248 protein-coding genes, 1 other RNA gene, 3 pseudogenes and 1 riboswitch (2 of these 253 only partly in view) are annotated in these 230,686 nt (G+C 36.1%); of the genes and pseudogenes, 212 read left to right on the top strand and 40 right to left on the bottom strand.

Annotation, left to right across the window (positions count from 1 at the left end):
- The 12 genes from ACQKMD_RS01525 to ACQKMD_RS01470 all read left to right on the top strand — a co-directional run.
- Positions 1–72, top strand: the 3' portion of a protein-coding gene (locus ACQKMD_RS01525; protein WP_427748849.1) for a 2-oxoacid:acceptor oxidoreductase subunit alpha. Its footprint begins 1,680 nt before the window's first position; 72 of the gene's 1,752 nt are visible here — the last part of the coding sequence; its start codon lies beyond the left edge, outside the window; the stop codon is at positions 70–72.
- On the top strand, positions 59–925 hold the full coding sequence (locus ACQKMD_RS01520) for a 2-oxoacid:ferredoxin oxidoreductase subunit beta (RefSeq protein ID WP_427748847.1): 867 nt from the start codon (positions 59–61) through the stop codon (positions 923–925). The genes ACQKMD_RS01525 and ACQKMD_RS01520 overlap by 14 nt, the downstream gene beginning before the upstream one ends.
- 515 nt (positions 926–1,440) lie before the next feature.
- Positions 1,441–2,988, top strand: a complete 1,548-nt coding sequence (gene miaB, locus ACQKMD_RS01515) for a tRNA (N6-isopentenyl adenosine(37)-C2)-methylthiotransferase MiaB (RefSeq protein ID WP_427748846.1) — start codon at positions 1,441–1,443, stop codon at positions 2,986–2,988.
- A complete protein-coding gene (locus ACQKMD_RS01510) occupies positions 2,988–3,422 on the top strand; it encodes a RicAFT regulatory complex protein RicA family protein (RefSeq protein WP_427748844.1) in 435 nt (144 codons plus the stop codon). The genes miaB and ACQKMD_RS01510 overlap by 1 nt, the downstream gene beginning before the upstream one ends.
- Positions 3,423–3,924: 502 nt before the next feature.
- Entirely contained in the window at positions 3,925–4,524 is a 600-nt protein-coding gene (cotE, locus tag ACQKMD_RS01505) for an outer spore coat protein CotE (RefSeq protein ID WP_427748843.1), read from the top strand.
- Between the two features lie 130 nt (positions 4,525–4,654).
- Complete coding sequence (mutS, locus tag ACQKMD_RS01500) at positions 4,655–7,270, top strand: DNA mismatch repair protein MutS (RefSeq protein WP_427748842.1); 2,616 nt, start codon at positions 4,655–4,657, stop codon at positions 7,268–7,270.
- A 12-nt stretch (positions 7,271–7,282) separates the two neighbouring features.
- Entirely contained in the window at positions 7,283–9,181 is a 1,899-nt protein-coding gene (gene mutL / locus ACQKMD_RS01495) for a DNA mismatch repair endonuclease MutL (protein ID WP_427748840.1), read from the top strand.
- A gap of 28 nt (positions 9,182–9,209) precedes the next feature.
- Positions 9,210–10,868 carry a glycerol-3-phosphate dehydrogenase/oxidase gene (locus ACQKMD_RS01490; RefSeq protein WP_427748838.1) on the top strand — a complete coding sequence of 553 codons (1,659 nt, stop codon included), beginning with the start codon at positions 9,210–9,212 and terminating at the stop codon, positions 10,866–10,868.
- Positions 10,861–11,781, top strand: a complete 921-nt coding sequence (locus ACQKMD_RS01485) for an alpha/beta fold hydrolase (protein ID WP_427748837.1) — start codon at positions 10,861–10,863, stop codon at positions 11,779–11,781. The genes ACQKMD_RS01490 and ACQKMD_RS01485 overlap by 8 nt, the downstream gene beginning before the upstream one ends.
- Positions 11,778–12,695: a tRNA (adenosine(37)-N6)-dimethylallyltransferase MiaA gene (gene miaA / locus ACQKMD_RS01480; protein WP_427748835.1), complete on the top strand. Its 918-nt coding sequence runs from the start codon at positions 11,778–11,780 to the stop codon at positions 12,693–12,695. The genes ACQKMD_RS01485 and miaA overlap by 4 nt, the downstream gene beginning before the upstream one ends.
- 75 nt (positions 12,696–12,770) lie before the next feature.
- Complete coding sequence (gene hfq, locus ACQKMD_RS01475) at positions 12,771–13,001, top strand: RNA chaperone Hfq (RefSeq protein WP_038184348.1); 231 nt, start codon at positions 12,771–12,773, stop codon at positions 12,999–13,001.
- A 99-nt stretch (positions 13,002–13,100) separates the two neighbouring features.
- The gene (locus ACQKMD_RS01470; RefSeq protein ID WP_427748833.1) at positions 13,101–13,400 is read left to right on the top strand and encodes a rhodanese-like domain-containing protein; all 300 of its coding nucleotides are present in this window, start codon (positions 13,101–13,103) and stop codon (positions 13,398–13,400) included.
- A gap of 237 nt (positions 13,401–13,637) precedes the next feature.
- On the opposite strand, the gene ACQKMD_RS01465 is transcribed toward ACQKMD_RS01470, so the two are convergent.
- Positions 13,638–14,255, bottom strand: a complete 618-nt coding sequence (locus ACQKMD_RS01465) for a trimeric intracellular cation channel family protein (RefSeq protein WP_427748831.1) — start codon at positions 14,253–14,255, stop codon at positions 13,638–13,640.
- Between the two features lie 139 nt (positions 14,256–14,394).
- On the opposite strand from ACQKMD_RS01465, the gene ACQKMD_RS01460 reads away from it, so the two are divergent.
- The 3 genes from ACQKMD_RS01460 to glnA all read left to right on the top strand — a co-directional run bounded on the left by ACQKMD_RS01460 (position 14,395) and on the right by glnA (position 17,581).
- Complete coding sequence (locus ACQKMD_RS01460) at positions 14,395–15,645, top strand: aminotransferase class I/II-fold pyridoxal phosphate-dependent enzyme (protein ID WP_427748829.1); 1,251 nt, start codon at positions 14,395–14,397, stop codon at positions 15,643–15,645.
- Positions 15,646–15,817: 172 nt separating this feature from the next.
- A complete protein-coding gene (locus ACQKMD_RS01455) occupies positions 15,818–16,201 on the top strand; it encodes a MerR family transcriptional regulator (RefSeq protein ID WP_038184365.1) in 384 nt (127 codons plus the stop codon).
- 45 nt (positions 16,202–16,246) lie between these two features.
- The gene (glnA, locus tag ACQKMD_RS01450) at positions 16,247–17,581 is read left to right on the top strand and encodes a type I glutamate--ammonia ligase (RefSeq protein ID WP_427748827.1); all 1,335 of its coding nucleotides are present in this window, start codon (positions 16,247–16,249) and stop codon (positions 17,579–17,581) included.
- A gap of 118 nt (positions 17,582–17,699) precedes the next feature.
- Here the strand turns inward: glnA and ACQKMD_RS01445 are convergent, their stop codons facing one another.
- The 5 genes from ACQKMD_RS01445 to ACQKMD_RS01425 all read right to left on the bottom strand — a co-directional run bounded on the left by ACQKMD_RS01445 (position 17,700) and on the right by ACQKMD_RS01425 (position 21,289).
- Positions 17,700–18,830: a tyrosine-type recombinase/integrase gene (locus ACQKMD_RS01445; protein ID WP_427748825.1), complete on the bottom strand. Its 1,131-nt coding sequence runs from the start codon at positions 18,828–18,830 to the stop codon at positions 17,700–17,702.
- 170 nt (positions 18,831–19,000) lie between these two features.
- Complete coding sequence (locus ACQKMD_RS01440; protein WP_427748823.1) at positions 19,001–19,213, bottom strand: hypothetical protein; 213 nt, start codon at positions 19,211–19,213, stop codon at positions 19,001–19,003.
- A 46-nt stretch (positions 19,214–19,259) separates the two neighbouring features.
- A complete protein-coding gene (locus ACQKMD_RS01435) occupies positions 19,260–19,730 on the bottom strand; it encodes an ImmA/IrrE family metallo-endopeptidase (protein ID WP_427748821.1) in 471 nt (156 codons plus the stop codon).
- A 122-nt stretch (positions 19,731–19,852) separates the two neighbouring features.
- Positions 19,853–20,791 carry a hypothetical protein gene (locus tag ACQKMD_RS01430; RefSeq protein WP_427748820.1) on the bottom strand — a complete coding sequence of 313 codons (939 nt, stop codon included), beginning with the start codon at positions 20,789–20,791 and terminating at the stop codon, positions 19,853–19,855.
- A 93-nt stretch (positions 20,792–20,884) separates the two neighbouring features.
- Entirely contained in the window at positions 20,885–21,289 is a 405-nt protein-coding gene (locus ACQKMD_RS01425) for a helix-turn-helix domain-containing protein (protein WP_427748818.1), read from the bottom strand.
- Between the two features lie 168 nt (positions 21,290–21,457).
- Between ACQKMD_RS01425 and ACQKMD_RS01420 the strand changes: the two genes are divergently transcribed.
- Together ACQKMD_RS01420 and ACQKMD_RS01415 are read left to right on the top strand one after the other, a co-directional pair.
- A complete protein-coding gene (locus tag ACQKMD_RS01420) occupies positions 21,458–21,694 on the top strand; it encodes an XRE family transcriptional regulator (protein WP_427748817.1) in 237 nt (78 codons plus the stop codon).
- A gap of 148 nt (positions 21,695–21,842) precedes the next feature.
- Positions 21,843–22,121 (top strand): hypothetical protein, encoded by a 279-nt coding sequence (locus ACQKMD_RS01415; protein WP_427748815.1) that lies wholly within the window; start codon positions 21,843–21,845, stop codon positions 22,119–22,121.
- 196 nt (positions 22,122–22,317) lie between these two features.
- Here ACQKMD_RS01415 and ACQKMD_RS01410 read toward each other — a convergent pair whose 3' ends face one another.
- Complete coding sequence (locus ACQKMD_RS01410) at positions 22,318–22,497, bottom strand: hypothetical protein (RefSeq protein WP_427748814.1); 180 nt, start codon at positions 22,495–22,497, stop codon at positions 22,318–22,320.
- Between the two features lie 69 nt (positions 22,498–22,566).
- Between ACQKMD_RS01410 and ACQKMD_RS01405 the strand changes: the two genes are divergently transcribed.
- The 60 genes from ACQKMD_RS01405 to ACQKMD_RS01110 all read left to right on the top strand — a co-directional run bounded on the left by ACQKMD_RS01405 (position 22,567) and on the right by ACQKMD_RS01110 (position 61,354).
- Positions 22,567–23,364: a phage antirepressor gene (locus ACQKMD_RS01405; protein WP_427748812.1), complete on the top strand. Its 798-nt coding sequence runs from the start codon at positions 22,567–22,569 to the stop codon at positions 23,362–23,364.
- On the top strand, positions 23,336–23,611 hold the full coding sequence (locus tag ACQKMD_RS01400) for a hypothetical protein (protein WP_427748810.1): 276 nt from the start codon (positions 23,336–23,338) through the stop codon (positions 23,609–23,611). The genes ACQKMD_RS01405 and ACQKMD_RS01400 overlap by 29 nt, the downstream gene beginning before the upstream one ends.
- A gap of 65 nt (positions 23,612–23,676) precedes the next feature.
- Complete coding sequence (locus ACQKMD_RS01395; RefSeq protein WP_427748808.1) at positions 23,677–24,204, top strand: hypothetical protein; 528 nt, start codon at positions 23,677–23,679, stop codon at positions 24,202–24,204.
- Positions 24,201–24,464 carry a hypothetical protein gene (locus tag ACQKMD_RS01390; RefSeq protein WP_427748806.1) on the top strand — a complete coding sequence of 88 codons (264 nt, stop codon included), beginning with the start codon at positions 24,201–24,203 and terminating at the stop codon, positions 24,462–24,464. The genes ACQKMD_RS01395 and ACQKMD_RS01390 overlap by 4 nt, the downstream gene beginning before the upstream one ends.
- A 291-nt stretch (positions 24,465–24,755) precedes the next feature.
- Complete coding sequence (locus ACQKMD_RS01385; protein WP_427748804.1) at positions 24,756–25,094, top strand: hypothetical protein; 339 nt, start codon at positions 24,756–24,758, stop codon at positions 25,092–25,094.
- Between the two features lie 11 nt (positions 25,095–25,105).
- On the top strand, positions 25,106–25,324 hold the full coding sequence (locus tag ACQKMD_RS01380) for a hypothetical protein (RefSeq protein ID WP_427748803.1): 219 nt from the start codon (positions 25,106–25,108) through the stop codon (positions 25,322–25,324).
- A 104-nt stretch (positions 25,325–25,428) separates the two neighbouring features.
- Positions 25,429–25,908, top strand: a complete 480-nt coding sequence (locus ACQKMD_RS01375) for a siphovirus Gp157 family protein (RefSeq protein ID WP_427748801.1) — start codon at positions 25,429–25,431, stop codon at positions 25,906–25,908.
- A gap of 12 nt (positions 25,909–25,920) precedes the next feature.
- Positions 25,921–26,589, top strand: a complete 669-nt coding sequence (locus ACQKMD_RS01370; protein WP_427748799.1) for an ERF family protein — start codon at positions 25,921–25,923, stop codon at positions 26,587–26,589.
- 75 nt (positions 26,590–26,664) lie between these two features.
- Positions 26,665–27,618 carry a DnaD domain-containing protein gene (locus ACQKMD_RS01365; protein ID WP_427748797.1) on the top strand — a complete coding sequence of 318 codons (954 nt, stop codon included), beginning with the start codon at positions 26,665–26,667 and terminating at the stop codon, positions 27,616–27,618.
- Positions 27,539–28,396 (top strand): ATP-binding protein, encoded by an 858-nt coding sequence (locus tag ACQKMD_RS01360; RefSeq protein ID WP_427748796.1) that lies wholly within the window; start codon positions 27,539–27,541, stop codon positions 28,394–28,396. The genes ACQKMD_RS01365 and ACQKMD_RS01360 overlap by 80 nt, the downstream gene beginning before the upstream one ends.
- 86 nt (positions 28,397–28,482) lie before the next feature.
- Positions 28,483–28,770 carry a hypothetical protein gene (locus ACQKMD_RS01355; protein ID WP_427748794.1) on the top strand — a complete coding sequence of 96 codons (288 nt, stop codon included), beginning with the start codon at positions 28,483–28,485 and terminating at the stop codon, positions 28,768–28,770.
- The gene (locus tag ACQKMD_RS01350) at positions 28,767–29,132 is read left to right on the top strand and encodes a hypothetical protein (protein WP_427748792.1); all 366 of its coding nucleotides are present in this window, start codon (positions 28,767–28,769) and stop codon (positions 29,130–29,132) included. Before ACQKMD_RS01355 ends, ACQKMD_RS01350 begins: the two co-directional genes overlap by 4 nt.
- The gene (locus tag ACQKMD_RS01345) at positions 29,107–29,334 is read left to right on the top strand and encodes a hypothetical protein (protein ID WP_427748790.1); all 228 of its coding nucleotides are present in this window, start codon (positions 29,107–29,109) and stop codon (positions 29,332–29,334) included. The genes ACQKMD_RS01350 and ACQKMD_RS01345 overlap by 26 nt, the downstream gene beginning before the upstream one ends.
- On the top strand, positions 29,331–29,558 hold the full coding sequence (locus ACQKMD_RS01340) for a hypothetical protein (protein WP_427748788.1): 228 nt from the start codon (positions 29,331–29,333) through the stop codon (positions 29,556–29,558). Before ACQKMD_RS01345 ends, ACQKMD_RS01340 begins: the two co-directional genes overlap by 4 nt.
- Positions 29,555–29,701, top strand: a complete 147-nt coding sequence (locus tag ACQKMD_RS01335) for a hypothetical protein (protein ID WP_427748786.1) — start codon at positions 29,555–29,557, stop codon at positions 29,699–29,701. Before ACQKMD_RS01340 ends, ACQKMD_RS01335 begins: the two co-directional genes overlap by 4 nt.
- Before the next feature lie 265 nt (positions 29,702–29,966).
- Entirely contained in the window at positions 29,967–30,224 is a 258-nt protein-coding gene (locus ACQKMD_RS01330) for a hypothetical protein (RefSeq protein ID WP_427748784.1), read from the top strand.
- A 150-nt stretch (positions 30,225–30,374) separates the two neighbouring features.
- A complete protein-coding gene (ssb, locus tag ACQKMD_RS01325; protein WP_427748782.1) occupies positions 30,375–30,863 on the top strand; it encodes a single-stranded DNA-binding protein in 489 nt (162 codons plus the stop codon).
- A gap of 46 nt (positions 30,864–30,909) precedes the next feature.
- Entirely contained in the window at positions 30,910–31,116 is a 207-nt protein-coding gene (locus ACQKMD_RS01320) for a hypothetical protein (RefSeq protein WP_427748780.1), read from the top strand.
- Between the two features lie 38 nt (positions 31,117–31,154).
- A complete protein-coding gene (locus ACQKMD_RS01315; RefSeq protein WP_427748779.1) occupies positions 31,155–31,427 on the top strand; it encodes a hypothetical protein in 273 nt (90 codons plus the stop codon).
- A 22-nt stretch (positions 31,428–31,449) separates the two neighbouring features.
- On the top strand, positions 31,450–31,665 hold the full coding sequence (locus tag ACQKMD_RS01310; RefSeq protein WP_427748777.1) for a hypothetical protein: 216 nt from the start codon (positions 31,450–31,452) through the stop codon (positions 31,663–31,665).
- The gene (locus tag ACQKMD_RS01305) at positions 31,662–32,309 is read left to right on the top strand and encodes a dUTP diphosphatase (protein ID WP_427748775.1); all 648 of its coding nucleotides are present in this window, start codon (positions 31,662–31,664) and stop codon (positions 32,307–32,309) included. The genes ACQKMD_RS01310 and ACQKMD_RS01305 overlap by 4 nt, the downstream gene beginning before the upstream one ends.
- A gap of 13 nt (positions 32,310–32,322) precedes the next feature.
- Positions 32,323–32,463 carry a hypothetical protein gene (locus ACQKMD_RS01300; RefSeq protein WP_427748773.1) on the top strand — a complete coding sequence of 47 codons (141 nt, stop codon included), beginning with the start codon at positions 32,323–32,325 and terminating at the stop codon, positions 32,461–32,463.
- Entirely contained in the window at positions 32,460–32,879 is a 420-nt protein-coding gene (locus tag ACQKMD_RS01295) for a RusA family crossover junction endodeoxyribonuclease (RefSeq protein WP_427748772.1), read from the top strand. The genes ACQKMD_RS01300 and ACQKMD_RS01295 overlap by 4 nt, the downstream gene beginning before the upstream one ends.
- Before the next feature lie 124 nt (positions 32,880–33,003).
- The gene (locus ACQKMD_RS01290) at positions 33,004–33,207 is read left to right on the top strand and encodes a hypothetical protein (protein ID WP_427748770.1); all 204 of its coding nucleotides are present in this window, start codon (positions 33,004–33,006) and stop codon (positions 33,205–33,207) included.
- Between the two features lie 90 nt (positions 33,208–33,297).
- Positions 33,298–33,825 carry a sigma factor-like helix-turn-helix DNA-binding protein gene (locus tag ACQKMD_RS01285; protein WP_427748769.1) on the top strand — a complete coding sequence of 176 codons (528 nt, stop codon included), beginning with the start codon at positions 33,298–33,300 and terminating at the stop codon, positions 33,823–33,825.
- Between the two features lie 398 nt (positions 33,826–34,223).
- Complete coding sequence (locus ACQKMD_RS01280; RefSeq protein ID WP_427748767.1) at positions 34,224–34,475, top strand: hypothetical protein; 252 nt, start codon at positions 34,224–34,226, stop codon at positions 34,473–34,475.
- A gap of 169 nt (positions 34,476–34,644) precedes the next feature.
- Entirely contained in the window at positions 34,645–35,004 is a 360-nt protein-coding gene (locus tag ACQKMD_RS01275) for a hypothetical protein (protein ID WP_427748765.1), read from the top strand.
- A gap of 107 nt (positions 35,005–35,111) precedes the next feature.
- On the top strand, positions 35,112–35,957 hold the full coding sequence (locus tag ACQKMD_RS01270) for a terminase small subunit (RefSeq protein WP_427748764.1): 846 nt from the start codon (positions 35,112–35,114) through the stop codon (positions 35,955–35,957).
- Entirely contained in the window at positions 35,935–37,401 is a 1,467-nt protein-coding gene (gene terL, locus ACQKMD_RS01265; RefSeq protein WP_427748762.1) for a phage terminase large subunit, read from the top strand. The genes ACQKMD_RS01270 and terL overlap by 23 nt, the downstream gene beginning before the upstream one ends.
- Positions 37,394–38,740 carry an anti-CBASS protein Acb1 family protein gene (locus tag ACQKMD_RS01260; RefSeq protein ID WP_427748760.1) on the top strand — a complete coding sequence of 449 codons (1,347 nt, stop codon included), beginning with the start codon at positions 37,394–37,396 and terminating at the stop codon, positions 38,738–38,740. The genes terL and ACQKMD_RS01260 overlap by 8 nt, the downstream gene beginning before the upstream one ends.
- Complete coding sequence (locus ACQKMD_RS01255; RefSeq protein WP_427748759.1) at positions 38,734–39,498, top strand: minor capsid protein; 765 nt, start codon at positions 38,734–38,736, stop codon at positions 39,496–39,498. The genes ACQKMD_RS01260 and ACQKMD_RS01255 overlap by 7 nt, the downstream gene beginning before the upstream one ends.
- Positions 39,499–39,568: 70 nt before the next feature.
- Positions 39,569–40,351, top strand: a complete 783-nt coding sequence (locus ACQKMD_RS01250; protein ID WP_427749293.1) for an FRG domain-containing protein — start codon at positions 39,569–39,571, stop codon at positions 40,349–40,351.
- 48 nt (positions 40,352–40,399) lie between these two features.
- Positions 40,400–41,482, top strand: a complete 1,083-nt coding sequence (locus ACQKMD_RS01245) for a DUF2213 domain-containing protein (RefSeq protein ID WP_427748757.1) — start codon at positions 40,400–40,402, stop codon at positions 41,480–41,482.
- A gap of 14 nt (positions 41,483–41,496) precedes the next feature.
- Positions 41,497–41,943, top strand: a complete 447-nt coding sequence (locus ACQKMD_RS01240; protein ID WP_427748755.1) for a structural cement protein Gp24 — start codon at positions 41,497–41,499, stop codon at positions 41,941–41,943.
- A 16-nt stretch (positions 41,944–41,959) separates the two neighbouring features.
- Complete coding sequence (locus tag ACQKMD_RS01235; protein WP_427748754.1) at positions 41,960–42,838, top strand: DUF2184 domain-containing protein; 879 nt, start codon at positions 41,960–41,962, stop codon at positions 42,836–42,838.
- Positions 42,838–43,149 (top strand): hypothetical protein, encoded by a 312-nt coding sequence (locus ACQKMD_RS01230; RefSeq protein ID WP_427748752.1) that lies wholly within the window; start codon positions 42,838–42,840, stop codon positions 43,147–43,149. The genes ACQKMD_RS01235 and ACQKMD_RS01230 overlap by 1 nt, the downstream gene beginning before the upstream one ends.
- Before the next feature lie 11 nt (positions 43,150–43,160).
- The gene (locus tag ACQKMD_RS01225; protein ID WP_427748751.1) at positions 43,161–43,508 is read left to right on the top strand and encodes a DUF4054 domain-containing protein; all 348 of its coding nucleotides are present in this window, start codon (positions 43,161–43,163) and stop codon (positions 43,506–43,508) included.
- 1 nt (position 43,509) lies between these two features.
- A complete protein-coding gene (locus ACQKMD_RS01220) occupies positions 43,510–44,127 on the top strand; it encodes a hypothetical protein (RefSeq protein ID WP_427748749.1) in 618 nt (205 codons plus the stop codon).
- Positions 44,111–44,479 (top strand): hypothetical protein, encoded by a 369-nt coding sequence (locus ACQKMD_RS01215; RefSeq protein ID WP_427748748.1) that lies wholly within the window; start codon positions 44,111–44,113, stop codon positions 44,477–44,479. The genes ACQKMD_RS01220 and ACQKMD_RS01215 overlap by 17 nt, the downstream gene beginning before the upstream one ends.
- Positions 44,472–44,942, top strand: coding sequence for a phage neck terminator protein (locus ACQKMD_RS01210; RefSeq protein WP_427748746.1), 471 nt, complete (start codon positions 44,472–44,474; stop codon positions 44,940–44,942). The genes ACQKMD_RS01215 and ACQKMD_RS01210 overlap by 8 nt, the downstream gene beginning before the upstream one ends.
- A gap of 2 nt (positions 44,943–44,944) precedes the next feature.
- Positions 44,945–45,955 carry a DUF3383 family protein gene (locus tag ACQKMD_RS01205; protein WP_427748744.1) on the top strand — a complete coding sequence of 337 codons (1,011 nt, stop codon included), beginning with the start codon at positions 44,945–44,947 and terminating at the stop codon, positions 45,953–45,955.
- Positions 45,956–46,003: 48 nt separating this feature from the next.
- Positions 46,004–46,414 carry a phage structural protein gene (locus ACQKMD_RS01200; protein ID WP_427748742.1) on the top strand — a complete coding sequence of 137 codons (411 nt, stop codon included), beginning with the start codon at positions 46,004–46,006 and terminating at the stop codon, positions 46,412–46,414.
- Positions 46,415–46,473: 59 nt separating this feature from the next.
- Entirely contained in the window at positions 46,474–46,764 is a 291-nt protein-coding gene (locus ACQKMD_RS01195) for a hypothetical protein (protein WP_427748741.1), read from the top strand.
- Positions 46,748–46,939, top strand: a complete 192-nt coding sequence (locus ACQKMD_RS01190) for a hypothetical protein (protein ID WP_427748739.1) — start codon at positions 46,748–46,750, stop codon at positions 46,937–46,939. The genes ACQKMD_RS01195 and ACQKMD_RS01190 overlap by 17 nt, the downstream gene beginning before the upstream one ends.
- On the top strand, positions 46,940–51,484 hold the full coding sequence (locus ACQKMD_RS01185; RefSeq protein WP_427748738.1) for a phage tail tape measure protein: 4,545 nt from the start codon (positions 46,940–46,942) through the stop codon (positions 51,482–51,484).
- On the top strand, positions 51,484–52,059 hold the full coding sequence (locus ACQKMD_RS01180) for a LysM peptidoglycan-binding domain-containing protein (RefSeq protein ID WP_427748736.1): 576 nt from the start codon (positions 51,484–51,486) through the stop codon (positions 52,057–52,059). Before ACQKMD_RS01185 ends, ACQKMD_RS01180 begins: the two co-directional genes overlap by 1 nt.
- Before the next feature lie 43 nt (positions 52,060–52,102).
- Entirely contained in the window at positions 52,103–52,486 is a 384-nt protein-coding gene (locus tag ACQKMD_RS01175) for a phage baseplate plug family protein (protein ID WP_427748734.1), read from the top strand.
- Positions 52,479–53,441 carry a phage protein gene (locus ACQKMD_RS01170; protein WP_427748732.1) on the top strand — a complete coding sequence of 321 codons (963 nt, stop codon included), beginning with the start codon at positions 52,479–52,481 and terminating at the stop codon, positions 53,439–53,441. Before ACQKMD_RS01175 ends, ACQKMD_RS01170 begins: the two co-directional genes overlap by 8 nt.
- Positions 53,438–53,869 (top strand): hypothetical protein, encoded by a 432-nt coding sequence (locus tag ACQKMD_RS01165; protein WP_427748730.1) that lies wholly within the window; start codon positions 53,438–53,440, stop codon positions 53,867–53,869. The genes ACQKMD_RS01170 and ACQKMD_RS01165 overlap by 4 nt, the downstream gene beginning before the upstream one ends.
- The gene (locus ACQKMD_RS01160; RefSeq protein ID WP_427748729.1) at positions 53,866–54,237 is read left to right on the top strand and encodes a DUF2634 domain-containing protein; all 372 of its coding nucleotides are present in this window, start codon (positions 53,866–53,868) and stop codon (positions 54,235–54,237) included. The genes ACQKMD_RS01165 and ACQKMD_RS01160 overlap by 4 nt, the downstream gene beginning before the upstream one ends.
- Positions 54,224–55,405 (top strand): baseplate J/gp47 family protein, encoded by a 1,182-nt coding sequence (locus ACQKMD_RS01155; protein ID WP_427748727.1) that lies wholly within the window; start codon positions 54,224–54,226, stop codon positions 55,403–55,405. Before ACQKMD_RS01160 ends, ACQKMD_RS01155 begins: the two co-directional genes overlap by 14 nt.
- On the top strand, positions 55,398–56,108 hold the full coding sequence (locus ACQKMD_RS01150; protein WP_427748725.1) for a hypothetical protein: 711 nt from the start codon (positions 55,398–55,400) through the stop codon (positions 56,106–56,108). The genes ACQKMD_RS01155 and ACQKMD_RS01150 overlap by 8 nt, the downstream gene beginning before the upstream one ends.
- The gene (locus ACQKMD_RS01145) at positions 56,080–56,379 is read left to right on the top strand and encodes a hypothetical protein (RefSeq protein ID WP_427748723.1); all 300 of its coding nucleotides are present in this window, start codon (positions 56,080–56,082) and stop codon (positions 56,377–56,379) included. Before ACQKMD_RS01150 ends, ACQKMD_RS01145 begins: the two co-directional genes overlap by 29 nt.
- A complete protein-coding gene (locus ACQKMD_RS01140) occupies positions 56,379–56,942 on the top strand; it encodes a hypothetical protein (RefSeq protein WP_427748721.1) in 564 nt (187 codons plus the stop codon). The genes ACQKMD_RS01145 and ACQKMD_RS01140 overlap by 1 nt, the downstream gene beginning before the upstream one ends.
- A 1-nt stretch (position 56,943) precedes the next feature.
- On the top strand, positions 56,944–59,412 hold the full coding sequence (locus ACQKMD_RS01135) for a hypothetical protein (RefSeq protein ID WP_427748719.1): 2,469 nt from the start codon (positions 56,944–56,946) through the stop codon (positions 59,410–59,412).
- A 132-nt stretch (positions 59,413–59,544) separates the two neighbouring features.
- Positions 59,545–59,757, top strand: a complete 213-nt coding sequence (locus tag ACQKMD_RS01130) for a hypothetical protein (RefSeq protein WP_427748717.1) — start codon at positions 59,545–59,547, stop codon at positions 59,755–59,757.
- Positions 59,757–59,885 (top strand): CD1375 family protein, encoded by a 129-nt coding sequence (locus ACQKMD_RS01125; RefSeq protein WP_427748716.1) that lies wholly within the window; start codon positions 59,757–59,759, stop codon positions 59,883–59,885. Before ACQKMD_RS01130 ends, ACQKMD_RS01125 begins: the two co-directional genes overlap by 1 nt.
- Before the next feature lie 56 nt (positions 59,886–59,941).
- Entirely contained in the window at positions 59,942–60,289 is a 348-nt protein-coding gene (locus tag ACQKMD_RS01120; RefSeq protein WP_427748715.1) for a BhlA/UviB family holin-like peptide, read from the top strand.
- A 2-nt stretch (positions 60,290–60,291) separates the two neighbouring features.
- Positions 60,292–60,540, top strand: a complete 249-nt coding sequence (locus ACQKMD_RS01115; protein ID WP_427748713.1) for a phage holin — start codon at positions 60,292–60,294, stop codon at positions 60,538–60,540.
- Between the two features lies 1 nt (position 60,541).
- Complete coding sequence (locus ACQKMD_RS01110; protein WP_427748711.1) at positions 60,542–61,354, top strand: N-acetylmuramoyl-L-alanine amidase; 813 nt, start codon at positions 60,542–60,544, stop codon at positions 61,352–61,354.
- A gap of 304 nt (positions 61,355–61,658) precedes the next feature.
- Here ACQKMD_RS01110 and ACQKMD_RS01105 read toward each other — a convergent pair whose 3' ends face one another.
- From ACQKMD_RS01105 to ACQKMD_RS01090, 4 genes are all read right to left on the bottom strand, one after another.
- Positions 61,659–62,189: a type II toxin-antitoxin system PemK/MazF family toxin gene (locus ACQKMD_RS01105; RefSeq protein WP_427748709.1), complete on the bottom strand. Its 531-nt coding sequence runs from the start codon at positions 62,187–62,189 to the stop codon at positions 61,659–61,661.
- A gap of 12 nt (positions 62,190–62,201) precedes the next feature.
- Entirely contained in the window at positions 62,202–63,026 is an 825-nt protein-coding gene (locus tag ACQKMD_RS01100; protein WP_427748708.1) for a hypothetical protein, read from the bottom strand.
- A 198-nt stretch (positions 63,027–63,224) separates the two neighbouring features.
- The gene (locus ACQKMD_RS01095) at positions 63,225–63,410 is read right to left on the bottom strand and encodes a hypothetical protein (protein WP_427748706.1); all 186 of its coding nucleotides are present in this window, start codon (positions 63,408–63,410) and stop codon (positions 63,225–63,227) included.
- A 151-nt stretch (positions 63,411–63,561) separates the two neighbouring features.
- The gene (locus tag ACQKMD_RS01090) at positions 63,562–63,705 is read right to left on the bottom strand and encodes a hypothetical protein (protein WP_427748705.1); all 144 of its coding nucleotides are present in this window, start codon (positions 63,703–63,705) and stop codon (positions 63,562–63,564) included.
- A 157-nt stretch (positions 63,706–63,862) separates the two neighbouring features.
- On the opposite strand from ACQKMD_RS01090, the gene ACQKMD_RS01085 reads away from it, so the two are divergent.
- From ACQKMD_RS01085 to ACQKMD_RS01075, 3 genes are all read left to right on the top strand, one after another.
- On the top strand, positions 63,863–64,048 hold the full coding sequence (locus ACQKMD_RS01085) for a hypothetical protein (protein WP_427748703.1): 186 nt from the start codon (positions 63,863–63,865) through the stop codon (positions 64,046–64,048).
- Positions 64,049–64,147: 99 nt separating this feature from the next.
- Positions 64,148–64,369, top strand: coding sequence for a transcriptional regulator (locus tag ACQKMD_RS01080; protein WP_427748701.1), 222 nt, complete (start codon positions 64,148–64,150; stop codon positions 64,367–64,369).
- Positions 64,366–64,728 carry a hypothetical protein gene (locus ACQKMD_RS01075; RefSeq protein ID WP_427748699.1) on the top strand — a complete coding sequence of 121 codons (363 nt, stop codon included), beginning with the start codon at positions 64,366–64,368 and terminating at the stop codon, positions 64,726–64,728. The genes ACQKMD_RS01080 and ACQKMD_RS01075 overlap by 4 nt, the downstream gene beginning before the upstream one ends.
- 1,296 nt (positions 64,729–66,024) lie before the next feature.
- Here the strand turns inward: ACQKMD_RS01075 and ACQKMD_RS01070 are convergent.
- The 5 genes and pseudogenes from ACQKMD_RS01070 to ACQKMD_RS01050 all read right to left on the bottom strand — a co-directional run.
- Positions 66,025–66,651 (bottom strand): response regulator transcription factor, encoded by a 627-nt coding sequence (locus ACQKMD_RS01070; RefSeq protein ID WP_427748698.1) that lies wholly within the window; start codon positions 66,649–66,651, stop codon positions 66,025–66,027.
- 7 nt (positions 66,652–66,658) lie between these two features.
- Positions 66,659–68,956, bottom strand: coding sequence for an ATP-binding protein (locus ACQKMD_RS01065; protein WP_427748696.1), 2,298 nt, complete (start codon positions 68,954–68,956; stop codon positions 66,659–66,661).
- A complete protein-coding gene (locus tag ACQKMD_RS01060; protein WP_427748694.1) occupies positions 68,949–69,089 on the bottom strand; it encodes a hypothetical protein in 141 nt (46 codons plus the stop codon). Before ACQKMD_RS01060 ends, ACQKMD_RS01065 begins: the two co-directional genes overlap by 8 nt.
- A 75-nt stretch (positions 69,090–69,164) precedes the next feature.
- Positions 69,165–69,386, bottom strand: a complete 222-nt coding sequence (locus ACQKMD_RS01055) for a hypothetical protein (protein WP_427748693.1) — start codon at positions 69,384–69,386, stop codon at positions 69,165–69,167.
- A 709-nt stretch (positions 69,387–70,095) separates the two neighbouring features.
- A pseudogene (locus tag ACQKMD_RS01050) lies at positions 70,096–70,290 on the bottom strand (hypothetical protein); the annotation flags it as partial.
- 255 nt (positions 70,291–70,545) lie between these two features.
- Here ACQKMD_RS01050 and ACQKMD_RS01045 point away from each other — a divergent pair.
- The 5 genes from ACQKMD_RS01045 to ACQKMD_RS01025 are packed head-to-tail and all read left to right on the top strand — an operon-like array spanning position 70,546 to position 86,538.
- Positions 70,546–71,235, top strand: coding sequence for a thioesterase II family protein (locus tag ACQKMD_RS01045; RefSeq protein ID WP_427748691.1), 690 nt, complete (start codon positions 70,546–70,548; stop codon positions 71,233–71,235).
- A 34-nt stretch (positions 71,236–71,269) separates the two neighbouring features.
- Entirely contained in the window at positions 71,270–82,963 is an 11,694-nt protein-coding gene (locus tag ACQKMD_RS01040; protein ID WP_427748689.1) for an amino acid adenylation domain-containing protein, read from the top strand.
- A gap of 16 nt (positions 82,964–82,979) precedes the next feature.
- A complete protein-coding gene (locus ACQKMD_RS01035; RefSeq protein WP_427748687.1) occupies positions 82,980–85,265 on the top strand; it encodes an FtsX-like permease family protein in 2,286 nt (761 codons plus the stop codon).
- Positions 85,266–85,278: 13 nt separating this feature from the next.
- Positions 85,279–85,935 (top strand): ABC transporter ATP-binding protein, encoded by a 657-nt coding sequence (locus tag ACQKMD_RS01030; protein ID WP_427748685.1) that lies wholly within the window; start codon positions 85,279–85,281, stop codon positions 85,933–85,935.
- A 3-nt stretch (positions 85,936–85,938) separates the two neighbouring features.
- Complete coding sequence (locus ACQKMD_RS01025; RefSeq protein WP_427748684.1) at positions 85,939–86,538, top strand: 4'-phosphopantetheinyl transferase family protein; 600 nt, start codon at positions 85,939–85,941, stop codon at positions 86,536–86,538.
- 410 nt (positions 86,539–86,948) lie between these two features.
- Here ACQKMD_RS01025 and lexA read toward each other — a convergent pair whose 3' ends face one another.
- Positions 86,949–87,569 carry a transcriptional repressor LexA gene (gene lexA, locus ACQKMD_RS01020; RefSeq protein WP_427748682.1) on the bottom strand — a complete coding sequence of 207 codons (621 nt, stop codon included), beginning with the start codon at positions 87,567–87,569 and terminating at the stop codon, positions 86,949–86,951.
- A 167-nt stretch (positions 87,570–87,736) separates the two neighbouring features.
- Here lexA and yneA point away from each other — a divergent pair, with 167 nt between their 5' ends.
- From yneA to ACQKMD_RS00990, 6 genes are all read left to right on the top strand, one after another.
- A complete protein-coding gene (gene yneA, locus ACQKMD_RS01015) occupies positions 87,737–88,051 on the top strand; it encodes a cell division suppressor protein YneA (protein WP_427748680.1) in 315 nt (104 codons plus the stop codon).
- Positions 88,048–88,704, top strand: coding sequence for a YneB family resolvase-like protein (locus tag ACQKMD_RS01010; RefSeq protein WP_427748679.1), 657 nt, complete (start codon positions 88,048–88,050; stop codon positions 88,702–88,704). Before yneA ends, ACQKMD_RS01010 begins: the two co-directional genes overlap by 4 nt.
- 66 nt (positions 88,705–88,770) lie before the next feature.
- Complete coding sequence (locus ACQKMD_RS01005; protein ID WP_427748677.1) at positions 88,771–89,007, top strand: DUF896 domain-containing protein; 237 nt, start codon at positions 88,771–88,773, stop codon at positions 89,005–89,007.
- 91 nt (positions 89,008–89,098) lie between these two features.
- Positions 89,099–91,099, top strand: a complete 2,001-nt coding sequence (gene tkt / locus ACQKMD_RS01000; RefSeq protein ID WP_427748675.1) for a transketolase — start codon at positions 89,099–89,101, stop codon at positions 91,097–91,099.
- A gap of 144 nt (positions 91,100–91,243) precedes the next feature.
- The gene (gene sirA / locus ACQKMD_RS00995) at positions 91,244–91,684 is read left to right on the top strand and encodes a sporulation inhibitor of replication protein SirA (RefSeq protein WP_427748673.1); all 441 of its coding nucleotides are present in this window, start codon (positions 91,244–91,246) and stop codon (positions 91,682–91,684) included.
- Between the two features lie 93 nt (positions 91,685–91,777).
- Positions 91,778–91,999 carry a YneF family protein gene (locus ACQKMD_RS00990; protein ID WP_427748672.1) on the top strand — a complete coding sequence of 74 codons (222 nt, stop codon included), beginning with the start codon at positions 91,778–91,780 and terminating at the stop codon, positions 91,997–91,999.
- A gap of 10 nt (positions 92,000–92,009) precedes the next feature.
- Here the strand turns inward: ACQKMD_RS00990 and ACQKMD_RS00985 are convergent, their stop codons facing one another.
- Together ACQKMD_RS00985 and ACQKMD_RS00980 are read right to left on the bottom strand one after the other, a co-directional pair.
- Positions 92,010–92,960 carry an alpha/beta hydrolase gene (locus ACQKMD_RS00985; protein ID WP_427748670.1) on the bottom strand — a complete coding sequence of 317 codons (951 nt, stop codon included), beginning with the start codon at positions 92,958–92,960 and terminating at the stop codon, positions 92,010–92,012.
- 17 nt (positions 92,961–92,977) lie between these two features.
- On the bottom strand, positions 92,978–93,874 hold the full coding sequence (locus tag ACQKMD_RS00980; RefSeq protein ID WP_427748668.1) for a hydroxymethylglutaryl-CoA lyase: 897 nt from the start codon (positions 93,872–93,874) through the stop codon (positions 92,978–92,980).
- 82 nt (positions 93,875–93,956) lie between these two features.
- Between ACQKMD_RS00980 and ACQKMD_RS00975 the strand changes: the two genes are divergently transcribed.
- The 3 genes from ACQKMD_RS00975 (at position 93,957) to ACQKMD_RS00965 (ending at position 96,417) form a co-directional block, all read left to right on the top strand.
- A complete protein-coding gene (locus tag ACQKMD_RS00975) occupies positions 93,957–95,141 on the top strand; it encodes an acetyl-CoA C-acetyltransferase (protein ID WP_427748667.1) in 1,185 nt (394 codons plus the stop codon).
- A gap of 14 nt (positions 95,142–95,155) precedes the next feature.
- Positions 95,156–95,422 carry a YqkE family protein gene (locus ACQKMD_RS00970; protein ID WP_427748665.1) on the top strand — a complete coding sequence of 89 codons (267 nt, stop codon included), beginning with the start codon at positions 95,156–95,158 and terminating at the stop codon, positions 95,420–95,422.
- A 509-nt stretch (positions 95,423–95,931) separates the two neighbouring features.
- Positions 95,932–96,417: an HXXEE domain-containing protein gene (locus tag ACQKMD_RS00965; protein WP_427748663.1), complete on the top strand. Its 486-nt coding sequence runs from the start codon at positions 95,932–95,934 to the stop codon at positions 96,415–96,417.
- Between the two features lie 86 nt (positions 96,418–96,503).
- Here the strand turns inward: ACQKMD_RS00965 and ACQKMD_RS00960 are convergent, their stop codons facing one another.
- The gene (locus ACQKMD_RS00960) at positions 96,504–97,400 is read right to left on the bottom strand and encodes an aldo/keto reductase (RefSeq protein ID WP_427748661.1); all 897 of its coding nucleotides are present in this window, start codon (positions 97,398–97,400) and stop codon (positions 96,504–96,506) included.
- 69 nt (positions 97,401–97,469) lie between these two features.
- On the opposite strand from ACQKMD_RS00960, the gene ACQKMD_RS00955 reads away from it, so the two are divergent.
- The 12 genes from ACQKMD_RS00955 (at position 97,470) to ACQKMD_RS00900 (ending at position 108,136) form a co-directional block, all read left to right on the top strand.
- Positions 97,470–98,009 (top strand): NUDIX domain-containing protein, encoded by a 540-nt coding sequence (locus ACQKMD_RS00955; RefSeq protein WP_427748659.1) that lies wholly within the window; start codon positions 97,470–97,472, stop codon positions 98,007–98,009.
- Positions 98,010–98,071: 62 nt separating this feature from the next.
- Complete coding sequence (locus tag ACQKMD_RS00950; RefSeq protein WP_427748657.1) at positions 98,072–98,590, top strand: hypothetical protein; 519 nt, start codon at positions 98,072–98,074, stop codon at positions 98,588–98,590.
- A 94-nt stretch (positions 98,591–98,684) separates the two neighbouring features.
- Positions 98,685–99,152 carry a Fur family transcriptional regulator gene (locus ACQKMD_RS00945; protein ID WP_427748655.1) on the top strand — a complete coding sequence of 156 codons (468 nt, stop codon included), beginning with the start codon at positions 98,685–98,687 and terminating at the stop codon, positions 99,150–99,152.
- 74 nt (positions 99,153–99,226) lie between these two features.
- Entirely contained in the window at positions 99,227–100,135 is a 909-nt protein-coding gene (gene xerD, locus ACQKMD_RS00940; RefSeq protein WP_427748653.1) for a site-specific tyrosine recombinase XerD, read from the top strand.
- Between the two features lie 83 nt (positions 100,136–100,218).
- Positions 100,219–101,403: a phosphopentomutase gene (gene deoB / locus ACQKMD_RS00935; protein WP_427748651.1), complete on the top strand. Its 1,185-nt coding sequence runs from the start codon at positions 100,219–100,221 to the stop codon at positions 101,401–101,403.
- A gap of 16 nt (positions 101,404–101,419) precedes the next feature.
- Positions 101,420–102,724: a pyrimidine-nucleoside phosphorylase gene (locus tag ACQKMD_RS00930; protein WP_427748649.1), complete on the top strand. Its 1,305-nt coding sequence runs from the start codon at positions 101,420–101,422 to the stop codon at positions 102,722–102,724.
- A gap of 388 nt (positions 102,725–103,112) precedes the next feature.
- A complete protein-coding gene (locus ACQKMD_RS00925; RefSeq protein ID WP_427748647.1) occupies positions 103,113–103,466 on the top strand; it encodes an STAS domain-containing protein in 354 nt (117 codons plus the stop codon).
- On the top strand, positions 103,459–103,905 hold the full coding sequence (spoIIAB, locus tag ACQKMD_RS00920; protein ID WP_427748645.1) for an anti-sigma F factor: 447 nt from the start codon (positions 103,459–103,461) through the stop codon (positions 103,903–103,905). Before ACQKMD_RS00925 ends, spoIIAB begins: the two co-directional genes overlap by 8 nt.
- A 4-nt stretch (positions 103,906–103,909) precedes the next feature.
- Positions 103,910–104,698, top strand: coding sequence for a SigF/SigG family RNA polymerase sporulation sigma factor (locus tag ACQKMD_RS00915; RefSeq protein ID WP_427749291.1), 789 nt, complete (start codon positions 103,910–103,912; stop codon positions 104,696–104,698).
- On the top strand, positions 104,695–106,155 hold the full coding sequence (locus ACQKMD_RS00910) for a spore germination protein (protein ID WP_427748644.1): 1,461 nt from the start codon (positions 104,695–104,697) through the stop codon (positions 106,153–106,155). The genes ACQKMD_RS00915 and ACQKMD_RS00910 overlap by 4 nt, the downstream gene beginning before the upstream one ends.
- Positions 106,156–106,254: 99 nt before the next feature.
- Entirely contained in the window at positions 106,255–107,580 is a 1,326-nt protein-coding gene (gene lysA, locus ACQKMD_RS00905) for a diaminopimelate decarboxylase (protein WP_427748643.1), read from the top strand.
- A 184-nt stretch (positions 107,581–107,764) separates the two neighbouring features.
- Positions 107,765–108,136: a GNAT family N-acetyltransferase gene (locus tag ACQKMD_RS00900; protein WP_427748641.1), complete on the top strand. Its 372-nt coding sequence runs from the start codon at positions 107,765–107,767 to the stop codon at positions 108,134–108,136.
- Here ACQKMD_RS00900 and ACQKMD_RS00895 read toward each other — a convergent pair.
- A complete protein-coding gene (locus ACQKMD_RS00895; RefSeq protein WP_427748639.1) occupies positions 108,133–108,633 on the bottom strand; it encodes a DUF309 domain-containing protein in 501 nt (166 codons plus the stop codon). The genes ACQKMD_RS00900 and ACQKMD_RS00895 overlap by 4 nt on opposite strands.
- A gap of 56 nt (positions 108,634–108,689) precedes the next feature.
- Between ACQKMD_RS00895 and ACQKMD_RS00890 the strand changes: the two genes are divergently transcribed.
- From ACQKMD_RS00890 to ACQKMD_RS00825, 14 genes are all read left to right on the top strand, one after another.
- A complete protein-coding gene (locus ACQKMD_RS00890; RefSeq protein WP_427748637.1) occupies positions 108,690–109,475 on the top strand; it encodes a segregation/condensation protein A in 786 nt (261 codons plus the stop codon).
- The gene (gene scpB, locus ACQKMD_RS00885) at positions 109,441–110,040 is read left to right on the top strand and encodes an SMC-Scp complex subunit ScpB (RefSeq protein WP_427749289.1); all 600 of its coding nucleotides are present in this window, start codon (positions 109,441–109,443) and stop codon (positions 110,038–110,040) included. Before ACQKMD_RS00890 ends, scpB begins: the two co-directional genes overlap by 35 nt.
- Before the next feature lie 17 nt (positions 110,041–110,057).
- Complete coding sequence (locus ACQKMD_RS00880; protein ID WP_427748635.1) at positions 110,058–111,059, top strand: D-alanyl-D-alanine carboxypeptidase family protein; 1,002 nt, start codon at positions 110,058–110,060, stop codon at positions 111,057–111,059.
- Between the two features lie 196 nt (positions 111,060–111,255).
- Positions 111,256–111,987, top strand: a complete 732-nt coding sequence (locus tag ACQKMD_RS00875; RefSeq protein WP_038190931.1) for a pseudouridine synthase — start codon at positions 111,256–111,258, stop codon at positions 111,985–111,987.
- Positions 111,988–112,241: 254 nt separating this feature from the next.
- On the top strand, positions 112,242–112,772 hold the full coding sequence (resA, locus tag ACQKMD_RS00870) for a thiol-disulfide oxidoreductase ResA (RefSeq protein ID WP_427748634.1): 531 nt from the start codon (positions 112,242–112,244) through the stop codon (positions 112,770–112,772).
- Between the two features lie 16 nt (positions 112,773–112,788).
- Positions 112,789–114,480 (top strand): cytochrome c biogenesis protein ResB, encoded by a 1,692-nt coding sequence (resB, locus tag ACQKMD_RS00865; protein ID WP_427748632.1) that lies wholly within the window; start codon positions 112,789–112,791, stop codon positions 114,478–114,480.
- Entirely contained in the window at positions 114,477–115,667 is a 1,191-nt protein-coding gene (gene ccsB / locus ACQKMD_RS00860; protein WP_427748630.1) for a c-type cytochrome biogenesis protein CcsB, read from the top strand. Before resB ends, ccsB begins: the two co-directional genes overlap by 4 nt.
- A 119-nt stretch (positions 115,668–115,786) precedes the next feature.
- Positions 115,787–116,503, top strand: coding sequence for a response regulator transcription factor (locus ACQKMD_RS00855; protein ID WP_427748628.1), 717 nt, complete (start codon positions 115,787–115,789; stop codon positions 116,501–116,503).
- On the top strand, positions 116,496–118,277 hold the full coding sequence (locus ACQKMD_RS00850; protein WP_427748627.1) for an ATP-binding protein: 1,782 nt from the start codon (positions 116,496–116,498) through the stop codon (positions 118,275–118,277). Before ACQKMD_RS00855 ends, ACQKMD_RS00850 begins: the two co-directional genes overlap by 8 nt.
- Positions 118,278–118,367: 90 nt before the next feature.
- Positions 118,368–118,505, top strand: a riboswitch (FMN riboswitch).
- Between the two features lie 159 nt (positions 118,506–118,664).
- Positions 118,665–119,246, top strand: coding sequence for an ECF transporter S component (locus ACQKMD_RS00845; protein WP_427748625.1), 582 nt, complete (start codon positions 118,665–118,667; stop codon positions 119,244–119,246).
- A gap of 210 nt (positions 119,247–119,456) precedes the next feature.
- The gene (locus ACQKMD_RS00840) at positions 119,457–119,876 is read left to right on the top strand and encodes a hypothetical protein (protein WP_427748623.1); all 420 of its coding nucleotides are present in this window, start codon (positions 119,457–119,459) and stop codon (positions 119,874–119,876) included.
- Positions 119,877–120,005: 129 nt separating this feature from the next.
- Positions 120,006–120,521: a sigma-70 family RNA polymerase sigma factor gene (locus ACQKMD_RS00835; RefSeq protein WP_427748621.1), complete on the top strand. Its 516-nt coding sequence runs from the start codon at positions 120,006–120,008 to the stop codon at positions 120,519–120,521.
- The gene (locus tag ACQKMD_RS00830) at positions 120,514–121,470 is read left to right on the top strand and encodes a hypothetical protein (RefSeq protein ID WP_427748620.1); all 957 of its coding nucleotides are present in this window, start codon (positions 120,514–120,516) and stop codon (positions 121,468–121,470) included. The genes ACQKMD_RS00835 and ACQKMD_RS00830 overlap by 8 nt, the downstream gene beginning before the upstream one ends.
- A complete protein-coding gene (locus tag ACQKMD_RS00825) occupies positions 121,467–122,261 on the top strand; it encodes a DUF4362 domain-containing protein (RefSeq protein WP_427748618.1) in 795 nt (264 codons plus the stop codon). Before ACQKMD_RS00830 ends, ACQKMD_RS00825 begins: the two co-directional genes overlap by 4 nt.
- Positions 122,262–122,350: 89 nt before the next feature.
- Here the strand turns inward: ACQKMD_RS00825 and ACQKMD_RS00820 are convergent.
- Positions 122,351–122,919, bottom strand: a pseudogene (locus ACQKMD_RS00820) (IS256 family transposase); the annotation flags it as partial.
- Positions 122,920–123,422: 503 nt separating this feature from the next.
- Complete coding sequence (locus tag ACQKMD_RS00815; protein WP_427748616.1) at positions 123,423–123,950, bottom strand: DUF4871 domain-containing protein; 528 nt, start codon at positions 123,948–123,950, stop codon at positions 123,423–123,425.
- Between the two features lie 385 nt (positions 123,951–124,335).
- Here ACQKMD_RS00815 and ACQKMD_RS00810 point away from each other — a divergent pair, with 385 nt between their 5' ends.
- From ACQKMD_RS00810 to ACQKMD_RS00800, 3 genes are all read left to right on the top strand, one after another.
- The gene (locus ACQKMD_RS00810; RefSeq protein WP_427748615.1) at positions 124,336–125,175 is read left to right on the top strand and encodes a YitT family protein; all 840 of its coding nucleotides are present in this window, start codon (positions 124,336–124,338) and stop codon (positions 125,173–125,175) included.
- 611 nt (positions 125,176–125,786) lie between these two features.
- Positions 125,787–126,749, top strand: a complete 963-nt coding sequence (locus ACQKMD_RS00805; RefSeq protein ID WP_427748613.1) for a rhodanese-related sulfurtransferase — start codon at positions 125,787–125,789, stop codon at positions 126,747–126,749.
- A 212-nt stretch (positions 126,750–126,961) separates the two neighbouring features.
- On the top strand, positions 126,962–127,153 hold the full coding sequence (locus tag ACQKMD_RS00800; RefSeq protein WP_427748611.1) for a hypothetical protein: 192 nt from the start codon (positions 126,962–126,964) through the stop codon (positions 127,151–127,153).
- Positions 127,154–127,219: 66 nt separating this feature from the next.
- Here the strand turns inward: ACQKMD_RS00800 and ACQKMD_RS00795 are convergent, their stop codons facing one another.
- Positions 127,220–128,125, bottom strand: coding sequence for a LysR family transcriptional regulator (locus ACQKMD_RS00795; protein WP_427748609.1), 906 nt, complete (start codon positions 128,123–128,125; stop codon positions 127,220–127,222).
- 295 nt (positions 128,126–128,420) lie between these two features.
- On the opposite strand from ACQKMD_RS00795, the gene ACQKMD_RS00790 reads away from it, so the two are divergent.
- On the top strand, positions 128,421–129,173 hold the full coding sequence (locus ACQKMD_RS00790) for an alpha/beta hydrolase (RefSeq protein WP_427748608.1): 753 nt from the start codon (positions 128,421–128,423) through the stop codon (positions 129,171–129,173).
- 29 nt (positions 129,174–129,202) lie between these two features.
- Here the strand turns inward: ACQKMD_RS00790 and ACQKMD_RS00785 are convergent, their stop codons facing one another.
- A complete protein-coding gene (locus ACQKMD_RS00785; protein WP_427748606.1) occupies positions 129,203–129,802 on the bottom strand; it encodes a metallophosphoesterase family protein in 600 nt (199 codons plus the stop codon).
- A 326-nt stretch (positions 129,803–130,128) separates the two neighbouring features.
- On the opposite strand from ACQKMD_RS00785, the gene ACQKMD_RS00780 reads away from it, so the two are divergent.
- The 3 genes from ACQKMD_RS00780 (at position 130,129) to ACQKMD_RS00770 (ending at position 134,213) form a co-directional block, all read left to right on the top strand.
- The gene (locus ACQKMD_RS00780) at positions 130,129–131,292 is read left to right on the top strand and encodes an NlpC/P60 family protein (RefSeq protein ID WP_427748604.1); all 1,164 of its coding nucleotides are present in this window, start codon (positions 130,129–130,131) and stop codon (positions 131,290–131,292) included.
- Between the two features lie 180 nt (positions 131,293–131,472).
- Positions 131,473–132,642 carry an MFS transporter gene (locus ACQKMD_RS00775; RefSeq protein WP_427748602.1) on the top strand — a complete coding sequence of 390 codons (1,170 nt, stop codon included), beginning with the start codon at positions 131,473–131,475 and terminating at the stop codon, positions 132,640–132,642.
- Between the two features lie 1,124 nt (positions 132,643–133,766).
- Positions 133,767–134,213 (top strand): CoxG family protein, encoded by a 447-nt coding sequence (locus tag ACQKMD_RS00770; RefSeq protein WP_427748601.1) that lies wholly within the window; start codon positions 133,767–133,769, stop codon positions 134,211–134,213.
- 56 nt (positions 134,214–134,269) lie between these two features.
- On the opposite strand, the pseudogene ACQKMD_RS00765 reads toward ACQKMD_RS00770, so the two are convergent.
- Positions 134,270–134,824, bottom strand: a pseudogene (locus ACQKMD_RS00765) (class I SAM-dependent methyltransferase); the annotation flags it as partial.
- Positions 134,825–135,788: 964 nt separating this feature from the next.
- Here ACQKMD_RS00765 and ACQKMD_RS00760 point away from each other — a divergent pair.
- On the top strand, positions 135,789–136,973 hold the full coding sequence (locus ACQKMD_RS00760; protein WP_427748599.1) for a M20 metallopeptidase family protein: 1,185 nt from the start codon (positions 135,789–135,791) through the stop codon (positions 136,971–136,973).
- A 269-nt stretch (positions 136,974–137,242) separates the two neighbouring features.
- On the opposite strand, the gene ACQKMD_RS00755 is transcribed toward ACQKMD_RS00760, so the two are convergent.
- The 3 genes from ACQKMD_RS00755 to ACQKMD_RS00745 all read right to left on the bottom strand — a co-directional run bounded on the left by ACQKMD_RS00755 (position 137,243) and on the right by ACQKMD_RS00745 (position 139,075).
- Positions 137,243–137,635, bottom strand: a complete 393-nt coding sequence (locus ACQKMD_RS00755) for an ATP-binding domain-containing protein (RefSeq protein ID WP_427748597.1) — start codon at positions 137,633–137,635, stop codon at positions 137,243–137,245.
- A gap of 332 nt (positions 137,636–137,967) precedes the next feature.
- A complete protein-coding gene (locus tag ACQKMD_RS00750) occupies positions 137,968–138,183 on the bottom strand; it encodes a DUF3006 domain-containing protein (protein ID WP_427748596.1) in 216 nt (71 codons plus the stop codon).
- Between the two features lie 118 nt (positions 138,184–138,301).
- Complete coding sequence (locus ACQKMD_RS00745) at positions 138,302–139,075, bottom strand: GNAT family N-acetyltransferase (RefSeq protein WP_427748594.1); 774 nt, start codon at positions 139,073–139,075, stop codon at positions 138,302–138,304.
- Positions 139,076–139,360: 285 nt separating this feature from the next.
- Between ACQKMD_RS00745 and ACQKMD_RS00740 the strand changes: the two genes are divergently transcribed.
- The 8 genes from ACQKMD_RS00740 to ACQKMD_RS00705 all read left to right on the top strand — a co-directional run bounded on the left by ACQKMD_RS00740 (position 139,361) and on the right by ACQKMD_RS00705 (position 146,292).
- Positions 139,361–139,522 (top strand): hypothetical protein, encoded by a 162-nt coding sequence (locus ACQKMD_RS00740; protein ID WP_427748593.1) that lies wholly within the window; start codon positions 139,361–139,363, stop codon positions 139,520–139,522.
- Positions 139,523–139,535: 13 nt separating this feature from the next.
- Entirely contained in the window at positions 139,536–140,564 is a 1,029-nt protein-coding gene (locus tag ACQKMD_RS00735) for an NAD(P)H-dependent flavin oxidoreductase (RefSeq protein WP_427748591.1), read from the top strand.
- A gap of 394 nt (positions 140,565–140,958) precedes the next feature.
- The gene (locus tag ACQKMD_RS00730; RefSeq protein WP_427748590.1) at positions 140,959–141,348 is read left to right on the top strand and encodes a MerR family transcriptional regulator; all 390 of its coding nucleotides are present in this window, start codon (positions 140,959–140,961) and stop codon (positions 141,346–141,348) included.
- Positions 141,341–142,846, top strand: coding sequence for a class I adenylate-forming enzyme family protein (locus ACQKMD_RS00725; RefSeq protein WP_427748588.1), 1,506 nt, complete (start codon positions 141,341–141,343; stop codon positions 142,844–142,846). Before ACQKMD_RS00730 ends, ACQKMD_RS00725 begins: the two co-directional genes overlap by 8 nt.
- A complete protein-coding gene (locus tag ACQKMD_RS00720; RefSeq protein WP_427748586.1) occupies positions 142,843–144,522 on the top strand; it encodes an acyl-CoA dehydrogenase family protein in 1,680 nt (559 codons plus the stop codon). The genes ACQKMD_RS00725 and ACQKMD_RS00720 overlap by 4 nt, the downstream gene beginning before the upstream one ends.
- A 265-nt stretch (positions 144,523–144,787) precedes the next feature.
- A complete protein-coding gene (locus ACQKMD_RS00715; protein WP_427748584.1) occupies positions 144,788–145,603 on the top strand; it encodes a class I SAM-dependent methyltransferase in 816 nt (271 codons plus the stop codon).
- Between the two features lie 20 nt (positions 145,604–145,623).
- Entirely contained in the window at positions 145,624–145,902 is a 279-nt protein-coding gene (locus tag ACQKMD_RS00710; protein ID WP_427748582.1) for a hypothetical protein, read from the top strand.
- Positions 145,903–146,076: 174 nt separating this feature from the next.
- On the top strand, positions 146,077–146,292 hold the full coding sequence (locus tag ACQKMD_RS00705; RefSeq protein WP_427749287.1) for a cupin domain-containing protein: 216 nt from the start codon (positions 146,077–146,079) through the stop codon (positions 146,290–146,292).
- Positions 146,293–146,697: 405 nt separating this feature from the next.
- On the opposite strand, the gene ACQKMD_RS00700 is transcribed toward ACQKMD_RS00705, so the two are convergent.
- A complete protein-coding gene (locus ACQKMD_RS00700; protein ID WP_427748580.1) occupies positions 146,698–147,237 on the bottom strand; it encodes a helix-turn-helix domain-containing protein in 540 nt (179 codons plus the stop codon).
- Positions 147,238–147,453: 216 nt separating this feature from the next.
- Between ACQKMD_RS00700 and ACQKMD_RS00695 the strand changes: the two genes are divergently transcribed.
- From ACQKMD_RS00695 to ACQKMD_RS00675, 5 genes are all read left to right on the top strand, one after another.
- A complete protein-coding gene (locus tag ACQKMD_RS00695; protein ID WP_427748578.1) occupies positions 147,454–147,693 on the top strand; it encodes a PLD nuclease N-terminal domain-containing protein in 240 nt (79 codons plus the stop codon).
- Entirely contained in the window at positions 147,690–148,598 is a 909-nt protein-coding gene (locus ACQKMD_RS00690; RefSeq protein ID WP_427748576.1) for an ATP-binding cassette domain-containing protein, read from the top strand. Before ACQKMD_RS00695 ends, ACQKMD_RS00690 begins: the two co-directional genes overlap by 4 nt.
- The gene (locus tag ACQKMD_RS00685; protein WP_427748574.1) at positions 148,595–149,383 is read left to right on the top strand and encodes an ABC transporter permease; all 789 of its coding nucleotides are present in this window, start codon (positions 148,595–148,597) and stop codon (positions 149,381–149,383) included. The genes ACQKMD_RS00690 and ACQKMD_RS00685 overlap by 4 nt, the downstream gene beginning before the upstream one ends.
- Before the next feature lie 69 nt (positions 149,384–149,452).
- Positions 149,453–150,166 carry a Type 1 glutamine amidotransferase-like domain-containing protein gene (locus tag ACQKMD_RS00680; RefSeq protein WP_427748572.1) on the top strand — a complete coding sequence of 238 codons (714 nt, stop codon included), beginning with the start codon at positions 149,453–149,455 and terminating at the stop codon, positions 150,164–150,166.
- 760 nt (positions 150,167–150,926) lie between these two features.
- Entirely contained in the window at positions 150,927–151,406 is a 480-nt protein-coding gene (locus ACQKMD_RS00675) for a tetratricopeptide repeat protein (RefSeq protein WP_427748570.1), read from the top strand.
- Between the two features lie 259 nt (positions 151,407–151,665).
- Here the strand turns inward: ACQKMD_RS00675 and ACQKMD_RS00670 are convergent, their stop codons facing one another.
- The 3 genes from ACQKMD_RS00670 to ACQKMD_RS00660 form a co-directional block, all read right to left on the bottom strand.
- The gene (locus tag ACQKMD_RS00670) at positions 151,666–152,835 is read right to left on the bottom strand and encodes a hypothetical protein (protein WP_427748569.1); all 1,170 of its coding nucleotides are present in this window, start codon (positions 152,833–152,835) and stop codon (positions 151,666–151,668) included.
- A 68-nt stretch (positions 152,836–152,903) separates the two neighbouring features.
- Positions 152,904–153,614: a YiiX/YebB-like N1pC/P60 family cysteine hydrolase gene (locus tag ACQKMD_RS00665; RefSeq protein WP_427748567.1), complete on the bottom strand. Its 711-nt coding sequence runs from the start codon at positions 153,612–153,614 to the stop codon at positions 152,904–152,906.
- Positions 153,615–154,555: 941 nt separating this feature from the next.
- Positions 154,556–155,338 (bottom strand): enoyl-ACP reductase FabI, encoded by a 783-nt coding sequence (locus tag ACQKMD_RS00660; RefSeq protein WP_427748565.1) that lies wholly within the window; start codon positions 155,336–155,338, stop codon positions 154,556–154,558.
- 219 nt (positions 155,339–155,557) lie between these two features.
- Between ACQKMD_RS00660 and ACQKMD_RS00655 the strand changes: the two genes are divergently transcribed.
- Together ACQKMD_RS00655 and ACQKMD_RS00650 are read left to right on the top strand one after the other, a co-directional pair.
- Positions 155,558–155,884, top strand: coding sequence for a PadR family transcriptional regulator (locus tag ACQKMD_RS00655; protein WP_427748563.1), 327 nt, complete (start codon positions 155,558–155,560; stop codon positions 155,882–155,884).
- A gap of 71 nt (positions 155,885–155,955) precedes the next feature.
- A complete protein-coding gene (locus ACQKMD_RS00650) occupies positions 155,956–156,621 on the top strand; it encodes a DUF1129 family protein (RefSeq protein WP_427748561.1) in 666 nt (221 codons plus the stop codon).
- A gap of 570 nt (positions 156,622–157,191) precedes the next feature.
- Here the strand turns inward: ACQKMD_RS00650 and ACQKMD_RS00645 are convergent.
- The gene (locus ACQKMD_RS00645) at positions 157,192–157,440 is read right to left on the bottom strand and encodes a ferredoxin (RefSeq protein WP_038190800.1); all 249 of its coding nucleotides are present in this window, start codon (positions 157,438–157,440) and stop codon (positions 157,192–157,194) included.
- A gap of 105 nt (positions 157,441–157,545) precedes the next feature.
- Here ACQKMD_RS00645 and ACQKMD_RS00640 point away from each other — a divergent pair, with 105 nt between their 5' ends.
- The 7 genes from ACQKMD_RS00640 to ACQKMD_RS00610 all read left to right on the top strand — a co-directional run bounded on the left by ACQKMD_RS00640 (position 157,546) and on the right by ACQKMD_RS00610 (position 164,283).
- The gene (locus ACQKMD_RS00640; protein ID WP_427748559.1) at positions 157,546–158,577 is read left to right on the top strand and encodes a helix-turn-helix domain-containing protein; all 1,032 of its coding nucleotides are present in this window, start codon (positions 157,546–157,548) and stop codon (positions 158,575–158,577) included.
- A gap of 1 nt (position 158,578) precedes the next feature.
- Positions 158,579–160,024: a RecQ family ATP-dependent DNA helicase gene (locus ACQKMD_RS00635; protein ID WP_427748557.1), complete on the top strand. Its 1,446-nt coding sequence runs from the start codon at positions 158,579–158,581 to the stop codon at positions 160,022–160,024.
- Between the two features lie 74 nt (positions 160,025–160,098).
- A complete protein-coding gene (locus ACQKMD_RS00630) occupies positions 160,099–160,767 on the top strand; it encodes a LysM peptidoglycan-binding domain-containing protein (protein WP_427748555.1) in 669 nt (222 codons plus the stop codon).
- Between the two features lie 463 nt (positions 160,768–161,230).
- Positions 161,231–161,695: a GNAT family N-acetyltransferase gene (locus ACQKMD_RS00625; protein WP_427748554.1), complete on the top strand. Its 465-nt coding sequence runs from the start codon at positions 161,231–161,233 to the stop codon at positions 161,693–161,695.
- 65 nt (positions 161,696–161,760) lie between these two features.
- On the top strand, positions 161,761–161,907 hold the full coding sequence (locus ACQKMD_RS00620; RefSeq protein WP_427748552.1) for a hypothetical protein: 147 nt from the start codon (positions 161,761–161,763) through the stop codon (positions 161,905–161,907).
- 262 nt (positions 161,908–162,169) lie between these two features.
- The gene (locus ACQKMD_RS00615) at positions 162,170–163,129 is read left to right on the top strand and encodes a YpdA family putative bacillithiol disulfide reductase (protein WP_427748550.1); all 960 of its coding nucleotides are present in this window, start codon (positions 162,170–162,172) and stop codon (positions 163,127–163,129) included.
- A 617-nt stretch (positions 163,130–163,746) separates the two neighbouring features.
- Positions 163,747–164,283, top strand: coding sequence for a nucleotidyltransferase domain-containing protein (locus ACQKMD_RS00610; RefSeq protein WP_427748548.1), 537 nt, complete (start codon positions 163,747–163,749; stop codon positions 164,281–164,283).
- Between the two features lie 579 nt (positions 164,284–164,862).
- On the opposite strand, the gene ACQKMD_RS00605 is transcribed toward ACQKMD_RS00610, so the two are convergent.
- Positions 164,863–165,831 (bottom strand): asparaginase, encoded by a 969-nt coding sequence (locus ACQKMD_RS00605; RefSeq protein WP_427748546.1) that lies wholly within the window; start codon positions 165,829–165,831, stop codon positions 164,863–164,865.
- 79 nt (positions 165,832–165,910) lie between these two features.
- On the opposite strand from ACQKMD_RS00605, the gene prsW reads away from it, so the two are divergent.
- The 35 genes from prsW to ACQKMD_RS00430 all read left to right on the top strand — a co-directional run bounded on the left by prsW (position 165,911) and on the right by ACQKMD_RS00430 (position 196,999).
- Positions 165,911–166,585: a glutamic-type intramembrane protease PrsW gene (gene prsW / locus ACQKMD_RS00600; protein WP_427748544.1), complete on the top strand. Its 675-nt coding sequence runs from the start codon at positions 165,911–165,913 to the stop codon at positions 166,583–166,585.
- A 99-nt stretch (positions 166,586–166,684) separates the two neighbouring features.
- Complete coding sequence (sleB, locus tag ACQKMD_RS00595) at positions 166,685–167,467, top strand: spore cortex-lytic enzyme (RefSeq protein WP_427748542.1); 783 nt, start codon at positions 166,685–166,687, stop codon at positions 167,465–167,467.
- A gap of 11 nt (positions 167,468–167,478) precedes the next feature.
- A complete protein-coding gene (locus ACQKMD_RS00590) occupies positions 167,479–168,765 on the top strand; it encodes a PepSY1/2 domain-containing protein (protein WP_427748540.1) in 1,287 nt (428 codons plus the stop codon).
- A gap of 96 nt (positions 168,766–168,861) precedes the next feature.
- Positions 168,862–169,512 carry a flagellar brake protein gene (locus ACQKMD_RS00585; protein ID WP_427748539.1) on the top strand — a complete coding sequence of 217 codons (651 nt, stop codon included), beginning with the start codon at positions 168,862–168,864 and terminating at the stop codon, positions 169,510–169,512.
- Between the two features lie 276 nt (positions 169,513–169,788).
- A complete protein-coding gene (gene cmk / locus ACQKMD_RS00580; RefSeq protein WP_427748537.1) occupies positions 169,789–170,463 on the top strand; it encodes a (d)CMP kinase in 675 nt (224 codons plus the stop codon).
- Between the two features lies 1 nt (position 170,464).
- On the top strand, positions 170,465–171,055 hold the full coding sequence (locus tag ACQKMD_RS00575) for a lysophospholipid acyltransferase family protein (protein WP_427748535.1): 591 nt from the start codon (positions 170,465–170,467) through the stop codon (positions 171,053–171,055).
- A gap of 88 nt (positions 171,056–171,143) precedes the next feature.
- On the top strand, positions 171,144–172,286 hold the full coding sequence (rpsA, locus tag ACQKMD_RS00570; RefSeq protein WP_427748534.1) for a 30S ribosomal protein S1: 1,143 nt from the start codon (positions 171,144–171,146) through the stop codon (positions 172,284–172,286).
- 203 nt (positions 172,287–172,489) lie between these two features.
- Positions 172,490–173,800, top strand: a complete 1,311-nt coding sequence (der, locus tag ACQKMD_RS00565; protein ID WP_427748532.1) for a ribosome biogenesis GTPase Der — start codon at positions 172,490–172,492, stop codon at positions 173,798–173,800.
- 29 nt (positions 173,801–173,829) lie between these two features.
- The gene (locus ACQKMD_RS00560) at positions 173,830–174,846 is read left to right on the top strand and encodes an NAD(P)H-dependent glycerol-3-phosphate dehydrogenase (RefSeq protein ID WP_427748530.1); all 1,017 of its coding nucleotides are present in this window, start codon (positions 173,830–173,832) and stop codon (positions 174,844–174,846) included.
- A gap of 187 nt (positions 174,847–175,033) precedes the next feature.
- Complete coding sequence (locus ACQKMD_RS00555) at positions 175,034–175,255, top strand: DUF2768 domain-containing protein (RefSeq protein WP_427748528.1); 222 nt, start codon at positions 175,034–175,036, stop codon at positions 175,253–175,255.
- Between the two features lie 23 nt (positions 175,256–175,278).
- A complete protein-coding gene (locus ACQKMD_RS00550) occupies positions 175,279–175,995 on the top strand; it encodes a hypothetical protein (protein ID WP_427748527.1) in 717 nt (238 codons plus the stop codon).
- 57 nt (positions 175,996–176,052) lie between these two features.
- Positions 176,053–177,555, top strand: coding sequence for a stage IV sporulation protein A (gene spoIVA, locus ACQKMD_RS00545; protein ID WP_427748526.1), 1,503 nt, complete (start codon positions 176,053–176,055; stop codon positions 177,553–177,555).
- A 191-nt stretch (positions 177,556–177,746) separates the two neighbouring features.
- Positions 177,747–178,019: an HU family DNA-binding protein gene (locus tag ACQKMD_RS00540; protein WP_038190738.1), complete on the top strand. Its 273-nt coding sequence runs from the start codon at positions 177,747–177,749 to the stop codon at positions 178,017–178,019.
- 554 nt (positions 178,020–178,573) lie between these two features.
- Positions 178,574–179,143 carry a GTP cyclohydrolase I FolE gene (gene folE, locus ACQKMD_RS00535; protein ID WP_427748524.1) on the top strand — a complete coding sequence of 190 codons (570 nt, stop codon included), beginning with the start codon at positions 178,574–178,576 and terminating at the stop codon, positions 179,141–179,143.
- A gap of 61 nt (positions 179,144–179,204) precedes the next feature.
- The gene (gene mtrB, locus ACQKMD_RS00530; RefSeq protein WP_427748522.1) at positions 179,205–179,426 is read left to right on the top strand and encodes a trp RNA-binding attenuation protein MtrB; all 222 of its coding nucleotides are present in this window, start codon (positions 179,205–179,207) and stop codon (positions 179,424–179,426) included.
- A 99-nt stretch (positions 179,427–179,525) separates the two neighbouring features.
- Positions 179,526–180,314 carry a heptaprenyl diphosphate synthase component 1 gene (locus tag ACQKMD_RS00525; protein ID WP_427748520.1) on the top strand — a complete coding sequence of 263 codons (789 nt, stop codon included), beginning with the start codon at positions 179,526–179,528 and terminating at the stop codon, positions 180,312–180,314.
- Positions 180,315–180,319: 5 nt separating this feature from the next.
- Positions 180,320–181,024 carry a demethylmenaquinone methyltransferase gene (locus tag ACQKMD_RS00520; RefSeq protein WP_427748518.1) on the top strand — a complete coding sequence of 235 codons (705 nt, stop codon included), beginning with the start codon at positions 180,320–180,322 and terminating at the stop codon, positions 181,022–181,024.
- Positions 181,025–181,044: 20 nt separating this feature from the next.
- Positions 181,045–182,019 (top strand): heptaprenyl diphosphate synthase component II, encoded by a 975-nt coding sequence (gene hepT, locus ACQKMD_RS00515; RefSeq protein WP_427748517.1) that lies wholly within the window; start codon positions 181,045–181,047, stop codon positions 182,017–182,019.
- A gap of 91 nt (positions 182,020–182,110) precedes the next feature.
- Positions 182,111–182,524, top strand: coding sequence for a nucleoside-diphosphate kinase (gene ndk, locus ACQKMD_RS00510; protein WP_427748516.1), 414 nt, complete (start codon positions 182,111–182,113; stop codon positions 182,522–182,524).
- A gap of 182 nt (positions 182,525–182,706) precedes the next feature.
- On the top strand, positions 182,707–183,477 hold the full coding sequence (locus ACQKMD_RS00505) for a CheR family methyltransferase (RefSeq protein ID WP_427748515.1): 771 nt from the start codon (positions 182,707–182,709) through the stop codon (positions 183,475–183,477).
- A gap of 187 nt (positions 183,478–183,664) precedes the next feature.
- A complete protein-coding gene (gene aroC, locus ACQKMD_RS00500; protein WP_427748514.1) occupies positions 183,665–184,846 on the top strand; it encodes a chorismate synthase in 1,182 nt (393 codons plus the stop codon).
- Between the two features lie 2 nt (positions 184,847–184,848).
- Positions 184,849–185,940: a 3-dehydroquinate synthase gene (aroB, locus tag ACQKMD_RS00495; RefSeq protein WP_427748513.1), complete on the top strand. Its 1,092-nt coding sequence runs from the start codon at positions 184,849–184,851 to the stop codon at positions 185,938–185,940.
- Positions 185,937–186,299 carry a chorismate mutase gene (aroH, locus tag ACQKMD_RS00490; RefSeq protein ID WP_427748512.1) on the top strand — a complete coding sequence of 121 codons (363 nt, stop codon included), beginning with the start codon at positions 185,937–185,939 and terminating at the stop codon, positions 186,297–186,299. The genes aroB and aroH overlap by 4 nt, the downstream gene beginning before the upstream one ends.
- Positions 186,300–186,328: 29 nt before the next feature.
- Positions 186,329–187,429, top strand: coding sequence for a histidinol-phosphate transaminase (hisC, locus tag ACQKMD_RS00485; RefSeq protein WP_427748511.1), 1,101 nt, complete (start codon positions 186,329–186,331; stop codon positions 187,427–187,429).
- Positions 187,426–188,526 (top strand): prephenate dehydrogenase, encoded by a 1,101-nt coding sequence (locus ACQKMD_RS00480; protein WP_427748510.1) that lies wholly within the window; start codon positions 187,426–187,428, stop codon positions 188,524–188,526. Before hisC ends, ACQKMD_RS00480 begins: the two co-directional genes overlap by 4 nt.
- Positions 188,527–188,542: 16 nt before the next feature.
- Positions 188,543–189,844, top strand: a complete 1,302-nt coding sequence (gene aroA / locus ACQKMD_RS00475) for a 3-phosphoshikimate 1-carboxyvinyltransferase (RefSeq protein ID WP_427748509.1) — start codon at positions 188,543–188,545, stop codon at positions 189,842–189,844.
- A 116-nt stretch (positions 189,845–189,960) separates the two neighbouring features.
- Positions 189,961–191,196: a tetratricopeptide repeat protein gene (locus tag ACQKMD_RS00470; protein WP_427749285.1), complete on the top strand. Its 1,236-nt coding sequence runs from the start codon at positions 189,961–189,963 to the stop codon at positions 191,194–191,196.
- A gap of 14 nt (positions 191,197–191,210) precedes the next feature.
- Positions 191,211–191,762 (top strand): ReoY family proteolytic degradation factor, encoded by a 552-nt coding sequence (locus tag ACQKMD_RS00465; RefSeq protein WP_427748508.1) that lies wholly within the window; start codon positions 191,211–191,213, stop codon positions 191,760–191,762.
- Between the two features lie 47 nt (positions 191,763–191,809).
- Positions 191,810–192,259, top strand: coding sequence for a YpiF family protein (locus ACQKMD_RS00460; RefSeq protein ID WP_427748507.1), 450 nt, complete (start codon positions 191,810–191,812; stop codon positions 192,257–192,259).
- Between the two features lie 155 nt (positions 192,260–192,414).
- A complete protein-coding gene (locus ACQKMD_RS00455; protein WP_427748506.1) occupies positions 192,415–192,921 on the top strand; it encodes a ubiquinol-cytochrome c reductase iron-sulfur subunit in 507 nt (168 codons plus the stop codon).
- Between the two features lie 18 nt (positions 192,922–192,939).
- Positions 192,940–193,614, top strand: coding sequence for a menaquinol-cytochrome c reductase cytochrome b subunit (gene qcrB / locus ACQKMD_RS00450; protein ID WP_427748505.1), 675 nt, complete (start codon positions 192,940–192,942; stop codon positions 193,612–193,614).
- A gap of 41 nt (positions 193,615–193,655) precedes the next feature.
- A complete protein-coding gene (locus ACQKMD_RS00445) occupies positions 193,656–194,423 on the top strand; it encodes a c-type cytochrome (RefSeq protein WP_427748504.1) in 768 nt (255 codons plus the stop codon).
- A 186-nt stretch (positions 194,424–194,609) separates the two neighbouring features.
- Entirely contained in the window at positions 194,610–195,221 is a 612-nt protein-coding gene (locus tag ACQKMD_RS00440) for a DUF1405 domain-containing protein (protein WP_427748503.1), read from the top strand.
- A 47-nt stretch (positions 195,222–195,268) separates the two neighbouring features.
- Positions 195,269–195,943, top strand: coding sequence for a zinc metallopeptidase (locus ACQKMD_RS00435; RefSeq protein ID WP_427749283.1), 675 nt, complete (start codon positions 195,269–195,271; stop codon positions 195,941–195,943).
- Between the two features lie 285 nt (positions 195,944–196,228).
- Positions 196,229–196,999 carry a C40 family peptidase gene (locus ACQKMD_RS00430; protein ID WP_427748502.1) on the top strand — a complete coding sequence of 257 codons (771 nt, stop codon included), beginning with the start codon at positions 196,229–196,231 and terminating at the stop codon, positions 196,997–196,999.
- A gap of 211 nt (positions 197,000–197,210) precedes the next feature.
- Here the strand turns inward: ACQKMD_RS00430 and ACQKMD_RS00425 are convergent, their stop codons facing one another.
- A complete protein-coding gene (locus ACQKMD_RS00425) occupies positions 197,211–198,077 on the bottom strand; it encodes a YitT family protein (protein ID WP_427748501.1) in 867 nt (288 codons plus the stop codon).
- Between the two features lie 245 nt (positions 198,078–198,322).
- Here ACQKMD_RS00425 and ACQKMD_RS00420 point away from each other — a divergent pair, with 245 nt between their 5' ends.
- The 5 genes from ACQKMD_RS00420 to ACQKMD_RS00400 all read left to right on the top strand — a co-directional run bounded on the left by ACQKMD_RS00420 (position 198,323) and on the right by ACQKMD_RS00400 (position 202,298).
- A complete protein-coding gene (locus tag ACQKMD_RS00420) occupies positions 198,323–198,661 on the top strand; it encodes a nucleotide pyrophosphohydrolase (RefSeq protein ID WP_427748500.1) in 339 nt (112 codons plus the stop codon).
- Positions 198,658–199,455, top strand: coding sequence for a 4-hydroxy-tetrahydrodipicolinate reductase (gene dapB / locus ACQKMD_RS00415; protein WP_427748499.1), 798 nt, complete (start codon positions 198,658–198,660; stop codon positions 199,453–199,455). The genes ACQKMD_RS00420 and dapB overlap by 4 nt, the downstream gene beginning before the upstream one ends.
- 16 nt (positions 199,456–199,471) lie before the next feature.
- A complete protein-coding gene (gene mgsA, locus ACQKMD_RS00410) occupies positions 199,472–199,876 on the top strand; it encodes a methylglyoxal synthase (protein WP_427748498.1) in 405 nt (134 codons plus the stop codon).
- A gap of 102 nt (positions 199,877–199,978) precedes the next feature.
- Complete coding sequence (gene bshA, locus ACQKMD_RS00405) at positions 199,979–201,121, top strand: N-acetyl-alpha-D-glucosaminyl L-malate synthase BshA (RefSeq protein WP_427748497.1); 1,143 nt, start codon at positions 199,979–199,981, stop codon at positions 201,119–201,121.
- On the top strand, positions 201,108–202,298 hold the full coding sequence (locus ACQKMD_RS00400) for a CCA tRNA nucleotidyltransferase (protein ID WP_427748496.1): 1,191 nt from the start codon (positions 201,108–201,110) through the stop codon (positions 202,296–202,298). The genes bshA and ACQKMD_RS00400 overlap by 14 nt, the downstream gene beginning before the upstream one ends.
- A gap of 229 nt (positions 202,299–202,527) precedes the next feature.
- On the opposite strand, the gene ACQKMD_RS00395 is transcribed toward ACQKMD_RS00400, so the two are convergent.
- Entirely contained in the window at positions 202,528–202,767 is a 240-nt protein-coding gene (locus tag ACQKMD_RS00395) for a hypothetical protein (RefSeq protein WP_427748495.1), read from the bottom strand.
- Positions 202,768–203,301: 534 nt separating this feature from the next.
- Complete coding sequence (locus tag ACQKMD_RS00390; RefSeq protein WP_427748494.1) at positions 203,302–203,682, bottom strand: membrane lipoprotein lipid attachment site-containing protein; 381 nt, start codon at positions 203,680–203,682, stop codon at positions 203,302–203,304.
- Between the two features lie 448 nt (positions 203,683–204,130).
- On the opposite strand from ACQKMD_RS00390, the gene ACQKMD_RS00385 reads away from it, so the two are divergent.
- The 12 genes from ACQKMD_RS00385 to ACQKMD_RS00330 all read left to right on the top strand — a co-directional run bounded on the left by ACQKMD_RS00385 (position 204,131) and on the right by ACQKMD_RS00330 (position 215,650).
- The gene (locus tag ACQKMD_RS00385) at positions 204,131–205,114 is read left to right on the top strand and encodes a biotin--[acetyl-CoA-carboxylase] ligase (protein WP_427748493.1); all 984 of its coding nucleotides are present in this window, start codon (positions 204,131–204,133) and stop codon (positions 205,112–205,114) included.
- Between the two features lie 225 nt (positions 205,115–205,339).
- Positions 205,340–206,179: a 3-methyl-2-oxobutanoate hydroxymethyltransferase gene (panB, locus tag ACQKMD_RS00380; RefSeq protein ID WP_427748492.1), complete on the top strand. Its 840-nt coding sequence runs from the start codon at positions 205,340–205,342 to the stop codon at positions 206,177–206,179.
- Positions 206,176–207,027 (top strand): pantoate--beta-alanine ligase, encoded by an 852-nt coding sequence (gene panC, locus ACQKMD_RS00375; protein ID WP_427748491.1) that lies wholly within the window; start codon positions 206,176–206,178, stop codon positions 207,025–207,027. The genes panB and panC overlap by 4 nt, the downstream gene beginning before the upstream one ends.
- Positions 207,028–207,030: 3 nt before the next feature.
- The gene (gene panD, locus ACQKMD_RS00370) at positions 207,031–207,414 is read left to right on the top strand and encodes an aspartate 1-decarboxylase (protein WP_427748490.1); all 384 of its coding nucleotides are present in this window, start codon (positions 207,031–207,033) and stop codon (positions 207,412–207,414) included.
- A gap of 271 nt (positions 207,415–207,685) precedes the next feature.
- Positions 207,686–210,469 (top strand): ATP-dependent DNA helicase DinG, encoded by a 2,784-nt coding sequence (gene dinG, locus ACQKMD_RS00365; RefSeq protein WP_427748489.1) that lies wholly within the window; start codon positions 207,686–207,688, stop codon positions 210,467–210,469.
- 22 nt (positions 210,470–210,491) lie between these two features.
- Positions 210,492–210,650: a hypothetical protein gene (locus tag ACQKMD_RS00360; protein ID WP_427748488.1), complete on the top strand. Its 159-nt coding sequence runs from the start codon at positions 210,492–210,494 to the stop codon at positions 210,648–210,650.
- Positions 210,651–210,659: 9 nt separating this feature from the next.
- Positions 210,660–211,142: a DUF5590 domain-containing protein gene (locus ACQKMD_RS00355; protein WP_427748487.1), complete on the top strand. Its 483-nt coding sequence runs from the start codon at positions 210,660–210,662 to the stop codon at positions 211,140–211,142.
- Between the two features lie 18 nt (positions 211,143–211,160).
- Positions 211,161–212,354: a pyridoxal phosphate-dependent aminotransferase gene (locus tag ACQKMD_RS00350; protein WP_427748486.1), complete on the top strand. Its 1,194-nt coding sequence runs from the start codon at positions 211,161–211,163 to the stop codon at positions 212,352–212,354.
- Positions 212,355–212,425: 71 nt separating this feature from the next.
- Positions 212,426–213,721 (top strand): asparagine--tRNA ligase, encoded by a 1,296-nt coding sequence (asnS, locus tag ACQKMD_RS00345; protein ID WP_427748485.1) that lies wholly within the window; start codon positions 212,426–212,428, stop codon positions 213,719–213,721.
- Positions 213,722–213,916: 195 nt separating this feature from the next.
- Entirely contained in the window at positions 213,917–214,633 is a 717-nt protein-coding gene (locus tag ACQKMD_RS00340; protein WP_427748484.1) for a DnaD domain protein, read from the top strand.
- A 10-nt stretch (positions 214,634–214,643) separates the two neighbouring features.
- On the top strand, positions 214,644–215,303 hold the full coding sequence (gene nth / locus ACQKMD_RS00335) for an endonuclease III (RefSeq protein ID WP_427748483.1): 660 nt from the start codon (positions 214,644–214,646) through the stop codon (positions 215,301–215,303).
- Positions 215,300–215,650 (top strand): YpoC family protein, encoded by a 351-nt coding sequence (locus ACQKMD_RS00330; RefSeq protein WP_427748482.1) that lies wholly within the window; start codon positions 215,300–215,302, stop codon positions 215,648–215,650. Before nth ends, ACQKMD_RS00330 begins: the two co-directional genes overlap by 4 nt.
- Before the next feature lie 45 nt (positions 215,651–215,695).
- Here the strand turns inward: ACQKMD_RS00330 and ACQKMD_RS00325 are convergent, their stop codons facing one another.
- A complete protein-coding gene (locus ACQKMD_RS00325; protein WP_427748481.1) occupies positions 215,696–218,311 on the bottom strand; it encodes a PBP1A family penicillin-binding protein in 2,616 nt (871 codons plus the stop codon).
- Positions 218,312–218,346: 35 nt separating this feature from the next.
- Complete coding sequence (gene recU, locus ACQKMD_RS00320) at positions 218,347–218,949, bottom strand: Holliday junction resolvase RecU (RefSeq protein WP_427748480.1); 603 nt, start codon at positions 218,947–218,949, stop codon at positions 218,347–218,349.
- Between the two features lie 163 nt (positions 218,950–219,112).
- On the opposite strand from recU, the gene ACQKMD_RS00315 reads away from it, so the two are divergent.
- The 10 genes from ACQKMD_RS00315 to ACQKMD_RS00270 form a co-directional block, all read left to right on the top strand.
- Positions 219,113–219,289 carry a hypothetical protein gene (locus ACQKMD_RS00315; protein WP_427748479.1) on the top strand — a complete coding sequence of 59 codons (177 nt, stop codon included), beginning with the start codon at positions 219,113–219,115 and terminating at the stop codon, positions 219,287–219,289.
- Between the two features lie 80 nt (positions 219,290–219,369).
- A complete protein-coding gene (locus tag ACQKMD_RS00310; protein ID WP_427748478.1) occupies positions 219,370–219,750 on the top strand; it encodes a YppE family protein in 381 nt (126 codons plus the stop codon).
- Positions 219,728–222,007, top strand: coding sequence for a DEAD/DEAH box helicase (locus tag ACQKMD_RS00305; RefSeq protein ID WP_427748477.1), 2,280 nt, complete (start codon positions 219,728–219,730; stop codon positions 222,005–222,007). Before ACQKMD_RS00310 ends, ACQKMD_RS00305 begins: the two co-directional genes overlap by 23 nt.
- A 1-nt stretch (position 222,008) precedes the next feature.
- Complete coding sequence (locus tag ACQKMD_RS00300; protein WP_427748476.1) at positions 222,009–223,253, top strand: ribonuclease H-like domain-containing protein; 1,245 nt, start codon at positions 222,009–222,011, stop codon at positions 223,251–223,253.
- A 113-nt stretch (positions 223,254–223,366) separates the two neighbouring features.
- A complete protein-coding gene (gene gpsB / locus ACQKMD_RS00295; protein WP_427748475.1) occupies positions 223,367–223,693 on the top strand; it encodes a cell division regulator GpsB in 327 nt (108 codons plus the stop codon).
- 65 nt (positions 223,694–223,758) lie between these two features.
- Positions 223,759–224,148: RNase P RNA component class B (rnpB, locus tag ACQKMD_RS00290), an RNA gene on the top strand.
- Between the two features lie 78 nt (positions 224,149–224,226).
- Positions 224,227–225,966, top strand: a complete 1,740-nt coding sequence (locus tag ACQKMD_RS00285; RefSeq protein WP_427748474.1) for a sensor domain-containing protein — start codon at positions 224,227–224,229, stop codon at positions 225,964–225,966.
- Between the two features lie 2 nt (positions 225,967–225,968).
- A complete protein-coding gene (locus ACQKMD_RS00280; protein ID WP_427748473.1) occupies positions 225,969–227,105 on the top strand; it encodes a THUMP domain-containing class I SAM-dependent RNA methyltransferase in 1,137 nt (378 codons plus the stop codon).
- 859 nt (positions 227,106–227,964) lie between these two features.
- Entirely contained in the window at positions 227,965–229,863 is a 1,899-nt protein-coding gene (locus ACQKMD_RS00275; protein ID WP_427748472.1) for an ATP-dependent DNA helicase, read from the top strand.
- Positions 229,864–230,159: 296 nt separating this feature from the next.
- On the top strand, positions 230,160–230,686 hold the start of the coding sequence (locus tag ACQKMD_RS00270; RefSeq protein WP_427748471.1) for a carboxypeptidase M32. Its footprint extends 973 nt past the window's final position; only the first 527 of its 1,500 coding nucleotides appear in the window; it begins with the start codon at positions 230,160–230,162; the stop codon falls past the right edge of the window.

The raw sequence follows: 230,686 nt of genomic DNA, 5'->3' as shown, positions 1-230,686 counted from the left end.
GACGGCACACCATTCTTGCCAAAAGAATTGTTAGGCCGCGTGAAGGAGTTGCTAACAGATGGTAACATTTAAGGATTTCCGAAATAATGTTAAACCTAACTGGTGTCCTGGATGTGGTGACTTTTCAGTGCAAGCTGCGATCCAACGTGCTGCAGCAAATCTAGAAATCCAACCACATGAACTAGCAGTTGTTTCAGGAATCGGCTGTTCAGGTCGTATCTCAGGATACATCAATTCATATGGATTACATGGTATTCACGGACGTGCATTACCAATTGCACAAGGATTGAAAATGGCAAACCGTGATTTAAAAGTAATCGCTTCGGGCGGTGACGGTGACGGTTTCGCAATCGGTATGGGTCATACAATTCATTCAATCCGTCGTAACGTTGATATTACGTACATCGTCATGGATAACCAAATCTATGGTTTAACTAAAGGGCAAACATCACCACGCTCAGCTGCTGGTTTTGTCACAAAGTCAACACCAGGTGGCGCAATCGAACCGTCATTAAAACCATTGGAAGTAGCATTATCTGCTGGTGCAACATTCGTAGCACAAAGCTTCTCTACAGATTTAAAAGAGCTAACTGCGATTATTGAAGCAGGTATGAATCACAATGGTTTCTCATTTATTAATGTATTCAGCCCTTGTGTAACTTACAACAAAATCAACACTTATGACTGGTTCAAAGAAAACATTACAAAATTATCAAGCATTGAAGGCTACGATTCAACAAACCGTGCCCAAGCAATGGCAACTGTAATGGAACATGAAGGTCTAGTAACAGGTATCATTTATCAAGACGAAGAAACGCCTTCGTACCAAAACTTAATAAATGGATATAGTAAAGAACCACTTAATCAGCAAGAAATGATGATTGAAGAAAAAGACCTCCAAGATCTAATGAAAGAATTTATGTGATAAATAATTTAGTAACTAATCCTCAAGTCGTTTTCCTGGCTAGAGGATTAGTTTTTTTATTGTTAATGAGGCATTGATAAGAATAAAGAGGGCTTACCTTATTATTGGAATGGGATTACAAAGTCTGAGTAGCGCCAAAGAGCCTGAGTAGAGCTAAAGAAAGCCCGAGTAGCGCTAAAGAGCCAGTGAGTAGCGCCAAAGAGCCTGAGTAGAGCTAAAGAAAGCCCGAGTAGCGCTAAAGAGCCAGTGAGTAGCGCCAAAGAGTCTGAGTAGAGCTAAAGAAAGCTCGAGTAGCGCTAAATAACCCCCAAGGAGCAATGAGTAGCACAAAAACCCCCATGAGTAGCGAAAATCCCTCAAATAACATAAAGGAACCAATATCCCCCTCCCTATAAACAAGCTATATGTCGAAACACCGACAATTAACGTTCTTTTCTTGTGGGAACCACACTCCATTCAGTATAATAAGAAAATGGGTATTCGAGAGTGCGAATACGAGCGGAAGGAGTTTACTGATGAACGAAGAACAGCGACTTGCTAGTCAACAAGTGAAACAACCAGATCCATCGGACAAAAAATCCGAGAAGGACTATAGTAAATATTTTCAATCTGTATATACAGCGCCATCTTTAAAAGATGCAAAGAAACGTGGTAAAGAAGAAGTACAATACCATAAAGACTTCGCGATTGATGAGAAATACATGGGTATGGGACATGGTCGTAAATTCTACATTCGTACGTACGGTTGCCAAATGAATGAACATGATACAGAAGTAATGGCGGGGATTTTCCTACAACTTGGTTACGAAGCAACAAATAACGTTGAAGATGCGAATGTCATCTTAATGAATACTTGTGCTATCCGAGAAAATGCGGAGAACAAAGTATTTGGTGAACTTGGCCACTTTAAACCATTAAAGCAAAAAAATCCTGATTTATTAATTGGTGTATGTGGATGTATGTCGCAAGAAGAAGCTGTAGTTAAGAAAATCTTGAAAACATATGACCAAGTTGATATGATTTTCGGGACGCATAATATTCATCGTTTACCTGATATTTTAAACGAAGCATATATGTCGAAAGAAATGGTTATTGAAGTGTGGTCTAAAGAAGGAGACGTCATTGAGAACCTTCCGAAAGTACGAAAAGGGAATACAAAGGCTTGGGTTAATATCATGTACGGCTGTGATAAATTCTGTACATACTGTATTGTACCTTATACACGCGGAAAAGAGCGTAGTCGACGCCCAGATGATATTGTTCAAGAAGTGCGCCAATTAGCTGCACAAGGCTATAAAGAAGTGACATTACTTGGTCAAAACGTAAACGCTTACGGAAAAGACTTTGAAGACCTAAAATATGGCCTTGGTGATTTAATGAATGAATTACGTACAATTGATATTCCTCGCATTCGTTTTACGACAAGTCACCCTCGTGATTTTGACGATTATTTAATTGAAGTATTAGCGACAAAAGGGAATTTAGTTGAACACATTCATTTACCAGTGCAATCAGGTTCAAGTGATATGCTGAAGATCATGGCTCGTAAATATACGCGTGAAAGCTATTTAGAACTTGTACGCAAAATTAGAAAAGCGATTCCAGATGTAGCGTTAACAACTGATATTATCGTCGGTTTCCCAAATGAAACAGATGAGCAATTTGAAGAAACGTTATCTTTATATAAAGAAGTTGGCTTTGAAATGGCATTCACATACATTTATTCACCACGTGAAGGTACTCCTGCAGCGAAAATGCAAGATAATGTACCAATGGAAGTGAAAAAAGAGCGTCTACAACGATTAAATGATGTAGTGAACCAACTTTGTGGAGAAGCAATTAAACAATATGATGGTCAAATTGTCGAAGTGTTAGTAGAAGGGGAAAGTAAACGAAACCCGAATGTACTAGCAGGTTATACAAGAAAAAATAAACTCGTTAACTTTGTCGCTCCTAAAGAAGTGATCGGCCAAATTGTAAAAGTACAAGTTACTGAAGCAAAAACTTGGTCATTACAAGGAGATTTTATCGAAGTCGTGACGAACCAAAAGGTGGAATTATAATGGCAGAAGTGTATACTAAAGATCAAATTATCGCAAAAGCAATGGAAATTGCCCATATGGTAGCGAACACAGAAGAAGTGGATTTCTTCAAACGTGCAGAAGCACAAATTAACGAAAATCAAATGGTACGTGAAAAAATTGCTAGTCTAAAAAGTTTACAAAAACAAGCAGTAAACTTTCAACATTACGGAAAAGAAAAAGCACTTCGATTAATTGAAGATAAAATTGCTAAAATCGAAGAAGAAATTGATTCTTTACCAATCGTTGAAGAATTTAAACAATCTCAAAGCGATGTAAATGATCTATTACAATTAGTATCAAATGCAATTGCGAACAGTGTGACAGATGAAATTGTTGAATCAACTGGTGGCGATCTTTTACGTGGTGAAACAGGTTCAAAAGTACAAAACTCAAAACCTGGTAGTTGTTCATAATATGAAATCCTCCCCCTTTAAAGAATTAACATCTTTAAAGGGTTTTTTGTAAAAAAGATGTTGAAGTTTCCTTTGGAAGTAGTACTTACCATAATCAGGTCCTGTTGGTACAAAGTTAATATGACGAATAACAGAGGCGGCTGGACTGAGTTAGATTATGAAACTTATGATAATGCCTATACAGATTACTAATCCCCCTATAAAAACTAAGGGTATAAAATCTTTGATGTAGTCGCTAATGGAGATAAAGGCTATTAGCTAATTGATCTTAATCCAGAAATTTATAAACAGAAGGTATTAGATACGGACATGACATTAATTCCTCAATTATCGTATAGTAAGGATCATCCGGGTTCAGCAAATCCTGCTATTCGTATAGCGTTCAAAGTAACAGAATAATTGAAGACTACTGAGTAGCAAAAGAAAGAACGGCTATTCAGTAGTTTTTTTATTTTTAAAAATTAATCTAATCACCCAATGGGCACATGCAGCATAAGATGAAATGAAGAGAAGCAAAGGAGGAATCGCACTGAAACAGTTGCGTCAAATTGTCACAAAGGCGGTCGTCGCGAAGGGGAAAAAAAGAACAGAAGTATGTGAGAATTTAAGACCACCTAATCAACCATCAAGTATTTTAGGGTGCTGGGTGATCAATCATACGCATTCAGCCAAAAAACATGGGAATTTTGTTGAAGTATCAGGCAAATTTGATGTCAATGTTTGGTACGCTTATCATAATCATTCAAAAACAGCAGTATTCTCTGAGACAGTACTGTATAGAGACCGTATCAAACTTCATTATAGAGATAATGATACGACAGGAAAAGAAGATATTCATGTAAAGGTGATCCAACATCCAAACTGTACAGAAGCTATTATCACACCTTGCGGAGAGCAATTCCAAGTCACAATTGAACGAGAATTGCTTGCAGAAGTTGTAGGTGAGACAACAATTTGTATTTCTGTACATCCATTAGATTTCGAAGAAGAGTGGGATTTCGAAGATGAAAGCTCATCATCTAGTTCATCATCAAGCTCATCGTCGAGCTCATCATCATCATCATCATCAGGTCCATCATTTGAATCTTCATCGTTTCAATAAGCACTTTTAAAGCCGGAGGCGACGCCGGCTTATTTTTTTTGAGTAAACAGACTAAAAAGTATGAAACGCATTTCAATACTTATTTTGTTATAATAGAAATAAGATTTAGCTACACAGGAGAGGTTTTAAAATGACAACATATACACCAATGATTCAACAATATTTACAAGTAAAAGCCGATTATAAAGATGCTTTTTTATTTTTCCGTTTAGGTGATTTTTATGAAATGTTTTTTGATGATGCTGTAAAAGCGTCACAAATTTTAGAAATTACATTAACAAGCCGAGATGCAGGGATGAAAGAACGTATTCCTATGTGTGGAGTGCCACATCATTCCGCTAAAAACTATATAGAAACACTTGTTCAAAAGGGTTATAAAGTAGCCGTATGTGAACAAACAGAAGATGTTAAACAAGCCAAAGGTGTCGTAAAACGTGAAGTTGTTCAATTGATAACGCCTGGGACAATCATGGAGGGCAAAGCGTTAGATGGAAAAACAAATCACTTTATCGCAGCTGCTGAGCAAATACAAGCATCAGAATATGCTTTTTGTTATCTAGATTTATCGACGGGTGAGGCAACTGTTACTTATGTTGAAGGCGATGGTTTAGTTTTGTTGCAACAACTTCAATCATTCGGTATTCGAGAAATGGTTGTAACAGAGCAATTATTTGCAGAACTGACTGAACAGGCAGAAGCATTATCAATTGTCTTATCAATTGAAGAAGAGTCTATGCATGAATCGAAAAGTATACAGTATTTAGAAGAAGTCCCTAATGATTTGCATAGAGCAGGTCGAAGGCTTCTTCACTATATCGAACGTACACAAATGCGCTCACTCTCTCATATTCAACCATTTCAATACAATGAAAATAAAAATTATCTAAATATCGATACAAACTCAAAGCGTAATTTAGAGTTAATTCAATCGCTACGTGGTGGTGATCAAAAGGGAACGCTATTATGGTTACTAGACGAGACTGTTACAGCAATGGGTGGTCGAAAATTAAAACAGTGGTTACATCAACCGTTAGCGAACCGTCAACATATTGAAAAGCGCTTGAGTATCGTTACAGATTTGTTAGAAGAATATTTTGTTCGAGCAGAATTACAGGAATTATTTAAACAAGTTTATGACTTAGAACGCTTGGCAGGACGTGTTGCGTTTGGAAATGTTGGAGGACGCGATTTAGCACAATTACGAGAATCCCTACGTCAAGTACCTGTTATTCAAGAGCAATTGCAAAACTCTTCTAAAGAAAACTTACAAAGCTTAGGCGAAGCACTTGATTTATGTAGTGATATAGAGAGTTATTTAAGTCATGCGATTACAGATCACCCACCAATCTCGATTAAAGAGGGCGATGTTATCCGCGGTGGATATGACGAAAAATTAGACGAGCTTCGTTATGCCTCTTGCAACGGAAAAGATTGGATTGCGGCGCTTGAACAACAAGAACGTGAGAAAACAGGAATCAAGAATTTGAAAATTGGTTATAACCGAGTATTTGGTTATTACATTGAAATTACGAAATCATATATTCATTTAGCGGATCTAGAAAGATATGAACGTAAGCAAACGCTTGCCAATGCAGAGCGTTACATTACTGATGAACTAAAGGAAAAAGAAGCTATTATTTTAAATGCTGAAGAAGAAAGTTTGGCGCTTGAATATACGTTATTTACAAAAATCCGTGAAGAATTAAAACAATATATCCCGAGGTTACAAGCACTTGCTTCTGCAATCAGTGAATTAGATGTTTACGTAAGTTTCGCATTGGTAACAGAAAAGTATCAATTCACAAAACCTGTATTCCACGAAGGACGTTCACTTAAAATTGTTAATGGACGTCATCCAGTCGTTGAGAAAATGATGAATCAGCAATTATACGTACCAAATGACTGTATATTAACTGATGATCGCAATATGATGCTAATTACTGGGCCCAATATGTCTGGTAAAAGTACTTACATGAGACAAGTGGCACTTATTACAATTCTTGCGCAAATGGGCTGTTATGTACCTGCAGAAGAAGCAAAATTACCAATAACTGACCAAATTTTTACGCGTATTGGAGCAGCGGACGATTTAGCTGCGGGACAAAGTACATTTATGGTGGAAATGTTGGAATCACAACATGCCATAACAAATGCTACTGCGAAAAGTTTATTACTTTTTGATGAAATTGGGCGTGGTACCTCAACTTATGATGGGATGGCTTTAGCGCAGTCTATGATGGAGTATATTCATAATAAAATAGGTGCTAATACATTATTCTCTACTCATTATCATGAATTAACAGATTTAGAAAACGACTTAAATCGCTTGCAAAATGTCCACGTATCAGCAATGGAACAAGATGGTAAGGTAGTCTTTTTACACAAAGTGAAAAAAGGACCTGCAGATAAAAGTTATGGTATTCATGTAGCCGAGCTAGCAGAATTACCAGCTGACATCATTTCTAGAGCGCGTATTTTACTAGAAGAATTTGAAGCAACTAATGTTGCATCAGCCGCAACCGTGATAAAAGTAAACTCAGAACCAGAGACAACTGTGAAGGACGAACCATCTCAACTTTCTCTATTTGCAGAAGAAGAGCCAAAAAAAGTCACACAATTAGCTGCCGTTTCAAAATCAGAACAAGAGGTACTAGAGCAACTCCGATCACTAAATGTGTCCGGTACAACGCCGATGGATGCATTGCAACTTGTTTATTCATTGCAACAATCATTAATAAAAAAATAGGAGGTGCAACAGATGGGCCATATTCATATTATGGATGAATTTCTGTCCAATAAAATTGCAGCAGGTGAAGTAGTAGAGCGCCCTTCATCTGTTGTAAAAGAACTAGTTGAAAATGCCATTGATGCAGGAAGCACCTCAATTGAAGTGATTTTAGAAGAAGCTGGTTTAACCTCCATTCAAGTAATCGATAATGGAAGTGGGATGGACGAAGCTGATGCGCTGAAATCATTTCAACGCCATGCTACGAGTAAAATTGAAAATGAACATGATTTATTCCGTATCCGTACACTAGGTTTTCGAGGGGAAGCATTAGCGAGTATTGCTTCAGTTTCAAAGATTACTCTTGTTACATCAAACGGTGAAGTGGGTATTGAAGTACAATTAGAGGGTGGTCATGTTATTGACAAAAAACCAGCTCCTTTACGTAAAGGGACGGATATGAAAGTATCCCAACTTTTTTATAATACGCCCGCACGATTAAAATATATGAAAACGATTCAAACTGAATTAGGCCATACAATTGATTTGATGAATCGCTTGGCACTATGTTATCCAAATACCGCTTTCAAATTACGCCACCATGACCATATTTTATTGCAAACAAATGGACGTGGTGACTTGCTCCAAGTGTTAGCAGCAATTTATGGTATTGCTAACGCGAAAAAGATGGTGACATTTCAAGGGGAATCATCAGATTATAAAATTTCGGGGTTTGCGACAATACCTGAAATCACTAGAGCATCTAAGAACTATATGTCTATTTTCGTCAATGGTCGATGGGTTCGCCATTTTACGGTACAAAAAGCAATCATTGATGCATATCATACCTTCTTGCCGATAGGAAGGTTTCCGATTTCTGTTATTAATATTGAGGGTGATCCATTTTTAACAGACGTAAATGTTCATCCATCGAAGCAACAAATTCGTTTAAGCAAAGAAGCGGAGTTAATGGACTTAATTGAAAAGACATTGCATAAAGTAATTCGTCAATCGATGCAGGCACCTGAAATTGCAGAGAAGAAGAAAAAAGTTCCGCAAATTGGTGAGCAAATCAACTTCTGGAAATCGATGAACTATAATAATACGAACATGCCTCGGTTCAATGAAAAGCCTAAGCTAGAAGATGAGTCAGATCCTTTTTCGAGACCATATCCACAAGATGTTTTAAATTCGTCAGCCAATTCAGGTTTTATAAAGGAAGAAACTTGGGAACAAGTAAATAGTACGGACAATTTAGCAGAATCAAAATTACATGTAGAGCAAGATATGAAAGAAGAAGAGTACTTAATCTCAAGTGAAGACTCTGAAGAGCACGAAACAAAAGAACCATTCCCGGAACTTGAAGTGGTTGGTCAAATACATGGGACGTATATTGTGGCGCAAAGTGAGGATGGGTTTTATTTAATTGACCAGCATGCTGCGCAAGAGCGAATTAAATATGAGTTTTTCAAAGACAAAGTAGGACAGGTCGATCCGAATGAACGTCAAGCACTACTATTTCCGTTAACATTCCACTATTCAGCTGATGAAGCACTAGTGTTAAGAGAGAATATGGATTATTTAATCGATGTAGGTGTTATTCTTGAGGAATTTGGCACAAACTCATTTGTAGTAAGAGAACATCCCACCTGGTTCCCAAAAGATTTTGAAGAGGAAATAATTGAAGAATTAATTGAACAGATTTTACGTGATCGTAAAACGGATATACGAAAATTACGTGAAGCTGCGGCTATTATGATGAGTTGTAAACGTTCCATAAAAGCAAATCACTACTTAGATACACAACAAATGGAAGTGCTAATACGTGATTTAAAACGAATGATCAATCCGTTCACATGCCCACACGGTAGACCTGTTATTGTCCATTTTAAAACGTATGAAATTGAGAAAATGTTTAAAAGAGTAATGTGATTTTTATGAAATAAAGGAGGAAGATAGTATGTTTTCATCTGCACAACGTGAAGGTTTTATTGAAACGCTTGATGCTTATTCTTTTGATGTCGTAGTAATTGGTGGAGGGATTACTGGAGCTGGTATTGCGTTAGATGCTGTATCTAGAGGGTTATCTGTAGCGCTTATTGATATGCAAGATTTCGCTTCTGGTACTTCTAGTCGCTCAACTAAGCTAGTTCATGGAGGTTTGCGTTATTTAAAACAACTACAAATAGGTGTTGTAGCTGAAGTTGGTAAAGAACGTGCTATCGTATATGAAAATGGGGTCCATATTACAACCCCGCAATGGATGTTACTTCCTTTCTACAAGGGGGGGACATTTGGACCTTATTCAACTTCACTCGGTTTAAAAGTGTATGATAATTTGGCTAGAGTTAACAAATCTGAGCGTCGTAAAATGCTGAGTGCCAAGGAAACTTTACAAAAAGAACCGCTTCTCAAAAAAGATGGTTTATTGGGGGGAGGCTACTATGTAGAATACCGTACTGATGATGCTCGTCTTACGATTGAGGTTATTAAGAAAGCTGTTGAACTTGGTGCTGTTTGCTTAAATTATGTAAAAGCAGAAGAATTTAAGTATGACAAAGAGAAAATTACAGGAGTAGTTGTTCGCGATCAAATTACATCTCGTACTTGGACAATTCAATCGAATACAGTAGTAAATGCTACAGGACCATGGGTAGACGAAGTGAGAAAAAAAGACCAAATTAGTAACAATAAACAGCTACGTCTTACAAAGGGCGTACATATTGTAATTGACCAATCCCGTTTCCCACTTCAACAATCTGTATACTTTGATACACCAGATGGCCGGATGGTTTTTGCTATACCTCGAGATGGAAAAACGTATGTCGGAACAACGGATACATTTTACGTAGATAACCCAGTAAATCCAGTTGCAACGGATGAAGATGTTGCTTATTTGATGGATACGATTCATTATATTTTCCCGGATGTGCAAGTTACACAGAAAGACGTAGAATCAAGCTGGGCAGGAGTCCGTCCGCTCATTTTCAAAGAGGGAAAAGATCCTTCAGAAATCTCTCGTAAAGATGAGATCTGGGAATCTCCAAGTGGTTTATTGACAATTGCTGGTGGGAAATTAACAGGTTATCGTAAAATGGCTGAAAATATCTTAGACAAAATCGTAGAAAAGAAACCATTCAGAAAGTCAGGTCCATGTGTGACAGAGCATATGTCCCTTTCGGGTGCTAAAGGTATAAATTCAATAAATTTTGGTCCTTATGTAAAAAATAAAACCTATGAGGGAACAAAATTAGGATTAACTAAAGAAGAGGCTCATATGCTCGTCTCAAAATACGGTACGAATATTCAAGAAATCTTCAATATTATTCATACTTTGAAAGTGAATAATTCAGTCGTTGATTTACCAATCGCAATACATGCACAGCTACTTTATGCAATTCAAAATGAAATGGCACAAACACCAGCAGATTTCTTTGTTCGTCGTTCAAGTCGATTATTATTTGATATCGATAGTGTTTATGAACATAAAGAAGCAGTCATAAAATTAATGAAAAAATACTTGTCCTACTCGGCAGCACAGGAAGAGCAATATCGCATAGAATTAGACCAATTATTATTCGAAGCGTCGCATTTTGCTAAAGAGGACATTTATGAATAAAAATACACATACAGTTAAAACTTTAGACGGTCACCTCATTTCGGTGACTGTCTATTTCCCTAGTGAAGATCCGATGGGACATATTCACATTCTTCATGGAATGGCAGAACATAGTGATAGATACGAACGTTTCGCAAAATTTTTATTAGGACATGGTTATGTTGTCTCCATGCACGATCATCGTGGTCATGGACAAACAGCCTTTTTAAATGATTCGCCAAGGGGCTTTTTTGCAAATCAGCAAGGATTTGATAAAGTAGTGTCAGACGTACATGAAGTACTAAGCTTTGTTCGAGCAGATTACCACTTACCACCTGTTATTCTATTTGGTCATAGTATGGGATCATTTATTGCACGTCGTTATACAGAGCTTTACAGTGAAACGCTATCCAAAGCTATTTTCTGCGGGACAGGTGCAGCAAATCCGACACATCAAGCTGGGCATATACTTGCAAAATGTCTCGCGAGTTTACAAGGAAAAGCAAAAGAAAGCCCATTATTAGATAAATTGTCATTCGGTAATTTCAACCGTGCATTTTCAAATACCCAGACTGATTTTGATTGGTTATCTTCAGATTCAACGGAAGTGACTAAATATCTTGAAGATGAAGATTGTGGATTTTTAGCAACTAACCAGTTTTATGCTGATTTAACTGGGGGTATTATAACTTTATCGAAGGAAGAAGAGATAAATAGAATTCGAAAAGATTTACCTATTCTTTTAATAAGTGGTGCAGATGATCCTGTTGGGGGCTTTAGTAAAGGAATTTGGAAAGTGGCTAAGAGTTATCAAAGTTGTGGATTAACTAATATTACCGTACAGTTATTTGAAGGGAAACGACATGAAATATTAAATGAAGTAAACCGAGAAGAGGTATATAACAAAATCATATGGTGGTTAGAAAAAGAATGAGAGAACATGATTTAGAAGTAATTGCCATTGTGGGTCCTACAGCTTCTGGTAAAACAGCCTTAAGTATTGAGCTAGCTAAAGAGTTAAATGGAGAAATTATTAATGGTGACTCCATGCAGATTTATAAAGAACTGAATATAGGAACAGCTAAGATTACAGAAACTGAAATGGAAGCAGTACCACATCATCTCCTGAGTATTAAAGAACCTACAGAATCCTTTTCGGTCGCTGAATATCAGCAACTCGTGCGTGAACGTATTGACTTTATTCGTGCGAAAGGAAAGTTTCCGATTATTATTGGAGGAACTGGTCTTTATATTCAAGCTGTACTATTTGATTATCGCTTCACGGAAGAAAAGGTTGATGAAGCAGCACGAGAAGCCTATTATAAAGAATTGATTGAAATAGGACCTGAGGCAATGCATGCAAAATTAGCAGAGCTTGATCCTAAAACAGCTGAAGCAATTCATCCTAACAATACGCGTCGAGTAATCCGGGCACTTGAGATGATTCAGCATGGCGGTATAGCCAAATCTTCGGATGAGCAAAACCTGGGTGAGAAGCCACTTTATAAACATCTAATCATTGGTTTAAATATGGATCGTGAGCAGTTATATGAACGTATAAATAAACGTGTAGATATAATGATGGAACAAGGACTACTTGCTGAAGTAGAAGCACTATGGCAAAAGGATATCCGAGACGTGCAATCTGTTCAAGCTATTGGGTATAAGGAGCTTTATGAATATTTTGATGGCAAGCAATCATTAGAAGATTCAATTGAGCAGCTAAAACAAAATTCAAGACGCTATGCAAAACGACAATTAACTTATTTCCGTAATAAAATGGATGTTAGATGGTTCAATAGTTTAGAAGGCACAAAAAAAATAATCAGAGAAATATTGGAAAAATAAAGGGTTTTCCATTAATGAAATCGAATACATGGTATCGAGGAGATATATTTAAAATAGAAGAGGGAGTGGCTTTGCATGAAATCTATTAACTTACAAGATGCGTTTCTAAATCAAATGCGTAAAAACGGGGTTTTCGTTACCGTTTTCTTGCTAAATGGTTTTCAATTAAAAGGTCTTATTAAATCTTATGATAATTTCACGGTACTATTGGAATCTGATGGGAAGCAGCATTTGATTTATAAACATGCCATTTCTACATTCGCCCCTTCAAAATCCATTAATATTTCTCAAGATAACGAAGAGTAAAATGAATTCGGCTAGTATAAAGACTAGCCGAATTTTTTATTTCTAGCTATACTAAAAGAGATATTTGATAAGCTTAATAGATAATGGAGGATTATAATAATGAAAACTATTACAACAACTGAACTTTTAGAAAAAGTTGATGCAAATGAAGATCTATTTTTAGTAGATGTACGTGAAGATGAAGAAGTAGCAAACGGTATAATCCCAGGTGCTATCCATATTCCGCTTGGATCAATTCCTGAGAGAATCGATGAATTAGATAAAACAAAACCTTATATCTTCATCTGCCATGCAGGTGGACGTAGCGGTAGCGCATGTTCTTATCTTTCTGGTTTAGGTTACGACGTAACGAATATGGAAGGCGGCATGCTAGCTTGGGAAGGCGAGTTAGAATTCTAAGATAAATAAAAAGCGAATCGCATATTGATTCGCTTAAGACTGTAGACAAACTCGAAAAAACGAGTTTTCTACAGTCTTTTTTGTATACAGGAGGATAGATCAGGTTTTCCGAGGCTTACCGCGGGAGAGCGCCGAGTCGTTCGTCGCTACGCTCCTGCAGTATCTCATTGTCTCGCTTTTCCCGTAGGAGTCGAGCGGGCGCTTCTCCAAACCAATAAAATGCTACCTTCTTCTTTTCTATTTGTCTGAATTTTGCCCTCGTAATGATTTGAAGGGGAGTCGCCAATGTTTCATGTATGATAAAACACGTAGTGCGGTCATACTAACAAATAATAGATACAACCATATGTCTTGTTTGAAGATATCTAAACCAATAATTCCACCGGCAAGTGCGGCCCATACAGCATACACTTCCTCACGTAATACAAGAGGTTTACGACCAGCAAGTACATCCCGGATAATTCCACCGCCAGAACCAGTTAAAACAGCAGCAACAATGGCCGCACTGACAGGTAAATCTAATTTGACTGCAAAAAGCGCTCCCTGAATAGCGAATGCTGATAACCCAATAGCATCAAAGAAATTGCCCCATTTATGCCAATGTTTCAGTAATTTTTGTGGGAATATAAAAACAATAGTAATAGATATAAGAGCGATTTGAAACATTGTCTCTTGTTCCCAAAGAGCAGAGACAGGTACACCAATGAGCATGTTACGTATAGCTCCACCACCAAATGCAGTCACAATACCAAGTAAATAAACTCCGAATAGATCATATTCTTCTTCCATGGCAACAATTGCTCCTGAAATAGCAAAGGCAATTGTGCCGAAAATACTAAATACATCCCACGACATAGACAAACCCTCAACTTTCTAAGAACGTTCTTGAATTGTACCAAAAATAGTGATAATTACAAGTTTTATTGAGCGAATGATTGACTCTTTGATTGTTATTGTTAAGATAGTAATGGAAAAATAAAAAGGAGCCAAAAAAATGACGTATTCTACAACATTCAGTAAAGAATTATTAATGCAAGCAAAAGAAATTGAAGCACAAGTTAAACCTTACCATGATCACGTCGATGAAGTGGCTTTCTTCAATCAACAAAAAGTTCTAGCAGCTTTTCGTAATCATCAAGTTAGTGATTTTCATCTGCACCCTTCAAATGGTTATGGTTATGACGATGATGGACGCGACAATTTAGAACGCGTGTATGCAGAAGTATTCGGTGCAGAGGCTTGTATCGTTCGTCCTCAAATTATTTCTGGCACACATGCTATTACTTTAAGTCTCTTCGGTGTATTACGTCCGGGAGACGAACTTATATATATTACTGGACAACCTTATGACACTTTACAATCTATTGTTGATGGTGGTGACAAAGATACAGGTTCATTAAAAGACTTCAACATTGGCTATCAACATATTGACTTAGTGAATGATAAAGACGTTGACTGGGATACGGTAACGAAAGCTGTATCTGAAAAAACAAAAGTAATTGCAATCCAACGCTCTAAAGGATACGCATCACGACCTTCTTTCACTGTGGAACAAATCGCTGATATGATTAAAAAGGTTCGTGAAATCCAACCATCAGCTATTATATTTGTAGATAACTGCTACGGTGAATTTGTTGAAGAAATGGAACCATCAGATGTTGGGGCGGATTTAATGGCAGGCTCATTAATTAAAAATCCAGGTGGTGGTTTAGCTAAAATTGGAGGTTATATTGCTGGACGTGCAGATTTAGTTGAACAATGTGCATTCCGTATGACTTCACCAGGAATTGGTGCTGAAGCAGGCCCAACTTTAAATGCCTTAGCAGACTTTTATCAAGGATTCTTCTTAGCGCCACATGTTGTTGCACAAGCTTTAAAAGGTGCGATATTCACATCTGCAATACTTGAAGCTATTGGCATGAAGACTTCGCCACATTATAAAGCACCAAGAACTGATTTAATCCAATCTGTCTCATTTAAGACTGCAGATCAAATGATTGCTTTTTGCCAAGCTATTCAAGCAAGTTCGCCAATTAATGCACATTTTGCACCAGAACCAGCCTATATGCCTGGTTATGAGGATGATGTCATCATGGCTGCGGGAACATTTATACAAGGTGCCAGCATTGAACTTTCAGCTGACGGTCCAATTCGTCCCCCTTATACTGCATATGTTCAAGGTGGTTTAACATACGAGCACGTGAAATACGCAGCTTTAAGTGCCGTACAAAAATTAAAAAAATAATTTTCTGAAAATAATGTGAAAATGTTTAATTAGTAACAAGAAAAAGCTTAGAAAACCAGTTGGCTCTAAGCTTTTTTCATTATCAAAAATCCATGTTAGATTATATGACATCGATTTGACAGAAAAACTAACATGGTGTATTATTTGAATTGTAAAGGGGAAGGTGAATGATATGAGTCGTGAAATACGAAGATCAATGCCATTACTTCCAATTAGTATAGTCATGCAACTGACAGACTTAACGGCTCGTCAGATTCGATATTATGAAGAACATAATTTAATCGAACCTGCTAGAACAGAAGGCAATCGTCGAATGTTCTCCTTAAATGATGTCGATTCATTGCTTGAAATTAAAGACTTGTTGGAGCAAGGTATTAATATGGCAGGTATCAAAAAAGTATTTGCTTTAAAAAATGAACCAGCAATCGCGAATTTAGGTAAAAAAGACATTACGGATGCAGATTTACGTCGCATTCTAAGAGAAGAGATGCAACAAGCTCAACGCCTTCAAAAAACATCTATTCGTCAAGGGGATCTATCACGTTTCTTCCAATAAGAAACTGAGTAAAATATAAAATTTTTTACATGGAGAGTGAATCGAGTGGGGAAATTTACAAAAGAAGATATTAAGAGATTAGTAGCTGAAAAAGAAGTTAAGTTTATCCGTTTACAATTTACTGACATCTTAGGCACGATAAAAAATGTTGAAATTCCTGTAAGTCAATTAGATAAAGCATTAGACAATAAAATGATGTTCGACGGTTCTTCAATCGAAGGGTTCGTACGTATTGAGGAATCAGATATGTATCTTTATCCTGATTTAGATACTTTCATCGTATTCCCATGGACTACTGGTAAAGGGACAGTTTGCCGATTCATCTGTGATGTATATAAAGCAGACGGTACTCCATTTGCAGGAGATCCACGTAACAACTTAAAACGTGTTCTTAATCACATGAAAGAACTTGGCTTCACAGATTTCAATTTAGGACCAGAGCCAGAATTCTTCTTGTTCAAACTAGATGATCGTGGTGAACCGACTCTTGAGCTAAATGACCATGGTGGTTACTTCGACTTAGCACCAACTGACTTAGGTGAAAACTGCCGTCGAGATATCGTTCTTGAATTAGAAGAGATGGGCTTTGAAATCGAAGCATCTCACCATGAAGTGGCACCAGGTCAACATGAGATTGACTTCAAATATGCTGATGCTATTACTGCATGTGATAATATTCAAACCTTCAAATTGGTTGTTAAAACAATCGCTCGTAAACATGGTTTACACGCAACTTTCATGCCAAAACCACTTTACGGTGTAAACGGTTCAGGTATGCATTGTAACGTTTCACTATTTAACGGAAAAGAAAATGTATTCTACGATGAATCAGCTGAAATTGGTTTAAGTGAAACAGCTATGCAATTTATGGCTGGTGTATTGAAACACGTTGAAGGATTTACAGCAATTACAAACCCGACTGTAAACTCATACAAACGTTTAGTACCGGGTTATGAAGCACCTTGTTACGTAGCGTGGTCAGGTCAAAACCGTAGTCCGTTAATACGTATCCCAGCTTCACGTGGTCTTTCAACTCGTGTAGAAGTGCGCTCAGTTGACCCGGCTGCAAACCCGTACTTAGCAATGGCTGTCATTTTAGAAGCAGGTCTTGCTGGTATCGAACAAAAATTAACACCACCAGCAGCGGTTGATCGCAACATCTACGTGATGGATGCAAAAGAACGCGCTGAACACGGTATTACTAACCTACCAGCTAACTTAGATGCCGCTCTAATTGCATTAGCTAACGATGAAGTGGCTAAAGCGGCACTAGGTGAACATATCTACGCTAATTTTATGGAAGCAAAAGAAATTGAGTTCGATATGTTCCGCACACAAGTACACCCTTGGGAACGTGAGCAATACTTGAAAATGTATTAATAGTTAAACCCGTTGAGGCTCTAGGCTTCAACGGGTTTTTTATTTACCACGATTTATTGTCTCGTGGTAACACATTTTAAAACTTACCACATTTTTACCACGAAATTTTTACGACTTGTTATTTCGCTGATTTTTTCTGCATGTATTCATCAAATTTCTCAATTGATTTATTTTCCATTTTTCTTGTAACATGCGAATAGATGTCTGATGTAATTTGAATCGATCCATGACCTAATCGTTCTTGAACTTCTTTCATAGTTACTCCAGCTTCAAGGAACATAACCGCATGGGTATGTCTGGTTGAATGGATTGGTAGTAATTCATGGGAAATATGTTCCATTGCAGCTTTGTAAGCATTATATAGTGTGGATTTAGGAAAAGGTGTTCCATCATCACGACCAAATACAAAATTATTATCAGTATTATACAGAGCACCGATAAGCGTTCGTTTTTCCATACGATACTTTACATATGTTTTTAGTTTCTTCATATAGTCCTCTCGCATAACAATAGTACGTTCAGATGCTGATGTCTTAACTCCGTCCATCTTTTTTTCAGCTTTTGTGGCGTTGTAGTTATAAGAATCATCTATGCGGATTGTATTGTCATTCCAATTAATATCATCTAACTCTATTCCAGAACATTCTCCTTTACGCATACCACTTTCAAATAAGGCTTCGAAGTAAATACCTAGACCATAGCTACGTTCATAAAGAAATTCTAAAACTTCTGGAATGAGTTCTGGTTGAAGAAATTTTAATTTCTTTACAGTTTTCTTGGTGATTTTTGCATGAGATGCAGGGTTTTTCGAAATATAACCATTTACAACAGCTTGTTCCATAGCCATACGAAAAGGTGTATGTACTCGGCGAGCTGTTTCAGGAGAAAAACCTCTTTCAATAACAGAATCTAAAAAGTTTTGATATCTCATAGGTTTGATCTCTCCCAGTTGCATCATACCAAGTTCAGGAATTATATGTTTTTCGAGTACATGACGATATGTTTTTACGGTATTTAACTTTCTCTTGTCAACAACATATATCTCTAACCATTGCATCAGATAAGTACCTAAGTTCATACGAGACCCATCAATTTCGGTAGTATCTAACATTTCACGCTGACGAGCATGCTCTTGGGCAGCCTTCTTGGTTTTAAATCCGCATTTAGATATCTCCTTCCATTCACCTACATCTGTCCTATAGCGAACCCTATACTGCCAATACTGACCAACCTTCCGAAATGAAGCCATTTTGTTCACTCCCTTCAACTTATCAAAACATATAATTTTGTATAATCATACTACCTCAGCAATCCATATCTTTTTTCTATGTACTGAATTAACCTTTTTTTAGGGAAGAAATCTTTAATGGTAAACCGTACTTGTATCCAATGATTAGCTGTTAAATACTTTTTAAGAATTTAATTAACCATTAGAAATTTCTCTTCAATATGTACTTTAATATTCTCGTCCAATTTTCCGCCAAATTCATTTAAAAAATCGTCTACATAAGCATACAACTCACCATCAATAGATTGAATTCTCTTAAGTAAGGGGACAGCTATGCGTTCACCATCCTCATTTCTGCAAGCTTCTTGAATTACTTCTATTTTATCGAAAATCTCATTGTTCATTATGTATCTTCCTCTCGAGTTGTTTTTCTTGATGATATTTACTGAGTCATACTACACTAGCAACGAATTTTCTACGCTCTACATATTGAATTAACCTTTTCTTTGCGAAATCTTCCTCTACTTTGAACAAAGCCTGAATTTGTTCAATCGCTTTGTAATAATCTTGTTCAAGTGTGATTTGATCTAACATGAAGGTAGGAATGCATAAGTGATATGCGAATCCATTCGCTTTCCATTCTTGGTACTCACGAAACGATGTAGATACGCCAAGTTGATTACCACTATGTAACAGTACATGACATAACTCATGACCAAATTCTTGCCACTGTTGTTCTACAGGGATTCTATTATCAATCCAAATAACATTACCGTTACGCATTGATTTAATTGGAGCGTAAATTACCCTAAATTTTAGTCGTTTGGATATTGTAACGAGATTCAATTGCTTTAACTTAGTAATGCCAATACTTAAGTATAGATTTTGTATGTAATCTTCTAGATGTGTATAACAATACATTAATAGCCCACCTTTAGAACGTTTGTTCTATACATAGTAACAAAAAAATCCATCTTTGGATAGATGGATTTCATTTTTTTGTTACAATATTACTTTTTTGACTTAGAATAGATGTAAAACCGTTACTGAAACATTCTTCGGTATTCATTAGATATAGACTGTAAATCTACCGAATCTATATGTTCAAAATTAATTTTTTCTATTGCATCATTATTAATAGAAATTTTATATGCTTTACTTTCTTCTTCATTACCACTTGAATCTGAAAGAGGTAAGTGCCAGAAGAATACATATTCATCAACTTGTTTATCAATTAGAGTTGAATCTTCGATTTCTTTTATTATTTCTAATGTATCTGTATTAATTTCTCTATCAGCAGTCTTTGAGGAAAGTGGTAGTGGACCTGATAAATCCATAATAAGTATTAACCCACCGTCTTTTTTACCTAAATTATTATTAGCTTTTATTTCAAGTACTGTATCAACAACACCATCATCTACTCGATCTCTAGTTTCTCCAAGAGTATCTTCTATAATACTTTCAACTGAAAATTCATAATCATAGTTAGTTTTTTCAGTTTCTTCATCTTCTTTCTTACTCTTTGATGATGTCTGTTTATCAGGATAGAAATATCCACCATCCATTTTTAAAGCTAATGTATCATCTGAATTAAAATGCAAAGTAACATTCCGATCAGTTAGACCAGAATCATTAATAATTGTATAATCCCAGTCGTTTATTTCATCATCTGACCTTTCAGGAGAACCTAATTCTTCCTTTATTTTTTCTTTGCTCATATTTTCTTCAATAAAATCAAATTGCTCTTTTGTGATAGTGCCAGGTGAATCATTGGGGTATTTTTCACCAAAAAGTCTAGCTCCACCAATAATTACTATTATTGATAAAACGAATAATGAAGCAGATACTATTAAAGGTTTTTTAAAACCATTAGTGGTTTTACTCTTATTTTTATTGATCATAAAAAGTAATCCGAAAACTATAACTCCAATAATAGATAGAATTCCAACTAGTACACCTATCATAGCTGTAATAATACTCAATCTAGTTCCTCCTTAATTTTGAAAAAATATATGTAAATACTACTATCGTTTGTATGTAAAAAAAGAGACACAGCTTTACTATATCTCTTTAATTTATTTCTTTTCTTGTTGCTTTTTCCATATTTCGTAGAATATTTCAAATTGCTCTAGCGCATCTAATAGTCGTTCGGGTCTATCAGAGAATGATAAATTTTCTCTTGTTAAAAAGAAATCAATAACTTCTTTTTGGTAGGGATTCAAACTCTTATATTCTTCGTTTGTAATCCCAGCACTTTCAAACATCCGAGAATTCTTTATTTCTGAACGACCAAGTAAATAGTCTGTAGTAACTTCGAAATAATCAGCAATTAGTTGTAAAGTTTCATAATCAGGTTTTCTTTCATCTGATTCATAACGTGATAATACAACGTTTGAAACATTTAATTTCTTAGCGAAATCTTTTTGACTAATGTTCTGTTGTTCACGTAGTTTTTTAATGCGACTACCTAAAGATTCCACGCTGAATCCCCCTTTATAAGCTTCATTAATATAATAAATAATAACATTTACCGATATGGTAAAAAGTAATATTACCAAAAGGGTAACAAAGTGTTGACATTACCAAAAAGGTAATGGTATAGTATGTTTAAAGTTACCGAATCGGTAATTAAAAGGTGGTGAAAAAAATTGAAAACCCCTGTTGTTAACTTGGAACTTATTCGTGATTTGCGAAATGAACAAGAAGTATCAATCGAAGAAATGTCTTTGTTACTAGGATACGAAGGGTACCAAGGTTACTATTATAAAGAACGTGGCATTCGAAAAATGAGTGCTGAAGACATCGCTGGGATAGCCAAAGTATTACAAGTTCCGATAAATTCACTTTTTTTTGAAGAAAAAGTTGCCGAAATGGTAACTTTGTAATGATAAACTTCAACTCGCACCCAGCAATAAACATTCGAAGAGCGGAGTACGCCATGATGGGCCATTTAAACCCTGAGCGACAGCAATAGCCAACGCCATGACCTCGAATCTTTACTGGTGGGTGTGAGAAATAAAAGGAGGAAAACAAATGGTTAAAGTAATCGATTGTACTCATATCGCAAAACAAGTATTAAAAGTTTTAGCAGAAAATGAAACACCGATATTCACAGTTGAAACTATCTTAGATATTGTACGACGTACAGTTAGAACACAAAATGTAGTTTATGAGATCAAAGAGCAAGAACAAAAAGCTATTTCTTATACTAAACCTTTAGAAAAAAATGAAGTAGAACGCTATAAGAAAATTATTCAAGAAGAGAATGAAACACTTTTTGAGAAAAAAATGAAAGAGCTACCAACCAAATAGAAAAGGTGTGAACATATGGACAATCATGTTACAACTTCATTAAAAAATCTTATTATCCAAAAGGCAACGGAGTTATTAAATAGCACAAATCCAGAAGAGTTAGTGGCTCTAGCTGAACTTGTGCAAAGTTACACCGTGCTAACGAAAGAAATAATTAGTACTACGGAAAATATTGAAAAGATAGTAGGAGAAACGCTTAATCGTGAGTTTCACTCTTTGAAGAAACTTTTCGATGATACTCCGCAATACTGAAAGCTGAAATTCTTGATGCTAATTTAGCAAAATCCTTTAGAACCTCATTATTTTCCGATAAATTTTCAGTGGCTTTTTTGTAAGCGTAATTTTGGATATCTTCAAAATCTTTATTATTTAACATTTATCAACACCTCCTCCACTGTCACTATTCGACAAAGAGTGAGGAAATACCTACTAAGGAGTGAAACAAATGAATAAACCACAATTATTTAATTTCGACAATCAACAGGTTCGAGTTTTTGAAAGTGACGGTGAGCCTTGGTTCATCGGAAAAGATGTTGCTGCAGTTTTAGGTTACGCAAGACCGAGTGAAGCAATAAACAAACACGTTGATGATGAGGATAAGCTGACACGCCAAATCAACGTATCAGGTCAAAACCGAGAAATGTATATCATTAACGAATCAGGTATGTACAGTTTAGTGCTTTCATCAAAACTCGAATCATCAAAGCGCTTTAAAAAATGGGTTACATCTGAAGTACTTCCTTCTATAAGAAAGCACGGAACGTACATGACGCCCGACACAATCGAACAAGTGTTATTGAATCCTGACACGATCATTAAAATCGCTACTCAGTTGAAAGAAGAACAAACGAAACGCCGTGAAGCTGAAATGTTGATTCAGCAACAGCAACCAAAAGTATTATTCGCTGATTCAGTAGCTGCTAGTCAAACATCTATCTTGGTTAGAGAGTTAGCCAAGTTACTAAAACAGAACAACGTTGATATTGGCGAGAAACGACTTTATGTGTGGCTACGTGAAAATGGTTATTTAATCAAACGCTTAGGAACTGATTATAATACACCGACTCAACGAAGTATGGATCTCGGTTTATTTGAAATTAAAGAAACACCAATCAATCATAATAGCGGATATATTTCTCTAAGTAAAACTTCAAAAGTAACTGGAAAAGGACAAGTTTACTTCATTAACAAATTTTTAAAGGAAGGTGACCAATGTGCAAGGAATCACAATGCAATTATCTGAAGAGCTAGTAGATGAAGTACTACGCTCCGAAATTCGAAAGAAATTAGAAGAAGTGCAGGTTCGTCATACGTATTGGGATATGAAAGAACTTTGCCAACAGACTTACCTATGTGAAAACACAATCAAAGAAAATTTTTTTTATGATAGTCGCTTTCCGAAATTTAAAATCGGTAGAAAATGGCTATTTCCAGCAGAAGAAACAAAAAAATTCTTGTTGATATGGTTAAAAGAACAACCTCGCCATTAACTACATCTTATCAAGTTAACTAGTATTTATGTAATTTATACCAATACAAATTAGGGGTGTTTATCATGCTTGAAAAATCAGCAGACGCAAGCAAGGCAATACAAAATTTAATTGAGAACGAGAATGTAACAAATGAACAGTTGGCAATAGATTTTAAACTAAGTCCACAGATGGTCAGTCATCTTAAAAATGGACGCAGACTTATGCAAAATGATATAGCGCAGGCATCAATACAAGCTTACGAAAATTCAGAGTATAGAACAGATTTAATAAATGCTTTTACTGGGGGATTAACTACACCAGTATTACGTGGGAAAAACATCGAGCGACACAGATTATCCTTGGCTGCAAACACAGTCAAGGAAATGCAAGAAGCTACAGAAGCCGCAAAGAACTTGGTATTAGTCAAACCGCCAGGTGAAGTAGATAAGAATGAAAGGCAAGAAGTTGATGTCATATACGACGAAATGCTCGAAGCAGTAATGTTCGGAGAAAATTTATTAATGCAGTTAGAAAATGATTACGGAATATCTAGGAAAAAGCGTATTCGTTTGAATGAGCCGCGTTGGAAAGCGAGAGGGTGGTTGCAATGAAAAAAGATAACTTTAGAACTCAGGATCAATTTAGCGCACAACATGAACACGATTGCATAGAGGATTTAATAGTCGAGCTAAAAGTGCACATGGTGCTTGGTGATTATCTTGCAGCAGAGCGAACGTTAAAGGATGTATCAAGATCACTCCACGAATTGCGAAAGTTGGAAGACTACAAAAAGAAACAAGACAAACTGTATGAAGTAGCTAAAACGATGAGTGCAAGGGGGATTAAATTAGATTTGGTATCTGTTAGATGAAGAAACTCAACAACTACTTTTTGGGAGATGAAGCGCACTGGTCGGACAAGGTTTGGTTTTACGGAGCAACAGCAGCAATGGCCATTATCGGAGCAATTGGATTATGGGCATAAAAAAAGTCAGCTAACCATGAGGGGTTAACTGACTGCATATACACCAACAACATTATAACACGGGAGCCTTGGCTCTCGTCAAGAAGCGCACAAAAATATGCTAAAAACTGAATTCGAGAGCAGTAGCAACTTGTACGCTTCTTGATGGGATTCAACCATCAGAAAGGAAAGTGAAAATATGGACAACCAATTAGCTTTTGCAGGTTTAGCCTACAGCACAGCAATTAGCATTCTTGATCAGCGTGGATTATTTTCAGTACATGAAGAACTGTCTCGCATCGAGTTAGAAAACTTTTTCGACCAAAACTTCTACGTTTTTGAAAAAGAAACAAAAATGGACGACGTTGTCCAAACAGCAGTAGAGCTATTGGATAGTAATCACGTAAAACATCTAATCATGGATTATCCAAACAAATGTTTTGCAGATGCAATAGAAAGCGAAGGTTTCTTGACTGTATTAGATGCCTATTACGTTTTATCGGTCGAGTATCCAAAAGAAACTCAATTAGCAGCTTAAGGAGGGATTTCATGCCTGTCGAAAATCAAATGGTTATAGGGGATAACACTAACTATCAATTTAACGCCTTTGTTGCTGTCCCAACTTTGGACGAGCCAATATGTGAGTGTGATTGCTGTAAAGAATCTGTATATGAAGGTTCTGGTGTTTTATATCAAGGTGATGTGTTTTGTGGTTCTTCCTGTCTTGGGGATTTTCTTATCAAAACAGGTGCAGCAGAAGAAATATAAAAAGACCACTTGGCAGAGTGGCCTTGGTTGGTCAGGTCCACGATGAACCTGACTGCTTATAAAACTAATTTACGTGATTATATCATGAAAGGAGATAAAAAATCATGGCTGAGACATTATACGAGCTCACAAGTGATTATATGCAAGTGTTGTCGCTATTAGATGAAGGTGTGGACGTTAAAGACACGCTAGACGCACTAAGTGATGCATTTGAAGTGAAAGTCGAGAATATCGGCAAAGTAATCAGAGTTATTCAAGCAAAAGAGGTTGCGATTAAACAAGAGGAAGACCGTTTGAAAGCGAGACGAACAGTATTGGCGAAACAAGCTGAGAACCTTAAAAAATATACTTTTGAAAACATGAAAGTATTAGATAAAAAGAAAATCGAAGGTAACCTATTCACCTTCTCGATTCGAAAAAATCCAGCGAAATTACAAATTGACGACGAGGATGAAATTCCTTTTGAGTTTTTAAAAGCGGTAGCACCGCAAGTAGATAGTTTGTTGGTCAAAGAAAATCTAAAACTCGGGCGTAAAGTACCTGGAGCAAGGCTCGTACAAGGTGAATCACTGCAAATAAAATAGGAGGTTGTGACCGTGAAAAAAAGCGAATCAATTGCAGAGTTAGCAAAGGCGTTAGCAGGATTCCAAAGGGATGTTAAACAGCCATTGAAGGATAAAGCTAACCCGTTTTTTAAAAGCAAATATGTACCGTTAGAGAACGTTGTGGAAGCTATTACAGAATCATCAGCTAAACACGGCTTATCTTTCATTCAATATCCATTAAATCAAGAGAATAAAGTCGGTATTGTCACAATCCTTATGCACCAATCAGGTGAATGGATTGAATCAGAACCAATTTTTGCTACACCAGCAAAACAAGATGCCCAAGCTACAGGATCAGTCATCACTTATCTCAAAAGATATAGTCTATCAGCGATATTTGGTATTACGTCAGATGAAGATGACGACGGAAATGCAGGTACTCATAACAAACAGCATGTTGATAATTACAATCAACAAAATAGTTATCAGAAACCACCACAACAGCCGATGAGCGATAACATCACAGCACCACAAATTAAAGCATTAAAGGCGAAGCTGAACAATGTTGCAAGCGTTAATAGCCAAGAAATCCAATTAGTTTATGTAAGTTCTCTGAAGCATTTAAAAATCGATGAAACCAAAGGTTCGAAGGATTTAACAAAAGGTGAAGCAAGTAAGCTTATTAATTATTTAGCATCACTTGAAACTCAAGCAGTTTAAAGGTAGGGGAGAAATCCCCTTCTTTTCAAAAGCTACTGGCAAGATGATTTTAAACCGTAAACAAGGGGGTACATCATGGCTAAATACAGACAAGTACACACAACATTCTGGGATGACTCATTTGTTCTAGATCTAACACCAGAAGAAAAATACTTCTATTTGTACCTAATGACAAATGGAAAAACAACTCAATGTGGCATTTATGAATTGCCATACAGAGTCATTGAAATGCATTCAGGTTACAACCGTGAAACAGTAGAAAAATTACTACAGCGTTTCATAGACTACGGGAAGATTTCTTATCACGTACCAACAAAAGAAATCATGATAAATAATTGGGCTCGCTACAACTTTATTAACTCACCAAAAGTTAAAAAGTGTATCGAAAAAGAGTTGCTAGAGGTAAAACATAAACCATTTGTGAATGAATATCTTACCTCTTTAGAGCAGTACGGATACCGTATCGATACCGTATCAATACAGTCAAATGACAACTCTGAATCAAAAGTATTAGAACCTAGTAATGCCGATGGTTCGATACCGTATCAATACCCTATGGATAGTCCATGCATAGACCTGGGGGAAGAAGAAGAAAAAGAACAAGAAAAAGAACAAGAAAAAGAACAAGAAGAATATAAAGAAAAAGAAAAAGACAGAGAAGAAGAGAGTCCGTCTGCCAGTCTTTCTCTTATTGATTACCATTTCTTAACTATAAAAAAATTCTTTGATGAAAATTTCTACGTTTCCACTTTTGCAGACCAAAAGAAAATTGACAATTTGCTTAAAAAATATCTAGATCATGAGCTGATTATTGAATCTTTGAAAATAGCGCTTGAACGTAATAAGCCAACCTTTAACTATGCAATAGGTATTTTAAATAATTGGAGTAAGGAACACGGCATTACCACATACGAACAATTGAAAGTATTACGTAATCGAGGTGAAAACAATGGTCAAAACAATGGATCAAATCTTCGAGGAAATCAAAAGTCGGGTTCAGGTATCTTCGGAAGCTACTGTTCAGACTAATTACAAATGTACGAAATGCAGAGATAAAGGTGGATACATTGAAACTCGAACAGCAGATGTCTTTGATAACGGAGTGTTTGAACGTGATGAACCGGTGTGGGTTGAGTGTGAATGTATGAAAATAAAAAAAATTAATAGGCTCATGAAGTCGTCACAGATCACAGAAGAATTTCAGAAGATGACTTTTGAAAATTTTCACACAGAAGGTTACTCACCAAAAGTGGAAAAAATGTACGACACAGCTTTTAAATACTGTCAGAACTTTAAGGGCATCCAAAATACACGTAGCAATAGCATTGCCTTTCTTGGTCAGCCTGGTGTTGGCAAAACCCATTTGTTATCAGCAGTTGCTAACGGCATGATTACACGTCTAATCGTTCCTACAATGTATTTTCCTTATGTCGAGGGCATGGAGGATTTGAAAAGCAATTTTGAGAGACTAGCAAACAAGCTACAGCGTTTGAAAACAGTGGATGTACTTTTCATTGATGATTTATTCAAACCAGTAAGTAGTCCTAATACTAAAAATCCATTAGAACCAATAAAAGTACCTAGGGCTACGCAATGGCAAGTTGAAAAGATGTTTGAAGTTGTTAACTACCGTTATTTAAACAATAAGCCGTTGCTAATTAGTAGCGAGTTAGGTTTTGATGAAATGTTTGCGATTGACGAAGCGCTCTGTACACGTATTTTCGAAATGTGTCAGGACTACATTGTCACGATTGATAAGGATATTAAGTTAAATCATCGAGTAAAGAAGATGTTCAACAATGCTTGAACAACTACAAACAGAATACTCACAGCTGGTAAGTGATTTTGAAAAGTTACAGCAGGACATTTTAAACACATTGGAGGGATTACGAAATGATTGTGACGAGAAAACACAAAAAGGAAACCATCGAAGTGATTCACAATAATCTTGATGAAATGCATGAAAACCTCAAGCAATTGGAAAAAGGCGGTTGGTCACCAAATACACGATGCAGCGTAGCTGGTATTCGACTTTTTGAAGAAGAGATGGAACCTTGTGATGTCCACGAATTTGAAAAGGCTAATCCAAGCGTGACAGTTTATTACCCTGAAAAGAATTCCTTTTTAAGAACATGGCCTTATGTATATTTCACTAAGCATGAAAGGGTGATTGGAGAATGAGCGAGAAAGTGAAGGTTAGTAAAGAGGTTGCTAATGCTTTTGAAAACTTAAAAAAAGGGTGGACTTTAACAGATATTTTCAACACGGTCACAGCGGATCACACAACAAACGGGGAAAACATCAAAGTACTTGTTGAATGGAACGCAGATAATTGTGATGAGGGTCATAGTCTTATGAAATTGTTAACTGGTGATTATGAAGTCGAGCCAACGCCAGAGGAAAGATTCGCTGAACTGTACAACAAGGTATTCAATAAATGGAAGGAAAGCGGTAGCAATAACGATAGAGCCTACTTAAACGGTATGAAGGCAACTGTTAAGATGCTGGAATTGAATATTGAAGGGGTGGATTTGGATGTCTGAAATCGAACAAGCAGTAAATCACATAGCGATCATTGCAGGTACGATTAAACGCTTGGGATATACAGCAGCACTCGAACAACAATTTGAATCACATCTAAGCACCATCATGAGCCATACAGGGCTTTGTAGAGATAAAGCTACGGATTATGCCATTGAAGTTGCTAGACGGTTAAATATGCAGGGTAAGGGGTGTGTAGCGTGATGGAATTTAGTAAGACTCAAACTTGCCCACATTGCAGTTATGAAGTGGATGATAGTCAGGCTCATTGGAAGGAAGATGAAGAGACTATTGAATGCGAAAGTTGTGGAACAGAATATATAGTCAAAGCAGTTTACGAATTCAAAGGATTCCAAACAGAGCGCTATTGCACTGAATGTGAAGTTTGGGAAGATGAATGTTTCTGTGAAGGAGAATCGTTCAAATGACCACAAAACAAATCAAACGCCAACATGTCATGAATGAATTGCGAAAATTAGGAATTATCGAAATAAAAGGCAAACCAATTGAGTTGCTAGATTACGAGGTTATACGGAGTGCTTTGGTGGTTAAAAGAGCGGTGGAGAGTTGATGGTAGAAAGAAAATGTGCAGAAACGAAAAGGAGATGAATATTTGTTTAAGAAAAATTGGATAGTGTACGCACTCACAGATAACCAAGTAAGAGGCGTTGAAGGTCATAGAATCGAAGTTTTAAATACAACCAAAAGGCAAGCCATTGATGTGATGTACAAACGCTTAGACAATTACAGTTTTCGTAATATCGTTAAGATTGTAACGGTGAAATCGTTTAATTAAATAAGTCGCATAACAAACATAAAGCGAAGGAGGACTACCAATGAACATGAAAAGAAACGGTATTTTAGTCGACACCCCTGCAGCTCGCGTGAAAAGAACAAAAGTGAATCATCGGAAACAACAAACGATTAAGAAATATACAAAATATTCAATATGGACAAAGTTTGAGAATGGAACGATTGCATGGACTACTACGCCTCACACTTTCAAGTTTTGCAGACAACTGAAAAAAGATGGTTGGGAAATGAAAGAAGTTTGGGAGTTGAAACAGGCGATTTATGAAGCGCAAATTAGTTAGGGGTGAAATATATGGAATATTGTAAGCAGGAATGTCCAAAGTGCGGGAAGTCGTGCAAGACTTTATATAGACCAAGCATGGAACATCCTGGACCAAATTTATGTAGTACGTGCAATAAAAAAAGAATCAAAGAAGAAAAGGAGAATGGGGATGATTAATAGATGGATAGGCGTTGGAAGATTGGTCAAAGATCCGGAACTTCGATATAGCCAAAGTGGAGTAGCTGTTGCTCGTTTTACATTAGCAGTCAATCGTACTTTCAAAGGCAATGATGGAGAAAAACAAGCAGACTTTATCAACATTGTTGTTTGGCGCAAACAGGCTGAGAACACAGCGAACTTCTTGAAGAAGGGCAGTCTTGCAGGAATTGAAGGACGGATTCAAACAGGTTCTTATGAAGGAACAAATGGACGTGTATACACAACTGAAGTTGTCGCAGATAGCGTTCAGTTTTTAGAGCCTAAGAACACGCAGGACAGCTCAAACGGACAAAGTAATACAAATACTCAACCACAACAGCAAAGTGCTCCACAGGGGCAATATGGAACGAATAACCAACAGCAAACACAGGTGAATGATGATCCGTTTTCTCAAGCTAACGGACAGATTCAAGTTGATGATTCAGATTTGCCGTTTTAAATAGGCAGCTGTAGAAAGATATTGTGACACAAAGGAGATGATTATTTTGGCTGAAAATAAATTTATTACAGTATTAAACACAAAGTTAGAAAGAATTGGTATACCGGTTAACTCTATCAGTAGTGTAAAAGAATACAAAGAATACAAAGAACTTGCTAGATTCACTCGTATTTATCGTAATGATGGATATAAAAGCGTAGATACAAACGAAAGTGTCGAAGATATTATAGCTAAAATAAATGCGGTTAAGTAATGGCACAGCACGAACATTAAGCTAAACAGGAGAGGAGAATGGAAATGTATAAAAACGAAGTGATAAACAACCATGGAGTTACAGTGAAAAAAGATGACTATTGGTTTATGCATTCTGAATCAGAACCGTGGTTAATGAAAATAGAATACATTCAAGAAAATGGACTTGTTAAAGTGAAACACGTTAATTGGAAACGCAAAGGAAAGGGATTTAACTGGTCGAGAATGGTTAGTGATTTTGGTTGGATTCCAAATCTAAAACCTTGTACAGAAGATGAAATAAAATACTTTGATAAGCGATGGAATAGTTAATGCAGTAAGGAGGTAGCTTCTTATGGAAATAGGACAATGTTGTATTTGCAAAGAGTCGGTTATGGAATGTACTAATTGGGGCATTACGTTGGAACGTGGATTCTACCATATGGAATGCGGTAAGCAAGATAATGATCGTATTAAATTACGGAATCTTGAAATTAAAGAAAATGCAGCTTGGTTAAAAGACCACAATCTAAAGATAAATGAACAGCTAAAACAGGAGGACAAACTATGAATCTATCAAAATTATTTGAGGCTCAGAGAGAGCTTGATGATTATATTGAACAGCAACATCCAGTACAACCAGGTGAGGATCGTTTGAGTAAAAAGATTTTGGCTTTGCTAGTTGAATTAGGTGAATGCGCTAACGAATTTAGAGGATTCAAATTTTGGAGTAATGATAGGAAACCTCGGACAGTATTACACACTTGGATAGACGGAATAGGTAAGGTTATTAAATCGATGTCAGAACCTCTAGGCAGTAAACAAAAAATTAATTGTTACAGAATCAAAAACCCACTGCTCGAAGAATACGTCGATTGTCTTCATTTTATGTTGAGTATTGGAAATGATATCGATTGTGATGTCTCAAGGGATTATAACGCTTTAAAAGTTACTGATTCAGATATAACAAAACAACTAATCACTTTGTTCAGTTATACAACAAAAATTTCACATAATGTTTCATTCTTGGAGTCACATCGTTCCGAAGAACAGATATCTAAATGGACTGAAGATGCTCTTCAAAATAGCTATGTTGTTACTGTTGGTGCGTTTTTAGGGCTAGGAGAAATGTTAGGATTCACAGAAACCCAAATCGAACAAGCATACTGGGAAAAATACAAGATCAATAAGCAACGTCAACAAAACGGTTACTGAGGTGAGATGATATATGGAACTAACACGCGACGAACGTGAAGGAATGATTGATACGCTCGAAGTTTTTGGAAAGTATCCTCGTGGTGTATACGAAAACTTTTGTGATGAGCGTTTGACAGAGGAATATAACCGAACAGTGGGGGTAGTGGTTTGAACCAAATTACATTTGAAATTGATGGGGACGTTCAGGCGCAACAAAGACCGAAGTTTTCAAGGTTCGGCAAAGGTGTGAGTGTACGTGATCCAAAGGAATCTAAAGACTATAAAAGTTTTGTTAGATTGGTAGCTTCAGAGCATGCATTGGATGAATTAATAACGGAACAAATAATATTACGTATAGATGTTTACCGTAAGATACCGAAGTCATTTAGCAAAAAGAAGCATCTACAAGCTGTAGAAGGTGAGTTAAGACCAACAACTAAGCCTGATATAGATAATCTAGTGAAGGGCATTAAAGACGGTCTGAGCAAGGTTATATGGCATGATGACAGCCAAGTAATTGAGTTAGTAGCAAGGAAGTTTTATTCGGATAAACCAAAGGCGGTAGTAACAATTGAGTGGGGGAAATAAAAAAAGCCATAAGGTATTAGAGTACCTTATAGCACATTTCAAAAATAAACTTAACTTAGTATACGGGACAGGTTTCAAAAAGATTCATTAAAACAAAAATATTTGGGTTGTGGGGGCATGACGATTGGATATCGAGGTAAAAGATATAGAAGTGGATATCTCAACAATGACAGCTAAAATAGATGCATCTGACAACAAAATGGTATATATTGTAGAAGACGGACATGTACAAGCAATGCCGTTGCCAGCCTTCGGTATACTTGAAATACCATGCCAAAACTATAAAGTTGGAAATCCATCTTATAAAATTACAGTGAAAAGAAAATAACGCTTTGTCGGAAAAACCGAGAGCACTAGACTTACGCATTTATTGCGTTTGTTTGGTGCTCTTTTTTGTTTATCTAAAAGGGGGATAAATATGATTAGTGTAGAAGAATTGATTTTCGAATATAGAGATAGCAAACAAGGGTTAGAAGAAATGTTGCTTCGATTAGATCCTTGTGACCCAAAATCAGAACTAGATAAAACTTTAATTAATAGTATGCTTCGCGATATCAAAGAAACTATTGAATGGATGGAAATGGGACGTGACCCACGTGGCGGTTTTCGTGCAATTGATAAAAGATATGTCTATGACGGAAATGACGTTATAGCGACTATAGAAAGCTTAGATACGGATGAAGTATTACCAATGTTAGATATAGATGATGAGGATACGTTACAGGTTCATCGTGAGCTCTCAGGTGATGAAAAAAGAGCCATTCGAGACGTTATCAGCATACTTTCAGTGAGAGAGAAACAATGTTTCATGTTGCATGCGGTATGTCGTTGGAGCCATGGTCGTATTGCAGATAAGTTAAATCTAAAAAGAGACACAGCTAAAGATTATGTAAAACGTGCGAAAAAGAAAATCCAAGACAAAGTTATGTTGATGGAAGTAGGATGAAAGAATCATTTTTCGGTAATTCTTGCCCCCCACTTGCCCCCCATTAAAGCTATATATGAGGGGGATTATAGGGGGTGCATCTTTAAACCACGCCTACCGTTCTCCCTCTCATTTAACCTTAACCTAAAAGAATGAAAAAACAGACCGACCGACCCAAGAAGATAAATTCCACAGTTATACTTCGCTAAGATGGAGTACACGACAGGTAACTAAGGTCACTTTGGACTCTGTCCATTTTTAAATTACGTTCATTCAAGCGAATGATACGGACCATATACGATTGTTTTTGGGTTATCAGTATTGTTCGTTTGAATGAGTGTAATGTGATAGTTTTATCAGATATGCATTACAGACTTGCAGTCTTCTACAACTTATAATTGTTGTGGGAGGTGTGAGAAATGACTGAAATTAATGGATTAATAAGTAAAGCTGAGGGTTTTAAGTTAAAAACAACAAAATCAATTGTGGGTGATTTAATCGCCAATACTGAAGAACTACAAGATTTCATTGCTGAACTCCCGTCTTCTTTAAAAGAAGTAGGGATACGAAAAGATGACATAGAACGCGTAGTGGAAATCGCTAAATTCGTTCCAGGAAATCCACCATTTAAATTAAATCAACTAATAGAAGTATTAAATGAATTTCGTTAAGCATCCTTGCGGTGCTTTTTCTTTTGCTCTGACACAAACGAATGCCTTGCTGACCAAAACCCCTTATTGGATGGCGTTCGTTTGCGTGAGGGTGAAATATATCGATTATCAAATATGTAATATACTTCTTTACTCCTGTTACCGTATATTGGTGGGGGAGGTGATATTAGTGAGTTCAAATGAAATGAAAAGATACGCCACACTAATGGTTAATGGGTTAATTAATTTCAGAGGAAACATAAATAATTTTAACAATTTAATTTATGATAACAAGCCTTTAGCAGCAAGTTATTTAGCTATGGCGCATAGTGATATAAATTCAGTTAATGTTGTTTATAAAAGTTTTGAATTAGATAACGAAGAAATAGACGTGGTGTTTGAAGAGTACAACAAATATAAATCTGAAGTAGATGAAATATTAATTAATAACAGTAATAATATTTCGTGGTTCTCTGCTAGTCATAAAGTTTTAATTGAATCAATTGATAAAGTAGAAGAGTTTATAACGGATTTCATCAGAAATAATTAATTTCTTTAACACCTACTATTAAGTGGGTGTTTTTTATTTTACAAGGCAACTAGCATGAAAGTGGTGATACGAAAACAATTGATTATTCGGAGGTGGTGTTATGAGAGATGGCTAGACCTAGAAGCCCCAAACGTGATGAAGCTTTTGAATTGTGGAAGAACAGCAATGGTGAAATGAAACTAAAAGATATTGCTGAACAATTAGAGCTTTCTGATTCACAAATTCGAAAGTGGAAGAATCGCGATGAATGGGATGAACAATTGAATGGTAACGTTACTAAATCGAAAGGTAACGTTACTAAACAGAAACAACCTGAGAGAAAGACTAAAAAAGAGCCACCTGTTAAGGAAGATTTACCATTGAATGAAAATGGTGAGTTGACTGATAAACAGTGGCTTTTTTGTATGTACTATATTAAGTACTTTAATGCTACGAAAGCTTACCAAAAGGCGTATGCGTGTAGTTATGAAGTGGCGAACAAGAACGCCCACGCTCTGATGGTTAATCATGGTGTGAATTCGAAAATAAAAGAAATGAAACGACAGAGAGCTGAAGATATCATGTTTGATAAAAACGATGTCCTTCAAAAGTACATGGATATTGCTTTTGCAGATATCGGTGATTACGTAGAAGGTACTGGTTGGGCGGTTACTGTCAAACCACTTGAAGAAGTGGACACATCAATTATTAGTGAGATTAGTAACACGGAAAATGGTGTGAAAATAAAACTTGCTGACAAGATGAAAGCACTCGATACGCTTGCTAAATTTACTGATTTACTCGACGAGGGCCAGCTTAAACAATTACGTGAGGAAAAACTAAAAGCTGAAATTGCAAAGGTTCGTTCCGAAACCAAAGGAAGTAAAGAATCCACTTTAGGTACACAGCATTCTAACTTACGTAATCTTTCAACAGAGGAGTTGAGAGCTCTTGCTAAAAGTAGAAGAAATTGAACCAACTGACGCAGATCTAGAAGAGATAAATATGGAGCTTGCTCGTCGTTGTTATCGTGATTATGTAGAATATGTCCATCATGGTCATTACACGCATTTTAGACATACAGAGTTAGTGTGTGAGACGTTGCAACGCATTGCCGATGGTGAACAACTCTCTATATTAATTGAAATGCCTCCGCGCCATGGTAAATCGATGACGGTAACTGAATCTTTCCCCTCATACTATCTCGGTCGTAACCCTGATAAACGAGTGATTGCAGCTGCATATTCCGATGGCCTTGCTACAAAGTTTGGTAGGTTGAATCGTAACAAGTTTAATGAGTTTTCTCATGAGCTTTTCGATGTTCAACTATCTGAATCGAATGCAGCTACAAAAGATTGGGGCATTGAAGATAGACGAGGTGGCATGATTGCTACTGGTATTGGTGGTTCTATCACAGGTCAAGGTGCCGACTTAATGATTATTGATGATCCTATCAAGAACATGAAGGAAGCGAGTTCTCAAACAATTCGAGATAACATTTGGGATGAATGGGAAGCGACTCTTTCAACTCGTTTGCATGACGGTGCATCATTAATCGTTATTATGACACGATGGCATGAAGATGATTTGATAGGGCGGTTACTTGCTAGAAGTCCACGTAACTGGATTAGATTACGTTTACCTGCAATTGCCGAAGATGAGGACGATATGTTAGGTCGTGAAATAGGAGAGCCACTTTGTCGTGAACTTGGTTATGATGAGAATTGGGCAGAGGACAAAAAGACAGAGGTTGGTTCGAGAACATGGGCTTCCCTTTATCAACAACGTCCTGCACCTGCTGGCGGTAACATATTCAAGCGTGAATGGGTTCGTTATTACGTGAGAACAAAAGAGCAAAAAGCAGAATGGGGATTGAGTGATGATGTCGTTGTATTACCTATCCATTTCGATAAATTAGCTCAGTCGTGGGACTGTACATTTAAAGATTCAGATACAAGTGACTTTGTTGCTGGTGGTGTCTGGGCAAGGAAAAAGGCTCAATACTTCTTAATGGATATCGAACATAAGCGTATGGGCTTTGCGGATACAATGAAAGCAATTCGTGCTATGTCAGATAAATGGCCTAAAGCACGAAGCAAATATATAGAGGATAAAGCGAATGGTTCTGCAATCATCGAAATGCTACAAGATGAAATAAGCGGAATCACCCCGGTTAATCCTGAAGGTGGTAAGGAGGCACGAGCTAATGCGGTGTCTCCTTTATTTGAGGCGGGGAATGTTTTCTTACCTCACCCCAATTTATGTGCATGGTCAAACGATGTAGTAGAGGAATTAGTTAGCTTCCCGAATGCTGCGCATGATGATTTAGTTGATATGACAACTCAAGGGTTGAATCAACTGTATACAAATAATTCAAGTCCAATTGATAGATATAAAAAGTTGTTAGGAGGTGGATAATTTGAGTTCTTTGGAACAGGCGAAGCAAATGCGTAATGACTTTATGCAAGGTAATGGTAAAGCAAACAGCAAGGATAAGTTAACACGACAAACTCCAGGTGTACGTAGGAAGCTATCCCATCCAGATATATCAGCTTTGTATGCTGACAGTCGTATCGTTCAAAACATCATTGAAATACCAGCTGAAGATATGACGCGTAACTGGTTCACATTACGAATGAAGGATGACAAGCTTGCGCGCGACATAATGAGTAAACTTGCTGACTTAAAGGCAAAAGAGGCATTTAAAAAGATGCGATTATTTGAGCGATTACGTGGTGATGGTTTTATTTCTTTAGGCGTTACACAGGCGAGTAAGTTCACTCTTGGTGATCCTATGGCAATGGATAAGTTGCTTTCTGTTGATTATTTACATGCATTCAGCTCACTTAAAGTGAATGAGTTCTTGATAAACGAGGACGTTTTCAATATTCGATATGGTCAATTGGAGCAAGTGAAAATAAATCGCGCATCACGTGAAGGTACTCAAACGATTGAATCTGAATCATCTGTACATGTTTCACGCTTGCTACATGACCAAACAAGAAGACTTGAAGATGAATATCAAGGTCAATCGTTACTAGAGCCTATGCATGACATTCTGACGGTTTTAGATACATCCTTATGGTCAGTTGGTCAAATCCTTCATGATTTTACATTTAAGGTGTATTCATCAAAAGACATCGAGAACCTAAGTACACAAGATAAACAAGAATTATCAATGATTATGGATTTCATGTTTCGAACTGAAGCGTTGGCTATGATTGGTGAAGGAGAAACGCTCAAAAAAGAGACTACTTCAGTTGCTGGTATCAAGGATTTACTTGATTATGTTTGGGATTACTTAGCAGGTACAGCACGTATGCCAAAGACAGTTATCAAGGGTCAAGAGGCAGGAACTATCACAGGTGCTCAATACGACGTGATGAATTACTACTCTCGTATTGTTGCGAGTCAAGAAAATGAAATGAAGCCATTGCTTGAAAAACTAATTCGTATGTTGATGTGGTCTGAAAAAGATTTAGGTGGTCGAATAGATCCTGATTCAGTCGAGTGGGAGATCAAGTTTAATCCATTATGGTCAGTTGATAGTGAAACAGATGCGAAGATTCGGAAACTAACTGCTGAGACTGATCAAATCTATATTACGAACGGTGTCACTACAGTAGATGAAGTTCGTAACGCTCGCTTTGGTCAATTTGGTTTAACTGATGAATTAAAAATGAGTGGCGATTCTGCTGATATTGATCATATGGCTAGCGAAATCTATAAATCCTATTTAGAGGGCCCGCAATGGTAAATCGCAAAATACCACCTACACGCTTTCCAGATGCAGTTGCTGTCTCATATCAACGCTCTTTAATTAAATTGGTTAGAGAGATGAAGAAGGTAGTTTTACAAGAGTACGATAAAGCTATCAAGCATAGAATCATCGCCTATCGCTCGGATAGTGATGATTTATCCGTTACACAACGATTCCTTGAACTTATTAAAGCAATGACGCTCAACATATTTGGAAAGAGTAAGTTAGTTGAAACAGCTAATCGATTTGTTGAAGGTTTGAATCTTTTTAACATGAAGAATATGAATGACCAAGCGAAAGTTGCAGGTGTAAATCTAATCGACTATGAAGAATGGATTGACGACTACGTTGAGTCTACTGTTCAACAAAATGTTGGTTACATTCAAGCTATTCACGATACGCTCTATGAAAAAATACAGTCAATCATATTTGAGGGTATGAAGAGCGGTACTTCTACTAAAGAAATTCGTGAGCAATTGATACATCAAGTGGGATTAAGTGAAGCAAGAGCCCAATTTATTGCTGTAGATCAATCTGGATCTATTCATGGTCAACTTGTAGCAAGAAGACATCAAAAGATGGGAGTGAAGAAGTTTGAATGGATTACGTCAGGGGATGAGAGGGTTCGTAAATCGCATAAAGATTTATCTGGTAACGTCTATGATTATAAGAACCCACCTAACGGGAAGGTGCCGGGGCAAGATTACAGGTGTAGATGCACTGCCTATCCTGTTTTTGATTTAAGAAATTTTTAGAAGTATTTCCTTCAAAAGTAATCTATAATTTATAAAGAATACATATTTTGGGGGAATATTACTAGTGAAAATGTATGAAAGTAATTTATATGGTTCTATTAAGGAGCCTGAGGACATTTTTGAACTACTTGAAATGATAATTGGGAAAAGTCATGGCACTGATCATTCAATAAAGGTTTGGAGAGGGCAAGCGAATGCTGATTGGAGAATTGATAGTGGTGCTTACCGTAGGTTGTTAGAAAAGAAATCAGAAGTTAGAGAGTTTGATCTAATTTCCTATGAAATATCATTGCTCAATAGAGCTCGACATAAAGGGTATGGTATAGATAACGGTATATTACTTAGTGATATGGAACTTCTCGCGAGGCTACAGCATCATGGCGCAGCAACTAGGTTGGTTGATTTCTCTAAAAATAGTTTAATTGCCCTATGGTTTTGTGTAAATACGGTTACTGAGGAGTATGGTCTATTATTCGGTGTAGATACTGACTATGTTGGTGGTATGGAAGGAATCCTAGGTGATAATTTTAAGGCTTATTCTAGTGCCACAACTAAACTTGATAAACATAATTATCCAATGCTTATTGAACCTCCAGTTGTCTCTAAAAGGATTGCTTCACAACATGGTGTGTTTCTATACAGTGATATATCTGACAAGCAAACAGGGAGTTTAAAGATACCTGATACGGAGGAGAATATTTTTATTGCCATTTCTCCGAAACTAAAAAAACAATCACGTAAAGTATTAACTGAAAGCTTTGACTTAAGGAAAGAAACATTATTTCCAGACCTCGATGGTTTCTCTGCTGCCAATAGCTTTAGAGAGCATCCAACGGAAGCTTTTCGATGGTAAACAAACATTAGGACCGGCAACCCGGTCTTTTTTATTACCTGAAAGGTGGTGAGAACAACGAAATTACAACGCTACGACAAAACATTAATAAACGACTACAGAGAAACGCCAGAGGGTTATTTAACGGTCAATGTACCGATAACTCGACCTGGCGTTTTTCCGTATCGTCGAGCAGATGGAAATATTCAGATGGAAGCAAAATTGCCTGATGAGATTTTCAGTGATTTAACAATACATTCTGCACGATCTAAACCAGTTACTGACGAACATCCTAGTGAACCAGTTAACATCGACAACTATCAGAGTTATGCAAAAGGTATGAGTCATAATGACTCTCATGTATCTGATTTAAAGCTATATGTATCCCTTACGATTACAGATAAAGCTCTGATACAGAAGATTCGTGATGGTAAGAGGGAAATTTCTATTGGTTTTATGGCTGATGTTGTAGCCGAACAAGGTACTTATAACGGACAACAATACGAATTTGCTCAAAGAAATTTAGAAATCAATCACATTGCCATTGTAGATCAAGGGCGAGCTGGTCCTGAAGTGGCTATTAGGAGCGATTCAGATGCATGGCAAATCGAAGACGACGAAGGAGGAACAAGTAACATGGCAAAGTACACAATCGACAGCAAAGAATACGAGGTAGACTCAGCTGTTAAATCATATATAGAAGCTCAAAATGCAAAATTAGAAGCTGAAAAATTAAAAGTTAAAGAGGTAGACACGTTACAAGGTCGATTAGATGCACAAGATGCTCAGTTAACTGCAAAAGATACTGAGATTGCATTGTTAAAAGAAAAATCTATTTCAGCAGATGAAATGGATAAGAAGGTTGAAGAGCGAGTGGCTTTAATTGCTACTGTACAGCCTTATTTAGGCGACTCTTATGACTTTACTGGTAAAACAGAACGAGAACTAAAAGAAGCCGTTATTTTAACTGCTAACCCTGAATTCAAAGGTGATTCAAAGTCTGATGAGTATGTAAATGCATTTTATGATGCAACTGTAGGTAAAGGATTTTCATCTACTGGTGATCAATCGGCATATACAGGTGACTCAGGTAATGCAGATTCAAAAGAAATCAACGATATGAAGGCTCAACGCCTTTCAATACGTTCATAAGGAGGAAACAAAGGATGCCAATTACTGAATACGGTAAATACATGGAGCCTGCAGGTAAAGCAGGTCAATTAGCGAATTTTCAAGATTTCGTAGCAGATTCTTATGCTGTTGCTGAAGTTGTTCCATTTGGTGCAGCTGTTCAATTAAATGCAACTGGTGATGCAATTTCTCCCATCAAAACAGGCGGTACGGTTATCGGTATCGCACTTGCACAAAACATTCATGATTATGTAGAGAAAAAAGACGACCAAAAATACAAAGTAGCTCAACCGGCTGCAATTGTAAAAAGAGGTCGTATTTTTGTTGTTGCAGGTGGAGATATCATTAATGGTCAAGCAGTAAAAGTGGATGCGACAACACAAAAATTCACTACAGATGGTGCCATTGAAGTTAAAAACGCAGTGTTCAAATCAAATGCTACTGCTAATCAATTAGTTGAAATTGAAATCAATTTACCTTAAAGGAGGAAATTAAACTATGTCATTATTACGTCCACAAGATTTAGAAGCAATTGATAAGAAGATTTATGAACCACACAAAGAGGAACTAAAAGCGCGTAAAATCTTTGCATTAAAAACTGATATCCCTGCAGGTGCAGAGACTTACGGTTATGATGTTTTCAAACGTTCTGGAGCTGCTAAAATTTTAGCACCAGGCGCAAGTGACATTCCGTTAGTTGATGCTGATTTAGAACGCCACACGGTTGATATTTATTCTATCGCTGCTGGATTTAATATTACAGTTCAGGAGTTGCGCCAAGCTCAAATGGCTGGAATGACGATTGAAACAACAAAAGCAGATACAGCTCGCAAAGCTATTGCAGAAAAAGAAAATCGTATTGCTTTTGCAGGTGATGAAAAGCACAAAATTAAAGGTTTAACAGCTGTAACGGGTATTCAAGTTTACGCAGTACCACAAGGTGAGTCTGGTAAAACGACTTGGAAAGATAAAACAGCAGATGAGATTGTGACTGATATTCGTAAAGCAAAAAACAAAGTAAATAAATTGAATGGTCATACTGCTGATACATTAATTATCACAACTGATGCATTCGAGGAATTAGAAAAACCATTCAATGAATTTACAAAGCAAACAGTACTTGAATACATTCAGTCTCAACGTTGGTTCCAACGTATTGAGGTGTTATCAGACATAGAGAAGCAAGGCATTGGTGGAGCGAATTGCTTTGTTGTTCTTGATTCATCACCTGATGTTGTACAACTAGGTATACCGATGGATATTACACGTCATCCACAAGAATACGCATTTCCGAACTATAAAGTACCATTCGAACAACGTACTACTGGACTGATCGTGCGTTATCCTATGGCTATTGTGAGAGGAGACGGTATTTAATGTTAGTAAACAACAAAGGGAACTATTCATATGAAGCAGAAGGTGTAGTATTAATTCCAGGTACGAATAAGGTGGATGAAAAGGAATTTGAAAAGTTCATCGCTCATCCACTAATGGCTAACTTAGATAAACATGGTGAATTTATCTATGACAAAGATAAAACGAAACCAGCTGCAAAAGATGTAATTGCATTGATTGATGATACTTTCGATGTTGAAGTGCTAGAAGCGATTAAAGCAGACGATGATCGCAAAACAGTACAAGACGCAGTTGAAAAACGTATTGAAGAGTTGAAAAATACTAATAAGTAAGGGGTTATGATGTGGTCGAACCATTAACAACACCTGAAAAAGTGAAATCCATAGCAAAGCACCTATCATCACTATCTGATGAGCAGGTGCTTTTATTAATTGATGATGCAACGCTGGAAGTCAGTGAATTGCCTGTCAAAGAATTATACAAAGAGAAGCTTGCGCGTTATTTAACGGCGCATTACGGCTCACTTAATGTACGTCAGGCTCAATCTGAAACGGTTGGGCCTATTAAACGTACGTTCACGTCATCATCTATCGATACTAGTAAAGGATTAGATTCGACAGCATTTGGACAAGAGTATCAACGATTAGTGAAGCTCTACAGTCCAAAGAAAGTGAATTTAATGGTGCTCTGATATGGAATATATCGATGAAAACCATAATCTATTAGAATTGCAACGTGAACTTGATGAATTAAATCGCTATGCAATTGAAATCGGTATTTTTGGATCTGATGATTCCTTTTACGCCATGCTTGCGGGTGTCCATGAATTCGGGATGCAGATACGTGCGAAAAACAAATATCTCGCCATCCCAACGAAAGAAGCTGGCACAAAGCGTCCGAGAGACTTTGAAGGTTTATTTAAACCTAAAGGTAAGAACGTTTTAGCATTAGCTGATGGTAATGGCGGTATCAAGGTTATGTTCATCTTGAAAGAAAGTGTAAACATTCCAGAACGTTCATTTATTCGTTCCACATTTGATGAAAAGAACGATGCTTGGATGGACTTTCTTGAAGATCAAATACAAAGGGTTTGTGAACTAGAGATTACCTCACGTGATGTTTTTGAAAATCTAGGCAGCATTATCGCGGGCGATATTCAAAAAAAAATGATTGATTTAAGGAGTCCATCTTTAAGTGGATTCACTAAAGAAAATCGCAAAAATGGAGGAGATAATCCTTTAGTGGATACTGGTGGGTTAAAAAGGCACGTTACATGGAAAGTGGTGAGAGACGATGGTTCAGATGTTTGAGTTTCAAGATATGCTTGCTGATTTTGAAACAGATATACAGGTTGTTGTAAAGGTGCCTGGCACTAATGGTGGTTACAATGAGGAAACGGGTGAGGTTATTAAGCCAACACCAGATAAAACAGTTCCTTTAGATGTTCGTGGTGTATTGCTACCTTATACAGCAAATGAAATTTACCAAAGCGGTGGTCGATTAACTCAAACGCATCGTCAACTCATCATTAACATGCACGTCGCCCCAAAGACTGAAGTGATTCATAAAGGGCAGAAATATTCGGTCGAGAATCGAACAGGATATGAGGATTTTGCAGACTTCATTCAATACGAATTAAAGTGGGTGAGTGCATTTGGCTAATTACTTTGATTATAAAATAGTGACAAGTTCGCTCATTAAAGCAGTAAAAACACTTACTGGAAAGCCGTGCATTGAAGCGAATGGAACAGGCGAACAACCTGCATATCCTTTTGCGACATTTACAATTACGACTCCGAAAATTGCTATACAGCAAGACGATGAAAACGCTCAATTTGAACTTACAGTGTCCTTAACATGGCATGACGAGAGTTCATTGAGCGTTTTAAATTTGGCTAAACAATGTGAGTCCTATTTCAAATCAACAGAAGGACGCTTGTTATTTGCTGAAAAAGGTGTAGTTATTGTGGACGTTACAGACTTTGATAGACGAGATAACTTCTTATCTATCGAATACGAAAGAAGTGCTGGTTTTGATATTAAAATGCGTGTATTAGATCCACATGTAGATGACGTCGCACCAATCGAACAAATTGAATTTAAAAATGTTATTGGAGGTAATTAAATATGGCTTTAAAAGACGTAAATGTAGTAATCGATGTACTACATCCAGCTGCAGTAATCGGCTTAGGTCGACCACTTATCTTAGTTGGTGGCACCGAAGTTAAATATGCCGAGTACAAAACACTAGAAGCTTTAGCAAAAGATTTTGATAGCAGTACAGCTACTTATAAATTAGCTGAAACAATACTTGCTCAAGCTAATAAACCTAAAGTAGTCTGTGTTGCATCGTATGTAAAAGAAACACCTGCGGTTGGTCAAACGCTTGGTGATGTCGTTGAACAATATTTCGACAAATCATGGCACTTCGCATTTTTAGCGGAATCAACAGCAGCTGAACGTTTAGCATTATCAAATAAAGTAGAGTTACATGACTTTAAATTTGCTGTGGTGCAAGTTACTGAAGAAGCAGAAATTAGTGCTTTTAAAAATAATGTTCATACAATCGTTTATTTTCACCCAAATGAGGGTGAGCGGTTAGATGGCGCAGTAATTGGCGAAGCTGCCAATTTAACTGTTGGATCAATTACATGGAAGTTCCGTCATGGCCTTAAAGGTGTTACGCCAATTGAAATCAGTTCAGCAGAACTTGACGCAATTCATGAAGCTGGCGGTAATGCTTATGTAGTTAAAGCAGGTGTCGCTCAAACATCTGAAGGGCTAGTTGCTACAGGTGAGTATATTGACTTCTACCACGGCCGGGATTGGATTAAAGCGAACATGGAAACAAATCTTCAAACAATGTTTACGAACAATGACAAAGTACCATCTAATGGTAATGGTGTTTCATTGGTCGGTGCTATCGCAACAAGCACTTTAACAACAGCAGGTCAGCAAGGAATTGTGGACATCAACGATGAAGATCAATTTGCTTTTAATGTCTATACAGAACCTTTTACCGCTGGTTCAAGTGAAGATATCGCGAAACGTGTCTACAGTGGTCTAACTTTCGACTACAAAGCACAAGGAGCAATCCACAAAATTAATGTAAAAGGTTCGGTCATGTCTAACATTTAATTGTTGGCATGACTTTTTTGATACACGAATAAAGGGAGGCTATACAATATGTCAACTACACAACCAGCTATTTATGATGCTAGTACGATTACGACAACGCTGAACAACATGATTGTTACAGGGTATAAAAAAGGCACGTTTGTTACTGCAAATATGGATGAAGACCGAGTAACAGTGGAGTCAAACGCACAAGGTGAAGCTTCTTTTGCGTTGAATAACTCGAAATTAGGTACGGTCACATTAACGCTGAATCAAACATCACCGTTTAATAAAATCTTGAATCAATACGTTAATTCAAAAACATTTTTCCCGATATGGGTTGATGATCCAACAAATAAAGAACGTCGAGGCGGTTCACAAGGCTTTGTTACAAAAACAGCTGATGCAACATATTCAGACGCTGTAGAAGCTCGTTCTTACACAGTTAAAGTAGGAGACTTTGAAATTATTAACTACTAATTACTAAAGGGGCCATAGTGCTCCTTTTATTTTTCTTAAAAACAAGGAGGAACTTATAAATGACAACTACAAAACCAACACCAGAAGAAAAAGTATCTAAATTCGGTAAACAAAAAACTGAAGAAGTAGAGGGTGTGAAATACACTTTACAATTCCCAGGTACACTCGTTGTTCAAGAAATGCTAGATTATGCAAAAACACAAGGATCATTTAAACAAACGCTTTACAGCGAACAGATAATGGAACACGTTATCGCCTCCCCTCAAACAGACTGGGATTATTGGGACAAAAATGACGGATACAGAGAAGTTATGGATTTAGCAGACTCCTTTCTTGGAGGATTGCTCTAAGGTTAAACCAGATGAATTTTACAAGGAAAAGCTTCGTGAACAGTATTCTACTTGGCTACCAGTAATAGCAGGGATTGCTACAAGAGAAGAAGTTGAAATGATGACAGCTGACCAATTAGGTATTGCTTGTGAGGCTGCAAATATGAAAATAAAACTATTTGGAGGTGGTGGGTAGATGTCTAGGACACTTCGTAATACAACGATGCGAGTTAAACTTGATGTAGATACACGAGGTCTTGACGATGCAGATCGTCAGCTCGAGGCTACCCGCCGTTCTCTCGCAAATTTAGAACGAACATCTAATACCACGGGCGGTACTATTGATAACACTACAGAAGCCGTAAGAGATTTAGGGCAAGAAACAGCGAGAGCAACAGTTGCTACAAACAATAGCTCTGCAAGCGCTCGTGAAGCAGGTAGAAGTAACCGTGGACACAGTCAGTCACTTCAAGAACGAGAGCGCGCAACTGAAAGTGTAACTCGTGCAACTGATAGACTAAATAGCTCAGCAACAAGTAGTCAAAGAAATATGAGCGCAATGCGCCGGAACATGGGCGAGTGGTCACGTTCTTTAAATGACTATGGTCAACAACTTGATAAGTTAGGCGATAAGCTCCAAAAACGTGGAAAAAGCATAACTAAATTTGGTGAAGACATTACTTCAACTTTTGGAGTTGCTACTTTAGCAGGTGGTGCAGCGCTTGGTTACAGCTTAAAGAAAGCAGCAGACTTTGAGCAAGCAATGAGAGACGCAGAATCATTGATGTCAGCAAAAGAGTGGTCACAGTCTGGTAAGCAACTGACAGGTCTTGTTACTCAATTAGGTGCAGAGACAAAGTATTCTAGCGTTGAAGCAGCACAAGGTTTACAAGAGCTTATTAAAGCCGGGGTAGATACAGAAAACATCTTAAAAGGCGGGCTGAAAGACGCACTAAATCTAGCGACTGCAGGTGAACTTGATCTCGCAAAAGCAGCAGAAGTTATGAGTACTTCTCTTAATGCTTTTACTAATGATTCTATTTCTTCAACGAGAGCTGCTGATTTACTAGCTGGTGCAGCAAATGCATCTGCAACAGATGTTCAAGAAATGGCGTTTGGTTTATCACAATCTGCAGCAGTAGCAAATGGTCTAAAATTTGAATTTGAAGAAACTTCGACAGCATTAGCGGTACTCGCTCAAAATGGACTTAAAGGCTCTGATGCAGGTACATCATTAAAAACGATGTTAATGAACCTTTCACCACAAACAGAAGCGGCTGCAGGGAAAATGTCGGAATTAGGATTAGGTACAACCAACGTTGCGAATGGTTATAACTTTTTAATTAAACAAGGTATTAAACCTGCATCAAAGAGTTTTGATGATGTTTCTAATTCGTTAATGAAATTAGCAAAAGAACAAGCTGGTGCAGGTGCATCTACTACAAAAGTACAAAAAGCTTATGATAAATTAACTAACTCGTCTGGTTTGGTATCATCAGCATTTTTTGATGCAAATGGTAAAGCGAAAGACATGGATCAAATATTCCAACTCTTGCAAGATTCATTAAAAGGTCTGTCAGATGAACAAAAACAAAATGCACTTAAAACAATGTTCGGTACGGACGCAGTACGTGCAGCAACAATAGCAGCTGATCAAGGTGCTAAAGGTTACAAAAAAATGAATGATGCTATGCAAGGTACTACAGCAGCAGATGTAGCCGAAAAGAAAATGAAGACGCTAAAAGGTTCTATTGAGCGCATGAGAGGGTCTGCCGAAACAGCAGTAACAACCTTTGGTACAGCATTAATACCAACATTTACAGATCTTGCTGATAAAGCGGAAAGTTTAATGGACTGGTTTAATGGCCTTGATAAATCTACTCAGCAAACACTTGCTAAATGGTCCTTAATCGGTATAGGAGCTACGGGATTAGTTGCATCACTAGGTATTGTTGCAATAGGTGTCGGCGGCGTTGTAACAGCTGTTGGTAAACTGAAAAAAGCTGGAGGTCAATTATCACGGTGGTTTAGTATTGGCGCTAGAGGGTTATCAGGTCACAGAAGCCAAATTGATCGTGAGACAGCATCTCTTAGACGTAACACAACCGAACTAAATAGAAATAGCAGTGCTCGCAGAATGCAAGCTCGTATGTCTAATGCGCCTGTCGCAGGTGGAAGTATTGGACGAGGATCTAATGGCCGAAGAGTATTATCTAGACAATCTCCATTACCAACAACTACAGGTGAAGTTACAAGATTAAGTCGACAATCAGGTTCTAACCCAAGCACTCTCGGAAGAGCAGGAAGAAATGGTCTTGGTAGAGTTGGTGGGAACGGCTTACTTAGAACTGGCGCAAAGCTAGGTAAGCGTGTACCAATTGTAGGTACTTTGCTAGGTGCAGGTATGCTTGTTGCTGGCGGAACAGAGAATTTAGGTTCAAATGGTGGAGCACTAGCAGGAGGTGCAGCGGGAGCAGCTGCAGGAGCAGCGCTTGGTTCTGTTGTTCCTGGTGTTGGAACAGCAATAGGTGGGCTAATTGGTGGTATCGCAGGATCTATCGGCGGAGAGAAGTTCGGTAAATCGTTACAGTCTTCCATAAAAAAACACCTACCAAAAGAAGGGCTTAAAACCGACATCACTAAAGGTGTTTCAAAAGATACCGCATCGGCGATCAAAGAGTATGAAAAGCTTAATGATAAAGCAACAGAACAACTTAGTTTATTGCAATGGTCTGGCGAAAAAATCTCCAAAAAAACAGCGAAATCATTAAAAGCAACTTATGGTGACATGGCAGCTAGTATCGAAAGTGCTATGGCAACTAATTTCGGAAAGTCTGAAAAAACCTTAACGAGTTTCATGAAGAGCTCTGGTCTTTCAAAAAAAGAACAAAATACTATTATGAAAGATTTGAAAAAGAGTCATAAAGACCAAAAAGAGGAAGTTAAGAAAGCACAGGAAGATATTAATGAAATCATTAGTAAAGCATCTAAAGAAAAACGTGAATTGACTGATGATGACCGAAAAAAAATCAATAGTATTCAGCGAAAAATGAATAAAACAGCTGTGAGAACAATGTCTAAATCAGCTAAAGAACAACGTACGATTATGACGATGTTAGAAAGTGAAAGTAGCAAAATAAGCGCAAAACAAGCTGCTGGAGTTGTAAAGCAGTCTAAAAAAGCTCGTGAAGGTGCTAAAAAAGAAGCAGAAAGAAAATATCAGGAAGTTGTTGCGGCTGCAGATGCTGAATACAAAGATAATGGAGCTATTTCCAAAAAGCAATATGAAGCCATTGTAAAAAGTGCGAAACAGACTCGTGATGAGTCAGTTAGTCATGCTGAGGATATGCATAAAAAAGTTGTCGAACAGGCGAAACAACAAGCAAGTGGCCATCTAAAAGAGGTAGATTGGGAAACAGGAGAAATCTTAACCAAATGGCAAAAATTCAAAGTGTCGTTAGCTGGAGTTGTTAACTCTATATCTTCAGGTATCAATAGCGTACTTAAAGCATTCGGTTCTGATTGGGAGATACCAAAATGGAATCCTGCTGGATATTCACAAAGTACTACGAGTCCGACACCTAAATCAAAACCAGCGGGTAACACTGGGGCATCAATGCTTTCTTTTGCTACTGGAGGTTCACACAATGGTGGTCATGCGGTAGTCGGAGAAGAAGGACCAGAACTTGCATACACACCATATGGAGGGGCACGTTTAGTCGGTGCAAACGGTGCTGAGATTGTAGACTTACCTAAAGGTACGCAAATTTTAACGGCATCACAGACTGCTCAAATGATGTCAGGTGGACTTAAAGGTTCTATGCCTGGATATGCAAAAGGTATTGGCTCACTAGCTAAATCAGCATGGAATACAACAAAAGAGGTAGCCGGTGACGCTTATGAAAAAGTGAGCGGTGTTGCAAGTAAAACATTAGACTTCATGAGTGATCCAATTGGTGCGATTGAAAAAATGTTCGATAAAGCATCATTGAAGATGGATATAGCAGGAATTGGCATGGCATCTTTGAAAAAAATGAAAGACGGAGCCATGAGCTATGTACAAAACAAACTCAGTAGCTTTGCTGGATTCGGAGATGATACCTCAACTGGTGGAGCAAGCGGAAGTTATAAATCACTACAACAACTTGCACAATCACTCTCATCTAAGTACGGGTTGCGTATCACGTCTGGCTACCGTCCAGGGTCAAAGAATGAACTCGGCCAACCTGATGATCATAGTAAAGGATTAGCGATTGACCTTGCTGGTGATTCAGCATCTATGTGGAAAGCGGGACTTGAAGCTGCTAGATCTCCACTTACGAGATATGTTATCGCTAATAACAGATGGACTAAGAATCATGGTGCATCTTGGGAGCATTACCCTTGGGGTGCACACAATGATCACGTCCATATCTCAGCAAATGCTTCAGGAAAGAAATTAAAAGGTTATGCAAAAGGCGGTTATAAAAACAACCATGATGGTCAAGTTCTGGTTGGTGAAGAAGGTCCAGAGTTAGTTGATTTACCGTTTAGTTCACAGGTTCATAACAACCGAAAAACAAACGAACTCTTGAATAATAAAGGACAAACGGTTATTCATTTCAGCCCTACAGTTCAAGTAACAGTTGAAGGTAGTAAAGGTGAAACAACTGAATCAGCAATTACGCGTGCGGTGAATAAAGCCCTAGAAGCAGCGTTTAAAGAACTCAGAGGCATACTTGATAGTGGGGTGTCGTATTAATGGCTAAGGTAGCAGGGTATAAAGTTGATAGTATGCAGGAGTCATTTACAAATTCGGTTACAACAACATCTTATCCTGTTGAAAAAGGACTTCCTCTTACGGATTCAGTACAAAGGCAACCCAAAACGTTTTCTGCTAATGGAAAAATTCTTGGTAAGAGGGCTAAAAACGCGGATGAAATTAGAAAGAACATCGAGAAGAAAATGAATGCTGGTAAAACAGTAAAGTACGTTGGTCGAATAAAAGCTTCTGACGTACTTATTACTAATTTTACTGGCACATATGATTCAACTATCGGCAACGGTTTCTCGTTTAGCATGGATATGCAACAGATAAGAGTTGCGAAGACTCCATATCGTAAGAAGAAAACTAAGAAGACAACAGCCGGTAAGAAGACTGTTACTAAAAAGGCCAACAATACAGCTAACAACTTAAAGAAATATCATACTGTTAAAGCAGGTGATACTTATAGTGCGGTTGCTAGAAAGTATGGCACCACAATTGCGAAGTTGCGAAAGTTAAATAAATGGCCAGATACAAAAATTCCTATTGGTGTGAAAATGAGAATAAATTAATTTTAGGGCACTCGAAATGAGTGTCCTTTTTGGTGGTGAAAAAATGGCGAAGAGAGATTATATAGATCTAGACCCTAACGAAATACCGGTACAGTTTGAGATTGATTTAGCTCAAGATACTTTTACGATGGCTATAAGTTATAACGAGTCATATGACTTCTTTACTGTTGATTTGTGGGATTCAGAGGGATTCGTCATCGTGCTAGGCGAAAAGATTGTATTAGGTAGACCACTATTTGAGTCGCTAGTTGATGAACGATTACCAGGACCTTCAATAGTCCCGTTTGATGAATCAGGGAATGCTATTACTATTACTAAAGACAATTTTTATCGTACCGTCTTTTTAACAATAGATGATTTATCAGATGATGAATTCAATGAGAACGTTGAAGATGATAATAACTTAATAGGTGATACTTATGGCTAAACGATTATTCCGACGTGTTATTAAAGTCACTATTGAAGATTCTCGTAGTCGTTTAAAATTCGATGGTGATGAATTAGAGATACGCTTTGTTGTGAATTTTGATGATGACTCCAAACCTAATATTAATACAATTTCAATTTTTAATTTAACTGAAGCGACGATTGCTAAAATTAAAAAAGGGGCAAATGTAACCCTAAATGCTGGTTATGAATCCGATTACGGTGTACTGATTGAAGGGAAAATAACCAAAGTAATAACTAGATATGAAGGTGTCGACAAAATTACAACAGTTACTTTTAAAGAAGGCAAGGATTATAGCGGTGTGAAGGTAACTCCGCAACTCGCAGATGCAGCCAAAAAATATTTTGTAAAGAAACGTGTGAAACTGAAGAAGCCCGTAACCACAACAACTGTTGGGAAGAATGGTAGAAAGTACACATCTACTAAAAAGTTTAAAACAGTTCAGGTTGCGAAATGGCGTAAACAGACTATGAATATAACCTTTGCGAAGAACACAAAAGGTTCAGCTATCATCAATCGACTACTAGGCATATTAGGAATTAAACCTGTCGAGATAAATTTACCGAAAGATAAAGTCTATAAGAACGGCTTTAAAGTCACTGGCAAGATTGAAAGTAAGTTAAATACCGTTATAAAAGATTGTGGAGCATCGATGTACTGGCGTAGAGGGAAAGTTGTCATTCGATCCATTGAAATAGGAGACGATGAGCGCTTTGAATTAAACGAGTCAACTGGATTAATTGAAACACCAGCTGAGTACGAGGATGATGATTTCGAAGGGTATACAATACGATGTTTGTTGCAACACCGTATTACAACAGCATCTATCATTACATTAGACAGCAAAACAGCAAAAGGTAAAGTCAGAGCAAGAAAAGGCCAACATATTCATGATGGTTCTGATTTCATTACAGAATTCGAGGCGATTAAATGAGTGAAATAACAAAGTTCTTTACTGAGTATCAACATGAAATGTTACTAAGTGTCTCGACGTTAGCGCCAGGTAAAGTAATTAACTTTGATGAAGCAAGACAAAGAGCGGATATCCAACCTTTGTTTTTAACGGCAGATAAAACTGATAACGTGTATAAACAATCAATCATACATGACGCACTTGTTCCAGATCATTTGACAGGTATTGAAATGTTTGAGAAGCATGAATGTAGTTGGTCAGCTTGTGATTGCGATAGCGTTCTGAAAAAGTATGCTGAATGGCGAAAGTTAAAAGCTGGCAACTTAGTATTCTACATCCCTGCCCAACGCTCATTAGCAGACCTTAATGGAACTGATTTTATCGACCCAGACAGTCACGATTTAATGAGTAGTAATGATGCCGTAATTGTTGGGAGGTTTTCAATGTGAAGACACTAAAAGTGATTAATGGTGATTTTGTATTTGATGAAACGGGAAATCTTGCAATGGTTGAAGGTGACAAAGAAATAGCGCAAGGTGTCATGATGAATCTGTCTATCAGAAAAAATGAATTTGAACTCGATGAACATATAGGGTTTGATAAATCATTTATGCAATTAAAACGTGTGGATGATGAAGAACTTGCGGATAACGTCCTCGAAGCTCTACAAGTCATGACAGATCAAGAACTAATAGACGGTGCCGACGACATCGAAATAATCCGTGATGGACGTAATGCAAATGTAACTATGAATCTCATCAAAACCGACGGAACAGAAATACCTTTAGAAGGAGTTGACTTAAGTGGCTCTGAATAAGAATGGATTTACAAGGAAAACGTATTCCGATTTATTAGATGAAATGGAAGCAAAATTTAAAGAACTATTTGGCGCAGATATTAACCTATCGGCCTATACGCCACTCGGCATCATCATGCGAGTTATGGCTTTTTTTTATGCGAAAATTTGGGATGCAATCGAACATGTCTACAATAGTCGCTACATCAAGAAAGCAAACGGTGTATCGTTAGATTTTCATGGAGGAGACAAGAATTTACCTCGAGCACCAGCAACCAATTCTTATGCACTTTTAACGTTTAAAGGAACACCGAATTACATCATAGAAAGTGAAGAAAGATTTTCTACTGAAGGAGATATTCAGTTTGCGTTGTTAGATGACGTTGTTCTTGATGCCTCTGGTAATGGTACTGGCGAAGCAATAAGTATTGAGACGGGCGCTTTTAATCGTGTTCTTTCAAACACCATTACTGTCCAGGTTGAACCAATAGAGGAAATCACGAGCGTTACGAACCTATTGCCAGCAGTTGGAGGTACAGACAAAGAAACTGATACCCCTTATCGTAATCGGTTGTTAAAGTCGAATGAAGCAAAAGGTAAAGCAGTTCCTTCGGCAATCGAGACAGCCATATTAAACGTTCCAGGTGTACGATCAGTTAATTCAGCAATCAATAGCACCAATGTTTTTGATGTTGAAGGCAACCCTCCTAAATCTGTACATGTATATGTTTTTGGCGGTACTAAAGAGGATATAGCGCAAGCGTTACTTGATGCTGTCGCTGGTGGCATTGAAACGGTCGGTGAACAAGTAGTTATCGTAAAAGATATTGCTGGTACAGAACATATCATCAGATTCGATTACGCTGAAATCTTACCAATCTATATGAAATTGACCGTTACGAAAAACGGAGATTTTGAAGTAGATGGCATTGATCAACTTAAAAATTCAATGATTGAAAAAATTGGTGGTGTGGATTTATCTGGCGAAGAAGTACCAGGACTAACAATGGATGAAGATGTCGTAATATCACAGCTTTATAGTTCGGCATTTAAAGTTGCTGGGGTACAAGATATCGTTATCGAAATTGGGACTTCTGCTGAAGAATTATCGATTACAAACATTGGGATATCACGTAAGCAAATTGCAGAACTATCGCTTGCCAATATTGAGGTGATTGAACTTGCTTAAAAAGATGTTAAGCATGATAACAGATGCATTAGAAAAGAACCCTAATTCAAATATCGGGAAAATTTTCAGCGTGTTTGCAAGTCAATATACTGATGCACAAGATACTTTAAAGTGTATGGAAGAATGGACGGATATAGAAAAAGCGCAAGGTAAGGTTCTTGATGAAATTGGCGACGAAATCAATCAAGCGCGAGGAACTGCAAGTGACGGCAAGTATCGCTTATTAATACGAGCGAAAAGAGCTAGGGCTTTATCAGATGGAACTGTAAATAAAATTATTGAAGCCTTGGCGTTTACGTTAAATGTGAATGCAAAAGAAATAAAAGTACAACCGTTATGGAATGGTGTTGAACCTGCAGCAATAATGATCGAATCGATTCCCTTAGAAAAACTGGTTACAGCTGGTATCAATACGGCACAGTTTGAAGAAGTAATCGAAGATGTTGTTGCTGCAGGGGTAGCTGTATATTTATCAGCGACTGGCTCGACGGATTGGTTGTGTTTAAGCGGTTCAGCATATACATTCCCTGTGAACTACCGTATCACTAATCGTTTTAGAACAGCACCAATGGCAGGCTTAAAAGTAGATGTACCACTTACGTTATTTGGCACCCCCTATCAATGGGATGTTGAATACAAACGTTGTGGCGCTTTTAGAACAGGAGGTTCTTTAGATGGAAGGAATTCAAGACTTGCTCATTGATGAAACTTTAAAGTTTTACGATGGCTTGATAAAAAAAGCGAAAATTATTATTGATGGAAATGAGATTGAAAAAGAAATCTATAAAACGGTTAAAGACGGTGACACTCTTAGAAAGTACGTATACCTTGATGTGGAAAAAGGTTTAGTTACTAAGGCATCATTAGTGGATGCACAAGGTAGAGAGTTATATGTAAAAGTTTTAAATCATCAAAAAGGTAACAAAGGTTATGCAATTGTATTCCCGATTACACAAAGTAGAGAGGTGAGTTAATGAATTTAGTTCCTTACAAAAAAACAGATTGGTTTGACGAATTTTTTGATCCAGTAACAGGAGAGGTTTTTGAAGAGGGTACTCCTTTTATAGCGAAATATGCGAATAACATTGAAAAAGGAATTGAAGATAACCGCAATTACTTATTTGAGTTTAAGAGCCTAATACAACGAATGCAAATCCAAATGGAGATTGACGGACGCGCGCCAGGCAGTAGTGGTACATTCTTCGATACTCTAGACGGCTTTTCAAACAAAATCTATTTACAAAGTCAGCAAACATCGATTAATAAAGCAATCACGACAGGCGCGACAACTATCCCTTTAGATAGCGTAGAGGGTTTTACAGCATTTACGCAAGTGACAATCTACGATGACGAACACAGCGAAGACGTACTTATTACAGCTGTAAAAGGCAACGCAATAACTGTACAAGCCGTAACAAATGCATACAAAAAAGGTGCAAAGGTAGCTCGGTCTAATGTTGCTGTTGATACTGTAAATAAAAAAATGGATATCGGAAATTGGGAGACGTTTAGCGTTTCTGTTATGGAGGTGGTTTAGGATGGTTCAATATTATTGGAATAAGTATAATGCATTATTTAAATATCCTTTGTCACAAGATCTGAACTATGGTAGGTCCTATTCTGGTAATGGAACGGATACAACTCTAGTAGAATGGATTGCTTCAGCACTAAGTGGCGATAACATAGTGTTTGATGATAGCTATCTCTATAGTAAGGCTTATTTTGATGGCAGTTCAAATTACACTTTCGATAATCCTACACCAGCTAAATTTAGTAATGTTGTTACTGGAACATACTTCTTTAAACCTCGTAATACAGGTACTTATTGTCTGTATGTTTCAGCAGATGCTTCAAATTATTATCTAGCCATATATACAGTAAAATGGATAGAAGAAGAGTGGATTAAAATATATTCACAAGGCTCGCTAGTACAATCGAATATAATAGCAAGCGAGTCAGCCTACACGAATAATGCAAGAAATTCTGACGGTTTTTGGTATGTTCGAAGCGCTGCAGTAAACACAGCACCAACAATGCCAGGTGCATTTATGCAACCGACAGGCGCATTGGAAATTGGAGATTCGAAGGCAATAACTTGGGGGTCATCAACTGATGCAGAAGGGAACTTAAAAAACTACATCTTGGAAGCTTCGATAAATGGCGGCTCATGGAATCAGATTGGTACACCGACAAGCGCGAGCTTTATCTATACTATTCCAACATGTACAAGCATCCAGTTCCGAGTAAAAGCGGTTGATACAGCGGGATTAGAATCAGGATATTCAACAAGTGCCTCGCTAGTTGTTGCGAAGCCGAAGTACTACTATAGTAAGTACTCAGCTAACCAATTTTATAATGACGATGCACCGTGGACAAAAAGCACTGAGTCTGATGAGACTTTATACTTAAAGCCCAAAAATTATACGTTCGATTATTCATACAACAAGTACTCACCAAGCTCGTCTGTGTGGGGACCTGATACACCTCTTTACGGAGGGGAAACCTTCTATCAGGTAAGTTCTGATGGAGGTTGGTTATATAAGTCTATTGTTCAGAATGCAGGTAACACAGATAATTGGTCGCGTTGTATTTTATACTATAGAAAAGCGGCCGAGAACTCGAAAGCTACAAATTATGTAAAAGGCACACTCATTCAATCAGGTATCATAGCTGAAGATGGAACTTACCCTGGTAACGGGGTTCAAAGTGGATATTGGTATGTAAAAGGTAGCCGAGTAAACGAGTCTATCCCCCCAACAGGGCCATTTACCGCACCTGCAGCAGGTACGGTCTTTAAGCCAAACCAATCAATCACGGCAAGTTTTGAAGCGTCAACAGCTGCAAGCATTAGCCTGTACGAAGTTGACTATCGCTACAATAACAATACATGGACACCTTTAAGTTATACGAATGCACTAACAAGATCCTTAACAACGACAACTGACAAAACGTTGACAACGTTGCAAATCCGAGTACGTGCAAAAAATACAAGTAGCGTTTATTCGGATTACATCTATTCAGACGTTTTTGTCATCGAGCATAATGTGGTACCAACATTAACACTTAATACAGAAAATAATAAAACGTTATACGAAAATGATTCATTTTTAATTGACGGTTCGACACTCGACAAGGACAACGGAAACATCGTAAACGTAAAATATCAGCTTAACGGTGGACAAGCAAAGGCTATAACAACTGAAATTTCAAACGGAACTAAACCTATTGTATTTAGTAAGCAATTAACGTTTAAAAGTGGCAAGCTCTACGACGGAGAAACAGCTCTCACAGAGGCACTAGCGGATGGCGTAGCTCATCAATTAAAAGTTTTTGCCGAAGACGACCAGGGCGGTAAATCAGCAGAACAAACTCGCTCGTTCTTTGTTGTTCCTAACCGAGCACCAGCTATTGTTGTTAATCCAATCGAAAAGCCAACAGGAGTAATTGATTCCGACAAATTCCCAATCTCAGGAGTTTGTAGCGATCCAGACGGAAACGATGTGATTGTTTCTTACAAAATCAACACAAGTCTTGCTACGGAGATTTATCGTGGTAAGGGCGGGGATTGGACGTTTGATGTTGCCTTTAGCAGTCTTAAAATTGGAGAAAATATTATCATTGTAGAGGTTATTGATAGCCATAATTTCAAAACTTCAAAAACAATAAAATTAAATAAAGCAGTAAACTCAACGCCTATTTTGAATTCTGTTGCAAGGTATAAAATTGTACCACCAACAGGGACTGCAAAGGGCGTTTTATTGTGGATTCAGAAAGAAAAAGGCTTAAATATCGATGCAGAAATTAGCATGACTGAGACAGGAGTGCAAGAGAAATTCGTTGAAATGCCACTGACAAATTCAGCACCTATTGATTCATTCATCACTGAAGATCAATTTGTATATGAAGCTGCAGAGATGAAAGAAAACATTATCGTAAAACTGAATTTAAGCAGAGAATCAGCAGAGGTTAGCGATTCAATTACTTTGATAAGCGGGGTGCTTTCGTGATTGAATTTTTCAATGATTTCTTAACCCTTACAGAATTACAGCATTTAGTCAAATATAAGTTAGCATGGGGGATAGTGATAGTTACCTCTCTCGTTGTACTCTTTTTACTGAATCGTATGGAGGTTGATAAAAATGAAAATTCGTAAACGATTACCTGATGGTTCACTCGGACCGTTAGAAGAAGTATTTCCAAATCAAATAGATGAAACTGTTTTGTTACTACTCGAAGCTGTTGCAGGTAACCAGGAACAAATTGAGGAGCTAAAAGAACAAAATGCAGGTCAACAAGAGCAGATTGAACAGTTAAAAAATGAAGTAGAAGAATTGAAAGGAGAGAAAGCGTAATGGTATACCCATATATGATTCCTGTGTACGCTTTGTTAGTAAAAGCGGGCTCACGAGAAATCACTGCATTACCTAAACAATATCAATTTCCTGTTGCAGAACATCTTGCATCACAAATCAAAGAGTAATTCACAGAGAGTATCTTCGGATGCTCTTTTATTATGCAGAAAAGTAGGTGAGGGCATTGGAAATCGCAACAGAAGTAGCGACAAGTCAAGCCGTATGGGCAATTTTATGTATCGCTTTGGCAGGTGTTGTTATTAGGGAATTACACAAAGAAAACCTTAAACGTGAAGCCGATTTAATAGCCCGTTATGAGATAAACCAAGAAGAATCTAAGGAGCAATTTAAAACTTATCGCGTTGAGTCAAAAGAACGTGAAAATAAACTAATGGACCATTTATCTCGTTCGAATGAATCGCAAGAAATAACGGCATTAGCTTTACAGGGCATAAACAGTAATCTTTCAGCGTTAGAGGGTCGTGTGGATCGTATTGAAAAACATTCATTTAAAAACAGAGAGGAAGACTAATTATGACAGACAAACTAAAACAACATATCGCACTATTCGGAGGACTGCTATCAGCGGTCCTTTTATTTTTGCAGTCACTTGGATTTACTTTCACCTGGTTTACGGATACAACAATTGATGCTTTTATCAACGCTTTATTGGCTGCAGTTCCGTTTATTTTGGTTGTTTATGGTGTTTATAAAAACAGTTACATCATTTCAAAACAAGCCAAAGAGCAAGAAGAACTTTTGAAACAGAAAGGATTGAAATAATATGACAAAAAAATATGTAATCTCCAGTGGTCATAGTTTAAAAGTACGAGGTGCTGCAGATATTTTAGATGAAGTTAACGAGGCTCGTAAAGTAGTTAACCGCGTACATTATATTTTAACGACAGACTACAACGGTGAGGGTTGTAAATTCCACGACAATACATCTACAACTCAAAGTCAGAACTTGAATACAATCGTTAAATATCACAACTGCAAAGAACGTGATTTAGATGTAAGTATCCATTTTAACGCTGCATCAAAAACAAATGATCCGCGTGGTGTAGAATGTCTATACTACGATGCAAAATCCTTATCTGCAAAAGTGAGTGCAGCCATTAGTGAAGTATCCGGATTAAAAAACCGTGGAGCAAAAGAAAGAAAAGAATTATATGTCCTTAACTCCACAAATAAACCAGCAATCTTAATTGAAATTTGTTTCGTAGATTCTAAAGCTGATGCAGAAATTTACAATGGAAATTTTGAAGATGTTTGCCAAGCTATAGCTTCGGTTATCGCTAAAGAGTTAGGGTACAAAAAGAAAGAAATAACAACAGTTTCGAAACCGTCTAAGCCTACAAGTAAACCAAACAACACTGAAGAATACTATAAGAAAGGAACGGGTTTGTACCGCATTAAAAAAACATGTTCTGCATATGATGGAGTAGTATTTGGTAAATCAAAAAAGAAGGAAAACCTGAAAAAAAGTGAAGTATTTACAATTGTTGATGTCGTCAAATCTGGGAACACTTATCGATTAAAAACCAAAAGTGGACTATTCATCACAGCTAAGAAGGAATATGTAGAAAAAGTGTAGAATATGAGACGATTCGAGATGGACAACTACCCATAAAGTGATTTCTCGATTCGTCTCATGCAATGTTTTTGTACTAATTAGATATACAATATGTAACAAAGCCCCGTCATTCAAAAGGATGACAGGGCTTTTTTTATTGATTTAGTTGTAAGGAAAATAAAAAAGGGCCTCAAGGACCCTAAGAAAAACCACAAACCTACATATGCCATCCAGCATACGTTTGAGCTAACCTCAAACCTTAATTTGTGTCAAGCGCCTGTGTCTGGACAGGCAAAATATGTATTACTACTAGTAGTATAGCACTTCATTGACAAATGTCAAATAAATCTTTAATACGATTTTTGACTACACTAAGTGTTTTTTCATCAATAGAACCTAATTTATTAGTGAACCTTACTTTGCTAACGCTACGTATTTGTTCAAATTTAACTACAGAATCTTCCTTTAAAAAGCTGAAATTATCTTTTTTTAGTAATAAATGAGTTCGAGTACTTAATCGAGTTTTTATATTTCCCCCCTTTGTGTATTTTTTTGTTTTTATAGTTGTTGATAGAGGGGCAATTAATACTTGAGTTGAGTTATTATTATAAAATGTTTTAGATAAGATTAAAACAGGTCTAGTCTTACATTGCTCCTCGCCAATATTTTCACCAATAAAGCATTCGAAAATTTCACCAGAGTTTATTTGTATAGCTTTTACAGTTTCTCTATCATCAATAAAATTAGACGATATTTCAAGTTTTATTTCTTTCCATTGTTCTATCCTTTCTTTTTTTTCAGCTATTATTGATTCTTTCTTTTTTTTAGTATCGCCGTTGATTTGAATTTTATTCAAATTTGTCCACTCCTAAAATATATTAGATTTTTTTGGGAAAACTTTTACTCCATAACCTTTATAATGAGGAAAGTTATATAACTTGTTTTCGATATTTACGAAATCATTCGTTTTTGATTCGTTTTTTATTGAACGATAAATATAATAGGAAATTAGATCCGCAAGTTCTAATTGTGGAAAGGAGAGTTTTCTGTTTTTTGTTCTTTTAGGATTAAAATACAATCCTTGAATTCGTTTTAGATCATCTGAATCATGATAACAATTACCGTTATCTAATAACTTAATAGTAGTAGATAACAGCTTTTTATCTTCTTTTAACCCTCTTGATTCCATTACGATCAAACCCTTTTTCCCTTTTTCTTTCAGTACAAAAGAATATCTCTCCAATATGAACTCTAGACAGAGTTCGTAAACAGGGTAAGGGTTTATATACTGCCTTATATGTGCAAACTTATCAATAGAAGAACTAAAAATAGTATAATTCTCTTCTTTAATGATAGAATTGAGATTCTTTAAAAATTTATCATAATCGATTAATTTAGGATTGAAAGGGCCTAGCTTTTTTCTTATATCTCTCGAATGGAATACAACTCTTTTAGATTTGAATAATCCATCTTTCCAAAATTCCATTTTTAGTTCTGTTATTTTTGTTTTAAATCCCGAAAACTCTTCTCTATTTAGCAAAACACCAGTAATGGTAAACCACTGAAGCAAATCATCTTTTGCCTCGATAACTCCTTTTAAATCAGAGATTCCATTTTCATCTATCGCTAATATATAATCAACTTCTGCTGGCCAATCTTTCAATAGTGTAGGCCGCGTTTTCCATTCATCCAATAAAGCACCAACTTTCTTACTTGTTTTATGGATTATTATAACAAATAATATATACTATTACCTCGTATCTGTGTAAATAATAAAGTTATTTATTCGTCTGTAACATTTAACGGTGGATTGGGGAAGTAAAGAAAAGACTTCATCCTTAATAGGATTTTTTTATAGCATAAAAAAAGAGGGCAAAAACGCCCTCAAAAGTTATTCTTCATTATTTAGAGAAGCTTTACGTTCTTGAATTAATTGTAGGAACTCAATTAAATCTTCTTCTTCAGCATGGTTTTTAATGAAACTTCGAGCCCTAGCGCGTGCGCTGGTATATTTAGCGCGCTCTTTATTTTTCTCCTGCCATTTTTTATTCGCTTCTGTTTGAGGGTTTTTTGACAAGGCTGTCACGCTCCTTTTTAGCTTTATTAAGTTTAGATTTCCAATAGGCTTTTCTTGCATAAACAAATGTTAGAGCGACTAAAACAATGATTAAAACAAGTATCAGGATTTTCATAAGCTCAAATGGTATACTTAGAAAAGAGGAAGGGGATTAACCCCCTCTTCTTGTTCTTCTGTTTTCTAACTGTACTTTCTTGGCTTCTTGCTTAGTTTTCGTTCCATCGTGCCAGATTTTTCGAAACTTTGCTAAGCCAAGTAGTGCGGTTAGTATTGAAGCTATGTCTAAGTATCCCACTTGTTCACCTCCTTTCTATATCTTAATTATACTAGTACTAGTATGCAAAGTCAATGGTTTTACGTATAAAAATAACTTTATTTCCAATTATTTTATATAAAATGAAGGGGTTATAGAGATTTTATAGAACTCATATCTCTAAAAGTGAGGTGATAGGATGAGAGCGCCAACCAGAAAAAAATATGGAGTTTTGATTTACTATCTATACGGGCGAGAGTTGGAATTTGAGACAAACATAAATATTTTAGAAGCTCAAGAACAAGGGGATAGTAGCGTGGAATTAGAAGATGGACGTCATATAGATTTAACAAATATCGAACGAATTATCACAGCAGAGAAATAATACATAGATTGACCAGATTGCTTTCAACAGCCATCTGGTTATTTTTTACTTGTAATAAGAACGTTTGTTCTGTACAATGTTATAAAAGGAGTGAACATCATGAAGGAACAGCTTTTAAAAGCAATGCAACGCAATCAGCTTATTGATTTAATGTATATGTCGAAAGGTGGAGAGATAACTAAAAGGCGTGTAAAAGTCATTAAAATGACAGCAAATTCATTTCAAGCTTATTGCTTCGTGAAGAATGCCAAACGTACTTTCATTATAGAGAATGTTCTTGCGGCTGTTCCTGTTATTTATAAGGAGCGAGAAGTCGTATGATTAATTACGAAGCTGAAGCTCAAGTACATAATGCAATAATACTAGGACTTACAATACGTACCTTAGAGCGGGATAAAAAGCATATGGATAACTTGAAAGCGGATTTTGCTTTTAAAGCTTGGATTGAAGAAGAGTTAAAAAACTTATTCAAAGACCTAAGGGATGTTAACAGAACATTAGGTATGCATGGCATGAAGGTAATGGAGGAAACTAAAGATATTGATGAATACTTCGTTGCTTATTTTGTTAAAACACGAGGGAATGATAAGGAAAAACGTTATTCAAAAGTAGCTTTACGCAATAAGGTGAACGAGGAAGTTAAGATGCGTTTGGGACTAAAATATGATAAAGAGCGATAGTGCTATCTATCGCTCTTTTTTAGTTTCTTCTAAAAGATATACTGTTGAGGATAAAGTACTCGATATTGTATGTCGCTGAAAATAATTTGAATTTCATTTATTGAAGACATCTTTAAGACTTACCACGAGTGCTCATAAATCCATACCACAAACTTACCACGGTTTAATGAGGTTGCATGATTTTCGATGAGTAGATATATGCTAGAAACCTTGATATATCAAGGTTCTTTATGTATGTTTATCTTATATTAATATATAGTACTTGTTCCGCACACAAGTACACCCGTGGGAACGTGACCAATACTTGAAAATGTATTAATAGTTAAACCCGTTGAGGCTCTAAGCTTCAACGGGTTTTTATTTGTCCACACATATATTTGGTGTGGGCAAGTATATTGTGATTGCCCACAATTTGCCCGCGGAATTTTTACGATTATTATTTTGCTGATTTTCTCTGCATGTATTCATCGAATTTCTCAATTGATTTATTTTCCATTTTTTAGGTACCGTGAGAAAAAGTATCCGATGTAATTAGGGTGGATCCGTTTCCTAATCTTCTTGGAATTCTTTCATGGCTACGCCAGCTTCAAGGTACATAACCGCATGAGTGTGTCGTGTAGAATGGATTGGTAGTAATTCATGTTCGATGTGTTCCATAGCAAATTGCTTCTTTGATACACTGCATGTAGTTACATATTACGAAGGAGAGAGAGTTGAGTTTTGTAAAATAAGTGATGTTACGGTTTCAGCTGCATTTTCATAGCAGCGCCGGTTCTTTTTCATCTATTTAATAGCCTCGGATTCGGCAGGTATTCGTATCGTTTCCATCGTATCGCATCCGTTTTAAAGTGAGTTTCTTCTATTATACAGTGTCTGAAGCATTAGTGGCTTAAAAAAGATGTCCAGTCCTCATTATTTTTAGCCCCTTTAAATTGATAGATCAGTTCCTGACTACTTAATTCCTTTGCGATTAAGCTCTCTAAAAGATGTTCTATAAAATCATTTGTACTAATGAACAGGTTTAATAAGCAGCCCTTCAGAAGCGATTTCCATTGTTACTTCATCTTCAAAATGCAATACCTCGTAATAAGCCTTTAGAATTAATGTCTTTCTCATTAACTTTCCGCACATAGGGATTAGCAATAATCATTTTTATTTCAATTTTACTAATTATTTTATCACACGTTATGATGATCTGAGTTACTGTTTCTCTCAATATAAATGAAAATACCCTATAAAGTAGACTTTTCAAGTGTCACTCTATAGGGTACGTTCTTTTTGGATAAATGCATTTATCTAATCAATTAATTTTAATTCTTTCGCCATAAGAGCGGCTTCTGTTCGAGTGGTAACATTTAATAAGTGATAAATCCGTGATAAGTTGCGTTCAACCGTACGTGGTGTTACTTCAATTTCGAGAGCAATCGCACTATTTGTATAGCCTTGTACGACGAATTGCAAAATTTTCTTCTCACGAGTATTTAAAAGTAGGGGTTGCTTCGAAATTTGAGGTTGACCTAGTTGCTGAACGTAATCGACGAAGCTCGTAGGCAAGACAATCTCGCCATACATTGTTACACGTATTGTCCGAAGTATGTGCTCTTTTGTGACCGTTTTCGAAAGAAGCCCATGAATTTTTTTTTCCACGATAAGTGAGTAGTAATCTTCTATCTGATCGCCTGTATACAAAATAATCTTTGCGTTAGGTTGGAGCGAGCGAATTGTAGCTCCAACGTCAATGCCACTTGTACCTGGAATATTAATGTCAATTAAATAAACATCGTATGGCGTTGTTCGGACGATTTCTGGAATGTTTGTCGGATCGTTTTCCGTATTCGCTCGCATATCATCGATATTATTAAATAGATTTTTGCTACCTTCTAACACAATTGGATGGTCGTCGATGATTAAAATATTTATCATGGATGGTTTAGCCTCCTACCGTAATATCAATCTGCATACCTTCATCAGGGTATGATTCAATTACCATCGTCCCTTTGTATGCGGCAACACGTTCCTTCATGCCAATCAACCCCATCGTCCCAGATAAATACAATTCTTCTGAGTGACAGCCAACCCCGTTATCCATATAAAATAAATGAAAGCCTTGTGCTAAAGTACGAAGCTCGATTTTCACATATGTTGCCTTGGAGTGCGTTAGTGCATTGTTTAGCATTTCTTGAATTAAACGATAAATGAGTAACGACATCTCATCGTCATCTATCTGTAACGATTTAATAGAATGCATTAAAGTGAAGTGAGCTCTATTTTCGATCTGATTAAATAATTTCGTCAGTGCTGCTTCCAAACCAAGCATTTGGAGAAGAGGGGGCTTAAGTTGCTCGCAGTATTGACGCAACTGGACATTTACTGTAATTAGTTGCTGATGAAGTTGTAATATTTTTTGCTGCATGGGATCGGAATCACGCTCATAAAGTAAGTTGTCCAGTTCGCGAATTAAAAAGATTTGCTCTTGTAAAATCGTATCATGGAGCTCTTGACCAAGCTGACTTTTTACTTCTTCAAGCTGTAACCAAAGAAGCTTATGCAACCAAGTAGGGTAGTTTTGTCCTTCCTTTGCTTGCTTTAACTCCAACAATAAACCCTCGACAAGCTGAGTATTTTCAACGAAATTATCGATGTAATGAAGTAACAATTCTAACCAAAGCAGTTCTTCCTTCTTCAAATGGATTTTGGAATTGTTACTTAAAATTAAAAAGTATTTCGTTTTTATATTTTGATGTAAGCAAGCGACGTAGAACGTTGGACATTTCTCGATTTCTCCAACTTGTAGTTGTTGTACATCCTCTGGCGTTATTTGGAGGTGATGAGTATTCGCCTCAGTCTGTACATTAGCCAGGGAAATCTGTTCTGTTTCCTCATCATATTGCACGATATACACGGTGCTCATTTCTAGTTGCTTCATAAGTTGCTCGCAAAGTGTGGTAAACAAAGCTTCCATTTTAGTTTCTTTTCCGATTTTATCAATGATCGAATAAAGAAAATGAATATTATTGCCGTTCGTAGAAAACAGTACTTTGCGATTCACATAATCAATTTTCTCTTTAACATATAACAGCACTAAAATAGAAATGAAAATAAAAAGGGCAATACCAATAATAGTGCGAATCGAAACTGATAAAAACGAGTTAATACCAATCATTAGCCAAATTGTCATACCACCAGCAAACAAAACATAGTAACGTAAACGAGAAATATAATAGTTAACCTCAAATAAACGTTCCGTCATTTGCATAAAGATGAACGTAAAAGGAATACATAGTAAAGATAAAGTGCATGTCGATGCACTTAAAATCGCTTGTTGGAATAATAATTCAGGCAGTACATAAAAAATGATAAAAGGCAAAAACGGTAGAATGATAAACCAAAAAAGTATTTGAAACTGAATGATTCGCTCGCGAGCATACGAAGTTGCGAGAATGATTAAAATATAAAAAATCAGCACAACAAATAGCACCAATATAATAATCATATTCAATGTGAAAATTGCCGAATTAAAGATTTCAACCATAGACACTAGGAAAACGCTCACAGTGATGACATATAATATCCAAATGTTTTTATTAAATCGCCATGGTATGTGCAAATACGCAAAATACTTTTGTAAAAAGTTAATGAGTAGGCCAAGACATAAGAATAAGCATGTACTATTGATAATACTTCCTACGGGATGTAGTTGGATGGATACACCGACGCTACAATATGCAAGGGATACCGTTAGCAAAAAATAAATTAAGATATTCAGTGAAGCGACATTGTTACTTTGCTGCTTATATAAATAAATTGCTAATGACAACATAAGAAAAAAGTAAATTACAGGTAAAATAAAAAAATGTGAAAATGAATAAGGCAATTCAGGATACAAAACATCAATTTCGTTAATGTTTCCTGCAGCGTCCATTACAGTTAATGTTTTAGCGGATCGAATAATCCCGTCTCGTGTAATGTGCTCCAATTGAAAAAGAGAGACGTCGTCGACTGCAATTAATACGTCACCTTTTTTTATTTGATGCATCTGTGCCCAAACAGGATATTCGAATTGCTCAATCATCCATCGATTGTCTTGTTTTTCGATTTGTATCCCAATAATAGGAGAACTGTAGCTGATGTAAAGTACATAACTTCCAACGGTGATATAAAGCGTTAACAAGGTGATGAACGAACGGAGGGGGATTAAAACGGTCGCCAACCGAGGCTGTCTAAGCATACAGCACTATCATATGCTTAGACAGCCTCGGTTTTAGTTGTAGTGCTGTTACACCAACTACAGAAAGTTTATTATTCTTTGAAAGTTGAACGGACGCTGGACTTTCTTGTAAGTATTGAATGGATTTCATCATTTGACAAACCTCACTTCATTATATTTTTTACATATAAAGGGTCTTCTTCGTACATTTTAATCTGCTTTACAAATACTAAAGCCTTAAAAAGTTTTTAATCGGAGGTGCATGTTGAATCACACGGCCGTCAATTAATGCTTGTTGTATTAATGGAATATCGATTGACTGCGTATTACCTGCGTAGTAATCATGAGGGTGTACTGCAAAGGTTGATGGCTGAAAAAATAAAATAAGAATCGATAACGAATTTTTTTTATAGACAATAACATTTTTTTCATTCCAGTATTTTAAGTCCATAATATCGTTTTTAATTTACATAATCAAAACAAGCTGACTCCCATTTATAGCGACTTGAGCTTTTTAATACTACTTATTTTGCAACAAACAGAAGCGCAATAACTCCATTTTACCTGAATACCATGTCCTAACACCAAATTGTATCGACATCACCATCTTATAAATCATCGATTATATCAAAGCTTAAAATAAGCAACATTGATATATTGAATAAGCTGTTGCTGAAAAGACAGATGTAAATGTTGATTCGTTGTAATTGGTTCTTTCATTTTAATGGTCAGGACTCATTGTGTTGCATTATACAAACAACCTTTTGTTGTGACAAAAACATTCAGTATATATTCATTATGAATCATATATCCTATAAAATAAATGGTAAAAAGGTAATTAACGTAAATTATATGTGCTGTATAATAAAATTATATAGGGTAAAATACCTAGTTTTTTATATGCTAGATAAAGTAAATGATAAAAAGGTAATTAACATAATTTAAGTGTGTTAGATGAACTTCATGTGGTTATAATACCTATTTCTATTATAGAAGTACCTCAATCTCTTTAGAGTACTTTCAACAAGGAATGATAAAAGCTGTCGGAATGCCGAAAGGGTGATGTCGTATTTCCTATCTTGAAATGACGGATAATGGTGCGTTAGTCTAAATTAGACAAATTAAGTTATAAGGAATGCAACCATAGTTCCGTTTTTTTATATGCGAACGTAAGTCAAATAACTCACGACAATGGCGAATGCTTCATTACATGTTTGATTGTGTGGATTATATTGCGATACTGTGTAGTTCAATACTAAACCCAACTATTTTACAATACGACCAATTCGACGACGAGACACAATCTTTTTCATTTTTATTTTACGTGTACCGTAGTTGTTTCGGCTTTCTTTAAAATACGTTCAATGTCTACCGCGAGCGCAACTTCTTCAGCTTTAATAGCCTAATTCTCACTGATAGTAATACGTTCTTTTGGGCATGTACAGGACGTCACACATTGCTGATCCCGAATAGTTGTAAAGCTGTTTCGAATCACAACTATTTTCGTCCCATGATCTGCGCTGCTTGCTTTAAAATATCATTCGCCATCAATAGCCGTTTTAGTGTAGCCTATCCAAGTTAAGGGAAAATGTAAAAAGGAGGTGATATTTATGAAAGTAGTAATGTTGCCTTGCGCTGGGGGGAATAGCATGATGTTTCAGAATATAAGTGCATTGTTGGCAGAGTCTATGCAAACATACGCCTTGGATTATCCGGGACACGGGAGGCGTATACAACTTCCGTTGCTTAATTCCCTAAGAGAAATAGCAGATGATATTTTAGAAGAAATGAGTAAAATTGGGATATTTAATGGAGAACCATATGTATTGCTAGGATATAGTATGGGCTCAATTATATGTTATGAAATAACACGACGCCTTATAGAAAAAGGGATGCCAGTACCAAAGCATTTATTTTTAAGCGCAAGTGCAACGGTGCATATGGAGCAAAGAGAGCCGATTACCTCAATCCCTGAAGAAGAATTATATACTTATCTTAAGGAATTAGGTGGAACCAGCAATGAGTTATTGGATAATAAAGAGTTTCAGAATTTTTATTTCCCAATTATAAAAGCAGATTTAATCGCACTTAGTAAGTATCAAGCAGATTCAACCCCTAAATTGCCCATTTCTGCAACCATCATGTACGGGTCAGAAGATAAATATACAAAAGAAGAAATATATGCATGGGAAAATTATATTAGATCATGTTCATTTAAAGAAATAATGGGTGGGCATTTCTTTATTTATCAAGCCGAAGATCAAATGAATAAAATTATTAAAAAGATAATATCAACTTAATTAATAGGACCAGGTAAATTGAAGGAGTAAAGTTATGAATCGATTAACAAAACAACAAGAACAAGTATTGCAGATGGAGAAATATACTGGAGGAAGCGCTGCTAATTTGACAACTAGTAGTTTTAATGAGGGGGATGTCAGTGACCAACAATTATTTGAAGCTATTAAACAACTATATGTAGAAAATGACAGCCTTAGATTGCGTCTAGTGGAAAATGATGGAGAAGTATATCAGGTGATTTTGCCAGTAGAGGAGATCAAGCTTTCGACGGAAGTATTAGTGTTTGATTCTTCACAAGATATGGAAGAATATGCACAGGAATTGGCCTATAATAAAATTCCGAATGAACAGTTAGTACAGATATTGCCGATACGAGCAGGTGCAAATACTTATGGAATTATTGTTCAGATACATCATGCCGCAGGAGATGGTTGGACTGTAGGTAACATTTGGAAACGCTTTGTGGCGCTGGTCTTGAATCGAAACCATGAGAAAACAGTGTCGAATCCGGAAAATCAGTTTAGAGAGCATATAGAAAAAGAGTATGAATACTACGATTCTGAACGAGCACGCAAGGATATAGAGTATTGGAAAAATACTTTTACGGACTTTTCAGAGGGAACTTTTCTTATCGATAAGGAAAGCACTTCTTTTGTGTCAAAACGTTTTGCTATTGATACAACCGAAGAACAAATGAAAAAAATCAATGCTTTTTCTAAACGAACAGGATATTCTGTTTTTTGCATATATTTAGGAGCTTTAGCAGTATATCTTGGAAGAATTAAAGACCAAGAAAAGTTTTGTATTGGAACTGCTTTATTAAATCGTAGAAAAGCAGAAGAAAAGACTATGGGGATGTTTGTAAATACAGTAGGATTAAATATCCCTGTACCACAGGAGGACACATTTGCATCGGTTTTAGAAAATACACAAAAAATGCTTTTTGGATCAATTAGGCGTATGAAAGTCGATTTTACAAAAGTGTTAGAGGAATTACGTGCACAAAAGAATCAATTTAAAGGTGCTTTATATGATGTGTATTTAAGTTATCAAAATGTCGCGGTAGATAATGAAGATGAAGCCGGAAAAATTAAATGGTATCATTGTGGGGTTCAACCAGAAAGTTTATCTATCAATATTAATGACTGGATAGGCAGTGGCACTTTAAAATTTGAATATGATTATCATGTGGATAAATTCACAGAAGAAAGTATTCTCACTATGCATGATCAAATCGTGGAACTGCTTTTATCAGGAATCAATGATTCAGAACAAAAACTGAAAGAGTTGCCTTTATGTGATGAAAAGCAAAAGCAGAAGATTTTAACCGAGTTCAATCATCCAATGGAAAAAACAGCCTTTTTTTCTGTCGTGGAACTTTTTAAGGAACGTGTAAAAGAGAATCCTGATGCCGTTGCACTGGAATATGAACAACATAGAATTACATATCAGGAATTAGATTTGGCAAGCACAGCTGTTGCAGAGCAGTTGAATGAGTTGGGCGCCGCCAGTACATATGTGGCACTTCATGTGAAAAGCGGGTATAAGCAGATTATCGCTATTTTAGCGACTTTGAAAGCAGGCGCGGCTTACGTACCGTTAGATATTACGATACCAGATGATCGAAAGGCGTTCATTCTGAATGAGATTGACGCAAAGATTGTCTTATGCGATGAGACAGTCTTTTCTATAGAAAGAGATATTGAAAGAGTAGACATATCAAACAAATCAGACGTTAACTTTTCAGATGAAACTTTTCAGATGACAAAAGTAAAAGAGGGAGATCCAGCATATATCCTCTTTACTTCAGGAACTACAGGCACGCCCAAAGGTGTTGTGGTGAGTCATGGAAATCTAAGCCATTATGCACAGGTTTGTAAAAGTTATTTTGGCTTGAATCCAACGACGAAAGTCTTACAACAGGCAACTTATGCATTTGATATTTTTGTGGAAGAGGTTTTCCCGACACTTTTGGCAGGTGGAACGGTTGTACTCTTTCTACGTGAAGAGGCAATGAGTTTTGAGGCGCTGACTAAAAGCATTATTGATGCCGAAATTACGATGATTAGCTGCACGCCTTTAATGGTGAAAGAATTAGCGCAGCAAAATGCTTTGGAACATGTCGAGATTATTATCAGTGGAGGCGATGTGCTGAAACCGGAGTATGTAACATCATTATTGCAGCAAGGGAAAAGAGTTTACAACACATATGGTCCGACGGAAGGCACTGTGTGTGCCACCTATCATGCAGTTCGTGCAGATGAAACGGAGAAAGCCTCTTTCCCTATTGGGAAACCTATTCCAAATGTACAGGTCTATATTTTAATAGAAGACATACTTGCGGGAATTGGTGTTACAGGTGAAATTTGTATTGGTGGACTTGGCGTTGCGACCGGATACTTTAAAAACAAAAAACTAACCGAGGAAAAATTCATTGATAATCCCTTCGGAGAAGGAAAACTATATCGCAGTGGAGATATGGGCTATTATACGGCAGAAGGAGAGATAGTATATAGTGGACGTATCGATAATCAGGTAAAAATTCGTGGTTACCGTATTGAGATATCTGAAATAGAGGAAGTATTGAAAACTTTTTCGGCTATTGAAGATGTGTTTATCCGTCTTGTTAAAAACAATCGTGGTGACAATGTCCTATGGGCATATCTAATCGATTCAGAAGCTATTGATATCGCAGCTGTGAAAGTTTATATACGTAAAAAACTGCCAGAGTATATGGTGCCAAGTCAGTTTCTGCAAGTAGATCAATTTCCATTAAATCTAAATGGTAAGATAGACACTAGCAGCTTACCAGAGTTGACATTTGAAAGTTTAGAATATGAAGCACCTACAACGGAAACTGAGCAGATATTAGCTGGCTTAATAGAAGAAGCTCTGGAGGTAGAACGTGTTGGTCGCAATGACGACTTTTTCAATTTAGGTGGCCATTCTTTAAAAGCAATGCAGTTAGCGACACGTATCAACCAAGCATTTGGCGTTGAATTATCACTTCGTCAATTATTTAAGGCACCAGTCATACGTGAATTGGCAACAGTGATTGATCAGAGCGAAGTTCACAACGATTCTGGTATTAATAAAATAGAAAAAACCGGAAATTATCTGGCATCTCCAGCCCAAAGACGTTTGTTCCTAGTTCAGCAAATACAAGACAGTAGTTCCAAAGTATATAATATGCCAGCAGGACTTGCTTTTGAAGGTAAGATAGATGTCGCTCGTTTGCAAAAGGCATTTGTAGCACTTGGAATGCGTCATGATGTGTTGCGTACAACCTTCCACACAGAAGAAGTAGAGGTAATGCAGCGTGTTGCAGATTATTGTGATTTAAAAGTAGAAGTGATCCCGGCATCTAAGGATGATTTGCAAATAGAATTGGAAAAGTTCATCCGGCCATTTGACTTGGAAAATGGACCATTGATTCGACTAGGTATTCAACAAAGGACAGAAAATACATACTATTTCTTCTTTGATATGCATCATATTATTTCGGACGGACTGTCACTTTCAATATTATTCCAAGAATTGGAGCAGCTATATCAAGAAATATTAGTAGAAGAACTACCAATACAATATGCTGATTATAGTGCCTGGATGAATCAGCAAGATGATGATGTAACAAAAGAATATTGGATGAAATATTTGGAAGGGTTTGAGGAGAGACTAGCATTTCCTCTTGATTTTCCACGCCCTAAAATACAAGAATACAAAGGAAAAAAGGAAAAATATGTTTTCACGGAAGAATTTAATAAATCAATTTATCGTGTTTCTAAGGAACTAGAGACGACGCCCTATGTAGTTTTCGCTTCGGCCTTTTTTATTCTTTTGCACAAATATACGATGCAGAAAGATATCACGATGGGCACAGGCTATGCAGGGCGCAGCCAAAAAGGAACCGAAAAGTTAATCGGCCTTTTTGTAAATACAGTCGTACTTCGAGCAGACGTTGATAAAGAACAAAAATATAGTGATTTTTTACAAGAACTAAAAACTATGACTACAACGATGTTCGACTATCAACATTATCCATTTGAACAATTACTGGGAGATTTAGGCGTCAATAGTGATTCTTCAAGACATCCAATGTTTGATGTGATGTATACGTATCAAAATGAGGATGACCTAAGTTTTTCATTAGATGGTGCGAAGTTGCTGGAAGAAGCCTATGATGAAACGATTGCTAAATTTGATCTGCAATTTGAAGTGATCGAGTCTAACGAAAGATTTTCTTTAGAAATTTTATATAATACTGGATTGTTCTTGCCGGAAACTATCGTTTATCTATTCGAGCAGTGTACAACATTGTTAACAGCTATTAGTGAAAATGTTAATCAGTCAATTGCTAAATTGAATACAGTCAGTGAAAAAGAAAGAAGTCAAATTCTTGATGAATTTAATCAATGGCAGGCATCCACTGAATTGCCCTCATCTTTAAAAGAACTATTTAAAAGCGAAGTAGATAAAAGTCCAGATAAAATTGCCCTTGTAACAAACGGTGAATATTTCACTTATGGCCAATTGTTAGAAAAAACGAAGAGATTAGCGGCGACATTACAGGAATACGATGTACAAAAAGGTGATAAAGTAGCAATTGTTGCCGATAAGAGTTTAGAAACGATTTTATCCATTCTCGCTACTGTATACTTAGAAGCAGTTTATGTACCGGTAGACCCAGCTGCACCGATGGAACGGCAAAGACTCATTTTGAATGATGTAGGAGCACATGTGAAAATCGAAAAAGGTGAAGTCTTTGCTACAAGTGTAAAAAAAGAACAGCCGATCTTACATGAGGATCCAATTGCTTATATCATGTATACCTCAGGAACTACAGGACGTCCTCGAGGGGTAGTGATTCGCCAAAGCAGTATCGTGCATCTTGTAGAAAAACCAACCTTTACGACTATAGATGAAGATACTGTTATTTTACAAACTGGTTCGATGGCTTTTGATGCGGCTACCTTTGAAATTTGGGGGGCATTTTTACACGGCGCGAAGTTAGTGCTGGTTACCAAAGAAGAGATGATGGATATTCACATTCTCGATTCGATTATTCAGCGAGAATCGGTCAACTTCATGTTTATTACGACAGCTTTTTTCAACTTCTTGATAGATCAGCAGATCGGTTTGTTTGCCCCAATTAAGCAACTTTATGTTGGAGGCGAAAAAGCTTCACCTCTGCACATGAAGCGTTTATTAGAAGAAAATCGAAATATCCAATTATCTAACATTTATGGTCCAACTGAAAATACCACTTATTCGACAGCGATTCCAATTACATTAGACAGTTTCCGTATATCGATTGGTTATCCTCTTGGTGATACTGCTGCTTATATTATGCAAGGAAAGGAACTCGTTGGTGTAGGGATGGTCGGTGAAATCTGTCTGGCAGGTGACGGTATTGCAGAAGGATACTATAAAATGCCTGAATTGACTAAAGAAAAATTCGTGCCAAACCCATTTGGAGGAGGTCTGATGTATCATAGTGGTGATTTGGGACGTTTTCTACCAGATGGGAGCATCGAATATATCGGTCGACTGGATGATCAGGTGAAAATCCGTGGTTATCGTATTGAGTTACTAGAAATACAAATAGCGGCGACCCGTTTGACGGGTGTTAAAGAAGCCTTTGTGCAAGTGGTTGAAAATGAAAACGACGAAAAAAGTATCGTTGCTTATATCATATCTGATGTGCCATATACATTGGACTCTTTTAATCTAGACTTAGCTGAATATTTGCCAAGTTACATGTTGCCGCATCATATGCACCAACTTGAGCAATTACCGCTGAACCAAAATGGTAAGGTGGATACAAAAGCACTGCCTTCAATCGTAGCTGAAGAGCGTGATGTCGTTCCGCCGGAAACTGAAATGGAAGAAATTCTTATTGATATTTATGAAGAGGTGTTGCAGGTAAAACCAATTGGCAGATATGATGATTTCTTTGCACTTGGCGGTCATTCCTTAAAAGCGATGCAAGTAGCAAATAGAGTGAAGGAGCAATTGAATATCCATATTGGCTTACGTGATTTGTTCGCCCATCTTCAAGTTGCTAGTTTAGCAGCATATTTGGAGAGCCAAGTGTCTAAGGAATTGCCTTCGATTGAAAAAGTATCGTTACAATCGTTCTATCCACTTTCTTCTGCACAAAAACGGTTATATTTGATTCAGACTATGCAGTCATCAGCTACGATTGCATATAATATGCCGTTGTATTTAGCTTATGAGGGGGAAATTGATTTAGCACGTTTGGAAGCAGCATTCGCAAAATTAGTTAAAAAACATGAGATTTTACGTACGAATTTTGTCATCGTGGATGGCCTTCCTATGCAAAAAGTGCAAGAGCCTCAGAAGATGAAATTCAATGTTCGTCAAGGACAAAAATCTATCAAAGAAGCTCTTGAGGATTTTGTAAAACCATTTGATTTGGAAAAAGATTCGCTAGTAAGGCTTGAACTTTATGAAAATCAGGATGGTAAATACCTGCTGTTCGATATGCACCATATTATCTCAGATGGATTTAGTGTAACAGTATTAATAGATGAGATTTCTCGCTTGTACAATGGTGAAGAAGTCGTAACACCTATTTTGCAGTACAAAGATTACAGTGAATGGATCGAAAACTATAACTTTAAAGAGACCAAAGCATTTTGGGAAAAAGAAATTTTAGACATGCCAGAAATCTTTGATTTGCCTCATGATAACCCAAGAGGAATGGAACAGCAATATGAGGGGAGCTCTATAAAAAGAGTACTTGGTGCGGAATGTAGTCAATTGATCGACACATTTTCAGCTAAACATCATTTAACACCTTATATGGTTTTTGCCACTGCCTTTATGATTTTATTAGCAAAGAAAAGTGGACAAAGTAACATTCGTATCGGTGTTCCAGTAGCAGGACGTATCCATAAAGAAACCGAAAGTATGCTTGGTTTATTTGTAAATACGATTTTATTACAAAACGAGTTCAAGAATGAGGATACGATTTTAAGTCTTTTAGATACTATCAAGCAAAAAACTTTATTGGCTGATGTGCATCAAGCTTATCCATTTGATCGTTTGATTGAAGAATTGCAGATAGAAACAGATAGCTCGAGAAATCCTTTGTTTGATGTAATGTTCTCCTTTCAGAATAATGCCCCAATGGAATTTGCCATTGAGGGGATTACCGTTGGGGAAGCAAAGACCATCGAATCGGTCACTAAGTTTGATCTTAACTTAGATGTTTTAAGAGAAGGGGACGCATATGTATTAGACTTCATGTATCGTACCGACTTATTCCATGAGGATACGATCGAAACGTTGTCCAAACATATGGAAGTGATTCTAAATCGATTGATTGCAGATACCTCCCTTACTGTTGGAGATATGACGCCGATTACTGAGGAAGAAAAAGAGCAGATTCTGCATGAATTCAATCAATCAGACCATACGATAGATTTCCATCAATTTACGATTGCAGAAAGATTTCGTCAAATCGCCAAAAAATTTGGTCGAAAAGAAGCGGTGAATGATAAGGAAGGATCCATTACCTATCAAGAACTGGAACAAAGAGTGGCTGGATTGGCTCAGAGACTACGTGATCAAGGTGCCCAAAAAGGTGACTTGGTAGCTGTTTTTGCCGAGCAAAATATTGCGACGATTGTCAGCATTCTTGCGATTTTGGAATTAGAAATGGCCTACTTGTTGATAGATGTAGATTTACCAGAAGAACGTAAACAATACTTGTTCGAAGATGGTGATGTACAATTTTACCTAAAAGAAAATGAGAGCACCTACGTTATTGAGATTGAGAATATCAGCTGTGGCAAACGCAAAGTCAAACATATCGATGGTTTAGCCTATATTATGTATACTTCCGGGACAACTGGTTTACCAAAAGGAGTGCAAATTACACAAAAAAATATTCTTTCCTTTATTTTTGGTGGCCGTTTTGTGCCGTTCGATGAGCATATTCGCATGCTACATACGAGTGCCATGTCCTTTGATGCAACGACATTTGAGATATTTGCTACTATGTTATTTGGTGGCACGCTTACATTAGTGCCGACAGCAGACATAGTCGATGCGAAAAGTTTGGCTAACCTAATTGAAGAACGTCAAAGTAACTGCATATTCCTGACAACTGCCCTATTTAACTTCTTAATTGATGATACACCGACTATATTTTCATCATTAGCTTATTTATTAGTAGGGGGCGAAAAAGCTTCTATTAAACATATGAGAAAAGCGAAGGAAATGGCACCGAATACTGCGATTTACAACATGTATGGTCCGACTGAGACGACGACATTTGCAACTGCTTATGAATTACCAGAGACATTTGATACACTGCCAATTGGCAGTTCTATTATGGGGAAAGATATTTATGTCTTAGATGGTATGCAATTGTGTGGTATCGGGATACCGGGTGAGATATGTATTGGTGGTCTAGGTGTGTCTGAGGGTTATTTGAATGAACCAGAATTGACGCAGGAAAAATTCATTCTAAACCCATTTGGTGAAGGCATGTTGTATCGAAGCGGAGACCTCGGTTATTTCAAAAAAGATGGAAATGTAATATATATGGATCGTGTAGATGAACAGGTCAAAATCCGTGGTTTTCGGATAGAATTAAACGAAATCGAAGCTGTTTTGAAGACTATTGAACATATTAAATCTGCAGTGGTCGTTGTACATCAGCTCAACACAGGAGACAAATTGTTATGGGGTTATGTAGTGGCAGACAAACATCTGGATCTAGAAGCCGTCAAACAGGAATTGCGGAGTAAAGTGCCAAATTATATGATGCCGACACAAATGATGCAGTTAGATACAATCCCTTTAAACAAAAATGGTAAGACAGATCGTAGAGCTTTACCTGAAATCCAGAAAGTGAAAAAAATCCAGGGAGCAGCGCAGACAGATAATGAAACAATCTTGATGGAAGTGCTAAAAAATATCGTAGGCCAAACTTCATTAAGCAGGACCGATGATTTCTTTGAAATCGGCGGCGATTCTATCAAAGCGATGCGATTGATTCCCGCGATTCGGGATAGAGGCTATGGATTATCTATTGAGGATATCATCAAATATCGCCAATTGGACCTTATTGCTAAACAAATGAAGGGTTCACAGAGCCGTATCTGGAGCCAAGAAGACTACACAGGTGAAATCCCGCTTTCCGCCTTGCAAAAAGAATGGGTGGACTGGAAATTCCCGAATAATGATTTCTTCAATCAAGGCTTGATGCTACATGCTGATGAAGTATTGGATGAACATGCTATCAAACAAACTTTAGAAGTATTGATAACGGTCCATGATAATCTCCGTTTGAGGTTTGCTGTTGGTAATCAATCAGCTGTAATTTCAAACTGTGATGATATCGCTTCATTCTACGTATTTGAAACAATCGATATCAGTGAAGTCGATGCAACAGAAAAAGCTGACTTCATCGCACAGAAAAATGAAGATATCCAACGGAAAATCCGTTTAGGAACAGGACCTTTAGTAGTGGGTGTTTTATACCGTAATCAAGGAAAGAGCGAATTGTTCTTAGGTATTCATCACATGATAATAGATGGTGTATCATGGCGAATCCTGTTAGAAGAATTCGTACATATCTATCCAGCAGCAAAACAAGGGATAGCATATGAACTTCCGAAAAAAACTGCAGGTTATGCAGAGTGGGTAGCGCATCAAGAGGAGTATGTCCAAACAGAAAAAGCTGATTTGGAACGAGATTATTGGAAACAAGTCGCAGACCGTACGACTTTGACTTGGTCAGAGGAAGTGCTGTCTGAAACTACTTGGTTAATGGAAAGTCAAGACATTACCTTGTCGCCAGAATTGACAGGCCAGCTATTAAAAGATGTTCATCGACTTTATAATACCGAGATGAATGATGTTTTAGTCAGCGGTGTTGTTGCTGGATTTGCTAACACATTTCACAAAGAAAATGTTGTAGTGGAATTGGAGGGCCATGGTAGACAGACAATAGACAAATCACTTGATTTAGATAAAAGTGTTGGCTGGTTTACTAGCATGTATCCAGTACTGATCACACGTCATCACCAGATAGAGCACTTTATTCGCGGTGTGAAATCCAAACTTCGAAATGTACCAAATAGTGGTGCGATGTATTTGCCACTACGACATAGTAAAAATGCTATTCCTGCTATAGAAGGGGACGTGTTGTTTAACTATTTAGGCGATTTTGATAGTGAATCATTTGGCAGTTTCGTACAATCCGAATATGATACTGGTATTCAAAACGACCCGCATAATATTATGCTAAAACCATTTATGGTTAATGCAAGTGTTCGTAATGGTATGCTCCATTTTAATATTATTTACAACTGTGCTCTGATTGATAAATCGCAAGTTGATATTTTTTCAAGCGAATTGCTGTCTTATTTTGAAGCACTTACTGAACATGTGAAAAATCACAACAAACTAGATAATCTAGAATGGGTGCAAAGGAAAACATTCAAGGATGTTGATTTTGTTCAAGTGATACAAAGTTATGACAAGGCGATTCAGACAGAAGAAGTGGTACAGACTGAAACAGCTACGTTTGCACAGAATATCTTCTTGAAACAGACGAAATATAAGGGACTGCCTATTTGTGCTTGTGTTGTACAGATTGAAGAATCCGTTTCTAAAGTGAAGATTTTAGAAACACTTAATAGATTGATTGCAACCCAGCCAGCATTACGTCAAGTAGTAGATAAATCTGGAAATAATATTGTAACCTATAGCAAAGAGTTTGAATGGCCAATTCCATACTTTGTATTAGGTACAAAAGAAAACGGTACGTTGCTTGAGTCTAAAATGCAAAATATCAGTCAGTATTCTCAGTTATTCGAAGCGCCTGGCCTCATGGTAAAACATGTCGTATTTATGAATGAAGATGGTACGCATACAATTTATATTTATGCCCATCATGCAGTTTGGGACTTGAGCTCTTTAAACGCATGGCAAAGTGAATTTGAGAAGCTTCTAAAAGAGGATACTTATGCGGTCGTACTTACTGAGGAAAAAGCAGCTACTGAGGTGGAAAATGATTATTATCCTTTAAGTAAAGCGCAGGAAAAATTCCTGGAAATAGCCAAAGGCTATATCAAGAAGCTGCGTACAAGAAAGTTCTTACATCCACTTTCGTCAAGTGTGAATGATTTTAGAACATATGATTTGGCTGAAGTAGATCAAAAGGTTAGTGAGAAACCTCTGACAACTGCATTGGAACTTATGAAAGCGACAGTATATACGAATCTGAAATATGAAAATGCTAAAATTCCATTCTTCATTTTAAGTCACGGACGTAGTGCAGATAATCAAAATCAAATAGGTCTTTTCATTCAGTTGCAGGCATTTATCTATGAAGGAAAAGCAGAAGCACAGGATCATCTAACAGAAAAAATCCAAGCTATCTGGACTGGGGAAAATACGGAAGAGCATAATTTTGAAGTATTAGCTCAACGTGCTGGTATGAATGATAAAACAATGATCAAGATGTTGAAAAAACTGCCGATTATAAATGTAAGTACTTTGTTAGATGCCAAATTTACTGATGCATTTGAAGAACAAACCGAGAATACGGAAGCGTTTGGGGAAACAATCGGTAGTATTCAATTGCAATTACGTAAAGAAGTTGTCAAGGTAGTTGCAACAACCTATAAGAATACAGAAACGCAAGTTGCAGAAGAAATTGAAAAAGTATTATTAAAAAATCAGTAGCAAAGAAAGGATATATATGAAGATATATCGACAATTTTTAAAGTCTTATTACCGCCTTCATAAGATGCAATTTTTAGGTCCTTTGTTTACCTTGACGATTATTTGTGCCATCTTATTTGGAAGTATCAGCGCAAATGAACTCATTGCTAAACAGACAGAATCCCATTTCTATGACCAATATGGAGAGGTAACCCAAATCGTTCGTCTGCAGCACGATCAATTCCGTAGTGAGGACGACTTTGCAAAGGACTGGACTGGGAAAAATAAAACGACCTATTTACAAAGCAATGGAGTACATGAAAAGAATAACAAAGTGAACTTTGTCAATTTTTACGGGGTCGATCAAGGCTTTTACAAAGTATTTCCTTTTGACCAAGTTTATGAGCTAAAGGGAAATGATGCTGTGGTATCTGCTTCTTTTGCTAAAGCGCATAAGCTTAAAAAGGGAGATATGATTACCATAAAAACATACAGCATGCCCTTCGACTATCAGGTAGCGGCGATTGCTGATGGTGATTTTTTTGCCAAAGAGGATGGACAAGGTGCCAATATTTTAGTAAGCAAAGACCAATTTCGAAAGAACTTTCAATTATCCGAAAAAGATGTCACGACATTGGCGGGTACTGATTTGAAAGTGCAAAAATATAAAAATGTTTATCAAACTGAAAACGTCAGAGAAAACGTTTCGGCCATCGGACAGATGCAGATGATCCAACTCGTGGTGATGATCATCGATGCGGTAATTCTGTTAGTGTCTACCTATATTTTGTTCGGATTTTATCGAATGGCTTTCGTTGGAAAGTTACACTATCTATCAATCCTAAACATTATCGGTATACAGAAACGTCGCCTGACAGCTTTGATGTGGCTAGAAAATATCGTCTTGATGACAATCATCTATAGCATCTTAGCGATCGTGAGTATCTGTCTGTTGCCATTGGGATGGATTTATTATGTGGCAGTTTACGGCATATTACTAGCGACGATCGTGATTGCAAACGGCTTTATTACGAGCCTCTTCCGTAAAACCGACGTATTGGCTTATATTTTAGGACGAGAGCAAGTGAAAATTAAACAAGGGTGGGTACCATTCTTTGTACTATTACTATTACTTGTAGCTACATGTGTTGTTAAGCCCGCCATTTATACTTTTGTGCTAGTGGGCATTAGTCTATTTTTCGGTATTTTTTGGATGTTGGGAAATGCGAAGCAAAGTTCTGTGCAACTTATCAAACATTTAAACCGTGAAAGAATCGTCAATGAGATGAAAGCCATATTGATGCTGGCCATTATTTCACTATTACTGATTTACGCTGCGATAACGGGTGTTCAGCACTTTATTACTGGTATTTATAGTAATTGGAAATTCGATCAACAAATCACCGTAAATGAAGAAAAAACAGCAGAGATTCAGAGCTACTTAGCGGAAAATAACGTGGAACAAGCAGAGTTTTTGTGGAAAAATTATTCGCTTGAGCCATTGAATGTGAAGCATAAAGGTAAAAAACTATCGATTGATGATTTGATTGGCATAAATGATCAAGATGATTTGAAATGGTTCAATATCAAGGGCAATATCGATATGAAACGGCTTCAGGCAGGAAATAATGTCTATCTGAATGAGAAGTATAAAAAATATCACTTATCAGATGGAGTGCAGATGGATGGAAAACGATTCGACATCGTAGGCTATTTTAATAGCAGTATGAATGCGACAGATCATGTGGCGATTGTAAGTGAGAAAAGCTTCCGCAAGCTGGACGACACAAAAATCAGTCAGTTTTATATAAAAAATGATGAGTTGATTTTAAATAAATTGTACGGTGCATTTGGAGATGACATTTTAGGAACGATGGATGCAAGGCAACAAAGCCTAGATAATACGAGTTTCGCACAAAATCTTCAAAGTGTTTTAATGATATTTATTCTATTTATCGCATTGATAAGTATTTTATCCTTATTGAATAGTTTCTTTATCTTGCGAGATAAACAGCAGAAACTCTTTGCAATTTTAGGCGCAGCAGGACTAAGTAAAAAGAAATTAATGTCGCTAAACTTCTGGCAGATCTTCGCTTTAGGGGTACAAGGTCTATTGATCGCAGAAGTGATACTTATTTTGGTCTTACGATTCTTTGAATGGTTTATTCAAACCGTAATCGGGCAGAATATTCCTCTGGTTGTCACCTATGAAATGCAGCTACAGGCAATTGGCGTATATCTTTTTGTGTTGATTGTTGTTTGGCTGGCAAGTCGTCGTAATTTGAAAAAAATGAATATCCTACAAACAATACGTGAAAGGTAAGCGGGTAAAAACTATGCTTAAAATTGAAAATGTTACAAAAACAGTAAAGAGTGGTCAAACAACTCAAAACATCCTATCGAATGTATCATTAGAAATCCAACAAGGTGATTTTGTCTCTATTTTGGGTCCAAGTGGTGCAGGAAAATCAACATTATTATATTGTTTGAGTGGCTTATCGAATATTACAGAGGGAAAGATTTTGATAGCAGAAAAGCCCATCCACACATTGAAAGAAGAGGCACTTGCAAAATTTCGCTTTGAAAATCTAGGTATTATTTTTCAGGATTTTCATCTGATCCCAATGTTGAATGTGAAAGAAAATATTATTTTCGTGGCACAAATGTATAAAAAATATCAAGATGACACTTATTTAAAGGAGCTGCTCGATATTGTTGGCTTGACGGATAAGGCAGATACGCCGGTCGCGAATCTTTCCGGTGGGCAGCGGCAGCGTGTTGCAATTGCTCGTGCACTCTTCATGAAACCAAATATTCTTTTTGCAGATGAGCCTACGGGTAATTTGGATAGTCATACAGCTGAAGTCATTACTTCTTTATTGGAAAAGGTCAATCGAGAATTTGGTACGACCGTTGTGCAGGTGACTCACGCAGAAGAACTAGCAAAACGTTCTGGGTGTATTATTCGGATGAAAGACGGAGGAATCGTCTGATTTATGCGACTTTTTGTAAAAAATTGGACATCATCCAATCTAGGAGTATGTGCGCAATATTATTATGAATTGCCGGCATTTCAGAAAATAGAGGTAGATAAATTCAAAAGAAAAGAAGATAGAATACGCGCGATTTTTTCTAGGCGGTTATTAAATGAATTCTTGCAACGCCATGATTTTGAACATGGGCAGTTGGCAGTATCAGAGTATGGGAAAAAATATATCAAAAATGGAGCTGTCTATTTTAATATCAGTCATTCGGGTAGATATATTGTACTTGTAGAGTATGATCGTGAAATCGGCGTAGATATTGAGCAGATCTCTGCTTATGATGAAAAAATAGCCCAGCTTTGCTTTACACCATACGAAAATTTAGTATTAAAAGAAACACCAGCCAGTAAAAGAGATGATCTTTTCACATGCATTTGGACTCGTAAAGAGAGTTATGTGAAAAATTTGGGGTTAGGGTTAACATGTGAGGCATTTTTACGTGCGATAGAAACCTTGGAAAATGAAGGAATAGTTTATAACATGTATGATTTTCATGAACTGGCTTGTCTGAGTCAGAAAAGTGATGGGCATATTATGAGTGTGTGCGTTTGAGATTCAATTTAAATAAGATTAATGTCAAATGGTGTTGATAGTGAGTTTTCCTATGTAAAATAACGTCGTAATGGGTTAATTAAGCAGCTTAAGGAGATATCCTCAAGCTGCTTTTTTTTGTACTGTTTGACAATTTATCAAGATATGATGTCTATAACTGAAAGTTTTTAGCCAAGAGTAGTTTAATGAAGTGCGTCACCGTTCTTCACGCTTTGTGCTAGTAAAAAACCCTTCTAACAAAATGGTGTGGCAAAACAAATGGACGCCACTGAAGGGTTGGCACTCTACAGAAGGCAAATCAACATCTTTGTAACATTAGTAGATATATATATTCCTAATTAATGTAATATAAAAAGATTGTAAGAATCAAATAAATTAATAAGATTCTTACAATCCTATATGGTTGTCTCTTATAAAACGTTTCGATACAAACCGACTACTTTACCTAAAATGGAAACTTGATCTACAATAATTGGCTCCATAGAAGAGTTCTCAGGCTGTAAGCGGAAATAAGATTCTTCTCTAAAAAATCGCTTAACAGTTGCCTCATTGTCCTCTGTCATCGCTACAACAATTTCACCATTATTCGCAGTGGCTTGTTGTTTCACGATTACATAATCTCCATCTAATATACCAGCTTCTATCATAGATTCACCCATGATTTCAAGCATGAAAATTTGGTCTTCAGTTGTTCCATAAGAATCTGGGATTGGGAAGTATTCTTCAATATTTTCAATTGCTGTAATAGGAAGGCCTGCAGTAACTTTACCAACTAGTGGTACATGTACAACGCCTTGTTTTGCAATTGTAGAGTCTTGCTGATCTAATATTTCGATTGCACGAGGTTTCGTTGGATCTCGTCGAATTAGTCCTTTGCTCTCAAGTCTAGCAAGATGTCCGTGGACTGTAGAACTTGATGCAAGACCAACTGCTTCACCAATTTCACGGACGGAAGGCGGGTATCCTTTAGTGCGAACTTCCTCTTTGATGAAAGACAATATATCTTCTTGTCTTTTCGATACTTTTTTCAATCCAATCACCTCTTTATCTCATACTATGTAAAAGTTAATAATAGTATAGCATTAGCGAACAAACAATGCAAACATAAGTTCGAAAAAGCCGTTGACAAAAACAAGTGTTCTGTTTATATTTAGAACATATATTCCGAACGGGTATCCGAGTGAAGGGGAGAATCAGTATGAGTTGGTTAAAAAAATATCAATATATTACATTGCTTTTTGGGGTTTGCGTAATCTTTACATCAATTTTAGTTGTTGCAAATAGTGCGAATACATCATATAAAGAGATTAAAGTTCACGACGGGGATACTTTAATTTCTCTGGCGAATAGATATAAAGGTAATATGGCTGACCATGAATGGATATCAAAGGTTAAGAATGAAAACAATTTAATTGACGATACGATATATGCGGGACATACTCTAATAGTTCCAGAACATGATAATATTAAAGTTCAAAATATAGGGATAGAAGTGGCGAGTGATAAAAAATGAAACAAAAAATAGCAATACTCTATTGCCGTGTTAGTACAGATAAAGATACACAAGATACTTCGCTTGAAAGGCAAGAGATTGAGTTAAGAGAATTTGCAGCTAGTAAAGGCTATGAAGTTGCTCAAGTATTTTCAGATCGACATAGTGGATATGATATTGATCGTGAAGGATTACTTGATTTACTCGAATGTGTAAAGGACTATGATCAACCAACACTGTTTGTACAAGATGAAACACGTTTAGGACGTGGGAATGGTCGAATGGCGGTACTTCATTTATTGCAAAAAACGAATACAGACATTTTTACTTTAAGTGATGCAGGTCATGTTCGATTAAATGAAATGGATGCTATGTTGTTAGAAATATTAGCAATTGTAGAAGAGTATCAACGTAAATTACATAATGCTAAAATCCGCAGAGGGATGAGGAGAGCTGTTCAGAACGGCTACAGACCAGAAAAGAATTTAAAAGATCGAGGGAATCCTGAAGGCCGAGATCGAATAGATGTTCCAATTGAACAAATAATCCATCTTAGACAAAAGGGTATGACGTTTGAAGAAATTACAGATACTTTAAGAGGATTAGGTTTCCAAGTTAGTAAAGCGACGATTCATCGTAGATTTATGGAGTTAAAAGAGGAAAAAAAAGACTAAAAGCTTGCGCTTGCGGTCTTTTTTGCATACCTTTGTATTAACGTCTGTATGAAAGGTGAGAAAACAATGTTATCAAAAGAAAAATTACAACGTATAAGTGTACTTTCAAAAAAATCAAAATCACAAGGCTTAACTGTAGAGGAAGCAAAGGAGCAAACAGCACTTCGCAAAGAGTATTTAGACACATTCCGATCTTCAATGCGTGAGACAATTGAAAATGTCCGCGTTTTCGATCCAGAGGGAAATGAAGTAACTCCTGAGAAATTACGTCAAAAACAAAACAAGAATAATCTTTTAAATTAAGCACAATTTATAGAAAGCATTGTTTTATATAAGAATGTTGACTACACTGTAATAGTACAATATTTAGCTTAAGAAAGGATGTCTACTAAAAATGACTCAACAAGCAGATCAGCTTGCTATTAACACAATTCGAACTTTGTCTATTGATGCTATTGAAAAAGCTAATTCAGGTCACCCAGGATTACCAATGGGGGCTGCGCCAATGGCTTATACTCTTTGGACAAAACAACTTCGTCACAATCCTTCAAACCCAAACTGGTTTAACCGCGATCGTTTTATTTTATCAGCCGGTCATGGCTCAATGCTATTATATAGCTTATTACACTTAGGTGGATATGGTTTACCAATGGAGGAAATCAAAAGTTTCCGTCAATGGGATTCTAAAACACCAGGTCACCCAGAATACGGTCATACAGCTGGAGTTGAGGCAACAACAGGCCCATTAGGTCAAGGTATTGCAATGGCTGTTGGTATGGCAATGGCGGAAAGCCACTTAGCAGGTGTTTATAATAAACCAGAACATGAAGTAGTGGATCATTATACGTTTGCACTTTGTGGTGATGGAGATTTGATGGAAGGTGTCGCTGCTGAGGCAATTTCTTTAGCAGGTCACTTACAACTTGAAAAACTGATCGTGCTTTATGATAGCAATGACATCTCTTTAGATGGCGATTTGAATAAATCATTCTCTGAAAATATTCAAAAGCGTTTTGGATCATATAACTGGAACTACATTCATGTAACTGATGGTAATGATATTAAAGCAATAAATGCAGCCATTGAACAAGCAAAAGCACATAAAGGCCAACCTACTATTATTGAAGTAAAAACAGTTATTGGCTACGGATCACCAAATAAATCAGGTAAAGCTGACTCTCACGGTGCTCCATTAGGTACTGATGAAGTAAAACTTACTAAAGAACACTATTCATGGCCACACGAACCATTCCATGTACCTGAAGATGTGTATTCAACATTTAAACAAGCAGCTGAAGTTCAAGGTGCTCTTGCTGAAGCTACTTGGAATGAACAATTTGAAGCTTATAAAAAAGCATATCCTGCACTTGCAGAACAGTTTGTAAATGCGATGAATGGGGAGCTTCCAGAAGATTTCGCATCAGAAGTCCCTGTTTATGAAGCAGGTAAATCTATTGCTACACGTTCATCTTCTGGTGAAGTGATAAACGCTCTTGCAAAAAATACACCTTCATTCTTTGGAGGAAGTGCAGATTTAGCAGGTTCAAATAAAACAACTATTAAAAATGCAGGCGATTTCTCAGCAGAAACTCCAGAAGGCCGTAACATTTGGTTCGGTGTTCGTGAATTTGCAATGGGTGCGGCTCTAAACGGTATGGCTCTTCATGGTGGAGTTAACGTCTTTGGTGGGACATTCTTCGTATTCAGTGACTATGTACGTCCAGCAATTCGTTTATCTGCATTAATGGGCCTACCTGTAACATATGTATTTACACATGACAGTATCGCTGTGGGTGAAGATGGTCCAACACATGAGCCCGTTGAACATCTAGCTGCATTACGTGCTATGCCAAATCTTACTGTTATTCGTCCTGCGGATGCAAACGAATCTGCTGAAGCTTGGAAATTAGCAGTATCATCTAAAAATCAACCAACAGTTTTAGTTCTTTCACGTCAAAACTTACCAGTGTTAGATCACTCAGCTTCACTAGCAGCTGATGGCATTTCTAAAGGCGCTTATGTTGTTTCAAAAGCTAATAAAGAGGTAGCTGATGCACTAATTTTAGCGACTGGTTCAGAAGTAAGCCTTGCTATTGAAGCTCAAAAACAATTAGCTACTGAAGGTATTGAAGTATCAGTTGTTTCTATGCCATCATTTGATCGTTTTGAAGCTCAAGATGCTGCATATAAAGAAGCAGTATTACCAAGATCAATCACAAAACGTTTAGCAATTGAAATGGGTTCATCATTTGGTTGGCATAAATATACTGGCTTCGAAGGTGATGTTCTAGCAATTGATAAATTTGGTGCGAGTGCACCAGGTGAAATTGTTATGAAAGAATATGGCTTCACTGTAGAAAATGTAGTTGCAAAAGTAAAAGCATTATTTGCTTAAGAAAATAATGCTAACATTGAAAAGTAGAGGGTTTTTTCCTCTACTTTTTCTTTTTTGACAAATAAAGTGCTTTAAATCGGACGTCAATTGACAAAATGTTCTTGCAGTGTTTGCTATACTGTTTACAAGAGAGGAGTGGTAATCTTGCGAGTATACTCAATCTTTCATGTGAAAAAGAAACATCAGGCTTTTGTTTATGGTAGAGAACGTTTACTATTCGATTTCATTCAATCCTCAAATACGTATGAGCATGCAATACATCCGACGCAAGAAATCTCCTACTTATGTGAGCCTTTGGATATGGTGCAAATTGAACACATTATCCAACATCAACTAGGTAATAGCTTTTCTGGCATTCAAACAAAGGATCACCAAATCTTTTTGATGAATGAATTTAAAGGGGAAATCCAAATTGATATTTTTCCTTACTACATAGCTGTTGTCTGTGTTGGGTCACGCATGCTCGAGTTAGATTTATTTGCAACATTATCAAAATTAAGTGATTGTTTTATCGGATTTAATAAAGATGAAATGGAATGTGGTTGGTTAAAACCGCTTAAATTCCATTCGCACGAAAGACGATAAATCTTGTCAAACAGTAGTATGTAGTGGTTTTTTATTGTATAATCCTTGTTGGAGATAGTTTTCTCGCATAAGAAACTTGGAGGAGGAAAACCAGTGAATACTACGTTATGGATTATACTTGTTATCGTGGCATTAATAGCAGGAATAGCTATCGGTTTCTTTGTTGCCCGTCAATATATGATGAAGTACTTAAAAGACAACCCACCGATTAACGAACAAATGCTACGAGTAATGATGTCTCAAATGGGACGTAAACCGTCTGAAAAACAAATCAAACAAATGATGAACTCAATGAATAAATTAAGCAGTAAATAAAAAATAGCACTCAGTTGAGTGCTATTTTTTTGTCTGTATCTTTAAAGACAAATTCTTTTAAGAAATCAGCTATTAACAGTTCATAGGCTTCTGGGTTCATATTAAAGGATTGTGCATGAGGACCTACATCAAAAAGTTTTAACTTTTTAGGGCCAGGTTTTAAGCTATACATTTCAATTGTCATTTCAGGTAAGATGAAGTCATCTGGGAGACTATGAATAAACAAGACAGGCTTTTCAATTCTAGTTACAGCCTCTTTAGGTGAGATACTCTTTAAGGAGTATCCATCACGCATTCTTAAGAAAACACCTGCGAGTTTAATGGCTATACTATTACGTAGTGGTGTTTGTTTCATCATTAAGTAGTATAATTGCTCTGAAAAGTCAGAGAAGGCGCAATCAGAAATGTAGAAGTCGGCTTCATCCTCTAATGTGCCAGCGTATAATAATGTAGTAGCAGCACCCATAGATTCTCCTTGTACACCAATTATACCTTCGCCACCTAATTTTTGCTTCAAAGTCTTCATAACCGCTTGTAAATCATATTTTTCATAATGACCGTAGCTTGTTGTTTTACCCCCAGAGTCACCATGTCTACGATGATCATAAACGACTGAGTTAAAGCCTAAGCGCTCGAAAAGACGAGCGTATTTTACGGAATTAATTTTATTTTCCGTAACACCATGGCAAACAATTATAGTGTTATTAGTTTGTAAAGGTTGGAAGTGAATGGCTTTAATTGAATAGCCATTTGGGGAATCGACCCACATTTCTTCCTTATTTACATGCTCAAACCAAACTTCGTCAAAACGCTTTGCTTCCTTTTCCCGTTGTAATATGAAGGCTGCATCTTTGTTTTTCATATACATAATGCGACTTGAAAATAAGTAGCCGAAAATCGCCGTAATGGCACCAAGAGTACCCGAAATAAGTCCTAAAATCCAAAGCAATCGTTTTTTCATGATCATTCATCACTCCTCTACTTTTGCTTAAAGAGCCGGAACTGACCACTGTCGATTGTTCCGGAAATTAATGGTTCGACAATTCTTGCCGCTTCGCAAACTTTTTCAACGTCAATCCCTGTGTGAACTCCTATACTTTCTAGCATATGTACAACATCCTCTGTTGCAACATTTCCTGTAGCACCTTTCGCAAAAGGACAACCACCAAGACCACCTGCTGATGTATCAAATCTGTCTACACCAGCTTGTAGTGCAGCAAATATATTTGCTAACGCCATTTTTCGTGTGTCGTGAAAATGGGCAGTCAAGAGTAACTCAGGTAATTCTTCTTTCAAACGCTTAAATAGTGTGTAACTTTCTACAGGATTGGCCATGCCAATTGTATCTGCAACACTTAACTCATTTATACCCCAACTCGCAAATACTTTACATAAAGCAATTGTATCTTCAACTTCAATCTTTCCTTCATATGGACAATAAAACGCTGTTGATATACAAGCGCGTACAAATTTCCCTTGCTCTTTCAGTTTTGCCACGACAGGTGCTAAACTAACCATGGCTTCTTCAGTATTTTTATTAATATTTTTTTTATTAAATGTATGACTAACCCCAACGAAAACGGCAATTGCCTCTGCACCAGTTTCCACCGCACGTTCCACCCCTGTAGCATTCGGTGCTAATACAAATTGTCTGCCCACTTTAGCAGTATTCTTAACTATTTCTTCTGCATCTGCCATTTGCGGCACCCATTTTGGTGAAACAAAAGAAGTTAACTCCATTTCTTTAATGCCTGCATTCTGCAAGCATTTAATGAAATCAAGCTTCACTTTAGTCTCAATTGAGTTTTTTTCATTTTGTAAGCCATCTCTGGGACCTACCTCGATAATTGTCGCATTATTTGGTAAACTGAACATAACATCCCCTCCTATATTCCATTGTAAGGAAGGGATGTACATATTAGCAAATATTTTTATACTTAAACAAGGGGGAATAATTATGACAACTGAAGTTGTAATTGTGAGCGCTGTACGTACAGCTATTGGGAGTTTTCAAGGAGCGTTAAAGGATGTTCCAGCAACAAAACTGGGTGCAATTGTTATTAAAGAAGCATTGTCAAAGGTAGGGGTGCCTTTTGAACAAGTAGATGAAGTGATTATGGGTAATGTCTTACAAGCTGGTCTAGGGCAAAATCCAGCTCGGCAAGCAGCTATTTTCGCAGGCCTTTCACAAGAAGTTCCTGCCTTAACGATAAATAAAGTTTGTGGGTCAGGTCTTAAAGCGGTCCATTTAGCGACTCAAGCAATAATCTCAGGCGACTCAGATATTATCGTTGCAGGTGGAATGGAAAATATGAGTCAAGCACCATATTTGTTGAAAAATGCACGTGAAGGATTCCGTATGGGCGATCAAAAGGTAGTTGATAGTATGATTGCTGATGGTTTATGGTGTGCATTTAACGATTATCATATGGGGATTACAGCTGAAAATTTGTGTGACCAATATTCAATTTCCCGTGAGGAACAAGATCACTTCTCAGCACGTTCTCAAGAGAGAGCCGCAGTAGCGGTAGAAGAGGGTAAATTTAAAAAAGAAATTGTTCCAGTAGAAATTCCTCAGCGTAAGGGAGAGCCAATCATATTCGATACAGATGAATATGTAAAACCAGGAACTTCAGCTGAAAATTTAGGCAAGTTACGACCAGCGTTTAAGAAAGAAGGATCTGTAACAGCAGGTAATGCTTCTGGTATTAATGATGGTGCAGCCGCACTTGTTGTAATGTCCAAAGCAAAAGCTGACGAGTTGGGTATTAAACCACTCGTAACAGTTGTCTCAAACGCCAGTGTAGGCGTTGATCCAGCTGTAATGGGGAGTGGTCCGGTGAAAGCAGTACAAAAGGCCTTAACGAGAGGGCAGCTAGAGTTAGGGCAGATTGACTTAATTGAAGCGAATGAAGCATTTGCTGCACAATCGATTGCAGTTGACCGAGAATTACAATTTGACCATGAGAAATTAAATGTTAATGGAGGTGCAATTGCTTTAGGTCACCCAATTGGAGCAAGTGGTGCTAGAATATTAGTAACGCTACTCCATGAAATGGAGAAGCGAGATGCTAAAACAGGTCTTGCTACACTCTGTATTGGTGGAGGTCAAGGTGTTGCAACAATCGTAAAAAGAACGTAAGAAGGAGATTGGAAATGGCTAAAAAGAAAAAACAACAAAGACAACAACCAGTACAACAATACTCTTTAAAAGACGAGGGATTAACATTAAAAGACCAACTTAATGGTGATATGTTAGAGAAATTAAAAATCGCTAAAAAAGACCTCATCGCAAAAGAACAAGCTGCTCAGGAAGAACGAGATGCTAAATTAGCGTTTGAACGTAAGCAACGTGAAAAGAATAAATCGTTTGAAGAATTACTCAATGAGTATGGCGATAAAGGCTATAAATTTAATAGTTAATAGACGATTTTTTATGTTCAATGTTATACAAATGTAGTAAGTTAACTATTTAATTGAGTTATTGAAATGTTGATTATTTAAAAGAGCTTAGCAAGTTATGTGGTTTGATATAAAAGGTAGTTTTGAAAGTTTTTTTCAGAGCTGCTTTTTATTTTGTATAAAACGGGAGAGAAATTTTGTGCAAAATGATTACTAAATGAATCCGTTTTTTACATAGGTAACTTATGAATATCTTATAAATAACAGGGGTGAAGTATAGAAGTTTCGAAAATTCGAATGCTCATATGGATTTTTCCTATTGTTTTTTTAACTTCTTTCAGCAGAAGTCTCCCACCTCTATAGGTGGTGAGATGAATGCGGATTTAAGCTGCTTTTCAGTGGGTGTCCAAACACCCGCTGAAAGAAGTTAAAGCCTCCGGCGGATGTCACGGAATCGGAAAGGAGTTCTTTGTGCAAGCACAAAGCCGATTCCGGACGCAATTATGCCGAGGCATAATTGATTTCATGATTTGGAGGAAATATTAACGGTTGCAGATTTTACTGCGAAATTACCATTTTCAGTTTCTACTGAAGAATTCGTGATCGCATTTATTTTATTATGGGTTATTGTATTGATTGGCTGTGTGATGGTGGTTACCAATAAACGATTTGTAGGAATACAACCGATAAAGTTCTTTACATTGTTAGTTGCTGGCGTGTTTCTTGCAAACGGAATAGGGCATGTAGTGCAAAGTATAATCTTTCAAAGATATGTACCTGGTGTCATTACGGCTATGGTTATCTTAATACCATTTTGTCTGTTTAGTATTAGAAGATTAATGCTAGAAAATTTAATCACTCCCAAGCAAATAGGGGGCTACTTAATATTGGGTTTTATATTACAGACACCTTTTGCTTTGACGGCTCTATTAATACAAAATTCATTGTATGAGGTTCTAAGGGGTTTCATGAAAATGGTTAGTAATATACATTTAAAAGAGCTATTCTTTCTATAAAAGACAAATATAAAATTTAAGATGCAATTTAAGTGCTTGGATTTATTTCGAAGAAGGGTCCGCAATGTGGGATCCTTCTTTCAAGTTTAACGATGTGTATTATACGTATCTACTTTTGTTAGTTTACCTAGCTCTTTAACATCAATAGATTGCGCTTTATTATAAGCTTTAATTGTATCTTCCAATTGTTCTTTTGAACTTACGCCAATTACTGCAGAGGCTACAATAGGTGACTGTAATACATAAGCAAGTGCTGCTGCATGTACATCTTTTGTATTGTTTTCCAATTCTTCGAGAGTAGCTTGAAGATTGTCTTGGCTATAAGCTTGGTAGCCATCCGCTTTTGCTAAACGTTTTAACCAATCATTTGTCAATAACCCTTTTGCTAAAGAACCTCGGGTTACAATGGATGCATTATTTTCTTCTAGTACTTCAAACCATTCTTCTGGTCTGCGGTCTAATAAGCTATATTGCATCATGACAGAAACTGCATCACTATTTGGTAAAAATTCCTTAATTACATTTGGTCGGATTGATGAAATACCGTATGATCGAATGACTCCTTTATTTTTTAAGTTATCAAATGCATCAATTATTTCATCCCACGGGTCCTCAATTGTTCCACCATGTAGTTGGTATAAGTCAATATAATCTGTTTGTAAGCGACGCAAGCTTTCTTTTACTTGGCGTTCGATACTTTTCTTTGAAGGGTCCCAGTGCCAACTTTCTCCGTCCTTATTCCAAACATTTCCCACTTTAGTGGCTAATATTATATCTTGTCGTTTACTGCTAAGCGCTTTGCCAACAAGTTCTTCGTTAATGCCCTTATCATATAAGTCCGCTGTATCGAAATAGGTAATACCTTGATCCACAGCTGCATCTACCACCCATTTCGCAGTCTGTTCGTCAGTTGGTAGAGACATACAACCAAGACCAATTTCTGAAGTAATTAATTCGCTATTACCTAACTTTCTACTCTTCAAAAATATCACTCCTCATATGATAATGGTACAATGTTTAATAACAAAAGCACAACGGAGAGGATTGCTATTATGAAAAAATTTGAAGAAAAAACGATTAATTCTAAAAAGATTTTTGAAGGCCGCGTTATTTCAGTTAAAGTAGATGAAGTCACATTACCAAACGGTAACACATCAACTAGAGAATTAGTGAATCATCCAGGAGCAGTAGCTATTATACCAATTACAAACAAAGGTAAAATTGTTCTTGTGGAGCAATATCGCAAACCTTTAGAGCGTAGTATTATCGAAATTCCAGCGGGTAAATTAGAAAAAGGCGAAAAGCCAGAATATACTGCTATCCGCGAGTTAGAAGAAGAAACAGGCTATGGCTCAAAGAATTTCACGTTTGTTCAATCTTTTGCCACATCTCCGGGCTTTGCAGATGAAGTTATTCATATATATGCGGCGAGAGATTTATATAGAATTGAGAATCCGGCTGAGCTAGATGAGGATGAATTTGTCGAATTATTAGAAGTTACGTTAGAAGAAGCTGAACAAATGATTCGTGAAGAAAGAATCTACGATGCTAAAACAGTGTTTGCAATTATGTGGATGAAAAATATCTTATAAAAGAAGTTATGAAATAGGTCGGGACGAGCATAGGTTGTACGAAGTAAAGGAAGGTGACCTATATGAACCGATCATTTCAAATTATTTACTTTTTTTTAGTTATTGCAATTGGCTTTATCGGAGGAATTTTACTGTTGCAACTTTCTACTGTTGAACAAGCAGAATGGCTCATTCGTAAATTGGATAGTAGAGTACTTCTACAAGGGAAGCCATCTATTTGGCGATCTTTACTGCCAGTTGTCATTCCATTTGCTATTGTTTCGTTGCTTGCATCTCATAATTATTTAAGACATGTGACAAGGGTTGTTGTTGTATTAAAATCGGCATTTTTTGGATACAGTGCAGGTTATTTAATAGACACACAAAATGCATTTTGGTCATATGCTGCATGGTGGTTTCCTTTTCAATTGCTTTACAGTATAGTATTATTGGTGTTTTGTATAGTACTTGTACCTGAACCAGTTTACGCTATAAGGAAGAAGTTACCAATTTTACCGCGTGTAATAGTAGTACTCATCGTCACTCTAGTAATTTTTGTGGTTGAATTACTTGCAATTCACTTTATTTATAAATTAAAATAATTATCAAATTACAATTATTATAATTACAATCAATTCAATCTTGTAATGAGAATTGACTTTTTGGTATAATGTAAGAAGTTTAGGGGGGCGTCGTATGGAAAGCCGTATTGATCGAATAAAAAAACAATTACATGGTGCGAGCTACAAACTGACGCCGCAGCGTGAAGCGACGGTAAGAGTGCTTTTAGAGAATGAGGAAGATCACCTTAGTGCTGAGGATGTCTATTTACTTGTTAAAGAAAAAGCACCAGAAATTGGACTTGCAACCGTGTATCGAACATTAGAGCTTTTAACAGAGCTTAAGATTGTCGATAAAATTAATTTCGGTGATGGCGTATCTCGTTATGATTTACGTCAAGAAGGAGCTGCTCACTTCCATCATCACCTCGTGTGTATCGAATGTGGTGCTGTTGATGAAATTCAAGAGGATTTACTTGAAGATGTAGAAGCAGTCGTTGAAAAAAGATGGAATTTTATTGTTAAAGACCATAGGCTAACATTTCACGGTATTTGCTGGCGTTGTCATGATAAAGAATCAGAAAACAATAGCAATCAATCATAAGTTTATAGCTTACAAACAAAGGATGGCGGAGGTGCTGTCCTTTTTTATTTACCTATTTTTAAGGAGGTACCAAAATGAACCAAGATATATTAGATGCTACTCAAGATTATTTACACTTTTTACGTGTTGAACGCCAGCTTTCTGACAACACATTACAATCATATAAAAGAGATATTATTGCATATACTAAGAATATTTTCGTAAGCCAAGGTGTAGAAAATTTTGATGAAATAGACAGATTGAATATACTTCATCATTTACAGACGCTAAAAACATCGGGTAAATCTGCTCGTACTATTTCAAGGCATATATCATCAATCCGCTCATTTCACCAATTTTTGTTAAGAGAAAAAAGAGCTAGTGGGGATCCGACAGTACATTTAGAAATGCCGAAGCTAGAGAAAAAATTACCGAAAATTTTATCGATTGAAGAAATTGATAACTTAATTGCTATGCCAAATCTTGCAAAACCACAAGGAATTCGAGATCAAACGATGCTTGAATTGTTATATGCAAGTGGTATGCGAATTAGTGAATGTATTGCATTGAATTTAGAAGATGTTCATATTACGATGGGCTTCGTAAGGGTTTTTGGTAAAGGTGGTAAAGAACGTATTATTCCGCTTGGACGAACAGCTATAGAAGCATGCAAGGCATATTTAGAAAACGGTAGACCAATACTAGAAGATAAGTTACATAAATCAGAGGCCGCCTTTTTTATCAGCCAAAGAGGAGATCGCTTAACACGACAATTTTGTTGGAAATTAATGAAGGATTATGCAGAGAAAGCGGGTATAGATAAAGAGATTACACCACATATTTTACGCCATTCTTTTGCGACGCATTTAATTGAAAATGGTGCTGATCTACGCGCGGTTCAAGAGTTGCTTGGACATGCTGATATCTCAACGACACAAATTTATACTCATATTAGTAAGACACGATTATCAGAAGTTTATAAGCAGTTTCATCCACGTGCATAAAAAAAATCCAAATGTCAGAGGTCTGACATTCATTTTTTCGTATAGTTTGGTAAAATGAGTGTAAATATAGAGGAGGAACACAAATGAACACAAAATCATTTAAACGCATTCACTTAATAGTGCTGGACTCAGTAGGTATTGGAGAAGCACCTGATGCCGAAAAATTCGGTGATGTAGGTGCAGATACATTAGGTCATATAGCTGAAAAAATGAATGGCTTAACTATGCCTAATATGGGGAAATTAGGTTTATCGAATATCCGTGAGTTACCTGGGATTACTCCTGTAGAAAAACCTATAGCTTATTTCGGTAAAATGCAAGAAGCATCGGTGGGTAAAGATACAATGACAGGTCATTGGGAAATTATGGGTTTGAATATCGATAAACCATTCAAAGTGTATCCTGAAGGCTTCCCACAAACATTAATAGGACAATTAGAAGAACGTATTGGTCGCAAAGTACTTTGTAATATGCCAGCGAGTGGTACGCAAGTGATTGATGATTACGGTGAAGAGCATATGAAAACAGGCGCAATTATCGTTTATACATCTGCTGATCCAGTTTTACAAATCGCAGCACATGAAGAAATTGTTCCATTAGATGAGTTGTATAAAATTTGTGAAATCGCCCGTGAATTGACTTTACAACCTGAATTTTTAGTAGGTCGTGTAATTGCTCGTCCTTTCATTGGAACTCCAGGTAACTTTGAACGTACATCGAATCGTCATGATTATGCGTTAAAACCATTTGGTCGTACGGTTATGAATGAATTAAAAGATGCTAATTTTGATGTCATCGCTCTAGGTAAAATCTCTGATATTTTTAATAATGAAGGTGTAACAGAAGCAGTCCGTACAAAAGACAATACAGATGGTATGGATAAGGTATCACAAGTGGTTCGTAAGGATTTCCATGGTTTATCTTTCTTAAATTTAGTAGACTTTGACGCAGCCTATGGTCACCGCCGAGATCCAATTGGCTATGGTGAAGCTTTAGAAGAATTTGACCGTCGTTTACCAGAAGTTTTGGAAGCGTTAACGGAAGAAGATTTATTAATAATAACTGCAGACCACGGAAACGATCCAACTTTCCCAGGAAGTGACCATACTCGTGAATATGTACCATTAATCGCTTATTCACCACGCTTTAAAGAAGGTCATGAATTACCATTAAGACTCACATTTGCGGATATAGGTGCCACTGTCGCAGAAAATTTCAATGTAAAATTACCTGAGTTCGGCACAAGTTTTTTATCAAATATAAAGTAAGTGAGGGAGAAATAATATGAGAATTGTTGATATTATTGAAAAAAAACGTAATGGTGGAGAATTGACTACTGAAGAAATTCGTTTTTTCATTGAAGGTTATACAAATGGTTCTATTCCAGACTATCAAGCAAGTAGCTTATTAATGGCAATTTATTTTCAGGATATGAATGATCGTGAACGTGCAGATTTGACAATGGCAATGGTTGAGTCGGGAGATCAAATTGACCTTTCTAAAATCGAAGGTATTAAAGTGGATAAGCATTCCACAGGCGGCGTTGGTGATACAACGACGTTAGTATTAGGTCCTCTAGTAGCAGCTGTAGGCGTTCCTGTTGCGAAGATGAGTGGACGCGGTTTAGGTCATACAGGAGGCACTATCGATAAATTAGAGGCAATTGAAGGATTCCATGTTGAATTGACGACAGAACAATTTATTGAGCAAGTAAATGACATTAAATTAGCAGTTATTGGTCAAACAGGAAACTTAACACCTGCCGACAAAAAATTATATGCACTTAGAGATGTGACTGGGACAGTAAGTAGTATCCCATTGATCGCGAGCTCAATTATGAGTAAAAAAATTGCTGCTGGTGCAGAAGCTATTGTGCTTGATGTGAAAACGGGTGAAGGTGCTTTCATGAAGACTGTAGAAGATGCTAAGAATTTAGCACACGCAATGGTCCAAATTGGTAACAATGTCGGTCGTAACACAATGGCTATTATTTCTGATATGAGCCAACCGCTTGGATTTGCGATTGGTAATGCATTAGAAGTAAAAGAAGCAATAGAGACATTACGAGGAGAAGGTCCTGAAGATTTAACAGAGCTTTGCTTAACGCTTGGCAGTCAAATGGTCGTTCTAGGTGGTCATGCGAAAACAATCGAAGAAGCTCGCGGACAGTTATTAGAAGTTATTGAAAATGGTAGCGCTTTAGAAATCTTCAAGCAGTTTATTAAAGGACAAGGTGGTAACCCAGCAGTTGTAGATGATACTTCATTGTTACCTCAAGCCAAATATACTTTTGAAGTACCTGCAAAAGAAGATGGTTTTATATCATTCATTGAAGCTGATGAAGTTGGAACTGCGGCTATGCTTTTAGGTGCGGGTCGTGCTACGAAAGAATCAACTATAGACTTAGCGGTTGGTTTAATGCTACGCAAAAAAGTCGGCGATAAAGTAATGCAAGGTGACTCTCTCGTAACAATTTATGCTAACAGAGAAGACGTCTCAACAGTGATTGATAAGATCTATACACATATCAAAATTGCCAAAGAAGCACCTCAAGTACCGAAATTAATCGAGGCTATCATTACAAAATAATTTATTAAAAGGCTGTTACTCATTTTTATGTGTAACAGCTTTTTTTGTGGCTTATATGATAAAAAATATGCAATAGATAACTTTGTAGAGACAAAAATTCTATTTAATGAAAGAGAATAACTAGTAGGGATGAGTAAATAGATTATTTTCTCGAATAAGGAGACTATTATTTGATATCTGCCCTTCTTCTCCCATACTAAATTACTTTTTTTTGAATTGGTATTTTTAGTTGATTAAAAATCCCTTGAATCTCCAATACTTATGGATAAAGATGACATCCATTTACTGTCGATTTAGTTCTAATTTTAGAAGGTTTCTTCTTAAATTGTCATGAGAGAGGATAACGTAAAACAAATGTGGAATATGCTTGTGAAAAGGAGGTATGACTATGCAACAATTAATTCAATTGACAGTGGATGGCATTGCCGTTATTCGTTTACAAGGTGATTTAGACCATCACGCTGCAAATCGTATTCGAGAAGAAATTTCACAAGCAATTTACCAAGGTAGCGTTCACGCAATTGTTTGGAACTTAAGTGACTTACAGTTTATGGATAGCGCTGGTATTGGTTTGATTTTAGGAAGAATGCGTGATTTGGCGCCAATCAACGGACAAACCGTCATCTTAAATCCTTCTGCTACAATGCAGAAAATTTTTCAGTTTTCAGGGTTGTCCAAATATATTTGGCAAGGTACAGAAGATCAAGTAATTCGAACTTTAGGGGGGATTTTGAATGGATAATGAAATGACTTTATCGTTTTTAGCGGTCAGTGAAAATGAAGCACTAGCGCGTATGGCGATGACAAGTTTTATGACAGTGCTAGATCCGACGATTGAGGAATTGTCTGAGGTGAAAACTGTCATTTCAGAAGCAGTTACAAATGCAATTATTCATGGCTATGAGGAAAATCGTACAGGCGTTGTAACTGTATATGCGACTCGTGTTGACCGCGAAGTGACTGTGACGATTTCTGATAAAGGATGCGGAATTGAAGACGTAGAGCAAGCAATGGAACCTTTATATACGACAAAGCAGCAAATGGATCGCTCTGGTATGGGCTTTACAATTATGGAAAGCTTCACAGATCAGTTATCTGTTAAATCCGAGCGCGGGAAAGGGACAACGGTCACCTTCAAGAAGCAATTTCAACCAGTAGGTACACCGTTTGCTACTAGGTGAGAAAATGACATCTAAACCACAAGCCTCTTCCATATTGCTAACACAGGAGAAAATGCGAGAGCTTATATTACAGTCTCAAGCTGGCGATGTTAACGCTAGAAAAGAGATGGTAGAGGGTAATACTCGCCTTGTCTGGTCAATCGTACAGCGTTTTGCATCACGCGGGGCAGATTTAGAGGATCTTTTTCAAATAGGTTGTATTGGCTTGATGAAGTCAATTGATAAATTTGATCTGTCATATCAAGTGAAATTTTCAACATACGCAGTACCTATGATAATTGGTGAAATCCAGCGATTCTTACGGGATGATGGTATGGTCAAAGTAAGCCGATCTATTAGAGAGCTTAACTATAAAATTCGCCATGCCTCAGATGATTTTCTTAAAATCAATGAAAGACCCCCTACCATGAAGGAATTGGCTAATTTGTTGGAAGTCACAACTGATGAAATAGCAATGGCTTCGGATGCTTTAAGGGACCCTGCATCATTGCATGAACAATTATTTGAAAGTGATGGCGATCCAATTACATTAATGGACCAGATGAGAGATGCTACCTCCGAAAGGCCTTTTGAGCATATACCACTTCGAGATATTTTAACGCGACTTGGTAAAAGGGAACAATCTGTAATTTATTTACGCTATTACTTAGATTGTACTCAAAGTGAAATTGCTGAGAGACTTGGCATTTCACAAGTGCAAGTATCGCGACTAGAAAAACGTATTTTATCACAATTGAAAGTTTGGCTAGCACCAGGCCAATTGAAAGGATTAGAAAAGGCGGCAAAAAAATGACTGAAGAACAAAAACCCATTTTCGCGAGTATAGAAGAAGCAGAAAAGTTTATGATTTCAAAATTCGGTGAAAGTGAGAGCTTTGATATAGGGATGAAGCATCTGCATTTATACAAAATGCCGGTGTTCTCTATTTATATTAATGGGCTCATCGATAGTGCCAACTTCACAGAAATTCTTGTGAATATCCAACCGACTCAAGAGATTGAAGGATATACACCTGAAACAGAGCCAGAATTCTTTCAATTTTGTTTTCCATATTTTGCATGGGAACCGATGGCGAATCAGCAACAACTATTAACTGCGATATTAGGGGGCCAGGTGGCGTTTATCACACCATCTGGCTATGCTTTTATAGCAGATTTACGGGCTTATCCTGGAAGACAACCTGAAGAACCTGATAATGAAAAAGTTATTAGAGGGTCACGTGATGGTTTTACAGAAAATATTGTGCAAAATTCAGGCCTTATAAGAAGACGTATTCGTGATGCAACATTACGTTTTGAACTACATCAAATTTCTGATAAAGGGAAAACCGATACAGCAATCGTCTTTATGAAAGGCATTGCGAATGAAAAACATCTAGATTATATTCGTCAGCGTATAAAGAAAATTCAACACGATGGTTTAACTATGGCGGATAAATCTCTAGAGGAATGGTTATTTAAACAAGGTTTCCATCCACTACCATTTGTACGTTATACGGAGCGACCTGATATTACTGCCGCTCATTTATTGGAAGGTCATATCGCAATTATAGTTGATACGTCACCTTCTGTTATTTTAGTACCAGTGACCTTTTTTCATCATTTACAACATGCAGAGGAATATCGCCAAGCGCCTTTTATTGGGACAGCTGTTCGATTCTTAAGGTTCTCTGGTACTTTTTTAAGCCTCATATTATTACCTTTTTGGTATTTGTTAATAAAGCATCAAGATTTAATTCCAACATTTTTAGATTTCATTGGAATAGATAAGAAATCCGCCATACCGATACTACTCCAAATATTACTAGCAGATGCAGGGATAGAATATTTGCGGCTTGCCTCCATTCATACCCCAACCCCCCTATCAACTGCGATGGGATTAATCGCAGCTGTCGTTATCGGGCAAATTGCAATTGATGTTGGACTATTTTCACCGGAAGTTGTACTATATTCCGCTATTACCGCTATTTTCACATTTGCAATTCCTTCGTATGAATTGAGTATCACTATAAAAGTATTTAGGATAGTGTTGCTACTCATCACCGCATGGCTCGGAGTTAATGGATTCTTCCTAGGTATATTAGGGCTTTTCTTATATGTTTGTTCGTTAAGACCAATGAAAGTACCTTATATGTGGCCAGTTGTTCCGTTCTTCCCACAAGCATTTTTACGTATATTCATACGATTCCCTATGACGAGCGATGCTTTAAGACCGTATATTGTAGGTGCAAAACAGCGAAAACGTTCATGATGTGCCATTGCATACTTTTCTCTTTCTATGATAAAGTTCAATTAGTTATAGAAAATTCCGTTAATTCTTTTGGGTGATCGGGTAAAGGGAGAGATTTGAATGCATTTATATGGAACGCAAAACGTAACTGAAAATGGTCATTTATCAATTGGACAAGTAGACGCAATTGACTTAACAAAAAAATACGGTACACCTTTATTCGTATACGATACAGCGCTTTTCCGTGAGCGTGCGCAAGGCTTTATTAATACTTTCAAAAATGCAGATGTTCAAGCTCAAGTTGCTTATGCTAGTAAGGCGTTTTCAAGCATAGCGATTTATCAATTAGCTGCTGAAGAAGGGTTATCAGTCGATGTTGTTTCAGGTGGCGAGCTTTATACAGCTTTAAAAGCAGGTTTCCCAAGTGAACGTATCCATTTCCATGGTAATAATAAAAGCTTGGATGAACTAAATCTTGCATTCGATTCGAAAATTGGTTGCATTGTAATTGATAATTTTGATGAAATTGATGCCCTAAAACAATTATCTGTAGCACGTCAACAAAAAATGCATGTCCTAATCCGTGTAACTCCAGGAGTAGAGGCACATACGCATGACTTTATTACAACAGGTCAAGCAGACTCTAAATTTGGTTTTGATTTAAATAATGGACAAGCAGATCGTGCATTTGCACTATTGCAAAATCACGCATATCTAGAATTACAAGGGATGCATTGTCATATTGGATCACAAATCTTCGATACTGCCGCATTTAGCTTAGCAGCAAAAAAAATTAGCGATAAAATGGGCGAATGGCATAAAGAATCAGGCTTCATAAGCCAAGTATTAAATCTAGGTGGAGGATTCGGAATTCGTTATACAGAAGAGGACACACCACTGCAACCAGCAGTTTATGTAGATGATATGATACAAGCAGTACAACAAGAGATAGCTACTTTTTCAATGCCGATGCCTGAAATTTGGATTGAACCAGGCCGTTCTTTAGTTGGAGACGCTGGTACTACACTTTATACAGTCGGTTCTCAAAAGGAAGTTCCTAATACGAGAAATTATCTTGCGGTTGATGGTGGAATGTCCGATAATATACGTCCAGCTCTTTATGATGCCAAATATGAAGCTGTCATTGCTAATAAAATGAATGACAAATTAGTTAACACCTATACAATTGCTGGTAAGTTATGTGAGTCTGGTGATAAACTAATTGAGGATATTGCGTTGCCAAAAGCAGAATCAGGGGACATTTTGGCTGTGTTCTGTACAGGAGCGTACGGTTATTCAATGGCGAGTAACTATAATCGTATACCAAGACCGGCTGTCGTCTTTGCGGAAAACGGCGCGCATCAATTAGTTGTGAAGCGCGAAAGTTATGAAGATCTTGTGAAGCTTGACCTTCCTCTAACGATTGGGAAGGAGGTAAATCGTTAAGTGAAGAAAAGTAATATACTATTACTTCTATTATTCCTAATATTAACAACTGCATGGGGCGTTATTTATTGGCTTTATATTGCTCCACCTAGTCTAGGTAAATAATGTGAATCTATTTGCGTAATTTTTGCTTTTCGTGTAGGATGTTGAAAGATACTTAAAGGCAAAAAGAGGGATCATATAAATGTTATGTCGTTATAAGAAAGCATGCGAAAAAATTGCGATGGGGCTCTTGTCATTTATGCCAGATCAAAAAGATCTGAAATTACTACAAGAAACAATTCGACAATATGATACAGATCCAAACTGGCAACTGTTTTTATGGAAACAAGAGGATGACTTTATTGGTTTAGTTGGCGTAGAAATTGCTGATGGCGAATGGATTGTTAGACATATATCGGTTGACCCTTCACATAGAGGTGAGGGACTCGGTAAAGAGATGGTTAAACAGCTTTCTAAAATGGATATGGATTGTGTGATTGCGGCTTGTGATCAAACTGCACCGTTCATACAGAAATGTAAAGCGATGCTAGAAGAAGCAGACAAAGAAATTTAATGTCTGCTTCTTCTTTTTTCGTCTCTCGCTAGGAGAATATCCGAGCGGTCACGTAGCATATGCTTATGTTGTAGGTAATGATCATCTGTTTCTTTCAATAGGGCGATTGATGTGAGAACTTGCTTCTCTAGAGTCTTTGAGGTAATAGGTAGAATAAATTTTTGGAAAGGCTCTTTTTTTTCTACTGCATTTCGTGCTTGTTGCATAAAGTGTAAAATTGCTATACCGTCCACTTCTTCCATAAATGAAGAATTGACGGACTGCTCTAAAGTAATATATGCTTTTTTTAAGATTGTTTTGGCACCACTAAAATTTTCTCGGCGCCAATGGTATAGGCCAGTCGCTAGTTGAATCCAGCCTGTTAAGGGGTGTGTTTTATCTCTAGGAGCTATTTCTTTCCAATACTCCTCTAACACTTCGTGACATTCAAAGTAATCTTGATTGCCATTGAAATATGTTAGAAACTGGACAAATAATGGGTGGTACATCGGATGCATTTCGAACACCATTCCTCTATACTGAATTTTGAACATAAACTGTCAGGTGGTTGACTATGTCATATGAAGTAAAACTCGAGGCCTTTGAAGGACCTCTCGATCTATTATTACATTTAATTCATCGCTTGGAAATTGATATATATGATATTCCAATGGCCGAGCTTACGGCTCAGTATATGGAGCATATTCGTGCAATGCAAGTACTTGAATTGAATGAAGCAAGTGAATATTTAGTTATGGCAGCATCTTTACTTGCGATCAAGAGTAAGATGCTATTACCAATCCATGAAGGGGAGTTAGATGAAACGGAATTCGACATGGATGAGCCCGATCCACGTGAAGAGCTCGTTGCCCGCTTAATTGAATATAGAAAATTTAAAGATGCTGCAGTGAATTTAAAAGATTTAGAATCTTCTCGTGCGCAATATTTTACAAGGCCACCAGCGGACCTTTCAGCATTTGCACCAGCAGAACAATTAGCGTTATTTGAAACGTCTGTAAATGTGTTTGATATGGTCGGTGCTTTTCAGAAAATGCTTAGACGAAAACATCTAAAGGCGCCTTTAACAACTAAAATCACTAGGCACGATGTTTCCATAAAAGATCAAATGAAAGCTGTGATGGGGGTGCTAAAATTAGCAGGAGGAAGCTCAAGCTTTTTTAATCTATTTCCGTATGAAGATAGATCGACTTTGGTCATTACATTTTTATCGCTACTAGAGTTGATGAAACGTCAAGTAATTGCAGTAGAGCAGAATAATAACTTTGAAGATTTAATGGTAATTTTACGGAAGGAAGATTTGAATGATGAACAACTTGAATCAATTGATGAGCAAAATTGAAAGCTTACTTTTCGTAATTGGTGAAGACGGTTTAACTGTAAGACAACTAAGCTTCTTAACAGAAGAGCAAGAAGAGGAAGTTGCACAAGCTTTAGAACAATTAGCTCATCATTACAACACAGAGGAAGGGCGTGGCATTACACTGAAGGAATTAGCTGGTACTTATCAGCTTACTTCAAAACCTGCCCTTGCAGATACGATTCAGCGACTTGTTGAAAACCCGCCAAGTCAATCACTATCACAAGCCTCACTAGAAGTCCTAGCCATTGTGGCTTACAAACAACCCATTACTAGAGTAGAAATTGAAGACTTACGTGGTGTGAAAAGTGAACGACCGCTACATACTTTAAGTTCAAAAGGTTTAGTACAGGAAGTAGGTCGAGCTGAAGGAACGGGCCGAGCAATTTTATATGGCACTACAAAGGAGTTTCTAAACTACTTTGGCTTGAAAGACTTAAATGAATTACCAGAATTACCTTCGGGTGTAACTGATTCAACAGATGAAAATCCAGATTTATTTATGTCTAAGTTCCAAGAAGCTTTCCAAGATTCAGATTCAAAATAGAAGAAAGGTGTGGGCGATTGCTTCGCCGATATATAATCGGATTATTGATGGTAGTTTTACTACTAATTACTACGACGCCTAGTTCAGCTTCATCAAGTTCATATGCTGTCATCGATGCAGAGACAGGGAGATTACTAGCGGGATCTAACGAAAATGTTCCATTACCAATTGCTAGTTTGACGAAAATGTGGACTGCGCTTGTCGCAATAGAGAATATGGATTTAAAATCGACTGTTACTGTATCTCAACGAGCTGCAACTAGCGAAGGGTCTTCCATTTACTTAACTGTGGGAGAAGAGACGACGTTAGAAACATTGCTCTATGGACTATTGTTACGTTCAGGTAATGATGCAGCTGCAGCAATTGCAGAAGCTACAGGTGGTTCTCTAGAAGGTTTTTCTAAAATGATGAATGATACCGCGCTCTTTTATGGCTTGGATAATACGCATTTTGAAAATCCGTCCGGTCTGCATAATGAAAAACATTTAGCTTCTGCATATGATACTGCTCAAATGCTACGGATTGCTATGCAAAATAAAAAGTTTAAGAAGATTGCCTCTACAAAATATTTTAAAGGTACTACAGATAATGGCACATTATGGGAAAACAAACATAAACTCGTTCGTAATAACAAATTTGCGATAGCTGGTAAAACAGGCTATACGAAAGTGGCTGGCCGAACGCTTGCTACTTATTTTGAAAAGGATGGCAAAAAGGTAATTGTAGTAACGATCAATGAAGGCAATGATTGGGTTGTGCATAGTAATTTCGCTGATTACGTGTTTAAACACTATACTAACGAAATAATCGCTAAAGCCGGTACGTATTCAGTACAATCAGATATTGATATCAAATTAACAGAGCCACAGCACTTGCTTCTGACGAAAAAAGAAGTTAAAAAAGTGAAACATATCTTACAGTTGCCAAGGTCCAAAACAAAAGACTCGATAGGTAGATGGTCATTTTATATAGATGAACAACCAGTAAAGGATGCAATCGTTGATGTAAAGTGGAAATGAATAGTTAAGTAGAGAAAAGGCTGCTTATATTAGCAGCCTTTTTCGGTTTTAGTAAAAAAAGTGATATAGAAAGCAGACGAACTGTATACAAACATATTAGTTAAGGACTTTATTAAGGTACTAATACTTTTCTTATAGTAGAAAGTGTGCAATAATTTTGGACAGGCTAATAGTATTTAACTTATGAGGTGAACGAATGGAAAGACTACAAAAAGTAATAGCGTATGCAGGGATTGCATCACGTAGAAAAGCAGAAGAAATGATTAAGCAAGGCTTAGTAAAAGTCAATGGACAGGTAGTTAGAGAGCTTGGCACAAAAGTCTCTCCTTCTGATTCAGTAGAAGTAGAAGGAGTTAAATTAGAAAAAGAACGTAAAGTATATCATCTTCTATATAAACCAAGAGGTATTATTTCAGCTGTAACAGATGATAAAGGTCGTAAAACAGTAACAGATTTATTCCCCGAAGTTGAACAACGCATTTTCCCTGTTGGTCGTTTGGATTATGAAACTTCAGGCTTACTGTTATTAACAAATGACGGTGAATTTTCTTACCAACTTACACATCCAAAATTCAAAATTGATAAAACATATGTAGCTCGTGTAAAAGGAATTCCTACAAGAGAAGCATTGAGACAATTAGAGCGTGGCGTTATGCTAGAAGATGGCAAGACTGCTCCAGCACGCGTGAGATTAATGTCTTCAGATAGCAAATCAGGCAAGGCAATTGTGGCAATCACAATTCATGAAGGTCGTAATCGCCAAGTTCGACGTATGTTTGAAGCAGTGGGTTACCCTGTACAAAAATTAAAACGTGAACAATTTGCCTTCTTAACTTTGCATGGGTTAAATGCGGGTGAGTCAAGAGAATTGACACATCATGAAGTAAAACAATTAAGAGTATTAGCTGAGACAGGTAAAATAGGGTAAACCTTATGTATATTAATAATTGTTAACATTCCAAAATAGGTATAAGACGTTTAGAAAGTACCTTTCTAAACGTCTTAACCAATTTTACATAGCATAAAACAACACAAGATGGCCTGTTATAGGTGAAACAAAAAACACTATGTACGGAATGGAAACGTTCACAAACACTTCAAATATATAAAATTCCGTCATTCAAAACTTTGCTATAATTAGGTAGATTGTTTTGGATGTTTTTTAGGAGGTCTACTTTGAGCATGGATAAAAAGAAAAAAAGATTTTATGTACGAACACTAATTTTAGCAATACTTGTTGCAGCAATAGGATATACGATATATACAACAGCTACAAAGGATGAGATTCCTTTATTGAAAGTTGGAGCAGAGGCACCGGATTTTTCTCTAGTCGATCTTGATGGCCAAACTCATCGCTTATCTGACTATAAAGGTAAAGGTGTCATGTTAAATTTCTGGGGCACTTGGTGTAAACCTTGTAAAAAAGAAATGCCAGCAATCAACGACCAATATAAGGCATTTAAAGATCAGGGGATTGAAGTGATTTCAATCAATCAAGCTCAAACCGTTTTTGAAGTGGAAAATTTCATTTCTGACTTCAATTTAGAGTTCCCAGTTGTTATTGATAAAACAAAAAGTGTGACCAGAGCTTACAATGTGGATAAATTACCTGCATCTGTCTTTATTGATCCGAAAGGAAAAGTTGTTCGAGTTTATGAAGGTGAAATGACGAGTGAAATGTTAGCTGAATTCTTTTCAGATATCCAGCCATAGTAAGGAGTTCTAAAGGATGAAAAAAATTATTTGTGAATGCGGTCACGAGAACCCAGAAGGCACAACTCTATGTGAAAAGTGTGGTAATCCTCTTACTGAAGAGGAAAAGAGTAGAAAGTTAGCTGATATGCGTTATGAGGGAACCGCAATTCGATCAAAAACGTATAACAAAACGATTATTGATAAAATTTGGAACTTCTTCTCAAGTGTAAAAGTTGGAGTTGCAATTATTATTATCACGTTAGTTGCAGCAGGTATTGGTACATTTTTACCTCAAGTTATTTATGTATCGCTTACAGAATACGAGGACGCTGCGGAAGCATATAAAGCCGCTTACGGTACATTCGGATCAATTTACTATAAATTAGGATTAGCTGATATTTATAGTTCATGGTGGTTCCAAACATTAATTGGCATGCTTGGTATTTCAATTATTGTTGCCAGTCTAGACCGAGGTATTCCATTATACAAGTCTCTAAAAAATCAACGTGTAAAACGTCATGAAAACTTCTTGAAGCGTCAACGTATTTTTGCTTCGGGAGAAATGTCAGCAGTAGAAGTTGATAAAGCATTCGATCTTACAGAAGCGAAAATGAAAGAAATGAAATACAATGTTCGTCGTGAAGAGGGCGCGTTATTAGCTGAAAAGGGCCGTTTTGCTAGATGGGGTCCATATATTAACCATGTCGGTTTAATCATCTTCCTATTTGGTGTTATGCTCCGCCTAATGCCGGGTTTTTACATTGATAAAACACTTTGGATCCGCGAAGGTGAAACAATGGCTATTCCAGGAATGGAAGGCTATTATTTAGAAAGTAAAAAATTTACTTTTGAAACATATTCAAAAGACGAACAAAAAGAAGAATTTAACGAATCTAAAAAAGCGGTTAATGCAGTTGCGAAAAACTATCAGACAGATGTTAAGCTATTTAAAGCACCAGACGATGCAGTTCCTGGTGACACATCTAATTTAACTCTAGTAAAAGAAACGCCAATTATTGTAAATAAGCCATTAAAAAATGATGGTTATGCAATTTATCAAATGGATTTCCGTCTGAACGAGTTAAAAACGATGCATTTCAATTTAACGGATATAAAGACAGGGAAATCACTTGGTGCTGTTGCAATTGATTTAACTAACCCTGAAAAAGAATATAAAGTTGGCAAAGGTAGTAAGGTTGTTCTGAAAAGATACTTCCCTGACTTTGCTGGTTTTGAAGACGGTGAACCACAAACGGCTTCACCTTTACCAAATAATCCAGCATTCATTTTTGATATGTACACACCTGAAACACCAAAAGGCGAAACGAGCTTTGTAGCTATAAAAAAAACATTAGAACCATTTGGTGAAAATAAATATGCAATGAAATTTAGTTCGGTTGATACACGTAACGTATCAGGTTTAACAGTTCGTAAAGATAAGACACTCTCGATTTTAATGCTAGGTGGCATAATCTTTATGTTAGGTGTATCAATTGGTTCTTATTGGAGTCACCGCCGTTTATGGCTATTAAAAACAAAAGATGGTCGTTTATTAATGGCGTCCCATACAAACAAAAACTGGTTCAGTATGAAAAAAGACTTGGATGCAGTTACGGAATATGCACATCTTCCAGCATATATAGATCAACATGATGAGGATCAAAAAGTAGAGGATGCTGACAAGAAGTTGAAAGACAGAGAAAAGGAAGGTGACAACACCTTATGAGTTTAATTGACTTAAGCGGAAATTTACTATTTGTGGCATTCGTCGCATACTTAGTAGCTACATTACTTTTTGGTGGTGCAGTTAAAGGTGGTTCAAAAGATGAATCCGCTGATGCAGGTAAAAAATGGGGTACATTAGCAATTATTGTTACGCTTGTTGGATTCATTGCAAACCTAGGTTATTTCATTACTAGATGGGTGTATGCTGGACATGCACCCGTTAGTAATATGTTTGAATTTACGACAGCATTCGGCATGTTTGTTGTAGGAGCATTTATCTTAATTTACTTTATTTATAGAGTGCCGGCACTTGGACTCTTTGCTTTACCAATTGCAGTTATTATCATTGCTTATGCTAGTATGTTCCCTCGTGAAGTAAACCCATTGATTCCAGCGCTAAAAAGTTACTGGTTATACATTCACGTAATTACAGCAGCTATTGGAGAATCTATTCTAGCAATTAGTGCTGTTGCAGGTTTAATTTACTTACTAAAAAATATCGACCTTACAAAAAGGTCTAAACAGAGTTTCTGGATAGAAGTTGTTATGTATGCCTTAGTGCTTGTGTTAGGATTCGTAGCGGTTACGACAACATTTAATGTAACAGGCTATGAATCAAAATTTAGCTACGTAGATAAAAATGGTGCACCTAAGGAAATTACGTATAATACACCAGCATTGTTCGGAATGCATCAATCAGAATTATTGACTTCAGATAAGATGGAGCCAATTGCTAACGTACCAGCAATCGTCAATGCAAAAAAATTGACTACAGTTGTTTGGTCAATCCTAATTGGTACACTTTTATACGGTCTAATTCGTTTAATCATTCGTAAACCAATTGCAGTTATCATGCAACCATTCGCAAAACGTGCAAATTCACAACTGATGGATGAAATTGGTTATCGTTCTGTATTGATCGGTTTCCCAGTATTTACACTTGGTGCATTAATCTTCGCGATGATTTGGGCACAAGAAGCATGGTCTCGTTTCTGGGGCTGGGATCCTAAAGAGGTTTGGGCACTTATCACATGGTTATTCTATGCGGCATTCTTACACTTACGCCTTTCAAAAGGATGGCAAGGTGGGAAGTCAGCTTGGTTAGCAGTAATTGGTTTTGTTATCATTATGTTCAACCTAGTTGCTGTTAACTTAATCATTGCAGGTCTTCACTCATACGCTGGTTAATAATCGGCTTAGGATTGTAGCAAAGCTAAAGCCTTTTCCTTTATAGGAAAAGGCTTTTCTTTTCATTTTGATAGCCTAATTGTACAATAGACATATAGATGGTTTTGGGAGGAATAGTTGTGAATGAACAAATTTCAATATTAGTAGTAGATGATGAGGATCGTATCCGCCGTTTATTAAGAATGTATTTAGAACGTGAAGGATACGAAGTAGAAGAAGCTGAAAATGGAGAAGAAGCAGTTGAAAAAGCATTAGCAAATGACTATCATTGTATTCTTCTTGATATAATGATGCCTGAAAAAGACGGACTACAAGTATGCGAAGAAATCCGTGATAAAAAAACAACGCCAATTATTCTTTTAACGGCGAAAGGCGAAGAAGCAAACCGTGTATCAGGCTTTGAACTAGGGGCGGATGATTATATTGTAAAACCATTTAGCCCTCGTGAAGTGGTTTTACGCGTAAAAGCTATTTTACGTCGTTCAGCGGCTTTCTCACCAATATCAACAACTTCTGCATCAAAAGACTTAGTGGTATTTCCACATTTAACAATCGATCATGACGCACACCGTGTTTCTGCAGATGGAGTGGAAGTGAATTTAACACCGAAGGAATACGAATTATTATACTTTTTAGCAAAATCACCAGATAAAGTATTCGATAGAGAGCAATTGTTAAAAGAAGTATGGCATTACGATTTCTTTGGTGATTTACGTACAGTTGATACGCATGTGAAACGATTACGTGAAAAACTAAATCGCGTTTCAGAAGATGCGGCGAAAATGATTGTAACAGTATGGGGCGTAGGATATAAATTTGAGGTAGTCAATGAATAGAATGTGGAACAGTGTTGTCGGGAAGCTATGGGTAACCATATTGCTTCTCGTTTCATTTGTATTGTTTGTTTTCACTGTGTTAATGCTCGAATTTTTATCAAACTATCATACTAAACAAACAGAATCTTCATTACGTCAAGAAGCATCTACAATTGCTCGGATCATCAATGACCGTGAAACAACTGATTCTACAAAGGCTATTATTTCAGATGTTCTTAGTGATGAAACAAATGCATTGATTGCTGAGAAACCAGGTAAGGTTTCTTTTGCATTACAAGCGGGGCTTAATCAGGAGGGAATTAAACAACAAATTCTTAATGAAAAAGCATTTGATAACGTATTTACATCGAATGCACCTATTGTAAAAGAGATGATGCTACCTTCGACAACACAAAAAGAGCACATGGAGTCTTACATCGTTTTGGCTTTCCCGATAAATGTTGAAAACAATATACATGGGGCAATATTTATCTATCAAAGCCCAGACGCTATACATAGGACGACAAAGGAAACGACTAAAATTGTCTTTTTAGCAGCGGCCATTGCCTTGATGTTAACAACATTCTTTGCGTTTTTCTTATCAACCCGAATTACATCACCACTTCGTAAGATGAGAGAAGCAGCATTTGAATTAGCAAAAGGTAATTTCGAAACAAAAGTACCTGTTTTACAAAATGATGAAATAGGCCAATTAGCGACGGCTTTCAACCAAATGGGTAAACAACTCAAACACCACTTAGAAGTGATTAACCAAGAGAAAGAACAGCTATCAAGTATTTTGACATCGATGACAGACGCTGTAATTACGTTTAATCGAGATCGTACCATTTTAGTAAGTAATCCACCTGCAGAGCTGTTATTACAAAAATGGTTTATTAATAAGAGTGCCAATAGCGAGAAACCAATTCCGCCTGAAATTTATCATATGCTTGATCATGTTTTAGATTTGGAAGAAGAGCTAGAAGTAGAACTCGAAATTGAGCGATCATACTATGCGATTTCAATTAGTCCATTATACAGTGGCAACTCTGTACGTGGTGCAGTAGCTGTGTTACGAGATAAAACGGAAGAGCATCGTTTAGATAAATTACGTTCAGACTTTATAGCAAATGTCTCGCATGAATTGCGGACGCCAATAGCCATGCTACAAGGCTATAGTGAAGCAATTATGGATGATGTCGTATCAAGTGAAGAAGAGCGGAAAGAGATGATTAAAATCATCTACGATGAATCGCAGCGAATGGGGCGTCTAGTAACAGACCTGCTAGACTTAGCTCGTATGGAATCAGGACATATGCGATTATATAAAGATTCTGTTCCTATAACACCTGTTATTGAAAGAATTACACAAAAGTTTGTTCAAGTAGCAAAAGAAAAGCAAGTGAACCTGACATTTAATTCAACAATTGAAGATACACTTCATCTAGAAATGGACGAAGACCGTATCGAGCAAGTATTAACAAACTTAATTGATAATGCCATTCGTCATACACTAGTGGGAGGAAGCGTAGAAGTTATTGTTGACCGTCAGCTATCCTTTGCTCGTATTCAAGTAAAAGATAACGGCGCTGGGATTCCAGCCGATGATTTGCAGTATGTATTTGAACGTTTTTATAAAGCAGATAAAGCTAGAACACGTGGTAAGGGTGGTACCGGTTTAGGACTTGCTATTGCCAAAAATATTGTTGAAGCTCATAAGGGTAGAATCACAGTAGAAAGTGAAGTAGATAAAGGCACGACTTTCACATTCTATTTACCAATTGAAAAAATGTAAATTAAATTTAAACACACGAGTTGTAAGTTAGAAGACTTTACAATTCGTGTTTTTTTGCATATAGTTATAGTGTATTATAATTAAATTATGGTTCATCTTCGGGGCAGGGTGAAATTCCCGATCGGCGGTATTAGAGAACTAAGCAATACTCTTGAGCCCGCGAGCCGCAAGGCAGGATTTGGTTAGATTCCAAAGCCGACAGTATAGTCTGGATGGGAGAAGGTGAAGGTACGGTCGTCTTTCAATTTGAGTATCAATGAGACGCTTATTTGACTATGCCTAAATTCTCCCTTAAGTACACTTTGTGCTTAAGGGTATTTTTTTGCATAGCTACGACTATACCTTTCCTCTTTTTGAAGTGGATCTACAAAAGGAGAGAAAAGTATTATGAAGAACATGAAATTGCAAAAGATGATTGCAATTGGGATGTTAAGTAGTATTTCTTTCGTATTAATGCTATTTAACTTCCCACTACCGCCGTTTCCGACATTTTTGGAAGTGGATTTTAGTGATGTACCTGCTCTAATGGCAGCTATTACAATGGGACCTCTAGCAGGTATATTAGTTGAATTATTTAAAAACGTACTAGATTGGATTTTCTCAGGAAGTCCAACAGGTATGCCAGTTGGCCATATTGCCAACTTTACAACAGGAGTTCTATTTATCTTACCTGTGTACTTTGTCTATAAACGACTTTCAAGTGCAAAAGGATTAACTACTGGGTTTGTAGTTGGAACATTATCAATGGCTGTAGGTATGAGTTTACTAAACTATGTGCTATTTCTACCAATGTATACCTACTTTTTAAATATGCCTCCTACAACTGGAGCCGCATTAACGAAAATGATTGTATTAGGAATATTACCTTTTAATATTATAAAAGGATTCATCGTCATGATCATCTTCATGCTATTATTCAATAGCATGAGAAAATGGATTGAAAAACAACGAATGCATTATTTAAATTAAACCTTCAACCGATGTCTGTAAAAAGACATCGGTTTTTATGATTGAATAAAAAGGTAATTGATTATATAATACTGTTAATAAAATAAAAAATTTAGTACATTTAGCAAGATAATAATACAAAAACGAAAATTTATAATCTAGGTTTTACAATGTTATATATTTTATTCGATATTTCGTTATAAACTTCGATATAAGAAAGGATGTATGTAAATGGCGGAAAGAAAACTATTAAGTGCATTTTTTACATCAATTATTGCTTTCTTTATATTACCCTTGTTATTCATGCAACCAGAAGAACAATTCCTTCAAAATGCTCTTTCATTGACCGTATATGTTGTTCCTATGATTTTTACATACGGTTTGTTGGTGTCGTATATAGCTGATCGAATAGCCGAGCGTAAAATGAATGTTAGAGGATACTCGTTATTATTGCATATGGCGTTCGGGGCAGGTATTGTGATTCCAGTCTCTTTTGCTTATTACTCACAAGGTGGAGTTTGGTCACTTCAAACAATAACATGTGCTACAGCAGGCTTTATTTTAGGAAGTGTATTCTTTTTCGTGGATTTAACGTTACGTAAAATCGCTTCTCGAATGACACCATTTTCTTATGAAGAACAGAATATTTAAATTTACTATTAAAAAGCAATGAGGTCCTGAACCTCATTGCTTTTTCATTTTGAAAAAAATAAAGTGTAAAAAAGAAAGCTAAAATAGATTGCCGTCCATCTAATAACTAAAGAGACAGGAGGTGTATAAATGTATCGCTTAATAGAGAAGGCACAAAAGGGCGATGACAGGGCCTTTTTGCAGCTATTTCAAACATATGAAATTGATATTTACCGTATGGGATATACATATGTAGGAAATAAGGAAGATGCATTAGATGTTGTGCAAGAGACTGCCTACAAATCATTTAAAGCAATTCAAACATTGAAAAACCCAACTTACTTTAAAACATGGTTATTGAAAATTGCGATTAACTGCTCACTCGATATTTTACGGAAAAGAAAAAAGAAGAATGACTTTAATGAAGATGAAATAATACACGAAAATTTTGCGGAGCATTTACCTGAAGTATTTGACTTACAGCAATGTATAGATTATTTATCACCTGATGAAAAAAGTATCATTCTCCTAAGGTTTTATGAAGACCTTACAATTAAGGAAGTAGCAAATCTTCTAGAAATGCCACTGGGTACGGCAAAAACGATTCTTTATCGCAGTTTACAAAAGCTACGACAACAACTACAAGAAGGAGGTTCTTATGTCTAATCGGTTAAAAAGAGAACTAGAAAATATAGAGATTCCAAGTGAACTGCATGATCGTGCAGTAAATGGTGTAAACCGTGCTAAGTGGGAAAAGAGAAAAAATAATAAAAGCCAATTAAGTTGGCTAGCTATCCCAGCTTTGATTGCAGTTAGTGCTGGTGCCTATGCTATTTATAACAATACAACTGATAAGAGTAACGCGGTAGTAGTGAATTTGATGGAAGATTTATCACATATAGAAGAGAGAATCTCATTCGATCAAAGTAGCATAACCATTCCAGCAATTAAATTACCTAGCAATAGTCAGAATGCAGATATGATTGGCTTAATCGTTTATAAAGGAAAAATCTATACACAAACATCGACAAAATTCATCGGTAACAGTCCGGATGCATTGCGAGGAGAGAAACTAGGCCGTACTAAGGGGTCAATCGATGAGTGGAGCAAACAAGGCGACTATGCTAGTGAATTTGCCTCTTCTATAGGGAAAAGTGACGTCTACACTGTGAAAGGCTATGATGAATCATTTCGTATTATGACATACAACGAGAATGGTGGGGCGTTAGATACTGAGATTTATGAAAATTTGAATGATAGAACGATTTCTTCAGGACGGGATATATTCGACTTATTAAAGATAGAGGGGAATATAAAGAAAGTGCAGTATCAAACGTATGATGACTGGAATAACAGTACTGGGAATAAACAAGATTTAAAGGACATCAAGGTATTAGAGGAACTAGTTTCTAACTTTAATACTGCAATACCTTTAGTGCGAGAAAGTTCAGGCGTAACAGAAACTACTCGCTTTTTAGATTTTACATTGAATGATGGTACTTCAGTTCAAATATTGTTAGACAAAGAGGGGCATATCAATTATGGTCAAATTAATGTTGATTTTAAAATACAGGATATGCAAGCATTTAAGAAAGTTTGGAGGTTGATGGAATGAGGAGATTCGGCTTAATTTTGGTAAGTTTATTTTTCCTAGCAGGATGTAATCTACCAGATACAGCTGTTAAAAAGCTACCAACAAAGTTATCCCAGGAGCAGTTGATTAAGCAACAGCAAAAGAATTTAAAGGGATTTGTGAAGAAAGTAGAAGAGAAAGAGACTGCTATATTAACTATTAATAACTTCACAATCGAAGGTGCCCCGATAACTGAAACAATCAACTTTGATGGGGAAAAACTGACTGTAAAAAGAGATAGTACAAAGGATCCTTTCGGTAGTAAAGAGATAGTCACATATCAGTGTGAAAAGCTTGAAGAAGTGTCAAAAGATATTTATCAATTAAACAATTGCTCGAAAGAAGGAGAGCTAATTGATTATTATTTAGGGAATATTACTGAACAAACAGATGAAGAACCTCCAGCTATTTTGCTTGAAGTAGCTGGAAAAAGGTATACAACTTTCAGGGGAGCTTACTGCTGGTCGAAAGTAGGAAAAAGTACATGCGTGGATCATGCAGGACCATTAGAAACATTAGCAGATAAAAACCCCATTAAAGTACCAGCCAATACGCAAATTATGTTCAATATTCAAAGTGATAATTTACCCAATACAGTAAATCTATATGACCTTAAACATGATCAACAAACAGCTGTTACAATGCAAGATGAAGGCTTAATAACACCGAAAGAAAAAGGTGTCTACTACTACTCTTACGAAGCAAAATGGGAGAAATCATTATCACATGCATACGGAGATGTATCCTTTGCTTTTGTAATAGAAGTGGAGTAGTAAGGTAATCGAATTATTTTGATAACAAAAATTCTATTTATTATACTAATAGAAGCAACTAAAATGATTGTCGCATTTCGGGTAAATGATTTCCATTTCTCTACAAATTCTTGCAGTGCTTTATGCCCCATTTCAAGGTTAACTGCACGATAAACAGTCTTAAAATCCTCGCAAATTTCAGCTTGATCTGTAACACGTACTTTATGTGCAATATTTCGTGCAAGATGCACACAAAACGATTGATATTTTGACTCGGGAAAGACGGAGAAAATACTATCCGTAATGCCTTTTAAACCATCAAAAATGAACAATAATATTTCTTCTGTGCCACGATCTCTGATATCTTCCAAAAGTTCTTTCCAAACTCTAGCTTTTCATTTGGTGCGATTGTGTAAGCTAAGACTTCTTTCGATCCATCTTCACGAATACCAACAGCAATATAGACTGCTTCTTTTTCGACTGTTTCACGTTTTAGAGCGATATAAGTCGCGTCCAAATAAGCGCATGCATAACGTGCAGAGAGCGCTCGAGCTAAGAGACATGTCAATTCGCTCGCTAAGAGTGCGTTTACGGCCGATTCTAGGTGAGTGCGAAAAACTTCCTTAATATCTTCTTTTTTTACTAGAGCTTGGACAATATCTGTTGTAAACTGATTCATAGGGAAGACCTCTTTTCTGTGAATTGTGTTGTGGTGACTTAATTCTACAAGAAAAGGTTTTCCTTTTTCTATTTATTCATTTACACAAGATATTTTACGCTCTCGTTAGTTGTTTACAAACGTTCTTCTATTGTAAATTTAGAGGTAGCTGAATATTATAAAGAGTTTTTTATATTATAGTTATAATTTTATGAAAATAAGGTATAATATGATCCAAACAACTATTAAAAAGAAGGAGAATAAAAGTAATTGGTTCTGCTACAGTTACCAACAATAAAGACAGAATAGAATAGCTATTTGCTTGTGGAATTCCTCCTTTCTTGAAAGCACGCTGTAAGCAAAAATAAAAGCCTTGAGATATTAGTCTCAAAGCTTAGTGTAAAAGAGCAAGTATTTATAATAATTAAGTAGCTCGGGAATGATGTAGAGAACTTGAATTAATATGTTTAAATACTGGGTTCCATTTGATAATCAACTAAAGGTTTTCTTTAGAATTGAGTACTTTATTCAACTTTTACAATAATATCACCGAATAATTTATCACCGATATATACGTCTAACTTCCATAATCCTGATGTTGGAAACTCCAGGTCAGATGGTATGTGTGTATCAGCTCCATTATTAGGACTTATACCAATTTTTGAATACTCCCAAACTTTTTCGTTTTTATCCGTTCCTGAAGTATTAATTAATACTTTGTGTTCTTCGCCATTTCCATTGATTCCAATAACCTTAAACTTTCCATTAAATTCTTCATTCCCCCCCAAAAAATGCCACATAAACTTCTGGGGTTCACCCTTAACAAATGGAGAAACTTTAACATCTCCCACTTTTCCAGAACCAACTAAAATACCCAATTTTCCTTGCTCACCAATGAAAGCATATTCGCCTTTAGTTCCATCATTAAAAGTAGTCGGGATTGCGAAAGTTGGACTAACTTCCCACTTTTTCTCGGTAACTATTTTTTTTTCTTCTGAACAACCCGTTAATATTACTATTAACAATAAGCATCCAAAAATAATTTTTTTCATATTAACCTCCTTTTGTCATCTATTAATTATCATGATATTCATTAAATTCTAAATATAACATATTATTCCTATTAATATTTACTTAACATGAAAGGGACTTATAACGAAGTAACTGATTTTGTCCGTTCATATGATCCAGAAACAGATGATCGGGTAGTTGCTAAGATGTCTAGTATAAGATTCGGAATTAGCGAGAATGAAGCTGGTATAGATTTAGAATAAAGTTTGGTAATTTAAAACAAAGTCCGAAAAATAAAAAATTTTGATAATTTAAAATAAAGTTTGATTAAAATAAATAACAGACTACTGTTCGATTTAAATGTTCCACGGTATAATGGTGAGAGTTTGTGCCTGAGTAAATATTTTATAAGTAGTGAGGTAGTATATGAAAAAAAGAACCACAGACATTATTTTTATCATTATTGGTGCATTTATTTTTGCGTTAGGTGTTAATTTATTTGTTATTCCGAACGAGCTTGGTGAAGGAGGAGTAACTGGTATCACGATTATTACCTACTATTTATTTGAGTGGTCACCAGGTTTAGTCAACTTAATTCTGAATGCATTTTTGTTAATAATCGGTTATAAATTTTTGAATAAAGTAACAACGATTTATACGATTATAGCTGTAGTTTCTAACTCGCTTTTTCTTCATCTGACAGAAAGTTGGAATATTGCTTCTAATGAATTGATGGTAAATGCCATTTTTGGAGGAATATTTGTAGGGTGCGGGATTGGCCTAATTATTCGAGTAGGCGGAACAACAGCAGGTACTACCATCTTAGCGAGGATAACACATAAGTATTTAGGATGGAGCATTAGCTATGGTCTATTGTTTTTTGATTTAATAGTTGCTTTTTCATCTTATTTTATCATTGGTGCGGAAAAGCTGATGGTGACAATCATTATGCTATATGTAGGAACGAAAGTAATGGAATTTGTAATCGAAGGCTTGAATTCGAAAAAGGCCATTACGATTATTTCTGATAAACCGAATGACATTGCCAAACAGGTGACTACATCAATGGACAGAGGGGTAACCGTATACTCAGGTCATGGTTATTTCACAAAAACCCCAAAGGAAATTCTTTATATTGTTATTAGTAAACAAGAAGTAATAAAGTTGAAACGGATTGTTCAATCTACTGATCCGAATGCTTTCATCGCTATACACGATGTTCGTGATGTGTTCGGAGAAGGATTTATTGATATTTCTAAAGCTTAGTAAGCCCCTTATTCATGGCTTCTTATTTAGATAATTCTCTTGTGAAAAAGTTGGCTCCTGGATGGAGATTACCTGAAGGTTTAACTAAAGAGTTATATTATACCAAATGTTAAAATGTGTAATAATTGTTTAATCCATTAAAGGGCGCGATATTGTTTAACAACAAAGGCAGAAAATAATCAATCTTTTTTATAAACATCAATCTTAATACTACAATATAAGAATCCATTTTGATCGATCTTTTTTCAAAATGGCTTCTTTTTATTTATCGTAAAATGCTGGCTTGTTGGGGATTATTAATTAGTCTTTATTCCAAAGCTACAGAAATGTAATTGTAATATGTTATAAACGTCTTGTTTTAACAGTTACTGTGCTTCTTCTAATTACTGTTATCGTATTATGTTAAATGCCTGCCAACGTATTGTTTTATGACGTGAAATTTTTTATTTCATGTTTCCCAGAAAGTTCCCCAATCTTTCCCCAAACATAAAAGTGAACAATGATGTATAATGATGTAGGTACTTTTGTGAAAAGTGCTTTAAACCAAGAACTGCAAGAATAATGATATACATTAAAACCCTATAACTATATCTTGCAAATATACACGATAGGTGGAAACAACATTGAATTACCGCGTTTTACTTTATTATTTTTACACAACAATTGAAAACCCAGAGGCGTTTGCTACAGAGCATTTAGCATTTTGTAAATCAATTGAATTAAAAGGGCGTATTTTAGTCGCTTCAGAAGGTATAAATGGAACTGTCTCAGGAACTGTTGAACAAACAGATGCTTATATGGCTCAAATGAAAGCAGATCCTCGCTTTGATGGCATCGTTTTCAAAATTGATGAATCAGAGCAACATGCTTTTAAGAAAATGCATGTACGTCCAAAACCTGAGCTAGTAAACTTAAGCCTAGAAGACGATGTTAACCCACAAGAAATTACTGGTAATTACTTAGAGCCAGCTGAATTCTTAGAAAAGATGCAAGAAGATAATACAGTTATCGTGGATGCACGAAACACGTACGAATTTGATGTAGGTCACTTCAAAGGTGCAATTCGCCCAGATATCGAAACGTTCCGTGATTTACCAGACTGGATTCGCGACAACAAAGAGTTACTAGAAGGCAAGCAAATTTTAACTTACTGTACTGGTGGTATCCGCTGCGAAAAATTCTCTGGCTGGTTAAAACGTGAAGGTTTTGAAGACGTTAGCCAACTACATGGTGGTATCGTTACTTACGGTAAAGACCCTGTTGCTAAAGGTCAACTATGGGATGGTCAATGTTATGTTTTCGATGAGCGTCTAACTGTTCCTGTGAACCAAGTTGAGCATGTTATCGTAGGTCGTGATCATTTTGATGACGAACCTTGTGAACGTTATATTAATTGTTCAAATCCTGAATGCAATAAGCAAATTATCGCTTCAAAAGAAAATGAAGATAAGCATTTAGGTGGCTGTACTCATGAATGTCGTGTACACCCTCGCAACCGCTATATTGCTCGTAATGGTTTAACAGAGGTAGAAGTTAAAGAACGATTAGCACAAATCGGCGAAGTATTCGCTTAATCATATCTATATAAGGCTGCCAAATGTCGGGTTCTCCCTTACACTTGCAGCCTTTTTCTCTGTTGATAATGCTGAGATAACAGCAAGGAATGTATTATGCCAACATTAAAAGGAACAATTAATATTCAAAAAATGAGAGGACCCAATATTCTTTATATAGATAACAATGTCTTGCAAAACACTTCGCTGATTTTAATGGTGAAGAAGTTCAAATGACCATGCATGTGCAGGAGCAAGAAATAAAACAATATAGAGGAGTAGCTGAAATCTTTTTTTTTGAAGGAAAAGATGGTTATGGCGGAAACAAATTTTCTAACGATTTCTATATTGGAAATCAGGCTGTTTTAGAAATACTGGAAGAACAAGAGAATCAAGTGGTCGAATTAATCGTTGAATTAACATAATAAAAGAGACTATAGCAGTGAATCTATATTTAATAACTTTTACACCAAAGAAAGCAGCAAGAGAGCTTATTTACGCTCTTTTGCTGCTTTTTTTCGTTCCTCAAAGAAATTCAGTATAAAATTTTGGAATTGTTTTGCGGTAGGGGATAAATAGCGGCCATCAGCCCAAGCCATGCCAATAATTCGCTCACATTTCACATCACTGATACTAATTTTAGCTATTTTTCTCGGATTAATCTCCTCACCATCGGGTAACAAGGAAAAACCAAGTCCATTGGCTACAAATCCTGCCACAGTTCCTACTTCATCACCTACGAATGTGATTTTAGGTGTAATTCCGACCTTCTCGAAAATTTCATCAACCGTAATACGAAGTGCGTACCCTTTTTTTAATAAAATGAATGATTCATCAGCTAGTTCTTTAAGTGTAATGCTCTTTTTCATCGCTAGTGGATGATAAATCGGCACGATTAGATACAACTCATCTCGCCATAGCTCAGTCCATTGAATAGGTTTATCGACTTCCATCTCTGCTAGTAAACACAAATCAAGCTCACCAGATTTTAATTGCTTTAATTGTGTATGTGTATGATTTTGAATTAGTTGAAAATGGATATCAGGGAATTCTTTACGAAATAGTCGGATTAAATCTGGTACTACGTTTGTGCCTAAAGTATGTAAGAAGCCGAGAGAAACTTCACCCTGATTTGGATCGACGAGCTCTTGAATTTCGTGTAAGCCATCTTGATATTCCTGCATAATATTATTTACTCGTTTTAAAAACATAGCTCCGTAACGATTTAAAACAATAGAGCGTCCCTGTCTTTCAAATAAAGGCACGCCTAACTCTTCTTCAAGTCGTGCGATAGAGCGACTAAGTGCAGGTTGTGAGATAGATAAAAGCTCAGCTGCTCGAGTCATATGTTGAATAAGAGCAAGCTTTTGGAAATATTCGAGTTGTTGCCATTCCATTTAGAAACCACCTCTTTTATAGTGAAACAATTGATACCTTTTATGCATGATAATGATAAGAATTATAAATTATACATTATTAATCGTCAATGTTAATATGAGATAGACATAAAATAGACACAACATAAAGATAGAATTTTTTTAAGGAATATGGCTTTTAAAAAAAATCGACTTTTATTATTAAATGCAAACATATCTCACATTATAGAAAGTCATGGAGAAGATATGTTTTACTATAAACGGAATGGCTAAGACCAAAATTAATTATTTGTCTATTAAGAAGGAGACAGTCAATATGAAATTAGTTGCCCCTAAATCTTTTACTCTTGAAGGAGGAAATAAAGCAGTATTATTACTTCATGGCTTTACAGGAAGTACAAAGGATGTAAAGAGATTAGGAACATATTTGCAAAAGCAAGGATATACTGTTCATGCACCAATGTATAAAGGACATGGTGGAACACCAGAAGAATTACTTGAAACAGGTCCAGAAGACTGGTGGAATGATGTTGTTGCGGGATATAATTATTTAAAAGACTCAGGTTACGAAGATATTGCTGTAGTCGGTATTTCACTTGGTGCTGTTTTCTCATTACGTGTAGGTGAAGAGTTCCCAGTAAAAGGAGTTGTATCAATGTGTGCGCCGATTAAACGTGACAGTACTGATGGGCTTTTTGATCGTCTTTATGACTATGCTAAAATCTACAAATCTTTTGAAGGAAAAACAAGAGATGAAATTATTGCTGAACTTGAAACACTGAAGGCAACACCGAAGGGCTCATTAAATGATATACAAAAAATAACAGAAGAAACTTGTGAGGATTTACACGAAATCAAAGCACCAATATTAGTAATGCAAGGTTCATTAGATGCGCCAATTTATCAGCAAAGTGCACCGTTTATCTATAATAGCATAGATGTACATGACAAAAACATAATTTGGTACAAAGAGTCAGGCCATATTATTACAACTGGTAAAGAACGAGACAAAGTATGTGAAGATGTAAGATATTTCCTTGATCATATTGACTGGTCAATCGCTAACTAATAATTTCTGACATAAGTTAAGCACTCGAGTTACTTTATACTAACTCGAGTGCTTTTTTGTGCTTTCATAAATGTAATCGTCCGTTCGGTTGAATCATATAAACACCATTCTCTGGAACCTATTACTGCCCCAACATTAACTCCGTATTTTTTTTCTTTCAATTGTATAGGTTTACCATAAGTGAAAGGTTTTCTCTTTCCTTTTTTGTAAAAAGCCGCATCGTGGCTATGACCAAAAAAGAGGACGGATTGTTGAGCTTCTGTTAACAGGGGTTTCCAATCTACTGACCACTTAAATTGATGTCCATGTATAATGTGTGCCCCGTCAATTTGTAGTATCTCTGGGAGCTCTTGAAAAGTGTGTAGACCTGTTACTTGCATAATCCGTTCTTCTTGATTCCCCCGAACAGAAGGAAATTGTAACAAATTGCTGAAGAGCTCTGAATGCTCCGCCGCCTCTTCAAATGCAAGACCACTAATGTTCTTAGCCTTTTTTTTACCGATTTTACATTCAAACAAATCACCTAAACCAATGATTGTGGCATCTTGAGCCGTTTCATTAATATGCTTTAAAACAGCATTAGTATCTTCAAAACACGAGTGTAAATCTCCAATCAATGCATACTTCATTTAGGTAACCATCCTCTCAAAAATATAGTAGAAATAATAGCATAGATTAAATTACCAGTAAAATAACGACTATTAATTAAAAACAGTATAGCTACTTGTCGATAAATGTAATCATTTTAAAAAGTATTTTTTAAATATATATGTAATCCATCGATATTAGTGAAGTGACAAAATTATCTAATTGTTACAGAAATATGACACGAATTACGCTTTCATTAAGCTTGAAATATAACATGCCCATTTTTTACAAGCCATGGTAGAATAGACAAGGTAGATATTCGAATTAAGAAATAATGATAATAGAAATGAGTTGACTGAGTTTGAAGATGACTACGAAATGGGGCCGCACAGCGGTTATGGCATTAGCGCTAACAAGTGGCTTTATGTACACCACACAACCTCTACAAGCAGATGCAGCAACATCACAAGAAATGACACACAAAAAAGTAAAGATAGATAAGAAAATCAAAAAGCTAGATAATGAGATTAAAGGTTTAAAAAAGGAATTACAAAAAAAGATGAAAGACTACAAAGTAACACAAAAAGAATTACAAAAAGTTAATGCATCTATTGTGGAAACTGAAAAGCGAATCGAAAATCGTTCTGAAATTATCGATGATCGACTTAAAGCCTATCAAAAGAATGATAGCACAGTTAGCCCATACATAGAGGCAGTGCTTGGTTCTGACAGTATCACAGACTTAGTCAGTAGAGCGATGAGTGTTAAAACAATTATTGATGCGGATCAAAGCTTGTTAGAAGAACAAGAAGAAGATAAACAAAATTTAGCTGATCAAAAAGATGATTTAGAAGAAACACAAGCAAAATTGCAAAAACAATTCCAACAAATGCAAGAGGAAGAAAGTGCACTGGAAACAAAAAAAGCTGAAAATAAAGTGAAATCTTTAGAGCTAAAAAAACAAATTGCCTCTAAAAAAGAAGAAGAACGTATTGCAAAAGCATTGAAAGAAAAAGAAAAAGAAGCGCAAAAATTAAAGGACCTACAAAATACAAGATTTGTTAGCAATGAAAATAATATTGGTGATGGAAATAATGCTGGAAACGGAGATAATGGCGGTAGTCCAGATGACGGGAATCAATCTAAACCAAATGTCTCAGGTTCTCAAGCAGCTACAGAAGCCATTGCAGAAGCTAGTAAATATTTAGGCACATCATATGTATGGGGTGGTAGTAATCCAGGTTCCGGATTCGATTGTTCTGGTTTAACACAATGGGCATTCAAGCAAGCTGGGTATTCACTTCCAAGAACAGCTGCACAGCAATATTTAGCAACCCAAAAAATTGATCGTAGCAGTGCAAAAGCCGGTGATTTAGTATTCTTCAGTTATGGCTCAGGCGTAGCACACGTTGGAATATACTTAGGGAATAATAGAATGCTAGATGCACAAAATAATGGTGTCGTTGTTGAATCATTAGATTGGTGGAACCAATATTTAGTAGGATTTGGTCGTGTCTCTGGTGTAAACTAAACAAGCCTAAAAGCTCTTTGTTAAAAAAGAGCTTTTTTTTATGAGAAAATAATAATAAAAGTAAAAAATGCCCAACTCTACATAAAAGTGTAGTAGGATGAAGAGTATAAAAATTTATAGGAGAAGCATTTGATATGTTTGGAAAACAGTGAGCAAATGATGCTGAATAGGTGAACAGATATGGAGAGTAGTAAGAAAAAAGCACTATATTTAGTGTTAACAAATTTATTAGTTGTGTTTTTAGGAATAGGTCTTGTTATTCCTGTTTTACCGACTTTAATGAGAGAAATGCATTTAAGTGGAGCAACAATGGGCTACTTAATAGCTGCATTTTCTTTTGTCCAATTATTAGTATCACCAATTGCTGGTAGATGGGTCGATCAATTTGGTCGAAAAAAAATGATCGTCATTGGAATGTTTATATTTGGATGTTCTGAATTATTGTTTGGATTCGGTCATGATGTAAAAGTTCTATATGCTTCACGCATGTTAGGTGGAATAAGTGCGGCATTTATTATGCCTGCTGTTACGGCATATGTTGCGGATATTACGACATTAAAACAACGTCCAAAAGCAATGGGTTATGTGGCAGCAGCCATTAATACAGGTTTCATAATTGGTCCTGGAATAGGCGGTTTTTTAGCCGAACTTAACACAAGATTACCGTTCTTTTTTGCGGCTGGATTAGGATTTTCGGGAGCAATTTTCTCCTTATTCTTTTTAAAGGAAACTGCACCTAATTTGGATGAGAACAGTGAAGCGCCAGAGCCAACAACAAAGCCAGGATTTAGAAAAGTTCTGGAACCAGTGTACCTTATTCCAATGCTAATCATATTAGTATCTTCATTTGGACTAGCAACATATGAAACAGTATATGGACTGTATTTAGACCATCAATTTGGATTTACAGCAAAAGATATTGCACTACTTATTACAATTAGTGGTATATTGGGAACAGTTGCTCAAGTTTTTGCTTTCGACCGTTTAACGAGTTGGCTTGGAGAAATACGTTTGATAAGAATATGTCTAGCAGTAGCAGCTGTATTTATGGTTGCTATGATACAAGTGTCAGCTTATGTATTAGTATTATCAGTTACTTTAGTCATCTTCTTAACGTTTGATTTAATTAGACCTGCACTGACGACATATTTATCGAAAATAGCCGGCAATGAGCAAGGATTTGTAAGTGGCTTAAATTCTACATTTACAAGTGTCGGAAACATTATCGGACCAGCTATAGCAGGTATTCTATTTGATATCAATGTCCAATACCCTTATGGTTTTGCTATGGTTGTACTCGTTATTAGCTATGGTATGGCATTCTTTTGGAAAAAACCACAACAAGCATAAAAGAGGTCCTATACTAGTAATTAGTATGGGACCTTTTCCTTACTCCCTCTATCTTTAAATGGGTTCGAACATTTAGGGGTAAAAAAAGATAGAATCTTCATAATGTCTTATTCATGGAGGGGATTATTTGGCCTTGAATTTGAATTTATACTGCACTGTACCTTTAAAAATAGCGGCTAGCTCTTCACCTTTATTTGAGAGTATTTGATGGAAGTTTCTCCGTGTGATGGGATATATAAGATAGAACTCGATAACTGTCCTTGCATATCCGCAGAAGGTAGTTCATAACTTAAATCATGAATAACTAACTTTATATGGTTTAGAAATTTTACGATTAATTTAAACCTTATTTATATCTTCCAGTAAAAAATAGTAAGTGGGCACCCTAGTGTCTTTGTTAATACCTTTTCCCTTTCGAAGTTGTTCTACTTTTTTATTATCTATTTGCTCCATTTAAAAGACCACCTAATTGATAACGTTGTAATTAATTTCAATTGGTTAAGGATAATTAAATTAAATTAAATTATTCTTTATTTTCTAAGGAGTTGAAAGTGATGGGGTTTATTGGACATTTTTATTGCTAACGCTTTTTGTTATTATGAGACCGGGTGTTGATACGGCGTTAATTACAAAAAAGGACACTTATACAAGGTCATAAAGTTGGTTTTCAAATGGCAATGGGGCTTGTTAGGCACTTGAAAAAAGAGCTTGACGGAAAAATTGTTAGGGTTTTTGGTTTATTTATAAAATAAACGGGTATACGTCTAGGGAAGAATAGCATTTTTTCAGCGAAATGTTTATTGAGTTTAAAGCCAAATAATATATATGTAAATAATATTTTCATTCAAGCTAAATTGTATTGGACAATAATTAGCTACTACAATCAAAGTTATCATTATTAAACTTGACTAACATTAGTTTCCGTGAGCATTAAGACCTAATGGATGGAGGTGTAATAGTTAATGAACTTATAAATATGCTATTTTAGCTATAAAATTGTTTTACTTATTAATCAAAAATAAGGATAAAAAGTACTTTAGATATGTATTTATTTGTCGATTATTTGATAAATTTTCGCTATACTAGTAATTGTAAATATTCAATAGAGAAAGTAGTGAACGATTATGGCAACAGCATCACATGCAGTAGAAATTCCATTACCAGCAACTGAAGTTTGGAACTTTGTTAGCAAGATGGAAAAATGGGCGACACTTGTACCTGGATATAGAGAACATGAAATTATTAATGATCGTCAATCTACTTGGACATTTGCTGGCAATGTAGGTGTCTTGAAAAAAACTGTAAAAGTACAAATAGATATTATTGATTGGGTAGAACCATCTAAAATTACATTTAACCTTATTGGTTTAACAGATAAATTTACTGGAAATGGCTATTTTGAAGCAACATCATTAGAGGCTGAAAAAACAGAAATGGTCGGTTTCTTAGAAGTAAATGCTGGAGGTTTAGTAGCGCCAGTTTTAAATCCAGTATTCAAAGCGGTATTACCAAAAGCAACAACTATGCTAACTGAACGTGTAGCAAATAAAATTAGATTAGTTCAAGTTTAATAGAGAATTACTTCGAAAAGCCTTTCCAGTTGGAGAGGCTTTTTAAGTTTTTAGTTTCAACCCTTTTTCTGAAAGATAGCAGTAAGTAATCCGTCTACACCAAAAACGGGCTCGTTTGATTCGACTACTCTCATATTACGCACTTCAATACAATCGAAGTCATGAAAGATACGCCTTAATTTTTCTTCAGTAAATCCTAATCCTCCCTGTAAACTTTGTATTCGATATACTTCCCAATCAGAAATACTAGAGCCGCCTAAAGGTCCATCTTCAATAAAACAGTTAATAACAAAGTATCCTTTTGGCTTAAGGGATCTTCTTATTAAATCAATGTAATCCATTCTTCTATGTGGAGCAATATGATGAAAACAACCTGAATCATAAACTAAATCGTAATTAGAATTCTCTATCTGTAAATAAAAAATATTTTGATTAATAAAATTAATGGAAATATCTTTTTCTATCGCTCTGTCCCTAGCCCATTTTAGTGATTCTACAGATAAGTCTACTGCATCTACACTATAACCTTTTTCAGTTAGGTAAATTGCATTTCTACCGGGTCCGCATCCCAACTCTAATGCCTTCCCAGAGGTTAATAATTTTCGATCAAATCAAAATTGTTAATGTCCTCCATATTGTCTCTCCTTTAATGATGGATCTTACTAATTTAGTTTATCAATAACTAGGTATATTATGGTTACAAATACATTAATTACACATTAAATATAAGGGGAATTAATAGTAGAAAGTATTTCGAATAGCTATTTAAAAAGGTATAGCATCTCATACATGTTGCTCAATTAGGAAATATATACAATGGTACTAAGGGGGGATAAAACATTAAGGATAGGAATATAAATGGTTTCTAGAGAGTGTGTTCTAAATTAACGATAGGGTTATTTTTACAATTATTACATTAATATTTCAGTGGTAGCTCTTTTATGCGAGTTAGTAGCTAGTTTTGTATTTTTCATTAGTGTTTATTATAAGAAAAGACAATTTATTTCTATTTTGAGTAATGAAAATATATTTTTTATTCTTTTAAAGAAATCTCTGAAAACAATAAGTAATTTTCATAGTTCACACTATATCAATATAACCAATCATTCGCTATAATTTAAATGTTCAGAAAAATACGGTTCGATAACGAAAAGGATGAAAGAAAAACCAAAAAAAGAAGATTAAGATGGAGTAGAGAAAGCGAGCAATAAATTACCGTTCCAGGACGCTCTTTGTCATGCTGCGTTTTTTATCTTAGGTTTAGCATGGGTACTGGCGAAGTTCACATACTGGACGCGCAATGATGAACTATTAATTCCTAATAGTATCAGGTTTAGGAACATTTGTTGCAGCTATTTATGTTATCATTCTATTAATTGCTGATGTACCATCTAATGGTATATTACGTGAGCATGAAACAGGTGGACTCTTGATTTTGCTGAGAAAATGTTCAAATCTGTAGCATCTCAAATAATTGCTTATTTTGGACGGATTTTATTGTTTAAGTATTTTAGTTCTTATTAGGATTGCCACTGAGACCTGGTAATTCAATTTACTTTAAGTGAGGGAATTTACATGGAAAAATTATATGACTTATTGAAAGAATATTATAGTGAAATGATAGAAATAAGACGTTTCCTACATGAAAATCCAGAATTATCTTTCGAAGAAGTAAATACACCTAAATATATTGCCGAATACCATCGTAACCTTGGGCATGAAGTGACTGAAGGTGTAGGTGGCCGAGGTGTAGTCGCAAAATTACATAGTGGAAAACAAGGTAAAACAATCGCACTTCGAGCTGATTTTGATGCTTTAGCAATTCAAGAATTAAATGATGTACCATACAAATCTAAAGTAGATGGCGTCATGCACGCATGTGGGCATGATGGGCATACTGCAACCCTTTTAGTATTAGCAAAAGTATTAAATAAGCTTCAAGATGAGTTCGAAGGAACAATCGTATTCATCCATCAGCATGCTGAAGAACTTGCTCCTGGTGGGGCTATTGCAATGATAGAAGATGGTTGTTTAGAAGGAGTAGACGCAATATTTGGTACACATTTATGGGCTACTGAACCATTAGGTAATATTTTGATAAAAGAAGGTCCTCTAATGGCAGCGGCTGATGGTATATATATTACGGTAAAAGGAAAGGGCGGACATGGTTCTGATCCAAGTAATACAAAAGATTCTATCGTTATTGCTGCTCAATTTATCACAAATCTACAGCAACTAGTAGCTCGTCGTGTTAATGCGATTAAACCTGCTGTAGTATCAATTGGACATATTGAAGCACTAAATCCTTTTAATGTAATAGCAGATTCTGTATACATGAAAGGAACAGTACGTACATTTGATGAGGAAACACGCGATTTATTAGAACAAGAAATTGAAGACGTTCTAAAAGCATCATGTTATTTAACAAAAGCTGATTATGAATATAATTTTGTGCGTGGGTATCCTGCTGTTGTTAATCATACAAAAGAAACGGAATTTATTATGGACTTAGCACCTCAAGTTCCAGGAGTTGATGAACTTCATGTTTGTGAGCCTATAATGGGTGGTGAAGACTTTGCCTATTATCTAAATCATGTCCCAGGTACTTTCTTCTTTACAGGTGCAAAAAATCCAAATTCGGAAGAAGTTTACCCTCATCATCATCCTAGATTTAATATTGATGAACGTTCAATGTTAATAGCTGCAAATACTTTAGGAACTGCAACATTAAAATATTTGCTTGAAAACAAGAACTACTAATCCAATAGTTAGCAATAAAAATCCACGAGAAATATAATCTCGTGGATTTTTTTATGTAATTGTTCCAAATTTATTTTACTCGGAAGAATAGATTTTAATAGTAATAAACGTAGGTCAAATATTTTTTTATCATAGTTAGCTTAGTTAAAATTGGTTTTACGTGAATATTAAATATTTTTACAATGCACAGCGATTTTTACTGTGCATACTTCTTAAATTTTATATAAACAAGCATCTACTAATGTGTAGAAAGATGATCATATTGGATTTTATTTATTATCACTTATCCAAAGTGTAGAATTAACATTTTGAAGTGATGTTGCTAGTTTGTCTGTATATAAGATGAACAACTTTCTAGTGGCACGTGACGAAATTGTGTAGAGCAAATACGCATCTAGTTCTGATGGATATTTTCGCTCATCAGCATCAGCAAGTACTACCGTAGTAAATTCAAAGCCCTTTGCACTATAGCCAGGCATTTCCACGACTTGACGACAATAGACTAATTCCTCTGTGATTTCATTTGAAGTTGGTTTTAATGGAAATTTTCCTTTTATCATTTCATCGAATTGATAGACGGCGTAAAGCGCCATATAAGGGCTGGAGTGAATGTTTCTTGTTTGGAAACCATGGACAGCACCACCTTGAATTAGTTCTTTCAATAAAGGGTTAGGTGGAATCGGAAAGAATGAAAAACTCAGAAAAACGATAAAACTAGTTGATTGGAGTGCAGGAGGCGACTCCTTGGGGAACTACCGAACTTCTTGAGACCCTGCAGGAGCGATAGAGACGTGGAGGCTTAAGGTTCGTCCCCAGGAAAGCGTCCGCCGGAACGGAAATTAACGGCATCGAAGAAAAAGCCTTGGCGGAAACGATTAATCGTTTCCGTCAGGGCATTATACGAATGGACGTTTTTTCCTTGCTTAATTTATCGAGAATTTAAAATTATAAAACAATGAATATTGTGTGTTTTTAGATAGTATATAAGTTTAGATTAATCCTTAAATAACTCATCCATTAAATCAACTATTTCATGTTCTAATTGTTTTTTGCCTTCTGAATCAATTGTAATTTTTCCACTTTCAAATAGTAATACATCTCCTGCTTGTACACCTTTAGGTAATTGAGTAAGAGGAAAATCTTCTATACCATTTTCAAATTCAACAACTGCAACTTCCCTTTCAAACCGATCAATGATTCCTTTTCGCATGCAGAGTCACTCCTTTATAGTGGAAAAACAAAATAACCAGAACAACAGGTTTATTAAACAAATACTTCTCATACTCTAGCCAATTTTCTCTTCGCCTAAACAAAAATAACCTTTTGAATTATTTCTTATATTCAATAAAGTAAGTATCATAAGATTCTTTAAAAATGTATCCGAGCTTTTGAGCTAATTTAACAGACTCCATATTAGCTCCATCCCAACTAGGATATATTCCTCTATCAAGGCAATCTAATATCAAAGCAGAAGCGGCTATTGTTGCTAAGCCTTTTCTTGTATGATTAGGGTGTGTAGCAACTTCAATCTCAATTCCGTCATCATAAATACTATATGATGTGGCCCCACACACAGCTTTCCCATCATTTAAAATTGCATAACCTACTCCTCTATCTATAAAGTCATCTATAGTATTAAACTGACTTATAAAGTCTTCGGAAAGTTCATGAAGAGATGGTTCAATCGCTATAGCCTCATCTATTTTTTTTAGTTCATAACCTTCGGGTAGTGTAGATAATAAGTTCTGTATATGGCTCTTGTCCAGATGTTCAGGCGACTTTTCAAATCTATATCGTTGAAATTTTTCTATAGATTCATTATGTATTTTTTCAATTAGTATTTTCCATTCATCGGTATTAACAATTGCAAGTGTATAATCGGGTAGATTATATAGTAGTTCTTCAGCTTCCTTTGTATTAGGGTTTCCTGCATAAAATACAAAAATCCCAACCGTTATTTGTGCCACTTTAGGATTTTCAAGATCATCTACCCAAGCAGTGCCCATATGTCCTTGTAAACATGAAAGGATAATAGTACTATCCATATTTTCAAAAAGTGGTATTAGCTTTTTTCTTACATTGATATCTGCTTCATAAATCATTCAATTCCTACTTTCTCTACAAAATGTTATAAATAACTATATTTATCAATGTTATCATTATTTTTCCACTTTGTATAACTACTTAATTTTTTTCCATGATGATTACAAGTTCATTTTAGAATAATTTAAAAATATATCATATTGCATTTCCAACCTAAATTGTAGAAAAAATGAATAATAAAATACAAATTAAACAGAGAATTGTAAAGGATTTATAAATGATAAAATATTGGCATATAGCTATAATAAATGTGATAGATAGCCGTACAGAAGGAATGTGATAGTATGAATCGCAAAACAGTTGGGGCCATTATTTTAATAATTGGTATACTAATTATGTCTGGTAAATTTTTCCTCCGTAATTTTGGGTATCATGAAGTGTTATCTTGGGGTGGACTAGCGCTGACTATATTAGGCGCGGTATTATTAAGTGAGAAGAAAACATAAAGGGGTGTTGGTAATGGGAGCTTTATTTGCTCAAAATACGTTAGGGGTAGCTACACCAATTGTACAAGCACCGATGGCTGGAGTGACGACGCCTGAATTTGTAGCAGCAAGTGCCAATGCAGGCATTTTAGGTTCTATTGGGGCTGGGTATTTAACTGCAGAAGCGACTAGAAATTGTATTCGAGAAGTAAAATCGTTGACGGACAAATCATTTTCTGTCAATTTATTTGTTCCAGAAAAAGTAGATGCATCAGATGAACAAATTGCACAAGCGCACGAGGCATTAAAGCCATTTCTACAAGAGCTTAACTTATTAGAAGAGCCAGTAAAATTATCTACCAGTGAATTTGCAGAGCAAGTAAAAGTTGTCGTTGATGAAGGTGTGAAAATTTGTTCTTTTACTTTCGGAATACCAGATCAGGAAATAATTTCATATTTACATAAACATAATGTTTATTGCATTGGCACTGCAACGACTGTTGACGAAGCAATTGCAGTTGAACAAGCAGGATTAGATGCAGTTGTTTTACAAGGAGGAGAGGCGGGAGGGCACCGTGGAACGTTTTTAGAGCCATTCGTTTTAATCCCTACAATTGAGCTATTAAAAACAACTACTGGAAAAATAAAATTACCCATTATTACTGCTGGGGGTATTATGTCAAAACAGCAAATGGATGAAATGCTTGATGCAGGAGCAGATGCTGTTCAGATTGGTACAGCATTACTAGTAGCTGAGGAAAGCGGGGCTCATCCTCTACATAAAGAAGCCATTTTACAATCAGAAAAAGACGTTACAGCTTTGACAGCTGCTTTTTCAGGAAAAGCAGCAAGAGGGATCTTAAATGATTTTATGACTTATATGAAAGATCAACCTATTGCACCTTATCCAGTACAAAATGATTTAACAAAGGAAATACGTAAAGAAGCAGGTCAACAAGGAAAAGCAGAATATCTTTCAATGTGGGCTGGGAAAAATGTATTTTTAGTAAAGGCAGGTACAGTAGAGGAAATTGTACAGCGTTTTCTAATTGAGGACCACTAATTTAGATAATTTATTGGGTGTACTACATGTGTTTGTAGTGCGCTTTTTATTTAATGATTTTATTATGAGTGCAACAACATTTGTGCACGGCAATAGCCAATGATTTCGAAAGTGTTAGCAATTAACAACGCTGATTGTACATTTATTAATGTTAGTAAACATTTAGGTGATGATATTTAAGGCAAGCAATATGATTATTACTAGACTCTTATACTAAACAAAAAACAATCGTGAAATATCACATGGTGAGTTTCTACAAACAGCTAAATAGTAAATTAACTTCAGTGAAATAAAAAAATATTTTTCATAGAAAACTAGAGCAGTTAATGGTTGAACTTTACGTTAACGTCAATGATATACTGCTTCTAAGTTCTTGTCAGGATGGTGAAGCAATTTGAGAACAATTACAGAAATTGCAAAAGAATTTGATGTAACGACAAGGACCATTCGTTATTATGAGGAACTCGGATTGTTATCTCCACAAAGGACAGATACCAATAAGCGAATGTATACAAATTCGGATTATGCAAAGTTAAAACTAATTTTCAGAGGTAAGAAGTATGGGTTTTCACTCGACGAAATCAAAGAAATGGTATTACTATTTGACAAGGATCGAACAGGTATTAAACAACTTGAAAGAACCGTTGCATATGGAAAGCAAAAGATAGCTGAAATTGATGAGAAAATGCGGGAGTTGCAGGGAATACGAGATGAATTGGAAACTTTGCACCTTGATTTTACTGAAAAATTAATTAATTCAAAGGGAGATAGACGTATTGAATAGTTCACAATTATTAGAGCGTAATGCAAGGAAGTATCCACTTGGGGATGCTGTTGTGAGTCAAGGCAATCGTGTCAATTTCAAAGAGTTAAATCAATTAGTCAATCAATTCGCTAATGCTTTACACGAGAAGCAAATTAAACAAGGTGATAAAGTTGTCTTATTTATGCCGAATGTAATGGAATTTGTAATTAGCTATTTTGCAGTACAGCGTCTAGGAGCCGTAATAGTACCAATCAATGCAAAGTTCTCTACAAAAGAAGTGGAATATATTCTTAATCACTCAGATGCGACCGCTTTCATTGCTCATGAACACCTATTTCCAGTAGTCGAAAAGCTACAAAATCCGGGTTTACTTATTAAAACAGGCGATGAAGTGGATGATTGGTTAAGCTTCGAGAAATTAGTAGCAAGTAGTAAAGATCACGAAAAAATTTGTACTTTAAAAGAAGATGATGAATCAACTATTCTCTATACTTCTGGTACAACAGGTAGCCCAAAAGGTGTTCTATTTAGTTATCGAAATATCTTAACAGTTGCCCAAATGATTTGTGTAGAAATGGAAATGAAGCTAGAGAGTCGTTTATTACTTATGATGCCATTAAGTCACTCTGCGCCACTACATTTATTTTTGATGGCCGGAATGATAGTTGGAGCAACGGCAGTATTAACGCCAACTTTCACACCAGATCTTTTCATCGATACAGTTATCGAAGAGAAGACGACACATTTCTTCGGAGCACCGGTTGCTTATCTATTAACAGCACAAAATCCCAAATTAAAAGATGCAGACCTTTCTTCGATAAAATGGTGGGTATATGGTGGTGCGCCAGTATCTAAAAAAGAAGTAGAGTTCATACAGCAAGCTTTTCAAACAGATCATTTGGTATGTGTTTACGGTTTAACGGAAGCAGGGCCAAGTGGTTCGATTTTAATGGCACATGAACATGAAAACAAGGCAGGGAGCATCGGACACCGTGCACCACTCCATACTGAATTGAGAATTGTTAAAGATACAGGTGAGAACGTAGCTGTAGGAGAAGTAGGTGAAATTATTCTATTAGGTGAAGGTAATATGCTAGGTTACTATAAAAATGAAGAGGAAACGAAAGCTGCCTTTATAGGTGACTGGTTGAAAACTGGTGACTTAGCAAAATTTGATGAGGACGGATACATTTGGGTTGTTGATAGAAAGAAAGATTTAATTATTTCAGGTGGGGTTAATATTTATCCGAAAGAGATTGAAGAACAAATATTGCAATATGGTGGCATTCAGGAAGTTGCTGTAGTGGGAGTTCCTCACCCAGAATGGGGAGAAACGGTCAAAGCTGTATTCGCCTCATTTGAACAAGTCGATGTAGAAAAGTTGACGTATTATTTAACGGAGCATTTAGCTAAATTTAAAGTGCCAAGACTATTTGAACAAGTCGATGCACTTCCGAGAAATGCATCAGGAAAAATATTAAAACAGTCTTTAAGAAATGTAGGTGTAGTTCAATGAAAGTATTACAAGATGTGACAGAGAAAACAACGCGAAATTTCTTTCAGGATAATAACACTTTGCAGCTAATATTAGAAGATACATTAAACAAGGACTTTTTAGATTATGCTACCCGAGAATTAACTGTATTTGGTGAATTATGTGCCAATGACATCGACTTACGTGCAAAACATACTGATCGTGAAGGCGAACCGAAATTGAAAAGGTATGACAAATATGGTGAAGAAGTTTCGGAAGTATGGGTTAATGACGGCTATAAAAAAACGGTACAAGAAACGTATGATACTGGGATTGTCGGCTATGTTCATAAGGAGATTCCAGCGCTTGGAGTCAAAGGGAATTACACTTATAGCTTTGCACAAGGCTATTTATTATCCCATGCTGAGCCTGGATTTTATTGTCCAGTCACATTAACCATGGCTACAGCCTATCTATTAGATCATTATGCTGATGATACATTAAAAGAACGATTTTTAACACCCGTTTGTTCTACCGGTGAGGGTCCATTATTTGAAGGTGCTACGTTTTTAACGGAAAGACAAGGGGGTTCTGACGTTGGTGCCAATGTTGTAAAAGCAGTAAAAGAAGTAAAAGAAGGTAACAACTACAGACTCTTTGGTGAAAAATATTTTGCATCAAACGCAGGTATGTGTGGAGTTGCTATGGTTCTAGCACGAATAGAGGGGGCACCGGTTGGTTCAAAAGGATTAACATTATTTGCAGTACCTTGGCGTAAGGACAACGGTGAAGTCAATCACCTACGTGTGCGCCGTTTGAAAGATAAACTAGGTGTCAGGGCAGTACCATCAGGTGAAGTTGAATTTGACGGAGCTGAAGCTTTTGTTGTTGGAGATCCTACTAAAGGATTCTATTATATGATGGAAGCTTTAAATCTATCAAGGATTTGTAACGCGGTCGCTTCTATAGGTATTATGCGTAGAGCGCTACTTGAGGCAAAGGACTACGCAACTCGTAGAAATGCATTTGGCAAGCGATTATCGGATTTTCCAATGGTACGTGATACTTTAGGAAAGCTTGCAGCAACGCTTCATGTAGAAGTAGCAACAGTTTTTGGTTTGATTGGGTTGTATGAAAAAGTAACGGCAGGTGAAGCTACGGAACAAGAAGTGATATTGAATCGCTTGTATATCGCTATTATGAAAAAGGAAACAGCTGAACAAGCAATTCATTTCGCACATGAAGCGATTGAAATGCACGGTGGAAATGGTTATATTGAGGATTTTGTCACACCAAGGTTATTACGTGATGCACAAGTTCTTACGGTTTGGGAAGGGACTGCAAATATTCTAGGGTTGGAGTTAATTCGTCTAGTTAATAAATATTCAGCACATATCGTATTCACTAATGTTATGCAAATGCGCTTACAGCAAATTGCAGACAATGAGCTAAAACAAATTGTCGTAATTCAGCTAAAATTATTAACAAAAGAACTTACAAAATTCGCGAATTTAGATGTTGATCTACAAAGTTTTGAGGCGAAAAAATTAGCTAAGAAAATGGCACACTTATATGAAAGCGTCGTAGCGGTTGAATGGGCAGCAAAACATGGTGGAAGATACAAGAAACTTGCTGAAGTGTATTTAGATGAAGTGTGGGCTTTAAGAGATATAGGAGACTTAATGAAAACAGTACAATATTTTGAGGAAATTGTATAAAGGGAAACTGCGGGAAATATTCTCGCAGTTTTTTGTTGGTGTTATTAGTAACGTCAACAAGTAATTGGAAATACCTCTGAAGACCGCAAAAGCTTCTCGAATAGAAAATTATCAACTGAATTCTATTAATGACAATGTAATAATATTTAAAATATGGGATAATTAGAGAGCTGAAATGCCGATAGGAAACAATTGGAATAGGGATAGAATGATTGATCAAGCAAATAGATGAAAAGAAATTTTAGGTAAAAGGAGAACATAAATCATGACAATACAACAACATAATACTGAGGAATATGATGATCCAACCTTATATGATAAAGAAAATAATCTTTATACAGAAGATATTCCTTTCTTACAAAAATATGCGTCAAAAGCTAAAGGGACAATTCTTGATATCGCATGTGGAACTGGTAGAGCAACGATTCCACTAGCAAAAAGTGGTCATAAGATAGTAGGGGTAGACTCACATAAAGGTATGCTAAATGAAGCAACAAAGAAAGCCAATAAACTAGATTTACCAATCGATTGGATTCAGCAAGATTGTACGAAGTTAGATTTAAATTTTAAAACCGATTTTGTATTCTCTGTAGGAAATTCTTTTCAACATTTTCTAAAAAATGAAGATCAAGATAGGTTATTATCCTCAGTTAATAGACACTTACTTCAAGGTGGTATTTTCATTTTTGATACGAGGTTTCCAAGTGTTGAAGAATTATTACAGCCTGAAACAGAAGAATTCTGGCATACATATATTGATAGTGAAACGCAATATAAAGTAGATGTGTCGACAATTGCAAAATATGATGCTCTCAATCAATTGCAATATTATACAACAATTCGAAAATATAAAGATGAAACAAATCATATAGTAAATGAAGTGCGTACTAATGTTACATTAAGATATGTTTACCCAAAGGAGATGGAACGATTGCTTGCTAATCATGGGTTTGAAGTACTTCAAATATATCAAGACTGGCAAGAAAACCCAATTACAAATAATAGCTATAGTATGAATTATGTGTGTAAAAAGGTCAGTGAATCTTACAATGACGATTCTATCTTATCAATTGTAAAATAACTTTACAGAGGAGAGAATATGTGTCCGTTATCCCTTATTATCATTATTTAGCTTTTTTGGTTGTTTTCATTTCAAGCTTTATCGGTATTTTCAAGCATAAAAGTATCTTATTTTCGTCTATCGTAACGATTATTTTATTAGTAATTCCTAATGTTTTGCCGATTTTCGAACTTTCTGAAAAAAAAGCGGCTATAATATATGCTATTTTTTATGCTATTAATGCAGCGGTACTTTCACTAGTATTATTACAATTGAAAAGAGGCTTTTTGGGTAGTCATGAAAAGAATTTTGAATTATGAAGTTCAATGGGAAACAATAGGTAGCTTCAACAATTAGGGGTGTGAGTAAATGCAACTATTTAAAACGACTAAAAGGCAGATAAATATGTTTGATTCAGATTTTCAACTATCGCATATTTGCCAATCTTCTACAGCAGCAAATATTAGTTTAATGACTTTGGGGAAAAAGGTGTAATTGGTAGTCATCAAACAGTGACAAATCAATTGCTTATAGTTTTAAGTGGGACAGGTAATGTTGTTGGTGATGAAGATGAAAAAAATGTAGGCCCTGGTGATGTCGTATTTTGGGACAAGGGTGAATGGCATGAAACTTCTAGTGAACATGGTATGCAGGTAATGGTCGTAGAAAGTGAAGAATTAAGACCATCTCATTTGCTGACATTAAAATAAGATTTATGTTTTCCTTAAGCTCATTAAGAATTTGAACCGTTGACTAATATAGAAAAGTATCAATAAAGGAACAGCTCTTACTAGAAAATCCAGCTAAAGAAGCTTAAAAAAAATTAAGGTTTTATCTATGGAGCTTTTTAGGAATAATACAAAGCGTAAATTTATAATGATTGAAGATTGGAACAAAAGATATTGGGCATGCCGGATTAATTAACTTTTAAAGAGAAGGACTAACTGAAATCAGTTAGTCCTTCTTTGGTACTCATTTTTAATCTTAAGAAGAATTTATTGTAAATTTCGTTAAAATAATTTTGAGCAGAAAAAAGCTAAATTGGATAGGGTTCCATATTGATTGAGTCAAATTTACTTCTGTTTATTAATGTAGAGTTGTAACTTAATTTATAGCTAAGATTTAGGAATAATTGTTACTGCTATTGTACGTGTATGGGTATTCTGGCTGTCAGTTTTTTCATTGTAATACTTGAGCATTAAACTATTTAATTCTTGCTGGAAATTATTAAAATGTTCATCATCAATTTTTAATTCTAACAGTGAAAAGGTCGCCTTATCTTCTTTAGATCCATCTTGTTCTAATCCAGTTAGGTAACTCTCATATTGAGTCATTAAAGATAATTGATAATAAGATAAATAACTAACCTTTTCATCTTTGGATAATTTTTGCCATTCTTCTGAGTCAAGTCGAGCGGCTTCCTCGTTAAGTGTATAGTATTTCTCAAATACAGATCTAACTTTCTTTTCTCGAATAATTTGGATAATACCAGCATCCAAAAGCACTTGAATATGTCTATATAGAGTGGCTTGTGGCACATCTTCTATAATTTTTACCATTTCAAGGGGAGTAAGGCCAGTTTCTTTATTTCTCATAAGTGCTTGAGATATTTTCATACGAACAGGGTGAATTAAAACTTCAGCTTTATTTATCATTATTTCTCCTTTAAAAAATTGTTTTCATTATCCATAATGATAACATTATCGATAGGAATTAATAAATTACAAATACAAGAGTAAAAGTATTTTAAGTCACAATGATGTGTTCAATTAAAATAATTTGAAAATAAGTCTATACAAATGCAACGCAATTATATTATCATTATCAATAATGATAATAAATAAATTGAATTGTAGATAGGGGATAGTTAAATGCAATTACATTATGGCTTGGATGAATTAAAGGATATCGATTGGATGACAGTATTACCAATCATATTACCTTTCATGGCAGTAGGATTTATTCTTATTTTGATTGCTCTAATGGATTTATATCGAAATCGTAAGACGAGGGAAAATGTATTTATATGGACAATCGTTATTTTATTTTGCAATACAATTGGACCGATTTTATATTTTGTAATAGGAAGAAGGGACGGTAAGTCATCTTGAAACTAGAAATTAAAAATATAACAAAAAAATTCAAAGAAAAGATTGCTGTTAATCAATTTTCAATGGTATTAGAAACGGGGCAGTGTGTAGGTTTAATAGGACCTAATGGAGCCGGGAAATCGACTCTAATTAAAATAATTGCTGATATACTTCATACAGATGAAGGTGAAGTACTTTTAGATGGTAAAAACATTTCGAAAATGAAGCGTGAAATTGGGTATTTACCTCAATATCCAAATTTTTATGAATGGATGACAGCGAAAGAAACACTCTTTTTTATGGGGCAGCTGTCGGAGATTTCAAAAAAAGTATTGATAAAGGAGGTCCCCAAAATATTAGCTAAAGTAGGGCTTTCAGGTGAAGAAAATACCAAAGTTCGCACTTTTTCTGGAGGGATGAAGCAAAGACTTGGTATTGCTCAGGCATTGTTACATAAACCAGCTTTTATCGTTATGGATGAACCAGTCTCAGCCTTAGATCCAGTTGGTAGAAGAGAAGTACTAAATTTAATTCAGGAAATAAAGAAAGAAACGACTATATTATTATCCACTCATATATTAAATGATGCAGAGGAAATATGTGAAAGGTTCGTCATCATTAAAAATGGAAATAAGATTGAAGATACAACGATGACTGATTTGATAAGTCGTAATAGTAAACCTGTTGTATGTTTAGAAATTTCACAAACAGATAAATTTTGGTTAGAAACTGTTAAAATGCTTCCCTATGTAAAAAGTGCAAAAATGACCGGTCCTAAAGTGAAAGTTACATTAGATGATGTTATTGAAAATAAAAATAAACTTATCCAGAATGCCATAGAAAATAAGGTTGATATCATTCGTTTTGAAATTGATGATCACGAAACACTTGAAGAAATATTTTTGAAATTGGTGGTGGGGGCATGAATTCATTGGGTGTACTAATGAAAAAAGAATATAGTTTAGTTTTGAGTGATTTTAAAGTGATTTGGTTGCCACTAGTATTTATTTTTTTAGGAGCTACGCAACCAGTCATGACATATTACTTACCAGTTATTTTAGAAGTTCTTGGAGGGACACAAGGAATATCAATCGATCCATCTATGATTGAACAGACGGGAGGGCAAGTACTTGCAGCCACATTAGGCGCCCAGTTTGACCAACTTGGGATAATGATTATAGTCATTGCTATGATGGGATTAATTCAGTCTGATAAATCTAGTGGAATGTTAGCTTTTATTTTAACAAGACCAGTTTCTGTTAGTTCCTATATTAGTGGGAAACTAATCTCTAATTTTTTACTAGTTTCAGTAAGTATTTTACTTGGTTATTTTGTTTCTGTGTTATACATTCATTTTCTATTTACCAATATAGAGTTATCAAAAATGATAATAGCACTATTTTGTTATTTGGTGTGGATTCTCTTTTGCGTATCGTTTACTACAATGTTAAGTGCAGTATTAAATAGCCAAGCGTTTATTGCAATAGTAGGTATTATTACGTTGCTAATTTGCAGGATGTTAGTTGGGCTTCATCCAATGTTAGATGCTGTGAACCCAGCTGGTATGAGCCAACATGCGATGGATTTACTTATAACTGGCTCCATAGGTGCAAATTTATCTATAAATGTTTTAGCAACAATTCTTTTAGTGATGATAACAGTAATGGTTACATATTATTGGATCCAGCAAAAAAAATACAATCCGAATTAGAGTTAACGACTTAGAATAATAAAAAGCTATCGAGTAATCAATGCATTTTAAATGGAGAGGTAACAAATCATGACTAGTATAGGTGACAGTAGGACAATGCAAATTATTGTACTTGGAGGTGGGGACTTTTCAACGAATGTAAACAATCCACTACAAGAACAATATATATTACAACAAGCATTAAATAAAAAGCCTAAAATTTGTTTTATAGCAACAGCAAGTGAAGATAACGAAAGCTGTATTAAAGATTTTTATAAAGCTTTCTCTACTAAGAATTGTAAACCCACACATATTACGATTTCAGAGATGAAAGAACGATATTTAGATTCCATTATTGAACAACAAGACATTATTTATATTGGTGATGGTAACGTGGATTTTATGATTAATATGTGGAGAGAATTTAATATAGAAGAGAAGCTTAAAGAAGCCTATTATAATGGTCAAATCATAGTTGGAGCAGGTACGAGTGCAATATACCTTTTTGAAGAAGGGGTAGGAAAGGATGCGTCCGGTGGGTATAAAATTTCCTCGGGTTTAGGATTAGTAAAGGGAGTATTATGTCCGTACTACAATAATGAAGCGAGTAAGCAAGCTCTATTTAATTATATAAATAATGGAAGAATTTTATCAGGGTTAGCAGTAGATGATGGCGCTGTTGTTCACTTTGAAAATGGTGAATTATCAAAATGTATTATTTCAAAGAAAAACTCATCGGCGTATTCTCTGTCAACAAATGATAAATATATGGAAGAAAATGTTGATGTTATTTTACTAGAATAGCTTTTTTAAATCGTCGAAATAAAAATAACTATAGTCAATGTCATAGCCTTTAAATACAATTACTTATTTAATTTTTAAGCTATGTTAGTTTAGTGTTGGATTTTGAATTAGATGATTTTAATGGAAGGGTTAAAGACTAGCTGAAACCAGTTAGTCTTTTTTTATATTTTAATGTAATTTTTTTGAATTTATAGGATAATGAGATATGAGTAATGAGTAATAGTTAGAAGAAACAAGGTATTTCTAGATGGACAAAAAATTAAAAAGGACTCTTTGGATTCTTCCTAATGTATGCTTTTATTTAACTTGAATTATTCTATGGATATATATGGTAAATGGTAATTTAGGGATATTTGGATCAATGATTTTTTGATATTTGGCGTTATTATTTTCGGAACCTATAGAATGGATAAAATCGGGTCGATTATAGGCGCGCATTTTTAAAATATAGTTATGATTGATATTATATTCTTGGCAATTTAATCATAAGGATATAATGATGAGAGGAGATATAAACTATGGCGATTTTCTATGAAGTAATTTGTGGTTTATGTAAAGAACAGTATAAATTGATGGAAAGTACGAAGCATTACAAGCTATTTTAATAGAGGAAAGCGAAAAACTTTCATTGTGTAAGTTGTACAAAGAAATTGGAGCAAGTGGCGAATGGAAGATGTATTGATCTATAAAGATATGTAGAGATGTAGAGTTAGATTAAATAGGAATATAACCTATTGTATATAAGGAAGTGAGCTTATCTATGAAAAGAATAGAAAAAGTTTTAAAACTGCGAGCGGATAAATTGTTAGAAGCATCCAATCAATTAATGCTGGATATACAGCGAGATTATCCAGAAGATGCATTTGTTAATTATCAAACTGCGTGGAGTTTTGATGTTCTAGGTCTCGAAAATGAGGCCATTCCTTATTATGAAAAAGCTATTATATTAGGATTAGATAATAAAGATGAATCTAAAGCATATATAGGTTTAGGCAGTACCTATCGAACGATTGGAGAATATCAAAAGTCAGAAAAAGTGTTTCAAGAAGGTATCGCCAAACATCCGAATTTTAAGGCACTTCAAGTATTCTACGCGATGACCTTGTTCAATTTAAAAAAGCATGAAGATTCTATTGGACAATTACTTGATGTGATTATTTCTTCGACTAAAGATGAAAGTATTATAGAATATGAGCGTGCTATTCACTTTTATAAAGATAAACTTCATCTAGTTTGGTAGAAGAGATTGTAAGAAAAGTGTTTTTCATTTAAATGTCTGGATCCCCTGGTTAAGAGAAATCCCATATTTCGTTCCTATTAATTCAAATGTTGCAAACGACCTTTTATGATGATAAAGAGGTTTTGATATAATATTTTGAAAAGATAAGGAACAGAAAATACGTGAAACATACATTTTTAAATGACCGTTTCACGTATTTTCTCCTTATTTATTGAAGTCACTTAATATGTTTTATTATTTGAAACATTTTGAAAAGTCACTATGGATTTATTATTTCTAAATCATAACTGGATAAATTTTTCCCATTATTTTCACTTAAAATGGGATGAATCCCTTTAATCTCGTTATGTTGATTTCTTTCCTTTGAATGCAAATCATATCGATCTAAAAATATTTTTTCTTTTTGAGATCGGTATAAATAAAATAAAGAGTCTTTATAGAATTTCACTTGTGAAATGACTCTGTTTCCCTTATTACTTGCTCCTTTTAGGGTGAAATTAAGCTCCATATTTTTTGTGTTAAGGTCAATAGAATATACAGCTCCTGTGCCATCTACATAATAAAGTGTATTATCAATAATAGAACTAGATGACTTTACAGAATAGGGGAAATACGCACTAATATTAGAGTTTTCTTCTGATTTTAAAAGGTTAATTTGCTGTTTTCCTGTTACTTTATTAACGCTCAGTAGAGAAATTGTAAATTCATTATCGTTGATTGGTTCACCATATAATATGTACAGATTTGTATCGTTACTTAAAATCCCCGATAATGGAAAAAGGTCTTTTCCATATAGTTCTCTTAATGACGTTAAAATATTAATTTGAATTTTGTCATTAATAGTAGCCGTTTGCACTTCATAAGTACCTTTTTCGATATCGCTAGTCATCAAGTAAATTTGGCTTTGATCTGAGCCCGATGTAAAAATGTAGGAAGGTATATCATCTAATTTGAAGCCATTCGCATTTCCATATCGTATATTTGAGTGATATTGACCGTTTATAAGTCCTGTATTGTAGATACTAAAAAATATGTCATTTGGTTTTAAGTAGCCTGTGAGTTCACCAGTATATTGCTTGTCATCCATGTTGAAAATCTTCACTTCATCGTCAAGTAACTTAATTGAATTCTTATCCTCAAGCAAAATAGTATTATTCTTATAAAGAACAGAACCTAGCTCTAATCCCTTCATTTTTAATCCTTTAGTATTATTTTTATGATCTATAAATATAGCATAGCTGATAGCTTGGTTGTCAAAATCATTATCGGCGGTTGGAGAGAAATAAACAATTGCTCTTGTGTTTTTTATGGTTTCAGGAGTAAAATCTATGGATTTTTCATTTTTGGGGTTCATTAAGTATTTAAATACTAATGCAATTGAAAAAATTATAATTATTAATACAATAAGTTTTATTATTATTTTTTTCATTAACTCACCTCAAATAAGTAAATAGAGAGAGGGTTTTATCCCATCTCTCTATTTACTTTTTTATTTAGTTAAAAAGATCGTATATATGTTGTTTGGGTAGCATCGCGTACATCTCGTGGATATACTCCTAATCCCTTATCGACGTCTAAATCTAAGCCAGCTTTTAACAAATAAGCAGACCAGATTAACTTGGAACAATTTTTATCCCCGTCATGACCTGTTAATCGATTTGTTGCAAAGTTATACGAATATCCTTTACCTAATTCATCATAAGCCCATTGGGTAGCTGCCGCCTTATTAGCAGTTGTAGTATCTATAGATTTAACTACAGCATTCTGGTCTACTGTTCTTGAGGTTGCTGAAATCTGTCTAACTCCAGTTGATGGAATGGATTCAACAATAACTGTTGAAGTATAGTATAAACCAACATGTCCATGATCTAAATAAGCAGTTGTTGAAGGAGTGTAATAGAAATCTCCTTTGGCACTATTACCTACAATAAATGCACCTTCAGAACCTCCTCTGGCTTTTGGGGCTTCATAAAGCCCTTTCTGGCGATCTTGTATTAACTCGTCATAAATTTGCTTATATGCTCTTTCTTTCTCTTCGGTAGTTTCGGCTATGTTCCTAATTGATTCAGAAAGTTCCATTTCTGTTAAATCTGGTTGTAATTTTAAAATCTCCGTCTTATAGTTAAGATTTTCAGCTGAGATATTTAGTGCTTGAGGAATAATCAATAAGCCTGCTGCCAAAGCAATAGTGAATAATGTTTTTTTCATAGAAACCCTTCCTTCTTTGGTTAAAAAACCAATTTATTTTATATATTTGTAGATTATCATATTAAGTCGAGCGAAAGATAAATAAAAAATAGGTCAATATACACATTTTACCATAGGAACGTGTTAATCGAAGAATAAAGACTGGTTAATAAATCTCTTTCCTATATTGCGAGACAGCTAAAAAGTAGCAAAAGCACGATTAAGTACGAACTGGAACGTGTCTGCCCTTACAATGTACTTCAAGCGCAAATGGATTATGAAAATAAACTGTGGTTGTAAGCGCATAGTTGATCTAGATGATATCACGTATATTCTTGTCCATTTGAAAAAAGCTGGTCGCCCGAAATGATTGTCGGACGATATGAAAAAAAACACGGAAAACCATTTGCTATAAGCGTTTCAAGTATTTACCGATACGAGCAGCAGTACTATTCCAGTTGTCCCAAAAGCTCCTCATCCGTAAAGGAAAGAAACTGAAAAACAACCAAAAAGAAACACGTGGAAAAATGCCACAGTTAAAAAAATCGATGCAAGTCAGGCTCCACGAAGCGAAATAGGACACTGGGAAGTATACACAGTAATTGGTAAAGGTCACAAAAGCCAGATTCTCACACTTACAATCGTTCAAAAATTAGTATCTAAAACTGCCTACGTAACAGCTAGAGAAATTATATCTCTTCTGAAAAACCTCCACCAAAAAACTAGTATTTTCTCATTTCTTAATCTTGCTAAATTACTCTTTGAAAGTGTATGAATAGGAACAGAATCAAGCAAATATTCACCTTTACTTGGAGTATCCAAAAGCCCAAGTATATTCTGTTACATATAAAGAAGCACAGGAACAATATGAATTAATTTAAATAAGAGCATGTTTTGAAAAGATTGTTCAAAACATGCTCTTTCTATTTGTTTCTAAATTAAGGTTAATAGGTACGTTTTTATTAAATCCCCATAATATTATAGCCACCGTCAATATAAATTGTTTCGCCAGTGACGCCACGAGATAAATGACTAAGCATAACAATTGTCATATCGGCTACTTCCGCTTGTGTAACATTGCGTTTTAATGGTGCGCTTTCTTCAATACGATTTAAAATTTTGTTGAATGAAGGAACGCCTTTTGCTGCTAATGTTTTAATCGCACCAGCTGAAATGGCATTAACACGGATATTATCAACACCGATATCTGCTGCTAAATATCTAACAGATGCTTCAAGTGCGGCTTTGGCTACACCCATAACATTGTAGCCTTCTAACACACGTTCTGCACCAAGATAACTCATTGTAACAATTGAGCCACCTTCAGTCATATAAGGATGTGCAGCTTTTGCTGCTGCAATTAATGAATAAGCACTTGTATCTTGTGCGAATGCATAGCCATCACGTGAAGTTTCAAGGAAGCGGTTTTTTAAATCATCTGCGTTTGCAAATGCCACCGAGTGTACGATACCATGAATTGTACCAACTTTAGCACCAATTGTATCGAAAGCCGCTTTAATACTTTCATCGCTATTCACATCACATTGGATGAAAGTAGCTTCTTTATCTTCATATCCTGCCAATAATTTTTCTAATTTCATTAAAGAGCGTTCTTTTCGATAAGTAAAAATGACGTTAGCGCCAACTTCGAAAAGAGATTTTGCGATTCCCCATGCAATGCTACGATCGTTTGCCACGCCCATTACAACGATATTTTTATCTTTTAATTGTAGTAAGTTATCCATAATAGCCTCCAATATATAGTTACTATTAGTACCTGATGCTAAAAATTTTAACCTAAATCAGAGATGAATGCAACAAACAATTTTGCTACTTTGTATAACAATGTAGTTGACGACCAATATTTATTAGCATATAGTCAATGTAGCTACTTGGTAATACAAAGTAGCTTTTTATTTACTTAACTACCTTGTCATGCAATGTACTGGGAGGTGTTGAATTCAGTGTCTATAAGAAGTCAATTGCTAAAAGGAATTTTAGATGGCTGTGTATTAGCTGTTATTGAAAAAGAAGTTGTCTATGGCTACGAGCTATCAAAAAAGCTACAAACAGTAGGCCTATCAGATGTTAGTGAAGGTACGATTTATCCAGTACTTCTACGACTTCAAAAAAATGATTTAATTAAAGGTGAAATGAAACCTTCAGATTCCGGCCCAAATCGTAAATATTATAAACTTACAAAAGCGGGCAAAGAGGCATTAGATGATATTCGTTCTGAATGGCTAGGTATTTCTGTTGCTGTTGGCAAGCTAATGAGAGAAAAGGGGTAATATGTAAATGATTTATCCTGTATTTAAAATTTTACGTGTTGTGAATGATTATCGAAAGGGGATTAGTTGAAATGGTTATAGTGAAGAAGTTAATAGCGGATAATAATGAGAAGCGTAAGTTATTAACTAAAGAAAATGAAGTCTATTATGATAAGATACTTGTCTATGTTAGAGCACACATACTACTTTCTGAACGTCAATCAGAGGAAGTCTTAACCGAGATACTAGATCATCTATTAATAGCACAGGAGGAAGGTAAAACAGCTAGGGATGTGTTTGGACCTAACCCGAAAATGTATGCAGAAGAAATAGTGGAGGCATTGCCGAAGGAAAAGAAGGGAAGCATTGTAACTTTTGGTGTCGAAATTTTATGTGACATAATCGGTTGGTTCATTATTATTGGATCGATTGGTCGCTATTTCACAAAATCAGATCAGATTTATTTATATTCGTCTATTATAAATGTCGTTGCAGTTGTTGTAATAGGTTCGGGATTACTTTATGTAATATTAAAGCAATTAAAACAAGGCGCATTTGAAGAAACAATGTCTAAATGCACCATATTAAAATCAGGTATGTTTGGTGTTGTGACGTTCGGTTTGTTTATAGCTATTCTTTACTTTACAGATGAGCTAGGTCCCCTTGTCAACATTACATGGTTCGCTCAGTTCGGTGCTGGTTCAGCATTATTACTTATTAGTTATTTAATGAAACGCGATCGGACGAAAAGCTATTAAAAAACTGCGGAAGCAATTCGAGGGCACTGAAAAAGTCCATAAAATCAATCGAACATGAAGTGCAAGCAGTTTTTCAAGAAACGGCAAGGTTATTTGGCCAAGTGCAAGGAGCTACAACAATATTACGGTGAATTTGAAACGTATGTTGAAGCTATTAAATGAACAATAAGGGAAATACAAAAAAACAACGGCACTTTTTGTTCGATTTTGAACAGAAAGAGCCGGTGTTTACTATTGAAGAACATTTCATTTTAAAACCGTAAGTTTTTCGGTGCCCCCAAGCAATTCTGCAGTTTTTCTCTATTCGAAACGGAAAATATTTATTAGCATTTCAGCTGATACCAGGCCTAACAAAATAGCAATAAGAAAAAAATTTCTCGGACCTGTCTCTGAAAATATTTTAATATTTGCAAAGATAAAAAAGATTGATAGAGCAAATTTGATCAGTCCTCTGAATAAGCTCTTCAAAGTATCAGCCCATTTACTTAATATACGGACAAGTAGTTCGGAATATGCTACGACAAAAAAGGCTATTTTCACAAAAGTGAAAATAGCCTCCGCCTGTTAATACTATTCGTATTTCAATGCATCGCCTTCAAATGACTCGTCAGCTACTTTAATTGAATCAGTAGGACAGCCTTCAAAAGCATCTTGCATATCTTCCATTAGATCATCTGGAACTTCTTCTGTTCCCATGTTATCATCTAAAATAACGAAGGCAATACCCTCGTCGTCGTAATCATAAATATCTGGTGCAGCAGCTCCGCAAGCACCACATGCAATACATGTATCTTTATCTACAATGGTAAATTTCGCCATGTTTCTCTCTCCTTTTTACAATCGCTCCTATTTAGCTTCTTTCTCATTCTAAAGTGCTTTTCAACACATTTCAACCAAAATTACTTATTCATGGGGGAAATCGCATTGTACATACAACAAATATTGCTACAGATTTTTCATAAATTTGGAGACGAACGCTCCGTTTCAGCAGGTTTTCATTTGCTAAAAGGAAAACGTTCAGGACAAACAATTCAAGATGTAGGGAATTTTAATCTCCATTCTTTTTTCGGCTTAACACCTAAGTTATCAAAGGAAAAATATTTGGAGCATGTAGAGCAATTGATCGACTTAGGCTATGCTACATATAGAGATGAGCAGTATTTTATCTTAACTAATAAGGGTTTAGAAGTACTTGAAAATAGTAAACCTATGTATTTTAATGGATGGTATTATCGTGGGAATGAGCATATCTTTTTCAAAAGATTATCTCTAGTAGTACAATCATTGTCTTATTCAGTACAGGAAATAAAATCGTTTGCCCCTATTCAAAAAAATGAAGATATTCAATTATGGGTGAAACAATTTTTAGTGAAAAATAATTATAAATCAAATGTATTTTTTCAGGCTATTCGCGATGAAATCTCAGATTCTCTTAACAAGTTGACTGTTGATGATTCTTCATTAAATCTTTTACTCTATCGTTTAAGTGGCTTTAATACACCTGGATGGACTTGGCAACAGCTTGCTAGGGAACAAAATCGTTCTTTGTTAGATATTCAACTAGCTTATATAGAAGCTTTACATATGTGGCTAGATACTTTATATGAAGAGCCGAAGCTCTATTTGACTCAATTAGCTGAAGGAATTCGTATTGAACAACTTTTAACAGGGTCATCTCAAAAAACTGCGAATTTGTTTCAACAAGGTTTTACGTTGGAACAAATTGCTACTATGCGCCGTTTGAAAGAAAGTACGATTGAAGATCATTTCGTAGAGATGGCGATGACTATGTCGCAGTTTCCACTTGTCCAATTTGTGGCCTCCCAAGATGTAGAAACCATTGTACATGCTGTAAAACAAGCAAATAGTAAAAAGTTAAAAGTATTACGTGATGTCGTTCCTGAACTTTCTTATTTTCAAATCAGGCTCATTCTTGCGGCGAAAGGAGTAATGTGAAATGACAAATATAGAGCGGCTATTAGAACAACATTTTGGTTATTCAACATTTCGTCCTGGTCAAAAAGAAGTAATAGAAGCAGTCATCAACAAACAAGATGTAATTGCTTTACTGCCTACTGGCATGGGAAAGTCACTTTGTTATCAATTACCGGGTTATATATTAAATAAACCGATTTTAATTATTTCGCCATTGTTGTCATTGATGCAAGATCAAGTAGAGCAATTAAAACGATTTGGTGAAAAGCGTGTTGTCGCATTAAATTCATTTTTACAAATGACTGAGAAGCGAAATGTTTTACAACATTTACAGCGATATCGTTTTATTTTTACATCTCCTGAAATGTTGATGAATCCACATGTACAAGGTGCATTTAGTGAAATACAGTTTGGGCTAATTGTAGTGGATGAAGCGCATTGTATTTCACAATGGGGATTTGATTTTAGACCTGATTATTTGAAAATTACTGACTGGTTAGATGATACTAAACGTCCGCCTATTTTAGCACTAAGTGCTACTGCAACAGAGCAAGTTGTAAAAGATATGAAAAATTATTTGCATATGAAAGAGCCATTTGAATATATTCATTCTGTGGACCGTATGAATTTACATTATGATGTAGTACAACTTGAAAATACGTCTGAAAAAATGCCCTGGATATTAGAGCATGTTCTAAAAACATCTGGTCCAGGTATTATATATACACAATCACGTAAAAAAACGGCTATTTATGCAGAGCAACTTTTAGTTAATGGCTTTCGTGCAGCTGCTTATCATGCAGGGATGGAGGCAGAAGATCGACAATTTATCCAACAGCAATTTTTGACAGGGCATTTAGAGTGGATTTGTGCAACAAATGCTTTTGGTATGGGGGTTCATAAAGATGACGTTCGTCAAATCATTCACGATCATATCCCTTCTACTGTAGCTAACTATATGCAAGAGGTTGGACGTGCGGGACGTGATGGACAGGAAGCTCTCTCAATATTGCTCTATGCTCCAAATGATGAGGATATGACGAAGTTTATCGTCACAGAAGATTTGCCTCAGCAACGCCATGTTGAACAATTTTTAGCCTATACGCAGCAAGGGGAACGCCCCACGGTAATGTTAGATATGAATCAAATAAGTGAAACTGGATTTCGTGTGCTCTCTTATTGGATGCAAAATTTAACACCAGAAGAAGTGCAACAAAAGTTAACTGCGATTCGTTTTAGTAAAGTACATCAAGTAGATGAGATGAAAGAATTAATAACTTCAAAGAAATGTATTCGAGAGCAGCTACTACATTATTTTGGGCAAACATTAAAAGAAAAACCTGCTCATTGCTGCAATTTTTGCGGTTTAGATGTTGGTGTAATTTTGAAGGGAAGAAAACAATTGGAAATGAAGGAGAATATAGCTTCTTGGGAGGGGAGATTGGCTGCTTTATTACCGAATCTTTAACATAACGTACATTTACTTTTATGTTGTATTTCGTCATAATATAGAATAGTACTAATGAAAAAGGAGGGGTTAAGATGGCTCAAAAGGATTATCGTGAAAAAATAGAAGAGCATCGTCAAACCATTAAGTTAAAGCTCGATTCTGAGAATAACGAAAACCCTTCAAGAATGACCCGTAGTCAGCTTCATGGTAATAGTAAAAAGAAACGACGTATTAATCCATTACCAACGATTTTAGCCGTTATCTTTATATCGATTCCAATATCAATCCTTATTTATGTAGGTTTTTTCTATGACAAGGGTAGTAATGAAGAAACGGAATTAGAAAAAGACCATGTGAAATTTGAAACCAATACAAAAGTAAATACACAAGCAAAAGCTGAAGAAAAAACGGAAGACAAGAAGGAAAAAGTGAAAGCTAAAGAAGAAAAGAAAGTGAATAAAGAAAAAGAGAATACATCTATTAAAAAAGTTGATAATCCAGTGGTTGAACCTCCTAAGGATTCTACTGAAACCAATCCAGATAACGGAGCGACTACTGAAACCAATCCAACTTCACCTGCAGAAGCCTATCAACAAGCTCAAGCAAGTGGCCGTTTACATACTGTCCAAACAGGGGATACACTTTATAAGATAGCCATGAAATATTACGGCAGTATAGATGGTATAGCGAAGATTAAACAAGCAAATGGCATGACTAGTGATAATGTAGTTGTTGGAACGAGCTTAGCGATCCCTCAATAACGATTGACATTATTCTAGTTAGATTTCTGGAAATGACTTGGTAATGTGAATGCCTCTAAGGAATATCTAGTACTTTATTCCCTAACATTGAGGTTGTTTCATTATTCACTAACATTTAGTATGAAGTTTTTAGCAGACAGTGACATGGTTGTCATCGTCTGCTTCTTTATTTTGTCCAATTCTGTGTTAAAAAACTATGTGGTATTTAATTAAAACATTGTGGTTCTTCAAAGTTTCGTGGCATTAGTCACGGCAAATGGATTCTCGTTCAGATAAAACTCCAGATGGGGCTTGAAATGATAAAGCACTAGATTATATGGTTTCTCATGATTATGTTTATTCATATAAATTATCCTTTATATTCCAAGTTTTATTAAGGCAGGTATATTGGGTATCATGTCGAATCAATTAATATAAGTGTGTTTATTCAAATAACTAATTTGTCAGGTTAGGTGATAATAAAATGAACTATTTAGTTAAAATGAATGAATTAGAGTTTTACAAGTACATTGAAGAAAAAGAAAAGCGATATGCGGAAACACTAGCACAACATATTTTTGAAGTAACAGAGCCAGCAGATGTTCAAGCAAGAAAGCAATTACAAGGTTTTTTACCGAAAGGGTTTCAAACTGAACTACATGAGTTTTTTAATATTATCGAAGATGGGCATATTTGTGGATATGTTTGGCTGAAGGTCGATGATACTAAAAAGAGTGCATTTTTGTATGAAATTTATTTATTTGATGAATGTAGATCAAAGGGAGTTGGCAAAAAAGTAATGAAGGAAATTGAGGGATATTTAAAGATGAAGGAGATTTTGTATTTTAAGCTGCATGTTTTTGGTACTAACTATAAAGCAATCAAATTATATGAAACACTAGGTTTTGAAGTCGCTGGTATTAATATGTACAAAGAAATTTATAGTTAAGAAGGAACTGTATATATTTAATATTTAATTTACAATTAGACAGATTTTAAATAAGGAGGCTGTAGATGTTAAGATTTTTTGATGACTTAGCTGGGGCTATCTATGATTTCTTTAAGTTTATTTTCACAAGCATTTGTTACGCTGTTACGGGTATGTTGATTAACGGAATACCGCTTTATTTAATTGCACTAGTATTTGAATGGTTTCATTAACTGTTTGCTTCCTAAAACAAATGGATACGCATTTTCTTACTTCAAGTAATGGTGGTTATTGTTAAATCTTCGCTCTCGAAATACCAAAATTAAAACTGAGCTGATTCTACGTATTTGTAGAGCAGCTCTATTTTTTGCTGAAAAAAAGTTCAATAACCAAGAAATATTTAATGGATGAGCGTATAATATGATATTAAAAGAGTATAAAGTGTCACATCTCCTTGTCTATAGGAGATGTTTATTTTATGAGGAGTGAAGGTTCATGCGTCAAACTGATGCAATTATCGTAGGAGGAGGCCCTTGTGGCTTAGCAGCAGCGATTTCATTACAAGAGATTGGGTTACAACCTATCGTTATTGAAAAAGGTAATATTGTAAATGCCATTTACAATTATCCAACACATCAAACGTTTTTTAGTTCAAGTGAAAAATTAGCCATTGGAGATGTACCATTTATCATTGAACAGCCTAAACCGAAACGAAATCAGGCTTTAGTATATTACCGAGAAGTGGTAAAACGTAAAAACATTCAAATTAATCGCTTTGAAACTGTTCTTAATGTAACACCAACTAACGGAACATTCGAAGTCAAAACAGATAAAGACGATTATGTAACTCCATATGTCGTTATTGCCACAGGTTATTATGACCATCCAAATTACATGGGAATAGAAGGAGAAGAACTACCTAAAGTCCATCACTATTTTAAGGAAGCTCACCCCTATTTTGATACAGATGTATTAGTAGTTGGCGGGAAAAACTCTTCAGTTGATGCAGCGTTAGCTCTTCATAAAGCAGGTGCTCGAGTAACAGTTGTTTACCGAGGCGCAGAATATTCCTCAAGTATCAAGCCGTGGGTATTGCCAGACTTCGATGCCCTTGTCCGTAGTGGTGAAGTAGAAATGATGTTTGAGACAAGTGTTATTGCTATCAAAAAAAATGAAGTTATCTTAACAAAAGATGGCGAAGAGTTTGCTGTGAAAAACGATTTTGTCTTTGCTATGACAGGTTATCATCCGGATCATGATTTCATCCGTGCGATGGGAGTTACAGTTGACAGTGAAACAGGCCGTCCAACTTACAATCCAGAAACAATGGAAACTAATGTGCAAGGTCTATTTATAGCTGGTGTTATCGCTGCAGGAAATAATGCTAATGAAATCTTTATCGAAAACGGCCGTTTCCACGGTGGTCTAATTGCGAGCTATATTCAAGAGAATTAAGAATAAAGCTGTCTTACTAGCAGGAGGGCAACTCATAAAATGAATTTAGCCATGGCGAAAACGATTAATCGTTTCTGCCATGGTTTTTCTTCGATGCCGTTAATTTCCTTTCCGGTAGACGCTTTCCTGGGGACGAACCTTGAGCCTCCTCGTCACTAACACTCCTGCGGGGTCTCAAGATGTTCGCTAGTTCCCCAAGGAGTCGCCGCCTGCACTCCAATCAACTAGTTTTATCGTTTTTCTGAGTTTTTCATTCTTTCCATGTGTAACTTACACAAGTCGCCAATTTGTTGGTCACGAAGATCCTGGTGCATTATCGTTTGCTTTCCAACGATAATACGACGAACGAGTGACACCTAATATTTTCCGGAATAATAATCCTTCAATTTAGTGTGGAAAATGTAAAATACAAAAATTCCTATAGAGAAGAGCAAGTCAGTCGAGTAATGCTAGTGACTTGCTCTTTTTATAACGGTTGTTGATTGGTGAATGGTGAATGTGGCTTTCATACTAATAGTGTTTAATACATAGACAACAATGATAAACCATATAATTGCATAAGCCGTTAAATATGATGCAAGAATGCATTATTGAAAAATAAAAGGATGTGGGCAAAGATGGATAATAAAAACGTTGGTAAAGAATTTGAAAAGACACAATCCCAATTAAAAATAATTTACGAGATAAATGGAATTAGTTTATCCCTTAATAATGTTTTATGGTTACGAGGAGGGTGGGCAATAGATTTTTTACTTGGAAGGATTACTCGCACCCATTCTGATGTTGATTTTGTTTCTTGGATACAATATCGGGAACCATTAGAACAGGCACTTGTATGTGCTGGTTTTCAGATAATCCCAGTTAGTGAGTATCAAACTGATTTCCTTAAAAACGATGTGGATGTGAGCATAGTATTCGTAAAAAGGTCGGAAGAGGGGAGCATTATAGCAAATGGCTTCCCGGAATGGGTATGGAGGTCGGATGCTTTATCTACACAATTTTATAATCTACAAGGTGTATCAGTTTGTGTATTAAATCCCCATCAATTACTTGAAGAAAAGAAAACTTATGAACTAGGAACAGGACGAAAACTTAGATCAAAAGATTTTGAGAGTATGAAAATAATCCAGCAAATTATAGGTGCTATGGATTGAATGGAGTAGAAAGTAAAGTCTTAGAATAAGGATTAATTGAAGTACATGGGCTTTAAAGGAATAATAAAAGGAACTTCAATTGAGAAGTTCCTTCAGTGTCGACAAAAGGCATACAGAATGTTTTATCCTGTATGTCTCTTGTTAATTTTGTGTATTTTGGTTATTTAAGATCCTCTTCATCCCAATTGGACTTTGCCAAGTCTAATTGACCAACTTTTTTGAATAGCAAAAGTGTAATCAGTGCCTGCATGGACAAATTTTTAAGACCTTTTAAGGTTGTCCAGCGCATCCCTATTTTCTCTCACAAGATGTTCTTGAGGTACTATTTGGTCCAAATCCATCATTTCAATTTGACCTCTTTCTTGTTTATTTTTTTCTCGTCATCATTTTCCAACGCCTCAAAAAATTTGTTTTTATTATTATTGCATGTGTAGTTGATTGGAGCGGAGGTGGCACCCGCCCGCGGAAAGCGTCCACCATAGCGGAAATCATTCATCTATATTTTGAAATAAAAAAGACTGTAGATAAACTCGACTTTCATTGAGTTTGTCTACAGTAAACTTTAATAAAACAAATTAATTAAAAGAAATGTGCAACTTCGATTGGAGAATGTACTTGATTTAAGCCGATTAAAAGTTTTAAACGAGCTTTTTGCCCACTAATCCCAGGGGCGTAAATCACACCCATATCCTCAAGCATTTTACCGCCACCTTCATAACCGTAAACACCTTGTGCAATACCGTTAAAGCAACGTGATACTAAAACGACCGGAATTTGATGCTCAAGCAGTGCTTGAATGCCCGCTACAACAGCAGGAGGAACGTTACCTTGTCCTAGTCCTTCTAACACAACGCCATCATAACCGTTATCTATTGCAGAAAATAAAAGGTCAGCTTCCATTCCTGCATATACTTTAAATAGGGCCACCTTTTTTTCAATTGTAGAAACCTCTACATATTGTTTGTGTAAAGGCGCGTGGTGAAAATGAATCATAGTTTTAGTAATTAGTCCAAGAGGTCCGTACTGCGGACTTTGGAAAGTACCAACATTAGAAGTGGATGTTTTTGTGACATTTGCTGCGGCATGAATTTCATCGTTCATAACAACTAGCACACCCTTATTTTTTGCCTCTTCGGAAATAGCCACTCTTATTGCTTCGACTAAATTATAAACTCCGTCAGCCCCTAATTCATTAGAAGAGCGCATAGCTCCTGTTAAGACAATAGGAATATCCATATTCGTCGTTAGATCAAGAAAATACGCTGTTTCTTCTAAAGTATCAGTACCATGAGTGATGACAACGCCGTCAATTACTTGTTTACTGATTGCTTCTAAAATGAAATTTCTCAATTTGAGCATTTCTATAGGTGTCATATGCGGAGAAGGTAGATTAAAGGCATCTAACTCTATAATATCAGCATACTGGGCTAGTTTTTTACTTTCAGTAATTAATGGATTAGTTTCTTTTGGAACGACAGCACCTGACTCCTCATTTACATGCATGGATATCGTTCCACCTGTATGTATTAATAAAATTGTTTTTTTCATGACAATTCCTCCTTGGATTACTTTAGCTATTTCTTATGAATGGTATAATAAAAAGACAACGATTGAAAGGAGCAACTTCATGTTTATACTATTAACAGTGGCGATTGCTCCTGGCCTCGCACTGTTCAGTTTTTTTTACTTACGCAATCAAATGGCTACGGAGCCTAGGAGAACATTGTTCCATACATTTATATATGGTGCAATATTAACGTTTCCTATTCTTTTCTTACAATATGTTTTTCAAGAAGAACAAATTTTTTCTAATAAGATTTTGCAAGATGTGGTCTTTACAGGTGTCGTTGAAGAGTTTTTTAAATGGTTAATATTAATGATTGCCATATACCATCATGTAGAGTTTGATGATCCATATGATGGGGTTTTATATGGTGTCGCGATTTCTTTAGGTTTTGCGACAGTAGAAAATATTTTATACTTACTTTCTTACGGTGTAAACACTGCATTTTTACGAGCGTTAATGCCAGTTTCCAGCCATGCATTATTTGGTGTCGTCATGGGATTTTATTTAGGGAAATCGAAATTTTCTAAGAAAGAAAATGTGAACGAATACATAATTGTTGCGTTATTTGCGCCAATTTTACTTCACAATACTTATAATTTAATCTTCTTTTTACAAGATCATTGGTCTTATTTAATGATTCCATTCATGTTATTTTTATGGTGGTTTGGACTAAGAAAAGTAAAACTCGCACACAACCACTTAATTCAACATCTATATGCTCAGAAAAAAATATAAATGCCGAGAGAAAATTTCCGTTTCTCTTGGCGTTTTTTTTTTGATTTAGTATAAAAAATCTAGTTTGAGACATTCTACGAAAAAGGAGGCTCACAATCAATGAGACTTTTTAAAGTACTTCTCATCATACTTATGACTTTCACTATTTTTGCAATGAACGATGTTCAACGCGGAGAAGCATTTTCTAATCAGGTGATTGCAAGAGGGGCTAATGGCGATGATGTAATTGAATTACAGGCAAGGTTGCAATATATCGGTTTCTATACTGGTAAAATTGATGGCAAATTTGGCTATGGCACTTACTGGGCACTAAGAACCTTCCAAGAAAAATATGGGTTAAAAGTTGATGGTGTCGCTGGTGCAACAACGAAGAAAAAATTAACTGCAGCTTCTAATTATAATAAAGAATTTGTTATGGGGCAGTTAAATAAAGGTAATCGATTTACACATTATGGTGGTAAACCACTAGATCAGCAAGTGCAACAGGGAACAGGTACACAATCTAATACACAATTACCAACTAAATTTTCAGATCAAGATTTAAAATTAATGGCAAATGCGGTTTACGGTGAAGCAAGAGGTGAGCCATACGAAGGTCAAGTTGCGGTAGCAGCTGTAATTTTAAATCGATTAGATAGTGCGGAATTTCCAAATACTATATCGGGTATTATTTTCCAACCTAGGGCTTTTACTGCGGTAGCAGATGGTCAGATTTGGCTAACACCTAATGAACGCGCGATGGAAGCAGTAATTGATGCAATGAACGGGTGGGATCCAACTGAAAATGCGCTCTATTATTTCAATCCAGCAACAGCTACTAGTGAATGGATTTGGACTAGACAGCAAATTAAAAAAATAGGTCAGCATATTTTTTGCATATAGGAGGTGCTTGATTGAAAAAGTTAACATTCTTTCTTGTCTATACGGTTATTGTTCTTTCGGTATTTAGTTACACATCTTCAAAGGAAAAAACAAATTTGAAACAGTTATTGCATGCTCAATATACAAATCAGATGTCAGATGCTTCTAGCCAGTTAAATGAGTTGCAAAAATCGGTACAACAATCTTTACTTTTTAGTGACCCTACTGCATTAAATGACTCATTACAGGATGTTTGGCGTATATCTTCAGATATTCGACAAACAATTGGAGGTTTACCACTAGATCGTGAATTTACAACGCAATGGATGAATTATTTAGGGCGTCTAGGTAATCAAGCAAAATTAACAATGACTTCTGAAGAATCAAAAGCTAATTGGAACAAAAGTGTATCCAATGTAGCTTCAAACTTAAGTTCATTTTCAAGTGAGTGGGACGTAGCAACAGCTCATTTATTACAAGAAGACAAACATTATAATAAGTGGCTAGATCAACTATCAAATATGGATACGAAAAACAGTTTTACAAATTTATCAGCAACTGTAAAATCTTATGCCGAAAGTGATTTTCCATTGACATCAAGTGAATCGGATTATCAGAAGAAAAAAGATCTTATTGCACTAAAAGATCGAGTTATTACAGAGAAACAAGCTTTAGCACGTTTTAAAGAAATGTTTCCTCAATATGAAAAAGCAACAATTCGTATAGAAGAAAGTGAAAAAACAGCTCCATATCCCTTCTACCATATCACTTTCCATGAAGGAATTAGATTGGGTTATGCAGATATTACGAAAAAAGGAGGACACTTACTATCATTTTTAGCGGAACGACCAGTTGATAAAAGTACTTTAAGCCAAGAAGAACTTATTAACAAGGCGAATAAACAGATGAAAGCACTAGGCTTTGATGATTTGAAAATTGAAGCTTCTAGAGAAAACACAATGGCATGGCATTTAAATTATGTTCGTATTAATCCATCTAATAAAGCGAAAGTATATGCAGATGGCGTACAAGTGAAAATTGCTAAAGACAACGGTGAAATTATCGGAATTAATGGTATGGAGTATATTCAAAAGGAAACACTGAAAGATCAACCAATGAAAAAAATCGATTGGAAAACGTTTTTCGATAAAAATGTTGAAATCGTAGAAAAAGCTTTATCTTATAGTGAAAACGACAAAATGGAAGAACGTTTGTGCTATGAGATGACAGTTGTTTATTACAATAAGAATGTTCCACATACATTCCGTGTATTAGTAGATACAGAAACGGGCGAAATCATCAAGAATGAAAAATTATAACCTAAGTGCTGGGGGCATTTTGTAATGTCTCTAGCATATTTTAACAAACCCTGTCATAATTAAACTACTACTAAAGTGGCATAAAGGGAGATTGACATGGAACTTAAAATAGGTACATTAATCACGTTAGAACCCATCAATTCAGAATCTATGGACCGTTTTAAATGTAAAGTTGTGGAACAAAAGGATGGTAATATTTATATTGACTATCCAGTAAGTATAACAACTAATAGGACTTCCTTCTTATCTAAAGGTAGTCAATTTCGTGCATCTTTTATTGATGAAGAGAAGATAGCACATGCTTTCAAAACAGAAGTACTTGGAAGGGTAAAAGCGAATATTCCGATGGTTATGCTATCCTTTCCAAAAGACGAAGAAATTTATAAAATACAACGTAGAGAATTTGTTCGCGTCTTAACGCCTGTTGATGTCGCTATACACTTCAAGAATGAATATTATCAATTTGTCACAGAAGACATTAGCGCCGGGGGTTTAGCAATTATATTAAACCAAAAAGTGGCGTTTAAAGAAAATGATGAATTTGATATGACGATTGCTTTACCTTTTTCAAATAAGGATATTAAATATATTCAAACAAGAGCGTCTGTCACTCGAATTATAGAAAGAGACGATTGTGTAATTGCACCGTTGCACTTTACCGACACAGATGAACTAGATCGCCAACATTTAGTACGCTTCTGTTTTGAACGTCAGCTATTAATTCGAAAAAAGGAAACTGCTTTTTAATTACCAATGAGTCCTCTGATTTTTAGAGGGCTTTTTATTTTAGTAGGGAATATTGTGAAGTAGTGGATTTTAAGTGAAAAAATTAATATGGGAAAAATATGTTGATAATGATTTAGATAGCAGTTATACAAGTAGCTTAGTGTTGACAGTGATTATTTTAAGTACTTAAAGTTACAGATAGACTTTGGTATTTAAGCACTACATGATTCGTAGTTAAACGTGTCGCCTCAGCATTTCTGTTGTGATACAATATTACGGAAAGAAGGGGTTGAAACCGTGAAAAAGAATATTCAAATCGCAATTGACGGCCCTGCTGGAGCAGGTAAAAGTACAATTGCTAAAATTGCAGCAGAGGCTCTCGGCTATACATACATTGACACAGGTGCTATGTATCGGGCGCTTACATTAAAAGCATTGAAAGAAAATATAAATTTAGAAGATGCGGAAAGTGTAACAAATTTATTAGGAAAGACTGACATTACATTAAAACTTTCAGAAGATGGACAACTAGTATTTTTAGATGGCCAAGATGTTTCTCAAGAAATTCGCTCAAATGAAGTGACGAGCAATGTTTCTAAAGTAGCAGCACATGCTGCTATGCGTGAAATTATGGTTCAACGCCAACAAGAAATGGCGAAATTAGGTGGGGTTGTTATGGACGGCCGTGATATCGGAACAGCCGTATTAACAGATGCAGAATTAAAATTATATATGTCTGCAACAGTTGAGGAACGTGCACGTCGTCGTTTTGAAGATAATAAACAACGCGGTATTATTTCTACTATTGCACAATTACAAGAAGAAATTGCACTACGTGATAAATTAGATAGTGAAAGAGAAGCTTCTCCACTTGTACAAGCAAAAGACGCCATTTTCTTAGATACAACTGAGTTATCTATTCAACAAGCAGCAGATGCTATTTTAAAATTAGTGAGTGAAAGGATGGCATAAGATGGACTTTTACCAATTTGCTAAATCTGTTGTCTTTACCGCTTTAAAACCGATTTACCGTATGGAAGTGATAGGCCTCGAGAATTTCCCGAAAGAGGGCGGCATTTTACTATGCTCCAATCATATAGATGCACTAGATCCACCCGTTGTAGGAATTACTTCTCCTAGACCGGTAAATTTTATGGCTAAGGAAGAGCTTTTTAAATTACCTATTTTGAAAAAAATTTTACCAAGTGTTCATGCATTTCCAGTTAAACGTGGTTTAAGTGATCGACAAGCGTTACGTACTGCCCTTGAATTATTGAAAAAAGGTCAAGTTGTTGGTATTTTCCCAGAAGGTACAAGAAACAAAACAGGTACTCTTGGTAAAGGTTTTTCAGGTGCAGGTTTTTTTGCATTAAAAGGTGAAGCAAATGTAATGCCATGTGCTATTATTGGACCTTACAAGCCATTTAGACGCTTAAAAGTGGTCTATGGTAAACCAATTGACATTGCACCTTATAGAGAACGTCGAGCAAAAGCAGAAGAAGTAACAGAGGTCATTATGGCGAGTATTCAAGAGTTACTTGATGAACATTATAAGAAAAATTAAAAAAATTCCAATAAAAAAGAGTTAATTTTTGTTTTTGTAAGAGAATTCGAATAAAATAGAGATGGAACGTTGTGAAGGAGGATTACATATGTCTGAAGAAATGAACTTGAATCAAGGTCAAGAATTCCGTGAGGGAGATATCGTCAAAGGTATCGTTGCTCAAGTTGAAGAAAAGGCAGTAACCGTATCAATTGAAGGTGCACCATTTGATGGTGTCGTACCAATCAGTGAGCTATCAAGCTTGCATGTTGATAAAGCTTCCGACGCAGTCTCAGTCGGCGATGAATTTGAATTAATCATTACAAAAGTAGAAGAAGAGAACTATGTGCTTTCTAAACGTAGAGTTGATGCTATTCATGCATGGAAAGTGTTAACAACCAAGTTTGAAAATGGTGAAATAATCGAATCAGAAGTAAAAGATGTTGTGAAGGGCGGCCTAGTAATTGATTTAGGTGTACGTGGCTTCGTACCGGCATCTCTAGTAGAAGATCATTTTGTTGAATCATTTGAAGATTACAAAGGTAGAACTATGGCCTTTAAAATTATTGAAATGGATCAACCGAAAAACCGTTTAATCTTATCTCATCGAGCAATCGTAGAAGATGAAAAAGCTTCTAAAAAAGAGCGATTGTTAGGCGGCATCAATGAAGGTGAAGTATTAGAAGGAACTGTTCAACGCCTAGCTTCATTTGGTGCATTCATCGACCTTGGCGGTGTAGATGGTTTAGTTCATATTTCACAAGTGTCTCATGGGCATGTGGAAAATGTTTCAGACGTTCTTTCAGAAGGTCAAAAGGTAACAGTTAAAGTATTGTCTGTTGACAAAAACAACGAAAGAATTTCACTTTCTATAAAAGAAACTTTACCTGGACCATGGGAAGAAGTCGAAGCGAAGGCACCAAAAGGCGCTGTATTAACAGGTACTGTTAAACGATTAGTAAACTTCGGAGCTTTTGTTGAAGTGTTCCCGGGTGTAGAAGGTTTAGTGCATATATCTCAAATTGCACATAAACACATTACAACACCTCATGAAGCATTAAAAGAAGGGCAAGAGGTTGAAGTAAAAGTGCTTGATGTCAATAAAAACGAAAGCCGCTTATCATTGAGCATTAAAGCGTTGCTTGAAAATTCTGAAGCGGAAGAAATTACTGATTACGAACTACCAGAAGAAGCATCAGGCTTCTCTTTTGCAGATGTAATTGGTGACAAATTAAAAAAATTCTCTGAATAAAAAACGTTTATTACAACAAATAACTATATGGAGCAGGCGGGTTCTTCTCATATCCGCCTGTTTTTTCTTGTAATGCCCAGTGTATCATTGTAATATATACATATATGATGACTTGAATTGTTGGTGATGGGGAACTTATAAGGTACCATCGCCTTTTTTGTTGTATAATATGGATTATAAGAAGTTGGAAGGATGAATAAATTATGACGAAACCGGTCGTAGCGATCGTAGGCCGTCCGAATGTCGGAAAATCGACTATTTTTAACAGAATCGTAGGTGAACGTGTATCTATCGTGGAAGATATTCCAGGAGTAACACGTGACCGTATATACAGTTCTGCGGATTGGTTAACACATGAATTTAATATTATTGACACTGGCGGAATTGATATTGGTGAAGAGCCTTTCTTAGATCAAATTCGTCATCAAGCAGAGATTGCCATGGACGAAGCGGATGTTATTATTCTTATGACAAATGGCCGTGAAGGTGTAACTTTAGCTGATGAACACGTTGCGAGAATATTATATAAAACAAAGAAGCCTGTTGTTTTAGCTGTAAATAAAATTGATAATCCAGATATGCGTGAAATGATGTATGATTTCTATTCATTAGGGTTTGGCGAACCATTCCCAATCTCAGGTTCACATGGCCTTGGCTTAGGGGATTTACTTGACGAAGTGGCAAAACACTTCCCAGAAGAAGATGAAGAGCAATATGGTGACGATGTCATTAAGTTCTCTTTAATCGGCCGTCCGAATGTTGGTAAATCATCTTTAGTAAATGCGTTTTTAGGTGATGAACGTGTTATCGTTAGTGATATAGCTGGTACAACACGTGATGCAATTGACTCACCTTATGAATTTGATGGACAAGAATACGTGATTATTGATACAGCTGGTATGCGTAAAAAAGGAAAAGTGTACGAAACTACTGAAAAATATAGTGTACTTCGTGCACTAAGAGCTATTGAACGCTCAGACGTTGTCTTAGTCGTTTTAAACGGCGAAGAAGGTATCCAAGAACAAGATAAGAAAATAGCTGGTTACGCTCATGAAGCGGGTAAAGCAGTCATTATCGTAGTAAATAAATGGGATGCCGTTGAAAAAGATGAAAAAACGATGAATCATACAACAAAAGTGATTCGTGAACAATTCCAATACCTTGATTATGCGCCAATTGTATTTGTTTCAGCGAAAACGAAAAAACGTGTGCATTCATTATTGCCAGTTGTAAATAGTGCAAATGAAAATCACTCTATGCGTATTCAATCAAGTATCTTAAATGAAGTTGTCGCAGATGCTGTTGCAAGAAACCCTGCTCCTACTGATAAAGGCCGCAGATTACGTATTTACTACGTTACTCAAGTTGCGATTAAGCCACCAACGTTTGTTGTATTTGTAAATGAACCAGAGCTTATGCACTTCTCTTATGAGCGTTTCTTAGAAAATCGTATCCGAGAAACATTCGATTTCGAAGGCACACCAATTCGTTTAATTACGCGTGCCAGAGGATAAAGGTTATGTCTAGATGGAGGGATTCAAACATGGATAAAGTAGCAGTTCTAGGTGCAGGCTCATGGGGCACGGCACTAGCAATTGTATTAGCTGAAAATGGTCATGATTGTCTACTTTGGTCACATCGTGAAGAGCAAGCTAATGAAATAAATGAGCAACACACAAATGCAAAGTACTTACCAAGCGTACAGTTACCAACTACATTAAGGGCAACACATATATTAGCAGATGCGGTTGCACATGCAGATGTGATTGTCATGGCTGTACCTACAAAGGGTATTCGCGAAACTTGTCAAAAAATGATGAAGACTTTAGGTCGTGAAATTTTATTTGTTCATGTTTCAAAAGGAATCGAACCCGATTCATTACTGCGCATTTCTGAGATTATGAGAGAAGAAATAGATGAAGCCTTCATAGAAGATATTGTTGTTCTTTCTGGTCCAAGCCATGCAGAGGAAGTAGTGTTGCATCATCCAACTACTGTTGCTGCAGCATGTGAAAACTTGGCATCGGCCGAGCGGGTCCAAGATCTGTTTATGAATCAATATTTCCGTATTTATACAAATCAAGATGTTATTGGCGTTGAAATGGGCGGTGCGTTGAAGAACGTTATTGCTTTAGCTGCAGGTGTAACTGATGGTCTGGGGTATGGAGACAATGCAAAAGCAGCGCTTATTACACGAGGATTAGCGGAAATGTCACGCTTAGGTGTGAAAATGGGTGCAGAGCCTTTAACGTTCTCAGGACTTGCTGGTATGGGTGATTTAATTGTTACATGTACAAGTGTCCACTCACGGAACTGGCGTGCAGGGAATATGCTTGGTAAAGGTATGACGTTGCAGGAAGTTCTGGACCAAATGGGCATGGTTGTTGAAGGTGTCCGTACTACAAAAGGTGCACATCAACTAGCTGAGAAATACGATGTAATAATGCCAATCACTTCAGCGTTATTTGAGGTGTTATTCGAAGAACAAAATGCAAATGAAGGTGTCGAAAAACTAATGCAACGTATGAAAACACATGAAATGGCATGGTTATTCGAGTAAATTTGTTTTTTGTTCACAAAATTGTACGATAAATAAAACAGATATAAAATTGTCTAAAATGCAGTAATAACAAGCTCTATTATTAATATGGACAAGAGGTGATGCGTCCTCACCTCTTGTTTTTTTGTGATATACTTTCATCTGTGAGATTGGAAACGATTTCTGGTAAAGAAAGGTGGTTGGTCTGTTGTCAAGCTTAGTCCTACTAAATGGTACTCCCTTTTCTCCAATGGACATGATGTGGATTTCTTTCTATTCAATTGGTTTTATGTTAGTAGCGATGGGGTTAATCTACTTAAGTCGTCATAAAATCAAAAATGCAATTGTGAGTTCAATTATAGCATTGGTCTCATATATATTTTTATTCATAGGTTTCTTGACGATGATGTTTGTCGTCTTCACATGGTAATCCTAAGTAAATGAGGTAAGCATATGAAAAAAATGAGAATATTATTGTTGATAGCTGTAGTAGCTACCCTTTTATCTGGCTGTATGTATCCGCAATCTGAACGAGCTGAAAATCAAGTTCCTGATGAAGCACAACTGATAGTTGTCCAAAAGGCGATAGATTCATTTAGAGAATCTTCAGGTGGATTGCTACCAATTCAAAATCGTGATGAAGAAGTGGACCAATACATTAAATACCCTATTCAATTCGAAAAATTATTAAATGGCCATTTAGATAAGATTCCTGGGAATTCTTATGAAAAGGGTGGGATTTATCAATATGTCATTTGGAATGCAGAAAGTAAAAATCCGCTTGTTAAACTAGTGGACTTACGTAGTGCAGAAATGATTCGTGAATTGAACATAAAAAAAGGTGTGAATGGTTTCGTACCAATCGCTGATAAAATAATTGGCGATGTTTATCAAATGGATTACGAAAAGATGGGTTACAAAAAATCGCCTTCAGTCCCAAGTCCATATTCAAATGTAAATCTACCTCTAGTTGTAAAAGGTAGCGGGGAAATTTGTCTAGATTATTCTATTGAATTACAGCGTATATTAGAGGAAGATAATCCTAAAGTGAAAAAGGGTGAGGATATCCGTTATCTATTATCGGATAAATACGCTATTTTACCAGCTTATTCTTTACCGTATACAGTAAACGATAGAAATGAAGTCATTTTCTTAACTGATAAAAAATAACCTTTTAAAACGTTTCGTGCTTTTAGCATGAAACGTTTTTTTTGTGCATAGAATAGATTGCGTAGAATAGGAGGGATTCACATTTCAGAACAATTATATGAGCAAATTGTGGAGCGCACAAACGGTGATGTATATATTGGGGTTGTTGGACCAGTACGAGTAGGAAAATCGACGTTTACAAAGCGTGTAATGGAAGTTATGGTATTGCCAAACATCACAGATGAAGCAGAACGATTACGTGCACAGGACGAGCTGCCTCAAAGCTCTCCAGGCCCTGTAATAATGACTGCCGAACCTAAATTCGTCCCAGCTAAAGGAACACAAATTGCAGTAGGAGAAGGGCCCCTTACGATGCAAATTAGGCTGGCTGATTGTGTAGGTTATATTATAGATGGTGTGAAGGGATATGAGGATGAAAATGGTCCGAAATTAGTCCATACACCGTGGCATAATGAACCAATTCCTTTCCAGGAAGCAGCTAGAATAGGAACAGATAAAGTCATCCGTGATCATTCGAATATCGGTATTGTTATTACGACTGATGGTTCTGTTAATGGTATTTCAAGGCAGGCGGCTGAAAAAGCAGAAATTGAAATAATCGAGCAACTTCAGTCCATTGGTAAGCCATTTGTTGTGGTAATAAATAGTAAAATGCCTGCGCATAAAGACACTGTGGCGCTGAAAAATGAGCTGTTGGACCGTTATCAAGTACCTGTAATTAGTACTTCTGCGGATCAAATGAGTGTGCAAGAAGTAAATGAGATTTTGAAAGAAGCACTTTATGAATTTCCAATTACATCAATCGAAGTGGAGCGTCCAGACTGGATGGAGGTCATTGGAGATGCAAGTCCAATCAATATCTCTTTAAATGATGCCATCTCTACATGGAGTGATTCCGTGACGAAAATTCGAGATGTCAAACATATTGCAACAAAATTAAGTGAAGAAGATTATATATCTAATGCAGAAGTAACGGAAGTCAACCCGGGCATTGGTAATGCAAGAATTACTATTCAAGTGAAAAATGATATATACCAAGCCATTTGTGAACAATTTTTGGATGAACCAGTGGTTACAAAAAAGGAATGGCTGTTATTTATTAAAGAATCACAGGAAGCTAGACAGGCTCATAAACGCTTCCATGAAGCTATCGAAAAAGCTAAAAAAGATGGATATGGAGTGACTCTACCTAATATGCAGGAACTAGAACCAACTCCACCAGAAATCATAAAACAAAATAATTTCTTCGGTGTACGCATGAAGGCAAATGCACCTTCATATCATATTTTACGTATCGATATGGAAGCTGAATTTGCACCTTTAATAGGATCTGAGTTTCATAGTCAGCAGCTATTAAAAGATTTGAAACACGGATATTATCATGATAGAGATGCACTTTGGAATACCCAGTTATTTGGAACACCGCTTTATGAGGTGATGAAGGAAAGTATAGCTTATAAAACAAATGCTGTCCCAGCTCATGCGAAAACGAGAATGCGTCAAACAATTGAGAGAATGGTAAACCAAGGTGATCGTGGAATGGTAACTTTCATTCTGTAATTTCCAAATTACTAATAAATAAAACAAAAAAAGGCTTTTTGCGACCGTGCAAAAGGCTTTTTTTGCGTTTTATAAGGATTATATTTGCTTAAACTAGGTAAAAGGAGTATAAATATTGTTGCATAGGGTTTTCGGTTGTGATAATCTTTTTACATGATTGAGTCAATGCCCCTTGAGAGGAGGTGAATGGTGTGAATAAAACAGAATTAGTTAACTCTGTTGCTGAAGCTGCAGGTCTTTCTAAAAAAGACGCTTCTAAAGCAGTTGAAGCAGTATTTGATACAATTCAAGAAGCTCTTACAACGGGTGATAAAGTACAATTAATCGGTTTTGGTAACTTTGAAGTACGTGAACGTGCGGCTCGTAAAGGTCGTAACCCACAATCAGGTGAAGAAATCGAAATCGCTGCTAGCAAAGTGCCTGCTTTCAAACCAGGTAAAGCGCTTAAAGATGCTGTTAAATAATAGTATCTAGGGTACATAGAACAGCTTTCTTCGGAAGGCTGTTCTTTTTGTATGCTCTTTCGTTAGTCTGTCTTGTTGTAGAACTTGCACCCTAGAAATGAACAAGAAATTTATTATTCTTGTTCATTTCTAGGGTGGAATCAGGGAAATGTAATGATTCAGGTTGTTATTTAAGAATTAAGTTGCTAATGTTTTAGAATTATTTACTTTTTTAGTTTCGTATGTTGTATAGTTATATAGCTTTTACTTGTAATACAGAATATATATAAGTTTTAAAATTAGTGGGTGCCTAAGAGTACATAGTTATTCTCTACGAAATCAGTCATCTCGAATGGATGGGGTAGGGATTAAAAAGAAAAGTGATTGCATGTGAAATGGTCTATTGAGTTATGTAAAAATCAAAAAATACAAAACCAATATAGTTTTGTTAAAAAAGCTATGGATGAATCACCCAAAATACCCGCTTTAAAATTAGGCAAGGCATTTTGCATTTTGCTTTGATTGTGCTAACATCACAATGTAACTAGTAATGCAGATATATTGGGGGATTAATGTTGACTACTACGGATTTAAATAAAATAGAGCAAGCGATTAAAATGATTCTTGAAGCAGTTGGAGAAAATCCAAATCGTGAAGGGCTTTTAGATACACCAAAGCGTGTTGCAAAAATGTATCAAGAAATGTTCTCAGGATTGCATGAAGATCCAAAAAAATATTTTGAAACAGTTTTCCATGAAGGTCATGATGAAGTTGTACTTGTTAAGGATATCCCTTTCTTTTCAATGTGCGAACATCATTTAGTACCGTTTTATGGTAAGGCGCATATTGCATACATACCAAAAGATGGCGTTGTAGCAGGTTTGAGTAAATTAGCAAGAACTGTGGAAACAGTATCGCATCGTCCACAATTACAAGAACGTATTACTGCAACAATTGCTGATACATTGATGGAAATGCTAAATCCACAAGGTGTTTATGTAGTAGTAGAAGCAGAGCATATGTGTATGACTATGCGTGGAATTAAAAAGCCTGGAGCTAAGACGATCACATCTGTGGCAAAAGGGATTTTTGAAGAAGAAGACGTAAAACGTTCAGAAATACTATCATTCATTCAAATGTCTTAAAATACACCTTTATTTGTGATATGATGAACAAAGGAAAAAATGTAGCAAGGAGAATGTTGATATGTCTCAGACTGACTATATAGTAATCCGTGCAGAAGAAGATGGCGTTCACGTAATCGGCTTAACACGCGGAACAGATACAAAATTTCATCACTCAGAAAAGTTAGATAGCGGTGAAATTATGATTGCACAATTTACAGAGCATACATCAGCTATGAAAATTCGTGGTAAAGCAGAAATTCATACAGCCTATGGCATTGTAAAAAGTGAAGCAAAAAAATAATTAATAAAACTAAACATTAAAAATAGTATGGCACGAAATTTATATAAATGCTTGAAAAGTATATGACAACAGGAAATGAACTGAAATGGAGAAAAGTTTATGAATGCAGCTATCATTGACAACAAAATACAAGACCTACAAACCAATATTTTAATGCAATTGCATCATAGAACGCTCCTCAAATATACAGGACAGCCCATTGTTGAAAATGAGACATTGTTTTATCTATTGTTGCCATTTATGAATGGTGAAATATGGACAAGTGAGCAAGATGAAGTAGCCACTACAATTGGTATCATTTATACTGCACTTTATGCACATGACCAAATCGATGAAGTAGACGCTACATCGAAGGACCAACAACTAACCGTTTTAGCTGGTGACTTTTATAGTGGCATATATTATCAACTATTGTCTAAAATACCTAATATCGCTTTGATTCGCTCATTATCGGATGGTATCGTTGACATTAGTGAAAAGAAGACAGCTATCTATGAACCAGCTATTCGATCTATAGAAGATTGGTTGCATACATTAACCGTCATCGAATCGAAGTCTATTGAACAATTTATGAAACATTATCATTTCGACCAATATATACCACTTATGCAGCAAGGTTTATTATTAAATAGACTAGCTTATGAATTGCGAAACCTACAGCAAACACATATGCAAACACGCATAGCGGCCGCTATTGAGAAAAGTGAGCAATTTACTTCTACGAAGAGATCAGCAGAGAGAATTTTAGAAGAATTAGTATCAGAGCTTTCATCTACATTTACTCGAAGTATTTCAACTTCTCCATTTCTTCAAGATGAAGTGAAAACGCTCATTGTAAATCGCATGGCACCTTTTGCATGTGAACATCAAACGACGAGAGAAGGTTGAAAACAGTGTCGCAATCTAAAGAAGAACGCGTACATGAAGTGTTTGAGAATATCTCTGATAGCTACGACAAAATGAACTCTGTCATCAGCTTTCAATTACACAAAAAATGGCGCAAAGATACGATGAATCGTATGCAAGTTAAACCAGGTTCTAAAGCTTTAGACGTATGCTGTGGTACGGCAGACTGGACGATTACTATGGCAGAGGCTACTGAAGAGACTGGACAAGTTACTGGTCTTGATTTTAGTCAAAACATGTTAAATGTGGGCATAGAAAAAACAAAATCTTATCCTCAAATCAATCTTTTGCAAGGGAATGCCATGGAGTTACCATTCCCAGATAATTCATTTGATTATGTAACAATTGGTTTTGGGCTTCGCAATGTACCTGATTATATGCAAGTGTTAAGTGAGATAAACCGTGTATTAAAGCCGGGTGGTATGGCAGTTTGTTTAGAAACATCACAGTCAGAAATACCAGGATATCGTCAGTTATTTAGATTCTATTTCAAATTCATAATGCCGATTTTTGGCAAACTATTTGCTAAAAGTTATAAAGAATATTCATGGTTACAAGAATCTGCTGATGAATTCCCAGGTATGAAGCAATTGAAGAAAATGTTTGAGCAAGTAGGCTTCAAACATGTGAAATATAAAGCATACAGTGGTGGAGCTGCTGCTATGCATATGGGTTACAAAAAAGAAAACTAGGTGGGAGAAGGTTTATTCACGTGGAAAAGATGAAGTTAAAACTACTCTATTCTGATTTAAAATCAGATATAGAGATCATCGAAAAAGAATTAGAAACAGCGTTGAATTCGTCTTCTCACTTCTTGAATGATGCTTCTCTTCACTTGTTAAAAGCTGGAGGGAAAAGAATTCGTCCCGTTTTCGTTTTACTTGCGGCTAAATTTGGTGAGTATGATATTGAAGTGATAAAAAAAGTAGCAGTGTCATTGGAATTGATTCACATGGCTTCACTCGTTCATGATGATGTGATTGATGATTCGGAAATGAGAAGAGGAAGACCTACAGTTAAATCTCAATGGAACAACAGAGTGGCAATGTACACTGGCGACTTTATTTTTGCACGAGCATTGCAATATATTACTGATATTGATAATCCAAAAGCGCATGAAATTCTATCGGAAACGATGGTTGAAATTTGTGTTGGAGAAGTTATCCAAATTGAAGATAAAATGCAACTAGATCAAAATATGCGTGACTATTTTAGAAGAATTAAACGTAAAACAGCATTACTTATCGCGTCTAGTTGTCATTTAGGTGCTGTAGTAGCAGGTGCAGACGAACAAGTGGCAAGCCGTTTAAAACGATTTGGTTATTTTGTCGGCATGTCTTTCCAGATTATCGACGATATCCTTGATTTGACATCAACAGATAAACAGCTCGGAAAACCAGCAGGTAGTGATTTACTTCAGGGGAATATTACGTTGCCAGTATTGTTAGTGAAAGATGATCCTGCTATACGACCTCTCATTGAAAAGGCATTGTCTGGTAAGATGACCGAAGATGAAAGACAAGAGTTTCTTGGCAAGATTCGCCAATCAGAAGCGATTAAGAAGTCAAAGAAGATAAGTGACATTTATTTGCAAAAAGCATTGCGAGAAGTTGAAGCTCTTCCACAAAATTCGATTAATAAGTCTTTGCGTGATATCGCATTATATATGGGTAAACGCAAATTTTAATACTAGATGTTGAACTATCTGTCGTACAATGATAATATTTTACGGTGGGTATAAAACCTGTAATCACTATTTAAGGAGTTGTATTTTAACAATGGCTATTCAAAAAACATTTTTAATGGTTAAACCTGATGGCGTTAAACGTCAATTAGTAGGTGAAATCGTAGATCGTTTCGAACGTAAAGGTTTCGAACTTAAAGGCGCTAAATTAATGCAAATTACTGAAGTGCTTGCAAAAAAACACTACGCAGAACATGCTGAACGTCCATTCTTCGGTGAATTAGTAGAATTCATCACTTCTGGTCCTGTATTTGCTATGGTATGGGAAGGCGAAAACGTAATCTCTGTAGCACGTTTAATGATGGGTGCTACAAACCCTGCTGAATCAGCACCGGGAACAATCCGTGGAGATTACTCTACTACTGTTTCTCACAACGTTATTCACGGTTCAGATTCTTTAGCTGCAGCTGAACGTGAAATTGGTTTATTCTTTAACGAAAACGAATAAGTAAATTCGTATTTTCAAAGCTGTTCGCAATTTTGCGGGCAGCTTTTTTATTGGCTCTGTCATTATAGAAAAATTCAAATAGTTTTGTGTAAATTGTCAAACAAGTCTGCATTTCTACTATTTAAGAAATGTCTTATATCCGATATAATAGACATAGGTTGAAAGAGAGGGAAGATACGCTTATGACAGATTACGAACAATTTGTAGAAAGTATAAAGATAAAAACAAATATCGACCTAGCTTTATACAAAGAGGCTCAAATGAAAAGACGTTTAACATCTTTGTATGAAAAAAAAGGTTATAAAAGCTTCATCGATTTTTTTAATGGATTAGATAACGATCGTGCACTATTGGATGAATTCTTGGATCGTATGACTATAAATGTTTCCGAATTCTATCGTAACGGAAAAAGATGGGAAGTTCTTCAAAACAAAATATTCCCTCGTCTATTACAGCAAAATAAAAAATTAAAAATCTGGAGTGCCGCTTGTTCTACAGGTGAAGAACCGTATTCTTTAGCGATGACATTATCAAATCATGTGCCACTATCCCAAATCTCTATTACAGCAACAGATTTAGACGAAAATGCCATTGCAAAAGCAAAAGCAGGTGTTTACCCTGAGCGTTCTTTAGCAGAAGTACCAAAAGATATAAAAGAAAAGTATTTTGATAATGATAGCTCTTTTTATAAGGTGAAAAACGAAATAAAAAAAACAGTCACATTTAAAAAACATAACCTATTAAAAGATACATATGAACACAATTATGATTTAATCGTTTGCCGTAATGTGATGATATATTTCACTGAAGAAGCAAAAGATCAAATTTACGATAACTTTAGTAAATCACTTCGTTCAGGTGGGATATTATTTGTCGGTTCTACGGAACAAATTTTTAATCCATCAAGGTATCAATTAGATATTGAAGATACATTCTTTTATAGAAAGATGTAATTTATGTTTGTTATATAGGTAAATGAAGAAACGCTTTTCGCTGAACGCGAAAGGCGATTTTTTCTAGAAAGATGGATAATTTAAATTTATTGGAGTTTGCAAAAGTTCGGTTGATACACTGTTTTTTGGATAAAAATATGTTATAGTAAAAAACAAATACTTTAGCGAGTTGAAGGGAGAAAGTGTCATGCGTTATTTAACAGCAGGAGAGTCACATGGTCCGCAATTAACAACAATCATTGAAGGGTTACCTTCTCAATTGCCAATTACGGCTGAGTTAATTAATAAAGAATTAAAAAGACGCCAAGGAGGACATGGTCGAGGTCGCCGCATGCAAATTGAAACAGATACTGTGGAAATCTTATCAGGCGTACGTCATGCAAGTACTTTAGGCTCTCCAGTAGCACTTGTTGTTACAAATGATGATTGGAAGCACTGGACGAAAATCATGGGGCCAGAACCATTAGCAGAGGATATTAACCCAGAGGACATTAAACGTCAAATTTCGCGTCCACGTCCTGGACATGCTGATTTAGTAGGTGGCATGAAATATGGTCATCGTGATTTACGAAATGTATTAGAACGTTCTTCAGCTCGTGAAACAACTGTTCGAGTAGCGGTTGGTGCTGTTGCAAAAGCATTATTAGCAGAACTTGGAATTTCAATTGTTTCTCATGTTACTGAAATCGGTGGGGTTATTGCAAATCCAGAATCTACATCTGGAAAATCAGTTGCCGAAATCCGTGCAATAATCGAAGAAGACGCATGCTATTGTGCAGATGCAGAAGCATCTCTTAAAATGGTTGAAGCAATTGATGAGGCTAAAAAAGCTGGCGATTCAATTGGTGGAGTTGTTGAAGTAATCGTAGAAGGTCTACCAGCTGGTATTGGATCATACGTACACTATGATCGTAAGTTAGATGCAAAATTAGCATCTGCTATGTTAAGTATTAATGCATTTAAAGGAGTAGAGTTCGGTCTAGGTTTTGAAATGGCTCATCACAAGGGAAGCGAAGTGCATGATGAAATTATTTGGTCAGAGGAAAATGGCTATACTAGAAGTTCAAATCGCTTAGGTGGCTTAGAAGGTGGTATGACTACAGGTATGCCTATAGTTGTCCGTGGTGTTATGAAACCAATTCCTACTTTATATAAACCACTTCAAAGTGTCGATATTGAAACGAAAGAGCCATTTAAAGCAAGTGTTGAGCGTTCTGATAGTTGTGCAGTTCCAGCGGCTTCTGTTGTTGCAGAGCATGTTATTGCCTGGGAAATAGCGAACGCAGTAATGGAGCATTTCCACAGTGACCAATTACCACAGCTAAAGGAACAGTTTACAGCGCATAAACAATATACGAAGGAGTTTTAACAATGAATATTCCAGTTAAAGCGAAGTCCCATGCGTATGAAGTGCAAATAGGTGCAAATTGTTTAACAGAAGCAGTTAAATCATTCGATGGTCAACTATCTAAAGCTGATAAAATTATTGTCTTTACAGATGAACAAGTATGGCAATTACATAGTGACCGCTTTACAGCAGAATTTCCATACCCATTTGAAGTAAATGTATTAGCAGAAGGTGAAGCTTGTAAAACATTTGAGAGCTTCTTTGCAGCGCAATCTTTCTTATTGGAACAAAAATGCACCAGAAAAACATTTATTTTCGCATTTGGCGGAGGTGCAGTTGGGGATTTAACTGGGTTTATTGCATCCACATTTATGCGTGGTATTCCATTTGTTCAAATTCCTACGACGATATTAGCTCATGATAGTGCAGTTGGTGGTAAAACAGCTATAAACCATCCACTAGGAAAGAATATGATTGGGACATTTTATCAGCCACAAGGAGTGTTATATGACATTTCATATTTAACAACACTACCAGAAAGAGAAGTACGTTCAGGGATGGCAGAAGTGATTAAACATGCACTTATTTCAGATGAAAAGTGGTTAGAAGAATTAATGGCTACAAACTCTATCTTGCATTTCAGTCAAGATGAACTTGCTAAACACTTAGAGCTGGGTATTCGTGTAAAAGCAGGTATTGTTGCAGAAGATGAAGAAGAACAATCTATTCGTAAGTTTTTAAACTTTGGACATACTTACGGACATGCGATAGAGGCAGCCTCAGGTTTTGGTAAATTAGCACATGGTGAGGCTGTTATGATAGGGATGGTCTATGCACTTATTTTAGGTGAGCGTTATGGCGAAATCTCCGCAACATTTACACGTTCCTTCACCGAATTTGCATTACGCAATGGATACTCATTCGATGCAGTCAAATATTTTACATTTGAACAACTACTAGATTATTTAATGAAAGATAAAAAAGCTGAATACGGAGTCTTACAGTTTGTCCTATTAAAGAAAATTGGTGAGCCGTTTGTACAGCAAATTTCAATAGAAGAATGTCAAGAAATCGATGGTCTTCTTCGTGCATTAATAGAGGAGGTGCTTTCATGATTCGTGGAGTGCGTGGGGCCATTACGGTTCAGTCTGACCAGCCGGAAAATGTTTTAGCAGAGACAGAAAAATTAATAAGAGAAATCGTGAGGGCGAATAATATTGTTGCAGAAGATGTTGCGTCAGTTGTCATTTCTACTACACCTGATATTATCTCAGCATTCCCAGCGAAAGCTGTACGTACTATGGAAGGTTGGAGTTATGTGCCTGTTATGTGTATGCACGAGATGAATGTTCCTAATGCATTGCCATTATGTATTCGAGTACTTATGCATGTGAATACGGAAATAAGTCAGCAAGCGATTCGTCATATTTATTTAAATGAAGCAGTTAAATTAAGACCCGATCTAGCAATGTAATCTACTACTAAGGAAGAGGCGAACGTTAGATGAAATGGAAAGAACAAATTACAGGTATGAAAGCTTATCAGCCTGGAAAATCAATCGATGCAGTGAAAAAAGAATTTGGTTTAGACGAAATCTTTAAATTAGCATCCAATGAAAATCCATTCGGTAGCTCACCAAAAGTACGTGAATTTTTAGCGAAAGAATCATTTAACTTTGCGTTATATCCTGATGGTTATGCAACGAACTTACGTGCAGCGGTGGCTGCTAAATTAGGCGTAGAAGAAAATGAATTAATCTTTGGTAACGGATCAGATGAATTAATCAGTATTATTACACGAGCATTCTTATATCCAGGTGTTAATACTGTTATGGCAAAACCAACATTTTCGCAATATGGCCATAATGCACAAATCGAAGGTGCTGAAATTCGTGAAATATCTTTGATAAATGGTAATCATGATTTAGATGCAATGCTTGAAGCTATTAATGAAAATACAGCAGTTGTATGGGTATGTAGCCCGAATAATCCAACGGGTGTTGTAGTAGAAGATGCGCTATTACAAGAATTTTTGAAGAAAGTTCCGTCTGATGTGTTGGTTGTGATAGATGAAGCATATTTTGAGTATGTAACAAATACTTCACATAAAGATACAATCCCGTATATTCAAGACTACCCAAATATCATCATTTTAAGAACGTTCTCTAAAGCTTACGGCCTCGCAGCTTTCCGTGTAGGTTATGGTATTGCCGATAAAGAGTTAATTGCAAAATTGGATCCAGTTCGTGGACCGTTTAATAATACAGTGTTAAGCCAAGCAATTGCGCAAGTAGCATTAGAAGATGATGCTTTTATCGAGAAATGTCGCGAGCAAAACAATAAAGGTAAAAAACAAATCGAGGAATTTTGTGAAAAAAATAATCTACACTACTTTACAACTGATACAAACTTCATCCTAATGGAAGTAAAAGCTGATAGCGATGTGGTTTTCCAAGAGTTAATGAAACGAGGCTTCGTTATCCGTAGTGGTAATGCGCTAGGAACACCGGGATATATACGTGTAACTATTGGTACTCAAGTTCAAAATGAAGGTTTCTTAACACAATTAGAATCAGTTTTACAGGAGCAAGGAGTTTTTTCATGAAACAAACCGTTCTAGTTGTAGGGCTTGGTCTAATTGGAGGATCGATTGCATTAGCTCTGCAAAAATCACCAAATGTACGAGTGATAGGGTTTGATGCCAATTTAGAAACGTTGCAAAGCGCAAAAGTTTTAGGTATAGTCCAAGAAGTAACGAAAAACCCAGAGGAAACAGCGAAAAAAGTAGATGTTATTATTTTTGCAACACCTGTAAATGCAACATTAGAATGGATGGAGTTAATTAAATCTTGGGGACTTCCGACTTCTACAATTGTGACAGATACAGGTAGTACTAAGTCTTTGATTATGGAAAAAGCTTATGAGCTTCGCGAAAACGGCATTACTTTTATCGGAGGCCATCCAATGGCAGGTTCGCATAAAAGTGGTGTATTAGCGGCTAAGCCTTATCTTTTTGAAAATGCGTATTATATGCTCACACCTTTAGAGGGTGAGGATGAAGAGAAAGTTAATAACCTGCAGAATTTACTGCAATATACCAGCGCGAAATTAATGCGAGTTTCAGCTACTGAACATGATCATATGACATCGGTAGTAAGTCATTTTCCGCATATTGTGGCAGCATCTTTAGTGCATCAATTGCATGCTGAGGGAGCTGATAACCCTGTAACAAAAATGTTAGCAGCAGGGGGGTTTCGAGATTTGACACGGATTGCGTCTTCTAATCCTATATTATGGCGCGACATAACGATGCAAAATCGCCAACAAATTGCTAGTCAATTGGCTGAGTGGCAAACTGAAATGAAACGTGTTGAGGACCTTTTGATAGCAGGAGAAGCAACTCAAATTGAGGGTTATTTTGCAAAAGCTAAAACGGTACGTGATGAGTTGCCGATTAGTTCGCAAGGTGCAATGTACATGACCTATGATTTATATGTAGATGTACCTGATTATCCTGGTAGTATTGCTGAAATCACAGCTTTTCTTGCTGAAGAACAAATTAGTATTACGAATATTCGTATCGTGGAAACGCGAGAAGATGTCTTCGGTATTTTAGTTGTTAGTTTCCAAAATGCAGATGATCGAGAACGTGCTGCTGCTTGTATACAAAAGCGCAGTCCATACGAAATTTATATTTCATAAAGGGTAGGTGAATAGAATGGTGAAGAGTAATTCTTTAGATTACAATAAGCCGACATTACGTGGGAAAATAACAGTTCCAGGTGATAAATCAGTATCTCATCGTTCTATTATGTTCGGCGGAATTGCAAAAGGGCGCACGACGGTAAGTGGTTTTTTACTCGGTGATGATTGTTTAAATACAATTGCTTGTTTCCGCAAATTAGGAGTACAGATTGAACTGGATGGTACAAACGTTGTTATTGAAAGTAATGGAATGGCTACTTGGCAGGAACCAACTGATATATTATATACTGGGAATTCTGGTACGACAACACGCTTAATGCTTGGTTTGCTAGCAGGCTCTACTGTTCATACAGTTTTGAATGGAGACGAGTCCATTGCTAAGCGCCCGATGAAACGTGTCATAAATCCATTGCGAGAAATGGGTGCTAAAATAACAGGGCGTATGGATGGCCAATTTACGCCTCTTGCGATTCAAGGTACGAAGTTAAATGCGATTGACTATACAATGCCAGTAGCAAGTGCACAAGTGAAGTCGGCAATTCTATTAGCAGGTATTAATGCCAAAGGTACGACAATTATCCGCGAGAAGGAAGTTTCCCGTGACCACACAGAGCGTATGCTTCGACAATTTGGCGCGGAAATAACGATTGAAGATGGAGTTGTCTCACTACAAGGTGGTCAACAATTGACTGCTACTCATGTAGAGGTACCTGGAGATATATCATCTGCAGCATTTTTCCTTGTTGCTGGTGCCATCTCAAAAAATAGTGAAATAACGTTAGAGAACGTTGGTTTGAATCCAACACGTACTGGTATTATTGATGTCTTGCAGGAAATGAATGCGAAAATGTCGATTGAAATCGATGATGATTCGGCTGCAGAGCCGATTGGAACGGTCACCGTTTCGACATCTGAATTACAAGGAACGACAATCGGTGGCGACGTTATTCCTCGACTCATCGATGAAATACCGATTATTGCATTATTAGCAACACAGGCTACTGGACAAACCGTTATTAAAGATGCTGAAGAGCTGAAGGTAAAAGAAACAGACCGTATTACAGCGGTTGTGGATGAATTGAAAAAGCTTGGTGCAGATATAGTAGCGACAGATGACGGTATGATTATTAACGGACCAACACCGTTAACGGGTAGTACTATTCGAACGTATGGAGATCACCGTATTGGCATGATGGGAGCAATTGCTGCACTCATTACTGAAGGTTCAATCGAGCTAGATGATCCTGACTGTATTGCTGTCTCTTACCCAACATTCTTTGAAGATGTACAAACTGTTAGCAATCGAATAGATTAAAAGCGAAAACTCTCCACTAAATAGGAGGGTTTTTCCTTGTACATAAAGAATTTGTCATGTAGCATAATGATTGAAATTAATGAGAATAGGTGAAGCATTTGGATATTCAAAACAAAATGATAGAAGTAATTGAGCAAGGAAATCTAGAAGGTATACAAGATTTAATGGAACAGCTTAAAATTCAAGCTGACCCAAATGTACAATATGAGATTGCAGAGCTATTAGTGAACTATGGCTTTTTAGCTGAAGCAGACCAATTATTTGAGCATTTACAATTTTTGTTCCCTGAAGAGACACAATTAAAAATTGATCGAGCTGTATTGTTAATGGATATTGGAAACGAGGACGAAGCATTAGAAATGTTTATGTCTGTTCGTCCGGATGAACCTGAATATCCACAAGTTTTATTAGCATTGGCGGATTATTATCAAATGCAAGGACTATACGAGGTCGCTGAACAACGTATTAACGAGGCGTTAGAATTATTGCCTACTGAACCTTTATTGCGTTTTGCGAAAGCAGAGCTTCTTTTAGAGCTAGGTCGTTTAGCAGAAGCGGCACGTCTTTATGGTGAGCTGTACGAGGAACAAGAAGAGATTGCGGGGATCCGTTTAGTCGAACGTCTTGCAGAAGTGCATCGTACGGGTGCAGCATTTGAAGAGGCTTTAACATATTATCTGAAAGCCCTTGAATATCATGTTGCTCCTGATCTATTATTTGGAGCAGCTTATTCGGCATTTCAAACACAAATGTATGAAACCGCAATTAAACATTTAGAAGAGTTAAAAGAAGTAGATCCAGATTATTTTGCAGCTTATTTATTATTAGCAGAGAGTTATGCAATGCAAGAAGAAAATAAAAAAGCTTTAGAAATAATCCAAGAGGGCATTAAACGTGATGAATATGATAAAGAATTATATTTATTTGCCGGTAAGATGGCTTTAAAAAACAGTTTGCCAAAAGAGGCTGAACAATACTTGCGTGAAGCGGTTGCGCTTGATGGTGAATATATGGAAGCTATTTTAACGCTCGTTTCACTGTTGGCGCAAGATGAACGTGATGAAGAGGTGGTTGAATTAGTCGAAACTTTACGTAATGATGATTTTGACTGGTCTACATTATCTGCTTTTGCTGCACAATCTTATGACCGCCTAGAAGATTATAATCGTGCATACGAATTTTATACTTTGGCATATAATGACCATAAGGAAGATCCAGCATTTTTAGAAAAGTACGCGTATTTCTTAATCGAAGACGGCAAACGTGGGGAAGCCCACGTAGTCGTAAAAAGATTAGTAGCACTACAACCTGATGAGCCGACTTGGTTGGATCTCTTACAAACTTTCGAGTGAGAGGGGGAATCGGTATGACCGCTTCCGTTTCTGTGATGGATAAAAAGGTTTTCGTACATTGGTTTTTAAAGCGTTATCAGTTAAAGCGACGTGAATGTGTCTGGATTTTAAATTATTTACTTGGCCATGATGAATTACTAGAGCATGTACATTTTGTTGAGGAAGCACATTATTGTCCAAGAGCAATGGTCATGTCAACGACTGAATCATCTGGTATTCCATTTCGATTTTATAAAGGAAATATTATGACAGCAGACGCAGAGAAATCATTCCACGATCTGAGAATGCACCCAGATGAAGAAATGTATATTCAACTTAACTTCCCTAAATTACCACCAAGTAGCGAATACTTAGCGGTTCTTGAAGAGAACCCTCATATGCCAAAGTATTTGCACATTAGTGAAAAGGACCGCATGTTAGCGGAGGAAATATTAAACAATAGCATGAAGTCTTTTAGGGAAGAAACAATTTTAAAGCAAATAGATGAAGCGTTAGATAATAATGATAAAGAGAAGTTTTATGAATTATCTGCATTACTTAATGTCTTAAAAAATGTGAATGAATGAAAAAACTTCATCGTTTAGATGAAGTTTTTTCTCGGGGGGAAATAAAAATGTTTTGGATTGGCAAAGATGTAGAAGTATTCTCAGCACAAAAGGAATTTATAGATACAGCTATCGTTCCATTAGCAGTTATTGATGGTTCGCCAACAGGAATGAAGCAAAGCGCGTCGGCTGCAGAGTTTTTAATGTCGTTAACAGGTTTTGTTGAACAGCAATTTAAAGGACGAGTTATGGTAATGCCACCATTTACGTATACAAATACCATGCTAAAGAAAGACTATATTCAGTCAATAGACCAAGAATTAAAATTGGCAGGTTTTAAATATATCTTTTATATGACATCAGATCATAGTTGGACAAGGGAAGTACCTGAGCTAACTGTATTGTGGCTACCATCTATACCACTTGGTGATATGGATCAATCAGTAAAACAATCAGTACTAAGTGATCAAATTCGACAAGTTGTCCCAATGCTATCAGCTAAATGGGCAGAGCTGTAATTTTCTTTCATGAAATGTTCACAAATCATGACAAAAGTGTCGAATGCGTTATTGACCTTCCATTTTGATTGATATATCATAGATATGTCCTAGTATTACTATTTTGTATAAGTTTGTCCGTTGGACTTACCTTTAAAGTTAGAGGGGGGAAAAGTATGAGTAACAATCGTGTAACAAGACGTCAATTTCTAAACTACACATTAACAGGTGTTGGTGGCTTCATGGCTGCTGGAATGTTAATGCCAATGGTTCGTTTTGCAGTTGATCCGGTATTACAGAAAAAAGCCGGTGGAGATTTTATACCAACTAAACAAAAAGTCTCTGAGTTATCAAAAACACCTGTAAAAGTTGACTTCACATTTGAACAAGTTGACGCTTGGTACAAATCTGATGTTACAAATACAGCGTGGGTTTACAAAGAAGGCGACAAAATTATCGCACTTTCACCTGTATGTAAGCATTTAGGCTGTACTGTAAACTGGGAAGGTGACCCAGCACACAAAAACCAATTCTTCTGCCCTTGTCACGCTGGCCGATATGAGAAAAATGGTGATAACATCAAAGGTACACCACCTCTTGGGCCGTTAGATGAGTACGAAGTCAAAGAAAAAGACGGTCTGTTAATGCTCGGTAAAATAAGACCAAATACGTTAGTTAAATAGTAAGGGGGTACGACACAAGTGCTAAATAAAATCTATGATTGGGTAGATGAACGCTTAGATATCACACCAATTTGGCGCGATATAGCTGACCATGAAGTTCCAGAGCACGTTAACCCTGCACATCATTTTTCTGCATTCGTATATTGTTTCGGGGGCTTAACGTTCTTCGTTACGGTTATTCAAATCCTTTCAGGTATGTTCTTAACTATGTACTATGTTCCGGATATTGAAAATGCATGGAAATCTGTTTACTACCTTCAAAATGAAGTAGCATTCGGTGAGATTGTGCGTGGTATGCATCACTGGGGAGCTTCACTCGTAATTGTCATGATGTTCCTTCATACATTACGTGTATTCTTCACAGGTTCATACAAAAAACCACGTGAACTTAACTGGATCGTTGGGGTTCTAATTTTCGCAGTAATGTTAGGTCTTGGCTTTACAGGTTACCTACTTCCTTGGGATATGAAAGCTTTATTCGCTACAAAAGTAGGTATTCAAATCGCTGCATCAGTACCATTTATTGGTGAAGCAATCAAAGTATTACTTGCCGGAGATTCTACAATCCTCGGTGCACAAACATTAACAAGATTCTTTGCGATTCATGTATTCTTCTTACCAGCTGCTTTGCTTGGGTTGCTTGCAGCACACTTTGTAATGATTCGCAGACAAGGTATTTCAGGTCCATTGTAATTTTACAATGAATTTGAGTAATTCCTAAAGGAGGGGACACAATGCATCGCGGAAAAGGAATGAAATTCGTAGGAGATTCTCGTGTGCCGTATAAGGCAAACAGAACAAAAACTCCGCCAGACTATTCCGAGTATCCAGGTAAAACAGAACCATTCTGGCCAGACTTCTTATTAAAAGAATGGATGGTTGGTGCTGTATTCCTTATTGGTTATTTAATCTTGACTGTCGCTCACCCGTCTCCACTTGAGGCGCAGGCTGATCCGACAAATGCAAGTTATGTACCAATGCCGGACTGGTATTTCTTATTCTTATATCAATTATTAAAATATGAATATGCTTCAGGTCCATATAACGTGATTGGAGCTATCGTTGTACCAGCAATTGCTTTTGGTGCACTTATGTTAGCACCATTCCTAGATAGAGGACCAGAACGTCGCCCAATGAAACGCCCACTTCCAGTAGCGTTTATGTTATTAGCACTTGCTTCTATGATTTTCTTAACTTGGGAATCAGTAGTTAACCATGACTGGGAAGCTGCTAAAAAACAAGGTGCGATTGTTAAAACAGTCGAATTCGATAAAGAGTCTGATGGCTATAAAGTTTATGCTGGTCAATCTTGTATCAACTGTCATGGTGAAAACCTTGATGGTGGTGCAGGCCCATCATTAATGAACACTGGATTAACTGCTGAGGAAGTAACTAAAATTGCTCATGATGGTATCGGCGGTATGCCTCCAGGCCAATATAAAGGCTCTGATGAAGATCTTCAAAAACTTGCTGAGTTTATTGCAAGCTTAAAAGCTGAATAATATTTACATTTATTAAAAGAGTCAGGAAACTGGCTCTTTTTTTATTATTAAGTTCCTTGATACGCTGAATGAAATCCGTTTGCATTTAGAGGGACTTGACCTATACTAATAATATGCAGGTGAATGAAATTATTTTACTTACAAATACTAAAGAATACATATTTCATTAAAAAAGGGAGAAATAATATGCCTTCAATTATCTCGAAATGTTGGGTGATACTAACACACCGTTCGTTTTTATGGCTTTTATTAATCGTCAATGTGGCCGGTACAATTTGGGGCTATGATTGGTATGGCTGGCAATTAGAAATGACAAAACCAATATTTCTTATTTTTGTGCCGGATAGTCCTACTGCAAGCCTCTTTTTTAGTATAGCAATTGTCGGCTGGTTGCTTGGACGACATTGGAAATTAATCGAGGCTCTCGCTTTAATAACTCTTGTCAAGTATGGTCTGTGGGCTGTTGTGATGAACATTTGGGCACTTATTGAAGATGGTTCAATTGGCTGGATGGGGTGGATGTTAATCTTCTCGCATTTCATGATGGCAGTTCAAGGAATTCTATATTTACCTGCGTACCGCTTCACTTTTATCCATGTATGGATTGCAGCGATTTGGACTTTGCATAATGATGTGATTGATTATGTTTTTGGTCAGATGCCAATTTATCATATGTTGTCGGATTATGTGCAAACTATTGGTTACTTCACATTTTGGTTGTCAATTTGTTGTATATCGATAGCATTTTGGACAGCGAAAAAAAGCTTTTCATTTGCTCAAAGGTCTTATACACCTTAAAATAATAGTAAGCTAGTATTAGGAGGATGGTTAGTTTGACAACTACGATGTATATCATATATTTTATCGTATTATTACTATTACCGATTTACGCTCAAATGAAAGTAAAAAGAACGTATAAACGGTACTCACAAGTTCGATCAACTTCAGGTATGACAGGTGCAGAAGTTGCAAGGTTAATCTTAGATCAGAACGGGTTAAGTAACGTCCGCGTAGTAGAGCAACAAGGTTTTTTATCTGATCACTACAATCCTGCAACAAAAACAGTTGCTTTATCTACTCATAACTACCATGAAGCATCTGTAGCAGGTACTGCTGTTGCTGCTCATGAATGCGGACACGCAATTCAACATAAAGAAGCGTATTCATTTTTAACATTACGCTCTCAGTTAGTTCCTGTAGCGAATATTTCTTCAAATGCATCTTGGATTTTCATTATGATTGGTATGATTGCAACTATTAAGCCTTTGTTACTAGTAGGTATCGTTTTACTTGCAGCAGGTGTTGTATTCCAACTAGTTACATTACCAGTCGAATTTGATGCATCAAAGCGTGCCATGAATCAGATTGTTGAACATGGTATTATTCGTAACGAAGAAGAGCCATATGCTAGAAAAGTTTTAAGTGCAGCAGCATTAACTTATGTTGCAGCGGCAGCAACTGCTGTAATGGAATTACTACGATTAGTGTTAATTTATACTGGTATGAATAACGAAGACTAAAGTTAACTGTACTAGTATAAAATGGAAGACCCTTGAACTGAGAAATCAGTCAGGGGTCTTTTTTGATACAAAAACGAGAAAAAATGAGTTGGAGAATAGATAAAATCAAAAAAATGTTATAAAACTCTGTTTCTTTGTAGTCAAACTGTAATATATCTGTAATTGAAATAGCGTTGTTTATTACAAAGAATTTCTGTAAAGTAAGTCTTGTAGAAAAAAACAGTTACTAGATATAAAATAAATCAACTAATAATAGTTTGAATAAATATTGGAGAGTTTAAATCAATGAAAAAGAAAAATCTATTTACAGCAATTACAGCAGGTACATTAGCTTTAACGTTTTCATTTACAGGACTGACAAATGGTCATCAAAATACAGCTTCTGCAGAATCATTAACAACTTCAAAAGAAGTACATACATCAACTGCGATCACAATGGTTGCTAGTTCAAAAGCTACTAAAATTAGTGGTAAATACAAAACAACAGCAGCATTAAATATGCGTTTAAGCGCAAAAACAACTTCAAAAGTACTATTAACTACTAAAAAAGGTGCTGTCGTTAAAGCATCTTATAAGAAAAAAGTAAACGGCACAACTTGGTATAAAGTTTCATATAACGGCAAAAAAGGTTGGATGTCTGCAGCATATTTAAAAAAATATAAAAAAGTAAGCAAAGTTTCAAATAGTGCAACTGGATCAGCTATTATTGATGCTGGTAGAAAATACTTAGGCGTATCATATGTTTGGGGTGGTACTTCACCTTCAGGATTCGATTGCAGTGGTTTCACTCAATATGCTTATAAACTAGCTGGACAAGGTACAATTCCTCGCAACAGCCGTGCGCAACGTGCAGCAGCAGCGTTTACAAGTAACCCACAAGTTGGAGATTTAATCTTCTTCTCTGCAAATCCTGGTGGCGATTATATTACTCACGTAGGATTATATGCGGGTAACGGTCAAGTTCTACATGCTGCAGGTGATAAAGTTCAATATCAAAGTATTGCAGCTGGTAGTTATTGGGGTCCACGTATCATAAGTTATGGTACTTTCCGTTAAAATAAACTTAAAGTCCTCAACAGTGGAGATATTCCATTGTTGAGGCTTTTTTTATTCCTAAAACAAATAATACATTTCTAAGGTTTAAGATTGCAAATATGAGATTTGTACAACTTTAATAAAATCTTATAGCATGTAAGTCCAATATTTAATATCTTTTTAGCAATATAAAAAGCAGATAGGGTCGTTCTATCTGCCTTTGAAAAATTAATCAATCGATTGGCTGTTTCTTATCGTCTAATGTAAAACCTTCTCCAATAACATCATGTACTTCAGAAACAGTAACAAATGCATGTGGATCAACGGATTGTATAATACTTTTTAACCTAAATAATTCATTTTTTGCAATAACATAATAAATAACTTCTCGATCTTCTTTTGTGTAATGTCCATAACCTTTTAAAATAGTGACGCCGCGTGACATTTGTTTAGTAATACGGTTGGCAATTTCATCTTGTTTACCGGAAATAATAATTGCTCCTCGTGCAGCATACGCACCATCTTGGACGAAGTCGATTACTCGAGCACTGACGAAGACAGCGACAAGCGTATACATCATTGAGCGTGAATTAAGGAAAGTTGTCCATGATATAACAATAACGACAGCATCAAGCATGAACATTGTCTTTCCCATTGGCCATCCGATATATTTATTAACTAGACGTGCAATAATATCGACGCCTCCAGTAGTACCACCATAACGGAAAATAATACCGAGTCCAGCACCTAAGAAAACACCTGCGAATAATGAAACTAAGAACATATCGTCCTTCAAGCCAATATCGAATTGATAAATTTGGAAAATTTTAATAAATATAGAAACAGAAACTGTTCCAATTATTGTATAAATAAACATTTTTCGCCCAAGTAATTTCCAACCGAGTATAAACATCGGCACATTAAGTACTAAGTTCATTAATGCGGGATCCCATTTGAAAACGAAGTACAGAATTAACGTAATTCCTGTAAAGCCGCCTTCTCCTAGTTCATTTTGAACGTTAAAATGAATAAATCCAAAACTGAAGATAGCTGCACCGAAAATAATAAACAGTACATTTGTTAATTTTATATTTGGCATTATTTTTTCACCTCATTTTTGGTTAGTAGACTGTATAATAAAAAGGACTGTAAGAAAAAATGAATAAGTAGTCAATCCGTAAACTATTTGATTTACAATAGAGAGAGGTTTTTAACAATCGCTCTTGTGAGCCTTTATGGAAGACTTTACATATTTTCCTTTGTAAAAATATATTATCATGTATTTTTGATATTTTGACAACAACAAGTATTATTGATTACGATGAATAGAGGAGAGTGTTATAGATGAGTAAGGAAGTAACAATGCAACAAATGCAAAAACAAGTAGATGATTATATAGGGCAGTTTAAGGAAGGATACTTTCCACCATTTGAATTACTAGCACGATTAACTGAGGAACTTGGCGAATTATCAAGAGAAGTTCAAAATGTTTATGGTATGAAAAAGAAGAAGCCTACAGAAGCAGCCAAATCATTAGAAGAAGAATTTGGAGACTTTTTATTTGTCCTCATCTGTTTTGCTAATGCAGAGAACATTAATATGGCTGAAGCTTTACAAAGAGTTTTACATAAATTTGAAACGCGCGACAAGGACCGCTGGACTAGAAAGGAAGAGAATGAATGACAATTCGTGTTGCAATAGCTGGACCAAGAGGTAAAATGGGATCCGAAGCTGTACATACAGTAATGAATAACGATCATATGGAATTAGTAGCAGTACTTGATCATAGAGAAATTGCAAATTCACTGGATTGTTATACAGAGTTCCCTAATTCTTATCGTGTACCCGTTTATAGAAATTTAGAAGATTTATTTGAAACGGTGAAACCGGATGTTTTTGTTGATTTAACGGCACCTGATGTTGTGTATAAACATACGAAAGAAGCGCTTCAATATGGAGTGCGTCCAGTTATAGGTACGACTGGTTTTACAGATAATCAATTAGAAGAATTGACTGAACTATCCGCTAATTTACAACTTGGAGCAATTATTGCACCAAACTTTGCAATTGGTGCCGTGTTAATGATGAAGTTCTCACAAATGGCAGCTGCTTATTTACCAGAAGTTGAAATTATTGAAATGCATCATGATAGAAAGTTAGATGCACCTTCTGGTACAGCGATTAAAACGGCGCAGCTAATACAAGAAAATAGAAGAAGTCACAAACAAGGGCATCCAGATGAAGATGAAACACTCCCTGGTGCTAGAGGTGCTAATTTTGAAGGCCTACGTATTCATAGCGTACGTCTCCCTGGACTTGTAGCTCACCAGCAAGTACTATTTGGTGGAGAAGGACAATTACTCACTCTACGTCATGATTCGTTTAACCGTACCTCATTTATGTCAGGTGTGAAGTTTTCAATTGAAAAAGTTATGGAACTAGATGAATTAGTATACGGCTTAGAAAATATTTTATAAGAATGGAATGAGCTCTGTGAAAATATCTTTAATCGCGCATGATAAAAAAAAGGATGATTTAATCCAATTCGTAACAGCATATCGTGCTATTTTAGCCGAGCATAGTTTATATGCAACTGGAACGACAGGACAACGTGTTATCGATGAAACAGGTTTATCAGTGACAAGATTCCGTTCAGGGCCTGTTGGAGGAGATCAGCAAATTGGTGCGATGATTGCCAATAATGATATGGATATGGTTATTTTCTTCCGAGACCCATTAACAGCACAACCGCATGAACCGGATGTTACGGCCTTAATCCGCCTATGTGACGTATACCAAATTCCTTTAGCAACTAATATGGGCACAGCAGAAGTATTGCTTAAAGGTCTACAAGAGGGCTTTATTAATTGGCGTTTAATAGGAGAACAAAGAAATTAAGGACTTTTACTAATAACTAACTGTAAAAGTGAGCTGATTCCAGTCAATGCATAAGTTAAGTATTATGAAAATATAGATACAAGTAAGAAAGGAAGTGGTCGGGTGCGTAAAATGAAAATAGGTATAACGTGTTATCCGACTGTTGGAGGCTCCGGTGTTATTGCGACTGAGCTTGGTAAAATGTTAGCTGAAAAAGGGCATGAAATACATTTCATCACTTCTAGTATGCCTTTTCGCTTAAATAAAATTTATCCAACTATTTTTTATCATGAAGTTGAAGTTAATAGTTATTCCGTATTTCAGCATTCTCCGTATGATATTGCGCTAGCAAGTAAAATGGCAGATGTCATAAAAAGTGAGCAATTAGATGTGTTGCATGTGCATTATGCTATCCCACATGCTGTATGTGCGGTTTTAGGTCGAGATATGGCTGGAGAGGATATCGGCATAGTAACGACACTCCATGGTACTGATATTACGGTATTAGGCTATGATTCATCATTAACTGGTGCAATTCGCTATGGCATTGAAAAGTCTGATATAGTAACAACTGTTTCAGACTCTTTGAAGCGTCAAACATACGAGCTAATAGAAACAAAGAAACCAATCGAAACAATTTATAATTTTGTTGATGAAAGGGAATATACACCTAAAGATGGTACGCAATTAAAGAGGGATTTTGGCATACAAGACAATGAGCGCGTGCTAATTCATGTATCGAATTTCCGTAAAGTAAAACATATTCCAGACATTATAAAAACGTTTATTCAAGTTAGAGCAAAAATGCCTGCAAAATTATTACTTGTTGGAGATGGACCTGAAAAGCACCGTATTATGGAAGAAGTGAAAAAGTGTCCATTTATAAATGATATTTTATTTTTGGGTAAACAAGATAATTTATCTGAGCTTTATGGGATGAGTGATCTAAAACTACTTATGTCCGAAAAGGAATCATTTGGACTTGTTTTATTAGAGGCAATGGCATGTGGCGTACCTGGTATTGGTACGAATGTTGGCGGTATTCCAGAAGTTATTGAACATGGTCTTAATGGTTATATTGTGGAGTTGGGTGATATAAATCAGGCAGCTACATATGCGATAGATTTACTACAAGACGAATACAAATTAAAAGTTTTCCGCGAAGCAGCTATTTATAGAGCAAATCATTGCTTCCATTCTTCAAAAATTGTGGAGCAATATGAAGCTCTTTATGAGAAGGTGGCACGGAAAAATGAAGTTAGATAAGAATTGGCAAGCCGCTTTTGATATCATACAAAGTTTGGAAAGAGCAGGTTATGAAGCGGTTATTGTTGGAGGTGCAGTAAGAGATTATTTACGAGGCCAACTAGCCAATGATGTAGATATTGCAACGAGTGCTTTACCTGAAGAGGTGAAGACTGTATTTTCACGTACAGCAGATGTCGGTATCGCTCATGGTACAGTTTTAGTAATCCATCCTCTTAGTCCTGTAGAAGTCACAACATATAGAACAGAAGGCACTTATGCAGATCATCGTCGACCTGACGAAGTTCATTTTGTACGTTCATTAGAAGAGGATTTAAAACGTCGTGATTTTACAATTAATGCGATGGCGATGCGCGGTTCGAAAAAAATAGTAGATTTATATGGTGGGCAAAGTGATCTATCTGCTGAAATTATTAGAGCTGTTGGAAATGCTACTAGTCGTTTTAGTGAGGATGCACTACGAATGCTACGTGCTATTCGGTTTAGTGCACAGCTTGGCTTTGCAATTGAAGAAGAGACTTTCAAAGCTATTCGTAAACAAGCACTAGATATAAGTTTTATTGCGAAAGAACGCATAAAAGTAGAGTTTGATAAAGTATGGATAAGCAAGAATGCTCATAAAGCGATACGCTACGTCATTGAAACGAGTCTTGTGGAATATCTACCGGGGGATTTTTCAAAACAAGCGGAACATTGGAGTACTTTCGAGAGTTTTGGTAATCCCGTTAATGGCTGGGCCTTTTTAATATTACTACAACAAGATGAAAATGCCGTTCAACTTTTAAATACATTTAATTGTTCCAACAAAGAAAAAAAATATGTGAAACAAGTGTTACAAGCATATCAAACGCGGACGACAACAGGTTGGACTGTGAAAGACTATTTTGAATATGACTTACCTGTATTAGAAATTGCAAATGATTTTGCGAAAAAATTCCACCATTCGAATGATGATTTAAATAGTTCCGAAATTGCACGGAAGAAGAATGCACTAGTCATTCAATCTCGCTCTGAAATTGTCGTCAATGGACGTGACTTGATTGAGTGGAGTGGGGAAAAAAGTGGGCCGTGGTTAAAAATAGTTATTGATAAAATGGTCGATGAAATATTATCAAATAATCTTGTCAATGATCGACAACAGATAAAGGATTGGTTTTTGAATGAGTATCCGAGGTAGGTTTCAAAACACATATATAAGCATTCTAAGCCCATATAATTTATTGAATTCCGAACAGGTGACTAAAAAGCGACCGAATTATAAAACTTCGTCTAATAGCTCACCTGTTTTTACTTTGTCTTTTTTGGTCAAATGACTATAAGTATTTAATGTTTTTTGAATATTTGAGTCCCTAATTGTTCCTGTATGACTTTAAAGTTTACACATTTTGACTTACCATGTAAGAAGCTCAAGAGTGGCGTAATCCATGGAAATTTAGTGGTGGTAAGGTTATATTTTTTGACAAAGTTTCTCCGCCGCTGGTCCATATTATGAGTAAATTCCATTCGATACTTTTAATGATTTGTTCAATATGAGCACCTTTGGATTCTGGCGATAATTTATACTTTGCTAAATCACCAATTCTCCATCGATCTAACTCACGTTTATTCATTTCAAGATAATTCAAGATAGGTAATTTCTTCTTCAAATTTCTTTTCAATCTAAAAAACTAATCAATACGTTTGGTGTGCTTGAATATAAAATCCTTTATAAAAAGCATGCGGAGAGTGTTAATGCACAGTAGAAACATTAAGCGAAGAAATTGTTCCTTGAATTTATACAAACGCTAATACATTAAAAATTCAAGTGACAATATACCGGTTGCATAATAATTAGCGTACTAGCAGCTTTTTACTAACTTTAATGGTTGAAATTGAATGAAAATCAGGTATTATTTTTCTAGTTTATCTAACCTTTTCTGTAATTTTTTTATTTTTTTTTCATTGTTAACAGAAGTGAAAAGTGCCATACTACCAAAAATTAAAGCGAGAAATGCAGTAAAATCCATATTCACACCACCTAATATTTGTTAATTAAACAATACACTAAGTTACTTATTGATTCAACATAGAAAAATGAAGTGAAATAACAGGAGGGGAAAAAATGAGTGAGTATTCAAAGGCAGTCTTTGCTGCCCTTTTTTATATATGGGAAGAATTAGGTATTTTCATATTGTAATTATCTAATTCTTTAAAATAAATTCTTCTTTTTCACCATTCCATTCGATAGTGAAAACTATTTCGCTTTCTTTATTGAGAAAATTACAACCACTACATGAACTAGGTGAATTGCTTTCTAAGGTACCAGACTCTGATAATTTTTGTGTTATTTGCCCTTGAAGGCCATTGTCACTTTGAAATGAGAATGTAATATCTTTATTTTTAACCTTTTCTAAGTTTTTGCCTTCGTACTTTATTTTAAAGCTTTGTTCTTGTCGATCACCATTTTTTTGGGTTAATACTTCTGCGTACCAGTTTTCACTATCGCCTTTGAAATTAAAGTCATGGGATTGGCAACTTGTTAAAATAAATACAGATACTAGTATCAACAGTATTTTTTTCAATTACATTCCTCCTTTTATGTTTGTTAAATATTAGGATATTAATATAATTATAGTATAAACTATTCGGTTAAATTTCACACCTCTATTTATAAATGAAAGGAAACTTATAACTTAATTATATAGTTATAACTTATATTTCGTGAATTGTATTAGCGTCCGCCGGAACGGAAATTAACGCAATGAGTGACCTATTGTTTATTTTCTTTTTATACCTAAGTCCATTTCTTGTTGGGTAATGTTAACTATCCCAATAAGCATGAATCTATCTTCAGACTCAATATCTTTTTCAAGTGACCAAAAAGTGACTAAATGTTAAGATTGATTAAGATTTAGACATATTTTGCGATAAATAATGATACTATTGAATCTAATTATCAGCTTTAAATAAACATTTAGAAACAATATGTTATATTTTGATACTACATTCAGATAAAGGATTGGTTTAGTCATGAAAGTAACATTGAAAAATGAAATTATAAAGCGCTTAGTCGAGGCTAATGGTGAACCAATTTCTGGTCAACAGCTAGCAGATGAATTTGGCATCTCCAGGACAGCAATATGGAAGCATATGAAGCAACTTCAAGAAAAAGGGTACTCCTTTGAAACTGTCAAGAAAAGAGGCTACGTCTTAACAGCAACGCCTGATACAGTCGATGATGCAAATATTACAATGGCTCTTGAAACGAAAAGTTTCGGTAACCGTATTATTTATGAACAGTCAATGACCTCTACTCAAGCAATTGCACACAATAAAGCGCAAGAAGGAGCCTCAGAAGGTACTGTTATTATTTGTGAAGAGCAGACAGTTGGCCGAGGCCGTATGATGCGTGAGTGGAAGTCAACGAAAGGCAAAGGCATTTGGATGAGTGTTATCCTCCGTCCGGAGATAGCTCCTTATGAAGCACCTCAATTAACTTTAGTAGCTGCAGTAGCATTAACTAAAGCGATAGCTAATATAACAGATGTACAACCAGAAATTAAATGGCCAAACGATTTATTGATAAAAGGTAAGAAATGTACAGGGATATTAACAGAATTACAAGCAGATCCAGACCGCGTAAATGCAATAATTATGGGAATCGGCATAAATGTAAATCATCAGCCAAACGATTTCGAGGAAGAAATAAAAGACATTGCAACATCACTTAAAATAGCTAGTGGTAAACATATAGATCGCGCACTCCTAGTCGCAAAAATACTTTATTATTTAGAAATTTATAGTGCTCAATATGTAAAAGAAGGCTTTGAACCAATTAAGTCTCAGTGGGAAAGCTACTCTTGTACTATTGGCAATCGTATTCGTGCCACAACATTACAAGAAGAATTCATTGGAAAAGCTATTGGGATAACAAAAGACGGTGTTTTACAATTGCAATTAGATGATGGCACGATAAAAGGTATCTATTCAGCTGATATTACACTTGAAAAATAAATATTGGAATGTATCAATAAACTTGTTATAGTTGAAGTATTGGACAGTATCAATTTAATTGAACTGTACCTTGCTACAAAAAACTAAAACTAAAAAGATTCGCCTTGATCTAGTAATAGACAGGGACGGAAGAAAACGACGCATTTCATTGAATACGCAACCCTTCTGTCCATTTTTTTGACAGAGGGGTTTTTTGTTTTCTTCCTGTAAAGAGGAGGAAGCGTTTTGAAAACAACGACTGATTTTTTGAAGATGAAAGAACAAAGCAACAAGATTGTTATGTTGACTGCTTATGATTTTCCGTCTGCAAAACTAGCTGAAGAAGCCGGTGTTGACATGATTTTAGTAGGTGATTCTTTAGGCATGGTCGTACTCGGCTATGAATCAACTGTACCTGTAACTGTTGCAGATATGGTTCATCATGCGAAAGCTGTGAAAAGAGGAGCAAAGGATACTTTTATAGTAGTCGATATGCCATTTGGTTCTTATCATGGAGATATTGATCAAACATTACAAACTGCGATTCATATGTTCCAACAAACTGGTGCTAGTGCGTTAAAAGTTGAAGGAGCAGAGCTTGTTGTCAATGTCATATCCTCTTTAGTGAATACCGGGATTCCAGTGGTGGCACATTTAGGCTTACTACCACAATCCGCGGCAGTTCTTGGGGGATATAAAGTACAGGGGAAAACAGCCGCTGCAGCAGAAAAATTATTGCAAGATGCAAAAAAAGTTGAAGAGGCAGGGGCATGTGCGCTTGTCCTTGAATGTATTCCATATCAGCTCGCAGCAGAAATTACAAAATTACTTAAAATCCCAGTAATCGGCATTGGAGCAGGGGCAGAAGTTGATGGGCAAGTTCTCGTTTATCATGATGTGCTAGCGTATGGAACTCACCATGTACCAAAATTTGTTGAAACGTTCGCACTTGCTGGAGAATTGATGCATAATGGTATCGAAAGCTATACAAAAGCAGTAAAACAAGGTTCTTTTCCAAAAGTAGAGCATCGCTTCACGATGACAGATCATCAACTAGAACAGCTTTACGGAGGAATAAGAAAATGAAAATTGTTTCAACTATTAAAGAACTAAATGTACACATCACAACAGCCAAAAAAGCTAACAAAACAATAGGTCTCGTTCCGACAATGGGCTATTTACATGAAGGGCATATGGCGCTAGCAACGGCTGCTCGCAAAGAAAATGATTTAGTAGTAATGAGCCTTTTCGTCAATCCAGCACAATTTGGACCTAACGAAGATTATGAAAGCTATCCTAGAGATTTAGATCGTGATATGAGGATTGCAGAAAAAGTAGGAGTTGATTTTTTATTTGCTCCTTCTACCAGCGAAATGTATCCGACTAATGGTGGTATTCAAATATTAGCAGGTCCACAATCTGAAATTCTTTGTGGAGCAACAAGATTTGGACATTTCGATGGGGTATTAAAAGTTGTGACAAAGCTTTTCCATTTAACTAGGCCAACAAACGCTTACTTTGGACAGAAAGACGCACAACAGTTAGCGATTATCGAAACTATGGTACGTGATTATAATTTTCCAATAGAAATTCGAAGTGTGCCAATTGTTCGAGAAGAAGATGGCCTTGCGAAAAGCTCACGAAATGTATTTTTAACAGACCAACAACGTTTGCAAGCACCAGTTATTTGGCAAGCGTTAGATCTTGCAACAACCCATTATTTGAAATACGACAATGATATTGAAGCAACAAGGCTTGCAAAAGAACATATCGAAACCAATTCAAATGGGCGTATTGATTATTTGCAAATGCTAAGTTACCCAGACCTTACTGAAGTGACAGAGCAAACTGAAAAAATTTTACTTGCAACAGCAGTTTACTTTGGTAACACGCGCCTAATTGACAATATTATTTTTCAAAGAAAAGGGGACTAAACAATGCTAAGAATGATGATGAATGCGAAAATCCATCGTGCAGTTATAACACAAGCGGACTTAAATTATGTAGGCAGTATTACGATTGATGAGGATATACTCGATGCAGTTGGCATGCTACCGAATGAAAAAGTGCATGTTGTTGATAATAATAACGGTGCACGATTTGAAACATACATTATTGCTGGAAAGCGAGGAAGTGGTGTTATTTGTGTAAATGGTGCAGCAGCTCGTCTAGTGCAAAAAGGTGATGTCGTCATTATTATGTCTTATGCATATGTTAATAATGAAGAAGCAAAAAACCACAAGCCAACTGTAGCAATTATGCAACACAGTAATACGATTAAAGAACTCATTCAATATGAACCAGAAGCGACAGTAATGTAAAATTAGGAAGCATCCAATATTGGGTGCTTTTTTTAGTATCATAAGACGTGAATATTCAGTTAAATAACAATGAGACTAATTAATGCAATTATCGAACGAATTAGTGCAATAAACAACTAAGTTGGTGCAATAATCAATAGAAATAACGCAACAATCACCAGACTTAACACAACAATCCGCAAAATCTACAATTCTACACATCAACCTCAGCTATTCTGCCCAAAATGTGATAGAATTTTGAGTATAAACCGATCGGAAAGTTGTGAAGAAAATGATGGACAGTCAAACATACGCAATCGTAGATTTAGAAACGACAGGTCACTCCTCTCAAAACGGAGACCGTATCATTCAAATAGCGATTGTTTTAATGAAAGATTGGGAAGTGCAATCAACTTTCACGACTTTCATTCACCCAGGGAAGAAAATCCCTCGTTTTATTCAAGACTTGACGAATATTACGGACAAAGATGTCAAAGATGCGCAACCATTCGAAGCGCATGCTGAAAAAATTTATAACATTTTGCAAGATTGTGTCTTTGTTGCACACAACACTGATTTTGATTTGCCTTTTTTACAAGCTGAATTCAAAAGAGCAGGTCTACCAAAATGGTTTGGTAAACAGATGGACACAGTCGAGCTTTCGAAAATTTTATTCCCAACGGCATTTAGCTACAAGCTACAGGATATTGCTATGGAATTGAATATTTCATTGAAACAAGCACATAGAGCAGACGATGATGCCTTTGCAACTGCACTATTATTAAAACGCGGTTGGGAAGAGTTGTTAACTCTTCCACTTTCAACGATTGAACAATTACATCAGCGTTCTTTTCGCTTAAAATCAGACCTATCTCAATTATTCTTTGATGCGATTCAGATAAAAAGAGCAGTATCCAAACAATCTGAGATCCACTTTTATTATAAAAATATAGCGTTAAGAGGAGCAGTAATTGAGGCTAATTCAGAGGTGGCGCTGAAATACCCACAATCTACTGCTGAAAAAAAAGCCTTATTTTCTAGAGCTTTCAAAAATTTTGAAGTTCGTCCAGATCAATTTAAAATGATGGATCAAGTTTGGCAAGCTTTAAATACCAAGCAGGAAGTACTAACAGAAGCGTCCACTGGGATTGGTAAAACACTTGCATACTTAATTCCTGCAATTATTTATGCCAAGCAAACAAATGGTAAAGTAGGGATTAGTTCATATACTTCGCACCTGCTTGACCAACTGTTAGCAGAAGAATTGCCAAAAGCAGAAGCGATTCTACAAACATCTATTAATGTTACTTTGTTAAAAGGAATGGAGCATTATATAGATGTGGATCGTTTTGCAGAGCTTTTTGTTGCTCAAGATACTTCCTATGATGAATCATTTACAATGATGCAACTACTCGTTTGGCTCGCTAATACAACGACAGGCGATTTGAATGAAATTACATTATCTGGTGGGGGACAATTACTATTAGACAAAGTACGACGTTCATCGTCGACAGTTATTTCACGTGGTAAAGGTTATTTTGACTTTTATGAAAACGCGATTAAAAAAAGCAAAACAGCAGATCTCATTATTACAAACCATGCGATGTTACTTTCTGATTTAACGCGCGTTGAGCCAGTTCTTGCATCCGTTGATGGTTGGATTCTTGATGAAGCACATCAATTTATTCAGGCGGCTACATTAAGAGATGAAAAAGCACTCTCTTATACACAATGGAAATACATTTTTGGTCAACTTGGATCAGTTGATGACCATCAGTTAATTCATAATTATTTTAAATTGATGGCTGATAGCGGGAAGATTCCAATTAGGCAATTATCAAAATTAGAAATAAAATATTGTGAGATGGTACAGATCTTTGATGCAACAATTCATCAATTGATTAATCAATTAAATATTCAAAAGTCAGGTTCACGTCACAATAAGCGTACTTATCCTTTAAATTCGCTCGTGATTAAGCAACCTTTATTTGAAAAAGTGAGTCATAGTATACAGGGATGGATACAATTTGCACAGGAAATAAGTGATGTCTTCCAGCAAAACCCTGAAGATTTATCACCTACACAGCAAACGATATTATCAGACTGGTATTACTGGTTACGTGAATTAACTATTAAAGTAGCTGAATGGGATGCTATCTTCTTGACTTATGAAGTGGATTGTTCAGCATGGATTGAGTTAGATCAGCGTAGTATACCAGGAAGCTTGCATGTTTATAAACGTCCAATTCACGTTGCGCAATCGGTCACAACTGTTTTAGATCGTTTCCGTAATCGCTCAGGAATTATTTGGGCATCTGGTACATTAACAGTACCGAACAATCGTCGCTTTATCGCGGACCAACTAGGACTTCAAAGTTCAGTGCCGCTATTCCAATTCCAAGCACCGACATCATACTATGACGGTGCGAGCCTTTATATAGTTGATGATATGCCTGAAATTCAGCAAGTTTCACAAACTGAATATGTGGAAGCTGTAGCAGATGCCATTATTCAAACTGTACTTGCTACTGAGGGCCGTTGTTTTGTATTATTTACGTCTCAAGATATGCTTAGAAAAACGGTTGAGCTAATTCAAGAAACAGAAGCATTATGTGATTATATGCTCTTTGCTCAAGGTATGTCTTCTGGTAGTCGCATGCGATTATTAAAACTATTCCAGAAGTTTAATCATTCTGTATTATTTGGTACGAATAGCTTTTGGGAAGGTGTAGATGTACCAGGTGATGCATTGTCGGCGGTTATTGTCGTGCGTTTACCATTTTCTGCACCAGAAGAACCGATTTTCAGAGCTAGATCCGAAGTATTAAACGAACAAGGATTGAATTCATTTTATAAATTAGCTCTCCCTGAAGCCATTTTACGCTTCAAGCAAGGGTTTGGTCGTTTAATCCGTTCTTCACAGGATAAGGGCGTTTTTATCGTTTTGGATCGCCGAATTGAGACTAAATCGTATGGGAAGGAATTTATACGTGCACTTCCAGCGATTCCGGTGAAAAAAGTATCCCTTCAACATATGGTCTTAGAATTAGAACATTGGTATAATAAAAAAGTATGAGGATAGAAAGCAGGTCGATCATATGAAAAGGCAATTTGAAGTACGATCAGCTATTAAGATATGTTTTCAGCCGAGCTTCAGTCAACTAGAAAATGCGTCAAGATTAACCAATTCGATGTTAGAGTTAACGCATTTAAATGAAGGCATTATGAAGCCTATCTTCATGATAAATGAAACGTAAGGTGATATAATGAAAAATTGGATCAAGTTCTTTACGATATTTTTGTTAATCCTGTCGTTATCAATTGTCGTTATAGTTGCTTGGAAATCTTATTCACCGTTTTACAGCTCGGAGAAAGACGCGAAGCAAGTTGTGCTTGAAGCAAATAAGCTAGCGACTGTCACCGATACATATGTGTATAACGGTAAGAAACCGTTTGTTACGGTTTTAGGAACAGATAAGGCAGGAAAGAAAAAGGCTGTGTTTGTTCCAAAAGATGATAGTAAGGCAAAGCTAAAAGAAGTTTTAATGGAGGAAGGTACTTCTGAAAAAGAAGCACTTTCTGTTGTGTCCAAAAAGGATGACGTGAAAGAAATACTTCATATAAAACTAGGAATAGAAGAGCCCGGTGTCGTTTGGGAAATTACGTATCTTAATCAAGAGGATAAACTAAATTACGTTTATATTCTGTTCGAAAATGGACAGTGGTGGAAGCGTATTTTGAACTTGTAAAAAAAGGGGAAGATTAACTTGAAACAGTATTTAGCAGACCGTGTAAAAACATTAACACCTTCAACGACTTTAGCAATTACAGCAAAAGCAAAAGAATTGAAGGATCAAGGTATGGATGTTATTGGATTAGGCGCGGGTGAACCTGATTTTAACACACCAAAAAACATCTTAGATGCAGCAACAGACTCTATGATGAAAGGTTTCACCAAATACACACCTGCTGGAGGTCTACCAGCATTAAAACAAGCTATTATTGCTAAATTAGAAAGAGACAATAATCTTACGTACGCTCCAAAAGAAATTATGGTAGGTGTAGGTGCGAAACATGTCCTTTATACTTTGTTCCAAGTGATATTAAACCCTGGAGATGAAGTTATTATCCCAATTCCTTATTGGGTAAGTTATCCAGAACAAGTGAAATTAGCTGGCGGTGTACCTGTACATTTAGAAGCTACAGCAGAGCAACAATATAAAGTAACAGCTGAACAACTTCGCGGTGCTATTACTGATAAAACACGTGCACTTATTTTAAACTCACCAAGTAACCCTACTGGTATGGTTTATACAAAAGAAGAATTGGCTGAAATTGCTGCAGTTTGTGAAGAAGCGGATATTCTAATCGTGTCAGACGAAATTTACGAAAAACTTGTTTATAATGGGATTAAACATTTCTCAATCGCACAACTTTCAGATAGCATAAAAGCACGTACAATGGTGATTAATGGAGTAGCCAAATCTCACTCTATGACAGGATGGCGTATTGGTTATGCAGCAGGTAATAGTGAAATCATTAAAGCGATGACAGACTTAGCTAGTCATTCAACTTCTAATGCAACAACTACTGCACAATATGCAACAATTGAGGCTTACAATGGGCCTCAAGATACAGTAGAAGAAATGCGACAAGCATTTGAATCACGTTTAACAGAAATTTATCCAAAATTAAATGCAATCCCTGGCTTCCATGTGTTGAAACCAGAAGGTGCGTTTTACTTACTACCAGATGTATCAGAGGCGGCAGCTAAAACAGGTTATGAATCTGTTGATTCATTTGCGAAAGCTTTATTAGAAGAAGCAAATGTTGCAGTCATTCCTGGTTCTGGCTTTGGTGCAGAAAAAACAATTCGTCTTTCTTATGCAACTTCACTTGATTCATTAGAAGAAGCTGTTTCTCGTATGGATAAATTCGTTAAATCTAAATGGCAAGATTAATATTCTAACAATAAAGCAGACTGTCTATTTCTAGGCAGTCTGCAAAATTGTTTAAAATGCAGGAGGTTTATATGAAAAAAATTCGCATTCAAGACATGTCAAACTACGTTGGCGAAACAGTTAAACTAGGTGTTTGGCTTGCAAACAAACGCTCAAGCGGTAAAATAGCATTTTTACAATTACGTGATGGTTCAGGATTTGTCCAAGGCGTAGTCGTAAAAGCTGACGTTGCAGAAGAAGTATTTATAACGGCTAAAGGTTTACATCAAGAATCATCTTTATATGTAGTAGGGGAAGTAACAAAAGACGAACGCTCGGCATTTGGATATGAGCTTCAAGTAAAAGAAATTGAAGTTATTGCTGAAGCACATAATTACCCAATCACGCCTAAAGAGCATGGTATTGAGTTCCTAATGGACAACCGTCACTTATGGTTACGTTCTCGTAAACAACACGCTATTATGAAAGTTCGTAATGAAATCATCCGTGCTACTTACGAATTCTTCAACAATAATGGTTTTACAAAAGTAGACCCACCGATTCTAACAGGCTCAGCTCCTGAAGGAACATCTGAACTGTTCCATACAAAATATTTCGATCAAGATGCATACCTTTCTCAATCCGGCCAATTATATATGGAAGCAGCTGCAATGGCACTAGGAAAAGTATTCTCATTTGGTCCAACATTCCGTGCAGAAAAATCAAAAACTCGTCGTCACTTAATCGAGTTCTGGATGATTGAACCGGAAATGGCTTTTGTTGAACACGATGAAAGCTTAGAAGTACAAGAACAATATGTTTCTTACATCGTGCAATCAGTTCTTAAAAATTGCAAAATCGAACTAGAACGTTTAGGTCGTGATACATCTAAATTAGAACATATTCAAGCACCATTCCCACGTATTTCTTATGATGATGCAATCAAACTTTTACATGAGAAAGGCTTCGATGACATCGAGTGGGGAGAGGATTTTGGTGCACCTCACGAAACAGCAATTGCTGAACATTATGATAAACCAGTCTTTATCACGTGCTACCCAGTAGGTATTAAACCGTTCTACATGCAACCTCACCCAGACCGTGATGATGTTGTATTATGTGCAGATTTAATTGCACCAGAAGGATACGGTGAAATCATTGGTGGTTCTGAACGTGTACATGACTATGAGTTAATGAAACAGCGTTTAAAAGAACATGACTTAGATGAAAGTGCATATGCTTGGTACCTTGATCTTCGTCAACAAGGATCAGTACCACACTCAGGTTTCGGTCTTGGCTTAGAAAGAACAGTGGCTTGGATTTCAGGAGCAGAACACGTACGTGAATCAATTCCATTCCCACGTTTACTAAATAGACTATATCCTTGATTAAAGTACAAAGGAAGGCAACATAAGTTCGCGGCGTCCTGCCGCAACGGTTGTATGCCCATGTCATGCGGGCCTTAGATAAGGCCTGGATATTTTCATCACTGTAGTAAAACCAATCAATAAACCTAACAAGAAGAAGCGCAATTTATTGCGATTCTTCTTGTTAATTTACAGACAAAAAAGGGGAGTTCGATAATGACGAACGAAGCTGATCGACTCCGAATTTGGATTGAGCAGGGGAATGTTTCCATTTCTCAGCTTTTTTTTAAGTTTTATAAGGAGTTAGGCATCAAAGATTTAGATGCCATGCTTATTATGCATTTAACTGCATTTCATGAAGAAGGAAATGAATTTCCAATACCAACAGACATTGCGAATCGAATGCAAATAACCGAGGATGAAATAGCCTCTAGTTTACAACGACTAATGCAAAAAGGCTTTATAGAAATTTTGCAAAAAGTGGACGAGCTGGGTGTATTGTTTGAAACCTTTAACTTACAACCATTATGGGCGCGATTAGTAGACTGTATAACAGAGAAAAAAGTTAAAAATGTAGAGGATAGCTCCAAGTTAAAAGAGGGAGAGCTATTCAATTTATTTGAACAAGAATTTGGCCGATTTCTATCACCAATGGAAACCGAAACAATTTCAATGTGGTTAGATCAAGATGGTCATTCTCCAGAAGTGATTCGTAAAGCATTAATTGAAGCTGTCTTATCACAAAAACTAAGCTTACGCTATGTGGATCGCATTTTGTTTGAATGGAAAAAGAAAAATGTCAAAACACCTCAAGACGCTGAAAAATTGGCTCAAAATTTCCGTCAAAACTCAGTACCCGCAAGATCACAACAGATTGAACCACAACAAACCAAAAAAGTGCCATTCTACAATTGGTTAGAAGAACGCGAATAGGGAGGTACACATGCTAACGAAGAAACAATGGGATTATTGCTTAGAGGAAATGGAGAAGATGTTTCCTGAAGCTCATTGCGAGCTAGTACATGATAATCCTTTCGAATTAACGATAGCCACATTACTATCTGCCCAATGTACAGACGTTCTAGTAAATAAAGTTACTGCCGTATTGTTTCAAAAATACAAAACGCCAGAAGATTATTTAGCAGTACCTTTAGAAGAGCTAGAACAAGATATTCGCTCTATTGGTTTGTTCCGAAGTAAGGCGAATAATATTCAAAAACTGTGTCATATTCTATTGACAGAATTTAACGGGGAGATCCCTGCGAACAGAGAACTGCTTGTTACATTACCGGGTGTTGGGCGAAAAACAGCGAATGTTGTTTTATCCGTCGCGTTTGATGTTCCAGCACTTGCAGTCGATACACATGTCGAACGAGTTGCGAAACGTTTAGGTCTATGCCGTTGGAAAGATTCCGTTTTACAAGTTGAAGATACAGTTATGAAAAAAACTCCTATCGAAAAATGGTCGAAAACGCATCATCAGCTAATTTTCTTTGGACGTTATCACTGTAAAGCACAAAATCCGCAATGCCAAGTATGCCCACTTTTTGACGTTTGTAGAGAAGGGCAGAAACGTGAAAAGAAAGGTCTTGTAAAGCGATGATAGAATGCCGAAAAGATGCTATCTCAAAAGAACAAGTTAATCTATGGCTAGAAGCCTGGGAGATATTACGAGCAGAAATCCATAGTTCACATGCAGCCCGTGATGGCAAAGCAAAAGATATTATGCAAAAAGGTATCGAATTATATGAATCTTTTATAGTAATCGCATCCAATTGTAAAACAGAGAACATTCTATTAACAGATGAATATGAGGCTTTGCCGATTAATGGCGCTGAACGTTTGCAATTCATTAAAGGAAGACCAGGGCAGTATGCATGTTATCGTCAACTGGATGAATTGTTTATTGAGACTAAAAAGAGAATGGCGCGTTTACGTCTTAAAAAATGAAAAAGCAGCAATCTTCCATTGGAGATTGCTGCTTTTTTCATAATGTTATTGTTGGTTATTATTATTATCATTTCTAGTGTCATCATCGGTGGCATTTGTATCGACATCTTCTTCATCTTCATCTTCATCAGGTCTTATAGCCTCGTTATTATCTTCAGGCGGACTACCGTTATCAGGGTTGTTATTACCATTCTGATTACCGCCGTTTTCACCTTCTGTAGGTTTTTCAGGTGTAACAGGAACTTCAGGTTGTTCAGTTTCATCAGGAGGTGTTACTTCATCTTCATCAGGAGGTGCCGCCTGAATCTGAATGGATGTTGATGCAGGAGCACTCCTCTCATTATCTGCGACTGCTACGATAGAGAAGACATATGTTTTACCATCTTGCGGCGTTCCATATGTGTACGCCTTATCACTCGTTTGTGTTAGCTTCTGATTACCGCCACCATCTACTGACACTGAAACTTCGAAATTTACACTTTTATCTTTAGGTGGTTTATGAGCCCAAGTTAAGTTGATCGCATTAGCCTCATCATCGAATGTTGCTTTTAAGTCAGTAGGTGCTATCAGCTCTTCTACTTCTTTTTCAACAGGAGCAGTATTTGTAGGTATTGTTCCTTTAACGAATAATTCAGTAGCTGTTCTATCAGCAGGTGTACTTGAACTTGCTAATTGTAACGGTTTTGAACCTTTCACAATTTTAGCTTCTACAACTGAATTTGGTTTCTTAAAGTTAGGTGTTGTTGTATTCGCTGAAATTTGACTCATGACTGTTTTAAATAATCTTTGTGGCAATAATCGTTCATCTGTTGTAGTAATTGGATCTTTACGGTTTGTATAGCCACTCCATACAGAAATGGAATACTTACTTGAATAACCGGCAAACCAGGAATCTGGAACTGAAGATTCAGGTAGGTTATATTTTTGGAATTCATCAGCACCGTAGTTTGTAGTACCTGTTTTACCAGCAATATCTAAGCCTGGAATAGCTGCAGCAGTACCAGGCGCATCGTATTTTGAACCAACTACATCACGCAGCATATCAGTAACCATATAAGCAGTGTAATCATTCATTGCAGGTGTTGGATCCGGTGTATACGATTTTGCAGTTTTTCCATCACGATAGACAATTTTCTTAATCGAATGTGGTTTAGTGTAAATACCGTTATTCCCAAATGCAGCATATGCTCCTGCCATCTCAATTGGGGATAAGCTTATTTTACCACCGCCGATTGCATCGGATTCATAAATTTCGTCTGCTTCGACTCCTAGATTACTAATAAATTTCTTCGCTTTATCTGTACCCACTTCTTTTAAAAGTTTTACTGCAGGTACGTTACGAGAAGTATAAAGGGCCTCGCGAAGAGTTATATCACCTTTATACAATCTATCAACGTTATTGATTTGTTTTGTGCTGCCGGTGTAGAACATTTTGTCATCGGTAATAGTTTGTCCTGTAGAATATTTTAAATTTTCAATGGCAGGACCATAATCCATAATTGGTTTCATTGTAGAACCAGGTTGGTTTTTAATAGCCTCAGCATAGTTTAAACCACGTTCAGGACCATAATTACGTCCACCACCAATTGCTGCAATCGCCCCAGTTTCAGTATCAACTACTGCCATTCCAGATTTAATATCTTTTGTAGGGAATATATCTGAGTTCATAGTAGTCTCTACAATTTTTTGAGCAGAAGAATCTAATGTTGTATAGACTTTAATACCTTCTTCTAATGATTTCCCATCACCATTTTCAGCAAGTTCTTTTAAGACTACATCGATAAATGCGTCATATTTTGACGTTGATGCTGTTTTACGTTTATTTTCAGGTAATAAACCAACTTCAACTTTAACAGATTTTGCTTTATCCATTTGTTCTTTTGTAATTTTCTTATGTTTGTACATTAATGCTAAAACTGTGTTTCGACGTTTCTCAGCATTTTCCGGATATTTGAATGGATTATAGGCGTTTGGTAGTTGAGACATACCAGCAAGAAGAGCCATTTCTTCTAATTTAAGATTTTTTAAATCTTTCCCATAGAAATATTTTGATGCTGTTCCATATCCATAAATACGTCCGGACATTAATACTTTGTTAAAGTACATTTCGAAAATCTCTTCTTTAGAGTATTCCCGCTCTAATTGGATGGATAAATATGCTTCTTGAGCTTTACGCTTAATTGTTTTTTCATTTTGTAAAAATGAGTTTTTAATAACTTGTTGGGTTAATGTACTCGCACCTTGTGCTCCAAAGCCTTTTCGTAAATTGGCTAGAACAGCTCCTCCAAGGCGGTAAAAGTCAATCCCGTGATGGCTAAAGAAACGAACATCTTCTGTCGCTAAAATAGCGTCGCGCATTTCCTTAGGAATGTCTTCATAAGCTACATGTTCACGTTTTTCTAACCCCATTGTATAAAATACTTTGCCGTCAGAATCGTAGAATTGCGATGATACAGGATCCTTTAATAATTCTTCATCTAGGTCAGGTGAAGTAGCTGCATAATATGCAAATGTAGCAGCACCTGCTATAAATAAAACAATACCTATTGATACTACTGCTATTAAAAGACGTTTAAGCCAAACTTTCATTGGTTTTTTTTGTTTCTTTTGTTGTTCTCGCATTTTCCTTCTTTGTCCCCGAGAATTAATTTCTTGCCCCACTAAATTCTCCTCACTTTCTTACAAACATGCATTAGTTATGGCAGCATATTACGTACTGCCTGTAAATAATCGATACGTGGACTATAGGTTGGTGTTACTTCAATCGCTTGTTCCTCAAATTCTACTAAAGAAATTGATTTACGACCACCTGTAAGCATTCTAGTCCAAGCATTTTGCAGCATTTCTAAAGGTACTACAAAATAACGTTCCATGGAAGAAAAACGTATTATTAGAAAACAAATACCTCGCTGCTTTGCAACAACTGTCATATGATCAACCTGATGTGGATGAACGTTCTTTAAGGGGAAAGATGTTTTATTTTCCGTTTCTTTGGCGTCAAAATCAATATGATAGCCATCATAGATGCCATTGTAGTCCGTCGTAGAAGGTGTTCTAAAATATGCTTCCCGGATAACAGCTGCACTTCTTGATGGATACTCTACTTTGACGATTTGTATCGGAACAGGTTTCTTATGAATGACTGCTATTTGTCGTTGTAAATAAAAATCATTTGCTTCATCAATTTCATCTTCTAAAGTTTTGCCCCGATTGCTATAGGAATAATCCCTTATACTCCTTTTTTTTCCCTCTGAAGTTGGTGGAGTATACTTTTTCCCATTTGGATAGCGAATTGCCATTTGACCACCTCATCATCAATTATAATAACATATTTTCAAATACAAGAATCGTAGAAGAAATGACAGAGATTTTTTCTATTTATATCGAACTTGCACTTGTTTTGTCTTGTGGAAAGGATTATTTAAATTTATAAGGAAATCCTAAGGCTAGGAGGCGATAATGATGCAAAGAATATCTCATTTACTTACTCAACTTGAATTAATCGATCAGTTACTACACGCACAAATGTCTGTGGAACGTCACACCGAAATTCAAAAACATATGAATGACATTGCAACAGTTCAACACCGCCTAAGTAATCTTGAAAAACAATCGAAAGGAATATTCGTTCGTGCATAAGTAGTTTCTTTTATGATATTTTGATACACTAAAATAAATGAATCCTTAATTTAAAAAAATGAAAATGGAGGTGTGTATAAATGCTATTATCTACTACAGAAAAATTATTAGAAGAATGCGATGCATGCTGGCAACGATTTCTGTGTATGCGAGAAGAAGACACATCTCCGGATTTCTTTCTTGAAGTGAAACCGCATGCCGATGAATGGCATGCTATATTAGTAACTTGGCAGTTAGAGTCTGAGAAATGGATACTATTAAATAAACCGAAATATATGCACAAAACACAAATTGATAATGCGCTAGATGCGATGGATCAATTTGTGGTGCAATCTTTTTATAAAGCAACGAGTAAAAAACGATTCTATCAATCAATACAATCGGTAAAATATACATTAGAGACTTTTTTGCGCTATTTGCGTGAGGATGGTGAACAATATGCTTCAGAAAAAAACGATTAATCAGCTTTTAGCAGAGTGGCAACAGTATCCAGAAATGATGGAGAGAATAGAGCATCAACATACGATTGATGCAATGCCGGCAAAACTCGTTCCTTTTCCCGACAAATTACACCCTTCTTTAGTAAAAGCTTTACAAAAGCGTGGTATTAGTCAGCTTTACTCGCATCAAAGACAAGCTTTCGATTATGCGACTAATGGGCAATCTTTTACGGCCGTCACACCAACTGCCTCAGGAAAATCCCTCTGCTATCATTTACCCGTCTTACAAGCGATTTTAGAGAATAAAGCCTCACGTGCCCTATATCTATTCCCGACAAAGGCGCTCGCACAAGATCAAAAAAGTGATTTGAATGATTTAATAGAACAAAGTGGAGAAGAAGTTTTAAGCTACACATATGATGGTGATACTTCACCTGGTATTCGTCAGAAGGTGCGTAAGGCTGGTCATATCGTTATGACTAATCCTGATATGTTACATTCAGGAATTCTGCCTCATCATACGAAATGGGTTTCGTTATTTGAAAATTTACAGTATATTGTCCTGGATGAGCTGCATACATATAAAGGAGTATTTGGTAGTCATGTCGCCCACGTTATTCGACGTTTGCAACGTATTTGCCGCTTTTACGGAAGTAATCCCATCGTTATATGTACATCAGCGACAATAAAAAACCCGAAAGAGCTGGCAGAGAATTTAACGAATACGACACATCAACTAATAGCTGATAATGGGGCACCAGTAGGGAAAAAAACATTCCTATTTTATAATCCGCCCATTATTCATCCTACTTTTGGTGTTCGGAGAAGTGCAATTTTAGAAGTAAGAGATTTAGCTAGAAAACTATATGAAGCACAAATTCAAACAATCATATTTGCTAAAAGTCGTGTACGAGTGGAAATGCTTGTAACGTATATGAAGGAATTAACGAAAAAGAAAATCAAGGATGAATCTATTCGCGGTTATCGAGGTGGATATTTACCTTCCGAGAGACGTTCAATTGAAAAGGGTTTGCGTGAAGGTACAATTCAAACAGTTGTCAGTACGAACGCACTAGAGCTCGGAGTTGATATTGGTCAATTACAAGCTTGTATCATGACCGGCTATCCCGGCAATATTGCAAGTGCATGGCAACAAGCTGGACGTGCTGGCAGAAGGCAAGATGCAGCGCTAATTATTTATGTGGCACAATCTACTGCATTGGATCAATACATTATCAATCATCCTAATTATTTCTTAGGTAGTTCTCCAGAAGAAGCTCGTATTTATCCAGATAATATGCTCATTTTAATGGACCATTTAAAATGTGCTTCTTTTGAGTTGCCTTTTAAAACGACTGATATGTACGGAGAGTTTGAGATTCAAGAACTATTGGAATATTTACAGCAGGAGGGTGTCCTTTTAAAAACGTCTGAACAATGGCACTGGATGAGCGATAGTTTCCCGGCACACGAAATTAGTTTGCGTTCAGCATCACAAGAAAATGTCGTTATCATTGATCAATCTATTCCTGCAAACACTCGTGTTATTGGAGAGATGGATCGGTATAGTGCTCTTACCCTGCTTCATGAAGAAGCAATTTATTTACATCAGGGTGTACAATTTCAAGTAGAAAAGCTTGATTGGGAAGAGAAGAAAGCTTTTGTTCGTGAAGTGGATGTTGATTATTTTACAGATGCCAATTTAGCGGTTGAACTAAAGGTGATGAGTGAAGATAAGCAAAAGCTTCTTGGTCAAGCTGAAGCAGCATTTGGTGATGTTATGATTTTGGCTACCGCAACTATATTTAAAAAGATTAGATTTGATTCGCACGATAATATCGGTTCTGGCCCAATACATCTACCACCAGAAGAACTTCATACGAGTTCTACATGGCTATCCTTTGAACAACCAGTGAACTGGACAGAAGATGATTTAACAAGCGCTATGACAGGTGTGGCGTTTGCGATGAACAGTTTTATTCCGCTATTCATTCAAAGTGACCGCAGTGATGTCCATGTCATACCGCAAGTGAAGGCGGTACATTCAGAAAAGCCAACTTTCTTTGTTTATGATCGTTATCCAGGTGGTATCGGGCTAAGTGAACGGGTATATGATATTTGGGAACCACTAATTCAGCATGTGTTTGAACATGTTGATGCATGTCCATGCCAAAATGGTTGTCCTTCTTGTATTGGCGCACAAGATTTAAGCGATAAAGGGAAGAAACAAGTATTGAATTTTTTGCAATCATTTCTATTAGAAGAATTGGATGATTAATATGTCATATGAAAATAAAATTCTTCAAATGAAAAAACTATTGAAGAAAAATAACACGCAACAAATGATAGAAAAAGAACCATTTATAAAACCAGACGTCCCTATCTATGCCGGCAAATGGCAGGATGCTGGATTACAAATGATTGAAAATGATTTTGGTGTAGTGTTTTTATTAGAAAAGCATTATCCGCTTGATTATAAACACGGTGCTATTTATCTAGGTGAATTATATGATGCTTTTGAAAAATGGCAACAAACACAAAATCCACATCCGATATCTTTAATGGATGCTAGTAATCTTGTGTTCTATGATACAGAGACAACTGGATTAAAAGGCGTAGGTACGCATATCTTCCTAAATGGTTTACTTGAAGAGTCTGCGAATGGCTTTACATTAAAGCAGTATGTATTAGCTGATCCGAGTAATGAAGTTGCATTTTTGTTTGAATCAAAATTTTGGCAAGGAAAGAAAACTATTATTACGTATAATGGTAAAAGTTTCGATTGGCCACAGTTACAAACTCGTTGGACATTAAATAAAAAAGAGCTACCACCATTAAAAGAGCATGATCAACTTGATTTATTGCATGGCTCAAAACGTATTTGGAAAAATGACATTGCACGTATGAAACTTACACAAGTAGAAGAGGAAAAATTGGGCTTTACTCGTCTTGACGATGTACCAGGTTATTTAGCGCCGATTATTTACTTAGATGCAGTCAAAAGTGGACAGCCTGAGGCATTGCTAAAAGTACTACAACACAATGAGTGGGATTTATTGTCATTATTGACGTTGTATGTGCAGGCGACGAATTTACTTTGTGAAAACATTGCAGAAGAATCAGCTACAACCTATACAAACATTGGTAAATGGTACGCTGATTTAAAAGAAATCGATCGTAGTGAAGAACTTTTACAACAAGTAACGTCTCAATATACAAGTGAAGAAGCAGCGAATGCTTATTATTATCTTGGTTTCCAGCTTAAAAGACAGAAGAATTATATAGAGGCACGGAAATCATTTCAACAAGCTTTACCGTATTTAAAAGGTAGACAACAAATTACAGCACACATTGAGTTAGCGAAAATTTTTGAACACCGTGAAAAAAACTATGAGTTTGCAATAGAAATGACAAATCAAGCATGGAAACTTGTAACGGAAAGTTCACTGTGGACTAAGGAATTTAAAGCGTTAAGACTTGCAGATTTACAAAAAAGGAAGAATCGGCTTGAAAGGAAGAAATAATTTCCTGGGCAATCGCAGTTTTCGACAAAAAAACGTTGAAAAATGGCTGTGAGTAAGCATGGCCTTTAAGAAATATGCTATACTAAGAACACTTATGTTGCGATGGAAGGGCGATGTATATGGATACTAAATTAACAGCAAAAAAGATTTTAGATAAAGATTTTAAAACAGGTTTAAGAGGTTATAGTCAAGATGACGTAGACCAATTTTTAGATGAAATTATTCAAGATTATGAGAACTTTGAAAAAATTGTAGCTAAGAAGCAAGAAGAGATTAACATGTTGAAACAAGAGCTTGAGGCTGCGCAAAATTCTAAGCGTCACACATCGGCACAAGTTCAACCACAACAACCACAACATACTGCCAATACAAATTTTGATATTTTAAAGAGAATCTCGAACTTGGAAAAACACGTTTTTGGAGATAAGTTATACGATTGAATATAGGTCTTTAGTCGTATTGGGTTGTACATGTTTTTATATTATAATGAAAAACATCATCATGAATTTTCGGGTAATCGCTGCAATGCTTGACATTGTTGAGGAAAGTCCATGCTCGCACGGTTCTGAGATGACCGTAGTGTTCGTGCTTAGTGAATAAATAAGCTAAGGCAGTCTTATGGCTGACGGCGGGAGGAAAACCTAAGTCCTTTAAAGGATATGGTTGAAACTCTCTGAAAGTGCCACAGTGACGGAGCTGGTGCGGAAACGTAACAGGTGGAACGAGGTAAACCCCACGAGCGAGAAACCCAAATTATGGTAGGGGCACTCTCCTGAAGGAAATGAATGGATGGAGAGACGTGAATGCTTGCATCCCACGTAGATAGATGATTACTACCCGGTTGTACGAGATGTAAATCGTTTGAGTACTCGGGCACAAAACATGGCTTATTGAACTTTCAATGATGTTAAACATGAACAGTCAGGCTCTCCAGTTCCTGGAGGGCCTTTCTTTTGGGGATATGGTGAAATTTATGGGAAAAATATCTATTAAAGAGATTATTGGCCAAACCACTATTTCTAGCTATTCTGACGAATTAATACAAAAATTATTTGAAACAATTTCTGAAGGAATCATGATAACTGATCCAAAAAAGAAAATAATAAATGTGAATCCAGCTTTTGAATTTGTTACGGGCTACAAAAAAGAAGAAGTTGTTGGACATAGCCCTGCTATCTTACAATCAGGCATCCATGACAGTGAATTTTATAAAAGCATGTGGAACGAGCTGTATTCAAAAGGTGAATGGCAAGGCGAGATATGGAATCGTCGAAAAACGGGTGATGCATATCCAGAATGGCTTTCAATCATGGAAGTTTGTGATAAACAAGGTGAAGTTACAAACTACTGCGGTGTTTTTTCCGACCTTACTGAACAAAAGGACGTTGAAGACGAGCTTGAAAAACGTGCAATGACCGATTCCTTAACAGGTGTTTCAAATCGATTTGCCTATAATGAGCGCATGAGAGTTTTACTTGAGTCTTCCTCTACACGCTCATATCAACATGCTGTTTTATTTTTAGATTTAGATCGCTTTAAGCAAATAAATGATACACTTGGTCATGCAGTTGGTGACTATTTGTTAGTGGAAGTAGCAAAAAGAATACAATCGCTATTGAAAAACAAAGATATTTTAGCTAGATACGGCGGTGATGAATTTGTTATTACATTAACAAATATCCATCATCCTAGAGAAGCTGTACATTTGGCTGAAATGATAATCCAATTGTTAGAACAACCCTTTACTGTTGATGATCAGAATTTATATGTGTCTACCAGTATAGGAATTAGCATTTATCCGCATGATGATGATGATACAGAAGTATTATTAACCAAAGCTGATAAGGCAATGTATTATGCAAAGCAAAATGGAAGAGGTCAATTTTCTTTTTACTTTGACGAATTACAAACAGATAACAAACGTGTTTTACTTCTAGATAATGAGTTACGAAAAGCTATAGAAAATGATAGCTTTGAATTACATTATCAACCGAAAGTCTCTGTTACAACAGGTGCAATCGTAGGAGTAGAAGCTTTAGTACGCTGGCAAAATGAAAAACTAGGCTTCGTCTCGCCTGGAGAATTTATTCCTTATGCAGAGGAAACAGGTCTAATTATTCCGATTAGTGAATGTATTATTAATCGTGCATGCCAGGACTATGTAAAATTAAAATCACAAAATGTGAAAAATATGCCAATTGCATTGAACATATCGAGTATTCATTTTCATCAAAGTAATTTCATTGAATCTATTATGAAAATATTGGAGAGAAATAATTGTCCTGCGCATTATTTAGAAATTGAGTTAACAGAGCGTACGGTTATGAACAGTGAAAAAGAAACGATTCGAAAATTAGTACTCCTCAAGCAATTAGGCTTTAAACTTTCAATAGATGATTTTGGGACAGGCTATTCTTCTCTTAGCTATTTAGTACAATTTCCATTAAATTATTTGAAAATTGATCGTAGTTTTATACAACATATATGTTCGTTAGATGATAAACAAGCAATAGTAGATGCTATTATTCAAATGGCGCATCGTTTACATATGAAGGTAATTGCTGAGGGAGTAGAGCAAAGAGAACAGGTTCAGCTATTACGTAAAATGGGCTGTGATATGATCCAAGGATACTATTACTCAAAGCCATTACCTTTAGATGAATTTATCGAATTCCTTGAATTTTGGGAATTAGAACAGTTAGAAGGGAAATAATAATGACAACATTTCGATTAGTAGCAACCGCAGCAATGGGGTTAGAAGGAATTGTCGCACAAGAGCTTCAGGACCTAGGATTTGAAACAACAACAGAAAACGGAAAAGTTTACTTCGAAGGTGATGAGAAAGCCATCGCAAAAACGAATCTTTGGTTACGTGTAGCGGACCGAGTGAAAATTATTGCAGGTGAGTTTCCAGCTCGTACATTTGATGAATTATTTGAGGGCGTAAAAGCTATTAATTGGGAAAAATTCTTGCCAGTAGATGCAGAATTCCCTGTAACAGGTAAATCCGTTAAGTCTAAATTATTTAGCGTACCTGATTGCCAAGCGATTACAAAAAAAGCAATAGTTGAACGTATGAAATACCACTATAAACGTTTAGGTTTCTTAGAAGAAACTGGACCTAAATTTAAAATTGAAATTTCAATTTTAAAGGATGTGGCAACACTTACGATTGATACTAGTGGAGCAGGCCTACACAAACGTGGGTATAGACTAGATCAAGGTGAAGCACCGCTAAAAGAAACTTTAGCAGCAGCGCTTGTTCAAATTTCTAAATGGAATCCAAATCGCCCATTCGTTGATCCTTTCTGTGGTTCAGGTACAATTGCACTTGAAGCTGCAATGATCGGTCAAAATATGGCTCCTGGTTACAACCGTGAGTTCATTTCAGAAGCGTGGCCTTGGATGAAACAACAGATTTGGGATGATATTCGTATGGAAGCAGAAGATGTAGCAAACTACGATCAGCCTTTAGAAATCATTGGCTCAGACATCGACCATCGTATGGTCCAAATTGCAAAAAACAACGCGGTTGAAGCTGGTTTTGCGGACTTAATTACTTGGAAACAAATGCAAGTAAAAGACTTCACTACACTTTCAACTGATGGCGTGATGATTGGTAACCCACCTTATGGTGAACGTATTGGTGATATAGAAATGGTTGAACAAATGATACGTGAAATGGGTGACAATATGGCGAAATATCCATCATGGTCAGTCTACATGCTATCGTCAATGGAAAACATCGAAACGCTATACGGTAGAAAGGCAACGAAAAAACGCAAATTATTCAACGGATTTATCAGAACAGATTTTTATCAGTTCTGGGGTCAACGTACACCGAGAAACTAAACGGAAGGGGATATATCCCTTTCCGTTTTTGTTAATGAAATCATATTTTTGTAGGATGTTTTTGGTAAATTACATACTCATCATGTTAGTGAGTTTAGGGATTGTTCAGATGGTTCTACGTCCAGTATTGGTCAGTGCAAGACGAGGTTTGCGGATAATGTGTTTTTGTAGAAATAATAAGTCGTTCATGTTGTTCAGCCTTTCTTAGTGTTTTTCAGAACAGTGCTGATCTTTTACCGCCCAATATTTGTTTTATGTTTTTGCTCTTTAAAATGGTGTTTTTCACTTGGATTTATTTGTTCTAAAAAGTTTTCTCCATATTATCTACTAATATAAAATAATATTAGATCAGATTACATTAAAATGGTTAGCTAACTGAAACTCAATTGCGTTATTAGTGAAAAATATGCCTCGTAAAGTTAATGCTCCTTATTTTCGAGACTTTATTCGATAGTCATGAATTACGAATTATTTCTTCATCCAGTATTTAATTTTTGTTTATAGAATAATTCTTTCCAAAAATCAATATAATTTTTTGTTAAGTAAATAATGAACTTGGCTTGTTTCTATACTTCTAAAAATAAAGGCAGACTTGAAATGTCCATATCATATACATTTTACTTAGTTTCTTCTATTATATAAAGTACACTAATTTCATGGTGTTTAATCTCCTTGTTTTCTGGGTAACACTACGATATCCGTGATTTGAGCACAAATTGAACACATAAACTGAAAAAAAATTAAATCATATACATGCATGTAACAAGGTAGTTAAGAATAATGCTATAATAACAAAGGTTTCAATTACCGTTTAGTTGTATATAATTTTTTATTTCGTTGACGTACGAGGGGGAACAAGATGAGACAAGCAATACCATTTGCTCTATCAAAAGAAAAATCATTCTTCGACTCGTTGGGTGATTGGATGGGCGATATGCTTTATGATGAATTACCTGAAAAGGGTCTAGAATGTCGTGATGAGCAAATCTTTATGGCTTATCAAATAGAAAAAGTTTTACGCGAAAAATCAGTGTTATTTGCTGAAGCAGGTGTAGGTACAGGAAAAACAATCGCATATTTATTACCAGCTATTTCTTATGCGCGCTATACTGGACGTCCAGCATTGATTGCATGTGCAGATGAGACTTTAATCGACCAGCTCGTTAAAGACGGTGGCGATATTCATAAATTACAGCAATATCTTGATTTAAATATTGATGTGCGTTTAGCAAAATCACGCGATCAATACTTATGTTTAAAACGCTTTGAAGAGGCTGAAAAGTTTCATGACGGCGAATATATAGATGATATTGTAGAAACGATACCAGATGGCGTATTTGGCCAAGGAACATTATCTTTATATGGTCAACGTAGTGACTATCCAAATGTTAATGATGCTGATTGGCAAAAGGTCAACTACAATTCGATTCAACAGTGCTCAGTCTGTGATTTACGTAATCGCTGCGGGCAAACCCTACACCGTGCAGATTATCGCCAATCGACGGATTTAATCATCTGTTCACAGGATTTCTTGATGGAGCATATTGCGACAAAAGAATCTCGTGAACGTGAAGGTCAATTAGCTCTTCTACCGGAAGTTTCTATGATTGTACTTGATGAAGGGCACTTACTTGAATACGCAGCACAAAAAGCGATGACTTACAAAGTGCAAGATTACACTATTGTGAAACTTCTAGATATGTTAATGGTTGATGGTTTACGAGAAAAAACGTTATATACAATGGAAAAGTTACAAGATGGTCACGAATTATTCTTTGATCAACTACGTGATGATGTCATTGAATCGGATGAAGATCGTAAAAGAATTAATAAATCACCTTTACTAATAAAATTAGGTCAAAAAGTAATCGATACAGTTGAATCTTTACTGGAAGAATTTGTTTTCGAATCAGAAATGTATATTATTCCTGAATATGAGTTACGCATGGTAGAGGAATTCCTAGAGCAATACGAAGCTGCAATGCGTATATTCATCGCGCAAGGTGATGCTGTAGACTGGTTAGAGAAAACAGATGGTGAAGAGACACTTGTCATCATGCCTCGACTTATTACAGAAGTACTTGAGGAAAAGCTGTTCTCGAAAAAAATACCACATGTATTCTCATCAGCAACTCTATCAATCAATAAAGACTTCTCATATATCGCAAACAGCTTAGGAATTAACAAATTCCAATCATTCTCAGTTTCTTCTCCGTTTGAATATGAAGAAGTTATGAAGATTCAATTGCATAAAGTAGCTCAAGAAAAGAAACTTGCAGCTGTTGAGAAGTTATTACAAGATGATGAGAAAACATTGATCCTATTTAAATCAAAACAAGCAATGCTTAAAGTTAAAGAGCAATTGGCAGAAGAACTTCGTGCAGATATTGCATTTGAAGGCGATCGTGAACTTTCTTCGATTATCCGTGACTTCCAAGCAGGAGAAGTAAAAGTACTTTGCTCGTATCATTTATGGGAAGGTTTAGACTTACCAGAGGAATCATTAACTCGTGTGATTATTTTTGATTTACCATTCCCACCGAATGATCCACTATTTGATGCGAAGCGTTCATTTGCTACAGATGCATTTGAAGAAGTGGATATTCCATTCATGCTGTTACGACTACAGCAAGGAATGGGGCGATTAATCCGTACATCAAAAGACCACGGAGACATTCATATTTTGTTGAATGAAGAAGAATATAAGCATAAAGAGAAAATACAACCTATTTTCGCAGTTGAAGCAACAGAAGTTTAATAACAAAAGGCCAGCTCAGGAATTAAATGAGCTGGCTTTTTTGTGTGAATAGGGTAAGCATAATAGGAGTTTTCCAAGAAATTATGACATGAGTATTCTTCTAAATAACAATCAGGAGATTTAGCGCAACAATCGCAAGAGATAGTGCAACAATCAGGGGACTTAGTGCAACAATCAACCAACTTAGGGCAACAATCACCAAACTTAGCGCAACAATCAAATCCCACATAAAAAACTTTCAACTGATTTACTTCGGAATTCGTGATAAAATAGAGAAAACATAAGGGGGTAATACAATGTCAGTTGAACAACGCTTTTTAAATTACATAAAAAAAATTAATAATTATGAAGAGGCACTCTCAGTAATCTATTGGGATATGCGTACTGGAGCACCAAAAAAGGGGTTAGAGCAACGCGCAGAAGTAGTAGGGACTATATCGTCAGAATTATTCCGTTTACAAACATCAGATGAATTAGGTGAAATGTTGCAAGAACTAGCTACAAAAAAAGAAGAACTATCAGAAATTGTTCGTCGTTCATACGAAGAAACACAGAAGGCTTATAATTTAAATAAGAAAATTCCTGCAGACGAGTATAAAGCTTATGTCGTACTCCAATCAAAAGCAGAAGCTGTTTGGGAACAAGCAAAAGATAAATCGGATTTCAATCTTTTCTTACCATATTTAAAAGGCATTATTGAAGCACAACAAAAATTTGTTACTTATTGGGGTATAAAGGATAACAATCCCTACAATACTTTATTGGATCAATATGAGCCTGATATGACAACTGAGATTTTGGACCGTGTATTTGGAGAGTTGAA

Origin of the sequence: Viridibacillus sp. NPDC096237, assembly GCF_050278625.1 — a bacterium.
In the GTDB taxonomy this organism is placed as follows: Bacteria; Bacillota; Bacilli; order Bacillales_A; family Planococcaceae; genus Viridibacillus.
Note: the sequence above shows the minus strand (reverse complement) of the source record. Positions and strands in the feature narration are given on the sequence as shown.

Coding starts and splice junctions, on each gene's coding strand:
- ACQKMD_RS00890 (WP_427748637.1), top strand. CDS start 108,690: ATGTCATATGAAGTAAAACTCGAGGCCTTTGAAGGACCTCTCGATCTA.
- ACQKMD_RS00310 (WP_427748478.1), top strand. CDS start 219,370: ATGCTATTATCTACTACAGAAAAATTATTAGAAGAATGCGATGCATGC.
- ACQKMD_RS01005 (WP_427748677.1), top strand. CDS start 88,771: ATGTTATCAAAAGAAAAATTACAACGTATAAGTGTACTTTCAAAAAAA.
- ACQKMD_RS00875 (WP_038190931.1), top strand. CDS start 111,256: ATGGAAAGACTACAAAAAGTAATAGCGTATGCAGGGATTGCATCACGT.
- ACQKMD_RS00830 (WP_427748620.1), top strand. CDS start 120,514: ATGTCTAATCGGTTAAAAAGAGAACTAGAAAATATAGAGATTCCAAGT.
- ACQKMD_RS00305 (WP_427748477.1), top strand. CDS start 219,728: ATGCTTCAGAAAAAAACGATTAATCAGCTTTTAGCAGAGTGGCAACAG.
- ACQKMD_RS00625 (WP_427748554.1), top strand. CDS start 161,231: ATGAACTATTTAGTTAAAATGAATGAATTAGAGTTTTACAAGTACATT.
- ACQKMD_RS01215 (WP_427748748.1), top strand. CDS start 44,111: ATGGTTCAGATGTTTGAGTTTCAAGATATGCTTGCTGATTTTGAAACA.
- ACQKMD_RS01315 (WP_427748779.1), top strand. CDS start 31,155: ATGGAAATGTATAAAAACGAAGTGATAAACAACCATGGAGTTACAGTG.
- ACQKMD_RS01170 (WP_427748732.1), top strand. CDS start 52,479: ATGGCTAAACGATTATTCCGACGTGTTATTAAAGTCACTATTGAAGAT.
- ACQKMD_RS01145 (WP_427748723.1), top strand. CDS start 56,080: ATGGAAGGAATTCAAGACTTGCTCATTGATGAAACTTTAAAGTTTTAC.
- ACQKMD_RS00835 (WP_427748621.1), top strand. CDS start 120,006: ATGTATCGCTTAATAGAGAAGGCACAAAAGGGCGATGACAGGGCCTTT.
- ACQKMD_RS00465 (WP_427748508.1), top strand. CDS start 191,211: ATGACCGCTTCCGTTTCTGTGATGGATAAAAAGGTTTTCGTACATTGG.
- ACQKMD_RS00740 (WP_427748593.1), top strand. CDS start 139,361: ATGAATCGCAAAACAGTTGGGGCCATTATTTTAATAATTGGTATACTA.
- ACQKMD_RS00455 (WP_427748506.1), top strand. CDS start 192,415: ATGAGTAACAATCGTGTAACAAGACGTCAATTTCTAAACTACACATTA.
- ACQKMD_RS00360 (WP_427748488.1), top strand. CDS start 210,492: ATGAAAAGGCAATTTGAAGTACGATCAGCTATTAAGATATGTTTTCAG.
- ACQKMD_RS00980 (WP_427748668.1), bottom strand. CDS start 93,874: ATGTTCAGTTTACCAAATAATGCGACAATTATCGAGGTAGGTCCCAGA.
- ACQKMD_RS01305 (WP_427748775.1), top strand. CDS start 31,662: ATGAATCTATCAAAATTATTTGAGGCTCAGAGAGAGCTTGATGATTAT.
- recU (WP_427748480.1), bottom strand. CDS start 218,949: ATGGCAATTCGCTATCCAAATGGGAAAAAGTATACTCCACCAACTTCA.
- ndk (WP_427748516.1), top strand. CDS start 182,111: ATGGCTATTCAAAAAACATTTTTAATGGTTAAACCTGATGGCGTTAAA.
- ACQKMD_RS00355 (WP_427748487.1), top strand. CDS start 210,660: ATGAAAAATTGGATCAAGTTCTTTACGATATTTTTGTTAATCCTGTCG.
- ACQKMD_RS00525 (WP_427748520.1), top strand. CDS start 179,526: ATGAATGCAGCTATCATTGACAACAAAATACAAGACCTACAAACCAAT.
- hfq (WP_038184348.1), top strand. CDS start 12,771: ATGAAATCTATTAACTTACAAGATGCGTTTCTAAATCAAATGCGTAAA.
- asnS (WP_427748485.1), top strand. CDS start 212,426: ATGAAAAAAATTCGCATTCAAGACATGTCAAACTACGTTGGCGAAACA.
- ACQKMD_RS01415 (WP_427748815.1), top strand. CDS start 21,843: ATGGTTAAAGTAATCGATTGTACTCATATCGCAAAACAAGTATTAAAA.
- ACQKMD_RS00385 (WP_427748493.1), top strand. CDS start 204,131: ATGAAAGTAACATTGAAAAATGAAATTATAAAGCGCTTAGTCGAGGCT.
- mutS (WP_427748842.1), top strand. CDS start 4,655: ATGACAACATATACACCAATGATTCAACAATATTTACAAGTAAAAGCC.
- ACQKMD_RS01115 (WP_427748713.1), top strand. CDS start 60,292: ATGACAGACAAACTAAAACAACATATCGCACTATTCGGAGGACTGCTA.
- ACQKMD_RS01045 (WP_427748691.1), top strand. CDS start 70,546: ATGAAAGTAGTAATGTTGCCTTGCGCTGGGGGGAATAGCATGATGTTT.
- ACQKMD_RS00700 (WP_427748580.1), bottom strand. CDS start 147,237: ATGATAAATAAAGCTGAAGTTTTAATTCACCCTGTTCGTATGAAAATA.
- ACQKMD_RS01335 (WP_427748786.1), top strand. CDS start 29,555: ATGACCACAAAACAAATCAAACGCCAACATGTCATGAATGAATTGCGA.
- ACQKMD_RS01380 (WP_427748803.1), top strand. CDS start 25,106: ATGCCTGTCGAAAATCAAATGGTTATAGGGGATAACACTAACTATCAA.
- ACQKMD_RS01490 (WP_427748838.1), top strand. CDS start 9,210: ATGTTTTCATCTGCACAACGTGAAGGTTTTATTGAAACGCTTGATGCT.
- ACQKMD_RS00815 (WP_427748616.1), bottom strand. CDS start 123,950: ATGAAAAAAATTATTTTTGGATGCTTATTGTTAATAGTAATATTAACG.
- sleB (WP_427748542.1), top strand. CDS start 166,685: ATGAGACTTTTTAAAGTACTTCTCATCATACTTATGACTTTCACTATT.
- ACQKMD_RS00790 (WP_427748608.1), top strand. CDS start 128,421: ATGAAATTAGTTGCCCCTAAATCTTTTACTCTTGAAGGAGGAAATAAA.
- ACQKMD_RS01360 (WP_427748796.1), top strand. CDS start 27,539: ATGGTCAAAACAATGGATCAAATCTTCGAGGAAATCAAAAGTCGGGTT.
- dinG (WP_427748489.1), top strand. CDS start 207,686: ATGATGGACAGTCAAACATACGCAATCGTAGATTTAGAAACGACAGGT.
- ACQKMD_RS01125 (WP_427748716.1), top strand. CDS start 59,757: ATGGTATACCCATATATGATTCCTGTGTACGCTTTGTTAGTAAAAGCG.
- ACQKMD_RS01010 (WP_427748679.1), top strand. CDS start 88,048: ATGAAACAAAAAATAGCAATACTCTATTGCCGTGTTAGTACAGATAAA.
- ACQKMD_RS01080 (WP_427748701.1), top strand. CDS start 64,148: ATGAAGGAACAGCTTTTAAAAGCAATGCAACGCAATCAGCTTATTGAT.
- ACQKMD_RS01405 (WP_427748812.1), top strand. CDS start 22,567: ATGAATAAACCACAATTATTTAATTTCGACAATCAACAGGTTCGAGTT.
- ACQKMD_RS00900 (WP_427748641.1), top strand. CDS start 107,765: ATGTTATGTCGTTATAAGAAAGCATGCGAAAAAATTGCGATGGGGCTC.
- ACQKMD_RS00575 (WP_427748535.1), top strand. CDS start 170,465: ATGGACTTTTACCAATTTGCTAAATCTGTTGTCTTTACCGCTTTAAAA.
- ACQKMD_RS00895 (WP_427748639.1), bottom strand. CDS start 108,633: ATGCATCCGATGTACCACCCATTATTTGTCCAGTTTCTAACATATTTC.
- scpB (WP_427749289.1), top strand. CDS start 109,441: ATGAACAACTTGAATCAATTGATGAGCAAAATTGAAAGCTTACTTTTC.
- dapB (WP_427748499.1), top strand. CDS start 198,658: ATGACAATTCGTGTTGCAATAGCTGGACCAAGAGGTAAAATGGGATCC.
- ACQKMD_RS00770 (WP_427748601.1), top strand. CDS start 133,767: ATGGCAACAGCATCACATGCAGTAGAAATTCCATTACCAGCAACTGAA.
- ACQKMD_RS01035 (WP_427748687.1), top strand. CDS start 82,980: ATGAAGATATATCGACAATTTTTAAAGTCTTATTACCGCCTTCATAAG.
- ACQKMD_RS01060 (WP_427748694.1), bottom strand. CDS start 69,089: ATGATGAAATCCATTCAATACTTACAAGAAAGTCCAGCGTCCGTTCAA.
- ACQKMD_RS00685 (WP_427748574.1), top strand. CDS start 148,595: ATGAATTCATTGGGTGTACTAATGAAAAAAGAATATAGTTTAGTTTTG.
- ACQKMD_RS00825 (WP_427748618.1), top strand. CDS start 121,467: ATGAGGAGATTCGGCTTAATTTTGGTAAGTTTATTTTTCCTAGCAGGA.
- der (WP_427748532.1), top strand. CDS start 172,490: ATGACGAAACCGGTCGTAGCGATCGTAGGCCGTCCGAATGTCGGAAAA.
- ACQKMD_RS00400 (WP_427748496.1), top strand. CDS start 201,108: ATGAAGTTAGATAAGAATTGGCAAGCCGCTTTTGATATCATACAAAGT.
- ACQKMD_RS01220 (WP_427748749.1), top strand. CDS start 43,510: ATGGAATATATCGATGAAAACCATAATCTATTAGAATTGCAACGTGAA.
- ACQKMD_RS01435 (WP_427748821.1), bottom strand. CDS start 19,730: ATGTATTGTTATACACATCTAGAAGATTACATACAAAATCTATACTTA.
- panC (WP_427748491.1), top strand. CDS start 206,176: ATGAAAATTGTTTCAACTATTAAAGAACTAAATGTACACATCACAACA.
- ACQKMD_RS01140 (WP_427748721.1), top strand. CDS start 56,379: ATGAATTTAGTTCCTTACAAAAAAACAGATTGGTTTGACGAATTTTTT.
- ACQKMD_RS00925 (WP_427748647.1), top strand. CDS start 103,113: ATGCAACAATTAATTCAATTGACAGTGGATGGCATTGCCGTTATTCGT.
- ACQKMD_RS01520 (WP_427748847.1), top strand. CDS start 59: ATGGTAACATTTAAGGATTTCCGAAATAATGTTAAACCTAACTGGTGT.
- ACQKMD_RS01385 (WP_427748804.1), top strand. CDS start 24,756: ATGGACAACCAATTAGCTTTTGCAGGTTTAGCCTACAGCACAGCAATT.
- ACQKMD_RS00635 (WP_427748557.1), top strand. CDS start 158,579: ATGACAAATATAGAGCGGCTATTAGAACAACATTTTGGTTATTCAACA.
- ACQKMD_RS00670 (WP_427748569.1), bottom strand. CDS start 152,835: ATGAAAAAAATAATAATAAAACTTATTGTATTAATAATTATAATTTTT.
- ACQKMD_RS00275 (WP_427748472.1), top strand. CDS start 227,965: ATGAGACAAGCAATACCATTTGCTCTATCAAAAGAAAAATCATTCTTC.
- ACQKMD_RS00695 (WP_427748578.1), top strand. CDS start 147,454: ATGCAATTACATTATGGCTTGGATGAATTAAAGGATATCGATTGGATG.
- resA (WP_427748634.1), top strand. CDS start 112,242: ATGGATAAAAAGAAAAAAAGATTTTATGTACGAACACTAATTTTAGCA.
- mutL (WP_427748840.1), top strand. CDS start 7,283: ATGGGCCATATTCATATTATGGATGAATTTCTGTCCAATAAAATTGCA.
- ACQKMD_RS01200 (WP_427748742.1), top strand. CDS start 46,004: ATGTCAACTACACAACCAGCTATTTATGATGCTAGTACGATTACGACA.
- ACQKMD_RS00445 (WP_427748504.1), top strand. CDS start 193,656: ATGCATCGCGGAAAAGGAATGAAATTCGTAGGAGATTCTCGTGTGCCG.
- ACQKMD_RS00480 (WP_427748510.1), top strand. CDS start 187,426: ATGAAACAAACCGTTCTAGTTGTAGGGCTTGGTCTAATTGGAGGATCG.
- ACQKMD_RS01395 (WP_427748808.1), top strand. CDS start 23,677: ATGCTTGAAAAATCAGCAGACGCAAGCAAGGCAATACAAAATTTAATT.
- ACQKMD_RS01085 (WP_427748703.1), top strand. CDS start 63,863: ATGAGAGCGCCAACCAGAAAAAAATATGGAGTTTTGATTTACTATCTA.
- ACQKMD_RS00470 (WP_427749285.1), top strand. CDS start 189,961: ATGATAGAAGTAATTGAGCAAGGAAATCTAGAAGGTATACAAGATTTA.
- ACQKMD_RS00605 (WP_427748546.1), bottom strand. CDS start 165,831: ATGAAAAAAACAATTTTATTAATACATACAGGTGGAACGATATCCATG.
- ACQKMD_RS00910 (WP_427748644.1), top strand. CDS start 104,695: ATGACTGAAGAACAAAAACCCATTTTCGCGAGTATAGAAGAAGCAGAA.
- ACQKMD_RS01270 (WP_427748764.1), top strand. CDS start 35,112: ATGGCTAGACCTAGAAGCCCCAAACGTGATGAAGCTTTTGAATTGTGG.
- ACQKMD_RS00775 (WP_427748602.1), top strand. CDS start 131,473: ATGGAGAGTAGTAAGAAAAAAGCACTATATTTAGTGTTAACAAATTTA.
- ACQKMD_RS01130 (WP_427748717.1), top strand. CDS start 59,545: ATGAAAATTCGTAAACGATTACCTGATGGTTCACTCGGACCGTTAGAA.
- aroB (WP_427748513.1), top strand. CDS start 184,849: ATGAATATTCCAGTTAAAGCGAAGTCCCATGCGTATGAAGTGCAAATA.
- ACQKMD_RS00810 (WP_427748615.1), top strand. CDS start 124,336: ATGAAAAAAAGAACCACAGACATTATTTTTATCATTATTGGTGCATTT.
- ACQKMD_RS00915 (WP_427749291.1), top strand. CDS start 103,910: ATGACATCTAAACCACAAGCCTCTTCCATATTGCTAACACAGGAGAAA.
- lysA (WP_427748643.1), top strand. CDS start 106,255: ATGCATTTATATGGAACGCAAAACGTAACTGAAAATGGTCATTTATCA.
- ACQKMD_RS01040 (WP_427748689.1), top strand. CDS start 71,270: ATGAATCGATTAACAAAACAACAAGAACAAGTATTGCAGATGGAGAAA.
- ACQKMD_RS01255 (WP_427748759.1), top strand. CDS start 38,734: ATGGTAAATCGCAAAATACCACCTACACGCTTTCCAGATGCAGTTGCT.
- ACQKMD_RS01135 (WP_427748719.1), top strand. CDS start 56,944: ATGGTTCAATATTATTGGAATAAGTATAATGCATTATTTAAATATCCT.
- tkt (WP_427748675.1), top strand. CDS start 89,099: ATGACTCAACAAGCAGATCAGCTTGCTATTAACACAATTCGAACTTTG.
- ACQKMD_RS01410 (WP_427748814.1), bottom strand. CDS start 22,497: ATGTTAAATAATAAAGATTTTGAAGATATCCAAAATTACGCTTACAAA.
- ACQKMD_RS00720 (WP_427748586.1), top strand. CDS start 142,843: ATGAAAGTATTACAAGATGTGACAGAGAAAACAACGCGAAATTTCTTT.
- panD (WP_427748490.1), top strand. CDS start 207,031: ATGCTAAGAATGATGATGAATGCGAAAATCCATCGTGCAGTTATAACA.
- ACQKMD_RS01195 (WP_427748741.1), top strand. CDS start 46,474: ATGACAACTACAAAACCAACACCAGAAGAAAAAGTATCTAAATTCGGT.
- ACQKMD_RS01460 (WP_427748829.1), top strand. CDS start 14,395: ATGACGTATTCTACAACATTCAGTAAAGAATTATTAATGCAAGCAAAA.
- ACQKMD_RS00985 (WP_427748670.1), bottom strand. CDS start 92,960: ATGAAAAAACGATTGCTTTGGATTTTAGGACTTATTTCGGGTACTCTT.
- xerD (WP_427748653.1), top strand. CDS start 99,227: ATGAACCAAGATATATTAGATGCTACTCAAGATTATTTACACTTTTTA.
- ssb (WP_427748782.1), top strand. CDS start 30,375: ATGATTAATAGATGGATAGGCGTTGGAAGATTGGTCAAAGATCCGGAA.
- ACQKMD_RS01235 (WP_427748754.1), top strand. CDS start 41,960: ATGTCATTATTACGTCCACAAGATTTAGAAGCAATTGATAAGAAGATT.
- ACQKMD_RS00585 (WP_427748539.1), top strand. CDS start 168,862: ATGGAACTTAAAATAGGTACATTAATCACGTTAGAACCCATCAATTCA.
- deoB (WP_427748651.1), top strand. CDS start 100,219: ATGAACACAAAATCATTTAAACGCATTCACTTAATAGTGCTGGACTCA.
- ACQKMD_RS01445 (WP_427748825.1), bottom strand. CDS start 18,830: ATGGCTTCATTTCGGAAGGTTGGTCAGTATTGGCAGTATAGGGTTCGC.
- ACQKMD_RS01310 (WP_427748777.1), top strand. CDS start 31,450: ATGGAAATAGGACAATGTTGTATTTGCAAAGAGTCGGTTATGGAATGT.
- ACQKMD_RS00505 (WP_427748515.1), top strand. CDS start 182,707: ATGACAGATTACGAACAATTTGTAGAAAGTATAAAGATAAAAACAAAT.
- nth (WP_427748483.1), top strand. CDS start 214,644: ATGCTAACGAAGAAACAATGGGATTATTGCTTAGAGGAAATGGAGAAG.
- miaA (WP_427748835.1), top strand. CDS start 11,778: ATGAGAGAACATGATTTAGAAGTAATTGCCATTGTGGGTCCTACAGCT.
- ACQKMD_RS00440 (WP_427748503.1), top strand. CDS start 194,610: ATGCCTTCAATTATCTCGAAATGTTGGGTGATACTAACACACCGTTCG.
- ACQKMD_RS01485 (WP_427748837.1), top strand. CDS start 10,861: ATGAATAAAAATACACATACAGTTAAAACTTTAGACGGTCACCTCATT.
- ACQKMD_RS00845 (WP_427748625.1), top strand. CDS start 118,665: ATGAAGAACATGAAATTGCAAAAGATGATTGCAATTGGGATGTTAAGT.
- rpsA (WP_427748534.1), top strand. CDS start 171,144: ATGTCTGAAGAAATGAACTTGAATCAAGGTCAAGAATTCCGTGAGGGA.
- ACQKMD_RS01285 (WP_427748769.1), top strand. CDS start 33,298: ATGATTAGTGTAGAAGAATTGATTTTCGAATATAGAGATAGCAAACAA.
- ACQKMD_RS01070 (WP_427748698.1), bottom strand. CDS start 66,651: ATGATAAATATTTTAATCATCGACGACCATCCAATTGTGTTAGAAGGT.
- ACQKMD_RS01440 (WP_427748823.1), bottom strand. CDS start 19,213: ATGAACAATGAGATTTTCGATAAAATAGAAGTAATTCAAGAAGCTTGC.
- yneA (WP_427748680.1), top strand. CDS start 87,737: ATGAGTTGGTTAAAAAAATATCAATATATTACATTGCTTTTTGGGGTT.
- ACQKMD_RS01375 (WP_427748801.1), top strand. CDS start 25,429: ATGGCTGAGACATTATACGAGCTCACAAGTGATTATATGCAAGTGTTG.
- ACQKMD_RS01025 (WP_427748684.1), top strand. CDS start 85,939: ATGCGACTTTTTGTAAAAAATTGGACATCATCCAATCTAGGAGTATGT.
- ACQKMD_RS01300 (WP_427748773.1), top strand. CDS start 32,323: ATGGAACTAACACGCGACGAACGTGAAGGAATGATTGATACGCTCGAA.
- ACQKMD_RS01185 (WP_427748738.1), top strand. CDS start 46,940: ATGTCTAGGACACTTCGTAATACAACGATGCGAGTTAAACTTGATGTA.
- ACQKMD_RS00620 (WP_427748552.1), top strand. CDS start 161,761: ATGTTAAGATTTTTTGATGACTTAGCTGGGGCTATCTATGATTTCTTT.
- ACQKMD_RS00945 (WP_427748655.1), top strand. CDS start 98,685: ATGGAAAGCCGTATTGATCGAATAAAAAAACAATTACATGGTGCGAGC.
- hisC (WP_427748511.1), top strand. CDS start 186,329: ATGAAATGGAAAGAACAAATTACAGGTATGAAAGCTTATCAGCCTGGA.
- ACQKMD_RS00660 (WP_427748565.1), bottom strand. CDS start 155,338: ATGGATAACTTACTACAATTAAAAGATAAAAATATCGTTGTAATGGGC.
- ACQKMD_RS01180 (WP_427748736.1), top strand. CDS start 51,484: ATGGCTAAGGTAGCAGGGTATAAAGTTGATAGTATGCAGGAGTCATTT.
- ACQKMD_RS01455 (WP_038184365.1), top strand. CDS start 15,818: ATGAGTCGTGAAATACGAAGATCAATGCCATTACTTCCAATTAGTATA.
- ACQKMD_RS00550 (WP_427748527.1), top strand. CDS start 175,279: ATGAAAAAAATGAGAATATTATTGTTGATAGCTGTAGTAGCTACCCTT.
- ACQKMD_RS00930 (WP_427748649.1), top strand. CDS start 101,420: ATGAGAATTGTTGATATTATTGAAAAAAAACGTAATGGTGGAGAATTG.
- ACQKMD_RS00280 (WP_427748473.1), top strand. CDS start 225,969: ATGACAACATTTCGATTAGTAGCAACCGCAGCAATGGGGTTAGAAGGA.
- mtrB (WP_427748522.1), top strand. CDS start 179,205: ATGTCTCAGACTGACTATATAGTAATCCGTGCAGAAGAAGATGGCGTT.
- ACQKMD_RS01175 (WP_427748734.1), top strand. CDS start 52,103: ATGGCGAAGAGAGATTATATAGATCTAGACCCTAACGAAATACCGGTA.
- ACQKMD_RS00610 (WP_427748548.1), top strand. CDS start 163,747: ATGGATAATAAAAACGTTGGTAAAGAATTTGAAAAGACACAATCCCAA.
- ACQKMD_RS01365 (WP_427748797.1), top strand. CDS start 26,665: ATGGCTAAATACAGACAAGTACACACAACATTCTGGGATGACTCATTT.
- ACQKMD_RS01230 (WP_427748752.1), top strand. CDS start 42,838: ATGTTAGTAAACAACAAAGGGAACTATTCATATGAAGCAGAAGGTGTA.
- ACQKMD_RS01030 (WP_427748685.1), top strand. CDS start 85,279: ATGCTTAAAATTGAAAATGTTACAAAAACAGTAAAGAGTGGTCAAACA.
- ACQKMD_RS01280 (WP_427748767.1), top strand. CDS start 34,224: ATGACTGAAATTAATGGATTAATAAGTAAAGCTGAGGGTTTTAAGTTA.
- ACQKMD_RS00630 (WP_427748555.1), top strand. CDS start 160,099: ATGGCTCAAAAGGATTATCGTGAAAAAATAGAAGAGCATCGTCAAACC.
- miaB (WP_427748846.1), top strand. CDS start 1,441: ATGAACGAAGAACAGCGACTTGCTAGTCAACAAGTGAAACAACCAGAT.
- ACQKMD_RS00840 (WP_427748623.1), top strand. CDS start 119,457: ATGGCGGAAAGAAAACTATTAAGTGCATTTTTTACATCAATTATTGCT.
- ACQKMD_RS00950 (WP_427748657.1), top strand. CDS start 98,072: ATGAACCGATCATTTCAAATTATTTACTTTTTTTTAGTTATTGCAATT.
- ACQKMD_RS00460 (WP_427748507.1), top strand. CDS start 191,810: ATGTTTTGGATTGGCAAAGATGTAGAAGTATTCTCAGCACAAAAGGAA.
- ACQKMD_RS00795 (WP_427748609.1), bottom strand. CDS start 128,125: ATGGAATGGCAACAACTCGAATATTTCCAAAAGCTTGCTCTTATTCAA.
- ACQKMD_RS00285 (WP_427748474.1), top strand. CDS start 224,227: ATGGGAAAAATATCTATTAAAGAGATTATTGGCCAAACCACTATTTCT.
- ACQKMD_RS00420 (WP_427748500.1), top strand. CDS start 198,323: ATGAGTAAGGAAGTAACAATGCAACAAATGCAAAAACAAGTAGATGAT.
- ACQKMD_RS00850 (WP_427748627.1), top strand. CDS start 116,496: ATGAATAGAATGTGGAACAGTGTTGTCGGGAAGCTATGGGTAACCATA.
- ccsB (WP_427748630.1), top strand. CDS start 114,477: ATGAGTTTAATTGACTTAAGCGGAAATTTACTATTTGTGGCATTCGTC.
- ACQKMD_RS00650 (WP_427748561.1), top strand. CDS start 155,956: ATGGTTATAGTGAAGAAGTTAATAGCGGATAATAATGAGAAGCGTAAG.
- aroC (WP_427748514.1), top strand. CDS start 183,665: ATGCGTTATTTAACAGCAGGAGAGTCACATGGTCCGCAATTAACAACA.
- ACQKMD_RS00745 (WP_427748594.1), bottom strand. CDS start 139,075: ATGATTTATGAAGCAGATATCAATGTAAGAAAAAAGCTAATACCACTT.
- ACQKMD_RS01110 (WP_427748711.1), top strand. CDS start 60,542: ATGACAAAAAAATATGTAATCTCCAGTGGTCATAGTTTAAAAGTACGA.
- gpsB (WP_427748475.1), top strand. CDS start 223,367: ATGTATATGGATACTAAATTAACAGCAAAAAAGATTTTAGATAAAGAT.
- ACQKMD_RS01350 (WP_427748792.1), top strand. CDS start 28,767: ATGAGCGAGAAAGTGAAGGTTAGTAAAGAGGTTGCTAATGCTTTTGAA.
- ACQKMD_RS00735 (WP_427748591.1), top strand. CDS start 139,536: ATGGGAGCTTTATTTGCTCAAAATACGTTAGGGGTAGCTACACCAATT.
- ACQKMD_RS01390 (WP_427748806.1), top strand. CDS start 24,201: ATGAAAAAAGATAACTTTAGAACTCAGGATCAATTTAGCGCACAACAT.
- ACQKMD_RS00435 (WP_427749283.1), top strand. CDS start 195,269: ATGTATATCATATATTTTATCGTATTATTACTATTACCGATTTACGCT.
- cotE (WP_427748843.1), top strand. CDS start 3,925: ATGAAGAGAAGCAAAGGAGGAATCGCACTGAAACAGTTGCGTCAAATT.
- ACQKMD_RS00645 (WP_038190800.1), bottom strand. CDS start 157,440: ATGGCGAAATTTACCATTGTAGATAAAGATACATGTATTGCATGTGGT.
- ACQKMD_RS01355 (WP_427748794.1), top strand. CDS start 28,483: ATGATTGTGACGAGAAAACACAAAAAGGAAACCATCGAAGTGATTCAC.
- ACQKMD_RS01205 (WP_427748744.1), top strand. CDS start 44,945: ATGGCTTTAAAAGACGTAAATGTAGTAATCGATGTACTACATCCAGCT.
- aroA (WP_427748509.1), top strand. CDS start 188,543: ATGGTGAAGAGTAATTCTTTAGATTACAATAAGCCGACATTACGTGGG.
- ACQKMD_RS01465 (WP_427748831.1), bottom strand. CDS start 14,255: ATGTCGTGGGATGTATTTAGTATTTTCGGCACAATTGCCTTTGCTATT.
- ACQKMD_RS00615 (WP_427748550.1), top strand. CDS start 162,170: ATGCGTCAAACTGATGCAATTATCGTAGGAGGAGGCCCTTGTGGCTTA.
- ACQKMD_RS00780 (WP_427748604.1), top strand. CDS start 130,129: ATGACTACGAAATGGGGCCGCACAGCGGTTATGGCATTAGCGCTAACA.
- spoIIAB (WP_427748645.1), top strand. CDS start 103,459: ATGGATAATGAAATGACTTTATCGTTTTTAGCGGTCAGTGAAAATGAA.
- ACQKMD_RS00340 (WP_427748484.1), top strand. CDS start 213,917: ATGACGAACGAAGCTGATCGACTCCGAATTTGGATTGAGCAGGGGAAT.
- prsW (WP_427748544.1), top strand. CDS start 165,911: ATGTTTATACTATTAACAGTGGCGATTGCTCCTGGCCTCGCACTGTTC.
- ACQKMD_RS00665 (WP_427748567.1), bottom strand. CDS start 153,614: ATGAAAAAAACATTATTCACTATTGCTTTGGCAGCAGGCTTATTGATT.
- ACQKMD_RS01240 (WP_427748755.1), top strand. CDS start 41,497: ATGCCAATTACTGAATACGGTAAATACATGGAGCCTGCAGGTAAAGCA.
- ACQKMD_RS00425 (WP_427748501.1), bottom strand. CDS start 198,077: ATGCCAAATATAAAATTAACAAATGTACTGTTTATTATTTTCGGTGCA.
- ACQKMD_RS00675 (WP_427748570.1), top strand. CDS start 150,927: ATGAAAAGAATAGAAAAAGTTTTAAAACTGCGAGCGGATAAATTGTTA.
- ACQKMD_RS00955 (WP_427748659.1), top strand. CDS start 97,470: ATGAAAAAATTTGAAGAAAAAACGATTAATTCTAAAAAGATTTTTGAA.
- ACQKMD_RS01470 (WP_427748833.1), top strand. CDS start 13,101: ATGAAAACTATTACAACAACTGAACTTTTAGAAAAAGTTGATGCAAAT.
- ACQKMD_RS00785 (WP_427748606.1), bottom strand. CDS start 129,802: ATGAAGTATGCATTGATTGGAGATTTACACTCGTGTTTTGAAGATACT.
- aroH (WP_427748512.1), top strand. CDS start 185,937: ATGATTCGTGGAGTGCGTGGGGCCATTACGGTTCAGTCTGACCAGCCG.
- ACQKMD_RS00560 (WP_427748530.1), top strand. CDS start 173,830: ATGGATAAAGTAGCAGTTCTAGGTGCAGGCTCATGGGGCACGGCACTA.
- resB (WP_427748632.1), top strand. CDS start 112,789: ATGAAAAAAATTATTTGTGAATGCGGTCACGAGAACCCAGAAGGCACA.
- ACQKMD_RS01330 (WP_427748784.1), top strand. CDS start 29,967: ATGAACATGAAAAGAAACGGTATTTTAGTCGACACCCCTGCAGCTCGC.
- ACQKMD_RS00750 (WP_427748596.1), bottom strand. CDS start 138,183: ATGCGAAAAGGAATCATTGATCGGTTTGAAAGGGAAGTTGCAGTTGTT.
- ACQKMD_RS01055 (WP_427748693.1), bottom strand. CDS start 69,386: ATGGACTTAAAATACTGGAATGAAAAAAATGTTATTGTCTATAAAAAA.
- ACQKMD_RS01250 (WP_427749293.1), top strand. CDS start 39,569: ATGTATGAAAGTAATTTATATGGTTCTATTAAGGAGCCTGAGGACATT.
- ACQKMD_RS00715 (WP_427748584.1), top strand. CDS start 144,788: ATGACAATACAACAACATAATACTGAGGAATATGATGATCCAACCTTA.
- ACQKMD_RS00800 (WP_427748611.1), top strand. CDS start 126,962: ATGACCATGCATGTGCAGGAGCAAGAAATAAAACAATATAGAGGAGTA.
- ACQKMD_RS00300 (WP_427748476.1), top strand. CDS start 222,009: ATGTCATATGAAAATAAAATTCTTCAAATGAAAAAACTATTGAAGAAA.
- ACQKMD_RS01165 (WP_427748730.1), top strand. CDS start 53,438: ATGAGTGAAATAACAAAGTTCTTTACTGAGTATCAACATGAAATGTTA.
- ACQKMD_RS00315 (WP_427748479.1), top strand. CDS start 219,113: ATGCAAAGAATATCTCATTTACTTACTCAACTTGAATTAATCGATCAG.
- ACQKMD_RS01510 (WP_427748844.1), top strand. CDS start 2,988: ATGGCAGAAGTGTATACTAAAGATCAAATTATCGCAAAAGCAATGGAA.
- ACQKMD_RS00970 (WP_427748665.1), top strand. CDS start 95,156: ATGGCTAAAAAGAAAAAACAACAAAGACAACAACCAGTACAACAATAC.
- ACQKMD_RS00760 (WP_427748599.1), top strand. CDS start 135,789: ATGGAAAAATTATATGACTTATTGAAAGAATATTATAGTGAAATGATA.
- ACQKMD_RS00975 (WP_427748667.1), top strand. CDS start 93,957: ATGACAACTGAAGTTGTAATTGTGAGCGCTGTACGTACAGCTATTGGG.
- ACQKMD_RS01065 (WP_427748696.1), bottom strand. CDS start 68,956: ATGCTTAGACAGCCTCGGTTGGCGACCGTTTTAATCCCCCTCCGTTCG.
- ACQKMD_RS01075 (WP_427748699.1), top strand. CDS start 64,366: ATGATTAATTACGAAGCTGAAGCTCAAGTACATAATGCAATAATACTA.
- ACQKMD_RS00680 (WP_427748572.1), top strand. CDS start 149,453: ATGACTAGTATAGGTGACAGTAGGACAATGCAAATTATTGTACTTGGA.
- ACQKMD_RS00430 (WP_427748502.1), top strand. CDS start 196,229: ATGAAAAAGAAAAATCTATTTACAGCAATTACAGCAGGTACATTAGCT.
- ACQKMD_RS00330 (WP_427748482.1), top strand. CDS start 215,300: ATGATAGAATGCCGAAAAGATGCTATCTCAAAAGAACAAGTTAATCTA.